Below are 225581 nucleotides of genomic sequence, written 5' to 3'. Positions count from 1 at the left end.
CATGGCAGCAGAGCCTGCGGAGGCTGGAGTCGCCGCCGCGCCCGGAACTGCCACCGGCGCCCAGGCGGATGCCCCGCGCAGCGACACGCCTGTGCTCAATGAGGTGACGGTCAAGGCCAGCGGCCTGGGCCTGACCTCGGCCGATATGTCCACGCCAGCCACGGTGCTGGAAGGCGATGTGCTGACGCTGCGCCAGGCCGCCACGCTGGGCGAGACGCTGGACGGCGAGCCCGGCATCCACGCCAGCCATTTCGGTGCGGGCGCAAGCCGCCCCATCATCCGCGGCATGGACGGCCCGCGCGTGCAGATCCTCAGCGATGGCTCGGAGCTGCATGACGCCTCCACCATCAGCCCCGACCATGCCGTGGCCAGCGAGCCCATGCTGGCCACGCAGATCGAAGTGCTGCGCGGCCCTTCGGCGCTGATCTACGGCGGCGGCGGCGCCATGGGCGGCGTGGTCAACATCCTGGACGACAAGATCCCCACGTCCATTCCCAAGAACGGCATCACGGGCTCGGCCCAGCTGCGCGGCAGCACGGGCGCGGGCGAGACGGCCGGCGCGTTCTCGCTGACGGGCGGCGCGGGCCAGTTGGCCATCCATGCCGAGGGCATGGCGCGCGATGCCGGCGACTACCGCGTGGGCAGCGGCTGGGCGCCCAACGGCCAGTCGCAGGGACGCGTGGGCGGCAGCTTCAACCGCACCGATACGGGCAGCCTGGGCCTGTCCTGGATCGGCACGCAAGGCTACCTGGGCCTGGCCTACACGCGCCAGACCGCGCGCTATGGCCTGCCGGGCCACAACCACAGCTTCGAGGGCTGCCACACCCATGGCGACCATCTGCACTGCGGCGGCCATGACCACGGCGACGAGGACGGACATGACCATGGCGACGAAGAACACGATCACGACCATGGCAGCGTGCCGGTGGTCGACCTCAACAGCGAGCGCTGGGATCTGCGCGGCGAATGGCGCAATCCGACGGCAGGCATTGCGGCGTTGCGCGTGCGCGGCGGCTGGACCGACTACCGCCATGACGAGATCGAGGACGGCCAGGTCTCGACCACCTTCAAGAACCGCGCCCATGACCTGCGCGTGGAGGCAGAGCTGGAGCCCATCGCCGGCTGGCGCGGCGTCATCGGCCTGCAGACCGTGCAGCGCAAATTCAGTGCCGAGGGGGAGGAGGCCTATGTGCAGCCCACCGAAACCCGCCGCAACAGCATCTACCTGCTGGAGGAATACCGCTGGCAGGACTGGCGCTGGCAGGCTGCGCTGCGCCACGAGCGCCAGACCGTGGACGCCCAGCAAAGCGGCATCTCGCGCAGCCACAGCGGCACATCGTTCTCGCTGGGCTCGGTGTGGAAGTTCACCCCGGGCTACAGCCTGTCGGCCTCGCTGACGCAGGGCAACCGCCTGCCCACGGCCGAGGAGCTGTATGCCAATGGCCTGCACATGGCCACATCCACCTATGAGCGCGGCAATCCCGACCTCAAGCGTGAACGCTCCCAGGCACTGGACATAGGCCTGCGCAAGACCTCGGGGGACACCACGTTCAGCGTCAATGCCTTCCACCATCGCGTCAAGGGCTACATCTACGGAGCCACGCTGGACGAGCATGACGGCCTGCAACTGCTGCAATACACCCAGGCCGACGCACGCTTCACCGGCGTGGAGGGCCAGGTGCGCCAGAAGCTGTCGCGCCAGTGGGGCGTGACCCTGTTCGGTGACGCCGTGCGTGCGCGGCTGGAAGACGGCTCCGCCTTGCCGCGCATTCCCGCGGCGCGCGTAGGCCTGCGCGTGGACACCTTCTACAAGGGCTGGGATGCCCAGGCCGAGTGGGTGCAGGTGCTGCGCCAGAACCGCGTCACCGCCTACGAGACCGAGACGGACGGCTACGGCATGCTCAACCTCTCGGCCAGTTACACGCTGCGCACCTCGGGTGGCACGCCCTGGCAGTTCTTCATCAAGGGCAACAACCTGACCAACCGCCTGGCCTTCGCCCACACATCGTTCATCAAGAACGCTGCGCCGCTGATGGGGCGCAATATCACCGTGGGCGTCAAGGTGTCGTTCTAAGGCGGGTTGCCCGCGCTGCGCTCCCGCGCCGTCTGCTACAGGTAATGCTGCAGATGGCGCAGGGCGCGTGCGCTGTCGACGCCTATCCACTGCACCACTTCGGTCTCGGCACGGCCCGCGCGCAACCACTGCACGATGGCCGTGTTGCGCAGCACCTGCGGCCCGACCCGGTGCAGCGGCGCCTTCTGGGCAGAAGCGGGTTGGGCCGCATGGGCACGCTGTATCAGCTGCGAGGCCACATGGAACAGCACGCGCACCGACAGCGGCTGCCCCTCGCGCGAGTAAAAGACCGGGGCGTCGGGCTGAACGGCCTCGGGTCCGCGCTGGCCGGCGCTGAAGCCTTTCCAGTCCTGCAGCGCCTTCACCACCGTTTCCGACAGATCCAGCGTGCGCTGCTGCGCGGCGCGTGCGCCATCGATATGCAATTGACAGGGGAGGCCATCGCCTGGTCCTGCGCATTGCACATCGCGCCAGCACAGGCCGCGCACCTCCTCGGGCGCCAGCGCCAGTTCGTACAGCAGCAGCAAGATGGCGCGGTCGCGCGCCGACTGAAAGCCGTCGGCCATCGGTATGTGGCGGGGCAGGGCATTCCACAGCGGCGCGGGAAGGCAATGGCCCTGGCCGTCTTCGGCAGGGGGGCGCTCCTGCGGCGCCAACCCTGCGGCGGGATTGGCGCTGACCCAGCCGTGGTCCAGCGCATGGTCGTAGATGCGTTCCAGCAGGCGCCAGTAGCGCCTGCGCGTGACCTCGCTGATGCGGCGGCCGGGCTGGTGGCCCGACAACTGGCCTTCGCGCGGGCGCAGGAAATTCTGGACATCCACGGCGGTGGCCTGTTGCCAGGCGCGGGCCTTTGCGTTGACTTTGCCTTTCGGCGTGGTGGGGGAGGGGGGACTTTCTCTGGCTGGCATGCCCGCATCGCCCAGGCTGCGCAGCCAGGCACGCCATACCTTTTCGTAGCCGCTGTCGGGCGCCGTGTCCAGGGCATCCCAGCCCTTGGTGCCCTCGGTTTCCAGCCAATGCCGGAACAGGGCCAGTCCGTCGGGGACAGTGGACGGCGGCTTGCCGGCAGCGGGTGCCTGGGATGGTGATGAAGTCATGGGCGTCGAGAGCAAAACGAATCAACCAATAGGGATGTTCAATGTAACTTACATGAAGTTGAGTGGCAACCTTGTTATCGACTGATGAATGTCAGTGGCGACAAGTCACCAGAAAAGGGGGCTGTTCGGCATGAATCTGAGCCTTGGCACGTCCGTGGAGGCTGGCCGGGCCTTCGAGGCCCGGGACGACGCCTGAACGAGGCAGGGCCGGGTCTGCGGCGCATAATCTGCGCGCGCCGCAAGCCTGCGCAGGCGCAGCTTCCCGGTCCTGCTTCAGTGAACTCTCCCGTCCTTGCCTCCCTCATCCCTGTCATTCTTTGCATAGGAGCAGGCTTTCTTGCCGCCCGGCTGGCCTGGGTGCGTGCCACAGCCATCAAGGATTTGTCCAACCTTGTGTTTCTGGTGCTTACGCCGGCGCTGCTGTTTCGCACCATGGGTGCGGTGCGGGTACAGGAGCTGGACTTTCAGCCCGTGGCCCTGTATTTCCTGGCGACTGCGCTGATCTTCGTGGTGTCCATGGTGCTGGGCGGTTTTTCCACGCGCTCGGCCGCGCGGGGGCTGGCCAATATGTTCAGCAACACCGTCATGATCGGCGTGCCGCTGGTGGGGCTGGTCTACGGGGAGGAAGGGCTTGTCACGTTGTTCACCCTGGTCTCGCTGCATGCGCTGATCCTGCTGACCGCAGCCACCATCGTGTTCGAGCTGGCCGAGGCCCACGAGCGCCAGCGCTGCGGCCAAAGCGCACCGCGCCCCATGTGGCGCACGGTGCTGCAGGCCGTGCGCAACGGCATCGTGCATCCTGTGCCGCTGCCCATACTCGCTGGCTTGCTGTTCGCTCAGACTGGGCTGGTGCTGCCCGAAGTGGTGGACCGGTCCCTGCAGGTCCTGGGCCAGGCGCTGGGCCCCATGGCGCTGCTGTTGGTCGGCGTGACCCTGGCCTACACCAGGGTGGGCCAGAACTTGCGAGAGGCTGCTGGCATCGCGCTGGTCAAGAACCTGGTGCATCCGCTGCTGATGCTTGCGCTGGCCTGGGCCTTCGGTCTGGGCGGCCTGCCGGTGGTCGTGATGTTCACGGCGGCTGCATTGCCCGTGGGGGCCAACGTGTTCCTGTTCACGCAGCGCTATGGCGTGATGCAGGAGGAGGTGTCCGCCAGCATCGCGGTGTCCACTGCGCTGGCCTTGCTTACCGTGCCGCTGATGCTGTGGCTGGCCCAGCGCCTGCCGGGCTGATGGGTTTCAGCAGCGCCAGCAATCGAGGGGATCAGGGCGCCAGGCGCTGGCGCAGCCAGGTTCCAGCTTCAAGCTGGTAGCAAAGGCGGTCGTGCAACCGGCTCTTGCGGCCTTGCCAGAATTCCCAGCGCTCGGGCACCAGCCTGAATCCACCCCAATGCGGCGGGCGTGGCGGGTTCAGCAGGAACTGCGCGCCGTACTTGGCCGCATTGGCCACCAGCACGCTGCGCCCGCTGATGACCTGGCTTTGCGGGCTGGCCCAGGCGCCAATGCGAGAGTCCAGCGGACGGCTGTTGAAGTAGGCGTCGCTTTCGGCCTCGCTGACCTTTTCCACCCGACCTTCGATGCGCACCACGCGCTCCAGCTCCACCCAGTGAAACTGCAGCGCGGCAAAGGGGTTGCCCGCCAGTTGCTGGCCCTTGCGGCTGTCGTAGTTCGTGTACCAGACCAGGCCGCGCTCGTCATAGCCCTTGATGAGCACGATGCGTGTGCTGGGCCGCAGGTCGCCGCCCACGGTGGCCAGCGTCATGGCATTGGGCTCGGGCACCTGGGCGCTCAGGGCTTCCTGCAGCCATTGGTCAAACTGCTGCAGCGGATCGGCCAGGGAGGCCGATTCGCTGAGTTCCGCGCGCTCGTAGCTTTTGCGCAGATCGGCGATCGAGGTGGAAATGCTGCTCATGGCCTGCATTGTGCCTGCGCCCGACCTCCCATTTGCTGCGCTAGAGTTGCGCATGCTCAGAGACTTCAAAGGCCGGCCTTGCGTGCTCATCCTCGCCTCGGGCCGTGGCGAGCGTTTCCGCGCGTCGGGCGGCACTATGCACAAGCTCGCTGCGCCGCTGGGCGGCAGCACCGTGCTGGAACACACACTGGCCGCCGTCCGCGCCAGCGGCCTGCCCTGGCATCTGGAAGATGCGGGCCACCCCGGAATGGGCGATTCGCTGTCTGCGGCCGTGCGTGCCACAGCCGATGCGCCAGGCTGGCTGGTCTTGCCGGCCGACCTGCCGCTGGTGAGTCCACAGACCTTGCTGAAAGTGGCCGATGCATTGCATGCGGGGGCCCGAGCCGTCCAGCCTGTCCATCAAGGCGAGCGTGGACATCCCGTGGGTTTCGGCGCCGCATGCGGCGCGGCGCTCATGGCGTTGAGCGGAGAGAAGGGCGGGGCGCCTGTGCTGAAGGCGCTGCGCGAAGCCGGACATGTGGTTCAGGTCGATGTGGACGATGCTGGTGTGCTCACCGACATCGATACGCTGGACGATCTGGCGCGCGCTGTGGTGTTGCTGCAGAACCGGCCTGAAGTGGGCTGAATTCAGGCTTCGCCGTCTGCCGTAGCGGGGCCGCCTTCGGTCGCTGGGTCGGCTTGGCTGCCTTGGCAATAACCGCGCAGTTTGAGCAAGGCCCGATACATCACCTCCCGTTCCTCCTGCGTCAGCGCTAGCAGAGCAGCGGCCTGGTGTTGTCGGGCCACGGGCATCACCTCGTCATGCAACTGCCGGCCCGCAGGCGTGATGGAGCACAGGATCTTCTTGCGTGGAGTGGAGCCTTGCGCCAGCAGGGCCACCAGGCCGCGTTCCTCGAGCAGCCGCAGCGCCCGGCTCACCAGGGCCTTGTCCGAAGTGGATTGCACCACCAGCGCGCTGAACGGCAACTCGCCTGCATGCGCGACAAGGGCCAACAGCCGCCACTCCGAAACCGTCAAGCCCGCCGTATCGGCATAGGGCACGGTGATGGTGCGCCGCAGCGCATTGCCCACCTGGCTCATCAGCGTGGTCAGAAAGGCATCGACGGTCAGGCTGCTGCCTGCCTCGTCAAGGTGGGTCCAGGGATTGCCTGCGGGCGTGCTGGGCACAGGGAGAGGAGAAGGTGGGATGGACATGTTCCCATCAATTGTTTCACAGGCTGCCTGACGTTTGTCTTGTGGAATTTCTTTAGAGAAATCAATAGAGGTCAATCGGTGTTTTCAGTAAGTTGATTCATCAACTTGCCGGAGAAAATCGTCATTGATTCTCTTGAGGATCAATGTTTCATGGGTGAATTTTATGAATTCACCCCATAGCCAGCCCCAGCTGCCATGCCCGTATCTGACCGATGCATGTCCGCGCTTTCAAAGGAGCCAGTGATGACCCCCCATCGTCGGCAAGGCCTGACCATTGCAGCATTGGCTTTTGCCACCGCTGTCTGTGGTCCGGCATTTGCACAGGACTACCCCGCCAGGCCGATCACCGTGGTGGTCGCCTATCCCGCAGGTGGTGACACGGACGCCATGGCGCGCCTGTTCGCCGAAAAGCTCACGGTGCGTCTGCGCCAGCCCGTGGTGGTGGACAACCGGCCCGGGGCGGGCGGCACCGTGGGCAACAACCTGGTTGCGCGGGCCGTGCCCGATGGCTACACGCTGCTGTTCACGCCCAACCCCTTCACCATCGCCCCCATGGTGATGAGGCTCCCTCCTGCCGCGACCTATGACCCCTTGAAAGGTTTCACCCCCGTGGTGCAGACCGCCAGCCAGGCCGTGCTGCTCGTGGCCCATCCCTCCACGGGATTCAAAAGCGTGGCCGACATGGTGGCTGCGGCCAAGGCCGGCAAGACGCTCAGCTACGCCAGTCCCGGCGCAGGCTCGCCCATGCACATAGGTGCCGAGTGGCTGAACCGCGCTGCCGGAGTGAGCATTCAGCATGTGCCCTATCGCGGCGTGGCACCGGCCGTCAACGATGTGGCAGCGGGCCATGTAGGACTGGCCTACGTCACGCTGGGGCCGGTGGCCCAGTACATCCAGGCGGGCAAGCTGCGCGCGCTGGCCGTGACCGACCCGAAGCGTTCGCCCCTGCTGCCCGATGTGCCTTCGCTGGCGGAACTGGGCTACAGGGACATCGCCGCGGGTGCCTGGAATGGCTTCTTCGCGCCCAAGGGCACGCCGGCCGCCGTGGTGCAGACCTTGAACACCCATCTCAACGAGATCCTCAGGATGCCGGAGGTGGCGGCAAAGATGGCCACCTTCGGTGCCGCGCCCGTGGGCGGGTCGCCGCAGGTGCTGGCCGATGTCAACGCTGCCGACTACGAGCGCCTGGGCAAGGTGATCCGCGAACTCGGCATCACCGCTGAATGACATGAATACCTCGAATTCCACGCTGGGCCGCGAGACGGCCCAGGTCACGGCGCTGTCCAAGGTACTAGGTCATGCCCAGTACGCGGGCGACCTCAAGCTGCCGGGCATGCTGCATGCCAAGCTGTTGCGCAGCCCCTATCCGCATGCGCGCATCGTGCGCATCGACATTGCTGCAGCGCGTGCGCTGCCCGGTGTGAAAGCCGTGCTGACCGGGGCAGATGCACCGCGCACGCCCTGGGGCGTGAGCCACAAGGAGCGGCGTATCCTGGCCGACGGCCTGGTGCGCTTTGCGGGGGAAGAGGTGGCAGCCGTGGCTGCCGCCACAGAAGAGATCGCCCGCGATGCGCTGGACCTGATCGAGGTCGAGTACGAAGAACTGCCCGCCATCCTGTCGCCCGAGGAAGCCCTGGATGAAGAAGCGCCCGGCGTTCATCCGGGCCGGGGCAACATCGCCCACGAGATCCGCTTCGAGCGCGGCGATGCCGATGCCGGATTCGCCGCAGCTGATCTGGTTCATGAAGCCACGTACACCACGCATGCGCAGTACCCGGGCTACCTGGAACCCATGGCAACCCTGGCCTCCATCGACGCCGATGGCCGCCTGTTGGTACAGACCTCCACGCAGTCGGTTTTCCTGGCGCGTGCCCGGCTGGCGGCGGCGCTGGAGCTGCCGGTGTCCGCCATCCGCGTGGTGCAGGCCACCACGGGCGGCGGCTTTGGCGGCAAGATCGTCGAGGACGACAACCAGCTCGTGGCGGGCCTGCTGGCCCTGCGCACCGGGCGGCCCGTGCGCCTGGTCAACAACCGGCTGGAGGACTTCCTGGCCTGCTGCTCCAGCGTCCCCGAGCGCATCACGCTCAAGCTGGGCATGGCGCGTGATGGCCGCATCCTCGCCAAGCAGGTGCACATCGTTGCCGAGTGCGGTGCCTATGCGGGTCTGTCGGCCGAGGTCATGCACGTCAGTGCCATGCGCAGCGACAACATGCACAGGCAGGGCAACGTCCGATCGCACGCCACCCTGGTCTATACCAACAACCCGCCGCACGGCGCGTTCCGCGGCTTTGGCGGTACGCAGATGCTGTTCGCGCTCAACAGCCACATCCACATCATGGCCGAGCAGCTGGGGCTGGATCCGGCCGAAGTCCACAAGCTCAATGCAGTGCAAGCCGGCGACGTGACAGTGCATGGCTGGAAGATCGGCAGCGCCGGCCTCAAGGAGTGCATAGACCAGGCCACCGATGCCATCGACTGGCGCGGCAAGCGCGCCCGCCCCCGCCAGGCCCTTGGCGCCCGCCGCAGGGGCGTGGGCATGGCCGCGGCCATGCATGTCAGCGGCAACCGCACCATGGGCAACTGGGACGGCTCCTCCGTGGTGGTGCGCATCCATGAGGATGGCCAGGTGCTTGTGCTCAGTGGCGAGTGCGACATGGGCCAGGGCGCGGCCACCATGCTCAGCCAGATCGTCGCCCATGAACTCACGCTGCCGTTGTCGCAGGTCCGCGTGGCCGCACCCGACACGGACAGCACGCCCTTCGCCATAGGCTCGCTGGCCTCGCGCGTGACCATGGCTGCAGGCAATGCCGCCATAGGTGCCGCGCAGGCGGCCCGCAGCAAGCTGCTGGCCCTGGCCGCCGTCGTGCTGGAGGCGCAGGTCGACGACCTGGAGCTGGCCGATGGTCAGGTGCGCGTGCGCGGCACCGACCGTGCGGCAGGCATGGCCGAGCTCGCACGCCAGCACATCTGGCGCCATGGCGGCGAGGGCATACAGGTCAGCCACACCTGGGATGCCCAGACGCAGATGCACGACGCCCAGCTGCACGGCAACATCGCGCCGGCCTATTCCTTCGCGGCCCAGGCAGTGGAGGTCGAGGTCGATACGGAAACCGGCCAGGTCCGGGTGCTTGACAGCTATGTGGCCGACGACTGCGGCAAGGCGCTGAACCCCGTCGCCATCCATGGGCAGACCAACGGGGCCACCGTCCAGGCCATGGGCTGGGCCCTTTACGAGCAACTGCACCTGGAAGGCGGGCGCCTGGCCAACGGCAACTTCGCCGACTACACCATGCCAACGGTCGACGCCGTGCCCTTGCTGCGCGGCGGCTTTGTCGAGTCCAACGACCCCAACGGCCCCTATGGCGCCAAAGGGGCCAGCGAAACCGCCATCCTGCCGGGAGCGCCTGCCATCGCCAACGCCGTGTACGACGCCATCGGCGTGCGCATATGCGATCTGCCGATCACGCCCGAAAAAATCCTGGCGGCGCTGCGCGCACGCGCCGAGGAGGGCCGTCATGCATGACTTCGACTTCCTGGAGCCCACCTCGGTGGCGGAGGCCAGCCGGTTGCTGGCCGAACTGGGCGAGGACTGCCGCGTGATCGCCGGCGGCACGGCCTTGATGCTGGGCATGCGCCAGCGCATGCTCGCGCCCACGCACCTGGTCTCGCTGGCTGGCATCGATGCGTTGCGCGGCCTGGACTTCGACCCGGTGCGTGGCCTGCGTATCGGCGCCCTGGTGCGCCATGCCGAACTGGCGGCCTCGCCGCTGGTGTCGCATCACTATCCTGTCCTGGCCGGCATGGCGCAGCGCATGGCCAACCCGCAGGTGCGCAATCAGGGCACGGTGGGCGGCAATCTCTGCTATGCCGACCCCTCCACCGACCCGCCCGGCTGCCTGATGGCATTGGGCGCCCAGATCGTGCTGGCCAGCGCAAGAGGCGAGCGCCTGTTGGACATCGAGGACTTCCTGGTCGACTACTACGCCACGGCGCTGGAAGGCGACGAGATCGTCAGCGAGATCCGCGTGCCGCCCATGGGGCAAGGAGACGACCGGCGCAGCGGTGTGTACACGCGCTTTCTGCGCACAGCGGCCGAACACCGGCCGCTGGCCAGCGTGGCCCTGGTGGCGCACACCGCCGGGGGCATCTGCCGCGACGCGCGTCTCGTCGTGGGCGCCTCTACGCCCATACCCGTGCGCCAGCGGCGCGCCGAGGGCTTTCTTGAAGGCCGTGCCCTCACCTGGGCCTTGGCGGCTGAGGCGGGTGACATCGTCGCGGCCGACATCACACCGGTTTCGGACCTGCGCGGCTCGGCGGATTTCCGCCGAGAAATGGTGCGCGTCAACGTGCGGCGCACCGTGGCCGAACTGTTTGGCCTGGACCTGGCACTGGAACAAGGAGAGCTGGCATGAGCCGACATCGCATCGAATGCACCGTCAACGGTGAGCCCTGCAGCGTGGACGTGCCTGCGCGCCGGCTGCTGTCGGATTTTCTGCGTGATGACCTGCACCTGACGGGCACCAAGCGCGGCTGCGAGACGGGCGTGTGCGGCGCCTGCTCGGTGCTGCTGGATGGCGAAGTGGTGAAGTCCTGCCTGCTGCTGGCCGTGCAGGTCCAGGGCCGCGCGCTCACCACCATCGAAGGCCTGGCCGACCGTATTGCTGGGGGTGCGGGCGCAGACCCGTCACAACGGCTGCACCCGCTGCAGCAAAGCTTCATGCAATGCGGCGGCCTGCAGTGCGGCTACTGCACACCGGGCTTCATCATGGCCGCCTGCAATCTGCTGGGGCGCAACCCCCGTCCCGGCGCGGACGAAGTTCGCCATGGCCTCAACGGCAACCTGTGCCGTTGCACGGGCTACACCCAGATCGTGGAATCGGTCCTTGTGGCCGCGGAGAAAATGCATGGAAATTGAGAAAACCCTGACTGTTTCGGCCTCGCGAGAGCGGGTGTGGGCTTTGTTACTCGATCCCCAGGTCATGGGAGGTGCCGTGCCGGGCATGCAGTCCATCGAAGTGGTCAGCCCCACCGAATACGTGGCGGTGATGCACCAGAAGATCTCCTTCATCAGCGCCAGATTCAAGCTGCGCACACGCATCGTCGAGCAACGCGCTCCCGAGTATCTGCGCGTGGAAGGAACGGGAGAAGACACCTCGGTGGCCAGCTCGCTCAAGCAGCGCAGTGAAATCTTCCTGAGCGCCACGCCGGATGGAGGCACCGAACTGCGCATCAAGATCGACGTGGACCTGCTGGGCCGTCTGGGCGCCTTCGGCCTGAGCGTGATGAAGACCAAGGCCGACCGAATATGGGAGGAGTTCGGTAACAATCTGGCCGCGCGGCTCGAAGGCGGGGGAGGGGAGCCCGCTGCGGGCAAGGCGACCATGCAGGCGCCTGCACCTGTCGCGCCCGCGACGGCCTCCGAGCCAGCCAGGGAAACGGTGGTGCAAGCCCGGAATTCGCCAGCCCCAGCCCCAGCGCCAGCTTCGGAGCTCTCCTCCACGGCCCAAGACCTGCGGGGCCGTGGCTGGTGGGGACGGCTAATCGGCAGCTTGAGCGGTGAGGGCAGCGCGGGCGCTGCCGACACCATTCATGTCGAGCTGCGCCGTGGCGATACCACGGTCAGCGTCCAATGGCCGGGCGCGCGCGCCGAGCAGTGCGCGGCGTGGCTGCGCGACTGCCTGCGCTGAACGCAGACCCGGCCGAGCACATCATCCGCGCGTGATCACCGCACAGGCCAGGCGCGCCCCCGAATTGCCGGTGGGCTGCGTGGTGTAGTCGTCAGGGTCCTTGTGCACGATCAGGCCGCGGCCCACCACGCTGTTGGGACTCTGATCCAGTGCCAGGCCGCGCGAAACGAAATCTATGCTGGCCATGCCTTGCGCGTCTGACCGCAGACTGGGCAGATCCCCTGCGTGGTGGACAGCGGAATCGAAGCGGCCATGGGCGTGGCCTGTGGGGTTGAAATGGCCGCCCGCGCTCAGGCCATCAGGGCTGGAGCAATCGCCTTTCTCATGGACATGAAAGCCATGCTCGCTGTTGGGCGCCAGCCCCTGAACCGAGCCCTGAACGCGCACGCTCCCATCGGCCTGGGCAGTGAACTGCAGGCTGCCGCTGACCTTGCTGCCTTGCGTGGGCTGCAGCTGGGCCATGGCCACGTTGCGGGCGGCAGGGGCTGCGGTGACGGCTGCCGGGGTGGACGCCGCGGCTGTGGCAGGAGGCTTGGCCTGGCTGCCGCAGGCCCCAAGGGCCAGCACCATCCCGGCTGCCATCAGCAGCTTCACGGCGGTGGACGGGGTGGAGGGGGAAGCGTTCAAACGCATGGTGGCAATCTCCTGGTTGATATCCGTGCTGGAAAAGTTGTGAGGCGCATTGCGCGCAGCCGCCATCTTGCAGCGTGCAATACGGTGGATATGTCGGAGAGGGCAGCGTTATGCGCCTGCGCGCATCAGCGTATCAATCGCATCAAAGCGTCAGCGCGCGGCTTGCGCACCCGCTTCAGGCTGGCCCGCGTAGCTGAGCAGGCGCTGCAAGGCACGGTCCCGGATGCCGAGGCGCTTGAGCTCATCGAAGGTTGCGCGCGCATAGTCATGCGTGCTGCCATAGATGCCCTTGGCCTCGCTGAAGATGCGGCGATAGTCTTCGGGCGCCAGCTCGCCCGTGTGATTGGGGCTTTGACGGGACAGCGTGAACGCCAGCGCCTGCACCGTGCCCTGGCCGGTGCGGCAGGGCAGCCAGCGGGGGTCATAGACGGCATTGGCCATCTCGCGCTGCCACAGCTTTCTCATGACGTCATGGCCGTGGTGCCGGGGAATGCGGAACACCATGCCCTGGCAACTGCCGCCGGACAGCATGCCAAAGACCAATCCAGGATTCTGGGGCGTGCCGCGGTTGATGGTGCTCCACATCTTCAATGCCCGGTGCCAGCCAAAGACACGGGCCGTGCGGCATTCGCAGAAATCGAAATCCGGCCGCCAGATCAGCGAGCCGTAGCCAAAGATCCAGAGGTCGTCGCTTCCGCCCCATCGGTGCAGCGCCTCGTCCAGCATGGGCTGGGACTCTCGGCGGGCAAATGAGAATTCTGGCAGGGCGGACATGGGCGCTGTGGCGTGAAGGAACAATGACGTTTTAACGCCTGTCGGCCCAAACGGTGCACAAGCGCCTGCGTTGCCCTTGCACGGCCGGCCTTTTGTCTCTGCGGCGCCACAGTTCGTGCCGGGTGGCATCACGGGGCTTGGGCGGTGCGCAGGGCCGTTGGCGGCGGCCCTCTACAATCGGCCGGTTTTTCGCAGTCTTTCTGGTTTCCTTCAACAGTTCATTCACGGAGAGTGCTTCATGTCCTTCAGTCAATCCGACGACGACAGCCAACAACGTTTTGCCCTGGGCTTTTTGTTTGCGCTGATTGCGCTCGTCGTCTCCACGGTCGTGGGTGTCGTGGTCTACCAGCGCGGTATTGCGCATGGCCCTGCAAAGACGACAACCGGCGCCACACCTGTGCCGGCGATGGCGCCTGTGGTCCTGGAGGAAGACGTGGCGCGTGTCGTTGTCGAAAACGGCGTGGTCAAGTTCTACTTCGCATCGGCCAAGGCCGAGCTGGCGGCTGGCGCCAATGAAGCGCTGGCCGATGTGGTGGCTGGTGTGCAGGGCGGCAAGCGCGCCGTGATCTCTGGATACCACGACGCCACCGGCAGCGCCGAACTCAACGCCGAACTGGCCAAGAAGCGCGCCCTGGCAGTCCAGGCTGCCCTGTTGGCACTGGGCGTGGCCGAGGAAAAGGTCGAACTCAAGAAGCCCGAACAACTGCAGGCCGATGGCAGCAATGCCCAGGCCCGCCGGGTGGAAGTGATCCTGGTGGATTGAACCGAATCAGCAGTGCGGCTGGCAGCAGCCGCAGCTAAAAACAAAGGCCCGGAGCGATGAACGCTCCGGGCCTTTGTTTTTGGGGCTGCGTGGATCAGGAATTGCGCAGGGGATCGAACTTCTCGCCGCCAGCTGGCTGCACGCCGGCATGGGCGCGTGAGTTCTCCTGTATGAGTTCTATCTTGTAGCCGTCCGGATCCGTCACAAAGGCAATCACCGTGGTGCCGCCCTTGACGGGGCCGGCCTCGCGCGTCACGTTGCCGCCGGACGCCTTGATCTTCTCGCAGGCGGCATAGGCATCAGGCACGCCAATGGCGATATGGCCGTAGGCCGTGCCCATGTCGTAGGACTCCGTACCCCAGTTGTAGGTCAGCTCGATCTCGGCCTGGCCAGGGTTGCCGCCCTCGAAGCCCAGGAAGGCCAGCGAGTACTTGTACTCGGGGTTCTCTGAGGTTCGCAGCAGCTGCATGCCAAGAACCTGTGTGTAGAAATCGATGGAACGCTGGAAATTGCCAACGCGCAGCATGGTGTGAAGGATTCGCATCCACGGATTGTGCCGGGATTTGGCGGTCTCTTCACGCGCTCGGCCATGGGGTGAGGTCGCTTCAGCCCCACCGCGGCATCGGTCGCGGGCTCCTGCCCGGGCGCGTGCATCTCATCCACAGACTCCCGCGTGGTCCGGATGCTTGGCCTGCAACGCATTCAACCACCGATTCAACTATCTGTTGAATTCTAGGAGTGCTCCCTAGGACTGACGCCCGAATTCGCTGCAATTGGGCCAAAAAATCAGACAAATCTTAGATTTTGAAGTGGAAAAATCAGATTAATCCAATTAAATCCTAGTGCGTCACTGCCTAGAATAGGAATGTTCTTCTTGCTAATTTTTTGAGTCATGAAAAATTTCGTCTTGCGGATACTGATTGCCGATGACCATCCGGCAGTTCTGGCAGGCATAGAAAGTGTTTTGGAGGAAAAAAGTGAGATAGAGATTGTGGGTCGAGCGAAAAACTCCACGGAAATCATCAATTTTCTCAGGCAGAACGAATGCGATGTGCTGGTGACTGATTATTCAATGCCCGGCGGAACTTATGGCGACGGCCTGGTCATGCTGAATGTCATCCGGCGACGATTTCCCGGCGTCAAGATCGTGATGCTGACCATGATTGAGAATATTGGGATCATCAAGTCGCTTGCCAATCAGGGGATCTACAGGATAGTCCATAAAACAGATTCTTTGGGGAGCCTGGTGCCGGCGATCTATGCGGCATACACAGATGGTCAATTCATTTCGCCGAGCGCAAGCAAACTGCTTGGCGGCGAATGGCTCGGGGCGGTACGAACATCGATAGAACTGTCAAAGCGTGAAGAGGAAGTTCTGCTGCTTTTCATTTCTGGAATGACAGTGTCTGAAATAGCGAAAAAACTCTATCGCAGCATCAAGACGGTCAGTACGCACAAGGTGGCGGTCATGAATAAACTGGGCATCCGCAAGGACATTGACCTCATTCGCTATGGAATAGAGATGGGATGGATTGATGCCAGAAAATAGTCCCGGTCATGGCAAAAGAATGCTAGTTGCCACAAACGATCCGATGGCCCCATATTGGATACAGCAATGTTGCAAACAGCAAGGAATTTTTCACGGCATTCAATGGATCAGCAATACGGATGAGCTCCTGGCGGAACTGAAGAAATTCAATGCGGATGCGGCCTTTGTGGATATGGATTTCATCGGCGAAAAGCTGATGAGGTTCCTCAATAATCTGGCAGTGTGTGAAGTGGATGTCCCCATCATCCTTGTCAGCAGCTGCGAACCAAGAATCTTCCATGCGGTTGCTGACTATGCCCGGAGCCTGGCACTCAACATCGTCTGTGCAATATCTCGCTCCAGAATGGCAAGAGAGGTGCCGGTCAACGGGGATTTCCTGCTGCGTATCCTGGGGCGGACCAAGACGGAGGGTCAGCCCAGGACGATCTTGCCGATCCCGAGAGCAAGGTTGATGAACGCTTTGCACAGCGGCGAAATCGTTGCCCATTTTCAACCCTTGCATCATGCAGGCTCGGGCAGGATCATCGGGGCGGAAGCCTTGGCCCGGTGGCCTATTTCGGCCACGGAACTGTTGCCACCTGCTGCGTTCATGAAGGCTATCGGAGACCATGGATTGATGCATGAGCTCACTCTCCAAATGCTCCTGCAGTCCATCTCTTTCATCAAATCGGCAGCACCTTCAGGGCAGTTCATCTGCAGCATCAATGTATCCGCCTCCCTGGCGGCATCCTGGGAGTGGATGGATTCGGCATTGCGCGTAATCAGGGATGCAGGGGTCTCCCCTGAAAATATCGGTTTTGAGGTGACGGAAGATGGGGCGGATGATCTCGACAAGTCCCTGGGCGGTGTCATTGCGAATTTACGAATGAGCGGCTTTCAGTGCGCAATGGATGACTTTGGCGTGGGCGGCTCAACCCTAGGGCGCCTGCTTAGCGTTCCTTTCAACCAGATCAAGATTGACAAGGCTTTGCTGCATGCTGCAAGAAACCAGGCCCATGCAAAGAGAGTGCTGAGCAAAGCGGTGTCGCTTGCGAAAGATGTTCGGGCACAGGTGGTTGTTGAGGGAGTGGAGGACGTTGATGATCTGGGAATGATCAGGAGGATGGATGCTGATGTCGCCCAGGGATTCTTGTATTCCAGAGCACTTTCCTGCAAAGATTTTATCGACTACATGAGGCGATCATTGGCCTGAGCAATGGCTGTATATCGATGTCCAGATGGAAATCCATAAAAAAGAAATTGCAGAAAAGGAAGATCTTCTGCTTCTGGCTAGATATAACAAGAGACTGCTTTTTGGTGGGGGGCTGATCTTTTCTTTCCTTGTAATCATTGTCGCGTTATTTGCGGCATCGTTCGAGTTCAATGATTTCATGGAGGAAAGAAGGTCAATTTTTCAGAACAAGAGAACTAGAATTCTGGTGGAGATAGAAACAAAGCAGGTCATCATGATGCGTGGAATAATCGCATCAGAATTGCTTTGGGGGCAAGCGCATATATCGCAACCGGCGGGAGTTGGCAGGCCGGGCGCTATGATCACGGGTGTGAGTCCGGTGGTTTTGCTCGAGGATAAGGGCGACAAGCCTGCATGCAGGCGATACAGGGATATGCTGGAGGAGCTTGCATACCTGGCAAACTCGAGTTTTCTTCAGGATGGAAGAGCCATATCTGTATATGCCTTCAGTCCGGATGGCGGGTTCATCGGTGCTCTCCTGCCTCAGATTCCAGATGAGCCTGAGCGGGAACGGATGCTCTTGGAGCTTCAGCAACAGATTGCCGGGCTGCCGAAAGACAAAGGCGTTCCACTTCATTCCGGACAAGTGCGCCACCCCATTTGGCTTCCCCCGACCAAAAGTATTCTGACGGGTGAAATGTCGTTCCAGGTTGTTGTTTCTGCATTCCACAGGGGTAAGCCATTTCTCACCGTGGTGAGTGACATGCCTACCCAGCATATTGAGAATCTGATGCAGCAAGGTGAGGATAGAAGTTCCTTTCTGATCATGGACTCCCAGGGAAGCGTTGCCCTGGGTGTTGAACCAGAGGGCTACAGCAAAGCGGATTTCTTTGATATTGAAACATCGAAATTCCAAGGCAATCTGGTGAGTCGCTATCTTCTGTTCAAGTATGGTGCTGTATACAAGGATGGTTTTTTTCATTACTACTCGAGGATATCGAATACAAACATGATTCTGCTCCACGTGTTTTCGTGGAAGGATGCGGTTTTTCTAAAGGGAAAATCGTTCGTATATTTGATTCTTTCGTTGATATTCATTGTCTTGTTCTGGTGCTTTTTGATATATTTCTACGAAAAGGTATTTATTCCAATCTATGAAAAGGCAAAGAATGTTTTCGATACCGAGCAGCTGAGTCGAACCATCATTGCCATGGCTCCTTACGGACTTGGACTTCTTGATTTCAAGGAGAAAAAGATGCTGTTGGAGAACAGCATGATGTTCAAATACAAGGAGAGTGCAGTACTGCGTGGCCCGGTCCCTGGCGAGCTATTGATCGGCTATTTCCACAGAGTTTATGTGGAGAAATATCTTGGTGGCGGGAAAAGTGACTATGTGCCCGTGTCCAGCGAGGTGGTGATTTCCAACGATGGAACCATTGCAGAGCTGTCCATGATCATGGTGAAGGCAAAATACCAAGGTCGGAACGTGCTTTTGTGCGGGTTTGCCGATATCACGGCTCACAAGCAGGTCCAAAGAAGCCTGGAGGATGCAAAGAAGGCTGCGGAAGAGGCAAACCATGAAAAATCATCTTTTCTCGCCGTAATGAGCCACGAGATACGCACTCCACTCAATGCGATACTGGGGAATCTGGAAATACTGGGAAGAAGCATTCTTTCCATGGAGCAGAAAACACGGCTGGACATCATTTCGAATTCCTCACATTCTCTTTTGTCTCTGTTGAATGATGTCCTCGATTTCTCGAAGGTCGAGTCTGGTCAGATGAGTGTCGAGATGGCCGGATTCGATCTCAAGTCCGTGATCAGGCAGGTGGCATCCATCTATAAACCCTTGGTGACAGAGGCAAAAATTGAATTTTCCCTGACCATCGATGATTCGCTGAAGTCTGGATATCTTGGCGATGCTGAGCGCATCAAGCAAATACTCAACAATCTACTCAGCAATGCCTTGAAGTTCACCAAGAGTGGAAAAATAGAGGTATATGCATCCGACAGATCCGGCGAGCTGAACATCAAGGTATCCGATACTGGAATAGGTATTCATCATTCGCAGCATGCGTTCATCTTCGATGCGTTCAAGCAGGCCGGCTCGGAAATCGCCACGAAGTTTGGAGGAACCGGACTTGGGCTGACGCTGTGCCAGCGGATGGCCCACCTCATGGGAGGGGAGATCCGGTTTTCAAGTGTCCTTGGAAAAGGCAGCATTTTCGAGCTGGTGCTGCCCGCATACCATGCGCAGCCCGCATCATCCGCTGTCGCTTGGGAGGATGGCGATGTCCTGCTTTCGGAGGACGAACGAGAGGATTTCTCGGCAAGGATTCTGGTGGTGGATGACCACCCTGTTAACAGAATGCTGTTGCTGGATCAGCTGAGGATCATTGGGTATGAGGCCGATTCTGCAGAAGGAGGGGAATCTGCCTTGAGCATGCTGGCACAGCTGGCCTATGATCTGGTTCTAACCGACCTGCAGATGCCCGGCATGAACGGTTATGTGCTTGCACAGCACATCCGTAAGGATTACCCCGGGATTAGAGTGGGGGCAATAACGGCAAACGCAGGCAAGCATGAAAGGGATAAATGTGCCAAATTCGGCATATCCGACATCATCGTCAAACCAGCCTCCCTGAAAAGCATCAAGGAATTCATTGATAGAAATATCGGCAAGTCCGGGGTTTGCCAAGTGGATGCATTGCCGGCAAGAACAAGCAAGATTTCTGGCTACCGTGACATTCTTGTCTCAACAACACAAGCATCCTTGATCTCCTTGAAGAAATCCTTGGAAAAAGGAGATCTCGTGGCTGTGCATAGGGAAATTCATGCCATGAAGGGGGCATTTGCAGTGGCAGGGTTCAATGACATAGTCCAGGCGCTTGATAGGATTTCTTCTCTTGTCAATGCGCGAGATTTTCGAGCGGTCGATGTGGAGCTCGTGAATTTCATGGACGTTCTGAAAGATCTGTGAGAAAGGTTGAAAGCCGGCTGGTGTCAGGTTATTCATATTTACGCACCATGGACTATAAAAAGTACCTGAAAATATCCGTATTGTTGGCGGACGATCATCCTGGGATAATATCAGGTGTCAGGCATGAATTGTCTGGTGAGTCAGAAATTGCATTGAATGGGAGTGTTTCAAATTCAACCGATCTGATTCAAAAGCTGGAAGAGGGAGGTTTTGATGTGCTTGTATCCGATTACTCCATGCCGACCGGGCAATATGGAGATGGACTGCATCTATTCGGTTATATATCGAGAAGATTCCCAAAATTGGGTCTGGTGGTCCTGACCATGCTGGATAACTCGGCAATACTCCAGGCTCTGGGTCGTGTCTCGAACATCAGTATTGTCAGCAAGGCCGATCCGGTGCTGCATCTTGTTCCCGCGATCCACGCGGCATTCACTGGCGGAGTTTATTTTTCGCCAGCCATCGCCGAGCGGCTGGAAAGAGGTGGTGCAGGCGGGTTGGGCGGAGTGCAGGGGGAGAGAAGAGTGCCTGCCGAGCTGAGCCCCAAGGAGTCCGAGGTAGTGCGGTTGTACGCTGCTGGCCTGCGCATTGATGAAATTGCAGCCAAGCTCAACAGGAGCAAGAAGACCATCAGCACGCAAAAAGTCAAGGCCATGCAAAAGCTCGGCATAGAGCGAGACATAGACCTTATGAAATATGCCTTGGAATGTGGGTGGGTGACATCATCGAGATCTCAATGATGCATGTTCATTCCACCTTCAGTGCCTGTATGTCCTGGATGACTGCTTCAAGCTGGAGCTCCAGCAGCGAGAGCGAATGTCTGTGATATGCCAGCCCATCATGGCCCATGCGGCTTTCCAGGTCGGCACACCGTATTGACAACTCGACCAGATCAAAGAATCTCAGTGAGCCAGACAGGTTGTGAAGCTCTCTTTGCACATCTTTGCAGTTTGGGCTGGATTTGATGGTTGCCAGAGAAGAGCGCGCAGATTCCAGGAAGGCATTTCTGATGGGTGGCGCAATTTTCTCGAAATGGACGGCTTCGTCAGTCGGCAGGAGGCTGTCGGGGTTGGCATGCGTTGAATGGATCGCCATCGTCAGCGCATCAAGAATCCCCTGCGGTGAATGCCAGGATACCGCGATGATGCGGGCATTGATCACTCTGGGCTGCATGGGATGGCTGGCTTCACATTCGATGATGCGTGCCGCTCCTGCCACCAGGCGGTTTTCGTCCTTGGGATTCCATGAGGTCTTCGGCCCGCATAGCACGACAACGTGGAACTTCTGTAGCCGATCCTGGCGAATCGCGGTGGGATGGCGGCATGCCGTGGTCACCAGACCCCACTCCTTGAGCAAAGGGAGCAGATGGGCGTGCTGGTCGTCGCATGACGAGATGAACAGAATCTGCTGTCCTGAAAATGGCAGATGGGGCCGCAAGAGTGCATCTGCGACAGGTGTCGTTCCAAAGGCGGTCGGTAGCTTGTCAGGACGGCGTGCGGTGGGGGCACTGTCCGGGGCGGAGATCTGTTTTGTCATGGAAGGCCGAACGTCGGGGGCCGGTCTCTACAGCGAGAAATTTTAAGATGCAGATCAGGCCGACTGATTGAACCACGGCATCCATCCACAGTGCATGTCTAAGGGCATGTGCGCGTGCTTGCCGCGATTGCACGGGGCCAGGCCTGGGCAATGCCGCCCTGCAGAAGTGCAGGCATGCCAATTCAGATGCACGCTCCAGGTGGGGGCAGAATGAAAAAAGCCTGCAAGTGACTGCAGGCTGTTTTCATGGAGGCGTTTATCCAGGGCTTCAGATGGCGAACTGGGCGCGATCCTTGTCCTTGATCCAGGCGGGCGGCTTGCCGCGTCCGGTCCAGGTGTCACCTGTCTCTGGATTGCGGAACTTGGGAGCCACGGTGGAGGAGGCGCGGCGTGCCGTGAAAATGTCGTCGGCTGTCAGGCCGTAATCCTGAACCAGACCGCGAATCTTGGCGATCACATCACTGACTTCTTGCTTGCGTGCTGTCTGGATCTGGGCCTCAAGTGCTTCGCGCTGCGCCAGAAGTTCTTTGTATGTGTTGCTCACGGTAGTTTGCCTTTCATGGATTGAAGCGCGAATATTAACTGTTTTTTAAGAACCGGTTTGCATGCTTTCGATTATTTCCCCCTATGACCACCATTGCCCGTCCCGAATGCGTTCAAACTGTCAGGTAAACCTTGGGTAAAGAGCCGTTGCGCAGTATGGCGCTGTATGTTCTGCGGGTTTTCAAAATCCTGTGCACCCTCGCTTTCGGGCTGGGCGGAACTGGATAAGCCGTGACTCCGGGTTCATGGCCGGCGGTGCTGGGATTGAGTGATGCAAGGGCCGCGCTTTACCCAAACTCCGGTGCGGATTCGGAATCCTTCAAGTCCAGTCTGTACGCTGCTTGCCAGATGAGATGCGAACAAATCAGAGGGTGTGGCCGTCCCGTCGACGTGCCTTGTGCAAGCGTCTGGATTTTTCTGTGCAATGCTGTTTATTTGTACAGTATGATGCAGTCATGAGCATCGATCAGATCGCCTTCGCACTCCCCGCAGCCCTTGCCGTCTGGCTGTCCCAATCCCGTTCCGCCGCGCTTCGGCGATGGGCCTGCCTCTTCGGCCTGGGGGGCATGCCGTATTGGATTTACAGCGCGCTGTCTGCCGGGCGCTGGGGCATGTTGGCCTTGGCCTGCGTGTTTGCGCTGGGGTGGCTTTGGGGGCTGTGGGTGCATTGGCTGACTCCCCGGCGGCGTGTGGCCATGGATTCGGGCCTTGGCACGATCCAGATCACACCGGGCACCCGCTGATGCTTGGGGTTGCAGCCAGCAGCCTTGCGTGGTGCCGATCCTGCAGACGAGCATGAGTTTTGCAGGCGCTGCGCATGATGCGTTCGTGAATTTCAAGCGTTCTCACTGGAATTTGATGCAGGTAAAAGCCGAGTGTTTTGCTGGGTTGGTGTGATTTTCGAGCCGACGCGTTGAACGCCTGGACGGGCTGCGATCTCTATGCCCGGCCGTGCATGGCTGAAAGATCCGGACCGGAATTGCTGCAGCGTGTTCTGCACTCCTGTGCACTGCGGTGGTGCACTCCTTTTCGCTCTTGGTGCAGGCTCACTGATCAGCCTGCTGCGCTGTGCTTTCGTGGATATTTCCGATGGATGAGTTTGGTCTTGTGCATAAAAAGCCACGGAAATCCGCAGTCTGTGCGGGTGCCAGGATGGCGGCACGCTGGCAGCGGCGAGCAAGTGCGAGGCATAGAATCGTTTGCATACAACAGGCAGCCAGCCATCCGACTTGCCTCTAAAAACCACGTGAAATAGCCCACCCCGCCGGCGGTGGGCTTTCTTTTTCGGGCTTTGCTGCGGCGTGCCTGACGCCTGATTTTTCAGTGCGCACCTATGGTTTGCACCTGTTGTCAACCACAAGGTTTGCACACGATGAAATTCACTCTCAACCAACAAGAGGTCGAGATCCAGGGCGTCAGCCCGGAGACGCCGCTGCTTTATGTGCTGCGCAACGACATGCAGCTCAATGGCCCCAAGTTCGGCTGCGGCCTGGGCGAATGCGGAGCATGCGCCGTGCTGATCGACGGCAAGGTGGCCCGCTCCTGCTCCGTTCCCGTGAGCGTGGTCCAGGGCATGAAGGTCACGACGCTGGAAGGCCTGTCCCAGGATGCGACCCAGGCCGAGCACGCCCGGGTGGCGCGTGACTGGGAAGCTGCCCATCCGGCCGCCGTGCCGGGAATGCCTGCCGGCAAGCCGTCGGCTGACACGCATGGCAAGACTGTCCACACACTGCACCCCGTGCAGCAGGCGTTCATCGACGAGCAGGCCGCCCAGTGCGGCTACTGCACCAACGGCATGGTCATGGCCCTGGTGGCCTTGTTCGACCACAAGCCCACGGCCACCGACGAGGAAGTCACCCAGGCCCTGTCCGGCCACCTGTGCCGCTGCGGCACGCATGTGGAAATCATGCGGGCCGCCGCCCGCGCCCGCGTGCTGATCGCCCAGGGAGGTGCAGCATGAGTGCATCCAACCCCCTTCAACTGACGCGCCGCAACCTGCTCAAGCTGGGCGGCATGGTCATGGTCAGCTCGGTGGCGGCCGCTGGCCTGGTGGCTGAAAGCACGGGTACGGCGCCCGCCGTGGCCGGCGCCTTCCCCATTCCCCCCATTGACCGGGTGAGCAGCTTCATCGCCATTGGCGCGGACGGCAGCGTCACGGCCTACCACGGCCACGTGGACCTGGGCACGGGCATCCGTACCTCGCTGGCGCAGCTGGTGGCCGATGAGCTCGATGTGGAGTTCGAACGCATCACCATGGTTCTGGGCCACACGGGCCGCACGCCCAACCAGGGCCCGACCATTGCCAGCAACACCATCCAGGTGGATGCCATCCCCATGCGCAAGGCCGCCGCGCAGGTGCGCCAGCTGCTGCTGGGCCTGGCTGCCGAGAAGCTGCAGCAGCCCGTGTCCGCACTGACCACGTCCAAGGGCGCGGTGGTGGCCAAGGGCGGGCGACGCATCGGCTACGGCGAACTGGCCCAGGGCCAGGACCTGAACATTGCGCTGGACAAGGAAGTGCCGCTGCGCACCGGCGGTTTCAACTACATCGGCAAGTCCGTGCAGCGCGTGGACATTCCGGCCAAGGTGCTGGGCGCGCTGGCCTATGTGCACGATGTGCGCGTGCCGGGCATGCTGCACGGCCGCGTGGTGCGCCCGCCCTATGGCGGTGCCGATGCGTCGGCGCCGCTGGGCAGCAGCCTGATCTCGGTGAACGAACAGTCCGTCGCTCATCTGCCGGGCATCGTCAAGGTGGTGGTGCAGGGCGATTTCGTGGGCATCGTGGCCGAGCGCGAAGAGCAGGCCATTGCCGCCATGCGCCAGCTGGAGGTGAAGTGGAAGGACTGGGCCGGCGTGCCCGACCTGTCGCTGAACGCCATGCACGACACCCTGGTCAAGCACGAGAAGACCGACCGCATGCTGCGCGAGGACGCGGGCATTGACGAGGCCTTCTCGGGCGCCAAGAAGGTGATCGAGGCCGACTACGTCTGGCCCTACCACCTGCATGCCTCCATCGGCCCGTCCTGCGCCGTGGCCGAGGTGTCCGCCAGCCAGATCCAGGTCTGGACCGGATCGCAGAACCCGCACGACGTGCGCAAGGACATCGCCACGCTGACCGGTATGGCGGCCGACCAGATCAATGTGACGCGCCTGGAAGCCTCGGGCTGCTACGGCCGCAATTGCGCGGACGACGTGGCATCCGACGCCGTGCTGCTGTCGCAGGCCGTGGGCCGCCCGGTGCGCGTGCAGCTGATGCGCGAGCAGGAAGCAGCCTGGGAGCCCAAGGGCACGGGCCAATTGATCCGCGTGCGCGGCGGCCTGGACGAGAACCATGCCGTGCTGGGCTATGAGCTCAAGACCTGCTACCCGTCCAACGACGCGGCGGCCCTGGCCCTGATCCTGACGGGCAAGGTGCCCAACAAGCCCAAGGTGCTGCAGATGGGTGACCGTACGGCCATCCCGCAGTACGAGTACCCCAAGATGCGCGTGGTCTCGCAGGATGCGGCGCCCATCGTGCGCGCTTCGTGGATGCGCGGCGTCTCGGCCCTGCCCAACGTCTTTGCCCATGAATGCTGGATCGACGAATGCGCCTACCTGGCCGGCGAAGACCCGCTGGCCTACCGCCTGCGCTACCTGAAGGACCCGCGCGCCGTGGCGCTGACGCACGCCGCCCGCAAGCAGGCCGGCTGGCAGGACGGCCCGGCCCACCGCAACCCCGCGCCGGCCGACCAGCGCCTGGTCAAGGGCCGCGGCTTTGCCTATGCCCGCTACTACCACAGCAAGTTCCCCGGCTACGGCGCGGCCTGGGCCACCTGGATCTGCGACGTGACCGTGGATCGCGAGACCGGCGTGATCAAGGTGGACAAGGTCTTCGTGGCCCATGACTGCGGCGAGATGGTCAACCCGGCCGGCGTGCGCCACCAGGTGCACGGCAACATCATCCAGTCCACCAGCCGCGTGCTCAAGGAGTACGTGACCTTCGACAGCAAGGGCGTGACCTCGCTGGACTGGGGCGGCTACCCCATCCTGCGCTTTGACGAGCTGCCCGAGATCGACGTGCAACTGGTCGAGCGCCCGGGCGAAGACCCCATGGGCGCGGGCGAATCGGCCTCCGTGCCCAGCGCCGCCGCTGTCTCCAACGCCGTGTTCGACGCCACCGGCGTGCGCCTGCGCGAAGTGCCGTTCACCCCGGCACGCGTGCTGGCCGCACTCAAGGCAAAGGCTGCCGATGCAGCCCCGGCCGACAAGGCACAGAACTGAGAGCGGAGGACCGGAACATGCACACACTCAAGAAAATCACCCTCGGCGTGGTCGGCCTGGCCGCCGTGGCTGGCGCCGCCTTCTGGCTGGCCACGGGCCGCAGCGAAATCGCGCCCCTGCAGCAGATCCCGGTGCAGGAATTCAGCCAGCAGCAGATCGACCAGGGGCGCCGCCTGGCGCACATGGGCGACTGCGCTGTCTGCCACACGGCACCGGGCGGCCAGCGCAACGCAGGCGGCCTGGCCATGCCCAGCCCCTTCGGCACCATCTACTCGACCAACATCACGCCCGATGCCGAAACCGGCATCGGCCGCTGGTCGTACGAGGCCTTCGAGCGCGCCATGCGCCATGGTGTGGACCGCGAGGGCAACTACCTGTACCCCGCCTTCCCGTACACGGCATTCACCCGCGTGACCGATGAGGACATGAAGGCGCTGTATGCCTTCCTGATGACCGAGCCGGCTGTCTCCAACCAGGCACCCAAGACCGCGCTGAACTTCCCGTTCAACGTGCGCCGTGGCCTGGCCCTGTGGAATGCGCTGTACCTGGAGCCGGGCGAGCAGCCCGCGCCCGCCAACCAGTCGGGCGAGTGGATTCGCGGCGCCTACCTGGTCGAAGGCCTGGGCCACTGCGCCGCCTGCCACTCGCCGCGCAACCAGTTCGGCGCCGAGAAAAAGGGTGCCGACCACCTGGCCGGCGCCTTCATCGACGGCTGGGATGCGCCCGCGCTCAACGACAAGGCCGTGGCTCCGCTGCCCTGGACGCGCGAGGACCTGGTCCGCTACATGCAGACCGGTTTCTCGGAGCGCCACGGCGTGGCCGCCGGCCCCATGGCGCCCGTGATCGAAGGCCTGTCCCACCAGTCGGCCGAGGACATCAACGCCATGGCCACTTACCTGATGTCGTACCGCAAGCCTGTGGCCGATGCCGCTGGCACGGGTGACGCCGAGGCGCTGGTGAAGGAAAAGACCGAGGTTGCCAAGCTGCCGGTCGACGCCCAGGGCTATCGCCTGTACCAGGGCGCCTGCATGGCCTGCCACCGTGCCGATCCCAGCGGCGTGCTGGCCGGCAGCAGCTTCGGGGTGCGTCCCCAGCTGTCGCTGAACACCAACCTGTACAGCGATTCGCCGACCAACGCCATCCATGTGGTGCTCAACGGCATCACGCAACCGGCGCGCCCGCAGCTGGGCACCATGCCCGCCTTCCGCCACAACCTCAGCGACGATCAGATCGCCACGCTGCTCAACACCATGCGCAGCCAGTACGGCCTGCAGCCATGGCCCGGCCTGAGCGACAAGGTCAAGGCCCTGCGCGAGGAAACACGCCCCGGCAAGGTGGCGGCGCACTGAGCTTGCGCCGCGTCATCTGCGCAGCCTGTGTGCTGCGCTAGGATGGCAAGGGACCGCTGTTCCCACAGCGGTCCCTTTTTTTATGGTGACCCGCAAGATGACAAGCCCCATGCCCGATCCCATGCCTGAGCCCATGCCCAATTTCCCCCTGCTGACCGACGCCAACCGCCAATGGCTGGATGCACGTGCCCAGGCGCTGGATGCCGGCAACGGCGAGGCCACGGCCGCCGTCGTGCCCTATCTGGCCGAAGCCGGGCTGCTGGGCCACGGCTTGGCCGATGCCTTGGGCGGGCAGGGCGGCAGCGCCGGCGATGCCATCGAGGCGATTGCCCAGGTGGCCACGCACTCCATGTCCGCCGCCTTTGCCTTCTGGGGCCAGCGTGTGCTGATCGAGATGCTGGCGAACACCGGCAATGCGGCCCTTCGCGAGCGCTGGCTGCCCGCGCTGCTGGCGGGCGAGGCGGCCGGTGCCTCGGGGCTGTCCAACATCATGAAATTCCTCAGCGGGCTGGAGGCACTCAACATCCGCGCCACGGCCCGGGAAGGCGGCGGCTGGCTGCTCAACGGCAGCGTGCCCTGGTGCACCAACCTGCGCGGGCCGCGCTTTCTGGCCGCCATTGCCGTGGCGCGTGACGACGGCGCGCCGCCCATGATCGTGGCCCTGCCGTCCGACCGGCCGGGCCTGGAGCGCTCGCCGGATCTGGAGTTGATCGCCCTGCGCGGCACCAACACCGCCGCCTTGCAACTCAAGGACGTGGCCATCACCGAAGACGATCTGCTGGCCGAGCGCGCCGGCGGATTCCTGCCGCGTGTGCGCCCGGCCTTCCTGGGCATGCAATGCGGCCTGTCCATCGGCCTGGCGCGCGCGGCCTGTGCGCAGGCCGCCTCGCGCATGGGGCAGGGCGGTCATGTGCTGCAGCAGCCGCTGGACGATACCCGCAGCCATCTGGAGCAGGCGGTGGCCGCACTCAAGGCCGGTGTAGAGGCCGGCGATTTCGTGGAGGCGCCCGAGCGGCTTTTCGCGCTGCGCCTGGCCCTGCACGACTGCGTGCAGCAGGCCATGCAGCTGGAGCTGCAGACGGCCGGTGGCCGCGCCTACAGCCTGGATGCGGACGATGGCTTTGCCCGCCGCTGGCGTGAATCGGCCTTCATCCCCATCGTCACGCCCAGCGTGATCCAGTTGCGCGCCGAGCTGCAAAAACTGCAAAAGCTCGGCGCCTGACGGCTCAGCCCGCCTTGCCTGCGGGCTGCAGCGCCGGCTCCAGCGCCGTGTCCAGCAGCAGCAAGGCGGTCTCCACCGCCGCCAGCAGCCGCTGGCGCGGCACGCCATCGCGGGCCTGCACCGAGATGCCGTGCAGTTGCGTGGCATAGAAATCCCCCAGCGCCTGCACGTCGGTGCCGGCGCGCAGCTCGCCTTCATCCAGCGCGCGCTGAAGGCGGTCGATCAGGGACTGCGTGCGCTGGCGGCGGTGTTCGGCCAGCCAGGCGGCGACTGCCTCGTTTTCCTCGGCGCAATTGGTGGCGGCGGTGACCACCATGCAGCCCAGCGGATGGGCATCGTCCGTAAAGGTGGCCACGGCATCGCGCAGCACGCGCGCCAGGGCGTCGCGCACGCGCGGCTCCTGGGCCATGGCGCGGTCGGCAAAGCCGCCATCACCGGCCTCGTAGTGCTGCACGGCCTCGCGGAACAGGTCCTGCTTGCTGCCGAAGGCCGCATAGATGCGCGCTGACGCAATGCCCAGCGCCTGCACCAGGTCGGCCATGGACGTGCCCTCGTAGCCGCGCCGCCAGAACGCCAGCATGGCGCGCTCCAGCGCCTGGTCTCGGTCAAATTCCCTGGGTCTTCCGGCCATCTTCCTCATCCTTCTCAACAGTCAGGGCGGCATCTTAGCGGCGCCTTGATGCTGTCTTGCATCGGCTTCGCAAAAGCAGCCGCGTTGGCGTGATACTATTCTTTGTCGATCAACAAACAATAGCTCAACGCAAGGAAATCACATGCAGACCATCAAGGGCCCCAGCCTTCATCTGGCGCAGTTCGCCGACAACAAGGCACCGTTCAATTCCCTGGAAGACATCGCACGCTGGGCGGCCGGCGTGGGCTTCAAGGGCCTGCAGATTCCCGCCTGGGACCAGCGCCTGTTCGACGTGGCCACGGCCGCCAGCAGCCAGACCTATTGCGACGATGTCAACGGCATGCTGGCCTCGCACGGCCTGGTGGCCAGCGAGCTGACCACGCACATCTTTGGCCAGCTCGTGGCCGTGCACCCGGCCTACGACGCCATGTGCGACAGCTTTGCGCCCGAGGCGCTGCGCGGCAATCCGGCCGCACGCACGGCCTGGGCGCTGGAGCAGCTCAAGCTGTCGGCCAGTGCATCGCGCCGCATGGGGCTGAGCGACATGGGCACGTTCTCGGGCTCGTTCGCCTGGCCCTATCTGTTCCCGTTCCCGCAGCGCCCGGCCGGCCTGATCGAAACCGCCTTCGAGGAGCTGGCGCGCCGCTGGCGCCCCATCCTCGACGCCTGCGACGAGCAGGGCGTGAACCTGTGCTACGAAATCCACCCCAGCGAAGACCTGCACGACGGCACCAGCTTCGAGCGCTTCCATGAGCTGGTGGGCCAGCACGCGCGCTGCAAGATCCTGTTCGATCCCAGCCACTTCGTGCTGCAGCAGCTCAACTACCTCGACTACATCGACATCTACCGCGAGCACATCCGCATGTTCCATGTGAAGGATGCGGAGTTCCTGCCCAGCGGGCGCCAGGGCATCTACGGCGGCTATTCCTCGTGGCTGGAGCGGGCAGGGCGCTTCCGTTCGCTGGGCGACGGGCAGGTGGACTTCAAGGCCATCTTCTCCAAGTTCGCCCAGTACGACTACCAGGGCTGGGCCTCGCTGGAATGGGAGTGCTGCCTCAAGGACCAGGAGGACGGTGCGCGCGAAGGCGTGGACTTCATCAACCGCCACATCATCCGCGTGACCGACAAGATCTTTGACGACTTCGCCGGCGCCCCCGTGGACCAGCGCCAGATCAACGCCATGCTCGGCATCGCCTGAGCACGCCCGCAGCCAAAGAACCTCAAAAAGAATCCAACAATGAACGCTTTCACATCGAACGCCCTGCGCAAGCAGGAAGACCAGGCCTGCGAGTTCTCGCACGACTACGTGCGCATCGACGGCCGCCGCATCCACTGCATCACGGCCGGGCAGGGCGCGCCCGTGCTGCTGATCCCGGGCTGGCCCCAGACCTGGTATGCCTGGCGCCACGTCATGCAGGCACTGGCGGCGCAGGGCTTTCAGGCCATTGCCGTCGATCCGCCGGGCACGGGCTTTTCCGACCGGCCCGACACCGGCTACGACACGGGCTCCATCGCGCAGACCCTGCACCGCACCATGCTGGCGCTGGGCCATGAGCGCTACCAGGTCGCCGGCCACGACGTGGGCATGTGGGTGGCCTATGCGCTTGCCAGCGACCAGCCGCAGGCCGTGCAGTCCCTGGCGCTGACCGAGGCCGTGATCCCTGGCCTGGCGCCCGAGCCCAGCATCTTTGCGCCGCCCGAGCAGAACATCTTCCTGTGGCACTTCATGTTCAACCAGCTGGCCGACCTGCCCGAGACCCTGATCGCGGGGCGCGAGCGTGCCTACCTGGAATTCATGTTCAACCGCTGGTCGCTGCGGCGCGACCGCGTGGCCGTCGACGTCTATGTCGATGCCTATGCGGCGCCCGGTGGCCTGCGCGGCGGCTTTGCCTACTACCGCGCCATTCCCGAAACCATCCGCCAGAACCGCGAGCGTGCGCTGCGCCCGCTGGCCATGCCCGTGCTGGCCATTGGCGCCGAGCACGCCACGGCCGATGCGCCGCTGGCCACGCTGCGCGGCCATGCCGATGACCTGTCGGGCGTGATCGTGCCGGGCTGCGGCCACTTCATCATGGAGGAAGCCGCCGAGCCCTTCATCGCCGAGCTGCTGCCCTTCCTGCAAAGGACGCTGTGACCATGGGCCTGGACGCTGACATTGCGCGCTATCTCGCCGAGCTGGCGCAGGCAACCCAGGCCGTGGCCCCGCCCACGCAGCCCACGCTGGCGGCGCTGCGCGAGGCCACCGACGCCGGGCTGCGCGCCCTGCATGGCCCGGCCGAGGCCGTGGCCCGCACCGAAGACTTCACGCTGCCCGCGCGCGACGGTGCGCCGCTGCGCGTGCGCATCTACCGGCCGCTGGCCTCGGACACACCCACGCCCCAGCCCGCCCTGGTCTTCGCCCACGGCGGCGGCTGGTGCCTGGGTTCGCTGGAGGTCTACGACAACCCCTGCCGCGCACTGGCCATGGCAACGGGCGCCGTCGTGGTCTCGGTGGACTACCGGCTGGCGCCCGAGCACCGCTTTCCCGGGCCGCTGCATGACTTCTGCGATGCCATTGCCTGGACCTTTGGGCAGGCCGATGCGCTGGGCCTGGATCGCAGGCGCATCGGCGTGGCCGGAGACAGCGCGGGCGGCAACCTCGCGGCCGCAGCCTGCCTGCTGGCGCGGCAGCAAGAAGGCTGGGGAGAGGCGGGCGCACCGGCCATCGCCCACCAGCTGCTGCTGTACCCGGCACTGGACGCGGCCATGGACTCGCCGTCGTTCCTCCAGTTTGGAGAGGGCCACTACCTCACGCGTGCGGCCATGGAGTACTGCTATGGCGCGTACCTGGGCGATGCGGCATCGGGGCGGCACGAACTTGTCTCTCCGCTGCGCGCGGACCACGTGGCAGGCCTGCCGCCTGCCACGGTGATCAGCTGCGAATACGACCCGCTGCGCGACGAGGCCGAAGCCTATGCGCAGCGGCTGGCGCAGGCCGGTGTGGCGGTGCAGGCCGTGCGCCTGCCCGGCATGGTGCACGCCTGCATGCACATGCTGGGGCTGGCGCCGGCATCACGCCGCCTGTTTGACGAAGCGGGTGTCGCCGTGCGCCAGGCTTTCGGCACGGCCATCGGCTGAGGGTTGCGGGGTGCAGGTCAGGTCAGGCCTGCGCCAGGAACACGGCCACCAGCGCATTCGCATGGCCGTGCCCCATCTGGTGCTGGGCCTTGAGCCAGCCCACCAGTTCCATGTGCTTGCGGGTGTCCTGCTGTTGCAGCAGGTCCATCCAGTGCGCAATCGGCTGGCCGTAGGTCTTCTCGATGGAAGGGAAATACGAGGCCGGTCCCTTGACCTTGCTTGTCTCCGTCATGGCGCTTGTCCTTTTTCTGTGATGCGGGTGGCAGATTGTGCCGCTGGCGCTGTCCGGGCCGGCAGGCGGGGTCAGGTCAGGAACAGCACATCCTTGTGCTGCGGCGCAGGGGGCAGCACCTCGCCGGTCAGCTCGCGCAGCGTGGCCTCGATCATCTGCGACATGGCGTCCAGCGCCAGGTCGTTGGGTGCCGTGCCGAAGGGCTCCTCCAGCTCGGCGCCCAGTGCCTCCAGCGCGAAGAAGGTGTAGGCGATGAAGGCCACGATCACCGGCGTCATGAAGCCGATGGAATCCACCAGGCCGAAGGGCAGCAGCAGGCAGTACAGGTAGATGGTGCGGTGGATGATCACCGCGTAGGTGAAGGGGATGGGCGTGCCCGCAATGCGCTCGCAGCCGCCCAGTGCCTCGCCCAGCTTGCACAGCGGCGCCTCCATGGCGGGCACCAGCACCGGCTGCAGGCTGCCGTCTTGGCGGCGCGCCTGCAGCCATTCGCCGGCCATGAGCAGCAGCACGGCAGGCTTGAAGCGCGCCGTGGCCAGGCGTTCGCAGTCGGCGGTGGGCAGCAGGCGGCGCATGTCGGCCGCGGCATCGGTGCCGCGCAACTGGTGGCGTAGCGCATGTACGAAGGCCGCCAGAACCAAGGCCAGCGCCTGGGCGTGCTGCGGTGCGTCGGTCAAGGTCCGGGCCTGGCGCACCAGGGAGCGCGTCTCGTTGAGCAGGGTGCCCCACAGCGTGCGCGCCTCCCAATAGCGCGCGTAGCTGGTGCTGTTGCGAAAGCCCAGGAAGATGGCCAGCGTGAGCCCGATCAGCGAAAACGGCACGAAGTTCAGCGGCACCTTCCAGGCGAACAGCTGGCCGTGCAGGGCCGTGACCAGCACGGCGAACAGGGTGGCGGCCATCAGCTGGGGCAGGATGTCGGGCAGCACCGAGCCGCGCAGCACGAAGAGCATGCGCAGCCAGTGGGGGCGGGGCCGGATGATCATGAAAGCTTGTTCCGTGATGGAAAAGAGGGCGCAAGAGGGGGCAAGAGGGCGCAGCAGCCCCGCAACTCTAACCGCCCCGCGCAGTCAGTGCGCCACCTGTGCGCCACCCTGCACGCGCTGGCTGCGGCTTCAAAGATCGCTGCCGTGGCTGCTGTGGCTGCCGTGGCTGTCGTGGTTGCCGTCTGGCTGGAGAAGGGCCTGTGCCGTGACCGCTGCTGCCTGCTCCGCCTGCCATGCCCTGCGCATGGAAGAGGGCGCCACCGTTGCGCGCGGGGATGGCTGGCTGGTGATGGTGCCCAGGCTGATGAAGCCGGCCAGGTGCTCGCCCTCGCGCAAACCCAGCGCTGAATGCAGGGCCGGGTCAAAACAGCGCTCGCCACTGAGCACGATGGCACCAAAGCCCAAATGGTGGGCGGCATTGAGGAAGTTGCCCAGGGCAGCCCCTGCGGCCAGCCATTGCTCGCGCACGGGAACGCGCGAGCGCAGCTATACAGCGAAATGCGTGCGCAGAATGCTTGCCGAACCTCGCCAGGCGTCAGGCCTTGGTCAGTTCCTGAGGTGCCTGGCCCAGTGTCGCAATCAACTGCCCATACATGGCATCCACGGCCGCCGAGCCCTGCGAGGCCTTGCTGCGCAGGGCCGACACTTCCATGGACACCAGCGGCGGCAGCTCGAAGCCGGCCGGCAGGTTCTGCAGCACCTGCAGGTGCGGGGGCACGCTGCAGCGCGTGAACACCGCCACGGCCAGGCCGCTTTCCACGGCGGCCAGCTGGCCGGCAAGGCTGGAGCTGTGATAGACCACGCGGTGCGCGCGCCGCTGGGCTGCCAAGCTGGACAGCGCGGCCGTGCGCGCCAGGCTGGCGGCCTCGTAGACGGCAATCGGCAGGGGATTCTTCCTCCACACCTCGTGCTGCGGCGCGCCCACCCAGACCAGGGGCTCGTGGAACAGCAGGCGCCCGCGCTGGGGCCTGTCGCGCGAGACCAGGGCCAGGTCCAGCGTGCCGCGCACCACTTGCGGGATGAGTGCAGTGGACTGCTCGCAGGTCAGCTCGATCTCCACGCCCTGGTAGCGGCCCGCGAAGCTGCGCAGCACGGGCGTCAGATAGGTGGATGCGTAGTCGTCCGGCACGCCCAGCCGCACGCGCCCGGACAGGTCGGGGCCGAACAGGGCCGCCTGCGCCTGGGCTTGCAGCTCCAGCATGCGCCGCGCATAGCCCAGCAGCTCGGCGCCTGCGGGCGTCAGCTGCAGATGGCGCGGGCCGCGCAGCAGCACGGGCCGGCCCAGGGCGGTCTCCAGCTTCTTGATCTGCATGCTCACGGCGGCCTGTGATCGGTGCAGCAGCGGCGCGGCAGCCGAGAGCGAGCCCGCATCCACCACGGCCACCAGGGCGCGCAGCCAGTCGATCTGCAGGTCGGGGTGGTTCACGGCATGCTCCATGGATTCGAATATCGAATACTAAACCTGCAAACTATTTGCTTTACGAGAATTTCCTGCCACGAGACGATCGTGGCCATGCAAGACAGAACCCATTCGTTACAGGCCGCATCCGTAGCCTCCGCCGCGACCGCACAAGCCGCTCCCACAGCGCAGGAGACACGCGGCCAGTGGCTGATGATCGCGGGCGGCGTGCTGCTGGGCACCGTGGGCGTGTTCGTGCAGGAGGCCGGACAGCATCCGCTGGTCACTGTGCTGTTCCGCTGCGCCTTCGGTGCCCTGGCGCTGCTGGCCTGGGGGCTGGCCACGGGCCGCATGGGCGAGTTGCGCGTGCGCGGCAGGAGCTGGCCGGTGGTGGCGGCCACCGGCGTCCTCATGGTGCTGAACTGGGCGCTGTTCTTTGCCGCCATACCGCGCACCTCCATTGGCGTGGCCACCATCGTGTTCCACATCCAGCCGGTGTGGATCATGCTGTTCGGCACCCTGGTGCTGCGCGAGGCCGTGGCGCCACGGCAGGCGGTGGCCATGCTGGCGGCGTTGCTGGGACTGGTGTTGACCACGGGGCTGCTGGGTGGCGATGCGGCGGCCTGGGGACCGGACCATGTGTCCGGACTGCTCATGTGCCTGGCCGGCTCGCTGTGCTATGCAGCCGTGACCATCCTGGCCAAGACCGAGAAAGTGGTCACGCCGTTTGCGCTGGCCTGGTGGCAATGCGCGGTCGGCACCGTGCTGCTGCTGTGGGTGCCGCTGGTTCATGGCTGGCCGCAGGCGCCGTCATCCTGGGCCTGGCTGGCAGGGCTGGGTGTGCTGCACACCGGCCTGGCCTATGCCATCCTTTTTGCAGGCATGGCCCGCCTCACGCTGGGCCGCATCGCCGTGCTGCAGTACGTCTATCCGTTGACGGCCATCGTGCTGGACTGGGCCGTCTACGGGCGTGCGCTGGACGCCGTGCAACTGGCCGGTGTGGGCCTGATGGCCGGGGCGCTGCTGGTGGTCAAGGCCCGACAGCTGCGGTGAGCCGTGCGGGCGATGAGCCGTGCGTGCCTTGTGCGCAGGGCCTACTCCTTGCCCAGCGCCTTGTACTGTTCGTACAGCTCGTCGGCCAGCCGGCGCAGGGCGCGGCCTATGGCCGCGTACTCGTACTCGTTGAGGTTGGCCAGCGAGGCGCGGCCCGAAGGCCGGTCGGACCCGAAGCCACGGCCTGGCAGCAGCACGATGCCGGTCTCATCGGCCACGCGGAACAGCATGTCGCCCGTGGACGACTGCTGCACGGCCCATTGCGAGAAGGCCTCGCCGTAGAGCCGGCAGGTCACGTTCTGCAGGTCGATCAGCGTGTAGTAGTTGACCGAGTTGGGGTTCTCCAGCGGGGGCATGCCCAGCTCGCGGTACAGCGTGGCCTCGCGGCGGCGGATCAGCTGCTTGAGGGCCTGCTTGTAGGCGTCCGCTTCATCCATGAGCGCAAACAGCGAGAACAGCACCATCTGCACCTGCTGCGGCGTGGACAGGCCGGCCGTGTGGTTCAGCGCCACCACGCGGCTGTCGGCCACCAGGCGGTCGATGAACTTGAGCGAGCGCACATCGGGCAGCAGCGAGCGGTAGCGGTGGTCCAGCGCCTTCTTGGCGGACTCGGGCAACTGCGCCAGCGCATGGTCGAACACGTTGTCCTTGTGCGCCGCGATCACTCCCAGGCGCCAGCCCGTGGCCCCGAAATACTTGGAGAACGAATACACCAGCAGCGTGTTCCGGGGGCAGACCGAGAACAGCGACTGGAATTCATCGGCAAAGGTGCCGTAGACATCGTCGGTGAGGATCAGCAGGTCGGGCCGCTGCTCGGCCACGATGGCGCGCACGCGGTCCAGGCTGCGCTGGTCCATCTTCACGGACGGCGGGTTGCTGGGGTTCACACAGAAGAAGATCTTGACGTCCGGGTCCTTGAGCTTGTCCAGCTCGGCGTCGGAGTACTGCCAGCCGTTGTCGGGGTCGGCGTGGATGGGCACTTCCTTGAGGTCGTACTGGGCCAGTTCGGGAATCTCGATATACGGCGTGAACACCGGCATGCCGATGGCCACCTTGTCGCCAGCCTTGAGCAGGCCGCTGATGCGCAGGCTCTCGAAGATATAGGCCATGGCCGCCGTGCCGCCCTCGACCGCGAACAGGTCCACCGACTCGGGCGGCACGGCGCCGCCTGCCATCTCGCGCACGATGTACTGGCGCACGATCTGCTCGCTCACGGTGAGCATGCGCGGCGGCACGGGGTAGTTGCAGCCCAGGATGCCGTCCACCATCTCGTGCAGGAAGGCGGCGGGGTCCAGCCCCAGCTGGTCGCGCACATAGCTCAGCGACTTGCCCAGGAACTTCACGCCCTCCTGGTCGCGGTGCTCGGCGATGAAGCGCTCGAAGCGGCCCTCGATGCCGTCGAGCTTGGCCAGCCCGCCCACGCCCACCGTCATGTAGGAGTACGACAGTTCCGACTCCGCCGCCGCGAACAGCCCCAGCCGGAAGAAGGCCCGGCGCGGCGTGGTCGCCAGGAAGTTGGGATTGCCGCGCCCCGCATTGAGCATGAGGCGGTTGGCCTTGCCCGAGGCCACCTTGATCAGCTCGTCCTTGAGTTCGAACGGGCTCAAATTCGCCAGACTCCGATAATCCTTGCTCATTGCGCAGCTCCTTGTGATGGTCCTTGGTGGTCCTTGGGGATCGGTCAGGGGTGATCAGGGGTGATCAGGCAAAGGCGATGACCAGCGGGCCCAGCAATGTGAGGAACACATTGGCCAGCGCATAGGTGATCGCGAACGGTGCCGTGGGAATCGAGTTGCCGGCCTTGTCCAGAATCTCGCCAAACGCCGGGTTGGCGCTGCGCGCCCCCGACAGCGAGCCCGCGAACACGGCCACGTTGTCATAGCGCAGCACGTACTTGCCGAACAGCATGGCGATCAGCAGCGGCACGATGGTCACCACCACGCCCAGCAGGAACAGCGTCAGGCCCTGCTGCATCACCGTGGTCACGGCCTGCTGGCCCGACTGCAGACCCACCATGGCCACGAAGCCGGCCAGGCCCAGGTCGCGCAGCAGCGTGGAGGCGGCCGTGGGCATGTTGCCGAAGGTGTGCTTGCGGCTGCGCCACCAGCCGAACAGCAGGCCCGCCAGCAGGGCGCCGCCGCCGCTGCCCAGCGTGATGGGAATGGAGCCCAGGCGCAGCACCAGCAGCCCGATCAGCAGGCCCACCGTGATGCCCAGGCCATGGAAGACAAAGTCCGTCTTGTCGCTGGGCACGATGATGGGGCCCACCGACTGCGCAGCCTTCTGCACATCCTGCGGCGTGCCGAACAGCGTCACCACATCGCCCGGCATGACCATGGTGGCCGGCGCAATCGGCACCGGCGTGCCCGCGCGCATCAGCGCCACTGCGTACACGCCGTGCTTGAACTCCTGCGACAGGCTGTCCAGGATGTCCTTCACGCTGCGGTTCAGATACTGGTTGTTGGAGATGGCCACGTCGCGCCGCACCATCACCACGTCCATGCCCTCGGCGCCCTGCAGCTCCTCGCCCACCGAGGCGCCCAGCGCCACCACGGCCGCACGCCGGCCCACCAGCAAGATGATGTCGCCGGCCTCCAGCGCCAGGCTGCCGTCCACGCCCACCAGCGCGTTTTTGCGCTGTATGCGCTCCACCGTCACCGTGCCGCCGTTGGCGGTGGCGCTGGCCTCCAGCTCCGCCACGGTGCGGCCCGCCTGGCCCACGCGGAAAATGCGGCCCACCAGATCCGGCACGGCCGGTGACTCGCCGGTTCCGTACACGCGCACGCCCTTGAGCAGCTCCTGCTCGGCCTGGATCGCGTCCTCGCGGATCTTGCGGCCCGTCAGCCACTGCAGCACGTTCACGCACATGATGATGGCGCCGAAGGAGCCGAAGATATAGGTCACCGCATAGCCGATGGCCACATTGGCCTGCATGCGCTGCACCTCGTCGGGCGCCAGCCCCAGCTTCTCGATGGCCGAGCCCGCCGTGCCGATGATGGCCGACTGCGTCAGCCCGCCCGCCGCCAGCCCCGCCGCCAGCCCCTTGTCCAGATGGAACACCCGGGCGATTACTACCACCGTGACCAGCCCCGACACGGCCACCACCAGGGCCATCAGGATCTCCTTGACCGACTGCCGCCCCAGCGAGCGGAAGAACTGCGGCCCGCTCTCGAAGCCCACGGCATAGATGAACAGCGCAAACAGCACCGCCTTGATGCCCGAATCAATGGTCACCCCCACCTGGCTGATCAGCACCGCCGCCAGCAGCGACCCCGCCACGCCCCCCAGCTGGAACGACCCGAACCTGAACTTGCCCACCCAGTAACCGAGCGCCAAGGCCGCAAACAGCGCGATTTCCGGAGCCTGATGAAAGATGCTTCTGAGAAAGTCCACAGCCACCTCTGCTTCTGGGTTGAGGTCCACGGCGGCGCAAGGCAACGGAAGCGGCTGCCCCAGGAGGGCAGGGGGCATTGCGTGCGCGTGGACTGGGAAACGGCGAGTCGCTATTAGAAAATGCCTATCGATATTTGATGAATGCGGCGGTTTTCGTATTCATCAATATTCAATTGGATATGGCGTTTCCATTGGCTTGCTTGAATCAGTATCTTGTCGAAAACAGAGCCACTATTCATGACAAAAAGGAGTGGCGATGTAGGACTTGGCCGTCAGCCTGGAGGCGGCTGATGTCGTAGAACCTGGACAGGCAGGGCTGCACGGGCCGCCCTGCGCCTGGGCAGACCCTGTGCCATTCACGCTCTCAAAAAATATCCGGCTCCGGCACAGCCCTCCCAAAGCCCGTCTCCAGAAAATCAAAATCGCATCCCTCATTAGCCTGCAGGATATGGCGGCCGAACAGCCATCCATAGCCGCGCTCGTAGCGCGCGGGCGGGGGAATCCATGCGGCGCGGCGGGTGGCGAGTTCTGAGTCGCTGACTTCCAGGTGGATGCGGCGGGCGGGCACGTCCACCGTGATGCGGTCGCCCGTGCGCACCAGGGCCAGCGGCCCGCCCACGGCGGATTCGGGCGAGCAGTGCAGCAGGCAGCCGCCGTAGCTGGTGCCGCTCATGCGGGCGTCGGACAGGCGCAGCATGTCTTTCACGCCTTGCTTGAGCAGCCTGGTGGGAATGGGCAGCATGCCCCATTCGGGCATGCCCGCGCCCTTGGGGCCGGCGTTGCGCAGCACCAGGATGTCTTCTCTGTTCACATCGAGATGGGGGTCGTCCACGGCCTGCTTGAGGCTGGGGTAGTCGTCGAATACCAGCGCGCGCCCCGTATGGCGCAGCAGGTGCGGGGCGCAGGCGCTGGGCTTGATGACCACGCCGTCCGGCGCCAGGTTGCCGCGCAGCACGGCCAGCGCCCCTTCTGCGTAGATGGGGCTGGACAGGGGGCGGATCACGTCGTCCTGGTGGACCTGGCTGCCCGCAATGTTCTCGCCCAGGGTCTTGCCGTTGACCGTCATGGCCCCGGTGTCCAGATGCGGGCGGATGCGTTCCAGCAGGGCGCGCAGGCCGCCTGCATAGAAGAAATCCTCCATCAGATAGCGGTCGCCGCTGGGCCGGATGTTGGCGATCACGGGCACGCGGCGGCTGAAGGCGTCGAAGTCATCGAGGCTGACCGGATGGCCCGCGCGCCGCGACATGGCGATCAGGTGAATGATGGCGTTGGTGGAGCAGCCCATGGCCATGGCGCAGGCAATGCCGTTCTCGAAATGCGCACGCGTGAGCATGCGGGCGGGCGTGAGGTCTTCCCACACCATCTGCACGATGCGGCGGCCGCAGTCGGTGCTCATGCGGATGTGGTTGGCGTCGGCGGCCGGAATGGACGAAGCGCCCGGCAGCGCCAGGCCCACGGCCTCGGCAATGCCCATCATGGTGGCCGCCGTGCCCATGGTCATGCAGGTGCCGTGGCTGCGGGCAATGCCGGCTTCCATCTCGCGCCAGGCCTGCTCATCCAGCCGGCCGGCGCGGCGTTCGTCCCAGAACTTGAAGGCGTCCGAGCCCGAGCCCAGCACCTGCCCCTTCCAGTTGCCGCGCAGCATGGGGCCGGCCGGCAGGTAGATGAAGGGAAGGCCCATGGAGATCGCCCCCATGGTCAGCCCCGGCGTGGTCTTGTCGCAGCCGCCCATGAGCACGGCGCCGTCCACCGGGTGGCTGCGCAGCAGCTCCTCCGTCTCCATGGCCAGGAAGTTGCGATAGACCATGGTCGTGGGCTTGACCATGCTTTCCGACAGCGAGATGGCCGGCAGCTCCAGCGGAAATCCTCCGGCCTGCAGCACGCCGCGCTTGACGTCTTCCACGCGCTGCCGAAAGTGGGCATGGCACTGGTTGGCATCGCTCCAGGTGTTGACGATGGCGATCACGGGCTTGCCCATCCAGTCCTCGTAGCCATAGCCCATCTGCAGCACGCGCGAGCGGTGGCCGAAGGAGCGGAAATCATCGGGAGCAAACCAGCGTGCGCTGCGCAGGGATTCGGGGGAACGTGTCATTGTTGTGGGGCTCCTCAGTAGCTGCCGGCAGTGGATGCGGGCCCTGGCGGGTTCGCGGCCAGCGGCCCTTTCCTGAAGCGCGCCGCCGCCGCATCCAGCCCGTCGCGCAGCAAGAGCGTGTCCAGCGCCACGGCCACGAACTGCGCGCCCAGCTCCAGGCATTCGCGCGCCCGTGCCTCGTCCACCATCAGGATCCCCGGCGCCTTGCCGCAGGCGCGGATGCGGGCGATGGCCTGGTCGATGGCCCGGTTCACCACAGGGTGGCGCGCCTGGCCCGGATAGCCCAGGCTGGCCGACAGGTCGGCGGGGCCGATGAAGATGCCGTCCACGCCATCGACGGCCGCAATCGCCTCGATCTGCTCCAGCGCCTCGGCCGTCTCCACCTGCACCAGCAGGCACAGCTCGTCGGCCGCACGTGCCACATAGTCGGCCGTGCGCCCGAAGTTGGCCGCGCGAGTGGAACCGCCCATGCCGCGCATGCCCTGGGGGGCATAGCGCATGGCGCGCACGGCATCCCGCGCTTGCTGCGCGTTCTGCACAAAGGGCAGCAGCAGGGACTGGGCGCCCAGATCCAGGTAGCGCTTGATCAGCACCGCATCGTTGCAGGCGGGCCGCACCACGGCATGCACGGGCAGGGCGCCCGGTGCGGGCAGGGCGGCGGCCACGGCCTGCAGCTGGCCCAGCATCGGCGGCACGTCGGTGGGCGTGTGCTCGGTATCGAGCAGCACCCAGTCGTAGCCCGCGCCGCCGATCATCTCGCAGACAAAGGGGGAGGGAATGGTGGACCACAGGCCGATCTGCGGGCGGCCTTCGCGCAGCGCGCGCTTGAACGTATTGGCGGGCAGCATGCTCATGGGGACTCTCCTGAAGCTGTTCACTGGACCTGGATATTTCCCTTGCGCACCACCTCGCTCCAGCGCGCCACCTCGGCGGCGATGAAGCTGGCGGCCTGGGCGGGCGTGCCCGGCGTGGGCTCGTTGCTCATGGCGGTCAGGCGGGCCGCCACCTCGGGTTCGGCCAGGAGGGACTGGCAGGCCTGGTTGAGCCGCTCCACCACATCGGCCGGCATGCCCGGCGGCCCCGCCAGGCTGGTCCATGAATAGTTGACGACCTGCGGCTGGCCGGCCTCGGCCATGGTGGGCACATCGGGCAGGGCCGCCAGGCGCCGCTCGCCTGCCACGGCCAGCGCACGCAGCTTGCCCGCCTGCGCAAAGCCCACGGCCGAGGTGGCGGGCACGAACAGCAGGTCGGCCTGGCCGCCCATCACATCGGTCATGGCGGGCACATCGCCCTTGTAGGGAACGTTGTTGAAGCTCACGCCGGCCGCTTGGCGCAGCAGCTCCGTCGTCACATGGCTGGACGAGCCAATGCCCGTCAGCGCCACATTCACCGTGCCGGGGCTGGCCCGGGCCAGGGCCACCACGTCGGCCACCGAAGCGACCTTCAGCCTGGGCGAGGCCAGCAGCAGCATGGGCACGCGCCCCAGCATGGCAATGTGCGTGAAATCCCGCCGCGCGTCGTACTTCACGTTGGGATTGACCAGCTGGTTGATGGCATGCGTGCCCGGCCCGCCAATCACCAGCGTGTAGCCATCGGCCCGCGCCCGCGCAACGGCCTCGGAGGCCAGCGAGCCATTCACGCCGGGCCGGTTCTCCACCACCACGGGCTGGCCCAGGCGCTGCGACAGGCGCTCTCCCACCAGCCGGCCCACCACATCGGTCTGGCCACCGGGAGGGAAGGGAATCACCAGCGTGATCGGCCTGATGGGCCAGGCAGCCTGGGCCTGGGCGTGTGCCGGGGCCAGCATCGAGGCCGGAGCCAGGGCCGCAGCCAGCAGGCGCGCCATGGCGCTGCGGCGGTTGGAGTGCGAAGGGCGCATGGTGGTCTCCTCTTGAATGATTGCGCAATCATTTCAAGCAAAGGCAGCGCTCTCCATTCGGACGTACGAGGGGAAACAATCAGACCGTGCTGATGGACATCATCGTTAACATGACCACGCAATCATCCTCAAGCCGCCTCTCCATCGCCATTCCAGGCAAAGGCCTCGCATGACCCTCCGCACCCCGCGCAACGCCAATGCGCCCACGCTCAAGGACCTGGCCCGCATTGCCGGCGTGTCGCCCATCACCGCCTCTCGCGCGCTGCACCGGCCTGAACTGGTGGCCGAGGCCACGCGGCTGCGCGTGGCGCAGGCCGTGGAGCAATCGGGCTACGTGCCCAACTCCCTGGCGGGCGGGCTGACCTCGCGCCAGACGCGGCTGGTGGCGGCCATCGTGCCCTCGGTGGGGCACTCGCTGTTTTCCGACATGCTCGATGCGCTCATCCACACCCTGGCCGCGCAGCGCTATGAAACCACGCTGGGCATCTCCAGCTATGACCCGGAGCATGAGGAAACCTGGCTGGCCGCCATGCTCAGCCGCCGCCCGGACGGCATCGTGCTCACCGGCACCGAGCACACGGCCCGCACGCGGCGCCTGCTGGTCAATGCCGACGTGCCCGTGGTCGAACTCTGGGACTACCAGCCCCATCCGCTGGATATGGCGGTCGGCTTCTCGCAGGAAGACGCGGGCCGCGCTGCCTTCCGCCACCTGGCCGCCTGCGGCTACCGGCGCCCGGCCATCCTGCGCGCCGACGACAGCCGCGCCGCCCGCCGTGCCCTGGGCTTCACCCGCGCTGCCGCGGAAGCCGGTGCCCCGGTTCCTGCGCAAATCGTCTTCTCGGAAGCCATCCCCCAATCCGGCCGTGGCCGCGATGCCCTGAACGCCCTGCGCGCCCAGGTACCGGAGGCCGATGCCGTCTTCTGCAGCTCCGATGCGCTGGCGCAAGGCGTGCTCTCCCACGCCCACGCACTGGGCCTGCGCATGCCCGAGGAATTCGGCGTGCTGGGCTTTGGCGACCAGGCCCTGGCGCTGGACGCCTGGCCCGCCCTGTCCACCGTGCGCGTGGACGGCGCCGCCATCGGCCGCCTGGGCGCAGAGGCGCTGATTGCGCGCATGGCCGGTGGCGTGGCGGTGGCCGCGCAGGATATGGGGTTTGAGGTGGTGGGGAGGGGGAGTACGCGTGGGCACCAAGATGCGCGCTGAGCGCCAGCGTGAGGCGATGGCCGGGCAGCGGCAGGAAGACCGGCTTTATCTCAGTATCAGCAAGACGCCGCGCTTGTCCATAACCGGGCCCAGCCCATGCCCAGCAGGCCGGCGCCCAGTACCAGCCAATGCTCGCCGGCAAGGCCGGGCCGGGTCCTGTTCCACTGCCAAGAGCGCGGGCGCCAGGGCGACGGCGGGCCGGCCCGGGCGCCTGCGCCAAAGGTAGGCGTATTACGACGCACAGGAAGGCGTTGGCCCGATGGCTGTACCGAGGGCCACACCGCATCCTGAAGGCGTTACGGACCAAAGCCCCACCATGAACACAGAACTGCTGGACCCCCCACGTACCGAGCTGGCCGCTGGCGCAGGCACGCTTGAGCCTTCTTTCCTGCATGTGCCGCTCTACGAGCGCCTGGCCAACCATCTGCCCACCGAACAGGAGCGCCAGGCTGCTGCGGACTTCCTGCACGGCGTGATCGCCGAGACCTCTGCCGATGCCGATGGCCTGCCGGACAACCCGGAGCACCTGACCGACTGGATGCGTGCCAATGTCGAAAAAGTGCACGCCCAGTACCAGGCCTACCTGGCAGAGCGCAAGGCGGGTGCGGCACGCCGCTACTTCGGCAACCGCGCCCATGCGTTGTACTTCCTGCGCAATGTGGCACCTATCAAGCTGGTGGACGGTTCCTGGCTGTACGGCCTGTGCGCGCATGCGGGCAACTCACGCATGTCGGACCTGGTCACCACCTATGTGGAAGAACTGGGCGACGGCATGGCCGACAAGAACCACGTCAAGCTCTACCGGGAGCTGCTGGCCAGGTATGGCCTTGACCCCGTGGAGGACCTGCCCGACGACCTGTACCGCCAGGGGCTGGTACAGCTGGCGTTGGGCTGGAATGCGCAGCAGTTCCTGCCCGAGATCGTGGGATTCAACCTGGGCTATGAGCAATTGCCGCTGCACCTGCTCATCACCGCCTACGAACTCAATGAACTGGGGATAGATCTCTACTACTTCACGCTGCATGTGACCGTGGACAACGCCGACACCGGCCATGCCCGGCGCGCCTGCATTGCCGCCTGGGAGAACGCGCCGCGCATTGACGATGGCGGCGAATACTGGCGCCGCGTACGCGCTGGTGCCCGGCTGGCAGACACGGGCACCAGCACGCTGGACGTGATCAGGTCCTTCGATATCGAAGCTGAGGTGGTGCGCATCCTGGCGCGCAAATCGCCTTCCGGGCATGGCGCGCACTCGGACTTCTGCAAGGTGGCCGGCCGCAGCGTCAATGACTGGCTGTCCCGTGCGCAGGACATGCCTGCCTTCCTGGGCGCGCTGGAGCAGGCACGCTGGATACAACGCAACCGGCCTGCTGAGGAAAGCCGCTTCTGGCAGCTGCTGCAGGGCGAGCGGGCAGAGATGTTCGGTGTTTTCTCTCCCTATGAGCTGCAAGTCATTCATGACTGGCTGCGTGGGCCGGCCAGTGCGGATGGCGCCTCCTTCGAATCCGTGGCCGAGCCCGGCAAACCGGCGCGGCGCATGAGCTTTCGCGTGGCCGAGCGCCTGCGCACATCCCGTGGTGAGCGGCCGGACCCGGGCCGCAGCGCGCAGGAACTGGACACCGACCTGATGCTCTTCGAGCAGCGCTACCCCACGCTAGATCCAGCGGCCCAGCATGAGTTGCTGGTACAGGCCATGTCACCGGGCCTGCATTGGACGCCCCTGGGCCTGCGCGCCACCCGCCTGTTCCTGGGCCGGTAGGCCATTCGACCCTCTTTACCTAGCCGGGAAAAATCATCGGGTCATTGGGCAAGACGGGCTTGCTCCTTGACCCATTCCCGGCTTTTGCCACGCACACACCATTCTGGGTTTTTGACCCAGTCCATAGAATCTTTATTTGAGTGGCCTTCTAGAATATTACAGTGTGTATATCCAAGTTGGGGCATGGCGTAGTACTGCAAAGGTAGTATTGCAAAAAATCCGACAGCGGCAAAGAATATATTGACGAAAGTGGAAGAGAGGAGAATGCATTCCACCTTTTTAAGTGTTCGCTTTTTGAAAGGAATTGCGTTGGCAATAACTGCCACTATCAATGTCAATGGGATTGCCCAGAAGGAGCCTATCATTGGAGATAGCGGTGTTATTCTAACGACTGGTGAAAGATTAAAGAGATCTAGAGTCTCCGGTATAACAATTTCACGGATAAGGTAAAAATCGATAATAAGCAGCACTATGGCAAAAGGAATAGCCCAAATAATATTTTTTCTGTTCTGCTTGACGCGATCTTGCATTGTGTATTCCTGGCTGCTAATTTTTGCTGCTGTTTCTGCGCGGCAAGACTGCTTGGTCTTTGATCAATAAAATTGAGCCAATTTCGGTAAATATAATAACTGCAGCCGTTGCGTTCAAAAGAGTACGGTTGCCTTATTTCCCCAAACGAGCTTGCTCATTGACCCATTCCCGGCTTTTGCCACGCACACACCAATCTGGATTCCTAACCCAGTCCGTAAAATATATGGTGGGGTGGTCTTTCAAAACGTTGCAGCGGGTATAGCCCATTTTGGGCATAGCATAGTACTGATAAGGCGTAATTGCAAAAAGACAAAAAAACATAATAAAAACTCCTGCGGCTATGGCGGATAAAAAAATACGCGTTGGGATTTTTATGGCTTCTTCCATGCAAGGGATTGCTTTTTGTATTGCAATGATAATTCCTGTGATTGAAATTATTGGCACACACAACGCAATTGGATCAAATGGTGTGATTCTTACTGATGGCGCGAGTTTATTCAAATCATTTACGGTTTCGCATAGAGAATAGAAAATACTCCAAATTGACATTGCTAGAAGCAGTAGAAAAAGTGGAATACTCCATATTAGTGATCTTCTGATTTCGGTTAAATTTCTTTTGTCCATTTCAAGACTAATCAATTTTTGCGATTGATAGGGGATAGTAAATTTTTAGGATGGTTCTGGGGTATTTCTTTAATCTCTGTTGTTTCATGATTGCCACTCAACTGTTCTGTGACGAGAGCGTCAGTATTAACGCGGTATATGCCAGAAGGTGTGCTGTTTGTCAAAATTTTTAATGAAGTAATAACATTTTTCTTTATTTCCCAACTTTTATCGATTCCATTTAAAGCTATCCCGGTAAAAAGTACCATTAAGGCCATGGCACCTAAAGAAAAAACAGCAATAGTGGTTAAGCTTGCGACAAAAATTCCCGTGCCTATACCAACCATCGTCGCCAACCCCGCCTTGACAGCCTCCACTCCAATCCCTCCCACAAGGTCATGCATGGTCTTCTCGTCGTTGAAGATGAAGTCCAATGTCTCCACGCCGATGCCAACGACCAAACTCAAGATGAAGCCCCCTCTGGCAACGCCCTGAAGGCCGCGCATGCCCAGACCCATCTGGACCATGCGGGGATTGGTGGTGAGAAAGCGCGTGCCCTGCAGCAGATTGCCGCGAAACCCGGCTCGGCCCGTGATGATGATATAGGTGCCTTTGGGCGTCGCCTTGACATAGGTGCGCGCACCGGCAAGGCGCAATGCAATCAGCGTTCTGGTGAACAGGTAGGCGTCATTGGCCAGCATGGAGGCGGGGATGGTCCAGGGTTTGCCGGCATTGGGGCTGGCCGTCTGCGTCCAATACTTGCCCAAGGCGCTTTGGGCCAGGATGGCGCGCAGGCTGGCCTCCAGGCGTGGGTCATTGCGCGACCTGTCTTGCAGGACGCCTAGGAACTCTTGCGGCGTGAGTACCACCACGTCCACCTGCTGGCTGTCCATGGCGCGGGTGATCTGCCTGTTGAAGGCCTTTTCATAGCTGATATACGGGCGGGTGAGATCGGTGGATGTTGCCATGGCCTGCAAGCGAATGGTTAATGGAATGAATAAGGAAATGGTGGTTTGCCAAATGCCAGAAAAATCACAAACGCAGGCCTACCCTCGGTCCTGTGAGAAATCAGGTCCGATCAAGGTATGGGAGTGGGAATTGCGCGTTCGCAATCATTCCCAAGGCCAATGTCAATCAATGGCCTGGGAATTCCGTTGTGGGAGTCCGGCTATTTGATTTCTTGGGTATCTGGAAGTCAAGCAGAAAGGCTGGTGGCTGATTATTTTCAGATTATTCCTAGATGCATATATGAGATGCACGCCTTGAGTGCAGTCGATATGGGTCTTGGAATGGGGAAGAGGGCGGTGATAAAGCCTTGCCAGTCAGGGCAGCCATTTGCCCCAGTGGACGCAGGCCACCCGACACCGCCGTGCTGGGGGCCTCTGCGGCCACAGGCACGGCACCGTGGTGATGCGGTCATGAAGACCCGGTACAAGGACACCGCGCGCAGCGGGCTGGCGTTCCATATCATCGAGTGCTGCGCGGGCCTAGCGGCGCAGCCCCAAGGGCAACAGCCGGCCGCCATCATCCAGCCCGGTCACAACCTCGTATATCCATGACAGCCAGTGAAAGATTGAAGGCCTGGGCACGACGCATCAAGCGCGATGGCGTCACCCTGTGGTTTGCCTGCAAGAGCCCGCAGACGCCCTGGTATGCCAAGACCCTGGGCGCTTTTGTGGTCGCCTACGCCCTGAGCCCCATCGACCTGATCCCCGACTTTATCCCCGTGCTGGGCTATGTGGATGACGTCCTGCTGCTGCCCGCGCTGATCTGGCTCACCGTGCGGCTGCTTCCCCCGGCCGTGTTGGCCGACAGCCGCCAGCAGGCCGAGGCCTGGATGCAGGCCCAAGGCCGCAAGCCCCGAAGCCGTGCCGGAGTCGCTCTGGTGGTGGGCGTCTGGCTATGTGTTTGCGTGGGGGCCTTCCTTGTGCTCCGAGGGCGCTGGGGGCTTTGAGCGCGGAGCTTTGCCGGGCTGAGCGGCGGCGGGCGTGCAACACAAGGATGCGGGAGCTGTGCCTGAGCGCTGTATCATCTCGCCCAGGTGCTGAACACACCTTCACAGGCGGTCCCGCCACACTCCCGAAAGCAGTTGGACGTACTCACAGGAGGCCTTATGGCTGCTTTCCTTGCGGGCGTATCAATGCCCGAACCCTCTCCCAATCCTTTGCGTGGTCCCGTGCTTCGAGCACTTGGGCATTCCTTTGCGTCAGCCGCCAAGCGTGCTCATTGAGGAGTTGCCATGCTGTACTTTCAACTTTCCGAGCCCGAGTACAACAGCCTGCGGCGCGTGCAGGATCAGTTGGGGCTGATTTCCAGTTTGATCATTGGCGCCTACCCGGGGCATGCCTTGGAGCCGGTGACTCCTGGGCAATTGCTTGCGTTTATTCAGGCGCAGGAAGAGGCGCTTGAAGGGGTGATGGGGGGAGTTAGTGAGCGCGGGGTGGTGCGGGAGCTGGATTGACTGTGTGCTGCCCTGGGTGGCCACGCATGTAATGCGTGGCCTTTCTGGGTGCTTTTGCGGTTGCTAGCAGGGTTTGGAGCGCGTGGAGAGCTGGGCTATTGAGGACTGCTCTCGGCCAGGAGCTGCCGGTGGCTGCGAGTACAAGCGGGGGCTCAACGTTTAAGCTGAGCCGCGAGTGGGGCTGGGCACGGAAGCCCAGAATGAAATGACGGGCCTGAAGTGACTAGCCGTTGCGAGTCGGCTCGAGCGTAAGGTTAGGCTGCGGTTTTTGATTGTTCATGCGCGCTCCGTAGGACCTGGAGACAGTAGGCACAGAACTGGATACAACCACCGAAGAGCAAACAGAGCAAGGCTACTTTTGCCCCATTCCGGCTACCGACCGACCACCAGGCGAGCAAGGCGACGAGAGCTACTCCCAGTAGGACCGACACTCCTCGCTGAAGGCGAGCAAGCACCCATGGCGCGAAATTCTCGAAGTCGTTGCCTGCGTGCTTGGCCCGCTTCCAACTCGTGCGTGCGAGGAAGAAAAGCGCGCCCAAGGCCAGCAAAAGCGCCAAGAGCAAAGTTGATACGCCGAAAGCGAAGCCAAACACTCGAGCAGGCCACTCAGATGAGCCCGCCCACCATGCGCCGCCGCCGCACCCTGCTCCGATAACAAACCATACGGGAAGGACACGAAACGAAGCGGCGAGATCGCGCGATGTTGAAGTAGTTGTCATGTGGCAAAAGAAGTGGTGAATTCTGCCGCCTAACGTTGACGTTCAGCCGCCGCCGGAGGTGGTCGGCTCGAACGGCGAGTTAGCTGGCATCTCGTTTCCGAAACAACGAAGGGTGATTTGCTCTCGCTTCCTCGACCGCAGCTGATATGGCCGCTAGATTCTCTGTCTCGCAGGCACGAACCAGCATGAACATGGTCCCACGAAGATCATGAACCTCCTCCATAGATGCCTTTTTGGGTTCCGGAAGGTATTCACGATTCCATTCAACACCCCGAAGTGCCTCCCTCGCCCGGGAGGATATCCAGTCGAGTCTTCTCGTTTGTTGGCGTGACGCGTTGGCGATGCGTGCGATGTGGTCGAGGGCGTCACGCAGAAGTGAAATTTCCTGTTCGAGTGCCATGGCTTCCTAAATGACGGCTAACGAATAAGTTAAGCCGACCGCCGAAGGCGGGGCGGCTTGAGCACCGGCTTAGATAGCACTTATTCGGATCCGTCGCCAACGTACTTCCCGTTTGGAGCAAGAATTGGTCGACCACCAACATATGTGCCATCTGGTGCCAAGTGAGGACGACCAGCCACATAAGTGCCATCTGGGGCAAGTCTGGGCCTTCCAGCTACATATTTTCCATTGGGAGTGAGCTGAGGAGGTCCGCCAACATATGTACCGTCTGGAGCGAGTTGAGGATTACCAAAAACGTATGAACCATCAGGTGCCAAGCGCACATTAGCCATTTCTTCTCCTGCTATATCTACCGTAGTGTAGACCGCACCGAGCCGCAGGCCATATCTGGCGCTTGCGGTCTAAATCGGCACGGGAAAAACGCTGCAAAGGGCTTGTAGCCTAGCTTTGTCGCGTGCATTTTATATAAAAAATACAGTAATAAATTTAGCCATGAAACCCGCCGCCCCTCCTGTGTTGCGCGCCACACGGTTGCTGAATCAGGGCGGTGAGCGCATTCGTTCTAAACACTATAGCTTGCGCACGGAGTGGGGCCATGCCATGGGTTCCGCACATCGGTAGATGACGGCTTTGTAGCTTTGCCTTAGCCGGCTGCTCTGGGTCGAAAGCAGGCCATCTCCAAAACTAAACTCCATTCCCAACCATCTCCCGAGTCCCCCGACACCCCGCACCAAACGCCGAACACCCCCAAAACGCCTTCCCAGCCGCAGGCCCTCGCTTGGCAACCCGCTGAACCATGGCTTTCCCGCATTGAGGACAGCCGGGTATTGGGGCGGCAGCCGGTCGCACGGTGTCGAAAGCAGGCTCCGTCTTGACAGGCTCGGCCACAGACACAGGGCTCGCCAAAGCTACAGAAGTCCGGGCCTTGGTTGTTGAAGCCGCTCCTGTCTGGGCCTTTGCCTCCGTCAGCAATTTCATGAGCGCGGCGCCGTCCATGAGGTGGATATTTCTTCCTGCAGCAAATGCTGCAGCTTCCTGAGTGAATCGGCCAGAGGTCACCACAAAGCCGGCAGCAGCCCCATCAGCTGCCATGACGCCATAAAGCTCGCGCACAGTGGCAACGCCTACCTTGAAGGCTTTCCACTGCTTGCATTGCACCAGTGTCTTTTCGCCATCCTTCGAGAGGATCAGGTCCACGCCACCATCAGGCCCGCCGCCACCGGTTTCCTTGACGCCGTAGCCGCGCCGCCGAAATCCCTCACCCACCAGCGTTTCAAACTCTCGCCATGACATGTTGTTCAGCGCATCCGCGCTGGAGCTAGCCGAGGTGGTTTCGAACAACCGGCTTCGGCGGCGCTTGCGCACGGCGGAAATGGCCGCGCCGGCCAGGCAGATGAGGGGCAGGATGTACTGACCACCGGTAGCCAGGCCCTGCCATATGGCCGTGGTGGCCAATTGGCCTATTTGCTGCGGGCTTTGTGCTGCAGGCAGGGGACGGATGGCAATGGAGTGCAGCACCATGTAGCTGGTGAGTGCCAATGCAATGCCGGCCCACCAGGGCAGCAGGGCGACCAGATCCATGAGGTCTTCTGCCGTGCTGGTCTTTCGTTTTCTTGCCACTCCCGCTCCTCCATCGTTCAAATTGCCGAACATTTTGCAACATTTATGGGTGAGGCGAATTCCTGTGCTAATGAGTGCGGTGAAATCAAGAGAAATTGACACTGGTGGTGTCTTCTGGCTGGCGATGAATGTGTGCAATGCGCTATTGATTGCGTAGCAGGTTGCGTATGCCTGGTCTACGAAATTCCTTGCCTTGTCATTTGGGGCAATGGATTGATCGTGCTCATTGCCATGGGTCGCGCAGGGGACAGGCGCCATTGGGTGTGAGAGAGCAGTCCGGCGGCTGTCCTTATCCCCAGTGCTGTATGAATTTGTGTCACTTGTTTGGGGGACATACAGGGCCATGGTGGCTACCTAGCATCCGGTCGACTGGAGCGCAAAAGGAGGGCGGGCGATGACTGCGGTGCGGTCATTTCTTCAACGCCGCCGCTTGTTTGCACACCGATTCGCGGCCGAATCCGGCCTTTCACCATCAGGAGCCTTCGCCATGTCCGACTCTGCAAATTCAACGAATGCCTTCACCCCGTCTGCCGATATCTACAAGGGAATCTCTGTTCTCAGTTCAGAGGACTGGATCGGGCTGACGACGTTCTTTGAGTCTGCAGTCACCGACAACCCGACCACCACGGAGCTGATGCGCGCGATGCTGGGCATGCAGAAGCAGGATGCTTTCAGGCCGGAGTTTTCCGAAGCGGTGGAGCTGTTCGTCACGCTCAAGGGTGTCGGCCAGAAGTTCAAGGCCGATGTGCAGGACAAGATGCTGACCCTTGCCGACGATATCGTTCAGTACAACGATGTGGCGGCAACCACCTATGAGCGGTTGATCGAGCTGGTGGACCGTTTTGATCTGGAGGGAGCGCCCACCCCATCGGCGGAGCCGGCAGTGGAAGCGAAATGGAAGGCCCTGGTCAAGGTTTGGGAAAGCGATACGCCCAGCGGGCGTTCGGAGCAGATCAAGCGCAATTTCAGCAGCGCGCTGGAGCAGTTGATTGAAGACGCCAATGCGCGATCGGTGCGTGCCTTCGCGCTGCAGAACTCCATTCTTGACAACGGCAACGGAATACTGGTGCGCCTGAATGCCTGCAAGACCTCATTCAATGGACAAAAGCAGAAGTTCACGACCACTCTGGGCGCCGAGGGTGCTGCCAACCAGAAGCTGAAGGCCGCCGTGGAGAAGCTGGAGAACGACTTGAAGGCCCTGCGCCGCAAGGAAAAGGATGAAGTCATCGTGCTGTCCACGTCTCCGGCCTATCTGGCGATTCCGCTTTTCGGGCCGCTGATTCTGGCGGGGGTGGATATCGGTGTGGGTGCGGACCTTGCGGCCACGCGCAGGAAGATTGCCGAGAAGGTGGATGAGGTGAGAACCATCCAGGCCACGATGGCCACGAACGAGCGCTTCATCGGCTACTACAACCGAAGCAATGATCGCTTTGACAGCATCAGCAAGAGCATCGAAGACCTGGGTCCCAAGCTCAAGACGCTGGGCGAGGCATGGCGCGCGATTTCTGCCGATCTGGGCAACATACACAAGGTCTTGAGCGCCACCGGACGCAAGTCCCTGCAAGGGGAAAACTGGTTCAGCCTGACGGTGGTGCTGGGCACGGCAAAGAAGGGCTGGGCGCGTGTCGCCGGACAGGCAGACCATTTCCGCCGTTTTGGCGGCACGCCGAAGAAGGCGCAGAGCGTTGACCAACTGGTGGACCTGGCCAGCAAGAAGGCAGCCTGAGCGATCTGCTCCGGCCTTTGTCCAACCGCTGCACAGGTGCAGTGCCTTACCTGGAACCACCCGCCATGACTTCAGCAATGACTCCCGCGCTCACTGCCGAGATGACTCCCATTGAATTGCGAACCCTGATCGATCGCTACCGAGCCGAGGGCCTGGTGCCGCCAGGGCCGCTGGTCTGCAGCGGTGGCCGGGCGCCGGACGGCAGCTTCAATCCCTTCGGCATCGTGGCCGATCTGGTGGTGGACCTGAAGGTGTTGCTGGAAGAGGCCGACGCGGCCGGCCTGCAGGCGCTGGACATCCATGCCGATACCGTGGTGGTGCCCGAGGGGTTCGACAGGCGGCTTGACGGCGCGGTGCGGCGGCTGACGGTGGTTGCCCGCCGCATTGTTTCCGAAGGCACGACGGTGCTGCGCATGCTGCATGACGCGGACAACGAGCTCAGCAGGGTGCGCATTTTCGTGGAAGCCGTGGAGGGCCGGTTCACGCTGTACGGCGGCCCCACGCGCGACACCCCTTATGCGCTGGAGGAGGCCTGGGACACGGTGGCGCGGCCACAGTTCAGCAATTTCCTGTGGCAGGACAACCGGGCTGTGGTGAAGCACACCCCCGTGCCGCCCGGCCTGCTGGAGCATGGCGAGCCGATGCACAGGGTGCTGGCCGCGCTGTTTGCCCTGAGCGCCGGCATGGCGGGCAGGCCCGGCCACAGCGCGGCCGAGCTGGCGTTGTGCCATGGGGCGCTGGCCTGGATCACGCGCTGGTCAGGGGTCGAGTCCGGGTTTGGCGAGTTGATCCAGGCGGCGGGTTCACTGCAGCGTCTGCTGCCGGTCATGGGTGTTGACGGGCTGGCCAAGCCGATTCCTGATCTGAGCGCCGGCAGCTATCTGTCGCTGGCCAAGGCCCGGCAGGAGGTGATGGCGGCCATGGAGGCCCACCTGCGCAGCCTGCGCGCCAGCGGCGAGCTGGCAGGTGCCGTGGGCAGCGTCGCGCAGGCGTTTGCCGACCGGGACACCTTGGACCTCAAGACGCTGGAGGCACGCTGCACCGAGCTGGAGCAGCGGTTGATTCAGCAGATCGAGGCCCTTGACCGCGCCGCACGCACGGTGCGCCAGGAGGAGCTTGAAGCGGAACTTGCCGCCATGCGGCTGAAGCTGGCGAGCGACGTTGCCCAGATCGTGCGCACCGTGAAGATGAGCCTGGAAATCGCCTTTGGCGTCATCGCAGTCGCGGGCAGCGTGGCGGCCCTGTGCGTGGGCGTGCCGCCCGACCCGAAGGCGCTGACCGAGACCGGTCAGAAAGGCGTGCTCGGCCTGAAGGATTTGTACGGGCAGGCCAAGACGCTAGGCGGCAGCATAGACGGCCCGCTCAAGGCGCTGAAGGCCCTGGGCCAGTCGTTTGCCATTCCACTGCAATGGGCCAGGCACAACTCCAGCACGCTCAAGAATCTGGTGGATCCCGCCAAGGGCGCATTGAATGCGGTGCTGCCGGTGATCCGTGGGCCGCTGGGCGGGCTGGATGTCGAGGGGATTTCCCGGGAGCTGGGCGACACCATGCGTGCACTTGCGCTCATGCCGGATGCCAATGAAGCCAAGGCCGCCTGGACGGTGCTGGAAAACGATGCAGTCAACCGGCTGGATCTGGTGCTTGCCACGGAAGGCACCGAGGCGGCCGTGCGCAACGCCGCCAACACCCTCAAGACACAGGTGCAGAAGGTGGCCGTCTATGGCCGCCTGCTGGCAGAGCAAAGCGCATCCAAGAATGCCATTGCCCGTGAGCTTGCCACGCTCAAGCTGGAGTACGTTGCGGTGATCGGCAAGCGCAAGCGCCTGCAGGCGCTGGAGCAGCAGGCGCTGACAGAGCTGGAGCGCAGCGCGCGGCTGCAGGACGAAATCACCCTCAGGGCAGAAAGTGCGCGCCGCGGCTTCTTCGTGGACTGCTTCGGGGTCCGCGCCGCACAGGCCTACGAGACAGGCAAGCAGCCCGGCCAACGTCTGTCGATGCCGGGCACGGCCGCCGCCATGGCAGATGCACACGCCACCCTGCTGGCAGACCACGCCAGCGCGCAGGCGGCCAATGCGAGGGCCAAAGGGGATTTGCGGCGGGAATTGCGGGTCACTGACGTCGCGCTGCTGCAGCAGCTGGCGCATGGGCAGCCCATCAGCCTGTCCATTGCCACCAGCCATCCGGCACTGGCCAGCTACCGCCGCATCCGCCTTTCGTCGGTGCAGGCCTGGCTGGAGTTTGCCGATGCCTCGGCCCAGCGCATCAATATCGACTTGGTGACCGGCAGCGCCTTTCACGACAGCACGGGCAGCGGGGACGAGAGGCTCTTCTGCTCGCCCCTGAAGATCAACTTCACCTACGCCGGCGACCAGATCGAGTTCTCGCAGCATCTGGGAGATGTCTGCCCGACGCCGTTCACGACCTGGCTGATCGAAGTGCTGGAGCCCCGACGGATGCCGGCAGCGCCTCGGGCCCTGCGCCTGTTGATGGCCGGCACTGCCGCCAGATGACCCGGCTTCTGTGGCTGACCGCCGCTGCCACGGCGCTGTGCTGCGGTGGCGCCCTGGCATCAAGCTGCCGCGTCGAAGCCGAGCCCGCGCGTGAGCCAGTCGCACGGCAGGTATGGACCGATATCGCCGAGTTCTCGTTCCTGACCGGGCTTGATCTGGACGATGCCAGCGGCCGCATGACGCTGGTAAGGAGCCTGGAGAGCATGCAGTCGTTCCCTTCGCTGAAGGCGGCATCGGCCGCTTGGGGCACGCTGCGTGCCCGTATCGACGGGCTGGCCGATACGGTGCAAAAGCTGGGGCAGGCCGTCGGGCGTTTGCAGCAGCTGTGCGACCAGCTGGATGCCGTTTCGCTGGCTCCCGACGCACCGCTGGACGAGGCCCGATGGAATGCGGGTTTCGCAGCCGTCGAGACGGAGATGGATGCGGCTATTGCGGCGGCTGCACCCGTCGTGGCGCAGCTGGAAAGTCATGCCACGCTGCTTCGCGTGGCCGCCGCGCACCATGCCAGGCAGCCGCCACCGGCAAACGCGGTGGTCCGCCTTGGGCCCGCGCCGCAGGCGATGGCAACGGAATTCAGCACCCTGGCATTGCGCTGGCGGGCCGTGGCCTCCGACCTTGCAAATGCTCGCCGCATCTTGCCGGTGAGGCCGGTGCGTGGTTCATCCGCGCCCTTGATCGCCATGACGGCCGCCATGCGGGAACTGGAACGGATCTCCGCCGAGGCGCACGCACTCTCGGCCCAGCGGCTCAGCGATGCGGATTTTCGACGCTACGAGACGGGCGACTATCTGTACGACCAATGCCCCATGCTCAAGGACCGCCAATGGGTCGGGCTGCAGAACCTGTATTGGAGCGAAAGGCGCAATGCGGTAGCGCTGCTGCAGGGCACGGGCCTTGTGTCGCCCCCGGGGCTGTACAACGTCGAGCCATGGCAGATTTCCTTCCCGGCCATGATTGTGGGCGCCGACAGATGGAGGTTCCTGCACACCGGCAAGGGCTACTGGCTTGTCCAGAATGCGGCGTTCGGACCGGGCACCATGGCGCTCGATGTCACCAGCGTGGCCGGGAAACCGCATCTTGAACTGAAGATGACGGCGTCAGCGGGAGACTCCCCACGCTTCAGCGGCCAGCAATGGCGCTGTGCGCCCAGCGACCTGCCGGGCCAGTTCCATCTCTACAACCGCTTCCTGTCGGATGCCGTCGTGCTGGACACGGCCAATAACAATGGCATTGCCGTCATGCTGCCGGCCACCAGCCGCTCCTCTGGCCAGTATTGGCGTGTGATCGAGCGGTAAGAGGTGCCAGGGCGCAGGACCCCCTTGATCTCAACCGCACTTGAGGTTGCATGCTCCAGGCTTGTCGTCGCCATGGCACTGCGCCATGGCCGTCGCAGACCCTGCAACCAAGAAGCATCCATGCCCCATCAAGATTCCCTCACGCTGGACGATCAGGTCCGGCCGACGACCGCCGAGAGCTGGTCCATCCTGTCCTCCCCCTACCGCCTGACGACGATCGGCATCGTCTCGCTGGTGGCCTTGATTGCCTTTGAGGCCCTGGCCGTGGCCACCGCCATGCCAGCGGTGGCCCGCGCGCTCGATGGGGTGCCGCTGTATGCGGTTGCCTTTGGCGTGACCCTGGCCACCAGCGTGGTGGGCATGACGGTGGCCGGCGGCTGGTGCGACGCGCGCGGGCCGGCGGCGCCGCTGTGGTCTGGCATGGCGTGTTTTGTGGCGGGGTTGCTGCTGGCGGGCTTTGCGCCTTCCATGCCGGTGTTTCTGGCGGGGCGGCTGGTTCAGGGGCTGGGGGCGGGTGGCATGTCGGTGGCGCTGTACGTGCTGGTGGGCCGGCGGTATCCCGAGGCACTGCGGCGGCGCATTTTTGCGGCGTTTGCCACGGCCTGGGTGGTGCCCGCACTGGTGGGGCCGGCGTTGAGCGGCCTGGTGGTGGAGCACCTGGGCTGGCGCTGGGTGTTCCTGGGCGTGCCCCTGCTGGCCTTGCCTGCCGGGGCGATGCTGCGCCCGGCGCTCCAGGGCCTGGGCGGCCATGGCCGGGGCATGCAGGGCGGCGTGCGGCGCGGGCTGTGGGCCCTGGGCGCGGCCACGGGCATCTGCCTTCTGTATGTGGGCGGGCAAAGGCAATCGGCGGGCGCCTTGGGGGCGGTGGCGGTGGCCGCGGCCCTGTCGCTGGTCTGCACCTGGAAGCTCTTGCCGGCCGGCACGCTGCGCGCCGGGCGCGGGCTGCCCAGCGTGATCGCCTTGCGCGGGCTGGTGTTTGCGGCGTTCTTCGGGGCCGAGGCGTTTCTGCCGCTGGTGCTGGCGCGCGAGCACGGGCTGTCAGCGCCCATGGCGGGGCTGGTGCTGAGCGCGGGCGCGCTGGGCTGGTGTTCCGCTTCCTGGTACCAGGGACACAGCCGCAACGGCTGGAGCCGTCACCGCTTCCTGCGTGTGGGCACCAGCGCGGTGCTGGCGGGCGTGCTGCTGACGGCATCCGTGGCCTGGCCGGCCGTGCCCGTGTGGGTGGCGGTGGCGGGCTGGATCGTGTCGGGGCTGGGCATGGGCCTGCTGTCGGCAAGCCTGTCGGTGCTCACGTTGTCCATGTCCGCGCCCGGCGAGCAGGGCGCCAACAGCTCGGCCCTGCAGCTGTGCGAGGCCATTGCCGTGGCGGCCACCCTGGCCATTGGCGGATCGCTGTTCGCGGCCTTGCTGGAGACTTCGGCCCAGGCGGCCTATCTGGCGAATTTTGGGGTTGCGGCGGGGGCGGCGGTGCTGGCGGCGGTGATCGTGGGGCGAACGGATACGCGGCAGGTGTTTGTGGGATGAGTTGGCAGGAGGCTGATCCAGCCGCAGGCGGGGGTATCCAAAGTCTTTTTAGTGCCTTGGGGTGGGCGGGGCCTGGGCTCGGGTTTGGCGCAGGCACCGCTGCGCGGACGGGGTGCCGATCGCTCACGCGATTGAGCGGCAGAAGGAGCGACAGAGCGGCAGAAGGAGCGACAAACCGTGGGCTATCATCATCCGTCAGGTCCATCCGCGTAACAGCCGTCTGTTGCGCTGGCAGTGCGGCCTGCAACGTCTGGAGAGCGGCTATGACCACCACTACGCACTATGAGAACGCCAATTTTCTGCGTGAACTTGCGGAAAACCTGCCACGTATCCTCCCCTCCAGTGGCTCCGACAAGATGGAGCTGCTGCAGCGCCTGGCGGATGAGGAACTGGCCCAGGCGGAATATGACGATTGGGTGCGCGCGAAGGTGGCAGTCGCCCGTTCGGACAATCAGACCGGGATGAGTACGGATCAGGTGCGGCAACTCCTGCAGGATCGTGCCGAGGAGTTGCGTGGTGGCGCATAGGGTCGACTGGCGTCCGCCTGCAATTGAGGATATGCGGGCGCTTTTTGAATATTTGCTCGAGCATGCTTCGCTGTGGGACGCGGAGAACGTCACGGAGCAAGTGCTGCGCTCCACAGACCGCCTTGCCGAGTTTCCGCGTTTGTATGAAGCTGATCCGCGCTATGGCGATGGTGTCCGCCGCGTCAGTGTTGCCGGTCAGAACCTTTTGTATGAAGTGGATGACCAGGCGCAAACTGTAAATATCCTCGCCGTAGTTGGGCAACGCCAGCAACCTCGGCTGAAGAAGTGCTGATCGCCTGAACGGGGTCGGCAATGCACCCGGCCGACTGGATGCCGCATCCGTCCGTCCTGTCTGTTCACCGAAATTTGAAGATGGCTTTGTTCGTGTCGAATAGGAAGGAATGCCCGGGACAGGGTCGTCGATTCTGTCTCTGTAGGACGTGCGCGCAGGGGCTGGCGCGCCCCGGGACCACGCCTTGCCCTGTGGCGCATGTGCTGTGATGGCGGCTTGTCCAACCAACGCACAGGAGAAACACATGTCCGAGAAAACCGCTTCCGTCCATTGGGAAGGTGCAGGCAAGACCGGCCAGGGCCGCATCAGCACGGAGACCGGCGCGCTCAAGGACCATCCCTACGGGTTTGGCAGCCGCTTCGGGGATGACCGCAAGGGAACGAATCCCGAGGAGATCGTGGGCGCCGCGCATGCGGCGTGTTTCACGATGGCCTTTGCCTTTGCCTGCGAGAAGGCGGGCATCGCCACCGAGATGCTGGACACCACGGCCAAGGTCCGGCTTGCCAAGGATGGCGAGGGCTTCAAGATCGACCGCATCGCGCTCACGCTGCAGGCCAAGGTGCCCGGTATCGACGATGCGCAGTTCCAGAAGATCGCCCAGGAGGCCAAGTCCCAGTGCCCGCTGTCCAAGGCACTGGCAGGCGTGCCCGAGGTGACCCTGGTGGCCACGCTGCTGCATTGAGTCCGCACAGGCGCTTGTGCCGGGAGGTGGGGCGGGGCAGGTGAAGCACTCTGGCTTGCCGAGTGCTCAATCCTGGGCTGTGAAGCCTTTGCCGCAATCGCCGCAGATCAGGTTCAGCCCCGGCTTGCCCCAGACATTGACAGGCGCCGCGCAACCGCCGCACCGGTACTTGACGCGCAGGGACTTGTTGACGGGCTGCACGGTGGTCTCGCCGGTGGTGGAGCCCGGCACAGCCACCGAGGTGCCCACGGGCCGCACGGCTTCGGCCAGGGCGGGCACGGATGACATGGGCGGCTGGGTGCCCTGCATGCCCTGGAGCTGCGTGGCCATGCTCCACTGGCCCGTGACCACATGCTCGATGGCCGGGAAGCGGTCGTACCAGCTCAGCTGGAAGCGCGTGGTCAGCAAGGCATCGCAGGCCGCCAGGAAGGGGCCGCCCGCCATGGCGTAGTCGGCCATCATGTCGCCCGTGCGCCGCCCGCCGGGCCGGCCTGTGGACGAGGGCATGAGGCCCAGCGATTCCAGCTTGTCCGCCCATTCCTCGTTGTGATAGCGCGCACGGCCCGGCTTGCCGAAGTGGTGCTGCCACAGGTGCGTCATCTCATGCACCAGGGTCTGCAGCGTCTCGATGATGGGCACCGCCGCGAAGTAGGCGGGGTTGAGCGCAATCTCGTCGGTGGTGCTGCCGTCCAGCGAGGCAAAGCGCGCGGCAGAGAAATAACCGCAGGTGCGTTTCTCGCGCTGCAGCGTGATCAGGCAGTGGGGCAGGGCATCGTCAAAAAGGCGCTGGTTGAAGTGCTCGTAGGCCTGCTGCAGTTCGGAATAGGTTTCGCGCGTGGGTGCGGAGCGGACGGGGGCGGCGGGCATTAATGGATTGTGCAATACAACCGTGTGAACATTGCCCCAAATCGACGTGGCAAGACCGGTATCGAAATTCAGAGCTGTCTGATTGAAAATAGCTATAAAGAATCAATAATTCATTTCCATGAAATTTATTGATCGACAGGGTGCCAGTTGCCATATACCGGGACTGCTGTACGACGGAGTACTTTCAGCTGAGGACTGGCAGTCTGCGCTGGACGCCATGCGGCAGGCGCTGGGCGCGTCCGTTTTCCATTTCTTCACGCTGGGCACCACTGGTGGCGGGGTGATCGAGAGCGTGCACAACCACGACCTGGCGGGCATCGATGCCGATAAATTGCGTGAATACGAAACCCACTACGTTGGCGAGGACCTGCGCATGTCCGTCGTGACGAGCCTGCCCCAGGGCCAGTTCATGCTCGACCATGAGCACTTCAGCGCATGGGAGATGTCGCGCAATGCGGTCTACGTCGATGTGCTGGCGCCCCACGGACTTCGCAACACGCTGGGTGTCAAGGTGCGCGACGAGGGGGGGACGCAGGACTTCCTGGGTTTCATGCGTCCCACGGATCGTGGAACCTATGGCGCACAGGAGCGGGTCTTCATGCAGCAGTGGATGCCCGATCTGGCGCGTGCCGCCCGCCTGCGCATGCACATGGGAGGACTGGCGCGGCAGGCGGCTTTGGGACTCACCGCCCTGGGCAACTTGCCACAAGGCATCGCACTTGTGGATTCAAATTGCCGCATCCACTACTGCAACCCCTCGGCCGACTGCCTGCTGGCAGCTTTTTGCGAAGCCTTGTCTGTGCGCCACGGCCTGCTGCGCTGCGTTGACGGGCAGGCCCAGGCGCAACTGCTGCGTCTTGTGGCCCAGGCTTGCGGCCATCATGCACAGGGCCTGGCCGGGGCTCTGTGCCTGACGGCAGGCTCTGCGTTGCGGTTGATGGTGACGGTCCTGCCGCTCAAGCCCAGCCATGCCGCTGCGTTCCGCCAGCGGCCCATGGCTTTGCTGGTAATGGTGGAAGCCGGTACGCCATTTTCTGGCCCGAGTCCCGGACTCGTGCAGGAGGCGCTGGGTTTGTCGCCCTCGGAAGCGCGTCTGGCGGTGCTGCTTGCCACGGGCAGGACCGTCAAGGACTACGCCCGGATAGAGGGGTGCAGCTGGCATACGGCGCGCACCCACATGAAGAACCTGATGAGCAAGACAGGTTGCCACCGGCAGGTGGAATTGGTGGGGCTGCTGCAATCCCTGCAGCCGAGGTGAGTCCATGCAACAACGCATTGATGCCATCGCCGGTCAGCTGTATGAGGGGGTGCTCGCTCCCCAGGCTTGGAGCGAGGCGCTCGCGGGAATGTGCGCGCAATTGCAGGCGGGCGTCTTTCACTATTTCACGCTGAATGCTGGCGAGGCAGCCGTTCCGCAAAGCGCAAGCAATCTGGAAAGCTTCGGTTTGCATCACGGCTTGATGCAGGAGTACGAGACACACCACGCGCGCAACGACCTGCGGATGGCAACCGTGCAGCGGCTGCCCGTGGCCCAGGTCATGCTGGACCATGAGCACATCAGTGCCAGGCAGGCGTCACAGAACAGCGTCTATACGGATTGGCTGGTTCCGCTGGGACTGCGGCATACCGCCGCTGCCGCCGTTCGCGTGGAAGGCAATGCGCGTGATTTCATCAGTTTCATGCGCCCCAGGGATGCCGGCGTCTATGGTGCACAGGACAAGGCATTCCTAGAGCATTTGATGCCGCACATCGAGCGGGCCGGCCGCTTGCGCGCGCGCATGGGCCAGCTATGCGGCCAGGCAGCATTGGGACTCGCGGCACTGGATGCGCTGGCGCAGGCACTGCTCGTCGTGGATGCTCGGTGCCGGCTGCAGCATTCCAATCCGGCGGCAGAGCGCCTGCTCGCAACATTCGGCACGTTGCAATGTGTGCACGGCGGGCTGCGATGCACATCGGGCGAGGCGCATGCACGCTTGCAGAGCTTGGTCTCCGCCGCTTGCGCCAATCCCGCAAAGGCGGCTGCCTTGGAGCTCCAAGGCAGCCGGCCCAGCCAGTCCCGGCTCAGGCTGACCGCGTTGCCTCTGGCGGCCAACCATGCGTTTGCCGCGCCGTGGCAACAGCCCCTGGCCCTGATCTTTCTGACGTTGCCCGGCTCCATGGTTTTGCAGAATCAAGGCCTGGTGGGCGAGATGCTGGGCTTGTCACCCAGCGAGACCCGCCTGCTGTTGCTTCTGGCAGGCGGAAAGACCGTGAAGGACTATGCCTTGATGGAAGGATGCAGTTGGCATACGGCGCGCACCCACATGAAGAACCTGATGCGCAAGACGGGCTGCCATCGGCAGGTGGAATTGGTGCAACTGCTGCAGGGGTGGGGAATGGTGTGAACAGTCCCTGCCCATCGCGCAGCGCCTTGCGGGCTGGGCGATGGATTGGGCGCTGGTCACGCAGCCCTTGCTTCAGGGGGTGTATTGCAGGTTGTAGTACATCTCCCTGCCGTTGCGGTCGGCGTAGACGAGGAGGAACTCGGCATAGTTCGTGGCCGATGCACCGTCCGGCTTGCCTCCAAAAGGTATGGTGGCCGAGGTGGCTCCTTTGGGAACAGGCACGGTCAGGTTGGGCGTGCGTACCGTGGGCAGGCCGGAGGCAGACCCCGCCGCAGCGCCCTGCCGGTAGGAACTGAGTACTGAAAGTGCCATGGGCATGCTGCCCGCTGGCGGTTGCGCAGCCGACCAGACAACCTGCGCGCTGCCGCCGCCGGCCTTGAAGCCGGCCACGATCTCGCCCTCTGAGGGCGAGATGGTGTTGAACTGGGGATAGGCATTGACAGGTATCTGTGCAAACGGATAAGACCCGCTCTTCAGCGTGACCTGATAGGTGGCGATGGGTGTTTTGCCTTGCTGTCCGTTGACGGCTCTCCAGCCATCGTCGGCATGGATATCGAAGCGCACCTCGGTTCCCGCTGCCAGGCCCAGCGCTGCGAAACGGTTGTCACCGTCTGCCATGGCGGCAGCATCGAACCCGCTGCGCACGGTGGAGCCCCACGAGTCGTTGGCCACACCCAGTTGCGCGTTGGTGCAATCTGCCGTGCCGGCGTTGGCCACGTCGTTGCTGGCGTTCGATCGACACTGCCGGAAGTTGTTGGTATCCGCATAGCTGGCGTTGCCCCGCACGCCTTGCATTTCGGGTGCATCGCGCATGATGCGTGGCGACAGCAGCTTGAGCGAGTTGCGCGCGCCGCCTGCCTGCGCCGACGGCCAACTGACAATGGCGTAAGTTGCCAGCCGAGCAGGATCGGAAATGCCAAACTGCACCTCGCGCCGCAAGTGGAACGGACTGGCGGACGGTTCGCCGTCGGACAGCTGGCGTATCACATTCGCGCGGTTGCGCGACACCAGTCCCACGCTTACCACGCGCTGATTGCCCAGGCTGCGCATCTCGGCTGCATTGCGGGGAGTGGCGCAGGTGCCGCTGCTGCTTCCTGCGATCAGCGTTTCGCGCTGGTCCCTTGTGCTGGTCCCGTCCGTGAATTTTTCGTCGTAGCTGATATCCACCTCATGCCGTGCGGATCCGTCGGCATTGGTGGCTTTGCGCTCTGCCAGGATTTGCAGATTTTCGAAGCTCCGCCCAATCTGGTAGGCATTGGAGGTCTGGACCTGGGTCTGGTTTTCATCCCAATGGGTGATCAGACGCTCCTTGCTGCTGCCGTTGCCCAGGTAGCAGTCGTCGAGATGCGCAAAGCGCTCGGTGCCTTTGGCGGGCAACTGGGTGGCGGTCAGAGCCTGTCTGGTATCCATGTACTTCTGCACCAACTCCTGGGTCGTTTGTGTTGGTGGTGCAACCGGTGGCGTCACTTCGTTGTCTCCGCCACCGCCACTGCCACCTCCGCAAGCCGTAAGCGCGAGCACGGCACCGGCGATGAGGGTGGGGCGCAATTTGGGGGTCTGCTTGGTCATTGGGTATCTGCCTTTCAAACGATTGGGAATGGGCGGCGCAAGGATTCGATGGTTTCCCTCATCCGCCTAGACAGCAGTCTTCCCAGCCATGGTGCGCAAGGCCATACCGCATTTGCGGGATGGCTTCGGCACCGGCTCTGGGATGAAATATTTTTTGAGCGGAGTTTTCAGGAGCTGCAGGCACTATTCGCTTTATTTTGCGATTGGCCCTTTGTAAACATCAAAGCCCGCAGGACTGTTGCAGCACCCAGGAGTTCATCGAACGAATTTTTTATTGAGCTGGTCAATATGCGGTCATATCCTCTTCCAGGATGCGAAAACTAATTGACGATGGTGAGTGATCCATAGGAGCCCTGGCCGCCACGCACGCTATAGAGCTGCGTGCGTCCCGCGCCTGTGGCCCCGCTTACCGTCACTTCCCCTGTATTTCGATCCGCATAGGAGCACGCTCCCTTGTTGCCGCTGCCATTGATGGCCCGTATGCCAAGATAGCTGACTCCTGAGCTGACGGGCACCTCAAAACAACTTGGCTGGTTGAAAAGTTCGGAACGAGCAACTTCCCTTTCATTCAATGTGATGGCTAGAATATCTCCATCCTCGCATTCATTGTCTTTCATGCAGACATCGATATATTTTTGGCCTGCCATATTTGTATTTGCGCTGAAATTCCCCCAATCTGCCAATTGCTGATTGATGGCGTCAGAAACGAACTGGTCCCAGGAAATGGTTTCGTAAGGTGATATCCGATAGCTGCATGACCGGTTGTCCTCGATTTCCTTGTTGACAGTCGTTTTCTTGTCGGGTGTGCCACTATCCCAACGGATGGACTTGAACAGGTATTTGTCAATTTCTCTTTGCAATTCGGCCGGTGCCACGCTTGGTGGACTATCAATGCAGATCATGCGCTGATCGCCCATGATAGGACCGGTGAGCTTGACACGCTTGCCACCATCTCCTGTGGCGACTGCGATGGCATCCAAGACTTCCTCTGCACCACTGCACCCTGTCATCAAGACCGCGATGGGACACGCGATCAAGGAAAAGACAAGCTGACGCATCCACTGGTTTCTTGTTGAGTTCCATTCCATTTTGATTCCCTTCAGTTGATGTGAAAAATAACACCCACGGGAAGGAATAATGGATTGTTTGTCCCAGTGAAAATATACCGCAGATGCGGTATTGATCTTCAGGACGCAGCAAGCATTGCAGTAGAAGTACTGCCAGATTTCTGAAATGGAAAAAGAAACTATTCCTTGCTTTCCTGCACCCTCAACGCCTGCCCAATCGCATAGAACTGCCCACCCGCCACGTAGTGCAGGCTGCGCAGCGCGGGGTCGGCGTCCTCGAAGTGCCAGTGGCCGTTGCGGAACACGCGGGTGTCGGACCAAGCGCCGACGATTTCGGCGATGAACAGGTCGTAGGCCTGCTGGTTGTGGGGCTCGGGGATCAGCCTGCAGGCCAGCCAGCCGGCGCAGCCGTCCACGAAGGGCAGGTCGAACCCTTCCATTCCGAACAGCTGAACGCCGCTGGTGGCGAGCTTGCCGGCATCGGTGGAAAGGGTGCGCGTGCCGACCTGGTGCGTGAGCTGCAACTGGGCGGCCGTGGGCACCTGGATCACGAACATGCCGCTGTGCTCGACCAGGGCGCGCGTGGCCGTGGCCTTGTCCAGCACCACGGTGAGCTTCGGGGGCGCAAAGTCCAGCGCGCAGCACCAGGCTGCGGCCATGACGTTGTCCACGCCGCCGTGGCGGGCCGAGACCAGGACGGTGGGGCCGTGGTTGATCAGCCGGTAGGACTTGGCGAGATCGACCGGGGCGATAGGCGGGTTCATGCAAGGGTTCCTGAAGGGTTCTGTTTTTGCGCGTGCAGGCGCCGGGTTCATTCGGCCAGCGCCTCGGAACCCACGGCATGGACGCCGGGCCTGGCGTTGACAGCAGCCTCTATCAAGGCCTGGGCGATGCGGTGCGCGGGGTTGAGCCGCCAGCGCCGGGGCAGCAGCGGGCCCAGGGCGCCAAGAACGCCGACCATGAAGCGCTCGCCCGCGCGGTGCTCGGTGCGCGGGCCGCTGATCAGGCCGGGGCGCACGAAGGTGAGGGAGGCAAAGCCTTGCGCCTGGAGGTCACGCTCGAGCTCACCTTTGACGCGGTTGTAGAAGACGCGCGAGCCGGCGTCGGCGCCCATGGCCGAGTTCAGCACATAGGTGGGCGTGCCGTGGCGATGGGCCAGGCGGGCGGCCAGCAGCGGATAGTCATGGTCCACACGCTGAAAAGCCGGCTGGCTGCCGGCTGTCTTGATGGTGGTGCCCAGGGTGCAGACCAGGGCATCTGCTCGCCACCAGTCGGCATCTTCGGGCAGGTGCTCGAAATCGACGATGGGGGCTAGCAGCCTGGGATGCGCCGGCAGCGCCCGGCGTACCGGGGCCACGATGCGGGTGATGCGGCTGTCGGCCAGGGCCTGTTGCAGCACTTGGCTGCCCACCAGCCCTGTGGCGCCCACGATCAGCAGTTGCATGGCTTGGTCTTTCGATGGGGACACGGATCAGCCAGTGTGCCGTAGATGGCGTGGCGCATAAAACTGGTGCAGCCCAAGGCAAGGGACACCGAGGAAGGGCCTACGCCGGCCGCGCCGCCCCGCACCGAGGGTGTCGCCGGCTGCCCGGACGCCCCCCTCCCGCGAAGCGAGAGAGGGCGCCGTGCAACGGGGGAAGCGGCGTAAGCCGCTCAGGGGGAGTTACGCCAATGCAGGCCAGTCCGTGTAGCCCTGGGCACCGCCGCCGTAGTAGGCCTCGTGCGGGGCCACGGCCAGTTCCTTGCCGTGGCGCAGGCGGGCCACCAGGTCGGGGTTGGCGATGAAGGGGCGGCCGATGGCCACGGTGTCGATCAGGCCCTTGGCGCGGCGGTCCATGGCCAGTTCCAGGTCATAGCCGTTGTTGCCCATGTAGGCGCCGTCAAAGAGCTTGCGCAGCGCGTCCAGGTCCACGCCGGGCGGCAGTTCGCGCGAGCCGCCGGTGGCGCCTTCCACGACGTGCAGGTAGGCCAGGCCGAAGCGGTTGAGCTGGGGGATGAGGTAGCCGTAGAGCGCCATCACATCGCTGTCCAGCGGCGTGTTGCCGGCGTTGGGCGTGACGGGCGACAGGCGGATGCCCACGCGGTCGGCGCCCCAGACCTTGGCCACGGTGTCGGTGACTTCCAGCGTCAGGCGGGCGCGGTTTTCGATGCTGCCGCCATAGGCGTCGCTGCGGTGGTTGGTGGAGTCGCGCAGGAACTGGTCGAGCAGGTAGCCGTTGGCCGAGTGCACTTCCACGCCGTCAAAACCTGCACGCTTGGCGCATTCGGCCGCATGGCGGTATTGCTCGACGATGCCGGGGATTTCGCTGGTTTCCAGGGCGCGGGGCATGGATACCTCGGCCACGCCGTTGGGCGTGAAGGTGACGCCTTCGGCCTTGATGGCAGAGGGGGCGACAGGGGCCACGCCACCGGGCTGCAGGTCCACGTGCGAGTAGCGGCCCACGTGCCACAGCTGGGCCACGATCTTGCCGCCGGCCGCATGTACGGCGTCGGTGACCTTCTTCCAGCCGGCGACCTGTTCCTCGGTCCAGATGCCGGGCGTGAGGTTGTAGCCCCGGCCCTGGGCGGAGATGTTGACGGCTTCGCTGATCAGCAGGCCCGCGCTGGCGCGCTGGGCGTAGTAGGCGGCGTGCAGTTCGGTGGGCACGCCGTCGTCACCGGCGCGGCTGCGGGTCAGCGGGGCCATGACGAAGCGGTTGGCGAGCGACAGGCCGCCCAGTTGGGTGGGGGAGAACAGATCGGTGTGAAGGCTGTGGTCGGTCATGGTGTGCAGTGTTGGTGGTTGAACAAAGAGGAAGAGGGATGGGTAAGAGGTGAAGGGTTTAAAGTTGACCAGTCGTCTACAAACAAGGCAAATAAAAAGAGGCGGCCAGGCCTGCTCAGCCCAGCAGCCGCTTCGTGGACACAAGGGCTGCGGCAAATGGCTCCTCATGCCTGCCCAGCTTGGACAGCAGGGAGGCGCCCAGCCACAGCTGGTACAGCGATTCGGCCAGCGCAGGCGCGTCCAGGTCGGATGTGATGGAGCCATCGGCCTGGCCGGCGCGCACGCAGTCGGTCAGCCGGGTGATGATGGCGTCGGTGCCGGTGCGCAGCACCGAGCGCATGTCGTCGGACAGGTCGCAGACCTCGGGGCCCAGCTTGACCACGAGGCACTGGCCTCCTGCATGGGCCGAGCACTGGTTCTGCGTCCAATGGCGGAAGTAGGTCATCAGCCGGGAGATGGCCGGGTCGGGCGTCTCCATGAGCGCATCGATCTTGGCCAGGTACTCGTCGAAGTACTCCTGCAGCAGGGCCTGGCCGAACTCTTCCTTGGACTTGAAGTAGTAGTAGAAGGAGCCCTTGGGCACGCCCGCGGCCGCGACGACCTCGGCCAGGCCGACGGCCGTGTAGCCTTTCTGGGTCATCAACGCCTTGGCCACATCAAGGATGTGCTGGCGTGTTTCCTGTGCGGGTTTCTTCATGGGATCGAAGTCTAACGCAAAAACCGACCAGTCGTCTACAAACTTTGTTCCAGCGTCATTCCGGCGGTCGCAACGCCTGTGCCGTCGGGCAAGTGACCCGGCCGGATGACGCGCGCAAGGCCCATCCTGTCGCTCAGAAAGTCGATCAAGGCCCGGGCGGCGCCGGACTGGAAGCGGTTGGGCATGTACAGCATGAACATGCGGCCCTGGTTGATGCTGAATTCGTAGTCCTGCATGGCCAGCACGACGCGGCCATCTTCCACCTGGCGGCGCACCATGTAGTCGGGCACCAGCCCCACGCCCAGGCCGCCGGTGATGCAGTCGCACAGGAAAGGGTAGCTGCGCGACATCAGCGTGGGCGTGATGTCCAGTTCCTCCAGCGGCTGGCCGTTCCGCGCGATCTGCAGGCGCACCTTGCCGCTTTCGCCGCCCGATGTGATGAGCGGCGTGCGCGACAGCTCGGACGGGGTCTCCGGCAGGCGGTGGCTGCGCAGCCAGTCGCTGGAGGCGCACAGGCTGTAGCGCACCGGCCCCATGTCGCGCGCCACCAGCATGGGTGGCGGGTCGGACATGACGCGGATCGCGATGTCCACGCTGTCCTTGAGCAGGTTGTCGATGAAGTTCTCCAGGCGGATGTCCAGCACCACCTGCGGATGGGCGCGCTTGAACTCGATCAGCCATGGCGCCATGACCAGATGGCCGTAGCCGGTGGGCACGCTCAGCCCGATCTTGCCCGAGATGTCGTCCGTGCTGCTTTGGGCCAGCTCGCGCACCAGCTCGGTCTCGTTGAGGATGTTGCGGGCATGGCGGTAGATGCGCTGGCCGACCTCGGTGGCCTCCACGCCCTGGGGCGTTCTGCGCAGCAGCGACGCGCCCAGGGACTTCTCCAGCCGGGCCAGGTGGTAGCTCACGTTGGCCCGCGACATGTTCAAGAACTTTGCCGCCTGGCTCAGGTTTCCGTGCTCGATGATCTGGACAAGGATGTTGAATGCCAGGAGATCCATGCGCTGCAGTCCAAGGGGGTGTCAATATTGTTTGACATGATGTCAACCGCCGCCGCCATTGTCAAAGAGGGTGCGCTGGGCAGAATGGGCCAGCCAGAACACATAAACATTCAAGGAGACAAGATGGCATTCATGACAAAAAGACAGGCGCTGGCCAAGGGACTGGCGCTGGGCGCCATCGGCGTGGCTGCGTTCGCATCGCTGTGCGGCGCGGCGCAGGCCAATACCGATACCGGCGCCTGGCCCGACAGGCCGATTCGCCTGGTCGTTCCCTTCCCGCCGGGCGGGCCCACGGACGGCGCGGCGCGCGTCTACGCCGAGGCACTGGCGCGCCAGCTGGGCCAGCCCGTGGTGATAGAGAACAAGCCCGGCGCATCGGGCGCGGTGGCGGCGGGCCAGTTCCGCACGGCAGCGCCTGACGGCTATACGCTGATGATGATGGTCACGCCCACCATCATGGCGCCGCATTTCTTCAAGAACGTCAAGTTCCACCCGGCCACGGATTTCGCCCCGGTCACCAAGATCTATGACTTGCCCAATGTGATTGCGGTCAATGCGCAGTCGCTGCCCAAGGTGACCGACCTCAAATCGCTGTTCCAGTACGCCAAGGCGCAGCCCGCCACGCTGGACTACACCAGCTCCGGCGCGGGCAGCTCGGGCCACCTGAGCATGGAACTGATGAAATCCGCCAAGCTGCACACCATGCAGCACGTGGCCTACAAGGGCAGCGCGCCCGCCATGAACGACACGCTGGGCGGCGTGGTGCCGGTGATCTATGCGGACATGGTGTCTGCGCTGCCCCATATCCGCAGCGGGCGGCTGAGGGCACTGGCCGTGGGAACGACGCAGCGCGTGAAGGCGCTGGACGGCGTGCAGACCATGGCCGAGCAGGGCTTTGGCGGCTATGAGGCATCGTCCTGGGGCGGCCTGGTGGCACCCAGGGACACGCCGCGCGCCATCATCGACAAACTCAGCGCCACCTCGCGCCAGCTGCTGGCCACCGACGAGGTGCGCGACCGTTTCGAGAAGATCGGCGTGACGGCCGCCTACCTCAACCCCCAGGACACCGAGGGCCTGATCCGCAGCGACTACACGCGCTGGGGCGAGGTGGTGCGTACCAACGGCCTGGGCGCGGAGTGAGCCCATGGCCATGAGTCCTATTCCTGCGCAATCCATGTTCCGGCCCCTGCGGGCCGTGCGTTCCCTGGCCGATGTGGAGGCCATCGAAAGCCAGCCCATGGCCGGGCTGATCACGGCGCAAACGGTCTACGACCTGTTTTGCAACTCCGCGCGTGAGCACGGCCAGGGCAGGGCGCTGAGCTTTCTGCCCCAGGCCGGCAGCGTAGATGATGCCCGGCACCTGAGCTATGCCGAACTGCTGGGCAAGATCCACCAGACGGCCAACGCCCTGCATGCGCTGGGCATGGGCGCCAGCGACACGGTGGCCATCCTGCTGCCCGGCTGCATGGAGTACCACTTTGCGCTGTGGGGCGGCGAGGCGGCGGGCATCGTGCAGCCCATCAATCCGCTGTTGAGTGCCGAGAAGATCTCTGCCCTGATGCGGACCACGGGCGCGCGCTTTCTGATCGCCTGGGCGGACGAGGACGATGCCGGCATCCGCGAGAAAGTCACGGCGCTGGATGCGGATCTGGCGCATGTGCTCTGGGTCTCGCATGAAGGCCGGGTTCCCCAGGGGGATGGACAGCGCTGGCCCGCCAGCGATCTGAACGCCGCCCTGGCCGCCCAGCCCTCCGACCGGCTGGTGAGCGGGCGCCAGCCCCAGGCCGGCGACGTGGCGGCCTACTTTCATACCGGCGGCACCACGGGCGCGCCCAAGATTGCCGTGCAGAGGCATGGCGCCCAGGTCTACACCGCCTGGGCCAGCGTGCAGATGCAGGGCCTGAACACGGCCGACCGCACCATCAACGGCTACCCGCTGTTCCATGTGGCCGGAGTGCTGCCGGGCTCGCTGGCCTGCTTCTCGGCCGGAGCCCACGTCATCATTCCGACCACGGGGCTGTTTCGCAACAAGGCCGTGATTGCCGGCTTCTGGCGCATGGCGGCACAGTGGAAGCCCACGCTGATGTCGGCCGTGCCCACGGTGCTGGCCGCGCTGGTGGAGGTGCCGTTGCAGGGGGGCAATGTGTCCTCCATCCGCTACTTCCGCACGGGCGCCGCGCCGCTGTCGCCCGAGGTGGCGGCGCGCTTCAAGGCGCACAGCGGTTTCCATGTGCACGAGAGCCTGGGCATGACCGAGATGACGGGCATCTCCACCATCACGCCGCCCGGCCTGCACGCGGCGGCCGGCCATGTGGGCCTGCGCCTGCCGTTTGCGCGCCTAGCCGTGCGCCGCATGGGGCCGGACGGCAGGCCATCAGGGCAGGAAGCCGCGCCCGGCGAAACCGGCATGGTGGTGTTCCAGTCGCCCAACCTGTTTTCCGGGTACCTGGGTGGCATTGAGCCGTCCAGCTACCTCACCGATGACGGCTGGCTGATCACGGGCGACCTGGGCTCGGTCGGCGACGATGGCCTGCTGCGGCTGCGCGGGCGTTCCAAGGACGTGATCATCCGCAGCGGCCACAACATCGATCCGCAAGTGATAGAGCAGGCGCTGGAGCGCCATCCAGCCGTCAAGGCCTGCGCCGCCGTGGGCGCGCCCGATGCCTATGCGGGCGAGGTGCCTGTGGCCTTTGTCGCTCTCCACCCCGGCGCCCAGGCCGATGAGACCGAACTGCTGGCCTTTGCCGCAGCCGGCGTGGACGAAGCGCCCGCGCGCCCGCGCTATGTGCGCATCATCGATGCGCTGCCCACCACCAACGTGGGCAAGGTCTACAAGCCGCGCCTGCGCAGCATGGCTGCGGAAATCTACGCCCGCACCCTGGTGGCCCAGGCGCATGAGCGCATGGGCCTGCCGCTGCCGCCCGCGGCCAGCACCACACACGCGGAGGGCGAGGGCTTTGTGCTGTGCCTGGCCAGGGCGCACGACAGGCGTCCCTGGGAGCAGGCTGCCGAGGCGCTGGCCTTCACGGGCGAGCCGGTGCGCATCGAGGATGCCGCCTGAGCGCTGGGCCGGACCCCATTGCAGCCACCTGGTGAACTGCGCCGGGGCGGTGTGCAATGCGCATAGAATGCAAACCATTCGCATTCAATAATCAATGCGGCGACATGCGGCCGCACCCCACTCCCCAAGCACGTTCATGCCGTCGGCCCGTTGTGGCGCCGATGGCTGTTTTTTTGTCCTTTGAGGAAGCTGCAATGAAGAAACACTGGATTCTTGTCTCCGCACTCCTGGCCGCCAGCGGCGCCAGCCAGGCCCACCAGATCTGGCTGGAACAGCCGGCCGGCGAAACCGCCGTGATCCGCTTTGGCGAGTTTGGCGACAACCTGCGCGAGACATCGCCGGGCCTGCTCGACAAGTTCGGCAAGCCAGTGGCCACCCTGGTGTCTGCCCAGGGCGAGAAGGCGGCCGATGGCCGCAAGACCGGCACCGGCTTTGCGCTGCCCTTCAAGGCCGGCCAGGGCGACAGCATCGTGGCCGAGGATGCCGGCTACCCGCTGTACACCAGCAAGAAGGGCGAGCAGGAACTGCGCAACTGGTACCACCCGGCCGCGCGCCTGATCACCGGCTTTGCCGCCCAGGCCCCGCGCCTCACGCTGGATGTGGTGCCCTCGGGCAAGGCCGGCGAGTTCAAGGTCATCTACAAGGGCCAGCCGCTGCCCAAGGCCAAGGTCGTGCTGACCGTGCAATCGGGCTGGAGCAAGGAAGCCCATGCCGACGAGCAGGGCCTGGTGCAGTTCGACATGCCCTGGAAGGGCACCTACGTGGCCGAAGCCACGCACGACGAGCGCAGCGGCGGTGAGCGCACCGGCCCGAACGGCGCAGAAAAATACGACGGCGTGCACTACGTGACCTCGGTCACCTACGTCAAGCCTGATGGCGTCGCCGCCATCCCGGCCGGCCCTGCAGCCAAGCCCAACAAATAGGCACTGCGGTCCTGCACGGTCCGCACCGCCCCGCACCGGCCGGTGCGGGGCACCGGTTTCCATGGCGTCCGGGCCTGCAGGCATACGGGCGCGACGCCAGCCACCAGGCAGGGCTCAGGGCAGGAACGGTGACGACAGCAGCCGCAAGCCGATGGAAAACCACCGCTCCTGCGTGCTGCTGCCCGCGCGGTTGCCGTAGGTGGCATCGACCTGCACATGTCCAGGCACCAGCCAGTAGCGCAGGCCCATCTGGTAGAAGGGCTTGCCCTGGTTCTGGCCGAATGTCTCGGCAATCAGCCAGGTGCTCTGGCTCAATTGGGCCTCGGTGGCCAGGCCCCAGGTCATGAGGTTGCGATGCGTCTGCGCCGTGCGCAGCCAGCCCACGTTGGTGTGGAAGAACAGCCGGTCATCGCGCAGCGAGAACGTGACGGGCACATAGGCGTACAGATCCCCCCGGCCCTGGCCCTCGTCATTCGGATGCCGGGCATTGCCCACGGCCAGGCCCCAGCCCCAGCCATTGGGCTGCAGTTCCTTGAACAGGGTCTTGCCCTGGATCACCACATCCGTGGTCCGGCCGCTGCCGTCCTCTCGCGTGCGTGCCGCGCCCAGTGTCAGCTCCAGATTGCCCGTGAAATTGCAGGCCGGCTGGGCCCAGAACTCCGTGCTGTCCTTCTTGGACTTGACCCAGCTTTCCAGCTGGCAGGACTTGGCATCGACGATGCGGGCATCGTCCGTGATCATGGGGCGAGCCGCGTAAGCCGGGCCGCTACCTAGGGCCGCTGCCAGGCCCAGGGCTGCTGCCGTCCAAAGGGGGTGGGAATTGCGCATGGCCCGCCATCCTAAAGCCGAAAAATGACGCCACCAGAACATTGCTGTACCAGGAGCGCCACAACAACGGCTGTGCACGGATTTGCCCATATGGCCCTGTCCATCGCCAAACTGGGTCAGGCACACATCCCCGGACGGATCGCGCTGGGGAACCACGTCCCCGCACACATACAGCCGCTCCGTGCCCGCCTTCGCAACGTACTTCCACTAATGGTCCCAAGGCAGGCGATAGCCCGTGGCAGCCAGAAAGCGCTGCGCTTCCTCTTGCTGCCATCACTTGTCATTCCGTGGGGTTTTTTGCTCATTTTTACATAACGATAAATGCATCATGCTTTTTATAAAACCGTATCGCATTTATATAGTCAACGATAGTGGGGAATTCCACTTGCTGTTCCAGATTTTCGATTATATCCTCCACATCTTCTTTTGAAAGATAGGGGGAAAATCCTGCCCTGAAAAATAATTCTCTAACTTGTAATTCATCCTGGGGACTCTGATTTAAATCCGCGCTATAGAAAAATACCTTGGCATCATCTTCTATATCGATATCAGTCTTTGCGTAGAGCCATCCTTCATTAATGGAAATTTCCTCAATGACTTTCTTGAGATTGATGAGATTTTTCATGGATGAATAATGAGTTGATTAATGAGGGCGCTGTCATCTTGCTCATGAAAATCAAATTTCGAATAATGCGATCGCAAAAGTATGCGGGACATTTTCCTGTGTTGTACGATTGAATATCTATAATACCTTCAAGTCATAAATAAATGCAGTGGATTCACCAGTGCATGCCGATGTTTTTATTCTGAATACAGCAGTTAAATCAGATGGCTCTCCATCAATCCAGAGATCAATGTCTGAAAGCTTGTCAAATGGCCCCAATCCTTCCCGTGTTTCCATTTCTGCCACACTTGATTCTGGAGGCATCGTGTACCTCTGCCTCTTGTGCTTTGGGTTGGAAATGTAGTTTTCTAAGACACGTGAAATTTCGAATGAGTTATCTTCGTCCAAAATTTGCTTGTTTTGGGTAATTTGATGATTGCAGATGATCTTCAATAGATCCATGATCTGTATTTTTGCATTTGGAATATCTTTGACCATTGACATAGATTCCGTGACAACACTTCAAATAGCAGAACGTCATTGATGTCGATAGTTATGTCGCATAGACAATAAAATCTCCGTTTCTTCAGTTTTTGTCACCAATTCACAGGGTATATATTGGGCTAGCCTAATTCATGACCTGCGTTGATTATTATTTTTCTTAGTAGGCGGATCTTTTTATTATTTTTAAATGCTGTTTGCGTAAGAATTTCTGAAAATTCGTTGTGGATCGCGTTGGTGGAAATACGTTTATTTCGCATCTCATCAATTATTCCTATGTCGGTTTCAAAAGTAAGTGCTAGCGGCTTTTCTTTATAATATGAAAATCTGCAAACACATATTTCATTGATAATGATGGCGCCGTTTGATCTATGGTTGTCCAGAAATAGTCTTATATTGCTTGGTGAATCTATTTTTCTTAAAATATTTGATAATCTAAATCCGTAGAAATCCAGGCCGCTACTCCATAATTTTCTTCTGAATGTATATAGTTTTAAATTAACTCCTTGGTTTCTTTGGTTTATATAATAATTTTTCTCAAATAACTCATGACCACAAGGATCCCCTGTACTATCAAATCCTATTGAGTGTAATTCTCCTAAATTTTCTATGAGGGTGTTGGTTTCTTCAAATCCTGTGCATATTTCCCCATTGATATATTTATTTAAAACATAAGAAATTTTCGAAGAGTCAATGCTCATATTGGTACTCTACTGCAAGCAAATAGTCAGCGAAAATTGAATTTTCATACCGGATCATAAAATCCAATGGGCTTGTATAGCTCATTCATATGAGATTGCATGCTGGCGTTTATATCACTTATGGGTATGTATTTCACACATCGTATGCCATGATCTTCGAATATTTCTTTTGCCTTCTCTGAACCAATTAGTCTTGCCTGACTAGATGATATATTCACAATGTCGAAAATGTCAAAATCCAAGTCATCCTTGAAATGGAGACTTTCATATTCAATGCCTCTTGGAGATATTGGTTTGCTCTTTGAAAGATCCAAGCAGTTTTCGGCTTTGAATTTCTTTGGTATTGCGATGAAAACATCCCTGGTATTTCTTGAAATGCCTTTGCTGTCGATGCAATCAACACGTTTGATTTCGGAAAAATTATGTTTGATTTTTGGCAGGCATCTTGCGAATTCCGCACTTATGACATAAAAGTACTCTGCACCCTTGCGAACTTCATATGTATAGTTATTTTCTCCATCAAAATGAGTTTTTCAGGAAGCGATGGTAGTGTTCCTCCGTATCTTTTGGGGCCGGCATACCAAGGGTTATAACCATAATCCCCTTCTACCTCTTCAAAATCTTTAGCAAGTATGGAATGATAAAATCCAGCAGAGCATCCGAATTCCTCGTTGATGGCCATTATGTAATATTCTTTATTCATTCAAATATTTCCTATAAGTGGTTAATGTCATTTCGTCACATGCTGTTGCAGAGTATTCATACTAGCGCGGACCGATGATGGGTTGAAGGCTTTGGCAAGCTGCGAATCCGCGTTGACCGGCAGCTGAATACCCACGAAGCGTTGTTGAAGTTGGCGGTGGTGATATTGTGCGCACGATTCGCGGTCGGTGGTGTTGTTCACTCTAAAAATTGAGACGTATTTATATCCAAAACTATATTGTTGTGGATGGATAGTCACTGAATTCTTTCATCCAGCCACTATCACCAAACAGCTCTCCAGCAAGACCATCACTCATTTGAGAAATGCTGTCGCTATCGTTGAATTTTATATCAATCACCTCTTGATCAGCCATTCTGAGTATTCTGAAAATAGCAGAATCGATAGCCAGGAGTGCAAGATATTTGAAATCATCTTTTTGATCTTGTGAAAGAGGCGAATAGAATTCACTAAATCTTATAGACTCAGGTGTTCTAAGATTTCCTTGTATAAAATCAAAAACTCTCTCAATAGAAGAGTCTCTTGCCTCTTTGATGAAGATTTTTCCAAAATCTCTTAATATATCTTGTCTGTTCATTTGATGCACCGATGAATATTTGAAAATAATAATTCGACATCCTTGTCAATACGATAATGACTATTTCATAGTGATCACCGGGTCTTTCCAGACATCTTCATAGCCTTCATCATGAATGATGAAGCGATAATCTGGAGCCAGTGCCAAGTATGGAAGTAATTCAGGCCAAAATTCCAAAACATGGCCGACGTGTACACACTGGAAGAAATCTGCAGCGCTGGAATAATCTCCAGCCCATATATACCAACCTGCGCATTCTTGATCGGGTAGAGCGCGCATTCCTGTAACTGGTTGCTGCCCTCTTGTCTGTAAAGCTATTCCTATTCTTGAATATGGGTCAGGGTAAGCTGCAGGTGATTCAAAAAAATCGCACTTTTGACGTTGAATTGCTTTGATGTGAACGGAATCGATAGTGGTCAGAGCTTTAAACAACGCCGAGCCAAAATCATCACCAATCTTGCTTGCAGCTGACCAGTCCAAGTCTCCCAGCGGAACAGACCAGATGGAGGTGTCATTGGGAAGAGATTTGAAGACATAGCCGGTTCCTCCTCCATCTGTGCCAAAACACAAAGCTTCGGCACCCAGGTAATGCTGAACAAGAAAATCCTTGTTGAGTTGCTCCAGTTCGTCCAGCGGCCAGAACGTCAGGTACATATCACCAAAATTTCCTTCGCCTTCATTGGACCAGCGCATCCAATTCGCGTAATCGTCAGGAAGATTGAGCCTTCTGGATATTTCTGTAATTGTTTCCTCCGGCAGAGGAGGTTCGCGACGATATCTGTCAGACATCAAAATCTTTACCGTATCGATAGTGCTGGTCATGATTGTGAATCAAAGGTTTTTGTGACGATTCCCGAGAGGTAAAAGAATACTCCTGGAGTACCTGAAAATGAAACCTGGGTCCACAGCATTAATCGCTCACGACCGTCTATTTAGCCTATCTACCAACTCTACTGCCTTCATGACAATATCATCTGTCTCAGAGAATTGTCTACCGATGGATGACGGACCGATCATCGGTGCCGGTCCGCAACACGCTGCGCATGACCGCCTCACCCCAGACCTTGCAGTCCGCAGCCCAGGCTACCTGGCCTTGCTCGTCGGTCAGCTCCAGCGGCGCACCGATCTGGTCGCACTAGTACCAGTAGGTACTGTGTTTCTCGCCCGCTCCTTGAATGGTGGCCAGCGGCACAAAGCTCCCCGGCTCGTAGATACAGAGCGCCTGTCTTCCTCCACGCTGGCTGTGCGCCATGAGGTCACCATCCCACAGGTAGAGTGGGTGCTGCCGAAGGCATCGCTCTTGGAGACGCGCCGACCTAGGGGGTCGTAGGCGTAGCGGGTGGCCCGGGTGACTCCGTGGCGCGTGGTGTTCGATTCGATGAGCTGGTGGTCTGCGTTCCAGGTCAGGTCCAGTACTTCCTGGGTACCGGCTTTCTGGTTGCCCCGGGTGCGGCGGGTGACGTTGCCGTGGACGTCGTATTCAAAGTGCAGGTCCTGGTAGAAGCGCAGGCGGTTGTCGCCCACCACGCCCAGGGTGGTTTCCACGGGCTGGCCGTCTTTGCCGGGGATGGAGTCCAGCAGGTTGCCGGCGGGGTCGAAGGCAAACAGTTCGCGGGCCAGCGGGCTGCCTTGTGCGGGCAGGCTGGCGAGGATGCGGCCGGTGGTGTCGTATATACGGACGTGTTATGGAATTTTTAAATCATAGAGATAGACTGCTTGAGCATCGGACTTAGGATTTCTTCTTACGCAAAAGGTTGCCACAGCGTCACTTTCTTCGCCGTTGCTCCACAGAAATACATCGATGGCGTATTTATCATTAGGATCTTTGGGAAGGTCAAATACGTATGATTTCTGCAATGCATCGTCGGGTGGTATTGTAATTAATTTTCCGCGAAAGATGTCATGAGAACGCTCAATATATTCCTGTGGCGATGCATCACCTAGCAGGTTTTTTGTATGCAATACGTCATAATTTTCTTTGGCCATTTCTTTTATTATTGACTTTATATTTGAAATGATTCTAGGATTATTTTCCAAGTATGATTCAGTCATTTCATCTCCTGTTTGCTACAGTTCGCATGGGTGTTGTTGCTGTAACCCCAAGGTTGTTGAAATAAGGATCGACATGCATTAGGAATAAACATTTTGATTCCTCTTCTGTCAATCCAGCCTTTCTAATTGCTTTGTATCCTATTCTTCTTTCAGCAGCGTATGTTCCACCCCCTGCCTCACGTTGAATTTGCGTTGCAATATAGTGTTCAGATCCAATTTTTGTAGAAGGTCCACCTAACTGTATGGCTGGTGCTCCTGTATAACTATATTTCGGTATGGTTTTAGCAGCTGCATCTTGGATAATGTGATGACCATCTTTGGCTGTATTTGATTTTGCACCGTAGTCTCTTCCATTCGCTTTCATGTTATCCAATATTTTCTTGCAAGTGCAGGGACAGGGTTTAAACGGTGCCAAGCCATATGGATCAATCCATCCGGTTGTATTGTTCGAATTCAAGAATAGGTTTATTCCACCTTCTAAACCAATAGGATCCTGACTAACAAACCTCCCCACCACCGGATCGTAATACCTGAACCGGTTGTAATGCAGCCCCGTCTCCTCATCAAACTGCTGCCCCTGTAACCGGAAGGGTTGCTCAATGGGCGGCGGTGAAGGTGGTGCAACAGGCTTTGAGCCCCAAGCCCGTGCGCTGACGGGCCGATCATCGGTGCCGGTCCTCAACACGCTGCGCATGACCGCCTCGCCCCAGACCTTGTAGTCCGCCGCCCAGGCCACCTGGCCTTGCTCGTCGGTCAGCTCCAGCGGGGCACCGATCTGGTCGCATTGGTACCAGTAGGTGCTGTGTTCCTCGCCCGCTCCCTGGATGGTGGCCAGCGGTACAAAGCTGCCTGGCTCGTAGATATAGAGCGCCTGCCTTGCACCGCGTTGGCTGTGCACCATGAGGTCACCATCCCACAGGTAGTGGGTGCTGCCGAAGGCATCGCTCTTGGAGACGCGCCGGCCCAGGGGGTCGTAGGCGTAGCGGGTGGCCTGGGTGACTCCGTGGCGCGTGGTGTTCGATTCGATGAGCTGGTGGTCTGCGTTCCAGGTCAGGTCCAGTACTTCCTGGGTACCGGCTTTCTGGTTGCCCCGGGTGCGCTTTGTGACGTTGCCGTGCACGTCGTATTCAAAGTGCAGGTCCTGGTAGAAGCGCAGGCGGTTGTCGCCCACCACGCCAAGAGTGGTGTCCACGGGCTGGCCGTCTTTGCCGGGGATGGAGTCCAGCAGGTTGCCGGCGGGGTCGAAGGCAAACAGTTCGCGGGCCAGCGGGCTGCCTTGTGCGGGCAGGCTGGCTAGGATGCGGCCCGTGGGGTCGTAGCGGAAGTCCTGGCGGCCGCGCAGGGAGTCGGCACGGGCGATGAGCTGGCCTGCTGCGTCGTAGGCGTAGCCACGCTCCAGCGTTGCGTTGGAGTTGCCGGGCCGGATCACGTGGCCGCTGCCTTGCAGCGCTGCGCGGTGGCGCAGCAGGCGCCCGGCCGGATCCCAGTCGTAGCGGCTGGACAGTGCGCCCTGGCTGCGGCGCACTTCGCGGTGCAGGGCGTCGCGTTCGATGTCGGCGATGACCTGGTGGGCGGCCGGGGGCTGGTCAGGGCCTTGTGTTGCAGCGATGTTGATTTGGTGCAGATGGCCCGAGCCATAGAACAGCCAGTGCAGGGTGCGGCCATCTGGCATGCGGGTGTGGCTGCGGTTGCCCAGTTCGTCGTAGCCGTGCGAGAGGCTGCGCTGCAGTTTCTGGCGGGCCTGGCCTGTGGCATTGCCGAGAGCCTGCAGGGTCTGGGTCTCGCTGAGCAACTGGCCCAAGGGGTCATAGGCAAAGGCCAGGTGGGAGGCGGCGTTGCTGGCCTGGGTCAGGCGGCCCAGGGCGTCGTAGCGGTAGGTGGTTTCTTCCACGGGGCCGGTGTGGCCCAGGGCGCGCTTGGCCAGCAGACGGCCCAGGGCATCGCGCTCGAAGCAGGTGACCTTGCCGGGCCCGGCGTCGCTGCCGCCGGCCTCGATGACGTGGGTCAGTTCACCGGCGGCGTTGTAGATGTAGCGCTGCCAGCGGCCGTCGAAGCCGACTTCGTCGGTGAGCTGGTCGCGCAGGTCGTAGCGGAAGTGGGTGCGGGCGTGGTTCTCGTTGTCCAGGGCAATGAGGCGGCCGGCGCGGTCGTAGTGGTAGGCGAGGCTGCGGCCTGCGGCGTCAATCCGGGTGAGCGGGCGGCCCATGCCGTCGTAGGTGTAGCGGGTGCTCTGGCCCATGGGGTCGGTGTAGGCCAGCAGGTGGCCTTCGCCGTTCCAGGCGTAGAGGTGGGTCGGGGTGGCGGGCTGGCTGCCTGGGGCTGCGGGGCTGGATGGCTCGATGACACGTATCAGCTGGCCCGCATCGTTGTATTCGTAGCGGGTCTGCTGGCCCAGCGCATCGGTGCGCAGCACGGGCTGGCCCAGGGCGTCGTAGGCGAAGCGCGTGGTCTGGCCCGAGCAGTCGGTGTAGGCCACAAGGCGGTCGGCCTCATCCCAGGCCAGGCGCTTGGAGCCTCCCTTGGCGTCAATGACTTCCACGGTGCGGCCCCGGGCGTCATGGCGGTAGCGCGTGGTGCGGCCCAGCGGGTCGGTGGCCTGCACAAGGTGGCCGCGGCCGTCGTATTCCTGATGCCATTCGTGGCCCAGGGCGTCGCGCAGCGTGGTGACCAGGTCCAGCGGGTTGTATTCCAGCGTGGTGGCATGGCCCATGGCGTCGATGATCTGGACCAGGTTGCCGCGTGCATCGCGGCGCAGGGTGGTGCGGCGGCCCAGGGGGTCTATGCGGCCTGTGGAGGCGCCGGTGGCATCGGTGGGGGTCTGCTCGATGATCTGTTCGGGCGTGCCTTCCGCGATGACGGTGGCAATGATGTTGAAGCGCGCATCCCAGTGGTAGGCGGTGGTGCGGCCCAGGCCGTCGGTGTGGCGCGTGACACGCTCATGGGGCAGGTAGGTGAAGCGGTCGTCGTCCTGGCCGGGCACCGGCGTGTCGGCGCACCAGGAGCGCAGCACGCGGCCTTGGGGTCCTTCGATGTCGTACTGGGCGAAGTAGCGATGCCCGCTGGATTTGCGGTAGCCCACCAGCACGCCGGAGCGCCAGGCGTATTGGCGGTAGGGCTGGCTGCCGTGGTGCGTGGAGATGAGCTGGCCCTGGGCGTCGTAGGCGTACTGGGCCAGGGTCTGCGGGGCGTGCTCCGGGGCATGCAGGACCACGGCAGTCAGACGGGCGCCGGCAAAGGCGTCCAGCGGCAGTGTGCCTGGCGCGCTCCAGTGCAGGTGCAGGCGGCGGCCTGCGGTGTCGCTCAGGCCGGCGAGCAGTGGGCGGGCAAAGGGTGCAGGGGGCTTGACCTGCGTGGCCGGGGCCGTGCCTTGCCCTGCGGCGTAGCGTGCGCTCCAGGTCTGCGTTGTGGCGGGTTCGTCCGAGCCCAGGGCGTATTTCCAATGCAATTGCACGGTGTTGCCGTCGCGGTCCTGGAGCGCGGCCAGCGGCAGGCGCCATTGCTCGGGTGCTTCGCGGCGGAAGAGGCGGGACAGGCCTTCCTTGTAGGTGATGGTCCAGAGGTCGGGCTCCGGGTGGCTGAGCGTGAACTTTTCATAGATGTCGAAATGCTCGGCTCCCACGGCCAGGGAGGGCAATGTGACGTACAGGCCTGTGTCGTCTGCCAGCACGCACCGCGAGTGGCAGATCAGATTCTGTAGTCAATAAAAATGACCATTTCTTAGCAGCTGCCTCTGGAATTAATTACTCGGAGAGAATTGCTGTTATGGAGTTATATTGGAAAAACTGTGAAACTTAAATGCGTAGTAAGGCTTAAAAATATAAAAGAAGCCGTTTTTATGATTTTGATGAATTATCTGGTAATACGGATTTGATATTTTCCTGTGCATGCAGTGTTATTCTGGCCAGTTGCCAATCTATTAAGCTGAAAACTGCCTGAATTATAATATTTGATGGTAGCCGCCAATACAGCGAAAAAAGCGTTTCGCTATCTGCTCTTCTGTCGAAGGGTATTGCCATTTTTCTCATCACTACATCAGGACTTTCCCCAAATGACAGGCGAAAAGGAAGCAGACCTTCATATCCGAAGGATCCGAGATCTCCTCGTCTTTTGTATGTAATGGCACTTATTGCATTTTTTGATGAATTCTTGCTGCCATCATTCATTTTTTTTAGGTAAATTATAATCCCTTGAGATCTGCTGAGAGATGAAAATTCTTCAGGGCAGTCATAGTCATCAATAGACTGATGTAGCCCATGTTTTGAAAAAAAATCCAGCACTTCCGGAGCATCGTATGCTTTTCCCAAATGAATGCTGCCAATCATGTCTGGGAACGATGCTGCTGCCGTATCAAAATTTGGTTTCAGCATAACCTTGTCATGTATATTTTTTTTTCTTATATGGACGTGAGCTAAGCATGAACTACCTTTTCCCATGAATCCAAAATTGACAATCAGGTCGTATATGTGAAAAAGCTCCACAGGAGTATCGTAAATTATTCTGCTAGCTATTGGATCTCCAAAAAAGGTGTACGCGGGATCATTTTTCTTTGTCTCCATTGTGATGCCCGACAGAAAACTGCCCTGAAATCCTTGATAGGTTTGTACGCCATTGGCGAAGAAGGCAATCTGCTCAAGCACAAACGGGTCAGAGAAGGTTATTTGCTCTGAGTGCGTTAGTTCATAATCCTCCCTTTTCTTGAAAATGAGGCAAAATCCATTCCGTTCTGATCCAATGATCAGCGAATCTTTGGACTTTTGATTTAATTCGTATTCGGCATCTGTATCCTCCTTGTCATCTGCGTCTTCTAGTAACTCCAATTCTTCCACTGTCATCGGGCGATCATGGATGTTATATTCTTCAAGAAAATCTTCCAAACGCTGATCGTTTGAAGAGCAACCAAGGAAATTAATTAGCGCCGAAGAAATTATGGAAGATGGGGTTTTCATGATCTGAGGCGGTTTATCTGATTTTTAGCAAGTCAGATTACTAGATATGGACGCATAAATATCCTGCTTAATCAGGGGCAAAGTCCATGTTTTCTTTTGCCATTTGTAGGAACGCCAAGCTGAAAGAATTCCAATTTATCCTCTTCGAAAGCGACTGTCCATACAACTCCGTCAAGAAAATAATTATCAATCTCCGGCATTCTGCGCTTAAGTTGTCCCAGTTTTTTTTCTATCGCATCCCTGCTGTCATTTGCGCTTAAACCATAAGGTAAAGGTCCGGTGTAAATTCCATTCTTTCCGACATCTCCAGATATTCTAATTTCAAGTTGACTAAATATGAATGCGCCTTCACTTTTGGGTGCTATTCCATTTCCTTTTGCATCGATTTCGAATGACATTGAAAGACCTTGTCCTTTTATTGGGATAAGCGTTTCCAATGACCGTCCTATTTTCGGTCGACTCTTAATGCCATTTTTGGTTAAAAACTCGTCGAACGGTTCATGCGTGCTACTATGGCCTAAAAAAATCATCAGTTCTATTGCATTCATTTCTTTGCCTTTGTTCCGTTGGTGATGGCGTCCTGAATATATTGATCCCAATCCATGTTTCTCAACTCTTGAGCAGCTTTGTCATAGGCATCCTTGCATCCATGATCCTTGTTTTCCATAGCCTTGGAGATGGCATCTGTATTCCTTTTTACAGCTTCATTGAGGTTTCCCGCATCCTGAGAGATTCTTTCAGGAGTGTTTTTATACCGCCAAGTTTGTCCTTCTGCATGAATATCTGGAGGAACAGCAATTGTTGGTGCATTGTTTCGGACAGATTTTCTGATTTCTGAAGCTTGAGCATCGCTAATTTTCACACCAGAATCCCTTAGTTCATTGATCTTGTTTTCGGCAGCTTTTTCGAGAGCGGCACCTGAAGGAGTATGGTCTTTCTCTAGCCCGCTGCCTTTGAGCGATTTTTTGTCGTTGTAAGGCACCTTTTTTCCACAGTCCTTGTGCCTTTTGGGCTTCCCTTTGTCCTTTCCTCCACCCTTACCGTCTGCTTTCTTTGCACCTGTTTCCTTGGCAGCCTTCCCTGCGGCTTCTTCGCTTGCTTCTCGTCCTATTTTTTTTCCTGCAGCCTCTGTTGCCGCTGCTGCTGCCTTCTTCCCATACTTGGCCCCGGTGGCCGCCATCCCCGCGCCCGGGATCATGGCTGCCGCGCTCAAGGCAGCGTTGACTTTATCGCCCTCGGCAAGATAGATCAAAGCGTTGGCGCCGTCGGCAATTTCGCCTACGCCGGGGATGAGGCCCACGACATCCAGACCTGTGTGCACAACGTCGCTGCCCCAGCGCTGCCACCAGCTTTTTTCCTGGGCCACGGGCTTGATGGCGGGAGCCGTGGCTCCGTGGAGGTTGGGGGCCGTGTCTGGGATGACCAGTCCCGAGGTGTTGCCTATCGGCCCTGGAGAAGGGTAGGCGTTGGGCTTGACCTGTGCAGTTTGTGACTGCGCTGCAGGCAGTTGTTTTTTTCTGGTGGCCATGGCGCTTCAGGGCTTCTTCCAGTTCATCCACATCTTGTCGCCAGTGCGCACGATGCCCCGGCCATTGACGTAGACGGTCTTGCTGTGGTCAATGTCGTGGCTGATGCGCATATTGGTCTGGCTGACCACGCCCTTGCCTTGTCCGGGTTCATCGCCCATGACGTTGTCGACATAGCTCTGGTTGTGCAGGTAGACAGGCTTGCCTTGCAGGAAGACGTTGGGAGAGCACTGCCTGCTCTGGTTCATCTGGTGCGTGATGGGGTAGGGCACCGGGACGCCGTTCTTGCTCGGTGTCAGGCATACATCTGGGGTGAGCGAAACGATGCGAAACCGCCCGTCCTTGGATGCGATGTTTTCGTCAGCCACGGCGTGCCTCCTGTGGTTTCGCGCGTTCGCTGGCTGCGCGCTGCATTTCGGCATCCAGTTCCATGCCTGTGCCTTTGGGCCAGGTGCCCAACTCCAGCTGCCTGACATCTGTCTTGGCGCTGATGATTGCCCGCCTGACGGTAGTCACAGTGCCGGTTGCCAAATCCAGGATCACCGTGTCTATGTTCATGGGCGCAAACATCACCACGCCCACATTCAGGCGTACCAGCAGTTGCAGCTCCTGCGTGGGTAGCTTGAAGCGGAAAATGCCCTGGTATTTGTCGGCTGGAATGAGGTTCAGGAGCATGACCTCTTCGCCACCCTGCGGGTAGTCGATCTGCTGGTCTTCCGGCGCACAGTTCCAGTAGCGGTAGTCATGATCCAAAGGACTTTTGGGCCACTGGGATTGCTTCCATGCGTCGTCATGCGTGCCAGCGAGGGAAACCCGAGGACTCCACCAGCGTCCGATGGCGCCCACGCCTACGACCGGATAGTCCTGCTGTCCGTCATAAGGCTGGTTCAAGGCCTCAATCTGCGGCGCTGCGTAGTGCTGCGCGGACTGGGGCTGCTGCTGTGTGTGGATTTCCAGTTTCGCAATGGCTTTGTCGGCGTCGTGGACCGCCTCGGGAAGCCTGCCGCAACCAATCGGATTGGGCGTGTAGAAGGCGGGGAGCGCGTCATGCGCCTGTTGGGCGATCTCGCGTTGGGACTTTGTGGTCCTGACGTCGTCCCTGCCATCCAGAAACTCCTGCAGAAGTTGCTCCTGGCGAATGACATTGGGGCCCCCGAAGGCCAGCTCATAGCACAGCGGCACCTGAGTGACCGGTTTCGGGGCGCCGGGACGCAGCGCTCCGAGGCTGGTCAGAGAGCGCTCGAATTGCCGCGGTCCGGTGACCTGAAGCGTTTTGATGATGCTGTCTGCAAACCTGAAGCCGGCCGGCCACCGCTCATGAGGCTTGCCGTCTGGCGTATATGCAAAGGCATTGGTGAGGATGACATCGCACTTTGGCTTGTAAGGAGCAAGATCGCTTTCCTGCAGCACGCTGCTGATGTTCACGTTTGCGTAGAACTCGTCTGCGGTGCAAAGCGGTGTCTGTTGCTCGGGCGGCAGGACAGTGGGCTCTATGAGATCGCCATTTTTCTGTACCGCGCGCAGCGTGTAGGAGATGCGGCTGACCATGACGTGAAAGATCTCGCCATGTGGGTCCACATGCTGGAAGTACTGGCTGGGCCAGGGCGTGTGGTTGACCACCTCCGGCAAGGGGGCGGACTCCACCGGACTGGGCATTGCGTGGGAAGGGCGCTCCATTCGGGACTCCTCAGTTCAGGTCAATACGCTTGGAGTCGAGGCCGATGTGCTTGCTGCCGACCACGTCGATGTTCTTGCCATTGATGGTGATCGTGCCGTCGCTTTTCATTACCAAGCTGGCAGCGCCCACGGTGATTGAGAGCTCGTCGCCGGCCTGAATGGCGTAGCGCTTTCCTACCGTGGTCTGCTGGTTGCCCTGGACCCTGACGGAACGGTCCACCAGCACCGTCGTGCTCTGGCTCAGCCCCACATTCACCACCATGGCCGCGCCCACGTTGACGTTGTAGGCGGCGCCGATGTTCACCATCTTGGCCAGGCCCACGTTCTGCATGTAGGCCAGTCCGATGGTCTCTGTCTTGAAGCTGCCCACCTTGATCGACCAGTTGTTGCCGATCTTGTCCTTCTCGTTGCGGCCTATGGTCTTGCTGCGGTTCTTGCCGATGGAGATGTTCTCGTCGATGCCAACGTCTTCATTGCGGTTGTCGCCGATGCTGATCTTCTCGTTGTGGTCCACCCGCTCCGTGCGGTTGTTGTGCACGGTGATGGTCTCGTCACGGTCCACGGTCTCGGTGCGGTCGCGGTGGATGACGTTGGTCTCGTCCCGGTCGATGGTCTTGCGCCGGTCGTTGCCCACCCATTTGTCCTCGTCGTTCTCGACTTCGGTGAGCTGGTCCTTCTGCGCGTGCAGCCAAAGCTGCTCTTGCCCAGCCTTGTCCTCGAAGCGGATGGCGTTGGCGTCGCCCTGGCCGTTCTTCATGCCCGCGCCTGGGGCGCCGCCCTTGCTCGACCGGGTCTTGATGCCCGATTGCGTGGCGTTGGCCGGCAGTGCCCAGGGCGGCATGTTGGAGGCGTTGTAGACGCAGCCCATGACGATGGGGTGGTCAGGATCCCCGTTGAGGAAGTCCACGATGACTTCCATGCCGATGCGCGGGATGTGCACGGCGCCAAAGCCCGGCCCGGCCCAGCTGGTGGCCACGCGCATCCAGCAGCTGGAGTTCTCGTTCATGCCGCCGATGCGATCCCAGTGGAACTGCACCTTGACGCGGCCGTACTGGTCGCACCAGATCTCTTCGCCTGCGGGGCCCACGACGACGGCGGTCTGCGGGCCCGTGGTACGTGGTTTGGCGGTGATGCGCTGGGGCTTGAAGGGAAGGCTGGTGGGCTGGGCCTGGAGCACGAATTTCTGCACCGAGCCTTCGCCGCTGCCGCCGTCGCTGACGCGCGGGTTCTCCTCGAAGGCATAGTCGACCGCCGTGACCAGGTAGGTCTGGTTCTGGTCGCCGCGCGGATAGTTGTCCAGCGTGAAGGTGTAGCCCGGCGCCATGGCGCGGTGGTTGGAGCGGCCCTGCACCGTGCTCTGGCGCGTGAGGCTTTGCTGCAGGCGCACGCGGATGTAGTCCTCGCCGTCGCCGGTCTCGGTGTAGCCGCCCGGCCATTCGTAGATCTCGTAGGCGTCGTGCGCGTGGCCGGGCGGGTTGCGGCGCATGTTGGACAGCTCGGCGCGGGGCTTCTTGAAGTCGTAGTCGTCGTTGTAGTGCCGGCCAGGCTTGACGCGCTGGTGCAGTTCCCAGGCGTGTATGCATTCCTCGCGCGCCACGGCAGCCTTGCCCGGCGGGTGGAAGGGGATGACGGCGCCGCCCTGCAGCGGGTCGTGCGAGGCGATGACATCGTCGCCCAATGTCAGCACATGCTGGCCCGCGCTGTGCTGGTGGTAGTAGCAGATGCCCTCGTGCTCCATGAGGCGCGAGACGAACTGGAAGTCCGTCTCGTTGTACTGCACGCAGTACTCCCAGGTGCGGTAGGAGCGCGTCAGGCGCTGCTGCATGGGGTGGCCGTAGATGCCCAGGACCTCGTTGATGATGTCCGGCACGGTCTTGTTCTGGAAGATGCGGAAGTCGCTGCGGCGCGTGGCCAGCCACAGCCAGGGCGACAGGCGCGCGCGGTACAGGAAGTTGCGGTGCTCGTCCTGGCCGCGCATGCCGAAGGCCGTGACCAGGCCGTCGATGTAGCGCTTGCCGCCGTCCTGGGTCTCCACCACCACGGTGGCGCCCTTGCCCAGCAGGGCCTTGGGGTCGATGCTGTCGTCCTCGCTGAGCAGGTCGATCTCCAGGGCGAACAGATGGCTGATTTCCTCGCGCCCCTGCAGCCGGCGCAGCTGCAGCTGGTCTGCCAGGGGGGTGTTGATGGTGACTCTGCGTGTCATGGTGTCGGTTCTCGCGGTGCTTGGGGTGGAAGAGGGGTCGGGGCTTCAGGCCTGGATGGCAGGGCCTGGGTGCGCCGGTCGATGAAGGGCTTGCATGGGGTGGCTGGAAGGTCCTTTGCTGCTATCGGGCTGCGTACACCAGCCCCGGACGGGCACCGTCGGCGTCATCCTGGGCGCCATCCATGACAGGGGCGCTGTCGAAGGACTGGCCCAGCGCAACGAACTGGTAGTTGCCGCTCCGGTCGGTGAAAACCGCCAGGCCGTCCGGCGTCAGGGCTACGTTGAACCAGTCGTTGTCTGTTCCGGGCTGGTCCGGGTCCAGCGTGCGGGACTGGCTCCGGGCCAGCACGCTGCCGGCCAGGCTCGCCTGGTTCAACACCCGGGTCTGCCGGCCATCCGCGCCATACAGCCGCAGCTCCCCGGTGGCTTCGACCTTGCGCAGGCCCTTGCCCAGAGGGACGGAGCGCTTCAGGCCGGCCAGCACGAACCGGCCGCCCGGCGCCAGGTGCAGGTCGGGCGGGATGTCGTTGCCACCGCTGCGGAACTCGGCCAGGTGCACGATGCGCGCCTCTGCGCCCAGCGCCAGTGCTGCGCCCATGCCTCGCTGGCCGGGCAGGGCGTGGGTCAACAGCATATTGCCTGCCGACCACGCCTGGGCGCTGGTCCAGGCCATTGCATCCGCTGCTGTCCAGGCCCGGGCCTGCGCGGCCATGGCAGCGGCCGGGTCCTTGTCCTGGGGCTGCACGGCCAGGGTTCCGTCAGCGGCGCGGGCCAGGCGGGGCAATGCATCGAAGCTGCCCAGATTGCGCGCTTGCTGCAGCGTCCAGCCCGGCAGGGCGAAGGTCAGCAGCTGGTAGGGCTTGCGGCCGTCCGCATCGGGGTCCAGCCGGCTGCTGGCGACGATGCTCACCAATCCGTCACTGCTTCCCTGTGCATCCGGCGTGACGACAGGGCGGGCAAGGTAGCCGCCAGGTCGAACTCCTGGCCATGGCAGCGCCGCAATGGCAGCAGGCTTGCCGCTGCGCTCTGATAGTTGAAAACTGCCTGTCTTGGTTTGCTGGACCAGGTCCAGCCTGTCAACGGTGCCGTTGCAGTACACGGCGTAGAGATAGCGGTGGGGGTTCTGGATGGGTGCTGTGGGGGCCGCTGTCTCAGCCATGCCCAGGCCAGGGCACAGCAGCGTCAATCCGATGGCGCTGGCGGTGGCGCTTCGGTGCATGGAAAGGGATTGCTTATTGCGCTGCATAGACCAGACCAGGCAGCCGGCTGTCGTAGTCGTCGGCGTCCAGGCCCACGACGGGGTCCAGGCCGAAGACATGTCCCAGTTCGACGAAGTGGTAGTTGCCCAGTGGATCGGCGAACACGGCCAGTCCATCCGGGGTGAGCGCGATGTTGAGCCAGTGGCCGGCCGTGCGCGGTGTGTCGCGGTCCATGTCTTCCTTGGGCATCAAGACCATGGAGGGCCCAGCGACGCGGGCATCGTTCAGCATGGCCAGCTGGCGGCCTTGTGCGTCGTACAGACGCATCTCGCCGGTGGCGACCAACTGCTGCAGGCCCCGTTCCACGGGTACGAGCTTGTTCAGGGTCAGCAGCACGTAGCGGCCGCCTGGCGCAAGGCGCCATCCAGGGGCCAGGCTTTGGCCGGGCAGCGCCTGCAACGGCACCGTGAGTGCGCGCTCGCGGTCCGACAGCGCAAAGCCCAAGCCGTCTGCTCCCGGGAGGCGGTAGCTCAGCAGCACGCGGCCTGCCGACGTTTCCTCCGCCCGGGGATCCTCCAGGGATTCGCCACCGGCGTATGCCCTGGCCTGCTGTGTCAACTGCGTGCGCAGGTCGCCATCCGGCTTGTGGACGGAGAAAAGGCAGCTGTCGGTGACGGAGGTGCCTGCGCTTTGGGGTGGCACCGCTGGTGGTTTGCTGCTGCCGTCCGATAGCTGAAAACTGCCTGTCTTGGCCTGGTTCTTCAGATCGAGTCGATCCACCCGGCCATTGCAGTACACGGCATACAGATAGCGGTACGGGCTGCGGTCGGTGGGATCGGCGGGATCGAGTGCCTTGGCCGCAACTGGCGTAGCGAGGGCAACCAGCATCTGGTCGGTGCTGGACGAGCAGCCCGCTGCCAGCGCGCTGGCAGCCATGACTGCACAAGTCACGAAACGGGCGGGGTTCAGGTGCGGTGGCATGGCGGCAAGGGCTTGTGGGTCTAGCGCGACACCTGCGCGGTGCGGCTGCGTTCCAAGTGGAGCACGGCGGCGTCCAGCAGCGGGTCGCCGCCGGCCTGGATAGAGGCGGTGAAGGCCGCGTCCACGGGCACGCGCAGGCGCGGGGTCACGCCTTGGGCCTGTGCGGCGGGGTTGTTGCCGCCAGCGGGGCCGGTTTCTGCGAGCAGGGGGACTTGCACGATGAAGCCGGCCGGCAGGTGCACGCGCGTGGCGGGGCCGGTGGCGCCAGCCGTGGCGCTGGTGGCGACGATGTCGGCACGTTGGCTGTGCTGCAGCCAGGCAGCGAACAGTTCGCAGGGGCCCGAGCAGCCGGGCCCCGTAAGCACAGCAACGGGTGCCGTGAAGGGCGTGCCCGAGGCGGCCAGCGGCAGCTGGGCCGGCAGGCCCAGGCCGCCACGGCTGCGCCAGACGCGGGCGGCGGGGTCGAACAGTCGCTGGGCGGCGTCCTGCATGCGCAGCGGCTTGTCGCGCGTATAGAGCGAGGCCAGCATGTGGGGCAGCAGCTGGTAGGCATCGTCGCCCCGGTGGGCGCGCAGGTCGATGACCAGGCCCGTGACCCTGGCCTGGGTGGCGGCGGCCAGGGCGCTTTCCCAGCGGCTGAGCTGGCCGGTGGCGCCGTCGGCAAAGCTGTCGAGGGCGATGTAGGCCAGGTTGCCGCCCTGGGCGCTGCGCAGCAGGAAGGATGCGAGGGCGGGCTCGGCCGCAGGCAGGGCCGTGGTTGCGGCGGGGGCGGCGTCCAGGCGCAGGGTCTGTTCCTGGCTGGCCGGGGGCGCGCCGGCTGCGGTGCGCAGGCTCAGCGTGGCGGGCGTGCCCAGGTCCAGCGCCAGCAGGTCGGCGCGGCGGGCGTCGGCACCGGCGCGCAGCGAGGCGGGGGCAATGCGGTCCAGGTAGCGGGTCGGGCTTTCCCCTTCGATGGCGAGGATGTCGCTGCCGGGCTGCAGGCCCGCCTTGGCGGCGGCAGAGCCTGGCGCCACGCCGGTGATGGCGATGCGGCCGTCCTCGCGCAGCCAGGTGCGCGGCATGGGCATGTTGACGCTGCCGCGTGCCAGCAGCTGCGGGGACAGGCCCCGGTCTGTGCGGGCAGGCCAGGCCTGGCCGCCGGGCAGCAGAACGCGGTACTGGCCATCGCCCAGGCGCTGGCCCATTTCTGCCAGGGCCTGGGCCTGCGCGGCGCTGTCGCCGCGCTCGGCGGCGGTCTGCAGGCGCTGGCCGTAGTCGGCACGCAGCTTGCCGGCATCAAAGCCGCTGGCAGCGGCCAGCGGGTGGCGCTCGGCAATGAGGCCGATGAGGGCCTGGGCCGCATCGCCTGCGCCCAGGCGGGACAGGTCGATGTCCTGCGCGGGCTGGACGGCATGGAAGGCCAGGGCGATTTCCCGGGCACGGTCGAAGCGCAGGCCCTGCGGCTCCAGCGTGACCACGGTGTAGCCGCGCGGCAGGGTGACCATGGGATCGTCGGCGGTGAACAGGCGTCCGTCGGCGCCAAAGCCGGAAGGGAAGCGCTGCGTGGCATCGCTGGCCCAGACCAGCAGCTTGCCGCCCGTGGGCTCCAGGATGTCGCCGCTTTGGCGCGGCCATTCGGTGCGCACCGAGCTGGCGCGCAGCATGGCGTGCTGCTCTATGGCGTCCAGGCTGCGCCGGCCCGCGCGCTGGGGCACGTCGGCATGGACGGACAGGGCGAAGATGCGCACGCCCCGGCCCCCGGGGCGGGCACGGCCGGTGGACAGGTCATAGGTCGTGCCGTCGGGGTCGCCGGGCAGTTCGATGGCCACGCCGGTGCTGTCGCCGCGCGGCAGGGCCAGCCATTGCGACTTGGCCGGCGCCACATGGGCGGCCTGGCGCTGCACGAGGTACGGCCCCTGGTCCATGAGCGCGACCACGGCCTGGCCGCGCCGGGCGCTGTCCGTCCAGGCGTCGCCCAGCACGGCCATGACGCGGCGTGGGCCGCCCTGGTCGTCCTGCACGGGGGCGGCGCCGGAGGGCGGCGACTGTGCCGCCTCGGGCTGGGCCTGGTTGCGGTCCCACCAGGCACGGGCCTCGTTGGCGGCACCGGTGGCCGCGTTGGTGGCCGTGCTGGCCGCGCTGCGGCCGGCCTCCAGCGCCTGCTGGCCGGCCGTGGCGGCGCCCGAGGCCCGCTGCACGGTGTCGGCCGCCTGGCCGATGGCGCCCAGGTCCAGCGCCTGCGCAGCCGGGGCGGCCAGCAGCGCGGCTGCGATCACGGCCGTGGCAGCGCGTGGCAGGCGGTGCCTTCTCATGCCGGCTCCGCAGCGCGGGTGCGCACGTCCAGCGTGAAGTCGTCGCCGCTGGCGCCGGCATGCAGGCTTTGCAGTTCCTGGCCTTGCACGGTGGCCTGCAGGAAGTGGGTAGCCATGCGCGGCAGCAGGTTCTGGGTAAGGATGCCGTCCACCATGCGCGCACCGGACTCGACCTCGCTGCAGCGGCGGCGCACCAGGTCCACGGCTGCTTCATCGAAGCTGAACTGCGCGCCGTGGCGTTCCTCGATGCGCCGCTGTATGCGCAGCATCTGCAGCCGGATGATCTGCTCCAGCATGGCGTCGGAGATGGGGTAGTAGGGCACCACCGTCAGGCGGCCCAGCAGCGCGGCAGGGAAGGTCTGCAGCAGCGGCTGGCGCACGGCCTGGGCCAGGCCTTCGGGCGTGGGCGCCAGGTCCGGGTCGCGGCACATGCTGGCGATCAGGTCCGAGCCCACGTTGGAGGTCAGGATGATGACGGTGTTCTTGAAGTCGATGTAGCGGCCCTCGCCGTCTTCCATCCAGCCTTTGTCGAAGACCTGGAAGAACATCTCGTGCACGTCGGAGTGGGCCTTTTCGATTTCGTCGAGCAGGACCACGCTGTAGGGGCGGCGGCGCACGGCCTCGGTCAGCACGCCGCCTTCGCCGTAGCCCACGTAGCCGGGCGGCGCGCCCTTGAGGGTGGAGACGGTGTGCGCCTCCTGGAACTCGCTCATGTTGATGGTGATGAGGTTTTGCTCGCCGCCATACAGGGCTTCGGCCAGGGAGAGGGCGGTTTCCGTCTTGCCCACGCCCGAGGGGCCGGCGAGCAGGAAGACGCCGATGGGCTTGCCCGGATCGTCCAGCCGCGCGCGGGAGGTCTGGATGCGGCGCGTGATGGCCTCCAGGCCGTGGCGCTGGCCGATGACGCGCTTCTCCAGCGTGTCTGCCAGCGAGAGCACGGACTGCACCTCGTCACGCACCATGCGGCCCACGGGAATGCCGGTCCACTCGGCCACGACGGCGGCGACCACGCCGGCATCGACCACGGGCTGCAGCAGCGGGGAATCGCCCTGCAGCTCGGCGAGCTGGCGGCGCAGCGCTTCCAGCGAGGCCACGCTGGGTGGCTCGGCAGGTTCGGTTGCGGTGGCTTCGGCGGCCGTTTCCGGCGCCGCAGCGGACGGGTCTGCAGCGGCGCCGGTGGAGAAGACGGGCGGCTTCAGGCCCATGAGGGCGGCCTCGGTTTCCAGGATGCGGCGGGCCAGCGCGCTTTCCTGGCCAAAGCGCTCGGCCAGCGTGGCCTGGCGCTCGCGCAGGCTGGCCAGGTCGGTTTCCAGCGCCTGCAGGCGCTCGGCCGTGGGCAGGCCGAGGGCGGCCTCGCGCAGCAGCACTTCCTGCTCCACGCCCAGGGCCTCGATGCGGCGCTGCACGGCTTCCAGCTGGGCGGGCGTGGCATGCAGGGCCATGGCCACGCGCGAGCAGGCCGTGTCCAGCAGGCTGACGGCCTTGTCGGGCAGCTGGCGCGAGGGAATGTAGCGGTGCGACAGGCTGACGGCCGCGGCCACGGCGTCTGCGGCAATGCGCACCTGGTGGTGGTTTTCCAGCTTGGCGGCCACGCCGCGCAGCATGTCCACGGCGCGGGGCTCGTCGGGCTCGTGCACCTGCACCAGCTGGAAGCGGCGGGTCAGGGCCGGGTCTTTTTCGATGTATTTCTTGTACTCGGCCCAGGTGGTGGCGCCGATGGTGCGCAGCGTGCCGCGCGCCAGGGCGGGCTTGAGCAGGTTGGCGGCATCGCCGGTGCCGGCCTGGCCGCCCGCGCCCACCAGGGTGTGGACTTCGTCGATGAAGAGCACGATGGGCGTGGTGCTGGACTGCACGGCGTCCAGCAGGCCGCGCAGGCGGTTCTCGAACTCGCCCTTCATGCTGGCGCCGGCCTGCAGCAGGCCCACGTCCAGCACGCGCAGCTCCACGCCCTGCAGCGGCGGCGGCACATCGCCCTGGGCGATGCGCAGGGCCAGGCCTTCGACCACGGCGGTCTTGCCCACGCCGGCCTCGCCCACCAGGATGGGGTTGTTCTGGCGGCGGCGCAGCAGGATGTCCACCATCTGGCGCACTTCGTCGTCGCGGCCGGTGACGGGGTCCAGTTCGCCCGCCTTGGCGCGGGCCGTCAGGTCCACCGTGTACTGCTGCAGCGCACCGCCCTGGCCGGGTGCGGCGCCCGTGGCCTGGCTCGCTTCGCCCGGCGTGCCTTCCAGCCCGCTGCCATCGGCCGCGCGCATGCGTGCCTCGGGCGAGTCGGGCAGCAGGCGGGCGAAGGCATCGCTGAGCGCGGGCTCGGAGATCTTGTCGAATTCGCGCGAGATGGAGCGCAGCTCATTGGCCAGCGAGCGCGTGCGCACCATGCCCGACAGCAGATAGGCGCTGCGGATCTGGCTGTCGTTGAACATCAGCGTGGCATAGACCCAGCCGCGCTCGATGGCGGTCTCTATGTGCTCGGAGAAGTCGCTGATCGAGGTGGCGCCGCGCGGCAGCTGGTCCAGGCGGCGCAGCACATCGGCGGCCAGGCGGTCGGAGGCGATGTCGAAGTGGCGCAGGATGCGGATCAGGTCGCAATCGTTTTCCTGCAGCAGCTGGTGCAGCCAGTGCACCAGCTCCACATAGGGATTGCCGCGCAGCTTGCAGAACACGGTGGCGCCTTCCAGCGACTTGAACAGCAGCGGGTTGAGCTTGCCGAAGAGGGATTGGCGGCTGATTTCTGTCATGGGTCTTGGGTGCTTAAAAAGAAGGGATCAATGGGCGGTAGGAATTGCCGGCTAGCGTTGGGGGCGGACTTCGACCTTGCGGCCCTTGGCCTGGCACTGCGCCAGCAGCCGGTCGACCCAGGCGCGTTCGACGAGGAAGCTGCTGCCGGTGATTTCCTGCGCCGTTTCACGGACGTCGGCGGCGAGGTGGATGGCCTTGGCTTCGGACAAGGCATCGCCATCCCATTGCGCTTCATCCGGCGATGGTTTGGCGGTGAAGCGGCGCTGCCCCAGATTGGCGATCTGGCCGCCTTCCAGCCAGACCATCCAGACCGACGAGCGCGCAGGGACTGCGCTGCGGTTGTGCTGTTGCACGAAGCAAAAGCGCTGGAGGGCTGAAGGCTTTCCGGGGCCAGTCGATGCCTGGCGGCTCTTCAAATAGATACGCAGGGCGGCTGGAGAAGGAATCAGGGATTGCGCCGGACGCGAGAAATCGGAAGCCCGCCCGCTTTCAGGCGCTGCCAGCAAAGGCAGGGCCGACCCCGCCAGGGTGGCCAGCAGACACCTTGCGAGCAGGCGACGGCCTTGCCTGACACGGCATGGGCCGGGAAAGCGGTTGCGTCCGATATGCGGCATGCGGCTATCGGGCAGGAGTCACTTTGATGGTGCGGCCCTTGGCCTTGCATTGCGCCAGCAGCATGTCCACCCAGGCGCGTTCGACGAGGAAGCTGCTGCCGTAGATTTCCTGGGCCGTTTCTCGCACGTCGGTCGCGAGCTTGATGGATTTCATTCTTGCCAGGCTTTCACCATCCGCTTTGGCGTCTTCTTTCGTCAGCGTTTTGGGCGAATAGAGATGCCAGCCCATATTGACGATCTCGCCGCCATTGAGCCAGACCATCCACACGTTCGGCTCGGGATCGGACGGATGGTCGGGACGCTGCTGCACGAAGCAAAAGGTATTGCTCTGGCGGGCTCTTTGGGTTTCCCAGACTTCATCCTTGAACTTCAGGTATTGCCGCAGCGCAGTCATGGACGCGACTCTTTCCTGCGCAGGCCGAGAGTAGTCGGCAGCCGTCGGCTGGGTTTGCTGGCTGCTGATTTCAGCCGGCGATGCCGGTGGCGGCGATGATTCGGAGGCTTGGGCACCTATCAAGCAGGCGCTCACTGCAATGGCAGTGGCAAGGCTGGCCATTGGGAAATGGCGATGCGGTTTCAAAGCGCTTGATCCGGTATGGGTTGGTGACATGGAGTGCCCTCCTTGGTTTTCGATGTGTTTGGGGATCAGTCGCGTTTGCGCAGCCGGGCATGTGTGTAGAACATGTTTCTAGCCAGCGCGGCGTGCTGAATGAAGTCGGCACCGGGAGAGCTGGATTTCGCAGTTCTCCAGGCGAACAGGCCTGTGGGGGTAGGGTCTGGCGGCACCGCGCCGGTGGCAACGTCCAGGGCCGCCTGCACAAAGTCCAGATAGGCCTTGCGTTTGGGATGCAGGCCGTTGTTGGCGTTGTCCACATAGTCGCGGAGGTTCTTGGCAATGTCGGGACCCAGCTTCGGATAGACGTTGAAGCCATGGAATTGGACCGATCCCCGGTCATCCGCCATGACGATGTCCTCGACGCTGGTGGCACCGCGGGCCATGAAGTCTTCAGGCTTTCCGCTTTTCAAGCGGTTCTCGATGACTCGGCGCATCCATTGCATTCCGGTTTTCACGTTGTCGAGATTCCAGGCCAGTGAGGTGTCGCCCGGCGAGACGCTTTCCGCCAGGAACAGCCTTGCCAGCATCCCCTCCGTCGTGCTCTCCGCAGGCAGCGAAATGCTCTTCTCCACCTGCACGGTGATGGCTGCGGGCATGACGCTGAGCCCGCTTCCCTGCACCGCCACGATGCTGAGCTTGGTGAGCCCGGGCTGCTGCGCCACGAAGTCGAATTGCCAGCTGTCGGCGCGGGCGTTGTGTACGGGGGGCTGGGCCGCAAGAATGCTGGGCGCATCGATCCTGGCACCCAGCTTGTAGGCCTTTGCGACGGCCTCGATCTTGACGCGCAGGCGGTTGCCCTCGACCAGCGTCAGCGTGGAAGGAACCGGTGCGTTGTGCGGGAACTTGATCTGTACGGTGGGCATGTGTGCGAGCAGGGAAGTGGTGATTCAGTGGTTCGGTGATTCAGTGGCTCGAGGACTGGGGCCGGGGCCGGGGCGCCGGCCCCGCACGGGCTGGCGGCGCTGGCGCAGCCAGGCTTCGGGGTCCAGGCGGAAGTCGCGCGCGTCCTGTGCGGGCTCGGCATGCGTGAGCCAGGTGGTCCAGCCGAGCTGGGTGCTGCTGCCCAGCCGGGCGGCAGGCACTTCCTGGCGGCGCAGCACCAGCACATAGTCCCAGGCGTATTCGATGCCCAGGTAGTTGCGCACCCAGTCCACCAGGGTCTGGAACAGTGCGGCCTGGGGCAGCAACTGCTGGTACTGCTCCAGGCCCAGCGGGCCGAGCACCAGGCGGAACTTGCTTTGCGCATCGGGCACGCGCGAGCCCACGACGGCATCCACACCCAGGCGCGAGTTGCAGGGGCGGCTTTGCAGCCGGGTCTGCTGCCCGGGTTCCAACTCCAGGTGGTGCAGGCAGTTTTCTTCCAGCCGCACGGGGATCTGGAAGTAGTGCGACAGGGCCTGGCACAGGCCTTCGGGATTGCGTGTCCAGCGGGTCAGGTGGCCGGCCATGAAGCGCTTGGCGTGGTCGGGCACGTCGTCGCGTGCGCGCTGGCTGGGCAGGCCGGTGCCGATGAAGCTGTCTATGTAGCGGCCGAAGGGGTCCTCGCCGGGGCGGTCCAGCGATGCCGTGGGCTGGGCGTCCGACCAGGCGCGGAACAGCAGCAGCAGCATGCGGTGGTGAAAGATGTCGGAAAAACGCGCCAGCGTGGCGTCGTCATGCTGGCGCAGGCGCTCGCGCACGTATTCGGTGATGTGCGTGGGCAGCGGTCCGTTGGGGCCGTAGAGGCCGAAGTTCCAGACCGTCATGCGCTCGGGCTCGCCGGCGCGCGAGGGCAGGATCTCGGCGATGGTGGCGGGCGCGAAGGCCAGCGACGGGTCCTGGCCCAGGCGCAGCGGTTCGTCCTTGGGGCGCGTGGCCTGGCCCAGGCGCGGCAGGCCGGGGTGGCGCGCCTGCAGGTAGCGCAGGCTGTGCATCAGGTCGAACTGGTAGGGCCTGGCGCTCAGGCGCTGCCAGAACAGGCGCGCCCGAGCGTCCTCGGACGCGTTCGCCTGCACGGTGGGCAGCTCCGGGTCCTGATCGGGCACCGGCTGGGCAAGGGGAGCGTGCGCGGCGTTGCTCATATGCCGGGCCGTTGTCCGGGGCGTGGCGCCCAGTGCGCGACGGGGCCGCGCTGGCGAGAGTGCAGCTGCAGCTCGGTGAAGCTGTTGACGCCCACGTGGCGGGCAAAGAACCGCTCCAGCATGTTGGCCAGGGGCCAGGGGCTGACACCGGCCATGGCCGGCTCGTCCACGCTCAGGTGCACGCCCACGCCGCGCCCGTAGACGAGCTGGCGGTGCTGGGGCAGGCGGCGCGTGATGGGTTCGATGCGCATGCCCTGGATGGCGGCGATCTGTCCGGCCAGTTGGTGGTTGCCCAGGTCCAGGTACAGGCGCAGCAGCTCTTGCAGCGTGGCCGCGCCTTCCTCGTCGGACAGGTCGGTCATGGCCAGGTAGTTCAGGCTCAGGTGGGAGATCAGCCGCCAGGTGAGGCCGCCATCGGCCACGGCCGGTATCGGGGCGCTGGGGCCGGCGATGACGCGGGCCCAGTCCACCGGTGCCGACTCCTGAAGGGCAAAGTCGCCGCCCGGCTGGTTGACGCGCATGAGCAGGGGCAGGTCGCGGTTGGTGCACAGGGTATGCATGGACAGCTGCTTGAGCTCGTCGGAGAACGGCGCCTCGCGCTGGTCCACCAGCGAGATGAAGACTTCCGAGCCCAGGTACTGCGTGCGCGGGCCGCTGCGCAGGCTGCGTTCGGAAAACAGCCGGGGCTCGCGCCGCGTGGTGAAGTAGGCCTGCTCGGTGGAGTGCAGGCCGTGAGTGGATGCGTACAGCGGCGCAAATTCACGGTCCTGCGTCTTGCCTTCGTGGTGGCCGGTGACGGCCTGCACGCCGTAGACCTCGAAGTCCAGCGGCCGCATGCGGTCGGCAACAACGTGGTATTCGTGCACGTTGGAGGCCACGTGCAGGCGGTCCGCCGTGTACTCGAACAGGTTGATGGCTGGAATGCAGTGCATCAGCAGCTTGGCCGCGTCGATCTGCGGCTCCAGCGTGGGCGCGGCGCGGCGCAGCAGCAGCGTGATGCCCACGCCGTCGTGGGCAATGCGGCGCATGCTGCGCGACAGGCCGTTGATCGAGAAGAACCGCTGCCGCGCGGGAAACGCGAAGTACTCGTGCAGCAGCCGGTGGCCCTGGAAGGCGCGGTGCGAATAGGGAATCAGGGCCTGTTCGCTGTCATGGCCCTCGGCGCGCAGCGCATCGGGCGGGAGCACGTCCCAGACCTGGCGCGGGTCCTGCGGGTGGTGGACCACGATGGCCAGCGTCTGCGTGTGGATGAGCTCCTGCAGATGGGAAGCGACGACGTCGCCCGCATGGATGTACACCCACAGCTGGTCCAGCGCCACCTGCATGCACTGCGAGGCATCCAGCGTGGCCAGCTGCAGCCGCAGGTGGCCGCCGGCCTCGCCCAGCTGGGGCACCAGCGCATGGGGCAGGTCCAGCGCCGGGCCGCCCAGGCGGGCCTGGCGTATCTCCAGCGGCCACAGCGTCAGCGGCCCGCCGGTGCGGAAATCGCAGATGGTCTGCTCTTCCTGCACCTTGTGGGTGCGCAGCACGCTGCCCGAGGGCAGGGTGAATCCATCGACCAGGTTGCCTTCCTTGGCACTGGGCTTGAGCTGGACCACCACCATGGATGGCGTGGGCGCCAAGTAATGGGGGCAGACCATTTCCAGAATGCGCTGGGACAGGCGCGGGAACTCCGCGTCCATCTTCAGCTGGATGCGTGCGCTCAGAAAGCTGAAGCCCTCCAGCAGGCGCTCCACATAGGGGTCGGCCACATCGGTGTCGTGCAGCGACAGACGGCCCGCAACCTTGGGAAAGGCGGCAGCGAACTCGGCGCCCAGCTCGCGCAGATAGGCCAGTTCGCGGTTGTAGTACTCGACGAGGCGGGGATTCATGGTGTGTGTGGCGGCGTCCGGGCTCAGGCCCTGAGGTTTTGCAGCGAGACCTGGCCCGTCTCCAGGTCCAGGCTGGTCTTGAGCAGCAGCTCCAGCGGATAGGGCATGGACCAGAACTGGCAGCGGATCTCGAACTGCAGCGTGTTGTGGTGGTTGAGCTGCTCGGTGGAGGCCAGCAGCGTCACGGCCAGCGTCTTGGGCAGGATGCGCGGCTCGAAGGCCAGGATGCTTTCGCGGATGCTGCGTTCCACATGGCCCCAGTCCAGCTCGGACAGCAGCTGGCCGGCCAGCGGCGGCATGCCGTAGTTGATGACCGAGCGCTGCACATGCTCCAACCCCTCCATCTCCACGTGGTCCCAGGCATCGCGCGCATTGAGCAGCCAGCCCAGGTCGCGCAGCAGGGCCTCGCGCAGGCGGGATTCGTTCACGAAGACCGCATCGGGCCGCTCGGTGCGCAGATGGGGCTCATGGTCGGTCAGCCGGTCCAGCAGGGCGGGCTGCAGCCGGTCCTTGGCTGCGGTCGCCTGGTTCTGGCGCGTGCGCAGCGTGGGCATGGGGTTGAGGGGACTGGGGCGCATGCAGGGTCCTCAAGGGCCAGTGCGGCCCGAATCGGCCAGTGGGTTCTCGGGCTCCTTACCTTTCAGTGCAGGGTCCTTGCGACAGGCTGAGAGAGGCCGTGCACGTGCAGAGAAGATCTGCACGATCTGCTCTTTGCCATTGTCAGTGGACACCTTCAGGCAGGCGCAGCCATAACCGGCACTGCCATGACTTGTGCGCACCCAGTCACGGTCCGTGAAATGCGGCCATTCGCCGCGCGCCTGGTGGCCGCCCTGCTGGCCGATGGTCCATTCGGCCTGGCTGTCGGTCAGCGATGCATTGCCCGGGGTGGGGTTGTCGAACCAGCCACAGCGCATGGCATTGGACGGGCCGGGGCCGGCAGCTGATGCAAGCCATGGGCCCACGCACATTACGGCGGCCAGCAGAATGCGCGGGCAGCGAAGAGTGGCCGGGAACGGGGTGGCACTTGCTTTTGGCATTGTCTTGTCCTTCATGGCGTGGCGGTGGCTGCCGGTTTGAGGACGCGGGCCTCCAGGAGGATGGCCTGGAACTTGGTGGCGATGGCTGCGATGTCGGTGGCATGGTCGCTGCCGTTGACCATGCGCCGCGCACCGACGTAGTCCGTGGCACTGCCCAGGAAGAACTGACTGAAGCGTCGCCCGTTGGCAAAACCTTCCCCGGTGCGCATGCCATGTGACATGAGGGCGTAGGCCACCTCGGGTGTCTTGACCAGTTCGGGGTCCAGCAACAGGCCCATGCCTCGGCCCACGGCCACGCCAGCGGCTGCATAGTTGGACCACCAGGTGAGCTGGACGTAGCCGCGCCCGTAGAACGCCTGCTCGGCACCGTCGTCCGTTTCGTAGGCCTTGACGGCGGCGCCGCCATCCTTGGTGCCCATGACCGCCTTGGCCTGGCGGGGCGTCACGGAGCCATTGGGAGAGACGTAAAACTGGTCTCCATCCTGTTCGGTGATGCGTATCCTGCCGTCAGGCTGCATCTTGATCTTCACGGGCTCGTGATAGCGCCGCCCCTTGCCCTTACCCGCCTCGTTGACAGGCGCCATGGTCATCAGCCATTTGCGCTCGCGCACGACGATGGGGCGCTTGTGCTTGTCCAGAAGCGGCTGACCCTTCTTGTTGACTGCGATCCGTTCCACACTGGTCGGAGAGGTCGTCTCCCACATCACGGTAGCCAGCATGTAGGCCGCGTAGCGGATGTCGTTGATGCCGGGGTCCTTTTCGATCATGCCCAGCAGTTGGGCGGCGGCAGGAATGGCAGCGGCATCGAACCGCGCGTCCTTGCCGAACTGCTGCATGAATTCGCGCTGGAACACCGCGCGGTCGTAAGTGCCTGCGTATTGGAAGCTGGGTGTAGTCTTGTTGGTCATGCGTGTCGATATGGATAGGCAGTCATTGGGGCAGGCCAGATCAGCCGACGGTCTCCAGCGCCAGCTGGCGCACCTGCAGCATGGGAAAGTCCTCGGAGTCGGTGACCCAGGTGCGCTGGCCGTGGCCGGCGACGTGGCCTGCGGATTCGTCAGGATCGGAGGCATCTGTGTCCAGCGGGCTCCACTGCGTGCGGCGCGACATGCGGACGGCGTCGTCATCGCCGGGCGCCAGCGGATAGCGCGCGGGCATGAAGCCCTGCAGCGCGCCGCCCTCGCGCAGCGTGACCTCGCAGGGCAGCCAGATCAGGTCGCGCAGGTCCTGCACGGGCTCGAAGCCGATCTGTGCAATGGCGTCGAAGGGCAGCCAGTAGTAGCTGCCGTGGGCCAGCAGCTCGCAGACAGGGCCGAGGCGGGTATCGCTGTCGGCCAGCCATTCGAAGCGGTGCTCGCCCATGTGGCCTGCGGTGGCGGGCGCCTCGTCCAGGGCGCGGGCGCGCAGGTCCTGGGCAGCTGCTCCTTCATGGGCCAGGGCGTCGATCAGGCAGGCCAGCCATTGCGCGGGCTCGCCCATGAGAAAGGGCTTTTTCTTGCCGGCGAAGACCTCGGCGCGCAGCACTTCGCAGCGGATGGCCTCGCGGTAGGCGCGCGCCATGGGCTCGCACGAAGGGTCGAGCTGCGCGCACAGCTGCAACTGCTCCAGCGCCTTTTGCCATTCGCCCAGCACGCACAGCAGCTGGAAGTAGTAGACGCGCAGGGGCGCCGAGGCCGGGGCCTGGCGGATCTGGTCCTTCAGGGCCTTGAGTTGCTCGTCCAGGGAAAGCTGTGAGGTGAAGCTGGGCAGGGGCATGGTGAAAACGCAGGAAAAAGAGAGGGGCGGGGTGCGGCTGCGCCCCGGTCAGTCGTCGTAGGAGCGGCAGCCCCAGCGCACGGCGTCGGGCGCCTCGCCGGCCACATGGCCGATGACGATGCGCGGTGGCGTCTCGTCCAGGCCCTTTCTGAGCGGCATGGCGCGTGCGTACTGGGCGGGCAGCTCGCCAAAGCCTTCAAGATCCCAGCTGCTGCGCGCCTGCGGCCGGGCCTTGGTGCGCTGGACCAGCGCCTGCAGGCTGCCCGTGGCGCGCGCCGCGACAATGCTGCCGCTGCCGCCGCGCACGGTGATGGAGGACACCTGCGTGCCATCGATCTCCAGCGGCGTGGCAAACAGGTAGAGCAGGTCCAGGCTTTCGCCGGGCGCGCGGTCCACCACGGTCACGCCCTGCGCGCGCAGGCGCTGGGCGAGCGCTTCGTCGCGGCCATCGGGAAACTCGATGCGGCAATGCAGGGCGTCGGTGAACAGGGTGGTGATGTCCGCTGCCGTGGCAGGTGCGGCTTGCACCGTGGCGCAGGCCGTGCCGGTCAGCAGCAGGGTGAAGAAAGCTTTGGAACAGGCGTTCATGGCGTGGCTCAATGGGCGCATCAGGCGCATCAGGGATGGCGGTAGATCTTGAAAGCGGGCTTGTGGGTGCGGTAGCCGGGGCCTGCCCAGAAGCCGTTCTGCTTGAAGTCCGAGATCCAGACGCTTCCGTCGAACATCTGCATGTGGCCGGCGGGCGATGAGGCGAAGCCCTGCATCACGGCCACATCGCCTTTCTTGTAGCCACCTTCGGGCATGGCGTCGTAGCGTGTGAAGCCGGCGGCCACCAGGCTGGTGCCGTAGTCCTTGGCATCGCGCGTGCGCTGCAGTGCGATGCCGCCAGCGCCGATCGCATCGCGCACATAGCGCGCGCAGTAGCCGGCGGAACTGGCGCGGGCATTGGTCTGCAGGGTGGCGACGGCGTTGTCTACATTCCAGGGCATGAAAAGCCTCTCTGAGTTGGGTCCTGGAGGGGAAAGCTTCTCCAGGCCTGTTTCTTGTTATGGGGCCTGGCCCTGGTGCGAGCGTGTCGGCACCAGGAGCCAGGTGGGCGGACAGTCTTACTTCGCGCCCTGCTTCACGGAAGGCAGCTTGGACACTAGGCGCAGCGACACCGTCAGGCCTTCCAGCTGGTAGTGGGGGCGCAGGAAGAACTTGGAGGTGTAGTAGCCGGGGTTGCCCTCGACTTCCTGCACCTGCACCTCGGCGGCGGCCAGAGGCTTGCGGGCCTTGGTCTCCTGCGAGGAGTTGGCCGGGTCGCCGTCCACGTAGTTCATGATCCAGTCGTTGAGCCAGCGCTCCATGTCGGTGCGCTCGCGGAAGGAGCCGATCTTGTCGCGCACGATGCACTTGAGGTAGTGCGCGAAGCGGCAGCAGGCGAACATGTAGGGCAGGCGCGCCGACAGGTTGGCATTGGCCGTGGCGTCGGAGTCGTAGTACTCGGCGGGCTTGGCCAGCGACTGGGCGCCGATGAAGGCGGCCACGTCCGAGTTCTTGCGGTGCACCAGGGGCATGAAGCCGTTCTTGGCGAGCTCGGCCTCGCGGCGGTCGCTGATGGCGATTTCCGTGGGGCACTTCATGTCCACGCCGCCATCGTCGGTGGGGAAGGTGTGGGCCGGCAGGTTGTCCACCGCGCCGCCCGATTCCACGCCGCGGATGGAGGTGCACCAGCCGTAGTATTTGAACGAGCGGTTGATGTTGACCGCCATGGCGTAGGCCGAGTTGGCCCAGCAGTACTTGCCGTGGTCGCCGCTGTCGGTTTCTTCCTCGAAATCGAATTCATCGACCGGGTTGGTGCGCGCGCCGTAGGGCAGGCGTGCCAGGAAGCGGGGCATGGCCAGGCCGATGTACTTGGCGTCGTCGGACTCGCGCAGGCTGCGCCAGGCGGCGTACTCGGTGTTGGTGAAGATCTTGGTCAGGTCGCGCGGGTTGGCCAGCTCCTGCCAGGATTCCATCTGCATGATGGCGGGCGCCGCGCCCGAGATGAAGGGGCAGTGGGCCGCGGCGGCCACCTTGGCCATTTCACCGAGCAGCTCCACGTCCGGCGGGCTGTGGTCGAAGTGATAGTCGCCCACCAGGCAGCCGAAGGGCTCGCCGCCGAACTGGCCGTACTCCTCTTCGTACACCTTCTTGAAGACGGGGCTCTGGTCCCAGCCCACGCCCTTGAAGCGGCGCATGTTGCGGTGCAGCTCCTTCTTGGAGATGTTCATGACGCGGATCTTGAGCATCTCGTCCACCTCGGTGTTGGTCACCAGGTGGTGCAGGCCGCGCCAGGCGCCTTCGAGCTTCTGGTAGTCGTCGTGGTGGATGATGCGGTTGATCTGCTCGGACAGCTTGCGGTCGATCTCGGCAATGATGGCCTGCACCGTCTGGTAGGCATCGTTGGACAGCGTGATCGCCGAGCCCAGGGCCTGCTGGGCCAGCGTCTGCACGGCCGCTTCCACGGCTTCGCGGGCCTGCTCGGTCTTGGGCTTGAATTCCTTTTGCAGCAGGCTGCCGAATTCGCTGCCGGCCAGCGCCTGGGTCGATTGTTCGAGTTGGGTTGCGGTATTCATGACGTGCTTGCCTTCCTGATGTGCTGCCTCAAGCCTCGGATGCAGGGCCCGAGGCCTGCGGGGCAGTGATATTGGGCGCGGCTGCCAGCGACTTGAGCAGCGCAGGGTCCTTGAGCACCTTGCCGATCAGCTCCTCGGCGCCCTGCTTGCCGTCCATGTAGGACAGCAGGTTGTGCAGCTGGGTGCGTGCCTCCAGCAGCGAGTTGAGCGCGCCCACGCGCCGCGCGATGGCGGCGGGGGAGAAGTCCTCCATGCTCTCGAAGCTCAGGTCGATGTTGAGCTTGCCCTCGCCCGTCAGCGTGTTGTCCACCTGGAAGGCGACGCGGGGCTTGATGGACTTCATGCGCGCATCGAAGTTGTCGATGTCGATTTCCAGGAACTTGCGGTCGGCGATTTCGGGCAGCGGATCGACGGGCTTGCCCGACAGATCGGCCAGCACGCCCATCACGAAGGGGATCTGCACCTTCTTTTCCGAACCGTAGATCTCGACGTCGTACTCGATCTGCACGCGCGGCGCACGGTTGCGCGCGATGAATTTCTGACCACTCTTGCCGGTTTTGGTGAGCGACATGCGGGTGTTCCTTTCAAGAAAAAAATAGGTCGCAGAAGTAAAAAGCCTGGAGTCCCGCCTTGCGGCGGACCGAAGGGCTGAGGGCGCAAGAGGCCGTTTGGAAACGGTCAAAGCCGTGGAAAGGCGCAGATGTCATGGGGACGCTGGCTCCTTGAAGTCGAAGTCCGGCTCCAGCAGATCAGTGCAGGCTTCGCAATAGAGGTAGGACACAGAGCGTTTGCTCTCTGTGGTTCCCCAGCCGGTGCCGTCATCGATGGCCAGCCGGAATTCGCGGCCACCCTTGAAGCGCACGACAGCACTGGCGCTGCAACTACCGGTTTCATAGGCACGCGCGTAATTGAACTGGCTGCTGGGCCTGGCGTGGCGCAGGAAATAGCGCACACGCTTTTCGTCAATGCGCAGTGAATCGCAATGGATGCGGGGGTCTTCGCTTTTGGCGGTGCCGTCGCGGGTCGTGATGCGCTCGATGGCGCTTGCATGCCGTGCACCGGCATCTGCGAAGGCTGGCGTCGAGAGACCCACGCCCAGGGCCATGAAACAGCATTTGGCCTTCATGTCTGCTGCTCCTGCAGGTGGGCGCCCGTGATCACTTCCACCTGGGCCAGGCTGTCGGGCGACAGTTCGCGCAGGATGTCCATGAAGCCCATGCGCATGAAGCGGGCGGCGCGGCGGATGAGCAGGGGGGCGGGGTTGGAGGGCTCGGTGCGCTCCACGAAGGCGGCGATTTCCAGCAACTGGGCAATCGCCTGTTCGCGGTTGCGTGCCGGGGTGTGGGGGGTGCCGGGCGCGGGCTGGGATGCCAGGCCGTCCCCGGTGCCGACCTGTGTGGCCGGATCGGTTTCAGCGGTCGTGTCGGCGTCGCCTGTGGTCTGGGGCAGCCATTGACCGAGGGCCAGCAGCAGCTGGCGCAGGCCGTCGAGCTCGGGCTGCTGGTGGCTGGGCAGGTGCTGTTCGCAGCAGGCGCGGATCCGGTCGAGTTCCTGCAGCGCAGGGGTGACGGCCAGCAGGGTCTCGTGGCCCTCGGCATGCGCGCGGGCCGAGGCCATGCGCAGCTCGTCGGCAGTCAGGTGGGGCAGGTCCTCGGGCACGTTGCCCCTGGCCATCAGTTCGGCGTCGCGCACGCTGATCTGGCCCAGGGCTCCGCGCAGAAAGTCGGCGTTGCGCAGGTCGCGCACAAAGCCCGTCACGTCCGACAGGGTGCCCAGGGCGTTCATGCGCATGAAGTAGTCGTCGCCGTCCTCGGGCAGGGGGTGGACATGCTCCCAGTGGCGCTCCAGCAGGGCGGCGCACAGCTGCAGGCCCTGCAGCGTGCCGGGCAGGCCGTGCAGGATGGTCCAGGCACGGCACAGCAGCACGGCCACGCGCAGGTCCTTGGTGCGCTGCATCAGGGCCGAGGCCTGGCGCTCCACGTCGCGCCAGTCCGGTGGCTCGGCGGGGATGACGGTGTCGCCGAACTGCTGTTCGACCTTGCCCTGGGCAGCGCTTTCCATGGACTGGAAGTCGTTGTCATAGGTGAGGTCCGGGCCGCAGGGGGGCTCGGCGGCGGTCTCGGTCAGCAGGTCCTGGATATTGGCCATGGGCGGGATTCGATGTGGCTTGGGGTTTGGTGTGCAGGGGCAGTGCGCTCTATGCGGGTTCAGGCGCCCTTGAACAGCCGGGTGAACAGGCGGCGGTGCAGCACTTCGTGCTGGACCACTTCGTCAGGGGCGTGGCGCGGCGTGGCCGAGATCCACCAGACGGAGGTGGTGGAACCGGGGCGCATGCAGGCGCGCCAGTCCATGCGCGGCAGGCGCGCGGCGTTGCCTTGCGAGGCGCCCATGTCAAGGTCCGCCAGCAGGCTGTGGATGGAGGTGCTGTCCGGCGCGCTGCGCTCCTGCTGGAACGGCCATTGCAGGGTGGCCAGCCGCTCGTCGAGCTGCTGGGCCGACAGGGGCAGGCGCCGCGCGTCGATGAGCGCATCGCGTGCGCCGCTCAGAAAGCGTTCGATGTCCTGGTCCGACGCCGGTATGCCGGAGCTGCCGTCCACCGTGGCCATGATGGCCAGCGGAAAGAGCCTGCCGATGCGGTCGGAGCTGGGGCCGATCACGCCCACCATGGACTGGCCCAGGATGGAGGCAGGGCACAGGAAGAACCACAGCGGCGAGTGCACGAAGCGCGTGGACCAGCCATCGGCCGCATCGCTGCGCAACTGGTCCATGCCGTTGCGCAGCCATTCGTCCCAGCGCATGGTCAGTGCGTGGGGCATGCGCCGGCCGACGAAATCGCCCTGGCTGGGCAGCTTGCCCCACCAGGCGGCGCAGGGCCGCTGGACAGTCATGGCGTTCACAGCCGGTCCGGACATTCGAATTCCTCCATGGCCTTGAGCCGGAATGGGTTGAGAACGCTGCTGGTGGTGACTTCCATGCGCAGCTTGCGCCCGTCGATGGTGAAGATGGCCGTGAAGCGCTCGGGCGAGTTGCCCGGCAGGATCTGGGCGCGGTCGAACAGGCGGTGCAGGGCCCAGGGGCCTTCGGTCACGATGCCGGTGTTCTGCGCGCCGGCCGCCGTGATCTGCAGCCGGGCCTGGCCGGTGCCGCGCGTGCCGGGCCAGGAGACGGCCTTGGGGATTTGCGGGCCGTGCTGGTAGCGCACGATCTCGCCGTCCACGTCCAGCACCATCTGGGAGATGGAGGCGTCCATGTCCAGCGGCTTGATCTCCAGCCGGATGCCGGGCGTGTTGCCGCCTGCGCGGAAGAACACGTCGCGGATGGAGGCCGCGCGCTGGAAGGCGGCCAGCGAGGCAGAGCCCCCCACCGGCGTGCCGTCCACACCCTGCTTGAAGGTCCAGGGCACGGTGGAGATGTCCACCATGGTCTGCAGCTGGGTGCGGAAGAACTCGTCCATGGTGCCGCCGGTGGCGAACAGGCGGGCGAAGTCGTCCGTGGTCACGTCGCGCGTGGCGCTGCGCGTGAAGGGGTAGCGGCCCAGGATGGCTCGGCGGCAGAAGTCGCCGATGGTGGCGTTGAGGTTGCCGCCCAGCGTGCTGCGCACGCTGCTTCCCACGAAGGACGAGGTGGAGGTGGCCAGGGCCTCGTACATGCTGTTGAGCGGAGGCGGCACGCGCTTGGCCTCCGAGCGCACCTTCTCCAGCGTGCCGCTCAGCGAGGGAGGCACGCCGCCGCCCTGGATCACCTGCTGGCGCGCCGAGGCGATGACGGCCGCCGCCTCGTTGAGCACCTGCAGGCTGGCGGTGATGGGCGCCGGGCCCGAGCCGTTGCTGGTGGCAAGGCGCCGGTATTCGCGGAAGCGGAAGTCCACGATGTCGGCCTCCAGCGTGCCGGTGGCCAGCATGCCGCCCACGTTCAGCGGCTTGCCGGTCAGGCGGCTGAGCTGGTGCTGTTCCTCGCGGATGCGCTGCAGTTTCTCGCCCAGCCAGCTGCTGGTGCTGCCCGAGCTGCCGCCTTCCTGCTGGTCCGGGCGGCGGGCCAGCGTGGTCTCGCGGGCCACGGCGCGGATGAACTGCTCCAGGCTGGAGTTGGCGGACGAGTACAGGCGGGCCTGCTCGCCGGCCTGCTCCAGCGAGGCCGAGCGTATGGGGCGGATGTCGGCCAGGAAGGTCTCCCACAGGCGCGCGTACTCCATCAGGTACAGGCGCTTGACCTCGTTGGCCAGCTGGCCCGTGAGCACTTCCTGGGCCACGCTGCGCCGGCCTTCGGCCTGGCCCAGCACCCAGGTTTCCTCCTTGGCCAGCAAGGTGGTGACCTTGGGCAGCTCGTGCAGGAAGAGGCCGTGGTAGCCGTCATAGGTGAACAGGCCGCTGATGCCCTGGGTGAGCGGCTTGCCGCTTGCACGCGCAAAGACCTGGGGCGCCTCGGGTCCGCTGGCACGCACCACGCTGAAGTCGGGCGGCAGCTTGTCGCCGGTGTTCAGCAGCTGCTTGAGGCGGCTGTAGGCACGCTGGGCGGGCGACATCTGGGCCAGGCGCTGGCGCACTTCGGCGACCAGGTTGGCGTCGATGGGCTGGGCGGAGACCACCACGCGGCCGTCGATGAGGCGGTCCAGGTGCTCGGACAGCTGGTCCACCAGGCCGGCCTGCACCAGATGCTGGGGCAGGGTGTTTTCCCAATCGCTGCGCAGCCAGGCCTTGACGAAGGTGGCGTCGAAGTGGTCGGGCTCGTAGAGCATGAGATAGGCCTTGAGCGTTTCGTAGCTGGCCTCGGGGCTGCCGGTGCTGACCTGGCGCAGCGAGCGCGCGACATGGCTGCTCAGGCGCGGCAGCCAGGCGTCTTCCAGCAGGCGCAGGTAGGTGGCGTGGGCGGCCGTCTGCACCTTGGGCACCTGCAGCAGGCCCCAGCGCCAGCCCAGCGGGGCTGATTCCTCGAAGCGGCTGCTCTGCGCCACGCGCGCCGCGTGGTTGAGCATGGGCACCAGGGCGACCACGTTGTCGGGATCGGTGGCCTTGGATTCCTCCACGGCCTGGCGCAGCGTGCCGGCGTTGTCGGCCACTTCGTTCAGGTAGCGCTGGTTGTTCTCGTAGCTCAGCGTCCAGGCCAGGGCCGCGCCGCCCAGGGCCAGCAGCAGGGCGCACAGGCCGGCGGCCTGCATCAGGCGCAGCTGGCGCTCTTTCTTGGCGTTGCGCCCGGTCAGGCCGGACTCGTTGAACATCACGTCCTTGAACAGCGACTCCAGGAAGTAGCTGCGGCCCTGCTGGGGCACGGCATCGGCCGGCAGGCGGCCGCGCAGCGCAAAGCGGCGCGACAGGGCCGACATCACGCGGTCGAAGGGCATGCCCTCCTGCGTTCCGCTGGTGAAGTAGACGCCGCGCAGCAGCGGCTTTTCCTTGAAGCGCGAGGCGGAGAACGCCGCATCCAGCGTGTCGCGCACCACGTCCTTGAGGCCGGCAAACTGCTGGGGCAGTGCGTAGAGCAGGCTGCGGCGCGCAAGATCGGGCTCGGTCATCAGCCGCTGGGGCAGCAGGCGGTTGATCTGGGCGACAAGGGCGTCGAACTCCTCCATGTACAGGGCGCTGGCGGCCTGCGGGTCGCTCGCGGGCGAGCGCTGGGTCTTTTCGTCATAGGGGTAGGTGAAGCCCCAGACCTGGGCGCGCTCCTCGCGGCTCATGGCCCCGAAGAACTCGTTGAAGCCCGCCAGCAGGTCGCTCTTGGTGACCAGCACGTAGACGGGAAAGCGGATGGTCAGCTCCTCGCACAGCTCGCTCAGGCGCAGGCCGATCAGCTGGGCCAGCTGGGCACGCTCGGTATCGCTGCTGCTGAGCAGTTCCTGCACGCTGAGCGTGACGATGACGCCGTTGACCGGCTGGCGTCCGCGAAAGCGCCTGAGCAGCTGCATGAAGCCCTTCCAGGCAGCCTTGTCCTGCTCCGCATCGCTTTCCTGGGTGGTGTAGCGGCCGGCCGTGTCCAGCAGCACGGCCTGGTCGGTGAACCACCAGTCGCAGTTGCGTGTGCCGCCCATGCCGGGGATGGCGCGCTTGCCGAACTGGGCCGCCAGCGGGAAGTCCAGCCCCGAGTTGATCAGGGCCGTGGTCTTGCCCGAACCCGGCGAGCCGATGATCAGGTACCAGGGCAGCTGGTAGATGTAGCGCTTGTTCCAGCGCCCGAACAGGCCGCCTTCGGTCTGGCCGAAGCGGGTCTTGCTCAGCGTGTCCAGGGCTTCCTTGAAGCGGGACTCCAGCTCGGCCACTTCCTCGGAGCCGGCAGCGGGCGTGCCGTCCGCCTCGCGCGGCGAGGTCAGGCGGGACAGGCCGGTCATGAGGTGCTCGTTCATGCGCTGTGCGCGCCACCATTTCAGCAGCAGGCGCAGGAACCAGAGGATGAACAGGCCGGCGATCAACCACCAGCGCACGGTGGGGCTGCCCAGTGGCTGGTAGGGCTGGATGAAGACGAGGGGGCCGACGAACCAGATGAGCAGGCTCAGGGCCACCAGGCCCAGAAGCTCCAGCATGTAGCGGTTGAACAGCCATGAGGCGATGCGACGGATCATGGGGGTCAGTTCCTGGTCTCGGGTGCGGCAGGCAGGGCCTGCAGTTGCTGGTCACGCTGCTGGGGCGCGACCAGCAGGACGATTTCCACCCGCCGGTTCAGCGCCCGGCCTTCGGCCGTGTTGTTGGGGGCGACGGGGTCGCTGTCGGCACGGCCCTCGGCATGCAGGCGCTGGCGGTCGCGCAGCGAGCCGCCCAGCATCTGGGACACGGCCTGGGCGCGCTCCTGCGACAGGTTCCAGTTGGACGGGAAGCGCGCCGTGCGTATGGGCAGGTTGTCGGTGTAGCCATTGACTATGACCTTGCCCGGCACTTCGTCCAGCGCCGCGGCCACGCGGTGGATGACCTGCACGTAGCGGGGCTTGACGACGGTGGCAGCCGGGTCGAACAGGCCATCGCCGCGCAGGATGACGGTGCTGCGGTCGGCTTCGTCGCGCACGCTGACCAGGCCTTCGCGGATTTCGGGCTCCAGGAACTGGCGCAGCCGCGGCTTGATGGTGGCCACGGTGGCAGCCGCCGAGGTGCGCGGGAACCGGATCTCGTTGATGGCGGCGAACAGATCATCCGAGCTGTTGGACAGCCGGTAGCTGAACCACAGGTAGATGAAGAACGCCAGCAGCAGCGTGATGGCTGCCGCCACCCACAGCGGCACCATGGCCCAGGGCGGCGAGGCCAGGCGCTGCACGCCGCGCCAGTGCACGGACAGCAGGCTGCTGCGGTCGCCGCGCGTCGATTCGATGAGCTGCAGCAGGCGCGCCTTGAGCGTCTCCAGCTGGGCGCGGCCGTTGTCGATCACGCGGTAGCGGCCTTCGAAGCCCAGCATCACGCAGTAGTACAGCAGCTCGATGAGGTCGATGTGCTGGTGCGGCGTCTGCACCAGCCGGGCCAGCAGCTGGAAGAACTTCTCGCCGCCCCAGGTTTCGTTGTGCAGGGCCACGAGCAGGCTGTAGTGAGGCCAGATACCTGCGCTTCCCCAGGGCGTCTGGGCGGCGGTTTCGTCGAGCACGGTGCAGATGCAGTAGCGTGCGCCGATGATGGTTTCCATGGGCACGCCGCTGGCGCCGGCACGCTGCTCGAACTCGCGTATGTGTTCGAGCAGCAGCTGCTGCAGCGCGCGCGGGTCTTCGTTGGTGACCATGGCGCGGATCTGGGGGATGAGGTTCAGCAGCTGGTTGGCGGCGGCCACCAGCGGGTTGCCGCCGCTGACCACGTCGGGCAGGTTGGAGCGCAGCGGCTCCTGGCCGGCAGGCGCGGTTGCGCCGCTGGCTGCGCCTTCGGCTCGGCCCGCGTCGCCGTCTCTCCCCCAGGGCATTTGGTGGCTGATGTTGGAACTGTTCATGTCGGAAGATGCGTCGCGCCGTCAGCGGCGGATGGCCCAGAACTCCAGCTGCAGGTCGGGGAATTCACCGGAGACGTGCATGGCAAGGCCGCCGGAGCTTTGCAGCTGGTTCCACAGGTCGTGCGTGGTATCCACCTCGAAATAGTTGTAGCCCGCGTGGTAGGGAATCTCGCGCGGGGCGATGGGCAGCGGCCGCAGCGTGACGCCGGGCAGGTGCAGGTTCACCAGGTCGCGTATGCGCTCCACGGGGCCCAGCTTGGTCTGGGTGGGGAAGTGGGTGCGCAGGAATTCCGGCGTGGTCTGGGCATGGGCGGCCAGCACGAAGTCGCAGGTGGTCAGCAGCTCGGTGGACGGGATCAGCGCCACGCGCACGCCGTACTGGCGGTCGTGCAGCGGGATCTGGATGGCGTTTTGCTCCAGCACCGAGGACAGGCTGCGCCGCAGCTCCAGCATCAGTGGCGGAAAGCTGCGCCGCAGGTCGTCATGGTCGTAGGCGGGCAGCACCTCGGGGCGGCGGCGCTCGTGGTCGAAGGTGGTCAGCTCGGCGGCCAGGCGCAGCAGTTCCTCGAACAGGCGCTCGGGATGGATGCTGCCGGTGCGCACCCAGTGCTGGGCGGCGCCCGTCCAGTGGTTGATGAGCTGCAGCAGCAGGAAGTCGCCGACCTCGCCGATGCCGCCGCGCTCGGGCTGGATCATGCGCTGGGCCAGAACCTCGCCGCGCTGGCGCAGCAGGCCGTGGATTTCCTTGCAGAAGGTATTGAGCACCGAGCTGGGCCCGTTGTTGACCACGGTGGGAATGAAGCCGGGCTCCAGCAGCACGCCGCCGCTGGCCTGGCGCTCGACCACATGGGCCACGGGCAGGCTGACCCAGCCTTCGGTCAGCTCGTGGGCGGGGCGCAGGCTCAGGCGCAGCCGGCCCAACTGCACCTCGGCGGGCTGGGCGCCCACGTCGTTGCTGTCCGCCACTTCGGTCACGTCACTGAGATAGCGCGCGGGGCTTTGCGTGCCTTCGCCAAAGGTGACCTCGCTGCCCGACAGGCGGCGCAGCGGCAGGGCCAGGTGCACCACCACGTCCTTGAGGTCCTTGCCGATGTCCAGCGGGGTGGGCGCCTCGTCGTCGCCCGGCAGCTGGAACGGCGTGCCGTCGGGCAGTACGCCGTGTGCCGAGCGTATGCCCAGCTTGCCCATGCGCAGCAGATCGGTGTCCAGCTCCAGTTCCGAGAAGCCCCAGAAAAAGGGCTGTCCCGGCAGGCTGCGCGACTGCAGTTGCCGGAACAGGAAGCGCTCCTGCTGCTGGAAGTGCTGGGGCCGAAGGAACATGCCTTCGGCCCAGATGACTTTGCGTTGCCAGACCATGGTGGATAGATGTGCGTTTATTGGGATGCGGGTTGGATGCGCACGGTGACCTCCTCGCGGGTCAGGTGCACCTGGTAGCGCACGGGCTGCAGCTTTTCGGTGGAGCCCATGCCCCACCAGCGCCTGCGCAGCTCCACGGAGTTGGGCGCGGCGGCCGAGGCGCGCCAGGTGCTGCGCTCCAGATCGCGGTAGGCGGCGAACAGGCCGAAGGCGCGCACATCGGGGTTGCCCTTGCGCTCAATCACCTGGCGCTGGCCGGGCGCGATCAGGAATTCCTCGCGCCGCACGAAGTCGCTGCCCAGCTGGCCGTCGTCCTTGTCCTGCAGGTCGAAGAAGCCGGCGCGGTCGAAGGCGGCGGAGGCGCGCAGCTCGTAGATGCGCAGCAGCACGGGCTTGGGGATGCCTTCGCGGTCGGGGTTGATGTCCATGTCGGCCACCACCTCGAACACGGCGGCGGGCACGGCCGTGGGCGCCACTTCAGGCGCGCGGCTCAGGGGATTGAGGGAGCCGCAGCCGGCCAGGCCGGTCGCCATTGCCGTGCCCAGGCCCAAGGCGCCCAGCGTTTGCAGCGCCTGCCGGCGCGCTTGCGGTACATGCGGTGCATGCGATTTCCACATGGCTTCTCCTGTCTCGATATCAGTCATTGGTGTCACGCGGGCAGATCCACACCGTCAGCGCGCTGAGGTTGTCCTGGTGCGGATTGCCGCTGGATACGACGCGGCCGACCATGCGCTGTATCCATTCGTCGGGGCGCTGGCTCGCGGCCAGCAGCTGCTCCATTTCCGACTCGTGCATGCCCTCCCAAAGGCCGTCCGAGCACAGCAGGAAGACATCGCCGGGCTCCAGGGCCACGGCGGCGGAGCGGATGCTGGGCGGCACCTGGCCTTCGGCACCGATGGCGCCGGCCAGGACGTTGCGGTTGGGCAGGCGGCGCGGGTCGTTCTCTTCGTACAGGCCGGCGTGCAGCAACTGCTGCACCAGGCTGTGGTCTTCGGTGCGCAGGTGCATGCGGCCCGCGCGGAACCAGTACAGGCGCGAGTCGCCCCAGTGCGCCCACAGGGCGCGGCCCTGCCCTGGGTCGATGCACAGCACCACCACGGTGGCGCTCATGTGCATGCGCGAGGCCGAGGTGGACTGCTGGCCGCTGACGCGGTGCTCCGCCTGGGAAATCAGGGAGGCCAGGCTGGCAGGGGCGAACAGCGGGTTCTCCCGGAAGCCCTCCAGCACGGCCTGGACCGTGAGCTGGGCGGCAAGTTCGCCATGCCCGTGCCCGCCAGCCCCATCGGCCAGGGTGCAGCACAGGCCGCCAGCGCCCAGGTCCATCATGCCCATGGCGTCTTCGTTGCTGGAACGCCTGCCGCTGTGGGATGCGCTGGCCACCTGGATGCTGTAGCGGTGGCCGTCTCCGTCGAGGTAGGCGATCACGGCTGGCCTTTCACGGACTGCTCGGCGTTTTCGTAGGCCTCGACGAAGGTGCGGCCCGAGAAGGCCATCAGATCGTCCTCGGCATGGCGGCGCAGCACGTCGAAGTTGTGCTTGTAGTCGTCCCACAGCGCAGCCTTGCGGCCATTGGTCAGCAGCTTGTCCAGCAGGCCGGGGTTGGTTTCGGTGCGGCGCTCCAGCTCGGTCGGATCGAACCGGGTCAGGGCCTCGGCATAGGCTGCGCGGATGCCTGCCATCAGGGCCAGCTGGTGCACGTGCAGATCCTGGAAGGCGTCCTGCATGGCGGGCAGCGGCTTCATGAAGCCCGGGAAGGTCTGGTGGACCATCTGCATGAGCACGCCCTCGGAATTGGGCAGGAACTTGAGCGGATTGTTGGCGCCCGTGGCAATGATGGTGACGCCGGCACGGAACTCGCGCTTGATCTCGGAGCGCGCCGCCAGCAGGTCGATGGTGCCCTGCACGGCAATGCGCAGGGCTTCGCCGAAGGTGCGCATGAATTCGGGCGTGACCTCGAAATGGGTCTTGGCCGGGTTCAGGCCCGCGCCTTCCATGAAGGCCGTGGCCAGGGCCTGCAGGTCGGCGTGGGCGGCGCTGGCGGCCGGCTGGGGCTGCACCGGAGCATCGACAGGCGCGGCGGTGCAGGGCAGGGTGCCGACGGGAATGGCGGCGGCGCCCTGGCCGAGGATGCTGGAGGCTGCGTTGAAGTGGACGCTGGAGCTGGAGCTGGAGCTGGAGCTGGTGTTGGCGGGAGCGGTGGCAGCGCTTGCGGCAGAAACGATGGCTGGCGCAGCTTGGCCTGCGCCGGACTGGAAGATGTCCAGGTCCAGCCCGTTGGTGGGCAGCAGTCCGTCGAGCACGACGGGCTCGGCGGGGATTTCGGGGGCCGTCGCGGCAGCGGGGGCCGTGGCCATCGGTGCAGCAACTGGTGCAGCGGCAGGTAAGGGAGCTGGTACGGCAACTGGTACGGCAGTTGGTGCGGCCTGAACCTGTACAGGTTGCTGTGTCTGCGCCGCAGGCGCCAATGACTGCTCCAGGCCGGCCGGCTGGGCCGGCGCCGCTGCACCCTGTGCAGCAGGCTGCGCAGGCGGCTGCATGCGCGGCAGGTTGAAGGCCTGGCCCAGCTCGGAGCCCCGGCCCGATGCCTGTTGCAGCGGCGCTGCGTCGCCGGGCAGGCCGCCCTGGTCGAACAGCGCGAGCGGATCGAGCTTTTGCGATGCCTCGAAGCACGAAGGCAGGCCGGTATGGGAGGCGTCATGCAGTGCCTCGGTGCTCAGGCCCTTGAGGGGAAGCGTTTGGACCATGCCGTCATGGCGCTGCTGAATCAGCTCGCCCTTGCCGTGCGAGGGCAGGCCGGCCCAGCCTTCTTCCTGCTGCCGAGCCTGCTCGGGCGGCGGTGCAAAGGGGTCGAAATCATTGGGAATCAGCAGCGGGCGGTGCTGCGGCCTGGCCGGCTGCGGCATCGCCATGGCCGCTTGCTCGGGGGGGGGGGCACTCTCGGCAGAAGGCGCAGGCGGGGTCTGGATGTCATCCAGGCTCAGCGCCGTCAGGCCTTCCCAGGGATCGGCGATGCCGGCGGCGGCTGGAGGCAGAACGTCTGCCAGTGGCGCAGCTTCTGCCGGCCCCGTTGCTTGCGGCTGCAGCGGGCTGTCAACTGCGAGGGGCTGCTGGATCGGTGGCTGCGGGATTGCCGTGACCGGCGAGGGAACCGATGGCGTTGAGGGTGCTGAGGACGCAGAGGGCGTCACAGCCGCTGCAAATGCTGCGCTGGCAGGCGCCGGCCCGGCTGCACCGGGCGAGGCCGGTGCCTCGAAAGGCGTGCCCGGCGCCACGGCGGCCAGGGTGTAGGCGCCGATGCGGATGCGCGCGCCCAGTGTCAGGGCCACTTCCTGGCCCGAGCGCACGGGCTGGTCTGCCACCCAGATGGGATCACGCTCGCTCAGGTTCGCAACAAAGGCTCCCTCGGAATCGAGCCTGACCATGGCGTGCACGCGCGCCACGGAAGCGTCCGGATCCGAGATGATGAGCTTGTTCTGGCCACTGCGTCCGATCGTGCCGCCTGCCATGCCGAATACGGCATGCCAGTGGCGGTCGACCGCAACGCCATCGTGGTCCACGACCCTGAGTTCGATTTTGTCCATGGAGTCTTAGGCTAGGCAGTTTTCAGGAAGCGTCGGGGGCCTCGGCAGGCCTCAGGAGGCCTTGCGCGCGGGCGCCGGGCGCTTGTTGCGCAGCGCGGCGCGGGCATTGTTGAATTCCCGGCCCCAGGTGGGATGGCCCTTTTCGGCCTCGGTCAGCTGGAAGGTGGGGTCCAGGGCCAGGGCCATGTCGAAGTGCTGCCGGCAGGGCTTGCGGCGGCCTTCCACGCAGTGGCTGAAGGCGATGTACTTGAGCGCCTTGACCTGGCTGCTCATCGGCAGCTCCTGCGCGGTGGACAGGGGCGTCAGGGCCGTGATGGCATCCTCGTAGCGGCCGTCCACGTAGAGCTGGATGGCCTCGACCAGCTCCTGCTCCTTGATCACCACCGGGTCCACGGGCTTGACGGGCTCGACAGGCGCCTGCACCACGGGCGGTGCTGGCTCGGGCTCCACCGGCTTGGGTGCGGTTTCGCAGGCGGCCAGCCCGAAGGCAACGGCAAGGGCAAGGGTCAGGCGCTGGAGGGAGTGAGGGATATGCATGGACATGGTCATCGGGCATCAAAGTCATGGGAAAGGGTCACCGACTGGCCGTCGGTGATGCGGATCACCTGCCGATAGCTCTCGAAGCCGGGGTTGCGCAGTTCCACCGTGTGGGAGCCTGGCGCCAGCTTGAGCAGCACGACGGGAGGGGTGACGCCGGACGGCTTGCCGTTGATCAGCACGTTGGCCCAGGGGCTGACCCTCAGGCGCAGGTTGTGATCTGTCCGTGGCGTCTCAGGCCGTGCGGCCAGTGCGGCGGAGCGCACCGGGGCCGAGCCCGATGTCAGTGCGGTGATCGATGTGATCACGCGGCTGTTCAGTGCAAAGCCGCCGGCCGTGGGCGCTGCGGTTGCCACGCGCAGCCGTTGGGCGGCAGGGCAGCGCTGGGTCCAGCGTTCCTGGGCGCGGCTGTAGGCGTCCCGCCACGGCGTACCCGTGGTCTCGTAGGCCAGCAGCGCAAAGCCGGGGTGGGCGGCGAACGCGGCGTCGAAGGCGGCCTCGCAGCGCGCCCATTCCTTGTGCGTGCAATAGGTGTAGGCCAGGTACTTGTGGGCGGAGGCCCGCTCCATGGGATCCGCCAGCCCGCCAAACAGCGCAGCCTGCAGCGCACGCTCGGCCTGGGCCAGGTCGCGCGCCTCGAACAGCGCAATGCCCTGCGCCAGCTGCGGGCGTCCTGCCGAGCCGGTTTGGGCCGGCGCGGCCTCCTCGCATGCCGCCTGGGAATGCGCCAGGCAGGGCAGGCCGAGCACTGCAGTGCACAGCATCCATCGCCAGCGGTGGTTCATCAGTCGAGCCATGCGCCGCGCTCATTCGAAAAGATGGTTCACGGTCACCGACTCGCCCTTGGTGACCGTGATGGTCTTGGTCACCGTAGAGGCCGCACCCGGGTTGCTGATGTCGATGCGGTACTCGCCCTCCGGCAACTCCATCTGGGTCAGCGGCGGGCTGGTCCGCGCCGGGGCGCGGTTCACGGAGACATAGCCCCAGGGCACGACCCGGAACACCACCTTGCCCGTGGCCGCTGCGGGCTTGGCGGGGCGGGCTTCGGTCTTGGGCGGCTCGGTGGGCAACGGCTCGGGCACCGCGGCCACCGTGACGGGGGCGACGGGCGCGCCCTGCTCGGGCTGGGAAGGGGGGAGTTCAGCCAGCGCGGCCTGCTCCGGCGGGGTCATCGGCTGCACCTGCTCCGTGGAGGCCAGCGAGGCCTCGTTGAGCAATTGCTTGAGCAGCGCCTGGGCCTCGGTGCGGTGCTGTCCTTCGGGGAAGCTGTCCAGGTAGTCCTGCAGGCGGGCCAGGCTGGACTGGCTTTGGGCCTGCTGCCAGGCCAGGCTGTCGCGGGCTGCCAGGGTCTTGGCACGGGCCTGGTCCTGGGAATGGTCGTACCACAGCACGCCGCCGCCCGCGATGGCCGCCAGCACCAGGGCGCCGATCGCCATCGGCACGGCCATGCCGCTGCGCCTGGCCTTGGGCACTGCCTGGACGGCAGCGGCCGGAGGCTGCACCCCTGCGGGCGCGCCCTGAACGGCGGGTGCGGAGGCGGGCTGTTGGGATGCAGGCGCCTGCGCCTGAACCGGGGGCTGCGCAGGCTGAGCGGGGGGCAGTGCCTGGTCGATGTCGATGTACGGACCGTTGTCCAGGCCCATGGGATCGGCGGCTGATGCCTGAGGCGTCATCTGGGGCGCGGCTGCGGCTGCAGATGGCTGGGCAGGGCCGCCTGTTGCCAAACCCCCAGGCGTGGTGGGAGCGGGCGGCACCGGTGCGACCGTGGCGACAGGAGGGACCGATGCAACAGATGCAACAGGCGGGACCGCAGGCACGGGCATGGCTGTGGCCGCGGGCGCTGCCTGCGGCGCTGCTGCAGGAACGAAGATTTCCGTGATCGGCACGAAGCGCGGCGCCTGCACGGCTGCCGACTGGGTGGCCATGGCGGCCTGTACGGACGCAGGCGGCGTGATCGGGATGTAGATGGGGCTGGGTTCCCCCGGCGCAGGCGCTGCCCGGGCGTCGGTGGACAGGCCCAGCAGGCTGCGCAGCTCGGCAATGGATTGGGGGCGGTCCTGGGGGCGCACGGCCAGCGCCCGTTGCATGCCCTGCAGGAAAGCGTCGGAGTAGCCCGGGACCTGTTCGGAGGTCAGCGGCTGCATGGGATCGGTGACCATGCGCGCGACCGAGGTGGCCGGGATGCGGCCCGTGGCGGCCTGGTGGATCAGGGCGCCGACCTGGTAGATGTCGGTCCACGCGCCCTGGGGCATGGCGCCGTCGTCCACGTATTGCTCGATGGGCGCAAAACCGGGCTTGAGCACCATGGTCAGCGCCTGGGTCATGTCGCCGATGATGCGGCGCGCGGCGCCGAAATCCAGCAGCACGGGGCTGCCATCGCGCTGCACGAAGATGTTGTCCGGCGCGATGTCGCGGTGGAAGCAGTCTTGCGCATGCAGCACTTCCAGCACGTCCAGCAAGGGGATCAGCAGCGCGCTGAGCCCGGCCTGATCCATGCGGCCGGACGATGCCTTCAGCACCTGGCCCAGCGTCTGGCCCTCGTAGTGGCGCATCACCATGTAGGCCGTGCCGCCGGCTTCGAAGAAGCGGTAGACATGCACCAGGGTGGGGTGGGAGAAGCGCGCCAGCAGGCGGGCCTCGTTGATGAAGCTGCGCAGCCCGGCGTCGAAGGCGCCACGGTGCTGCGAGCGCACATGCACCTGATGGGAGCTTTGCCGTCCGGCCAGTGCCGAAGGCATGTACTCCTTGATCGCGACCTCGCGGTCCAGCGAGAGGTCACGGGCCTTGTAGACGATGCCGAAACCGCCTTCGCCGATGACATCGAGCACGCGGTATTCGCCAATCTGGACACCTGCCGGAAGGCAGTTGGTCGAACATGCTGCTTCGCTATCCATGCAATCCCACCCAAGATGTTGTTTCACACGCTGGCGGGCGAGGTCTGTCGCAGTGCCAGGGTGCCGAATCTGTTCGAGGCCATTGGACAAGCACAAAGCCGGCATCGCACCGGCAATCTGTCTATGCAACCGCTGGTTTTCCTCGATCAGCCAATTGTCTGAAGCCGGGGGCCAAAGACGAACGTCATGGACTCGTCATGAATACAAGATCGTATTTCAATCGGACTCCGAATGCGGCGTGAGTGTAGCTTGAGTTCTGCAAAAAGCCATGACACGTATCGAATGGATAAGCGATGGATACATTTTTTTTCAGATGTATCGGCCGTAACAATTCAGTCGGGCCAATTGTTTGTATTTTTCCGATCTTATCCACTATCATCGCGGCTCCAACAAAGGAGGGCGGTTCACGACAGTGAGGATTGCAGGCGATTGTCAATACATTCCTTGACCATCCAGGGTATGCGCCGCACTGATCTGAATCACATGTTCAGTGAATCGGTTTCGTGCGCTCTGCCCGGGAGTGGTTTTCCCCTTTGTTCGCGTGTGAACCATCCGATGCAGTCGGTCTATTGGGTTGCATGCGAACGTTTAATCCATTAATTCGAGAGGTGTGCAATGTCCGTTGATATGTTCATGAAGGTCGAGGGCGCCAGTGGCGAATCCCAGGATTCCAACCACAAGGGCTGGACCGACATCGACTCCTTCACCTGGGGCGCGACCCAGCCCAACACCATGGCCAGCGGCGGCGGTGCCGGCGCCGGCAAGGTGAGCTTCCATGACCTGAACGTCATCGCCAAGGTGGACAAGTGCTACCCCGCCGTGCTCAAGCACTGCGCCACGGGCAAGCACCTGGGCCAGGTCGACATCTCGCTGTGCAAGGCCGGTGGCTCGCAGATCGAGTTCACCAAGATCACCCTGACCGACGTCATGGTGACGAACGTGACCGTCAGCGGCGCCAACTCCTCTGACACCGTGACTGTCAACTACTCGTTCCAGGCTGCCAAGGTCAAGACCCAGTACTGGGAACAGACCAACCAGGGCGGCAAGGGCGCCGAGAGCCAGATGGGCTTCAACATCAAGGAAAACCGCGAAGCCTGAGTCTTCTTGCGCAGGCTTGCTGCTGCGGCAAACCCGCGTCGGATGCATCCGGCGTGGGTTTGCCGTGGATGCGCGGGAATATGGCCTCCATCCATCGATGGAGGCTTTCCAGTATGGAAAGCTGGAATCGAGCGGTGGATGGATATCGGGCAGGACGTGCCTTGTCTCTGCACGCGCAAGGCCGCTGCTAGCAGATTCACATGTCAGTTCCTTGACAGAAAGCCGCCTTCCATTCCTGTCAGAGGCTGAATGCCTCAATATCTTGCAATATTTAACAAATACACAAAACCATGGCCGCAGGCATGGGGAAATTGATGCGCTCGTTGCACCAGGTGTGTGCAGAAACTCTCTGGAAAAAATGGATTGGCGCAAATATGCGCAGGATTACCGCGAGTGGGTTCCTGTTGGTGTTGGTCCAGTCACTTTGAATGCCTGGTGCCGGGGGTTGCCAAACGCTATGGTGTGTATGGCCTTTGCGGCGGCAAGTCGCGGAGCATACACGAAGATCGGCCGTTGTCGAGGATATTCTTGTAGGTCCAATTATTAAAACGCAATTCGTTTCTTTAATAAATTCCACTGCCAACTTGTGTACAAGAAAGAGTACTAAATGCGTGAATGGACCATTGCCCATTGCCTGATCGCAAATCAGGCAATGGTATTGCTGCTACGGTCGGCGTATACCCTGTCTTCGGCCATGCGCGAGTCCGGTGTCGAAGGCAAGGCCTGGCCCTTCTTCAGGGCTCCGGGCATGTCGTTGCCAGCCCCTGGCGGCGGCCAGCGGCAAGGCCTGCGTGCTCCAGCAGGCGTGGCAGTCGCATGAGCATCGCGGTTGTTTCCTCGCCGGTGTGCGAGACGCGCCAGGGGCCTGCAAGCAGCGCGCATTCGCTGGCTGCGCAGATCTACGCCTGCCTGAAGAACGACATCTTCGATTTCCGCCTGCTGCCTGGCGACCGTTTCAGCGAAGGCGAGATCGCCACGCGCATGCAGGTCAGCCGCACGCCCGTGCGCCAGGCGCTGTTCTGGTTGCAGCGCGATGGCTATGTGGATGTGCACTTCAAGAGCGGATGGCAGATCAAGGCCTTCGACTTCAAGTACTTCGAGGATCTGTACGAGGTGCGCACCCTGATGGAGACCAGCGCCGTGGCCAGCCTGGTGGGCGAATCGCTGCAGTCATTGCAGCCGCTGCGCGAAGTCTGGTGCGTGCCCGAGGAGCAGCGCGAGACCGACCCCGCCGTCGTGGCCTCGCTGGACGAGGCCTTCCATACCGGCCTGGTGGCCGCGACCGGCAACCAGGAGATGGCGCGCATCCACCTGGACATTACAGAGCGCATCCGCATCATCCGCCGCCTGGATGTGATCAAGCTGCCGCGCGTCTCGGCAACCTATGACGACCATGCCGCCATTCTTGCCGCCATCGAGGCCGGCGATGCCGCGCTGGCCCAGTCCTGCCTGAAGCAGCACATCGCCGACAGCCGTGCCGAGGTCAAGCGCATCACCTTCTACATGCTGCAGACGGCGCGCGAGCGCTACGGAGCCCTGCAGCAGACGGCTTGATGGTCGGGATGGGTGGAACGGGCCTCTTCGGAGGCCCTTTTTCATGGGCGCACGGGCCGCTGGGCGAAGGCGGGCGTGCATCCGGCCCGGCAAAGGCTGCAAGTCGCGGGTAAGCGGCCCGCTTATCCCTGCATTGCGGCGGCGGCGTCCCGGTAGTCTCCCTGCCAAACCGTGGACGGGCCCTGCGCCCGCACCATCCGCAAACTTACAGGGAAGAGAACATGAGCATCAGAACCGACAACCTGAATGTGCAAAGCCTGTTGGCCCGAGCCCAGTCCAGGCTCAACAGCAGCACCACGGCGCAGACGGCTTCGGACTCGGCCATCAAGAAGAGCGATGCGCAGGCCGGCGCCACGAAGACGGACAGCACCAAGACGGAGACCACCGAAGCGGAGAAAGTCCGCAAGCTGGCGCCTTCGCTGTCCAAGGCGCACGAGCGCATTGCGGCCCAGGCCCAGGCGGGCTCTACCTCGCTGTCGGCGCTGGGGCAGTTCAAGTCGTCCCTGGTGGATCTGGCCACGGCGGGCAAGGAGATGGCGGCCCTCACGGCGACCAGCACCACCCAGTCGGTCCAAGGTGCGCTGGAAAAGCTGGTGGCGCGCTACAACGCCAGCGCGGCCAAGGGCAATGCCAGCGCGGCCGCCGGCTCCACCACCGATGTGGGTGCCACCCGCGCGCTGCGCGAGTTGCGTGCGGCCATCATGAGTGTCACGGGCAGCGCGACTTCGCCCAGCCTGGCCAGGATCGGCATCGTCCAGCGCCAGGACGGCACGCTGGCGGTGGACGCCAAGGCCCTGGAAAAGTCCATGGCCACAGATCCCGCAGGCGTGACCTCGGCTCTGGCCGGCATTGGCAAGGCGGTGGAAAACAGCGCCAACGATGCACTGTCCACGGGCAGCCGGCTGAGTTCGTCCATGGCAAGCCTCGGCGACCGGGTCAAGGCGCTGCAGCAGCAGCAAAGCGCCGTGGTGGCGACGGCCGAGAAGCTCGGCGATTCCCTGGTCGGCTCGGCCAACTGGAATCGCATGGTGCTGGACGCCTACCTCAAGAACTAGTTTTTGCCGCGTTTCCGTCCCGCATCCTGTTTCCCCATCATGAAAAATCTGCGCATAGGCCTTCGTCTCGGAGGCGGTTTCACCATTCTTTTGCTGATCATGCTGCTCATCAGTGTCACCAGCATCGTCAGCATGGGGCACATGGCCCGCTCGACCACGGAAATCACCGAGGTGGCCCTGGCCAAGGAGCGGATGATCAGCGACTGGTTCCGCAACATCCACTCGGGTTCGCGCCGCACAACGGCCATTGCCAAGAGCAGCGATCCCTCGCTGGCCACCTTCTTCGCCGAAGACGCAGCCGAGTCCTCGCGCCAGTCCAGCAAGCTGCAGGACCGCATCGAGCCGCTGCTGCAGACCCAGGAGGAAAAGGACATCTGGGTCGAGATCAAGAAGGCGCGCGCCGGCTATCTGGCGGGCCGCGACGTGGTGACCAAAGCCAAGGCCGAGGGCCGCGCCGAAGACGCCGAGCGCCTGTTCACCCAGCAATACCAGCCCGCCACGCAGCGCTATATCGACATGGTCCAGCGCCTGCTGGACATGCAGCGCGCGGCCATCGACAGCTCCGCCGCCGATGTGCTGGTGCGCTTCTCGGCCAGCCGAGCCGCCATCATCACGGTGGTCTCGCTGGCCTTTGTGCTGGGCGCGCTGGCCGCCTGGTGGATCACGCGCGGCATCACCAGGCCGCTGGCCGAGGCCCTGCGCGTGGCGCGCACCGTGGCCAACAACGACCTGACCAGCCGCATCACCGTCGATTCGCGCGATGAAACGGGCCAGTTGCTGCAGGCGCTGCGCCAGATGAACGACAACCTGGCCCAGGTCGTGGGGCAGGTGCGCTCGGGTGCCGACAGCATTGCCACGGCTTCGGGCGAGATCGACGCGGGCAACCAGGACCTCTCCTCGCGCACCGAGCAGCAGGCCAGCTCGCTGGAGCAGACGGCCGCTGCCATGGAGGAGCTGACCAGCACGGTCAAGCAGAACGCAGAGAACGCGCGCCAGGCCAATCAGCTGGCCGCTTCGGCGTCGCAGACAGCCGTGCAGGGCGGCAAGGTGGTGGCGGGCGTGGTGGACACCATGGGCGGCATCAGCGAGTCCAGCCGCAAGATTGCCGACATCATCGGCGTGATCGACTCCATTGCCTTCCAGACCAACATCCTGGCGCTGAACGCCGCCGTGGAAGCGGCGCGTGCCGGCGAGCAGGGCCGCGGCTTTGCCGTGGTGGCCGGTGAGGTGCGCGCGCTGGCGCAGCGCAGCGCCTCGGCGGCCAAGGACATCAAGGACCTGATTGCCGACTCGGTCTCCAAGGTGGAGGCGGGCACGCGCCAGGTGGCCGAGGCCGGACGCACCATGGACGGCATCGTGCAAAGCGTGCAGCAGGTCAGCGACCTGGTGGCCGAGATCACCGCCGCCAGCCAGGAGCAGAGCAGCGGCATCAACCAGGTGCACCAGGCGATTTCGCAGATGGACACGGTGACACAGCAGAATGCGGCGCTGGTCGAGGAGGCGGCCGCTGCAACCGGCTCGCTCAAATCCCAGGTGCACCAGCTGGCCGCTGCAGTGAGCGTATTCCGTATCGAGGGCGTGGCGTCCGCTCGTCCGGCGGTGGCCCCAGCCCCGGCCCCTGCCGGGCGTGCACAGCCTGCGGCAGCGCAGATGCGCGCTCCTGCCAGGCCGCTGGCCGAGCCTGCGGCTGCTGCGTCCCCGGGCGCACCCGCCGCCAAGCCTGCAGCCGCCAAGCTGCCGGCCTCCCGGCAGTCCGTGCCTGCCACTGGCAAGGACGATGGGGACTGGACCTCGTTCTGAGCCCGGCCAGGTTACTTGGGGGCGCCCAGCTCGTACTTGGAGCCCTCTCCCTGGCCGTCGGTGATGGCGGCGGCCTGGCCGGCGGCCGGATTCACGCCGCCTGCATCTTCCTTGTTGGTGGCACCTGACCCGCTTGCCGGTTCAGACGCCCGGGCGGGCAGCGGCGCGGCAGCCGGCAACGGCTCATGCGGGTCGCCCTTGGCATGGGGCATGACCTGCTCGGCCGTGATCACGGGCTGGCCCAGCAGGGGCTTGTCCGGTGGCGGCTGGTTGAAGCGCGGCACTTCGGCCATGGGAAATCCCGCGCGCTGCGACGAGGTCTCGCCCGAGCAGGCGGCCAGCGTCAGCAAAGAGGTTGCGGCGACGGCCAGGGCCAGCCGTCTGGCAAGTGTCGTGGCATGCACAAATTCATGGGGCATGGTTGTTCTCCGGTGGTCTATCTTCCGGCCGACATGCTCCCACGCGCCCAGGGCTGGTGGCGTAGGTCCATGCCGGATTCCCGGTCGCCGACCACCGCAATCCTTGCTCAGGGCTGGCTGCCGCTGGCCTTCCACGATCCGTCGGACTGCTTGCAGAACCAGAAGCGCCAATTTTCCGAGGTCTTTTTCAGGCGCACATCGGCCGACAGCAGGCGGCAGCTTCCGGCCGTCCCGGTCTGCACGGTCTGCTGCGGCTGCAAGGCCAACGTCACGCGCTGGTTGGTTCGGTTCGGGCCGCTGGTCCATTCGGTCACGGAGCCGTCGGCGGCCTCGTTGAGCACCTTGGCCACGGTGGCCTTGGCATCGGGCAGGTCCCTGGCGGGAATGCGCGCGGCGATGGTGTCGTTGAGGAAGATCGAAGCCGCAGCGCTGGCGCTGGTGGACACCAGCGAAGCGGCAGCGGCCAGCGATGCGACGGTGATGGCAAAGGTTTTCATGCAATGGGTCCTGGAAAGTGGGCCGACGCCCGCAGCGGGGTGTCGGAAGGAAAGTATCGGGCCATGTTAACGGCTGCAATGGCGCCTGCGGGCGTCGCGCGCCGCCGAAACCAGCGCAAGCTGCGCCACAGTGCTGCCGAGGGCTGCGCAAAACGTTTACAGTCCTTGGCGGATTTCCCCGTCCCTTCCTGCCAGAAACTCCACTGCATGCCACGATCCTCCCGCAATCAGAGCACCAAGCGCTTTGCCATTCCATGGACACTTGTTGCCGGCTTTGGCGCGGCGGCACTGGCCACCCTGGTCATTGCCTTCGTCAATTTCAGGGCGTCTGAGACGCGAGGCCAGGCCGTGGTGGCCATGGACCGCACGACACTGGCCATGCGCCAGCTCAGCCAGCTCAATGCTTCGCTCAAGGACGCTGAGACCGGGCAGCGCGGTTTTCTGCTCACGGGCGACCCGGCCTACCTGCAGCCCTACCAGCAGGCACGCGATGTGCTGATGCAGCAGCTGGAGGCGCTCAAGGCGCGCACTTCCAATGACTCCGACCAGCACCGGCTGCTGGCGCAGATCGAGGAGATATCGGCCCAGAAGCTGCGCGAGCTGCAGGAGACCATAGACCTGCGCAAGTCCGGCGATCTGGACGCCGCCATGGCCCTGGTGCGCCTGGACGTGGGCAAGAACGCCATGGACCGGCTGCGCGAGCTGATCGACGACCTCTATACGCACCAGACACGGGAGCTGGCCCAGCGTCGCCAGCTGTGGGTGGAGGCATCCACCACCTCGACCTACTATTCCTGGGGCGGCTCCCTCATCCTGCTGGGCCTGATCCTGGCATCGGCCGCGCTGACGGTGCGCGAGTACCGCGTCAAGGCGCGCCAGTCGTGGGTGACGTCCGGTCTTTCCGGCCTGGGGCAGCAGTTGCAGGGAGACCACCGGCTGGAAGACCTGGGCCAGAAGGCGCTGGAGTACCTGGCCAACTATTTGCGTGCCGATGTGGGCGCCGGCTATGTGGTGGACTGCGCCGATGGCGGGTTGCGCCTGTTCGGCGGCTATGCCCTGCCGCGCGAGCGACTGCAGCAAAAGCTGCTGCCCGGCGAGGGGCTGGCGGGCCAGGCGGCCGCGTCGCGCAAGCTGCTGCATGTCAGCGATGTGCCTGCCCAGCATTTGCAGATTTCCTCGGGCACCGGCCAGTCCAGCCCCTTGCAGCTGATGCTGGTGCCCGCCATGGAAAACGGCGAAGTGTTCGCCGTGATCGAACTGGGCTTTCTGCGCCCCGTGGGCGAAGCCGAGCGCAGCCTGCTGGAGCGCGCCTCCGAATCGCTGGCCGTGGCCATTCGCTCGGGCCTGGACCGTTCGCGCCTGGAGACCTTGCTGGAGGAAACGCGCCGCCAGTCGGAAGAGCTGCAAGCCCAGCAGGAAGAGCTGCGCGTGAGCAACGAGGAGCTGGAGCAGCAAAGCCGCATCCTGCAGGAGTCGCAGACCCAGATGGAGCACCAGCAGACCGAGCTGGAGCAGACCAATGCCCACCTGGAAGAGCAGACCCAGCAGCTGGAGTACCAGCGCGAGCAGTTGCTGCGCGCCCAGGGCGCGCTGACCGACAAGGCTCGCGAGCTGGAGCTGGCCAGCCAGTACAAGAGCGAGTTCCTGGCCAATATGAGCCACGAACTGCGCACGCCGCTGAACTCCACCCTGATCCTGGCCAAGCTGCTGGCCGACAACAGGCCGGGCAATCTGCAGGCCGAGCAGATCAAGTACGCGCAGACCATCCACGCCGCAGGCAGCGACCTGCTGGCGCTGATCAACGACATCCTGGACCTGTCCAAGATCGAGGCCGGCCAGGTCACCGTGGTCGCCGAGCCCGTGACCATTGCCACGGCGCTGCAGACGCTGATGGAGCCGCTGCGCCCGATTGCCCGCGAAAAGGGCCTGGAGCTGACTTGGACGGTGGACCCGGGCGTGCCCGCCACCATGCAGACCGATCCCATGCGGCTGGCCCAGGTGCTCAAGAACCTGTTGTCCAACGCGCTCAAGTTCACGGCCAAGGGCTCGGTGGGCCTGCAGGTGTCCTGCGCGCCCCAGGGCATGCTGTCTTTCGCGGTGCGCGATACCGGCATCGGCATTGCCGAGCAGCAGCAGCAATTCATCTTCGATGCCTTCCGCCAGGCCGATGGCAGCACGCACCGCAAGTTCGGCGGCACGGGCCTGGGCCTGTCGATATCGCGTGATCTGGCGGGGCTGCTGGGCGGCACGCTGACCGTCTCCAGCACGCCTGGCCAGGGCAGCGTTTTCACACTGACCGTGCCCGTGAGCCTGGAGTCGGCCGAGTCCGGCCCGGCCACGGCCCCGACTGCCGCACCGCAGCCTCAGCCGCAGGGGCTGCGAGAGGCCTTGGCAGCGTCGTCCGTGCCCGTGCTCGCAACGGCCAACGTTGCGCCCGCCGCACCTGCGTTCGCGCCGCCCATGTCGCCTGCCATGGCACCTGCCGCGTCGGCGGCAACGGACGCCCTGCGCAAGAGGGGTCAGAGCGGGCGCCGCATCCTCGTGATCGAGGATGACCTGCGCTTCGCGGACATCCTGTCGGAGCTGGCACGCGAGATGGATTTCGAGTGCGACGTGGCCAATACGGCGTCCGACGGCCTGTCCATGGCGGCCGACAATCAGCCCAACGCCATCGTGCTCGATATCAACCTGCCCGATTTCTCGGGCCTGGGCGTGCTGGACCAGCTCAAGCGCAACCCGGCCACGCGCCACATTCCCGTGCACGTGGTCTCGGTCGCGGACTATTCGCAGGAAGCCATGGGGCGGGGTGCCGTCGGCTACGCGCTCAAGCCCGTCAAGCGCGAGGAACTGGTCCACGCCCTGCAGCGGCTGGAGGCCAAGTTCACCCAGGACCTGCGCCGCGTGCTGGTGGTGGAGGATGACGAGCGCCAGCGCGAGAGCGTGCGCCACCTGCTCAGCCGCAGCGATGTGGACATCGTCTGCGCGGGCACGGCGGCGGCCGCGCTGGATCATCTGCGCGGCTCCACATTCGACTGCATGGTGATGGACCTGAACCTGCCTGACATCAGCGGCTACGAGCTGCTGCAGCGCATGACGGACCAGGACGATGTTTCCTTCCCGCCTGTCATCGTCTACACGGGCCGGGCGCTGTCGCGCGATGAAGAGCAGCAGCTGCGGCGCTTTTCCAAGTCCATCATCATCAAGGACGCGCGCTCGCCCGAGCGCCTGCTCGACGAGGTCACGCTGTTCCTGCACCAGGTGGAGTCGGAGCTGTCGGCCGAGCACCGCCAGATGCTGCAGGTCGCGCGCAGCCGCGAGTCTGCGCTGGAAGGGCGCACGGTGCTGGTGGTGGAAGACGATGTGCGCAACGTGTTTGCGCTGTCCAGCATCCTGGAGCCCACGGGCATCCGCGTGGAGATCGCGCGCAACGGGCGCGAGGCGCTGGAGGCGCTGGAGTCTCGCGGCGCAGCGCAGGCCGGTATCGACCTGGTGCTGATGGACATCATGATGCCCGAGATGGATGGCTACACCGCCATGCGCGAGATCCGCAACCGGCCGCAATGGCGCCGCCTGCCCATCATCGCCCTGACCGCCAAGGCCATGAAGGACGACCAGGAGAAATGCCTGGCCGCTGGTGCCAACGACTACATCGCCAAACCGCTGGACGTGGAAAAGCTGCTGTCGCTGGTGCGGGTGTGGATGCCCAAGTAGCAAGGAGGACGCGATGCCTCAGCTGAAAAATAGCCCCCACGCTCCCCTTGCTGCGCAAGGTCCGCTGCCCCCCGAGGGGGCCGCTTTTCATCTTGGGGCGGCCCGGCGATGAAAAAAGCCCGCACCGCCGACATCGAGCAGCGCCTGCTGATCGACGCCATCTACCACCGCTACCACTACGACTTCCGGGGCTATGCCCAGGCCTCGCTCAAGCGGCGCCTGCAGACGGCCCTGGTGCAGTTCGGCTGCCAGACGCTGTCGCAGCTGCAGGACCGCGTATTGCACGATGCAAGCGTGTTCCCGGCGCTGCTGGAATACCTCACGGTCCAGGTCAGCGACATGTTCCGCGACCCGAGCTATTTCCGGGCGCTGCGCACCGAGGTGGTGCCGCTGCTGCGCACCTATCCCTCGCTCAAGGTCTGGGTGGCCGGCTGCAGCGCGGGCGAGGAGGTGTATTCGCTGGCCATCCTGCTGGAGGAAGAGGGCCTGCTGGACCGCACCCTGATCTATGCCACCGACATCAATCCGCATGCGCTGCGCGCGGCCGAGCAGGGCGTGTTCGACATGTCGCGCGTGGCGGCCTTCACCGACAACCATGCGCGCTCGGGCGGGCACAGCTCGCTGTCGCACTACTACACGGCGCGCTACGGCCGCGTGGTCTTCGACAAGGGGCTGCGCGAGCACATGGTGTTCTCCGACCACAGCCTGGCCACCGACAGCGTGTTCGCCGAAATGCACCTGGTGTCCTGCCGCAACGTGCTGATCTATTTCGAGCGCGAGCTGCAGGACCGGGCGCTGGGCCTGTTCCGCGAAGCGCTGTGCCATCGCGGATTCCTGGGGCTGGGCTCCAAGGAGTCGCTGCGGTTTTCAGGGCATTCGGAGGCCTTCGAGGACTTCGTGCTCGAGGACCGCATCTACCGCAAGAAGGCCGGGCTGTGATGCCCGTGACCACGAACACACCCGCCTCCGACGCCGCCACAGCCTACGAGGCCATCGTGATCGGCGGCTCGGCCGGCGCGCTCGACGCGCTATCGGTGGTGCTGCCCGCGCTGCCGGCCAGCCTGCGCGCCTCGGTGCTGGTGGTGCTGCACCTGCCGCGCGATCGCCGCAGCCTGCTGGCCCAGCTCTTCGGCCCGCGCTGCGCCGTGCCGGTGCGCGAGGTGCAGGACCAGCAATGGATCGAGCCTGGGTGCCTGTACTTCGCCCCGGCCGACTATCACCTGCTGGTGGACAGCGGCCCCCGGCTGGCGCTGTCGCTGGATGCGCCCTGGCATTTTTCGCGGCCCTCCATCGACGTGCTGTTCGAGTCCGCTGCGGATTGCTATGGCGAGCGGCTGCTGGCGGTGCTGCTGTCCGGCGCCAATGACGACGGCGCGCAGGGCATGGCCAGCGTGCACGCCGCCGGTGGCCTGGCCGTGGTGCAGGCGCCCGACGGCGCCCGCATGCCCACCATGCCGCTGGCGGCGCTGGCCCGCGTGCCGCAGGCCCAGGCGCTGGCGCCCGAAGGCATTGCCTCCCTCATTGCATCGCTGCACCGCCAGGGAAGGCTTTGAATGTCCAGCCGGCACGCCCCCACAAGACTAAATACCGAGAGAGAATCCATGCCCCATACAGATCGCGTCAAATGCTTGATCGTCGATGACATCGCCGAGAACCTGATCGCCATCGAGGCGCTGCTGCAACGCGACGGCATCGAATTCCTCAAGGCCCAGTCCGGCCCCGAGGCGCTGGAGCTGCTGCTCAACCACAGCGACGTGGCCCTGGCCCTGCTGGATGTGCAGATGCCCGAGATGAACGGTTTCGAGCTGGCCGAGCTGATCCGCGGCAGCGAGCGCACGCGCCATATCCCGCTCATCTTCATGACGGCCGGCTCGCGCGAGCACAACTGGCAGTTCCGTGGCTATGAGAGCGGCGCCGTGGACTTCCTGTACAAGCCCATCGATCCCCACATGCTGACCACCAAGGCCAATGTGTTCTTCGAGCTGCACCAGCGCAAGCAGGCACTGGCCCATCAGCTGCAGGAACGCACCGAGGCGCTGCGCATCAACGAGATGTTCATGGCCGTGCTCAGCCACGACCTGCGCACGCCGCTGCAATCCATCAAGGCCGCCGCCACGTTGCTCACGCGCCAGCCCGATACGGGCAAGGTGGCCAGCATGGCCGAGCGCATGCTCAGCAGCAGCCAGCGCATGTCGCGCATGATCGAGGACCTGCTGGACGTCACCCGCATCCGCCAGGCGGAAGGCCTGCCGCTGTCACCGCGGCCTACCAGCTTGCAAGCGCTGCTGCAGCGCACGCTGCAGGAAGTGGAGACGGGTTTTCCGCAGCGGCGCCTGGACAGCGAGATGCTGGGCAATCTCGATGGCACCTGGGATGGCGAACGCCTGTGCCAGGTGCTCACCAATCTGGTGGGCAACGCCATGCACCATGGCGATCCGGCGCAGCCTGTGCAGGTGACGGCCGATGGCAGGCAGGACCATTGCGTGGTCATCACGGTGCGCAACGGCGGCACCATTCCTGCGGAGCTGATGCCCACCCTGTTCAACCCGTTTCGCGGAGGAGAGCGCAAGCCGGGCCAGCACCAGGGCCTGGGCCTGGGGCTTTTCATCGCGCACCAGATCGTGCGTTCGCACAACGGGCGCATCGATGTGCACTCCGCCGATGGCGTGACCAGCTTCAGGGTGGAGTTGCCGCGCGAGATGGCAGCGGGAGGCTCCAAGGCCGTGCTGTGACGGCGGGAGCCGATGGACCGGCAGGCCGGTCTCGGAAAAATGGGCTCAGTGGACGGGCCTGGTGTGCAGCGCTTCCTGTATGGAGTCCAGCAGCGTTTCCAGGTCCTCGATCTCGAAGGGCTTGAGCAAGGTCCGCACCTGGGGACCCCAGGCGGCCGGGTAGGGTCCCAGGTCGTAGCCGGAGCACAGGATGATCCAGCGCTGCGCATCGGCCTGCAGCAGCTGCCGCGCCAGATCGGTGCCGGACAGGCCCGGCAGACTGACATCGGAGACCACCACGTCGAAAGGCTGGCCCGCATCCAGTTCCAGGGCCTGCTCGGCAGTGGCGCAACTGGTCACGAAACGGGATTCGCTCTCCATCAGCAGGCCAATGGTTTCTCGCAGGTCGGCATTGTCTTCAACGTACAGGATTCGCATATCTCTTTGTTGCAGTGCGTCATGCTGCTATCAAAAAGGCAGCATGGACGAGGGCTGATCATCCACACCCGCCGCCCTCCATCACGTAGGACAGCATGCAAACTTGGTCGACGGTTGCCTTCTGTGCGCGCCAGGCGATGGATTGTGCAATACAAAGTCAAGTCCCACGAACGGCCTGTGCGATCTCAAGTCTGGGCAGTGGGCAGGGGATCCAGCACATGCCTTTGCACGGGCAGGAATTCACCGGCCTGCCGCGAATAGTCCCAGCGCGTGAGCTGCCGGCGCCAGTCCTGGCCTGTGGCGCCATCCCGATGCTCCAGGGTGAACAGGCTGTTGGGCGCATGGGCGCGCAGCCGCACCGAGACCGCGGTGCCCGCCTGCGCTGCCCACAGCCCGGGCAGGGGCTGGACCAGGCCGGGGTCATGCCCATGGCCCGAGAGCACCAGTTGCGCTCCGGCATCGCGCCAGCGGGCCAGGGCCTGCGCGGCGCGGTGAGGACGGTGGCTGCGGTCCTCTTCGTGGGCCGCAGCCAGCGGGTGGTGGCTGACGACGATGCGCCAGTCGGCGGGGCTGGCCTGCTCCAGGCGCTGCGCCACGTGCAGGATCTGCCCGGCCGACAGGCTGCCGCGCTGGTGGCGCCACCAGCGTGTGGTGTCCACGCCGATCACGCAAAAGCCTGGCACGGCACACCAGGGCTGCAGTTCGGAATCGATCCAGCGCACATAGCGGTCGTGGGCGTGGCCACCCAGCCGTTCCCACCAGGCGAGCAGCGGCAGATCGTGGTTGCCGGGCACCACCAGTCGCCGGGGCACGGAAAGGCTGTCGAGAAACTCCCGCGCCTGGGCAAATTGCGCGGCCGTGGCGCGCTGGGTCAGGTCGCCGGAGACCACCAGCAGCGTTACCGGCAGCCGGGCCGCCAGTCTGGCCACGGCGGCGCACACGGCCTGATCGTGGGCGCCGAAATGCAGGTCCGACAAATGCATGAGCAAGGCCATGGGCGCTCCTTGTTCCTCATTCGGCGGTCAGGAGGAGGCGGGCTCTGCCGGGGCAGGCACGACCAGCCACAGCGGCTTCTCGCCCAGGCGAAAGCGGATGGGCGGCGCCATCCATTCGCGTTCGCCATCGAAGGCCACCTTCATGCGGCGAGGACGCCGTCCTGCAGGCTCCGCCACCAGCTCGGTACAGGCCAGGCTGGCGACGGCATCGTCCTGGGCCAGCCGTCCCATCACCGCATTCCAGACCACGCGCGCCGGGGCCTCGCTGGCCTGGGGCAGCAGCAGCACGGCGGCCAGATGCCGGCCATCGGCCACGGCGCGGGCCTCGTCAATCCCCACGCGCTCCAGCTGCAGCGGGTTGTTGCCGACGAACAGGGTGGTGGCCAAGTGCTCCTGCTGCTGCAACGGCGCATCCCGGTCGGGGCGCAGGGCCACGCGCCAGCGGCGCACGCTGCCGCCGCGCAGGATGCTCCAGATGGAGGCGGCTATGGCCACCAGCCGGGTGCGGCCGAAGCGGGTGGACGCGCGTTCGCGTTCGTCGAGCAGGCGGGGGTACAGGCCCAGGCTGGCGTTCACCAGGAAAAGCCGTTCGTTGACCAGGCCCACGTTCACGGCCCGCATCTGGCCGGCCTGCAACGCCTGGAGAATGTCCTGCACGGCCTGGGCCGGCTCCAGTGACAGCGCCTGCTCGCGGGCGAAGTAGTTGAAGGTGCCCAGCGGCACCACGCCCATGGGCACGCCACGCGACCAGGCGGCCGAGGCCACGGCATTGATGGTGCCGTCACCGCCGGCGGCCACGACCAGGCCGCCGTCCCTGCGGGCACTGTCCACGGCGCTGGCGGCCAACTGCACGATGTCGGCCCTTGCGCCCGGCACATGCCAATGCACGCTGCGCTGCTGCAGCGCCGGCACGCCGGTCAGGCGGGCGCGCAGCTGCTCCAGGTCGGCGCCGGGGCGCAGCGGCACGATCAGGTGGATGGGGCCGGCGGGATCAAGCCTGGGCGGCTGGTTGTCGCAAGATGAGGGCGTCATGGAAGGAAGCGGGCTGGAACAGGCGCCGATTGTTCCGTGGATGGCACCTGCCGGTGCACCGGATCATGCAAGCGGTGCGCGTCAGCCAAAGCCGACAGTCTGCGGGCTGCTGACTGTACCTGTTCACTCGCGCCAGGGGGCGCGGTAGTCCAGCATCTGCGCCAGCGGCACGGGCCGCTCGAACAGATAGCCCTGCGCATGCTCGCAGCCGAGCTCGTGCAGCAGCTGCGCCTGGGCCTGTTCTTCCACACCTTCGGCGACCACCTTGACGCCAAAGCCCTGGGCAATGCGCAGCACGGCGGTCACGATGGCCTTGTCGGACTCGGAAGCCGGCAGCTGGCCCACAAAGCTCTGGTCGATCTTGATGCAGTCAAAGCGCAGGCGGCTCAGGTAGGCCAGGGACGAGTAGCCGGTGCCGAAGTCGTCGATGGCGATCTTCACGCCCAGCGCGCGGATGGCGGCAATGCGCTGCAGCGTGGCGTCGCTGTCGTCCAGCAGCATGGACTCCGTCAGCTCCAGGGTCAGCACCCGGGCGGGCAGGCCGCTGGTGGCCAGCGCCTGCTCCAGCGTGCAGGCGAAGTCGGACTGGATCAGCTCGCGTGCCGACATGTTGACGTGCAGCTCGAAGTCGGCCGGCAGGTGTGCAAGGTGCAGGGCAATATCGTGCGCCGCCGTGCGCAGCACCCATTCGCCGACGCTCAGGATCAGGTCCGACTCCTCGGCCACCGGGATGAACACGCCCGGCGGCACCCTGCCGCGCGTCGGGCTTTCCCAGCGCACCAGGGCCTCGGCACCCACCATGCGGCCCGTGGCCAGATCCACCACGGGCTGGTAGAAAACGCGCAGTTCGTTGCGCTCCAGCGCTTGGCGCAATTCCATGGCCAATTGGGTGCGGCCCAGCATTTTCTGCGCCAGGCTGGGCTCGAACAGCAGGAAGGGGTGCGAGCCGCGCTGCGCCTCACCCAGCGCAATGCTGGCGTTGCGCAGCCACTCGGGCAGCGCGCCCGGCAGCAGCTCGCCGCTGACGGCGCCCGCGCAGGCGCGCAGCACGATGTCGTCCTTGCCCACGGAAAATGGCTGGTCGAAGATCTCCAGCAGGTGGCGGCATTTGTCCTGTACCTGCAGCGGCGTGCACTCGTGCAGCCACAGCACGGCGAATTCATTGCTGGCCGTGCGTGCCAGCAGGGCCGGAAATTGCAGATGGTGGTTGAGCAGCCGCTCGGCCACGGCCCGCAGCAACTGCTCGCCCGTGCCATGGCCCACATCGTCGCGCACGCTGCGGAAATTCTGCAGCTCCAGCAGGCACAGCGCGGCAGGGACGGGCGCGCCGGCGTTGGCGGCCGCGTCGGCCCGCTCGATCAGGCCGGCGCGCGTGAGCAGCTGCGTCAGGCTGTCGTACTGCAGCAGGGTGCGCATGTGCTCGAAGGATTCCTGCAGCCGCTGCGCCATGTTGTGGAATGCCGAGACCAGGGACGAGGTTTCCACCACGGACGTGTCCGGCAGCGCCTTCACCGCGCTCCAGTCACCCTGGGCCAGGCGGTTGGCCGCGTCGGCCGCCACGGCCAGGGGGCGCAGCGCCCTGCGCAGGCACCACAGGCCCAGCGCCAGCCCCAGCAAGGCCAGGCCGACAGCCAGGAAAAGGGTCTGGCGGCTGTCCTCCCGCATGCTGCTGACCAGATCGGACTCGGGCTGCAGCACCAGGATCCGCCAGTCGATGCCGCGCACATCGTGGAAGGGGGTGACCTGCCCGTGGTAGATCTGGCCCTGCTCCGTGAAGCTCAGGTTGATGACACGGTCAGGGCCTGTCCGGGCTGGCGTCGAGCCCTCGCGCGCATGCCCGGGCAGGTGCTCGGGAAGCCGGGCTGCCAGCGAGCGCAGCGCCAGGTCGGGGCTTTCGGACAGGCGCAGGCGCACGGGCGGGTCGTAGGGGCCTTCGCGGCGTTTCAGCACCGACAGCTCGGAGGAGTGCGCCACCATGTAGCCCTGCGCATCGACCACGGCGATATGGCCATTGCCGCGCAGGGGCTCGTCGCGCAGAAAGCGGTTCATGCTGCTCAGCCGCACATCGGCGGCCAGCACGCCGGCCAACTGGCCGGACACACGCACCGCAGTGGCTGCGGAAATCGTGGCATCACCCCGGTCCCCCGTCACCGTGTAGATGGGCGACCAGTGCGGGCCGTCTTCGCGAATGGCGGGCTGGTACCAGGGACGCACGCGGGGGTCGTAGCCGGCAAGGCTGGACATGGGCGGGCCCGGCTGCAGTCCCTCGAAAATCTGCAAGGTTCCCTGGGTGCTGCGGTCCTGAAGAATCAGGCGGTAGTGGCCATCGGGCTCCAGCCGCACCCCCGTGTATTCGCCTTGCACGCCTCCAAAGCTCAACAGGCTGATCTGGTGGTGCTGGGCATAGAGCTCGGTGAATGAGCGTGTCAGATAGCCATAGATGGGCCGCAGGTCTCCGGGGGTGTAAAGCGCCTGCCGGGCCACGGTCTCGGCCAGGGCCTGCTGCACGCGCAGCGGAGTCTCCAGATAGTCGGCCAATTGGTGGCGCGTGGTGGTGGACAGGGAGTCGAGCAGCCGCAGACTTTCGCGATTGATGAGCTGGTCCACCTGGCGCTGCTGCCAAGCCGCCAATAGCCCGGCCGTGACCACAAACACCGCAATGAAGGGGGCCGTGACTGCCGTGCGAAGTGAGAGCCGAAAGGCGGGCATGCAGAGGTTTCCGTAGCGTGCGCCGGGCAGCCAAGGGCCGGGTCTGCCTGCGACAGCGGCCATTGTGCAGTGCCTCGGCAGCCTTTCGCGGCAGCTGTCGCCCCTGTGCAGGAGCTCTCCTGTGGGTGATAGGAAAAATTGTCGATAAATGATTTTCAGTAGAAAAAATGAATAATTAACGGTCATTTGCAGCAACGCAAAGGCATGGTCAGTGCGTCTGCAATGCCTTCCATTGCGGTACTCCTTTTACATATCCGTTTACAAATTGATCTTCATTACATGTAGACATCACATGTAATGGTCGCTATGGTATCCGCATGGAACAAAAGACATCAGCCCACTACCAGCGTCTGCACCGGCAACGGCTGCGCGAGCAGGGGCTGGTGAAAAAGGAGGTCTGGATTCTTCCAGAGTACGGTGCTGCATTGCAGCAATTGGAAAAGCAAATGCGCGTGTCCGGCTTGCAACCGGATTCAATGGTTCTCATCCACAAGGAGGGCAGCATGGACAACAGCAGACAGGCATATCGGGATATTCACGCCTTGGCGGGCGATCTGCAGCAATCAACGCTGGTGCAGGGCGGCCGGCTCCATATCGAGGTGCTTGAAGGCGCGGACGCCAGTCTGCTCATCAGCCTGCCCGAATTCGGCGATCTGCCGGTCCACGTGGCCCTGTCGGGCGACCAGCTGGTGGTGGAGGCCTTTCTCTGGCCCGCCGACCAGGTGCGCGATCGCGCCGGCCTCAACGAGCAGATGCTGCGCCTGCAAAAGCTGTTTCCCTTCACCACCATGGCGCTGGAACCCCAGGCCCATGGCGGCGAGGGCTATGTGATGTTCGCCGCCCTGCATGCCAGCAGCAGCGAGGGCGACATCATTGCCGAAATCCTCACCCTGGCCGACAGCGTCATCCAGGCCACCGAGGCGCTGGCCCACTATCTGACCCCTGCGCCGGTGCCCGCGCCAGTGCAGGCCTGAAGCCTGCCCGTTGAAGACACTGAGCCCCAAGGAGATCATCATGACCATCTGGAACAAGCTGGTGACCGCGTTGCGCGGCGCAGCGCACGAGGCCGGCGAGGCGGTGACCGACAGCCAGGCCCTGCGCATCCTGGACCAGGAAATCCGCGATGCCGACAGCGACCTGAACAAGTCCAAGGAAGCGCTGGCCGACATCATGGCCAAGCAAAAGCTGGCGGCCGGCAAGCTCAAGCAGACCCAGGAACGCATTGCCGAGTACGAGGGCTATGCCGTCAAGGCGCTGGACACCAGTGACGAGGCGCTGGCGCTGGAAGTGGCCGGCAAGGTCTCCGTGCTGGAGACGCAGCGCGACGAGGAGCAATCCCAGCTGGATGCCTACACGCAAAGCGTGGAGCAGCTGCGCGTGGCCATACAGACGGCGCAGACGCATATCAAGCGCCTCAAGCAGCAGGCCGACACCGTCAAGGCCACGGAAAGCGTGCAGCGCGCCCAGGCCACGGTGGCCGGCCGCTACGCAGGCTCGCAGACGCGCGTGCAAAGCGCGCTGGATTCGCTGGAACGCATCAAGCAAAAGCAGGCCGAGCGCGGTGCGCGCATGGAAAGCGCGGCCGAGCTGGCGCGCGACAGCAGCGAAGACGCGCTGGATGCCAAGCTGCGCGCCGCCGGCATCACGCCCCAGGCGGGCAATGCGCAATCGGTGCTGGAACGCCTGAAGGCGCAGCGCGCAGCCGCTGGCGGAAAAAGCGCTTGATGCGCGGCCGTGGTCCGGGCAAGCCGCTTCGTGCCCGCCGTCCTGGCTGCCGGGTTTGAAGGGAGGAGATAAAACATGTCTGCATTCCTGCAATACGCGTTCGGCTTTCCGACCTTCATCTTCGGCGCCTTGCTGCTGTTCATGCTGCTGTACTGGCTGATCGCCATGCTGGGCCTGCTGGAGGTGGACTCGCTCGACCACTGGGTGCTGTTCGACGGCAGCGACCATGCGCACGGCGTGGAGCACTCGGCCAGCGCGCTGGCCGGGCTGCTGCTCAAGGTGGGCCTGGGCGGCATTCCGCTCACGGTCATCCTCACCGCGCTGTTCCTGCTGTCCTGGCTGGCTTCCTATGTGCTGTGCCATTTCGTGCCCATGCCCCAGGGCTGGACCCTGGTGAACCTGCTGACTGGCACCTTGGTGGCCGTGGCGGCTGCCGTGCTGGGCTTTGCCGCCACGGTGCTGGTGCTGCGCCCGCTGCGGGGCATCGTCAACAAGGTGGCGCCTGCAGAGGAGCCCAAGGTGCTGCTGGGCCGCACCGGCCTGGTGCGCAGCGCCGTAGTGGACGGCACGCAGGGCTACGGCAGCGTGGAGGACGGCGGCGCCGGCCTGAACGTGCAGATGCGCTCGCCCGAGCGCGCACTGGGCCGGGGCACCGAGATCGTGCTTATCGAGCACCTGCCCGAGCACAACGCCTGGCGCGTGGTCAGCAAGGCCGAGTTCGACGGCACCGAGCTGCCGCGCTAGCTTCAGGAATTTCCAGGAATTCCTTTCTATTCGTTCCCATTGATTCCCATTGGCCCGGGCGCCCGTGCGGCGGGCGCGGCCTTTGCGTTTTTCAGCGTTTTCACAGATAGCAATTCACAGGGGAGATTCGCATGAACATGAGCAATATGGAGTGGTACATCGTCGCCGGGGTGGTGATCGGTTCCGTCTTCGTCGTCATCCTCGGGCTGTTCGCCCTGGTCAAGGCCTTCTACATCAAGGTCCCGCAGGGCACGGCGCTGATCATCAACGACACCACCTCGCAGCCCAAGGTCAAGTTCACGGGCGGCCTGGTGCTGCCGGTGATCCACAAGAAGGAATTCATGCAGATCTCGCTGCTGACGCTGGAGATCGACCGGCGCGGCAAGGAAGGCCTGATCTGCCGCGACAACATGCGCGCCGACATCACCGTGGCCTTCTACCTGCGGGTCAATGAAACGGCCGAGGACGTGCTCAAGGTGGCCAAGGCCATCGGCGTGGACCGGGCCTCGGACAAGACGGCCGTCAACGACCTGTTCAACGCCAAGTTCTCCGAGGCGCTCAAGACCGTGGGCAAGCAGATCGAGTTCGTGAAGCTGTTCGAGAACCGCCAGGATTTCCGCGACCAGATCATCCATGTCATCGGCAACGACCTCAACGGCTATGTGCTGGAGGACGTGGCCATCGACTATCTGGAGCAGACTCCCAAGTCCTCGCTGGACCCCAACAACATCCTGGATGCCGAAGGCATCCGCAAGATCACCGAGCTGACGGCCAACCAGAACATCGTCACCAACGAGCTCGAGCGCAACTCCGACTTGGCCATCACCAAGAAGAACGTGGAGACCAAGGAAGCCATGCTGGCGCTGGAACGCCAGCAGGCCGACGCCGAGGCCCGCCAAAAGCGCGAGATCGCCACCATCCAGGCGCGCGAGCAGGCCGAGACCCAGAAGGTGCAGGAAGAAGAGCGCCTGAAGGCCGAGCAGGCCCGCATCCAGACCCAGGAGCAGCTGGACATCCGCGAGGAAAATCGCCAGCGCGAAGTGGCCGTGGCCCAGCAAAACCGTGAGCGTGCGGTGGTGATCGAGGTCGAGAAGGTCACGCGCGCCAAGGAGCTGGAGATCGTGGCCCGCCAGCGCGAGGTGGAGCTGCAGCGCATCGAGAAGGAAAAGGCCATCGAGGTCGAGAAGGCCAACATCGCCAATGTGGTGCGCGAGCGCGTGGTGGTGGAAAAGTCCGTGGCCCAGGAAGAGGAACGCATCAAGGAAGTGCGCGTGGTCTCCGAGGCCGAGCGCATGAAGCAGGTCACCGTGCTGACTGCCCAGGCCCAGGCCGAGGAAGACCTGGTGCGCCAGGTCAAGAAGGCGGAGGCCGAAGAGGCCGCCTCGCGCCACAAGGCCGTGGAAGTCACGACCATGGCCCAGGCCGAGCTGGAGGCGGCCAGCAAGACCGCCGAGGCCAAGAAGAAGCTGGCCGAGGCCATCGAGGTCGAGCGCGCCGCGCCCGGCCTGGCCGATGCCAAGGTGCGCGAAGTCACGGCCGCCGCCCTGGAAAAGGAAGGCCTGGCGCAGGCCAGGGTGATCGCCGAGAAGATGATGGCAGAGGCCAAGGGCCAGCAGGAAAAGGGCCTGGCCGAGGCGCGCGTCATCGAGGCCACGGCCGACGCCAACGAAAAGCAGGGCCTGGCCGATGCCAAGGTGCTGGAAGAGCGCCTGCTGGCCCAGGCGCGCGGCGAGGCCCAGGTGGGCGCGACCAAGGCCTTGGTCACCCGCGACGTGGGCACGTCCGAGGCCGATGTGCTGCGCGACAAGCTCTTCGCCGAGGCCAAGGGCCTGACCGAAAAGTTCACCGCGCTGGCCTCGCTGTCCGACCAGGCGCGCTCGCATGAGGAGTTCCGCATGCAGCTGGAGAAGAACTTCGAGCAGGCGCTGGCCGCCATCGAAGCCAACAAGAGCGTGGCCAAGGACCAGTCCGAGGTGCTGTCGGCCGCGCTCAGCAAGGCCAACATCGACATCGTGGGGGGCGAGGGCGCCTTCTTCGACAACTTCGCCAAGGCGCTGTCCGTGGGCAAGGCCGTGGAAGGCGTGGCGGGCAAGAGCCCCATCGTGCAGGACCTGATCGGCAAGTTCCTCAGCGGCAAGGGCGGCGCATCGCTGCTCAACGCGCTGGGCGACGGCAAGGGCCTGCCGCCCACGCAGAGGGTCGACTGAACGGTCGATTCAACGGCCGACTGAACGGGGCGGCCGCCCGGCCGCTCCCTCCGCCGCCTGCCCAGCCTCCCGCATCCGCCTTCGTCTTCGCCTGCCTGCCCGCCCGTCTGCCGGCCGGCGGGGAAAGGCGTGAATGGTCCCTGACACGCGAAAGCCCGTGACGCCCATGTCCCAACCGTCCCCATCGTCTACACCGTCCTCACCGTCCCTCTCTCCCGACACTGCCGCCTCCGCCGTGGACCAGGCAGTCGCCAGCGGCGGCTCCTACGAAGTGCTGGCCAAGCGCCTGGACGGCCAGGGGCAGGCGCTGGAGGCGCTGGTGCGCCAGCTCAACGAGGAGCGGCTGGAGGAATTCGGCCGCAGCCAGATGGAAGTCATCGGGCGCATGCGCGTGCGCACCGAAAACAACTGCCTGGGCCGCGACATCGCCCAGGTCGGCGGCTACCTGCTGTTCGGCTACAACGTCTTCATGGGCCTGAAGCAGTCCACGCGCGTGGAAGACGTGTTCGGCCTGTACCGCCTGCACGAGGGAGAGCAGGGCTACGAGGTCACTCCCGTGGACCTCAAGGACAGTTTCCTGGGCATACAGAGCTTCGTGCAGGACTTCCAGGAGCTGTACGCCTACTACAAGAACACGCGGCTGATGCAGCTGGCCGTGCGCGACGGCAAGCTGCTGGCGAGCTTCCAGATCGGCGAGCGCCTGTCCGATGTGCGCGTGTTCCGCTGGTCCGTGCCCGTGGACGGCCAGCCCATACGCTACATAGACAACCGCGGCGAGCGCGACATCGAACTGCCTGCGCCCCATGACTTCGAATGGCAGCGCGCCGGGCGCGAGCAACTGGTGCAGGGGCGCCACCCGCACATCAACGTGCTGGACAAGGTCTTCGTCGAGACCCTGGGCGGCACGCTGACCATCAAGGTCGAGAACAACACCAACGACGGACTGGGCATCTACAGCGAGCCCGTGCAGGAGAAGAACCAGTCGCTGGACGACGCCGTGTTCGAGTACGCGGCCGTCGGCAGCCTGATCCTGCTGAAGATCCTGCCCTACCGCGAAGAGCAGTGGCGCTACCTGATCTTCAACACCGTCTCCCGCCAGGTGCTGCGCATGGATGCCATCGGCGCGGCCTGCATCCAGCTGCCGCAGGACCACGGCATCATCTTCCCGGGCGGCTACTACCTGCAAAGCGGGGAGAACCGCTCGTTCGAGCAGAACATGCAGGGCATGCGCTACCGGCGCAGCATCCGATCGCCCAACGGCGAGGACGTGCTCTACGTGTTCTACGAGCCCGAGAGCGGGCGCATGGCGCTGTTCAAGTACAACCTGATCGAGCGCGCCCTGCAGCCGCCCATCATCGGCCACGGCCATGCGCGCATGGACGACGGGCGCATCGTCATCTTCGCGGCCGAGAGCAACGAAGCCTCGCGCGTGCACCCCATGCAGGTCTGGCGCACGCCCTTCGCCTCGGACGACTACGCGGCGCGCCAGCCGCAGCGCGACAGCTTCCTGGGCCGCATAGGCAATGCCGAGCTGGTCAGCGGCATCTCAGACCTGTACAGCGTGCGCAAGGAAATCGCGGCCACCGAGGTCTCGCTGCCGCGCTACGAGCGCCTGATCGACGCCGCGCGCCGCCTGTTCGAGCGCTACCACTGGCTGGGCGCGCCGCAGCTCAAGGGGGTGCACGAGACCCTGCTGGGCATCGTCGCCACGGGCGATGCGGTCATCGACGAGTACGAAAAGGTCGAGAGCATCCGCAATGCCTCGGCCAAGGCCATGGGCGAGGTGTCCGGCCGCCATGGCCGGTTGCTCAAGCAATTGCGCCTGGCGGACTGGAAGGGCATTGGCGAATACGTGGATGCGATCACCCAGCTGGGCCAGCTGCGCGGCCAGCTCATGGCCACGCGCGACCTGCGCTATGTGGACCAGGCCGCCATCGACACCATGGTGCAGGGCGTCAACGAGGCCCAGGCCGATGTCTCCCAGCGCACGGCCGCCTTCATTGCCACCGACGAGGCCATGCAGCCCTATGCCGAGCAGCTGCAGGCGCTGGACCAGGCTGCGCAGGCGGCAGCCACGGTGGCGCAGATCAACGAGCCGCTGGCGCGCATGGCCGACATGGCGGCCGCGCTGGACATGCTGTCCGAGCTGATGGGCAGCCTTTCCATCGACGACGCCACGCAGCGCACCCAGGTGGTGGACCGCATCTCGGCCGTCTATGCGCGCCTGAACCAGGTGCGTGCACGCGCCGAGCAGCGCAGGTCTGGCCTGGGCGGCGCCGAGAACGTGGCCCAGTTCGCGGCCCAGCTGGCGCTGTTCTCGCAAAGCATCGTCAGTGCCCTGGGCCTGGCGCAGACGCCCGAGAAATGCGACGAGCAGCTGGCGCGGCTGCTGGTGCAGCTGGAGGAAATCGAAAGCCGCTTCGGTGAGCACGAGCAGTTCCTTGGCGACATCATGGCCAAGCGCGAGGAGGTGCTGGAGAGCTTCGAGGCGCGCCGCCAGTCGCTGCAGGACGAGCGCCAGCGCAAGGCGCAAGGCGTGCTGGACGCGGCCCTGCGCATCGTGCAGAGCCTGCCCAAGCGCACCGAGAAACTGGCCAGTGCCGACGCGCTGCATGCTTTCTTTGCAGGCGATCCGCTGATCGGCAAGCTCAAGGAGTTGTCCCAGCGCCTGCGAGAGCAACTGCACGACCCGGTCAAGGCCGACGATATCGACGGCCGCGTCAAGAACCTGCGCGACCAGGCGTTTCGCGCGCTGCAGGACCGCAGCGAGCTGTACGAAGGCGGCGGCGCCATCATCCGCCTGGGCCGCCACCGCTTCAGCGTGGGCAACCAGGAACTGGACCTGACCCTGCTGCCGCGCAACGGCGCACTGTTCCTGCACTTGGTCGGCACCGAGTATTTCGAGCCCGTGGACAATCCCGAGCTGGCCGCTTTGCAGGCCTACTGGGATGCCTCCACGCCGGCCGAATCGGCAGACTTCTATCGCGGTGAATACCTGGCCCTGGAAGTGGTGCAGGCCGCACGCCAGCGCCGCGACGGCTGGAGCGAGGCCCGGCTGGCCCAGTTGCTGCCCGACGAGGCGGCACTGACCCAGGCCATCCGCGAATTCTCCGCGCCGCGCTACCGCGAAGGCTATGAGCGCGGTATCCACGACCATGATGCGGCCCGCATCCTGCAGGTACTGCTGCCCCTGCGCGATGCCGCCGGCGTGCTGCGCTTTGCGCCCCACGCCCGTGCGCTGGCCCTGCTGTTCTGGAGCGCACAGGCCCAGGTGCAGCAGCCGCAGCTGGCTGCCGCCATGGCGCAGTGGCCGCTGCGCGCCCAGCAGGCCCAGGCCATGCAGCAGATGTTCGGCAGCGAGGCCGAGCAGTTGAGCCTGCGCGCCGACATTTCCGAGCGCCTGCGCGCCTATGCCGACGAGCGGGGCCTGCTGCGCGACCTGCTGCCAGGACAGGCGGCGTCCGCAGACAGCGATATCGACAGCCTCATCCACGGCGCCGCCGACTACCTGCAGGCCGAGCTGGCGCAAAAGGCCGTGCGCTTTTCCTTCTCCAGCTACAGCCAGTCGGCCATTGCCGCACTGCAGGCCGCCGTGCAGCAGCAGGCCCAGCCGCTGCAGCGCTGGGAGGAAATGCAGGCCTACTGGCAGGGCGAGGACCGGCACGACAAGCCTTTGGCGCCGCTGGACCAGCGCTGGCGCAGCGCGCTGCACTGGCTGCAGACCGCCTGTCGCGCGCTGGACGACGGGCAAGGGCAGGCCTGGCTGGCCTATTGCGGCGAAGCCGCCGCCTGGCTGTGCTGCGCCGGCCCACTGCCCTGCAAGGTCAGCAATGTGGACCTGCGCCATGAAGTGCCGGGCCTGCTGGGCCAGCATCCGCGCATTGCGGACGGCCGCATGTGGCTGCAGATCGACGACCTGGGCCAGCGCGCCGCGCGCCATTTCCGCAGCTTTGTCCCCGAATTCGGCCGCTACCAGGCGCTGCGCCAGCAGCTGCTGCAGGACTGGCGCTCGCGCGTGCGGGTGGACGAATTCAAGGCCCGGCCGCTGTCGTCCTTTGTGCGCAACCGGCTCATCAACGAGATCTACCTGCCCGTGATCGGCGACAACCTGGCCAAGCAGATCGGCGTGGCCGGCGAGAACAAGCGCACCGACCAGATGGGCCTGCTGATGATGATCTCGCCGCCCGGCTACGGCAAGACCACGCTGATGGAGTACGTGGCCAACCGCCTGGGCCTGATCTTCATGAAGATCAACGGCCCGGCGCTTGGCCACTCCGTGCGCTCGCTGGACCCGGCCCAGGCGCCGGACGCCACGGCGGCCAAGGAGCTGGAAAAGCTCAACCTGGCGCTGGAGATGGCCAACAACGTGATGCTGTACATCGACGACATACAGCACACGCACCCCGAGTTCCTGCAGAAATTCATCTCGCTGTCGGACGGCACGCGCCGCATCGAGGGCGTGTGGAAGGGCCAGACCCGCACCCACGACATGCGCGGCAAGCGCTTTTGCGTGGTCATGTCGGGCAATCCGTACACCGAGTCGGGGGAGGTCTTCAAGATCCCCGACATGCTGGCCAACCGTGCCGACATCTACAACCTGGGCGATGTGCTGGGCGGCATGCAGGAGGTGTTCAAGCTCAGCTATATCGAAAACAGCATGACCTCGAACGCCGTGCTGGCGCCGATGGCCACGCGCAGCCTGCAGGACCTGTACCTGCTGCTGGACAAGGCGCAGGGCAGGGATGTCTCGGGCAACGCGCTGTCGCACGACTATTCATCGGCCGAACTGCGCGAGATCGAGGCCGTGCTGGCCCGCATGGTGCAGGTGCGCGAGCTGGTGTTCAAGGTCAACCAGCAGTACATCCAGAGCGCCGCGCAGGACGACGGCTACCGCACCGAGCCGGCCTTCCGGCTGCAGGGCAGCTACCGCAACATGAACAAGCTGGCCGAAAAAATCACCCCGGTGATGAACGACCAGGAAATGCAGCAGATGCTGGCCGACCACTACCAGGGCGAAGCGCAGATGCTGACCACGGGCGCCGAGGAGAACCTGCTCAAGCTCGCCGAGCTGCGCGGGCAGATGAGCGACGAGGACAGCGCCCGCTGGCAGCAGATACGCCAGCAGTTCCTGCGCCGCCAGGCCGCAGGCGGCGCCAATGCCGACGCCGCCACGCGCGTGACGGCGCAGCTGGTCGACCTGGTCGCCGCCACGCGCGAGGTGGCCCAGTCGGTGGCCCAGCCCCAGCAGCAGGCGATGCAGGAAGGCGCCGCCGAACAGTCCCAGCTCCTGCAAGCGCTGCAGGCACTGCTGGCCCGGCTGCTGCAGACGCAAAGCGCCGCAGGCGACTCGCTGCACGGCATACGCGAGCTGATGGCGCAAAGGGCGGCCAGCGAGCCCGCCAGCACCCAGGCCGGCACCCCGTCAGAGGTGCAGGCCGCCCAGGACCGTCAGGCCCTGGTCCACATGCTGGGCCAACTGCTGACCCGGTCGCTGGCCCAGTCCCTGGAGCCCGTGGTCACGCACCTGGACCAGGCCCGCCGCCAGCAGCTGGGCCTGCACCGCGTGCTGATGCAGGTGGCCACGCGCATGCAGGAGCAGATCGACGCCCAGCGCGCGGGCCGCCCCGTGCCGGCTGCGGGCGCCATACGCTCCGAGGAAATCGACAAGGCCTTCGAGCGCATGCAGCGCGGCGACGTGCCGCCTGCGGCCTAGGCCCATCTCTGGGGCAAAGCCGGGGCAGGGCGCACCGGCAAAGGCTGGGGCGCCTTGCTGGCGCTGCCTTTGCATGGGCCGGGGGTCCTCGCACGTCTGCATGCGCTGATCCGTCATCGGACAACCCGATGTCCCGGACGTTGGACCATCACCTACAACCCGGGGCGCGTCCCGAACCGATGCTTGGAGTGGCGTGTCCGCAGCAGTGTGCACGCCCCACGAACGAGCCAACACGATGGACGCCCCATGGAACACAACCCCCAGCTTTCCGTTTCGCGGAGGGACCTGCTGATTGCAGGTGCCTCCACGGCTGCGGCAACGGCCGTGCCTCGATCCGCCGGCGCGCAAGTGCAGCCTCCCTCCATCCCTGAAGAGGTCCAACTGCCCGTCACCCTGCAGGTGAACGGCCAGGAACACCGCCTGGACCTGGACACCCGCACCACGCTGCTCGACGCCTTGCGCGAGCATCTGCACCTGACCGGCACCAAGAAAGGCTGCGACCATGGCCAGTGCGGGGCCTGCACGGTGCTGGTGAATGGCCGGCGGGTGGTGTCCTGCCTGAGCCTGGCCGTGATGAACCAGGGCGCCGCCGTGACCACCATCGAAGGCCTGGGCACGCCGCAATCCCCGCACGCCATGCAGGCCGCCTTCGTGCGGCACGACGGTTTCCAGTGCGGCTACTGCACGCCGGGGCAGATCTGCTCTGCCGTGGGCATGCTCGACGAGATCCGGCAAGGCATGCCCAGCCATGCCAGCGAAGACATCGTGGCCCAGCCCCTGGTGTCGGCCCATGAACTGCGTGAACGCATGAGCGGCAACCTGTGCCGCTGCGGGGCGTATTCCAACATCGTCGATGCCATCACCGAAGTGGCGGGGGAGGGGCGCACATGATTGCCTTCACCTACGAACGCGCCCAATCCCCCGCGCAGGCTGCCGCCGCCGTGGCGGCCCGGCCGGGCGCCCGCTTCATCGCCGGGGGCACGAATCTGCTGGACCTGATGAAGCTGCAGATAGAAACCCCCGTGCATCTGGTCGATGTCAACGGCACCGGCATGGACACCGTGGAGCCCACCGCGCAAGGCGGCTTGCGCATAGGCGCGCTGGTGCGCAACAGCGACCTGGCTGCCCATGCGCGCGTGCGGCGCGACTACGGCGTGCTGACCCGCGCCCTGGTGGCCGGCGCCTCTGGCCAATTGCGCAACATGGCGACCACGGGCGGCAATCTGCTGCAGCGCACCCGCTGCCCGTATTTCTACGACACCAATATGCCGTGCAACAAGCGCGTGCCGGGCAGCGGCTGTTCGGCCATTGCCGGCGTGAGCCGCCAGCATGCGGTGATCGGCGGCAGCGAGGCCTGCATTGCCACCCACCCCAGCGACATGGCCGTGGCGCTGCGCGCGCTGGACGCCACGGTGGAAACCATCCAGGCCGACGGCAAGGCCCGCGTCATCCCCATTGCCGACTTCCACCGGCTGCCCGGCAGCACGCCGCATGTAGAGACGGCCTTGCAGGCCGGCGAACTGATCACCTCCGTCACCCTGCCGCCGCCGCCGGGCGGCACGCACATCTATCACAAGGTGCGCGACCGTGCCTCCTATGCCTTTGCGCTGGTGTCGGTGGCCGCCATCGTGCAGCGCGACGGCAGCGGGCGCGTGGCCCTGGGCGGCGTGGCGCACAAGCCCTGGCGAGTGGAGGCGGCCGAAGCGTTGATGCCGCAGGGCGCCAAGGCCGTTGCCGACCGCCTGCTGGCAGGCGCCCGGCCCACGCACGACAACGCCTTCAAACTCACGCTGGCCGAGCGCACGCTTGCCTCCGTGCTGGACCAGGCCAGGAACTGACGCCATGAAATTCGACACCCCCGCAACGGTCAATCCCATTGACCAGCTCAAGATCATCGGCCAGCCGATGAACCGCATCGACGGCCTGCTCAAGACCACCGGCACGGCGCCGTATGCCTATGAGCGGCATGACGTGGTCCAGCACCCGGCCTATGGCTATGTGGTGGGCTCGGCCATCGCCAAGGGCCGCATCCGCAGCATCGGGCTGGCGCAGGCAAGCCGCGCGCCCGGCGTGCTGGCCATCGTCACCGCACAGACCGCTGGCAAGCTGGGCCAGGGCAAGATGAACACCGCGCCGCTGCTGGCAGGCCCCCAGGTGGCCCACTACCACCAGGCCGTGGCCCTGGTGGTGGCGGAAACCTTCGAGCAGGCGCGCGCTGCCGCGCAATTGGTCCGTGTGGACTACGAGCCCGTGGCTGGCGCCTACGACCTGGCCAAGGCCAAGGACTCCGCCGTGCCACCCGACAGCATCAATGGCGATGCGCCGGATACGGCCATTGGCGATTTCGAGGGCGCCTTCGCCTCTGCCCCCGTGAAGGTGGACGCCACATACACCACGCCAGACCAGTCGCACGCCATGATGGAGCCCCATGCCACGCTGGCCGCATGGAAGGGCGACCAGCTCACGGTATGGACCTCGAACCAGATGATTGCCTGGGGGCAGGGCGAGCTGGCAAGGACGCTGGGCATTCCCAAGGGCAAGGTGCGCCTGGTCTCGCCATTCATTGGCGGCGGTTTTGGCGGCAAGCTGTTCCTGCGGGCCGATGCGCTCTTGGCCGCACTGGGGGCGCGCGCGGCAGGCCGCCCGGTCAAGGTCGCACTGCAGCGCCCGCTGATGGCCAACAACACCACGCACCGCCCGGCCACCATCCAGCGAGTGCGCATCGCGGCAGGGCAGGATGGCAGGATCACCGCCATCGGCCACGAAAGCTGGTCGGGCGACCAGCCCGGAGGATCGGCGGACGGTGCCGTGGACCAGACCCGCCGCATGTATGCCGGCACCCATCGCATGACCGCCACGCGCCTGGCCGTACTGGACCTGCCCGAGGCCAATGCCATGCGCGCCCCCGGCGAAGCCACGGGGCACATGGCCCTGGAAGTTGCCATGGACGAGCTGGCGGAAAAGCTCGGCATCGATCCCGTGGAGCTGCGCATCCGCAACGACACCCAGGTGGTGCCGGACAGCGGCAAGAAGCCGCAACCCGAGGCGAAGGAGGGCACCCCTGCCCAGGAGCACAAGCCGTTTTCCCGCCGTGAGTTCGTGCAGTGCCTGCGCACGGGCGCCGAGCGCTTCGGATGGAGCCAGCGCAATCCCCAGCCGGCCCAACGGCGCGAAGGGCGCTGGCTGATCGGCCTGGGCATGGCCGGCGCCTACCGTGGCGCGCCTGTCATGAAGTCCGCCGCCCGCGTGCGCCTGGACAGGCAGGGCATGCTCACCGTGGAAACCGACATGACCGACATCGGCACGGGCAGCTACACCATCATTGCCCAGACGGCGGCCGAGATGCTGGGCCTGCCGCTGCAGCAGGTGCGCGTGCGGCTGGGCGACTCCGGCTTTCCCGTGTCGGCTGGTTCGGGCGGGCAATGGGGCGCGGCCAGTGCCACCTCCGGCGTCTATGCCGCCTGCCTGAAGCTGCGCGAGGCCGTGGCGCGCAAGCTGGGCATGGACCCGGGGACGGCCGAATTCTCGGATGGGCATGTGCAGGCGGGCGGCAAGCGCAGGGCCCTGGCCAGCGCTGCCGGCGACGCCGACCTGACGGCCGAGGACGCCATCGAATTCGGCGTGCTGGACAAGAAGATGCAGCAGTCCACCTTTGGCGCGCACTTCGTGGAGGTCGCCGTGGACGCATTCACCGCCGAAGTCCGCGTGCGCCGCATGCTGGCCGTTTGCGCGGCCGGCCGCATCCTCAATCCCAAGACGGCCCGCAGCCAGGTCATCGGCGCCATGACCATGGGCGTGGGCGCGGCCCTGATGGAAGAGCTGGCCGTGGACACGCGCCTGGGCTTGTTCGTCAACCACGACCTGGCGGGCTATGAGGTGCCCGTGCATGCCGACATCCCGCACCAGGAAGTGATCTTTCTGGACGAGGTCGATCCCATGGCCTCGCCCATGAAGGCCAAGGGTGTGGGCGAGCTGGGCATCTGCGGCGTAAGCGCAGCCATTGCCAACGCCATCCACAACGCCACCGGCGTGCGGGTGCGCGACTACCCGATCACGCTGGACAAGCTGCTGGCAGGATTGGGGAGGCTGGCATGAGAGGGCACTGCACCTGAGGCAGCCCGCTCAGGCCCTGGATTCTTGATGAACGAAGGCCGGTCACCTCTGGGTGGCCGGCCTTTTTGCATGTAGCCATCAATAGAACGCATAGCTTGCGCGTCCGTCGGCATTGGCCTGGAGAGGCTGGCGTGGAGATACTTTTTGCACTGGGAAATGTCGGCGCTGTGCGCTCCGAACGCAGGCCACCCCCAGTTTCCCCACAACAGAACCTGGCCTGGGTGCAAAGCGCCTGCCAGGGCAAAGAGACAACCTGCTCCGACAAGGACTTGTATGAAAGATATCCGCAAGACGATGGACGAGGGCGCCATGGCGCCGTTCCAGTGGCTCGCCGTGGCCATCTGCATCCTGCTCATCATGCTGGACGGCTTCGATGTGCTGGTGATGGCCTTCACCGCCTCGGCCGTCGCTGCCGAGTGGAAGCTCAACGGGGCGCAGCTGGGCGTGCTGTTCAGTGCCGGGCTGATCGGCATGGCCATAGGCTCGCTGTTCCTGGCGCCCGTGGCCGACCGCCGTGGCCGGCAACCCGTCATCGTGCTGTGCCTGGTCGTGGTGTCCGTGGGCATGCTGCTTTCTGCCGCAGCGCGCAGCTATGTGGAACTGGCAGCCCTGCGCGCCATGACGGGCGTGGGCATTGGCGGCATGCTGGCCAGCGTGGGGGTGATCACCTCGGAGTATTCATCGAACAAATGGCGCAGCACGGCGATTGCGCTGCAGGCCACGGGCTATCCGATTGGCGCCACGCTGGGCGGGCTCATGGCCGCCTGGCTGCTGACACACCATGGCTGGCGCTCGGTCTTCGTGTTCGGCGGGCTGGCCACGGCGCTGATGGTGCCCATCGTGCTGTGGCGGCTGCCGGAGTCGGTGGACTTTCTGTTGGGCCGCCGCCCGGCACGTGCGCTGGAAAAGCTCAACCGGCTGATGGCACTCATGGGGCACCCCGCCATGCTGCAGCTCCCCGCGCAAGCCGGCGGTGACGTCCAGCAGGGCAATACCGTGGCCGCATTGTTCAGGAACGGCCTGGCGCGCCCCACGCTCATGCTCTGGGCCGGCTTCTTCCTGCTGATGTTCAGCGTCTACTTCTCCCTGAGCTGGACGCCCAAGCTGCTGGTGCAGGCCGGCCTGTCGGCACAGCAGGGCGTGACGGGCGGCGTGCTGCTCAACCTGGGCGGCATTGTCGGCGGCAGCCTGTTCGGCCTGCTGGCAGTGAAGGTGAGGCTGCGCCAGCTTGCCATGGGCAGCCTGCTGCTGAATGCCTTGTTCACTGCGCTGTTCGGCCTGGCCTCGGCCAGCCTGGGCTGGGCGTTCGCCGCAGCGGTGGGCGTGGGCGTGTTCCTGTTCGCCTCCATGGCCGGGCTGTACGGGCTGGTGCCGGCCACCTATCCGGCCCAGGTGCGCGCCACCGGCATGGGCTGGGCCATAGGCATTGGGCGCATAGGCGCCATCGTGGCGCCCACCATGGCCGGCCTGCTGCTGGACGGTGGCTGGCAGCCTGCCTCGCTGTACTACGTCTTTGCCTTGCCGCTGATTGCCGCTGCGCTGGCCGTGTGGGCCACGGGTGCCGGCCGCGCCCTGGCGCCGATGGGTGGCGCGCTGCGAGCGCCTGGTGCTTGATCCTTGAACCCCTATCCGTGAGCACGCGCCCAAGCGCCCAAGCGCTCAAGCGCAGGAGAAACACTTCCATGGCATTGGACAAACCCTATCTCGACGTACCGGGAACCACGGTCTTCGACGCCGAGCAATCCCGCCAGGGCTACTGGCTCAACCAGTTCTGCATGTCGCTGATGAAGGCCGAGAACCGCGAGCGCTTTCGGGCTGACGAGCGCGCCTATCTGGGCGAATGGGCCATGACGGCCGAGCAAAGACAGGCCGTGCTGGACCGCGACCTGAACCGCTGCATTGCGCTGGGCGGAAACATCTACTTCCTCGTGAAGATCGGCGCCACCGACGGCGTCAGCGTGCAGAACATGGTCTCGACCATGAGCGGCATGAACGAGGAGGACTACCGCCAGATGATGCTGGGCGGCGGACGCAGCATCAATGGAAACCGCTACCTGCATGAGCAGGAACGACAGGAAAAAGGCATCTGATGGCACGCATCACCGCATCCGTCTACACCTCGCATGTGCCCGCCATCGGCGCGGCCATGGACCTGGGCAAGGTGGGCGACCCCTATTGGCAGCCGCTGTTCAAGGGCTTCGAGCACTCGCGCCAATGGCTCAAGGACAACAAGCCCGACGTGATCTTCCTGGTCTACAACGACCACGCGACCGCGTTCAGCCTGGACTTCATTCCGACGTTTGCCATCGGCACGGCCGCGGAATACCAGCCCGCCGACGAAGGCTGGGGCCCGCGCCCCGTGCCCAAGGTCATCGGCCATCCGGAACTGGCCAGCCACATTGCGCAGTCGGTGATCCAGCAGGACTTCGACCTGACCATCGTCAACAAGATGGACGTGGACCACGGCCTGACCGTGCCGCTGTCGCTGATGTGCGGCGAGCAGGACGCGCGCACGGGCGCCTGGCCCTGCCCGGTGATTCCGTTTGCCGTCAACGTGGTGCAGTACCCCGTGCCGTCGGGCCAGCGCTGCTTCAACCTGGGCCGCGCCATCCGCCGCGCCGTGGAAAGCTTCGACGAAGACCTGAACGTGCAGATCTGGGGCACGGGCGGCATGAGCCACCAGCTGCAGGGCGCGCGTGCGGGCCTGATCAACAAGGAGTGGGACAACCGCTTCCTGGACCTGCTGATCGAGAACCCTGCCGGCCTGGCCAAGATGCCGCATATCGACTACGTGCGCGAGGCCGGCTCCGAAGGCATCGAGCTGGTGATGTGGCTGATCGCGCGCGGCGCCATGGCCGATGTGGATGGCCCCGCGCCGCTGCCCAAGGTCAACCACCGCTTCTACCATGTGCCCGCGTCCAATACGGCGGTGGGACACCTTATCCTGGAGAACGCTGCATGAGCCGGCCTTGCGTGGTACTTCTGCCGGGCCTGCTGTGCGACGAGACGGTCTGGCGCGAGCAGCATGCGGCCCTGTCCTTTGCTGGTGTTGCCGAGTGCATTGTTCCGTCCTATGGCGCGGCGGCCACCATCGAAGACATGGCGCGCCTGGTGCTGGATGGCGTGGCGGCCGAGCGGTTTTCGCTGGCGGGCCATTCCATGGGCGGGCGCGTGGCCTTGGCCATTGCCGGCATGGCGCCCCAGCGTGTGGAACGGCTGGCCTTGCTGGACACCGGCATGGACCCCATCGCCCCGGGCGAGGCCGGCGAGAGCGAACGCGCCAAGCGCATGGCGCTCTTGCAGATCGCCCGGAACAGCGGCATGCGCGAGATGGGCCTGCAATGGGCGCGCGGCATGGTGCATCCGGACCGGCTCGATACGCCGCTGTTCAGTGAGGTGCTCGACATGGTGGCGCGCTTCACGCCCGAGGTGTTCGCCGCGCAGATCAATGCCTTGCTGAACCGCCCCGATGCGGGCGATGTGCTCAGGCAGCTGCGCTGCCCGACCCTGCTGGCCTGCGGTCGCCAGGATACCTGGAGCCCGCTGTCACGCCATGAGCGCATGCAGGCCCTGTGCCCGGGCGCCGAGCTGGTGGTGATCGAGGACAGCGGCCACATGAGCACCATGGAGCAGCCGCAGCAGGTGTCGCGGGCACTGCTCGACTGGATGGGGCGCTGAGCGAGCGCTGCGCTCAGCCTAGGCCGGCAGATCGCCCACGGCCCGTCGGCAGGCCTGCATGAACAGCTCCAGGTCCTGCGAGGCCGTGCTCAGCGCACGCGTGGCCAGCCCGATGCGCCTGCGTGTGGAAGGCAGGTCCACGGGCACGATGGACAACTGCCCGCCGTGGTCATCCTGCAGGGCCTGTCCGCGCGAGGCCAGGGCCAGCCGGCCCGTCTGCAGCACAAAGGCCAGCGTCATGGTCGGGCTGCTGGCGCGCAGGCTGGCGCGCGGCGGCTCCAGGCCCTGGCTGCGGAACAGCTGGACCATGGCGCGGTCGGCCGGCGTGCCGGGCAGGGGCGACACCCAGGGCCATTGCAGCAAGTCCTCCAGAACCAGCTGGCCGCAGCCCAGGCAGGCATGGCCGGCCGGTGCCACCACGACCAGGTCATCGTCGAACAGGTGCAGCTGGCGTACCTCATCGGAGGGCATGTCGGCGCGCAGGGCACCGGCGATGGCGTCGATGTCGGCGCTCAGCAGGTGCTGCACCAGGCTCTCGTAGGTGCCGTCCACGATGCTGACCTCGATGTCCGGGTGGCTGGCGGCCAGGCTGTCGACCGCGCGCGGCAGGAAGATTCCCACCGACAGCGGCAGCACGCCGACCACCACGCACCCCCGGATCTCGCCGCGCCAGGCGGAAATATCGCTGTCCATGCCGCGCACCTCGGCCAGGGCCAGCTTGACGCGGCGCAGCAGCGCTTCGCCGGACGGCGTCAGCCGCGTGCCGAAGGCCAGCTTGTAGAACAGCTGCATGCCCAGACTGGTTTCCAGCCCCTGCAGCGCCGCATGCACGGCGGGCTGCGTCAGGCCCAGCCACTGCGCGGCCAGGGATTCGCTGCCGCAGTCGGCAATGGCAACGAGGGCGCGCAGCTGGCCCGCAGGCACGGTCTCGGCAAAACGCTCGGGCAGGGGAGGGCGCTTGGCCGCCAGCGTGGCGGCGGCCTGGGCGTCGGCAGCGCCGCTGCCCAGATGCTGGAGCATGGCCTCGATGCGGGCGGCCAGTTGGCTGCCCAGCGGGGTCGGCATCATGCCGCGCGCACCGCGCATGAACAGCGGCACGCCGCAGGCCTCTTCCAGTTGCAGTACCGAACGCGCCACGGCCGGCTGAGAAAGATGCATAGCCTGGGCGGCCCGCGTGGTGCTGCCGTGGCGCACCACGCTCAGCATGGCGCGCATGGCTCGCAAATGGCCTGCCAACTCGGGAAAACGCGAGGGATTGCTGCTGGCCCAGGGGGCAAGAGAAAGGTTCATTGAAAGGTGCTTCGCGGTACGTTGGAAGAACGTGTTTTGATTGTCCCATAAGAAAAACGCATTGATGGCCGGGGCTCCGGCATTGGCCGGATCGGTGCCGGCATGGAATGCTTGGGGCCTGGATCAAGACAGCCCATCGCAGGCTGCGAATTCCGGGGAGACAAGAAACATGAACCATGAAATCGACCGGCTGCTGGCCCGCCAGGCCTGCCTGGACCTGGTGCTGCGCGCTGCTGCCTTTGCGGATGCCGGTGATGCCCGGGCCCTGGCGCAGCTGTTTGCCGAAGACGGCCAGCTGCAACGGCCCGGCGGCGAGGTGCTGGGCGGGCGCACGGCCATCGCCGCTGCGTACTCCCGGCGTCCCGCGGGCCGCATGACCCGGCATCTGGTCACCAACACGCTGGTGGAACTGCAAGGCCCGGACCGCGCCAGCGCGCGCAGCCAGGTGCTGCTGTGGTCCTGCGACGAGGCCGATGCCATCACGCCGCACGGCCGCCCGGCGCAACCGCGCCAGCTCGTAGGCGAGTTCGATGACACCTTCGGCCGCAGTCCTGAAGGCCGTTGGCTGATCACGCGCCGCGTGGCGCGCTTCGTCATGTACCGGGACCTCCCGGGCGCCTGAAGAGCAGGGCGCCCAGCCGCTTTCTCCCATTTCCCCGTGCCCGCCACTCTCGCCTTTCCCAAGGCGCAGCGTTGCGGCGTGCCGATTCCGCAACGACAACGACAGGAGACACAAGCATGAACCGCACTCTCAAAAGCATTCCCCAACCCCCAGCCAGGCGCCCACTGCGGGTTTGTCTGGGCCGCCTCGCCCCGCTCGCCATGCTGGCAGCAGCAGCAGGCGGCGCCCAGGCCCAGACCGCCTCATCGGTGACGCTGTACGGCCATCTGGACACCGGCATCGAGCACCTGACGAATGTGCAAGGCGGCGGATCGCTGACGCGCATGCCTGGCCTCACGGGAACGGCACCGTCGCGCTGGGGGCTGCGCGGCAGCGAGGATCTGGGCGGCGGCCTGAGCGCCGTCTTTGCGCTGGAGTCAGGCTTTGGCCCGGATGCCGGCACCTTCAACCAGGGCGGGCGGGGCTTCGGGCGCCAGGCCTGGGTGGGGCTGTCCGGAGGCTGGGGCAGTGTCTCGCTGGGGCGCAACTACACCATGCTGTACTGGGCATTGTTCGATGCCGACCTGCTCGGCCCCAACGCCTTCGGCCTGAGCAGTCTGGACAGCTACATCCCCAACACGCGCACCGACAACTCCCTGGCCTACCGGGGACGCTTCGGCGCCTGGAGCCTGGGCGCCGCCTACAGCCTGGGACGCGATGCCGTCAACGCCGGCCCCAGCCCGGCCGGCACCAACTGCGCCGGCGAATCGGCCACGGACAGGCAGGCCTGCCGCCAGTGGTCGGCCATGCTGAAGTACGACACCGCGCCCTGGGGCTTTGCCCTGGCCGTGGACGAGATGCGCGGCGGCGCCGGTGCATTTGCAGGGCTCACGCGCTCGGACCTGAAGGACCGCCGCATCATGCTCAACGGCTATGCCGCGCTGTCACCCACCATCAAGCTGGGCGCCGGCCTCATGCGCCGCGACAACGACGCGGCCCAGGCGGCCTCGGCCAGTAACGGCGCCACGCCGCGCAGCACCCTGGCCTGGGGCGGCCTGTCCTGGTCCCCCAGCGCCGCCGTCGTGGTCGATGGCCAGCTGCAGCAACTGCGCTATGCCCGGGGCGGCGACCGCTCCACCCTGCTGGCCCTGCGCGCCACCTACAGGTTCTCCAAGCGCACGGCGGTCTATGCCCAGGCCGCGCGCATTGACAACGGACAGCGCCTGGCCATCTCGGTCAGCTCGGCCGCAGCCGGCGGCAGCCCGCTGGCGGGCGCATCGCAGACCGGCCTGATGCTGGGCCTGCGCCACTCGTTCTGAAACCGACGGCAAATACAACAGGCCAGCTGGGCAAGTCGGCAATTTCCTGGCGCAGTTCGGCGAGCAGCCCGGCGTCGTCGCTGGGTGTGCGATGGCTGCGGCCATCGGCCCAGCCTCACCGCGCCCAGGCAGGTCGCGCACAGGCGAGCGCAATCCACTTTTTTCTGCGGCGTACCGCACGGCTTCCTTGAGGATTTCGTTCTCCAAGGTTGTCTTGCCGAGCACGCGCTGCAGCTTGGCTATTTCCGCGCAGACACCGACAGCGGACTCCTTGATATCCGTACATGCCGAGTTGTGGATCGGAGATGTGCTCACGCGCATAAGTAGCAATTTCCTCAAATTGATAGAAAAATTTAATTCATATTTGATTAAATTGATATCTATGATGCAGCCATCGGATCAATTTTGGCATTCAATGGCAGCATGTGGCTGCGCCGATCCGGCCAGTTCAGGGTGACGCGGGACAGCGCAGGGCAGGGGGCTGAAAAGTCGCAAGCCCCATGCTCTGCGCCAAGCCAGATCGGCCTGCATGGCGAACTCAACTCCATCGTCCTGGTCGAGGGCGAGAGCACAGTGGAAGGAACAACAATGAGACTCCAGATCAAACAAGCCTACAGTTTTGGTGCCGCTCTCCTGTTGGTTCTTGGCGCGGCCACCATTGGCGCAGCCATCATGAGCAACCGCAGCAGCGCTCTTGCCGACGAAACCGCCGCCAGGCGATACCAGTCGTACCTGTTGGCCGATGAGTTGCGGCAAAGCTCTGACGATCTCACCCGACTGGCGCGCACCTACGTGGCCACCGGTGACGCCAAGTGGGAGAAGCAATACATCGAGATTCTGGATATTCGCAATGGCAAGCTGCCACGGCCTCAGGCCTACGAGCGGATCTATTGGGACTTCCGGGCAGCCGATGCGCAAAACGTGCGTCCTGCAGGCGAAACGGTGCCGCTGCTTGATCTGATGAAGCGGGCCGGCTTTGCAGACAACGAACTCGCCAAGCTGGCCGAAGCCAAGGCCAACTCAGATGATCTGGTGCGCACTGAAACCATCGCCATGAACATGGTGAAGGGCCTCTATGACGACGGCAAAGGTGGGTTCACGCGCCAAGCTGAACCCGACAAGGCCAAGGCTCTGGGGATGATGCACGACTTGGCGTACCACCAGTACAAAGCCAAGATCATGAAACCCGTGGACGAGTTCCTGATTCTTCTCGATGAGCGCACGTCAGCACAGCTGGCCGCAGCCGTGGCGGCGCGGCAGCAATGGTCGAAACTTGCCATGGCCTCGACGGCATTGCTCATCGTGAGCCTGCTCGCCGGGCTACTTTATCTGCGTCGTCGCACCAGCGCCGTGCTTGGCGACGTCAGTCGTGTGGCATCGGGCATTGCGGCAGGGGAGCTTGATCAGTCGATCGATCTCGGAGTGAGGGGTGAAGAAGGTGACCTGCTGCGCACTATGGGCAGCATGCAGCAACAATTGTCTAGCGTGGTGGGCGCCATTCGCAGTGGTGCCGACAGCGTGGCGACAGCCAGCTCCGAGATTGCACAGGGCAACCAGGACCTGAGCCAGCGCACCGAAGAGCAAGCCAGTGCCCTGCAACAAACGGCCGCCACGATGGAGGAGCTGGGCACCACCACCCGCAACAACGCCGACAACGCCAAGCAGGCCAATCAACTCGCTCAGGGCGCCTCGGCCGTCGCTGCGCAAGGTGGCGAGGTGGTCGGCAAGGTCGTCACCACGATGCAAGGCATCAGCGACAGCAGCCGCAAGATCGGCGACATCATCGGCGTGATCGACGGCATCGCCTTCCAGACCAACATCCTGGCGCTCAACGCAGCCGTTGAGGCGGCCCGCGCAGGTGAGCAGGGCCGCGGCTTCGCTGTCGTGGCGTCTGAAGTGCGCAGCCTCGCGCAGCGCAGCGCTGAGGCTGCCAAGGAAATCAAGGCCCTGATCGGCCGTAGCGTCGAGCAGGTGGAGCAAGGCACCGTGCTGGTGGACGAGGCCGGCAAGACCATGGGCGAGATCGTCGCCTCGATCCAACGCGTGAGTGACATCGTGGCCGAGATTACCTCGGCCAGCGTCGAGCAGAGCTCCGGCATCGGGCAGGTCGGCGAGGCCGTCAGCCAGATGGACCAGGTGACGCAGCAGAACGCGGCGCTTGTGGAAGAGAGCGCTGCCGCCGCAGAGAGCCTGAAGGGCCAGGCCCAGAAACTGGTGCAGGCCGTGGCGGTGTTCAAGCTGTCGCATGAAGGACTTGGAGGCTCGACCCACGCTGCGGCCCCAGCGGCCAACGCTGCTGCCGTCGAGCGTCGCGGCCCGGACCGTGCCAAGAACATCGCCCGGCCGGCATTCAAGGCGAAGGCTGCTGCAGCCCCAGCATCGACTTCTGAGTCGAGCCGGCTCGCTATCGCACCTGCCAAGACCGGCACTGACGACTGGACGTCGTTCTGAGCGCGGCTCGCCGCGCCAGAACCCGCCCCCAATCTCCAAGGAGTCGAAGATGACCGCCATGATTGAAGAGCGCCCAACGGTAGCACCGGTTACGGCGCAGACGACAGCCGCCTCATCAACACGGGCTGCCAAGGCAGTGGCCGCCATGCCCAACGAGTTCCTCAGCTTCCGCCTGGGTGGCGAGGAATACGGCATCGACATCCTGCGGGTACAGGAGATCCGCAGCTACGAGGCTCCCACCCGCATTGCGAACGCACCGCATTTCATCAAGGGAGTGATCAACCTGCGTGGCGTGATCGTGCCCATCGTCGACCTGCGCCTGAAGCTCTGTTGCGAGTCGGCCGAGTACACCGATTTCACCGTCGTCATCGTGCTGAACGTGCGCGGACGGGTCATCGGCGTGGTGGTCGATTCGGTGTCGGACGTTCTGGCGCTGGGCGCGGACAACATCAAGCCGGCGCCCCAGATGAGTGCCTCGGTGGATGCCGGCTACATCATGGGTATGGGATGCTTCAAGAGCGGCGATGTCGAACGCATGCTGATTCTGACCGACATCGAAGCGCTCATGAGCAGCGCCGAGATGGGGTTGATGGAGGCCGCGATGCTTTGATTGATACGATGTATATTATGTTAAATCACAGTTGCGATTAGCACTGTCCAAACTCAGGAAGGCACTCTTCCTGCACCAGGCCTGCCTGTCTTCCGCCTCTTTTTTCAGCTGTTCAACCCTCTTTCCAGGCTCTCCAGTTCCTGCCTCAACAACAACTCCGTCTCCTGCGGTTCGAATTGGCGTTGCAGCAGCGGGATGGTGAAGACGTAGCGTGCGTCGTGCACGCCGTGGGTTTCATCGCGGCGCAGGACGTAGGCCAGTTGCAGGCGGGCCAGGGATCGGCGCAAGGCCTGGGCCTGGCCGGTGGCGCCGTGGGCCTGGACCAGGGCGTCGAGCGCGGTCAGGCTGGTGTGACCTTGCTGGGCCGTGTGATAGACGGCGATGCGGTCCAGGCGGCAGGCCTGTTCGTCGGTGCTCAGGCGGCCCCAGCCGACCAGCGCATCCTGTACGGGCTGGGATTCCAGCGCCTGGCGCAGGTGACGCTCTTCGATCACGCGTTCGTCGGGCCCCAGGGCTTGCAGGCATTCCTGGCAGAGGATGGCGACCAGATTGGCCCGCCTGCCGCTGGCCTCGATCAGGCGTTCGGCCAGGGCGTCGTTGGCGTAGCCCACGCGCAGCCTGCGCAGCGGCTCGGTGGCCAGTGCCTGGCAGGCGGACGGCTCCAGGCCGCCGATGGCCAGGATGTCGCCGAAGTTGCGCAACGGCGACTGGTAGTCGAGCAACGTTGCCGCATAGAGATCCCAGAATCCAGCCAGCATGAACCAGCAACGGCCCTCCTCGCTGAGCGCGCGCAAGGCGCTGAGCTGGGGATAGCCGTTGCGGGCCTCATCGCGGAAGAACAGGTCGGCCTCGTCGATCAGCAGGTACAGCCGCCTGCCCTGCGATTGCGACTGCAGGTGTTCGATGATGGCCTCCAGCGGTGTCTCCACGGGCAGGCCGAACTGGGTGGCCAGGCGCGGCGTAAGGCGGTGGTCGCGCAGCGAGAGGTAGTGGCAGGCAATGGACGGATGCTCCTGCAGGCGCCGTTGCACGGCCTTGAGCAGGCTGCTTTTGCCGAGCTGGCGCCCTCCCACGACCAGGTAGTTGGCCGGTTCGCGGTTGAGTATGCGCGCCAGCAGGCGCTCGCGGCCGAAGAACACGTCCTCGCGCGTCACGCCGCCGCGCGTCTGGTAGGGCGAGATGCGCGTGACCTGCAGCTGCGCGGCCAGCAGCCGCAGCAGCACCTGCGCGGGCTCGCCGCCCATCAGCCATTCGGTCTGACCGGGGCTGTCCAGCACTGCGTGCAGATTGGCGCGGTCCTCGGCATGGCGCTGCAGCAGCGGCATGGGCGACTGCGGATGGTGCGGGCTCACGATGAGCACCACATCGCCGCCGGTTTGCAGCAGGCGCAGCTGGCGCACAAGTTCGCCCTCTTCCAGTTCTTCCAGTTGCTCTGGCAGCGCATAGACCAGGCAGCGGCCCAGGGCGATGGGCAGGTCCGGCGGCAGCGTCCATTCGAACATGCCACCGGGCACGGGCCATTCGCCCTCGGCGGTTTTGCAGGTGGCCGACAGTCGTTCGGCCAGGGCGCGCACGCGGGCGGCGGGGCTGGCACCGGCAAGGCGCAGGGCACGCTGCCAGTCGGGCGGGCGTATGCCTGCGGCGCGCAGCACGGCGGACCGCCGGCCGGTGAGCCGCAGCAGCCGGTCCAGCTGGGGAAGATGCTGATACGGCTTGCGGCGCAGGCGCCCGGGCTTGAGCTGCGCCGGGCCTATCAGCGGATGGCGGACCAGCCACAGCAGGGCCAGGCCACCAAAGACCAGGGCGCAGGTCCAGATGATGTTGCGCAGCCAGCCAAAGGGCTCGTGCTCTGGCTGGCCTGGCGAGGGGCTGCAGTTCAGCGGCAGATAGCGTGGCGGGGTGGGTGGCTGGCCGCCCTGGCAGCTCCAGTCCTGGCTGGGCATGTTCAGCTGCAGCAGGACCTGGGTTCCTGAGAGCACGCCCATCTGGCTGTCGCGCACGATGTCCGCCCGCAGCACGAAGGGCCTGGGCGAACTCATGCGCACGCGGGGCTCGGCAATCTCCGGTGCCACGCTGGCGATGTCCTGCGGCCAGCTTTCATGCTGGCGCACATGCTCCATCAGGGCCAGGCGCCACAGGATGATTTCGTTCCAGACCCGCCCTGAACTTTCCGCGCCCTGCAGGCTGCCGCGGGTAACGGGGTTGTAGCGGGGCAGAAGGATGGCTGTGCCTATGAACAGCGTGAACAAGGCCAGCAGCGCGGCGCGCCAATAGGATCGGGGCAGCTGCAGAAGGCGGGCCGGGCCGCTCATGCCTGCAGCACTGCCATTGCGGCTTCGCGGGCGATGTCGCAGCGCCAGTGCAGGTGGGCGCCCTCGCCCGCTCCGCGCACCTGCAGCAGATTGCCCCAGAACAGGCCCCGCAGCACGGCATCTTGCAGATAAGGCCGCGCACGGCCCAGCGATGCCGCATCCACCAGGCTTCGCAATTGATCGCGTGCGGCCGGCTCCTGGGCCAGGGGCAGCAGGGTCTGCCACAGGCGCGCACTGGCCACCAGATGGGCGCGCAGCAGTGGCGAGTGCACGGCAGCGATGCCTACACCCTGCTCCACCAGCCATTGCAGCGCTTCCTCGAAGAGCGCGGGATGCCCGCCCGTCAGGGCCTGCAGCGCCTCGATGACCTCGACCGGCCAGGCTGTTGCCGGCCAGCGCTGGCGCGCCATCAGGGCCAGGTCTTCCAGCGTGGGGTCGGGCCAGTGCGCCACCTGGCCGATGTTGAGCAGGGACAGATCGCCGCTGCGGTACTTGAGGTCGGCCAGCGCCTCGCTGCCGCACAGCAGCAGGTGCAGGCGGCCGCTGTGCATTTCGCTGAGGCTGCGCAGGATGCCGGCCAGCGTCTCGCGCAGTGCGGCCGTGCCTTGCTCGAAGCGGCTGACCAGGCAGAACAGGCGGCCGCCTGCCAGCAGGCGCTTTTCCAGCAGGGCCTCGAATTCATAGTCCGAGCCCACCTCGCCCAGCCCGCACTGCCGGCCCAGGGCCGCAAAGTAGTCGGCCGGGGCCGTGCTCACGCTGTACGGCGGCTGGATGTGCAGTACCGCCTCGGAGCCGTACTGGGCGCGGGCACGCAGCAGCAATTCCTGGCGGAACGGGGGCTGCCCCCAGTGCGCGGGAGACAGCAGCATGGTGATGGCATAGGGCGAGGCCTGGGCCAGCTGGGCAAAAAGCCGGTCCATGAAGCCGGCAAAAGGCTGGGCGCCAGCGGCTGGCGCCTGCAGCGGGAACTGCGTGGCAAAGCCGGCGGCGGAGAACAGGCGATTGGTCTCCGCCTCCGTCAGCCGCAGATACTGGGCGCAGGCGGCCAGCCGGTCGCGCGAGCGCGGATTGGGCAGGGAAACCCCATTCCTCCAGTTGTTGACGGCTTCCCGGCTCAGCCCGATCTCGGTGGCCACCCCCGAAGCGCTGGCACGGATGCGGCGCATGTACAGACCCAGAAGATGGCCGAAATCCTCGTGAACGCCTGCGGCCACGGCGGGGCCCTGCTCGATTGCGGTGGGCTGCATCAGCGCTGGCCCTGCTCAAAAAGACGGCGCCTGATGGCGCATGTCCATCCTGCCGTGACGACGGTCGGTATCCACATCCTGTTCACCCTCTCCTGGGACTTTGCCGGATCTTGTGCAATTTGTTTCATTCTGCCGAGCGCGGATTGTCTCAGGATGCCGGGTCGCTGCCGCCCTGCCCCGCGAACTCCCGCCGCGCACTGGCCATCCGGTACAGCGGCAGCACGACCGCCAGTACCAATCCCAGGGCCAGCCAGAGCCACAGACCCTTGCCTCTGAAAGCCAGGGCGGCAACGACGGTGAAGGCGACGGCCTCGCACAGTCCGCGAAAGCCTGCCCGCAGCATGAACAGGCCCGCGATGCCGTCCACCGGCGACACGCCGCTCTTGCGCAGGCTGGCCATGGTCTCCAGCAGGGCCTGCACGGACTCCTGGGCCTGGCGATCGCGTTCCTGGTCACGCTCGCGCAGTTGCCTGATGGCCATGGGCTGGGCGGGATTGCTGAGTGAGGTGCCATCGTTGCCCTCTTCCTGCCCCGGGCGCGGATAGACCTCTGCGTCGGGATCGACCAGCACCTGGCGCTCCGGGTAGCGGGCCAGCCAGGCATGGTGGCTGACCCATTGGCCGGCATCGAAGTGATAGCGCTCGCTCTCTCCCACCTGGTCATAGAAGACATGCAGCACCGCCGCCTGCAGGCCGTGCTGGAACAAGGTCTCCAGCAGCCGCCAGGGCATGCCGGCTGTGGTGCGGGTGTCAAAGCCCAGCTCCAGATGCTGGGGATGGCCCAGGGCGCTGGCATTGGCCCAGTCGTCATCCCACAGCGCGGATCGGTCCAGGGCGGGGTCCAGCTCATGGATCCAGCGCTCGGCCTGCTCCCAGGACTGCCGGGCCAGGTACTGGCAGATCAGTTGCACGCGGCGCAGCTGCAGGGGCGTATCGAAGAACAGATAGAGGTGATGGACGTTGCTGGACATGGCGGGCCTGAGGCGTTTGCAGGAATGCCGCGATTGTTCAATTGCAGCTGCCAGCCGGCCCTCCCAGGCCTGTCCAGCACGCGGCTGGCAGGCGCTCCCACCGGTTGACATTCTGTCCACTGCAAGAAGCGGGATGCAGGCGCTGCTGCGGCGCCCTAGACTGCGGCAATTGCCCACAGCGCCCATACCGCCAACCGCGCCCGCCATGCACAACCTCCGTCTTTTCGACAACGAAGCTTGCGAATCCGCCCCGCCCTGCCAATGGACGCAGATGGAGCACCAGCTCGACGAGCACGGCTGTGCCCGGCTGCCCGGCCTGCTGGACGCGCAGCAATGCCGTGACCTGGCGGCCCTCTACACCAGGGAAGACGTTTTTCGCTCCCGCATCGTCATGGCCCGCCACGGTTTCGGGCGTGGCGAATACCGGTATTTCGACTACCCCTTGCCACCTCTGCTGCAGCGGCTGCGCGAACAGCTGTATTCCCGCCTGGTGCCGGTGGCCAACCGCTGGAACCAGCGCATGGGGCTGGATGTGCGCTATCCGGACCGGCTGCAGGACTTCCTGGCGCGCTGCCACGCGCACGGCCAGTTGCGGCCCACGCCGCTGATCCTTCAATACGGTGCGGGCGACTACAACTGCCTGCACCAGGATGTCTATGGAGAGCATGTGTTTCCGCTGCAGGTGGTGCTGCTGCTGTCGCGGCCCGGGCGGGACTTCACGGGTGGCGAGTTCGTCATCACCCAGGCCGATGGCGACCGGCAGCGGGCCGATGTGATGGCGTTGGACCAGGGCGATGCGCTGGTCCTGGCTGTGCGCCACCGGCCCGTGCCGGGGCGGCGCTCAGGCTACCGCCGCGCGGCCATGCGCCATGGCGTCAGCCGCGTCCGAAGCGGCCATCGCCATACCGTGGGGCTGATCTTTCATGACGCACTCTGATATGACGCACTTTGATGGACGGCCGGTATGAGCACGCTGGATCTTTTTGCCGATGAACCTCCCATGGGCATCGAACCCATTGGTCCCCAGTCCGTGGTGCTGCGCGGCCATGCCCTGCCCCATGCGGCTCCACTGCTGGCTGCGGTGGACGGCGTCATGGCCCAGGCGCCGCTGCGCCATCTGGTCACGCCGGGCGGCTTCACCATGTCGGTGGCCATGACCAACTGCGGCGCGCTGGGCTGGACCAGCGACCGGCGCGGCTACCGCTACAGCGCCATCGACCCGGTCAGCGGCCAGCCCTGGCCCGCCATGCCGGCCGTGTTTGCGCAGCTGGCGGGCGAAGCGGCCGCCGCTGCGGGTTTCGAGGGCTTCGCGCCCGACGCCTGCCTGATCAACCAGTACCTGCCCGGCAGCCGCCTGTCCCTGCACCAGGACCGCGACGAGCGCGACCTTGGCGCGCCCATCGTCTCGGTGTCACTGGGCATGCCGGTCACATTTCTGTTTGGAGGGCTTGCGCGCGCGGACAAGACGGCCAGGGTGTTGTTGCAGCATGGCGACGTGGTGGTCTGGGGCGGCGTGGATCGGCTGCGCCACCACGGCGTGTTGCCGCTCAAGGACCAGCCTCACCCGCTGCTGGGCGGGCGGCGCATCAATCTCACTTTTCGCAAGGCGGGTTGAATGGAGGGGTCGAAATGGATGGGCTGAACAGCAGTGATCGCTTCGCCGGCCTGGACTGGGGCCGCATTGCCACCCAGCTCGATGCAGAGGGCCATTGCCTGCTGCCACGGCTGCTGAATGCGGATGAAAGCCGCGCCCTGGCCGGCGAGGCGGCCATGCGCAATGGCCTGCCGCCCTCCCTCGACACATGGCGCCCGGTACTGTACCGGCACCTGCTTGCCATTGCCAATCGCTGGCGTGCCCAAATGGACATGCAGCCTGCCCTGCCCGCCTCGTTCGAGGCCTTCGGGCAGCTGGGCCACCAGCGCGGCCAGATGCATCCGCAGTCGCACCTGCTGCATGTGGCGCAGGCGGGCCATGCGCCGCTGCGCTCATACAGCGAAGGTGCGGCGGTGTTCCCGCTGCAGCTGGTGCTGCTGCTGTCCCGGCCGGGCCAGGACTTCGAGGGCGGCGAGTTCGTGATGACCGAGCAGCGCCCGCGCATGCAATCGCGCCCCATGGTGCTGCCGCTGGGCCTGGGGGATGCGGCCATCATCGCCACGGGGCCGCGCCCGGTGCGCGGTGCGGCAGGCTTTTACCGCGTGCATCTGCGGCATGCCATCAGCCGCGTTCACCGTGGCGAGTGGCTGGGTGTGGAGCTGCTGCTGCACGACGCGCCGCAGGCTACCGACGCGGGCCGCTGGCTATAATGCCGCGCCTGCAAAGGCATCCGTGCAACAGGTGTCCGCATGCCAGCCATGGGGATGAAACGGGAACAAGGTGACTGCCAGCAAATGCTTTTTGCGCTGCCGGCACAGGCCTTGGCTGCCCCCGCAACGGTAAACAAGTCAAGGCGCTCCATGCCTGTCCCGCCAGTCTCCGCAACCCTGCGGAGGGGCGATGACAGGCTGTCACTGGTTCATGGCGTGGTCTGCAACATGCAGCTTTTCGCGGGTGGATTGGGAAGACGGGGCGCTGGGCGCAAGGCATGTCCTTGCGCCGCTTGTGAGCCCGGAGACCGGCCTGCTGCGTTTCGCGCCTGCTGTGCAGGCGTTTTCTTGACTGTCTGCGGGGTGCGGATGGCAACGTCCTGCTCCCCTTCCTCCCACGCTGGCTGGAGAGGTGGCAGTGCCTTGCTTTCGCATCAGACGGTCGAAGACCGATGTTCGAAATGCATTCTTCCTTTTCCAGGGTTTCCAGCGCTCACGCTGCCCAGTCCCTTTCCGTGCGGCTGAGCCCGCTGGCCCTGGCCTGCGCCTTCATCTGCCTGCCGGCGCAGGCTCAAACACAAACGCCCACGCCCCCATCAACCGCCCTGCCCGAGGTCCAGGTCACCGGCCAAGCCGAACGCATCGGCCAGCAACTGGCCCAGCCTGCGCGCTCTGCCAGCCATACCGGCGTCTCCAACCAGGAAGTGCCGGCCAGCGTGGATGGTGTTTCTGCCGAGCAGATGCAGGAGCGCGGCGACTACGCCCTGGTGGACGCCGTCACGCGCACCGTGGGCCTGACGGCCAGCAGCACGCCGGGCAACGGCGGCCTGTCCTTCAGCAGCCGCGGCTTTGCGGGCGTGAACTCCGTGGGCGTGGCCGAAGACGGCATGGTGCTGGGCGTGGCCGCCGGCACCACGGCCTATCCGGGTGACAGCTGGGGCTACGAGCGCATCGACGTGCTGCGTGGACCGGCCTCGCTGATGTACGGCAGCGGCACCATGGGCGCCACGGTCAACGCCATCCGCAAGCAGCCCAGCCGCACCAGCTCGGCCGAGGTGCTGGTGGGCGCGGGCACGGACGACACGCTGCGCCTGGGCCTGGGCGTGACCGGCGCCCTGGGCGCCTATGCCAGCTACCGTATCGACAGCTACACCGCCCGCAGCGCAGGCGAGCGCGATCTGGACCAGTCGCGCAACGGCAAGTTCATGAGCACGCTGCGCTTGGAGCCCACGAGCGACCTGCAGATCGACCTGATTGCCGACCGCAGCGTGCAAAAGCCCAGCCGCTACTGGGGCACGCCGGGCCTGGACGGCAAGGTGGTGGAGTCCCTGCGCGACCGCAACTACAACGCCGAAGACAGCGTGCTGCGCTATGCCGACGAGCGCCTGCGCGCCAAGGTGCAATGGAAGGCCAATGACTGGCTGACGGTGCGCAACGAGCTGTACCACGTGCAGTCCGACCGCCACTGGCGCAACATCGAGGCCTACGCGCTCAGCCCCGCCACTTGGACCGTGGGCCGCTCCGACTACCTGGAAATCCTGCACGACCTGGAGCAGACCGGCAATCGCCTGGGCCTGAACGTGGACCGGGGATCGCACAAGATCGCCATGGGATGGGAGGCCGCACGCATCAACCTGCGGCTGTCCAACAACTCGCCCTACGGCGGCTCGTCCACGGTCTCGGCCTGGGACCCCGTGCATGGCAGCTGGGCCAGCCCCGATGTCACCAAGGCCAAGACCGAAACCGGCGTGACCCAGCATGCGCTGTACCTGGAGGATGCCTGGCGCATCAGCAACCGCTGGCTGGCCATGGCCGGACTGCGCCGCGATGTCTACAGCTTTGCCAGCCATTCCCTGGTGGGCGGCACGGATTTCAACAAGACGCTGGCCGCCACCTCCTGGCGCCTGGGCCTGACCTATGAGCTGGCCCGCGACACCCATGTCTATGGGCAGATCAGCTCGGGCCATGATCCCGTCAACAGCCTGGTCTCGCTGAACCTGGCCAACACGGCTTACAAGCTGAGCAAGGGCCACCAGGCCGAGATCGGCATCAAGCAGCAGGTGGCAGGCGGGCGCGGCGAATGGACGCTGGCCGTGTTCGACATCAAGAAGGACGACATCATCACGCGCGACCCCGACCGCCCGGCCATCTCCATCCAGGGCGGCAGCCAGTCCTCGCGCGGCGCCGAGGTCACCGCCAACTTCCAGGCCACGCCCGCCCTGCGCCTGGAGGGCAACCTGTCCTATGTGGACGCCCAGTTCGACAAGCTCATCGAGGCCGGCGGCAACCGCGCCGGCAACCGCCCGCAGAACGTGGCCAAGACCACGGCCAACCTCTGGGGCCACTACCGCGTGGGCGCCTGGCAGGCCTCGCTGGGCCTGCGCTACGTGGGTGACCGCTTTGGCAACAACGCCAATACCGTGAACCTGCCCGCCTACACCGTGGCCGACGCCGCGCTGAGCTGGCAGGTGGACGCGCGCACCACCCTGAGCCTGATCGGCCGCAACCTGGCCGACAGGGTCTATGTGGGATCGAGCTACGGCAGCCAGTTCCTGGTCGGGCAAGGCCGCCGCTTCGAGATCGCGGCGCATATCCGGTTCTGATGGCCATGCCGCGCTCCAAAAGCCTCCACGGTCTCCAGGGCCTGTGCGCTGGCGCCCTGGCGGCCACCCTGCTGCTGGCCGGCTGCTCGCGCAGCGATTCCGGCACCACCAGTGAACTGCCGCCGCCGGCTGCCGCACCGCAGGCGGCCGTGACCGTCAATGTCTGCGGCAGCCCCGTGACCTACGCCAACGCACCGCTGCGCGCCGTGACCCATGACGTGAACATCACCGAGATGTTTCTCTTTCTGGGCCTGGGCGAGCGGCTGGTGGGCTACAGCGGTATCACGCAGGCCAAGCAGATCGACCCGGCCTTTCAGGCCCAGCTGGCCCGCGTGCCGCGGCTGGCCGAGCGCGAGATGAACCTGGAGGCCATCCTGGGCGCCTCGGCCGACTTCGTCTTCGGCGGCTGGAGCTACGGTTTTCGCCAGGGCCAGGTCACGCCCGAGGTGCTGCAGCGCCACGGCATTGCCTCGTATGTGCTGTCCGAATCGTGCATCCGCGTGGGGCCGCGCAGCCAGGTGGCGCTGGAAGACGGCCTGACCGACCTGCGCAACCTGGGCCGCATCTTCCGCATCGACGCCCATGCCGAGCAACTGGCGCAGGGGCTGGAGCGCGACCTGAAGGACCTGCGCGAGCGCATGCAGGGCGTGCGGCAGCGGCCTTCGGTCTTCGTCTACGACAGCGGCCAGGACATCCCCGTGACCGTGGGCCGCTACGGCATGCCGCAGGCCATGATCGAGGAAGCGGGCGGGCGCAACATCTTCGACGACATTCCCAGCAACTGGCCCGCAGGCAACTGGGAGGACGTGGTGCAGCGCAACCCGCAGTGGATCGTCATCATCGACTACGGCCAGCCCCATGCCCAGGGCAAGATCGACTTCCTGCTGGCCAAGCCCGAGCTGGCCGGCGTCGATGCCATTCGCGAAAAGCGGTTCTTCGTGATGACCTATGCCGAGGCCACGCCCGGCCCGCGCAACATCGCTCGGGCCCGCGCGCTGGCCCAGGCCCTGCACCCCGACCGCGTGCCGGCGACCGCCCATGCCGGGCACTGAGGCACGCACCCGCTGGCACAGCCGCCCGGGCGCTGCCCGCGCCTGGTGCCTGCTGCTGTTCGCGGCCCTGTTGCTGGTGATGACGCTGGCCATCACCTGGGGGCCCGTGGACATGCCGGCCGGCACGGTCTGGCGCATTGCCTGGAGCCGGTTGCTGCAGGCGCTGGGCATGCAGCCGCCGCCGCTGGAGGGCATCACGCCGCAGCACCAGCAGATCGTCTGGCTGATCCGCATGCCGCGCGTGCTGCTGGCGGCCCTGGTGGGCGCGGGGCTTGCCGTGGTGGGCACCATCATGCAGGCCATGGTGCGCAATCCGCTGGCCGATCCCTATCTGCTGGGCGTGTCCTCGGGTGCGTCGGTGGGCGCCGTGGCCGTGCTGGCCTTCGGTGCGCTGGCCTCGGCCGGCATGTACGCCCTCACGGCCGGGGCCTTTGTGGGGGCGCTGGCGGCCACCGTCGCCGTCTACCTGCTGGCGCGCTCCCAGGGCCGCATCCACGCCACGCGGCTGATCCTGGGTGGTGTGGCCATCGGCTATGTGCTGGCAGGCGTGACCAGCCTGATCACCCTGTCATCGGGCCAACGCGACCTGGCCAATGCCCTGCTGACCTGGACGCTGGGCAGCCTGGCCGGCACGCAGTGGGAGGAACTGGGCATTCCCGCTGCCGTGCTGGCTGCGGGAATGCTCTGGCTGGGGCTGCAGACGCGCCCGCTCAACGCCCTGCTGGCCGGTGACGAGGCCGCCGCCACGCTGGGCGTGGACACGGCACGGCTGCGGCGCGCACTGTTCCTGGCGGTCTCGCTGCTGACGGGCACCATGGTGGCGGTCAGCGGCGCCATCGGCTTTGTGGGGCTGATCGTGCCGCACGCCGCGCGCATGCTTGTGGGCACGGACCACCGGCGCGTGCTGCCCGTGGCCGCCCTGGCCGGCGCCCTGCTGCTGGTGCTGGTGGATCTTGTCGCGCGCACGGCCTTTGCGCCCATGGAACTGCCCGTGGGCGTGATCACCTCGCTGATCGGCGGACCCTTCTTCGTCTGGATGCTGGTGCGCCAGCCGGTGCAGGGAGGGCGCGGCCCATGAAGCTGCAAGCCCAGGACCTGTGCTGGAGTGCCGATGCCCGGCGTGCCGACGCCCGGCGCATCGTGGACCAGGCCAGCCTCGCCCTGCACGGCGGCGAATGCGTGGGGCTCATCGGCCCCAACGGCAGCGGCAAATCCACCCTGCTGCGCATGCTCTACCGCGTGTTGCGCCCCGACGCGGGCTGCGTGCTGCTGGACCAGCGCGACATCCGGGACATGACGGCGCGCGAGTTCGCGGCCCAGGTCTCGGTCCTGGCGCAGGAGGCGCCGCAGAGCTTTGATTTCACCGTGCGCGAAGCCGTGATGATGGGCCGCATCCCCCACCAGTCCCCCTGGGCGGGCGACAGCGCCGAGGACCTCGCCTGCATGCGGCAGGCGCTGGCCCAGGTGAATGCCCTGGCGCTGGAGGAGCGGCGTTTTTCCAGCCTGTCCGGCGGCGAAAAGCAACGCGTGCTCGTGGCCCGCGCGCTGGCCCAGCAGCCTCGGCTGATGCTGCTGGACGAGCCCACCAACCACCTGGACATACGCCATCAGCTGGAGTTGATGTCACTGGTCCGGCGCCTGCAGATCAGCAGCATCGTCGCCCTGCACGACCTCAACATCGCCGCCCACTACTGCGACCGTCTCTATCTCATGGAACAAGGCCGCATCGTTGCCCATGGCACACCGGCCCAGGTGCTGACCCCTACCACCATCGGCCAGGTCTACGGCGTGGCTGCCGAGGTGGACATCCATGCCGCCACCGGCCGGCTGCGCATCAGCTTCATTCCCGATGAACTCCTCTGAAACATCCATCCCGCCCGGGCCCGATGCCGTGATCGTGCTGGGCCGCGGCGGCACGGGCGCCGCCTCGCGCCAAAGCCTGATCGAACTGGCCGATGCCTTGCGCCAGACGCTGGAGCCGGCCTGCAAGGTCGTCACATCGTTCGTGGACAAGGCCGCACCCTCGCTGCCCGAGGCGCTGCAGCAATGCCTGCCGGCGCGCTCCATCGTCGTGCTGCCCCTGTTCTCGCCCGACGAGCCTGCCCTGCTGCGCTGGCTGCACAAGCTGGCCATGCGCTGGCGCTCGCAGTTGCCGGACCAGGGCGTGCAGGTGCGATTTGCCGACCATCTGCTGGGCGCTGCGACCATGCCCGCGCTGCTGCTGTCGCAGATGGCCCAGGGCCTTCAGGCCCCCGATATTGCCGAGACCGCAGGCGACCAATGGCAGCACGATCCCCAGGCCTGGTCCCAGGTGCCGGACCACCAGCACCATGCCCTGGTCTGCACGGGACCGCGCTGCACCGCCCTGGGCGCCGTGGCCGTCTGGCAAAGCCTGGGCGAGGCAGTGCAGGCCAGCAGCGAACTGCGTGCCAGGCTGCGCCTGCTGCAGACCAGCTGCCAGTACCCCTGCAACCATGGCCCGCTGGCCATCGTCTATCCGGACGGCGTCTGGTACGGGCGGCTCACGGCCGAGAATGCCGCCGAAGTGATCGAAACCCATGTGCTCTCGCGGCAGGTCTGCGCAGAGCACCATGTGCACGGGCCTGTGGAGCTGGGGACGCGGGCTTCGTGATGTCTCAGGGCTGTGCCGCCTCCAGCTCGGCCAGCCTCACCGCCACAAAATCCCGCAACGCACGCACCAGCGGCGTGAACTGCCTGCGGCTGGGGGCGACCAGGAACAGGGGCACGCACTCGGTCGTCCAGTCGGTGCACAGCGCAAGAAGGCGGCCCCGGGCCAGGTCCTCGGCCACGTCGAAATACGACTTGTAGGCAATCCCCCGCCCGGCCACGGCCCAGCGCCGCACGGCATCTCCGTCATTGGCCACATTGCGGCCGCGCACCCGCACATGGACGGGCTCAGGTACGGCAGCCCCCTGCCCTGCCGGCCAGAAGCTCCAGCGGTCGTGCACTTCCTCGCCCAGCATGAAGCACAGGCAGTCATGGCCGGCCAGGTCGTGGGGGGTGGCGGGGGCGCCGCGCTGCTGCAGATAGGAGGGCGCGGCGCAGAGCACGCGGCGGTGCGTGTCCGACAGCGGCAAGGCCACCAGGCTGGAATCCTGCGGCCTGCCATAGCGAAATGCCGCGTCCACAGGCTCGCTGTAGACATTGGCCGCGCGGTCGGACAGGTGCAGGCGCAGATCCACGCCTGCGTGCTGGCTCTGGAACTCGTCCAGCCAGGGCATGAGCACATTGCGGCCCAGGTCGGAGGGGGCGGCCAGTTGCAGCGTGCCGCGCAAAGCGGCCTGGCCGCCAGCCAACTGGTCGCGCACCTGGCGCAGGCCGGCCAGCGCGGGGCGGCAGTGCTCCAGAAACAGCTCGCCCTCCTGCGTGAGCCGCAGGCTGCGCGTGGAGCGCACGAACAGGGTCACGCCCAGCTCTGCCTCCAGCCGCTTGAGCGCTGCGCTGGCCGCAGCCGGGGTCAGGTCCAGGGCGCGCGCCGTGGCCGAAAGGCTGCCGCTGTCTGCGGTGCGCACGAAGATATCCAGGTCTTGCAGGCTTTTCATGGGCATTCGCCAGGCTTTGATTTTCAAAAACTATTTGAAGCTTAGTCCAACGAGAAAGCCATTTGTCGCGCTTGCGCCAACTGGGCGCAGGGCCTGGGATGGAAGCCGGCTTCCATCCTTTGGCAGCGGATCTTGGCGCCGAGGCAACCGTAGTATGGTTGCCGCCATGCAGCTCAAATATTTCGCCGGTGCCCTGGCTGGCAGCCTTGTGTTCGCCACAGCCACGGCAGGGGTCACCGCAGCCAAGACCCCCTCCTATCCCGATGCCGATGCCAGCGACCCCGCAAAGCTGGGCTGGATGGTGGGCTCGCCGCCGCCGCCGGACCGCACGCTGCGCTTCGACGACGGTTCCTATTTCCAGTTTCCCGCCATGCGCTGGAGCGTCTCGCACTTTCGCCAGCTCATGCCCACGGTGAATGTGTCGCGCGGCCTGGCGCCTGCAGCGCCGCTGGCCCAGGCGTTGCGCGAAGACATCGACGATCTGCGCTTCACGCCATTGGGTGCCAGCCAGCCCATGACCTGGCGCGATTCGCTCAAGGCCAACTACACCGACGGCATCGTGGTGCTGCACAAGGGCCGCGTGATCTATGAGCGCTACTTCGGCGTGCTCAAGCCCGAAGGCCAGCACGGCGCCATGTCGGTGACCAAGTCCTTCGTCGGCACGCTGGCGGCCATGCTGGCTGCCGAGGGGCAGCTCGACCCCTCGCGCCGCGTGTCGGAATACGTGCCCGAGCTGGCGGCCTCGGCCTTCGGCAACGCCACGGTGCGCCAACTCATGGACATGACTACGGGCATACGCTTCAGCGAAGACTATGCGGACCCCCAGGCCGAGGTCTGGGCGCACGCGGCAGCGGGCAACCCGCTGCCCAAGGCCAAGGACTACACCGGGCCGCGCAGCTACTACGAATTCCTGCAGACCGTGAAGCCCGAAGGCGTGCACGGCAAGGCCTTCGGCTACCGCACGGCCAACACCGATGCGCTGGGCTGGGTGCTGGCGCGCGTGAGCGGCCAATCGGTGGCCGATCTGCTGTCCGAGCGCATCTGGAGCCGCCTGGGCGCCGAGCAGGATGCCTACATGTCGGTGGACTCCACGGGCACGCCCTTTGCAGGCGGCGGCCTGAACCTGGGCCTGCGGGACCTGGCGCGCTTTGGCGAGATGCTGCGCAACCGGGGCCAGTTCAACGGCCAGCAGATCGTTCCCGCAGCCGCCGTGGACGACATCCGCCGTGGCGGCGATGCGGCGGCCTTTGCCAAGGCCGGCTACAAGCTGCTGCCGGGCTGGACCTACCGCAACATGTGGTGGGTCACGCACAACGCCCATGGCGCCTTCGCAGCGCGCGGCGTGCATGGCCAGACCGTCTACATCGATCCCAAGGCACAGATGGTGATTGCGCGCTTTGCCTCCCATCCGGTGGCTGGCAATGCGGCCAATGACCCGACCTCGCTGCCGGCCTACGAGGCGCTGGGCAGGCTGCTGGCGGGGGAGCGCTGAAGGGGAGCGAATTTCCCGCATAGGCTTCGGCGGCCAGGGGGCACCGCCTGCAAGCATGCGTATTGTCAAGAAAATTTGCTAACGTATGTAGCATCTTCTTGCAATAAGTAATTCTTCTATGTTCCAGTCCCTGCGTGCGCGACTCATCGCGCTCAGCGTGGCCATCGTCACCGTGGCCATGCTGGCCCTGGCCATTGCCAACTTCCTCACGGTGCAGCGCCATGTGCTGTCCACCCTCGACGACCAGAGCCGCCAGCTCGTGAACGCCCAGGCCCAGGTGCTGGGCGAATGGGTGGCGACCAAGCGCCTGCTGACGCATACGCTGGCCCAGGCCGTCGATACGCCGGACCCGCGTGCCGTGGTCCAGGCGCTGCGCGACGGCGGCGGCTTCTCGGATGCCTACTTCGGCTACACCGACAAGCGCATGTTCTTCCTCAACGAGATGGCTGCCGACTACGACGTGACGGCCCGCCCCTGGTTCAGGCAGGCGCTGAAGGAAGGCCGGCCCATCGTGACGGCGCCCTATCTGTTTGCCTCTCCGCCCGAAGTGGGCGTGACCTTTGCCGAGCCCGTGGGACCGGCCGGCAATCCCGTCGCCGTGGTCGGCACCGACGTGCTGCTGACCACGGTGGTGCGCACCGTGGGCGCCATCCGGCCCACGCCGGGCAGCTTTGCCTTCTTGGTGGATGAGGCCGGTGCCATCGTCACCCATCCCGATCCGGCACTCACGCTCAAGCCCGTCTCCGCGCTCTCGCCCCAGTTGGGTGCCGACGCCATCCAGGCCCTGCCCAAGGAGGACACCGGCATGCGCACGGCCGTCGGTGGCCAGGACTTCCTGTTCTACGGCCAGGGCGTGCCCGGCACGAACTGGCAACTGGTGGTGGCCGTGCATCGCGACGAGGCGCTGTCCGCGCTGGGTTCGCTGCTCAAGGTGTCGGGCGCCATCGTTGCCATTTCGCTGATCCTGGCGATTGCGCTGCTGGGCGTCGTCATTGCCCGCGTCACGCGCCGGCTGGCCGTGGTGCGCGATGCGCTGGAAGACATCGCCTCGGGTGACGGCGATCTCACGCGCCGCCTGTCGGTGCAAGGCAATGACGAACTGACGCAGATCGCACGCGCGTTCAACCACTTCACCGACAAGATCGCCTCGGTGCTGGTGCGCATCCGGGAATCGTCCGAGACCGTGCGCCATGCCTCCACCGAAATCGCCAGCGGCAACCAGGACCTGTCGGCACGCACCGAGCAGCAGGCCAGCTCGCTGGAGGAAACGGCTGCCGCCATGGAGCAGCTCACGGCCACCGTGCAGCACAACGCCGAGAATGCGCGCCAGGCGCGGCAACTGGCCAGCAGCGCCTCGGACATCGCCACGCATGGCGGCACGGTCGTGGACGAGGTGGTGCGCACCATGGGCGGCATCGAACAATCCTCGCACCGCATTGCCGACATCATTGGCGTGATCGACTCCATCGCGTTCCAGACCAATATCCTCGCGCTCAACGCCGCTGTGGAAGCAGCCCGTGCCGGTGAGCAGGGCCGCGGCTTTGCCGTGGTGGCCTCTGAAGTGCGCACGCTGGCCCAGCGCAGCGCCACGGCCGCCAAGGAAATCAAGGCGCTGATCGATGACTCCGTGGGCCAGGTCGATGCCGGCAGCCGGCTGGTGCAGGACGCAGGCGCCACCATGGGCAAGGTGGTGGAAAGCGTGCAGCGCGTGACCGCCATCGTCACCGAGATCAGCAATGCCAGCCAGGAACAGAGCACGGGCATTGCCGAGATCGGCACGGCCGTCAGCCAGATGGACCAGTCCACCCAGCAGAACGCGGCCCTGGTCGAAGAGGCCACGGCCGCCGCCCAGTCGCTGCAGCAGCAGGCCGCGCAACTGGCGGATGTGGTGGCGGGGTTTCGGCTCCAGTCCTGACCGGGCCCAGCCAGGGGCGCAGGCCCTGACTGCTAGCCCCGCCTGTCCTTGAGGCGCGTCATGGAGCGGCGCGCCGCAGACAGGCTTGCGCGCCGGCCCATGGGCAGTCCAGCACCCGCCTCGGGCGCGGCCGCACCGGCCAATCGCTGCTGCGCCTGCAGCAGGCTGCGCAGGTCCGCTGCCCGCTCCTGCGCCAGGGCGGCCGCATTCTGGGCGGTCTGCAGCTGGGAATGCAGGCTCAGCTGCTCCTCCTCGCTCTTTTCATAGCGGCTTTGCAGCTCTGCAAGGCGGGTCGCTGCCTTGCGCTCCTGCTCGGTGGCGGCCTTGCGCGCGGCCGCCAGTTCCTGCCGCGCACGATCCACCTCATTGAGCATGTGGCGCTCATTGCCCGCGTACTGCTCGGCCATGCGCTGGCGCTCCAGCGCGGCGGACTGCATTTCCTCGCCATGCTTTTGCTGCAACGCCTCGCGCTGGCGGGCGGCTTCGGCCAGCGCATCGCGCATTTCTTCCAGGCGTTCGTCGCGGTCCTGCAGCTGCTGCTGCATTTCATCCAGCCGGCGCGACAAGTCCTGCGACTGGGCCTGGGCCACTTGCAGGGCCTGGTCCATGGCCTCTTTCTGCGCTTGCATGGACGCCTCGCGCCGCGCCATTTGCTCCTGCTGCTCCTGCAGCTCGGCCTGCGTGGCCTGTGCCGCTTCCTCCCGGGATTGCAGGGCGGCGCGGGCGGCCTCCATGGCCTCTTCCTGGGCGGCGTCCCACAGCTGCTGCGCCAGGCGCTGAACGGGATCGGGCACCGACGACGGCAGCAGCTCGCCCTGCCCTGCCGCCACGCCCAGGCGCTGGCCCAGCGTGGCAAACCAGGTCTCCAGCATGGGGCTGACGGTATTCGGCGAGCCCCGGCCAATGTGCTGGCGCACGCGCTCGATGGTCGGCCGCAGGCCCTGGGCGATCAAGGCGTCTGCCGCGGCCCAGACATCGGCTTCCTGCACGCCACGGGTGGATGTTTTCTGCATATCGTGAACTATTTCCAAGATTACCAACGATAAGAGTTTGTTATCGTGAGTTATTTTAACTTCATGTAATACATCATATGTTAGATGTATTAAATATTACGTATGAAATTTTCATACAGTATGGATGCGCACATTACACGGATTTGTGGCGCAAAAAGGCCGCTCCTGGTCGCTGGAAAGTGAACTTTGCGTCGTGCCGATCGCTGCAGGCCCGTAAGGGATTGCCCGGGCGGCGTCGGGCGACAATCCATGGATGCGCACCGGCCCTTTTTCGCTGACCTCCCGACCTCAGCCCCTGGACGACATCCAGGAAGGCAACGCCCTGCCGTCCGCCGGCCTGGAGCCTGCCGCCCGGCAGGCCGTGCGCGAGCTGATGCACGAGGGCGAATCCGCCAACACCAGAAACAGCTACCAAAGCGCCATGCGCTACTGGTCCGCCTGGCATGCGCTGCGGTTTGACCGGCAGATGCAGCTGCCGCTGGATGTGCCCTGCGTGCTGCAATTCATCATTGACCATGCCCAGCGGCAGACAGGCGCGGGCCTGGCCAGTGAAATGCCGATGCACATCGACCGCGCCCTGGTCGAGGCCGGATACAAGGCCAGGGAAGGCCCCCTGTCGCACAACACGCTGGTGCACCGCATGGCGGTGCTGTCCAAGGCGCATCAGGTGCATGGACTGGCCAACCCCTGCCAGGACGGTGCGGTGCGCGAGCTGATGTCGCGCACGCGCAAGGCCTACGCGCGGCGCGGTGAAGGTCCCGCCAAGAAGGATGCGCTGACGCGCGACTTGCTGGAGCAATTGCTGGACACCTGTGACGACAGCCTGCGCGGCCGCCGCGACCGCGCCCTGCTGCTGTTCGCCTGGTCCAGCGGCGGGCGCCGCCGCTCGGAGGTGGCCGGAGCCGACATGCGCCACCTGCGGTCCGTGGGGCCGCAGGAATTCATCTACACGCTGGCCCACTCCAAGACCAACCAGTCCGGACGGGACGCGCCCGAGAACCACAAGCCCGTCACCGGGCGCGCGGCCCAGGCGCTGGCCGATTGGCTGCGTGCCGCCGCCATACAGGAAGGGCCGATCTTCCGGCGCATCCGCAAGGGCGGCCATGTGGGCGAGCCCCTGTCGCCGGCGGCCGTGCGCGACATCGTGAAGCAGCGCTGTGCGCTGGCAGGCGTGGAGGGAGATTTCTCGGCGCATTCCCTGCGCTCGGGCTTTGTGACCGAGGCCGGGCGCCAGAACGTGCCCCTGCCCGACACCATGGCGCTGACGGGGCACAGCAGCGTCAATACGGTGCTGGGCTATTTCCGTGCGGATTCCGCGTTGAGCAACCGTGCGGCCCGGCTGCTCGATGCCGGCGACGACGATGCGGCCGCCGCCGCGCAAGGCAGCGGCCGGCCGCAATCCTGAGCCGCTGGCTCAAAAGAGCTCAAACTCTCAAAAAGCTCACTCCTGTACCGAGGTCCGCGTGCCGCTCAGGCCCAGCTTGCGCAGCAGCGTGGTGTCGGCCTCCACATCGGGGTTACCGGTGACCAGCAGCTTGTCCCCGTAGAAGATGGAATTGGCGCCGGCCATGAAGCACAGGGCCTGCACGGCGTCGCCCAGTTGCTGCCGGCCTGCCGACAGGCGTACGCGCGCCGTGGGCATGGTGATGCGCGCCACCGCGATCACGCGCACGAAGTCCAGCGGATCGACCGGCTCGCTGTCCGCCAGCGGCGTGCCGGGCACGCGCACCAGGCTGTTGATGGGCACGGATTCGGGATGGGGGTTGAGATTGGCCAGCTGGGCGATCAGGCCCGCGCGGTGCACAGGCGCCTCGCCCATACCGATGATGCCGCCGCAGCACACGCTGATGCCCGCGCCGCGCACGGCCTTGAGCGTGTCCAGGCGATCCTGGTACTGGCGCGTGCTGACCACGTCCTGGTAGTACTCGGGCGCGGTGTCCAGGTTGTGGTTGTAGTAGTCCAGGCCCGCTTCGCGCAGCGACTGCGCCTGGTGGGGCTGGAGCATGCCCAGCGTGGCGCAGGTCTGCATGCCCAGGCCCTTCACGGCGCCGATCAGCTCGTTCATCTTCTCGATGTCGCGGTCCTTGGGCGCGCGCCAGGCCGCGCCCATGCAAAAGCGCGTGGCGCCGGCATCCTTGGCGGCCTGGGCGGCGCGCGTGACTTCGTCCACGCTCATGAGCTTTTCTGCCTTGACGCCGGTGTCGAACTCGGCCGCCTGCGGGCAGTAGCCGCAGTTCTCGGGGCAGCCTCCGGTCTTGACCGACAGCAGCGTGGCCAGTTCGATATCGCCCGCAGGCCAGTGCTCGCGGTGCACGCTCTGGGCCTGGAACATCAGGTCCATGAAGGGCTTGTCCAGCAGTTCCTGGATGGCCTGCACGCTCCAGGCGCCTTCAAACGGCAGCGTGTCGCTTTTGGAGGGGCGTGCATGCCATTGCAGGGGGCTGCCGGCCGCAGGCTGTGCGGAGGTGGCGGAAGTCGTCGGGGTGGTGCTGCAGGCGGTCATCAATAACTCCTCTGTGGGTCTGCTCTTTTCATTCTGATGAGCAAAAAAAGCCTTGGGAATGAAAAAGCCGGCTCCTTGGCAAAAATAGTTGCCCCGTTTTCATGGCCTGCAAAAAAAGCGAACTTCGCTTATTTTTGAGCGATGTTGGGCATGTTTTGGCAGAAGTTCTTCTCGGTGACTTCTTCTTGCCGCAAGCACGCGGCCATTGGCGGTCAACATCGCTCAATTGTCCGATGAGCGCTTCAAAAGATGCGTGGACAGGCGCGGCAACGGATTCCCAATACCTGCCAGATGCCTCTCCAAAACGACCACAATGGGTGCCCGCCGTCGTCGCCACGGCGGCTTTCAGCCCTGCCGGACTGCGGCTGAACCGCTTCCCTCTGCTTTCGCCGCTTTTGCTCAGATTTCCCTCACATGTCCCTGCGCTCCCTGGAATTTCCTACCGATCACGGCAAGCCGCTGCTGCTCTCGCGCGAGCAGCAGGCCATCCTGGCGCATGAGGGGCGTTCGGCCATCGTGGCTGCGCTGGCGGGAGTGGGCAAGACCACGACGCTGGCCTGCAAGGTGGTCCAGGCCTGCCGCAGCGGCCAGGCGCAGCGCATTCTGGTGCTGGCGTATTCGCGCTCCGGCGTGGCGGCCTTTCACCACCGGCTCAAGCAACTGGTGCGCGAAGTGCCGCCCCAGGTACAGATCACCACGGTGGAGCGCTGGGCGGCCCAGCAGATCCGCCGCCGCGACCCTGCGGCCCGCTTTCTGGCCGACCGCGTGGCACTGCAGGCCCGTGTGCGCGAGGCACATGCCGCGCTGTGCGAGCGGCTGGCCTGGCAGCCCGACCCTTTGTTCGAGCAGCCCGGCGATCTGGATCTGGACGCCTTCTGGGGCTTCAACCTCGGCGCCAAGAAGTCGTTGCTGCCCCAGCGCCTGGCCGAGGAAGGCATGGGACTGGCGAGTTTCTGCGAGGAGTATTTGCTCGACTATCGCCTGGCCTGCCTGTTCTTCGAGTACGAGCGCCGCCGCATCGATCACTGCGGCGACCCGCTGTACTACGCCGAAGGCGACTGCAGCCATGCACTGGCCAGCGACGCCCTGCAGGGCCAGGCGCTGAACCTGCCGCGCTACGACCTGGTGGTGTTCGACGAGATGCATGACCTGGACCCTGCCTCGCTGCAGGTGCTGCGCGCCCTGGTCGGAACCAGCGGCTGCGCCTTTCTGGGTGCAGGCGACTTCAACCAGCACATCGAGGCACAGGCCTGGTCCGTGTTCCGCGACAAGCTCCACCAGCTCGATGATTTCCTGCCCCAGGCCACGGCCACGCTGGCGCTGACCCAGTCGCGCCGCTTCGGCCCCCAAGTGGCCAAGGCCGTCAATGCGCTGTTCAATGTGGGCCTGACAGCGGCGCCCACGCGCTTCAGCACCGTGCACCAGTTGCAGCACTCCGACGACAGCGAGTGCATTGACCAGCTGCTGCAGATCCAGGCCAGCCTGGCACGTGCCACCGAACCCGCTGTGCCGGGCGAGCCGCCTTCTGGCAGCGCGCGCAATCCCTCGCTGACCGTGATCCTGCGCCACGAGCAGGACGCCTGCGCGCTGGAATGGGCCATCCACCGCGCCGGCAAGTCCGCCAGCTTCTACGGCTTCAAGCGTTTTTACCTGCAGCGCGAGATTGCCCTGCTGCTGGGCCTTTGCTATGCACATGGCATGCAGGCGCTGTCCTGGAAGGCCGAGACCAGCGTTCTGGGCAGCGAGATCCTGGCCGCCTTCGTGGAAGGTGCGCTGTTCTACGGCAAGGGCAGCGTGGCAGGCGGTGACATGGCCGATCCATCCAGCCGCCACACACTGGCCCAGCGCATGGCGGGCGAGATGCTGCACAACCCGCAGATCATCTGGCGATTCCTGGGAAACCAATCCAGCCTGCAGGGCGGGCAACGCAACTTCCAGGCCTTTGGCAGCTTCTTGCAACTGCCTCTGGCGCTTCAGTCAGACGCACGCAGCCTGCTGGAGCAGGCCGATGTCTGGGGCCTTTTTGCTGGCGTGGCCCTGTCGCAGGCCCAGACGGCGGCATTGCGTCAGCGCGTGAAGGCTTTCATGGATTCGGTGGCGGGCATGGCCGTGCCCGACATGCTGGCCCAGGTGGCGGCCATGGCCACGCGCTTCGAGCGTGCCGTGCGGGCCGAGCGCGGATTCGACTTCCATCTCAGCACCATCGAGGAAGCCAAGGGCAAGGAGTACGACCACGTCGCCCTGCCCTTCATGGAGCCCGGCCGCTTTCCGGCGACGGCCCCGCACGCGCTGGCCTTTCTGGAGCGCAACCGCCTGTACGTGGCCATGACGCGCGCCAGAAAAAAGCTGTGGCTGCTGGAACATGTCCAGCGGCGCGTACAGCCTTTTGCCTGAGGCGCCTCAGCCCAGCGCGGCGATCACCTCGGCCGGCGCCTGCACCAGCTCGATCAGCACGCCCTCGCCGGCAATCGGGAACTCGTCATTGCTCTTGGGGTGCAGAAAACAGATGTCGTAGCCGGCCGCGCCCTTGCGAATGCCGCCGGGCGCAAAGCGCACGCCCTGCTCCGTCAGCCACTGCACGGCCAGCGGCAGGTCGTCGATCCACAGGCCGATATGGTTCAGCGGCGTGGTGTGGACGGCAGGCTTCCTGTCGATGTCCAGCGGCTGCATGATGTCCACCTCGACCTTGTGCGCGCCCTGGCCCATGGCCAGGATGTCTTCGTCCACGTTCTCGCGCTCGCTCTGGAAGGTGCCGGTCTGGGTCAGCCCCAGCATGTCCACCCACAGGCGCTTCATGCGCTGCTTGTCGGTGCCGCCGATGGCCACCTGCTGTATGCCCAGAACCCGGAAAGGACGCTGTTCGCTTGCCACTGTCTCGCTCCTGTTGATATATGAAGAATCACATTGTGGAGCCAATCCGCAAGGCCGCAGCCCATCGCACAGCGGCTCAGAACTCCCCCAGCACCCATCCGCTGATCACCGCAAAGTACTCGCGCAGCCAGGCGTTGGCGCGGATCGTCGCCGGCGTGGGCGCGCCCACGGTGAAGGCCTGGCCGTAGCCGCTGCGCTCGGCGATCCAGCCCGCGCGCAGCGTGTGGAAATCGCTGGTGACGATGGCAATCGACGCGTCCGGGGCCACGCCGCGCTCCTGCAGCAGGGGCAGGCTCCACGCCAGGTTCAGCGCCGTGCTGGTACTGCGCTGCTCCATCAGCAGGCGTTCTGGCGCAATGCCGTGGCGTTGCTGCAGATAGCGCGCCATGACGGCGCCCTCGCTCTCGCTTTCCCCAAAGTCCACGCCGCCGCTGGTGACCACCAGCGCCTTGGGCTGGCTTGCAGCCAGTTCGGCGGCGCGGTCCAGCCGCTGGGCCAGCGTCAGCGACGGTTGTCCCTCACGCGTGGCGCTGCCCAGCACCACGATGGCCTGCACCGGCTGGTCAGAGGCCAGCCGGGAAGAAGCAGACAGCAGATGCGCCCAGAACAGCAGCAGGCTGGCCAGCCACATCGCCAACGCCGCCCAGCCCAACCACCAGGCGCGCCGCAGCCAAGCATTGGCGCGCAGCCTGCGCGCAATGGCCGGGCGCCAGAAGCTGCAGGCCATGAACAGCAGGCCCAGCACCGCTGGCAGCGTCACGCCCAGATTGAACATGCCGCGCGCCATCAGCACCACGGCATCGCCCAGCAGTACGGCGCCAGTGATCAGGCCCAGCCACTGCAAGGGACCCAGCCGCCGAATGCCCGCGACGGCGTTGCGTCCGGGCACTGGCCCGGGCGCGGCAGAGAGCTTGTGCAACAAGCGTCCTCAGTTCCAGCGCTGGTTGGGGCCGCCGGCGCAGGACCACACGATGACGGGCTGGCCCGGCCGGGCATTGCCGCCTTCGATGTCCAGGCACTTGTTGGCAAAGCGGCTGCGGATCTGTCCACGGCTCCAGTCCCATTTCTGGTTGGGCTGGTTGCGGCATTGCCAGGCGATCACGCGCGCGCCATTGCGCGTGCTTCCGTCGGCGACGTCCAGGCACAGGTCGCCCACGCGCATCTCGCCATCACGCGTCAGCGTGAAGCGCTGGTTTTCACCGCCGCTGCAGTGGTACACGATAAGGCCGTTGCCCGGGCGCAGGCCGCCCGACACATCCAGGCACAGGCCGTTCTGGCCCCGCACCTCCCGTCCGCCCCACGACGGGTAGCCGGGCTGATGGCCCGGGTAGCCCGGATAGTGGTCATCGTTCCATTGCTCGTCGCGTTCACGTTCGCGGTCCTTGTCGCGCTTGTTCGCCAAAATGGCGGCGCCGGCAATGGCTGCCACGGCGGCACCGGCGATCCATGCGCCCGTGTTGTCGCTTCCGCCTTCCTGGCCCTGCGCGCCCTGGGGCAAGCCGGTCAGGATGCGGAAACGCCCGCCGCAGCCACCCTTGACCCACATCTCCCGGCGGCCCAGGTCATAGCCCCAGTTCTGGTTGTAGCTGCAGTTGCCCGCCAAGGTCTCGACCAGTTGGACCTGCTGCGCGTCGTCGGGCAGGCTGTAGGTCTGATAACGACCGTTGGACATGAGCTGCACCGTCTCTTCGCCTGCATGCGCAGGCAGAACCGGCAGGATGAAGCTGCTGGCCAGCAGGACGGAAATGCATTTATTGATTTGCATGGGATTTCTCGGGCTGCGTTGATCTGAGGGGCGGCTACGCGCAGCAACCGGCCTTTTCTTTCAGGCCAAGAATGCAGCCACCGCCTCCTTCCAGGCTGTGGAGTTTAGCCAAGCAATTTGTAGGATTGCGCCAGATTCTGGCAAGGCTGGCTCAAATCATTGCCTGTTGAATCCCGCCACCCCCGCCCGAAACTCCCCACTCCCATACACCGCAGACACCAGATCCTCATCATCCAGCCGCTGCTCCACGACGATGCGCCGCAGGCTTTCCTTGACTGCTGACTGGGTGGTTGCCGACAAGGCCATGAGCTGCTCGGCCAGCGCCTGTGCCTGGGCTTGCAATTGATCTGCCGGCACCACCGCATGCACGAACCCGCAGGCCTCGGCCTGCCCGGCTGACAGGTAGTCCGCCAGCAGCAGCATGCGCTTGACGCGTGGCACGCCCAGGCTGGCCACCAGGCGGGCAATGTTGCGTGACGACAGCGTGTTGGATAGCGTCTTGGCAATCGGCGCACCGAAGCGCGAGCCGGTGCTGCAGATGCGAAAGTCGCAGGCCGTGGCCAGGGCCAGGCCGCCGCCCACGGCCCAGCCGTCGATGACGGCAATTGTGGGCACGGCGATGCGCTCCAAGGCGTCGATCACGCGCTCCACGAAGGCTTCGTAGGCAACGCCCTGCTGGCCGTGGTGGAAGTCTTGGAAATGGCTGATGTCCGTGCCGGCGATGAAGGACTTGCCGCCCGCGCCGCGCAGCATCACGCAGCGGATGGCCGGGTCGGCCTGGCAGCGCTCCAGGGCCGTGAGCAAGGCCTCGTACATGGGCATGCTCATGGCGTTGCGGCGTTCGGGGCGGTCGATGAGGATCTCGGCCGCGCCCCCGGCGTGAACGGTCAGTGCCACGGCTTCATGCAGGGCGGTGCTCATACGGCGGCCTTCAGGGCACGGAGTTCGGCCATGATTTCCGCGTTGTGCTCGCCCAGCAGGGGCGGATGGCGGCGCACCTGCTGGGGGGTGCCGAGCATCTTGACGGGAAAGCCGATGTTCTTGACCTTGCCCTCGATGGGGTGGTCGATCTCCATGCACATGCCGCGGTGCCGGCCATGCTCGCCCTCGAAGGCTTGCGGATAGGTGAGCAGCGGGCCGGCGGGAATTCCGGCCTCCAGCATGCGGTCCACCCAGTCGGCGCTGTCGTGGTGGGCGAATTCCGCTTCCAGCTCGCCTATCAGTGCCTCGCGGTGCTTCAGGCGCAGCGCCACGGTGGCATAGTCGGGGTGCTCGAGCAGATCGGGGCGCTCGATCAGCGCGCACAGCCTGGACCAGAGTTTCTGGTTGGTGGCGCCCATGACGAAGTAGCCGTCGCGCGCCTTCACGGCCTGGTAGGGGGCGCTCATCTTGTTGCTGGTACCCAGTGGCGAGGGCGGCACGCCGGTGCCCCAGTATTCGGACATGTCCCAGATCGAGAAAGCCATGGCCGAGTCGAACAGCGAGGCGTCTATGTGCTGGCCCTGCCCAGTTTTCTGCGCGCCGATGTAGGCGGCCAGCAGTCCGTAGGTGGCGAACAGTGCGCAACCGATGTCGGCCACGGGCACGCCGGCCTTGACGGGTTTCTCTCCCTTGTAGCCGGTGACGCTCATCACGCCCGACATGGCCTGGGCCATGAGGTCGAACCCCGGCCGCTGGGCCCAGGGGCCGCTTTGGCCGAAGCCCGAGATGCTGACATAGACGATGCGCGGATTGATGCGGCGAATGCTTTCGTAGTCGATCTTCAGGCGCTGGACAACGCCGGGGCGGTAGTTCTCGACGATGACGTCGGCCGTCGCGGCCAGCTGGTAGAAGGCCTCGCGCCCCTCCTCGCTCTTGAGGTCCAGCGTCAGCGACCGCTTGTTGCGGTTCATGTTCAGAAAGCCCATGCTGTCCGGGCCCTTCATCTTGAAGCCCATGGCGCCGCGCGTCTGGTCGCCGGTGCCCGGAGGCTCGACCTTGATGACATCGGCGCCCAGGTCGGCCAGCAGCATGCAGGCAAAGGGCCCGGCCATGACCTGGCTGACGTCAAGCACGCGTATGCCTTGCAGGGGCAGTTGTTGCGGGTTGGATGGGGAATTGCTCATGCCGGGTCCTCAGCTTTCTTCGGTCACTTTTGCGGCGCGCACCACGTCGCCCCACTTCTTGTATTCGGCAGCCATGAAGGCCGCGAACTTGTCCACGGAGCCGCCGCCGTCCTCCACGCCGTATCCGTCGAAGCGGCTGACCACGTCGGGCATGGCCAGCACGCGGTTGATGTCGGCATTGATGCGCAGTGCCAGGTCGCGGGACATGTCGCGCGGACCCACCACGCCGTACCAGCTCGATGCATCGAAGCCCTTGAAGCCCTGCTCGTCCATGGTGGGCATGGCCGGGAATCCCTTGGCACGGTTCACGCGGGTCTGGGCGATGCCGTGCATTTTTCCGGCGCGCACCTGGGCGGTGGCGGCCGTCATGGTGTCGAAGCTGAAGTCGATCTGGCCGCCGATGAGGTCGGTCTGCATGGGGCCGGAGCCCTTGTAGGGCACGTGGATGCTCTTGACGCCGGCCGCCATGTTGAACATTTCGGCCGCCAGGTGCTGTACCGAGCCCGTGCCCGACGAGCCGAAGCTGATCTTGCCGGGGCTTTTGCGGCACAGCTCCACCACCTCCTGCACCGAGCCATGGCTGTTCCTGCTGCTGGTCACCAGGATGTGGGGCGTGGCGCCGATGAGGGCGATGGGCGCGTAGTCCTTGAGCGGGTCATAGGTGATGGACCTGAAGATCTGCGGCGAGATGGCATGGGTGTTCACATGGGCCATCAGCAGGTTGATGCCTTCGGTGAAGCGCGTCCTGGCGAAGTACTCGGCCGCCAGCGAGCCGGTGGCGCCGGGCTTGTTCTCCACGACCACGGGCCGGCCCCAGACCTCGGACAATTTCTGGCCCACGATGCGCGCGAACACATCGGTGCCGCCACCGGGCGCCCAGCCCACCAGGATCTTGACGGGGCCCTTGGGCAGGTCGGAGCCCGGGGGCGAGGCCCCTGCCCAGGGAGCGGCCAGCGCGGCGGCGCCGGCCGCGATGAAGTCGCGGCGTCTCATGTCTGTCTCCTGCACATCGTTGTTGTGCAGCCACTGTCGCCGCGCGCCGGATTCGCCGCAAGCCTGTGGAACGCATGCCTGGTTTCGCCATATGCGAAACCGTGACGCTCTCAGTTCGCCTCGGAGGCGGGATGCAGCAGCGCCGCCACCACGTTGTGCAATGCCTGTTGCTGGGCCTGCCCTTCGATGAAGGACAGCACATAGCTGCGCTCGTGCCAGTCGCCTTCCAGCGCGGCACAGCCCAGCTCCGGCCCGGGGTGGAAGCTGCGCAGCACGCCTGGCGGCATCAGGCCCACGCCCAGGCCTTCGCGCACCAGGGCCAGCATGGTGTCGAAGCCGCTGACCGTGAAATCATTGCGGAACACCCTGCCCCGGCTGTGATGGGCACGGCGCAGGGCATTCAGGATGGCCGAGCCCCGGCCCAGGCTGACGATGCGGCACTCCAGCAGCCGGTCCAGCTCCACGGGCTGGTCGCCGAAGCTGAAATGCCTGCGGCTGTAGACCAGCACCAGGCTGTCGCGCCGGTAGTCGGCGCGCGGCAGGTCCACGAATCCGCTGGTTTTCTCGAAGATGCCGATGTCGATGACCTTGTCGCGCAGCAGTTGCTGGACGATGCGGCTGTTTTCTTCCATCACCTGCAGCGTGATGTGGGGATAGCGGCGCTGGGTGGCCGCGATGTCGGCGGCCAGGAACTGCAGGATGGCCGACTTGGGCGCGCCGATGATGATGCGGCCGTCACGGCCGCGGCCCAGGGCCTGGGCATCGCCCTCCAGGCGATCGACCAGGTTGCCGATCTGGCGGATATGGGCCAGCAGCTTGAGGCCGGGCTCGGTGGCCTGCACGCCATGGGGCTGTCGCTTGAACAGGCGCGTGCCGAGCTGGGCCTCCAGATCACTGAGCCGCCGCGAGGCCGCCGCCACCGCCAGCTGCAGCCGGTCGGCAGCGCGCGAGATGCTGCCCTCCTCGGCAATAGCCAGCACGAGCTGCACGGTGGTGGAGTCGATCTTCATCATGGCGGCGGCCCTCTCGTCTGGCTTCTCGTCTGGCTGGAGGGCGACGATTGTGCCGCAGCGCCCCGCTGCGTCCCACCGGCCCTTTCGTCAGGCTTTGCGCAGAGCCTTGGCCTCGCGGGCCAGCGCCGTGATGCGGCTCCAGTCGCCCTGCTCCAGCGCATCCGTGGGCACCAGCCAGGAGCCGCCCACGCAGACCACATTCTTCAGGGCCAGGAACTCCTGGGCATTGGCCGGCGACACGCCGCCCGTGGGGCAAAAGCGCACATCGCCGAACGGACCCTGCCAGGCCTTGAGCATGGCCGTGCCGCCCGCCTGCACGGCGGGGAAGAATTTCAGCTCGTTGAAGCCGTCGTCCTGGGCCGCCATGATCTCGCCGCTGGTGGCCACGCCGGGCAGCAGCGACAGCTGCAGGTCCTGGCAGGCCTGGCCCAGTGCGCTGGTGTAGCCGGGACTCACGGCAAAGCGCGCGCCGGCATGGGCACAGGCGCGCGCATCGGCTGCGCTGCGCACGGTGCCGGCGCCGACGATGGCCTCGGGCACGGCGCGCGCAATGGCCTCGATGCTGGCCAGGCCCTGGGGCGTGCGCAGCGTGACTTCCAGCACGCGGATGCCGCCCGCGACCAGGGCCTGGGCCATGGGAACGGCATGCGCGAGGTCGTTGAGAACGATGACCGGGATGACCGGCGCGTCCTGCATGAGCTCCAAGGCCGTCAGTCGTTGATCCATGTGCAAGCTCCCTCTTCTGCGCTGAGCGCGTGGCGCCGGAATCCGGCAAACAGTTCGCGGCCGAAACCCCGGCCATTGGCTTGGCGCAGCGCCCGGGGCATGGTGGCCACCAGGCGTTGCTGCCATTCGGATTCATCGACCAGCACGGCCAGGGTGCCGGCCACGGCGTCCAGGCGCACCAGGTCGCCATCGCGCAGGCGCGCCAGCGGCCCGCCCACGCAGGCCTCGGGCGAGACGTGGATGGCGGCAGGCACCTTGCCCGAGGCGCCGCTCATGCGGCCGTCCGTGACCAGGGCCACCTTGTAGCCCTTGCCCTGCAGCACGGCCAGGGGCGGAGTGAGCTTGTGCAGCTCGGGCATGCCATTGGCGCGCGGCCCCTGCCAGCGCACTACGCAGATGACATCGCGGTCCAGTTCGCCGGCCTTGAAGGCCTGCTGCAGCGCTTCCTGAGAGTCGAAGACGCGTGCGGGCGCCTCGACCACATGGCGGTCCTCGGGCACGGCGCTGACCTTGATCACGCTGCGCCCCAGGTTGCCGGACAGCAGCTTGAGCCCGCCCGTGGCGCTGAAGGGCGCATCGGCCGGGCGCAGCACGGACAGGTCGCCGGAGACTTCGGCCGCATGCCAGGCCAACTGGCCGTTGTCCACGGCCGGAATGCGCGCGAACTCCTGCAGGCCATCGGGCCGCACGGTGAGCACATCGCCATGCATGAGGCCGGCCTTGAGCAACTGGCCGATCACATAGCCCGGACCGCCTGCGGCCTGGAACTGGTTCACGTCGGCGCTGCCATTGGGATAGACGCGGGCCAGCAGCGGCACCACGCCCGAGAGCTCGGAAAAATCGTTCCAGTCGATGGTGATGCCCGCAGCGCGCGCCACCGCCACCCAGTGGATCAGGTGGTTGGTGGAGCCGCCCGTGGCCAGCAGGGCCACCATGGCGTTGACGATGCAGCGCTCGTCCACCACGCGGCCGATGGGGGCGAAGCGCTTGTTCCTGGTGATAGCCAGCACGCTGCGCATGGCCTCGCGCGTGAGCAGTTCGCGCTCGCCGTCGGCCGGGTTGATGAAGGCCGTGCCCGGCACGTGCAGGCCCATGGCCTCCAGCAGCATCTGGTTGCTGTTGGCTGTGCCGTAGAAGGTGCATGTGCCTTCGCCATGGTAGGCAGCCGATTCGGCGGCCAGCAGCTCCTTGCGGCCGACCAAGCCCTGCGCGGCCTGTTCGCGCACCTTGGCCTTGTCGCCGTTGGACAGGCCCGAGGTCATGGGTCCGGCCGGCACGAAGACCGTGGGCAGGTGCCCGAAATGCAGGGCGCCGATCAAGAGGCCCGGCACGATCTTGTCGCAGATGCCCAGCATCAGCGCAGCGTCGAATACGTCGTGCGAGAGCGCGATGGCCGTGCCCATGGCAATGGCATCGCGGCTGAACAGGCTCAGCTCCATGCCGGGCGCGCCCTGGGTCACGCCGTCGCACATGGCGGGTACGCCGCCGGCGACCTGCGCCGTGGCGCCCAGCCTGCGTGCCTCGTCCTTGAGGATATCGGGATAGCGGGCCAGCGGTGCGTGGGCCGACAGCACGTCGTTGTATGCGGTGACGATGGCGACGTTGGGCGCCTTCTCCTCGACGATGCGTATCCTGTCGCCGCCTGGAATGCCCGCAAAGGCATGCGCCACGTTGGCACAGCCCATGGACTGCGCGCCGGGCGGGCGCGCGGCCATGGCGTCCACCTGTTCCAGGTAGGCGGCACGTGATTCGGCACTGCGCTCGCGGATGCGGCGCGTGACCTGGTCGACGATGGGGTGGATGGTGCTCATGGGGTGTCCTGCGGATGCGCTGATGCGCGTTTTCTCTGTGTCGCGTTGTCTTTTTGGTGGATGTCGGCCGGGGCATCCCTCCCAGGTGCGTCCGGCCCTGAATCGAAGCTTACTTCACTGCGCGCGCCTGCTTGACGGCGGCCTGTACCTCATCCCAGGTACCCTGGCCCACGGTCTTGGCAATGCCGGCATTGACCGTGGCGAGCTTGTCGCGCATGCGTCCCACCTCGGCGGCGGGCAGCTCGTTGACCTGCATGCCCTTGGTCTTGATATCGGCCAGGGCCTTGGCCGCTTCCTCGCGCGTGTCCTTGCGCTCGAACTCGCGGCTCTTGACGGCGGCGTCCTGCAGCACCTTCTTCTCGGCCGGTGTCAGCGTGTCCCACCACTTCTTGCTGACGGTGACGATCCAGGGGCTGTAGACGTGGTTGGAGATGGTCAGGTACTTCTGCACCTCGTAGAACTTGCTGGACAGCACGGTGTTGAACGGGTTTTCCTGGCCATCGACGGCGCGGGTTTCCAGCGCGGTGAACAGTTCGGAGAACGGCAGCGGCACGGCGTTGGCGCCCAGGGCCTTGAAGCTGTCGAGGAAGACGTTGTTCTGCATCACGCGCAGCTTCACGTCGGCCAGGTCTTCCAGCTTGGCGATGGGGCGCTTGTTGTTGGTGAGGTTGCGGAAACCGTTCTCCCAGTAGACCAGGCCCACCATGCCCTTGGGCTCCAGCGTGGCCTTGACCTTCTCGCCCACGGGGCCGTCGAGCACGGCGTCGGCCTCCTTGGTACTGCTGAACAGGAACGGCGTGTCCCAGACCGCCATCTCGGGCGACAGGCCGACCAGGGTGGCGGTGGAGCCGACCATCATCTCCTGGGCACCGCCGATCAGCGCCTGCTGCATCTGCGTGTCCGATCCCAGCGAGGCATTGCCGATGGCGCGCACCTTCATCTTGCCGCCCGTGGCCTTTTCGACCTCCTTGGCAAAGAAGCGCGCCGCGCGGCCTTGGTTGGAGTCATCGACCAGGCCGTAGCCGAAGCGCACGATGCGCGGCTTGAAGTCCTGGGCCATGGCCTGGCCCGTGGCGGCCAGCGTGGTGATGGCGGCCATCAGGCCGGCGAGTGCAAAGGGAATACGCATGTTCATCTCCTTGGGTTGTAGTGGGGGGTCAGTGCATCCAGCGCAGAGGGGCCAGGATGATTTGCGGAAAAATCACGAAAAGCACGGCAAGTAGCACATAGACCATCAGGAATGGGTTCGTGCCCTTGATCACGGTCTCCATGCGCAGCCGGCCCACGCCGGCAATCACGTTCTGCACCGTTCCCACGGGCGGCGTGATCAGGCCGATGCAGCCCACGTAGATGAACATGAAGCCGAAGTAGATGGGGTCGATGCCCGCCTTGACGGCCAGCGGCGCGCACACGGGGCCGAAGATCAGGATGGTCGGCGTCAGGTCCATGGCCGTGCCCACCACCAGCAGGAACAGCATCATCGTGGCCATGAACAGCATGGGGTTGCCCAGCAGGCCGGAGAAGCTGTCGGCCAGCATGTTGGGCAGGTCGGCCAGGGTGATCATGTAGGCCGTCACCGTGGCGGCGCCACACAGCAGCATGACCACGGCCGTGGTCTTGGCGGCGGCCAGGAACACGGCGTACAGACGGCTCCATGTCATCTCGCGGTAGATCACCATGGACACGAACAGCGCGTAGACGGCTGCGACCACGGCCGCCTCGGTGGGCGTGAACACGCCGCCCTTGAGGCCGCCCAGGATGATGACCGGCATCATCATGGCCCAGAAGCTCTTGGCCAGTGCCTTCAGACGCGGGCCCCAGGCCATGCGTTCGCCGCGCGACAGGTCGAACTTGCGGGCGATGGACCACCAGGCAAAGATCAGGAAGACGCCCATGATCAGGCCCGGCACCACGCCCGACAGGAACAGCTTGCTGATCGAGGTGTTGGTCGTCACGCCGTAGATCACGAAGGGCATGGACGGCGGAATGATGGGCGCAATGATGCCGCCCGAGGCCAGCAGGCCCGCGCTGTAGCTGTCGGGGTACTTTTGCTCGCGCATCATGGGCAGCAAGATGGTGGCCAGGGCGGCGGTGTCGGCAATGGCCGAGCCGCTCATCGAGGCCAGCAGCACGGCGGCGCCAATGGCCACGTAGCCCAGGCCGCCACGGATATGGCCCACATAGGCGCGCGCCAGGTCGATGATGCGGCGCGACAGGCCACCCGCGTTCATCAGCTCACCCGCCAGGATGAAGAAGGGCACGGCCAGCAGCGGGAAGTTGTCGAAGCCGGCCTGCAGGTTCTGCGCAAGCAGCTGCGAGTCGAAGAAGTCCAGATGCCACATCAGCGCCACGCCGGTCAACACCAGCGCCTGGGCAATGGGCATGCCGATCACCATGCCGCCGATCAGCACGGCCAGAAAGATCAGGGTCACAACCATGGTGCCTGCTCCTTACTCGACCGAAGTCTCGCCATGGTTTTCTGCCGGCGCGCCGCGGCGCAGGTCGCGCAGCGACACCATCAGCAGGCCCACGGCCAGCACCAGGGTGGCCGCAGCGCCCAGGGCCAGCGGGTAGCCCAGCACCGTGCTGTAGCTGTTCAGCCCGGCCTGCACCTGGGCCCATGAGCCCCACAGCAGCAGGCCCATGCAGACCAGGACCAGCGCCTGCGACACCCAGAACAACACCTTGCGCGCGCCAGGGCCCACGCGAGATGTCACAAGGTCGAAGCCCAGGTGGCTGCCCTCGAAAGCGGCCACGATGGCCCCAATGGCCACCAGCCAGACGAAGAGCAGGCGCGAGATTTCCTCATAGGAAACGATGCTGGTGTGAAACACATAGCGCAGCACCACGTTGACGAACACGGCAATGACCATGCCGGCCAGGGCCAGCACCATCAGCACCTCGGCAAAGTGCTGCAGGCGCGGCTTGGGCCGGACTGCGGGGGAATCGGATTGCATGGTTTTTGTCTCCTGGCGTTATGGGTTCTGGGAGAGAGGGGCGGCCTGCGGCGCCGGATGGACGAGCCAGTCCTGTGCGCGGTGCACGATGTCGGCCAGCGGCAGCGTGGCATCCACGGACAGCACGGCGCGCTCGCCTGCCGGGCTTTCCAGCGTGGCGAACTGGTTGGCCACCAGCTCGGGCGAGAAGAAGTGGCCGGCGCGCTCCTGCACGCGCTGCAGCGCCGTGCCGTAGTCCAGGTCCAGAAAAACGAAGCCCACGGCGCCGGCCGGGCCGGCGGCACGCAGGCGGTCGCGGTACTTGCGCTTGAGGGCCGAGCAGGTCAGCACCACGCCCTGCCCCGGCATGGCCTGGGCCAGCAGCCGTGCCAGCCGGTCCAGCCAGCCGCTGCGGTCGTCGTCGGTCAGGGGGATGCCAGCCTGCATCTTGCGGATGCTTTCCTCGGCATGGTGGGCATCGCCCTCGTGCAGGGTCCAGCCCAGGGCATCGGCCAGGGCCTGCCCCACGCTCGACTTGCCGCAGCCGGAAACGCCCATGACGACCAGCGCCCGTGGGCGGCTGCCTGCGGCGGTGGCGTCGGTTGTTGTTGGGATAGCGCTATCCATGTTCTTGCAAAAATTGGCAGACCAGGGTCTGCCTTGGATTTCGGTGTGCTTCAGAGGCTTTCGTCCGGGTTTACACGCAGGACTGCGGGCCTTCGAATGATTGGGATAGCGCTATCATAATCTCCAACCCTCTCGCCACCGACCTAGGACATTCCCTTGGCCCGCCAGATTCCGCCTGCATCTCCAGAATCGTCCTGCGCCGATCCTTGCGACCCGGCCCTGCCCGCCACGGGCCGCGCCCGCTCCTCGCGGGCCAGCGGACGCATCACGCTCAGCGATGTGGCACAGGCGGCCGGCGTCAGCCCCATGACGGTCTCACGCGCCCTGCGCGGCGAGCGGCGCGTGGACCCGGCCCTGGTCGAGAAAATCCGCGCCGCCGCCGCGCGCATGGGCTACGTGCCCGACCCTGCCGCGCGCGCTTTGGCCTCCCAGAAAAGTGCCCAGGTGCTGGTGCTGGTGCCCATGCTGTCCAACACCTTGTTCGTGGACCTGATCGAGTCTGTGCACAAGGTGCTGTTCGCCGCCGGCTACCACGCGCTGATCGGCGTGACCCACTATGACCGGGCCGAAGAGGAGCAACTGCTGCGCACTTACCTGCCCATGCGCCCTGCCGGCCTGCTGCTCACCGGCTTTGACCGCAGTCCCGCTGCGCGCGAACTCGTGCAGGCCAGCAAGGTGCCCTGCGTGCACCTGATGGAGCTGGGCGGCGAGCCGGGCACGCCCAGCGTGGGGTTTTCGCAGGCCGAAGCCGGAGCCGCCATCACGCGGCATCTGATGGAGCGCGGGCACAAGCGCATTGCCTTTTGCGCAGGCCAGCTCGATGCCCGCGTGATGCAGCGCGCCTCTGGCTACCGCCAGGCCCTGCAGGACGCGGGCCTGCACGACCCGGCCCTGGAACTGCTGTGGCCCCGCCCCACTTCGATGGCGCTGGGCGCCGAGCTGCTGGACGCCGCCCTGCGGCTGGATCCATCCGTCGATGCCCTCTTCTTCTGCAACGATGACATTGCCCAGGGCGCCCTGCTCGAAGCCCTGCGCCGCGGCATCCGCGTGCCGCAGCAGATCGCCATCGCCGGCTTCAACGACCTGCCCGGCAGCGACCAGATGGTGCCGCCACTGACCACCATCCGCACGCCGCGCGGCCATATCGGAACCGAAGGCGCGCGCATGCTGCTGCAATTGATGCGCGGCGAGGCCTTGCCATTGCACAGCCTGGATCTGGGATATGAGCTGGTGGTGCGGCAAAGCAGTTGAAGCGACAGTGGAAATGAAAAGGCCGGGTCTGCTGCCCGGCCTTTTCTCTGGTCGACGCCTGCGGCGCAGGAATCACGCGGACATCACTCGAATTCCAGGATCACATCATCCACGGCCAGCGAGTCGCCCTTGCCGGCGCTGATCTTGCTGACCACACCGTCCTGCGACGCGAACAGGATGTTTTCCATCTTCATGGCCTCGATCACGGCCAGCTTTTCGCCGGCCTGCACCTTCTGGCCCGGCTGCACGGCCACGTCCACCAGCAGGCCCGGCATGGGCGACAGCAGGAACCTGGACAGGTCCGGCGGTGCCTTGTAGGGCATGAGCCGGTGCAGTTCGCCGCCGCGCGGCGACAGCACCAGGGCGTCGATCTGCGTGCCGTTGTGGATGACGCGCAGGGCCAGCGGGTTCCTGGCCGTGCCGCGCTCGACCTGCGCCGTGAAGGGCTTGCCGTTGCAGCTGCCCTGCACGCACATGGCGCGCATCGGCGTCTCGCTGCGGAAGGTGTAGGGCTTGCCGTCCACGGTGACGGTGCTGGCGCGGCTTTCCGCGTCGAAGTCGGAAACCTGCACCTCGCGGTACTGGTGCTTGCCATCGGCCCCCAGCACGACCACGCAGTAGTCGGCCGAGACCTTGAGCTCATGACCGCGCATCTGGCCGCTGATGGTGGCGGCGCGCGCGCGGTAGCGGCGGTTCATGTGGCCTGCCAGGGCGACCAGGAAGTCGGGGTCGCCGTGCGGCACATCCTCGGCGTGGAAGCCGTGGGCGTAATGCTCGGCAATGAATCCGGTGTTGAACTCGCCGCTCTTGAACTTGGGATGGGCCAGCAGCGCGGCCTGGAACGGGATGTTGGAGCTGATGCCCCGGATCACGAAGGCGTTGAGCGCCTCGCGCATCTTGGCGATGGCGTCGTTGCGGTCGCTGCCGTGCACGATGAGCTTGGCGATCATCGAGTCGTAGAACATCGGGATTTCGCCGCCTTCATACACGCCCGTATCCACGCGCACGCCGTGCAGGTGGCCGGTGTCGGCCTGCCACATGGTCTGCTCGGGCGGCGAAAAGCGCACCAGGCGGCCGGTGGACGGCAGGAAGTTGCGGAACGGGTCCTCGGCGTTGATGCGGCACTCGATGGCCCAGCCATCGCGCTTGACGTCTTCCTGAGCGATGGCCAGCTTCTCGCCAGCGGCCACGCGGATCATCTGCTCGACCAGATCCAGGCCGGTGATGCACTCGGTCACCGGATGCTCCACCTGCAGGCGGGTGTTCATTTCCAGGAAGTAGAAATCCTGGTCCTTGCCCACCACGAACTCCACCGTGCCCGCGCTCTGGTAGCCCACGGCCTTGGCCAGGGCCACGGCCTGCTCTCCCATGGCGCGGCGCGTGGCGTCGCTGATGAAGGGGGACGGCGCCTCTTCGATCACCTTCTGGTGCCGGCGCTGGATGGAGCATTCGCGCTCGTTCAGGTAGATCACGTTGCCGTGGCCGTCGCCCAGCACCTGGATCTCGATGTGGCGCGGCTCCTGCACGAACTTCTCGATGAAGATGCGGTCGTCGCCAAAGCTGTTGCGTGCCTCGTTCTGGCAGCTGGCAAAGCCCTCGAAGGCTTCCTTGTCGTTGTAGGCCACGCGCAGGCCCTTGCCGCCGCCGCCGGCGCTGGCCTTGATCATCACGGGGTAGCCGATGCCCTTGGCGATTTCCACGGCGGCCTCGGGGCCGGCGATGGGATCGTTGTAGCCGGGGATGGTGCTCACGCCCGCCTTGTCGGCCAGCTTCTTGGAGGCGATCTTGTCGCCCATGGCCGCGATGGCCGCGTGCTTGGGGCCGATGAAGGCGATGCCCTCTTCCTCCACGCGCCGGGCGAAGGCCTCGTTCTCGGACAGGAAGCCATAGCCCGGGTGCACGGCCTGCGCGCCGGTCTGCTTGCAGGCGGCAATGATGCGGTCGGCCTGCAGGTAGGACTCGCGGCTGGGAGCGGCCCCGATGTGCACGGCCTCGTCGGCCAGCTTGACGTGGCGTGCCTCGCGGTCCGCATCGGAGTACACCGCCACGGTCTGTATGCCCATCTTGCGGGCGGTGGCGATGACGCGGCAGGCAATCTCGCCGCGGTTGGCAATCAGGATCTTCTTGAACATCTTCTTAGCCCATTCTTGGAACTAAATCATGGGAACCGGAGCTGTCGTCAGCTTCGCTGTCCCTGTTTTGCGCTTCGCCAGCACTGTCAGTAACCGGCGCGACCAACGCGAGGGACACCGAGGAAGGGCCGCCCCGCACCGAGGGTGTCGTCCCCCTCCCTCGCGAAGCAAGTTAGAGAGGGGGAAGCGGCGGAGCCGCTCAGGGGGTGCTTCACAAGGGGATGTTTCCATGCTTGCGCCACGGATTTTCCAGCTGCTTGTTCTTGAGCATCTGCAGCGAGCGGCAGATGCGCTTGCGCGTCTCATGCGGCTGGATCACATCGTCGATGAAGCCGCGCGCGCCCGCCACGAAGGGGTTGGCGAAGCGGGCCTTGTACTCGGCCTCGCGCGCTGCCAGCTTGGCGGGGTCGTTCTTGTCCTCGCGGAAGATGATCTCCACGGCGCCCTTGGCACCCATCACGGCGATCTCGGCATGGGGCCAGGCCAGGTTGACGTCGCCGCGCAGGTGCTTGGAGGCCATCACGTCATAGGCGCCGCCGTAGGCCTTGCGCGTGATGACGGTGATTTTCGGCACCGTGGCCTCGGCATAGGCGTACAGCAGCTTGGCGCCGTGCTTGATGATGCCGCCGTACTCCTGGCTGGTGCCGGGCATGAAGCCGGGCACGTCCACGAAGGTGACCACGGGGATGTTGAAGGCATCGCAGAAACGCACGAAGCGCGCGGCCTTGATGGAGCTCTTGATGTCCAGGCAGCCGGCCAGCACCAGGGGCTGGTTGGCGACGATGCCCACGGTCTGCCCGTCCATGCGCGCAAAGCCCGTGAGGATGTTCTTGGCGTAGTCGGGCTGCAACTCGAAGAAGTCGCCGTCGTCCACGGTCTTGAGGATCAGCTCCTTCATGTCGTAGGGCTTGTTGGCGTTGTCGGGCACCAGGGTATCCAGCGACTTGTCGGCGCGGTCCACGGGGTCCGAGGTGTAGCGCACGGGCGCCTTCTCGCGGTTGTTCAGCGGCAGGTAGTTGTAGAGGCGGCGCAGCATCATCAGCGCCTCCACGTCGTTGTCGAAGGCCATGTCGGCCACGCCGCTGCGCGTGGTGTGGGTGATGGCGCCGCCCAGTTCCTCGGCCGTGACCTCCTCGTGCGTCACGGTCTTCACCACTTCGGGGCCGGTGACGAACATGTAGCTGCTGTCCTTGACCATGAAGATGAAGTCGGTCATGGCCGGCGAGTACACGGCGCCGCCCGCGCAGGGGCCCATGATCATGGAGATCTGCGGCACCACGCCGCTGGCCAGCACGTTCTTCTGGAACACGTCGGCATAGCCGCCCAGCGAGGCCACGCCTTCCTGGATGCGGGCGCCGCCCGAGTCGTTGAGGCCGATCACGGGGGCGCCGACCTTCATGGCCTGGTCCATGACCTTGCAGATCTTCTCGGCATGGGTCTCGGACAGCGCACCGCCGAAGACGGTGAAGTCCTGGCTGAAGACGAAGACCAGGCGGCCGTTGATCATCCCGTAGCCGGTGACCACGCCGTCGCCGGGGATCTTGCTGTCTTCCATGCCGAAGTCGGTGCAGCGGTGCTCGACGAACATGTCCCATTCCTCGAAGGTGCCGTCGTCCAGCAGCAGCTCGATGCGCTCGCGCGCCGTGAGCTTGCCCTTCTTGTGCTGTGCATCTATGCGCTTTTGGCCGCCACCCAGGCGGGCCTGTTCGCGCTTTGTCTCCAGTTGATCCAGGATGTCTTGCATGCTGCGATTCCTCTAACGTCTAACGGTAAGGTTTGTCTGGTCTTGTCTTGTCGGCCGTCACTGCGGCGCCGCCACGGGGCCGGCCTGCGCCTGCAGCAGATTTCTGGCGGCCGTGCTGGCCGCGATGCGCCCTGCTGCCACGTCGGCCTGCAGCTGGGGCAGCAGCGCCCGCACCTGCGGATGCTGCCGGAAGGCCTGCTTGAGGCCGGAGTCGATACGCTCCCACATCCAGGACAGCGCCTGGCGTTCGCGGCGCAGCGCCAGGCGCCCGTTGGCCTGCTGCAGGCGGCGGAATTCCTCCACCGCATCCCAGAAACCTTCAACGCCCTCCTTCTTGAGCGCGCTGATGGTGATGACCTGGGGCTGCCAAAGGCGCTCGTCGTGGTGGGCATGCTCGGGGTTGCCGTGCATGCCCAGCAGGCGCAGGCTGGAGGTGATCTGGGCCTGGGCGCGCGTGGCGGCATGCGGGTCGATGTCGGCCTTGTTGATGACCACTAGGTCGGCCAGCTCCATCACGCCCTTCTTGATGGCCTGCAGGTCGTCGCCCGCATTGGGCAGTTGCAGCAGGCAGAACATGTCGCACATGCCCTGCACGGCGATCTCGCTCTGGCCCACGCCCACGGTCTCGACGATGACCACATCGTAGCCAGCCGCCTCGCAGACCAGCATGGCCTCGCGGGTTTTCTCGGCCACGCCGCCCAGTGTGCCGCTGCTGGGACTGGGGCGGATGTAGGCATCCGGATGAACGGACAACTGCTCCATGCGCGTCTTGTCGCCCAGGATGGAGCCGCCCGACACGGTGGACGATGGGTCGATGGCCAGCACCGCCACGCGAAGGCCGCGCCCAATCAGGAACAGGCCCAGCGTCTCGATGAAGGTGCTCTTGCCCACGCCCGGCACGCCGCTGATGCCCAGGCGGAAAGATCCGCCCGTATGCGGCAGCAGGGCCGTGAGCAGCCCATCGGCCGCAGCGCGGTGATCCGTGCGCGTGGATTCCAAAAGGGTGATGGCCTTGGCCATCGCCCGGCGCTGAACGGCAGGGTTGCCGTTCAGGATGCCGTCTTGCATTTGCTCGGGAGTCACTGCGGCGGGCTCAGAGGCTGTTGGCCTGGCGGATCTGCTCGAGCACGTCCTTGGCGCTGGCCGGGATGGGTGTGCCCGGGCCATAGACGCCCTTGACGCCGGCGTTGTAGAGGAAGTCGTAGTCCTGCGCGGGAATCACGCCGCCCACGAAGACGATGATGTCGTCCGCGCCCTGGCGGCGCAGTTCCTCGATGATGGCCGGCACCAGGGTCTTGTGGCCTGCCGCCAGCGTGGACACGCCCACGGCGTGCACGTCGTTCTCGATGGCCTGGCGCGCGCATTCCTCGGGCGTCTGGAACAGCGGGCCCATGTCCACGTCGAAGCCCAGGTCGGCAAAGGCCGTGGCCACCACCTTGGCGCCGCGGTCATGGCCGTCCTGGCCGAGCTTGGCGATCATCACGCGCGGGCGTCGGCCCAGCTGCTCGGACGATGCATCGATCTCGCCCTTGAGCTTTTCCCAGCCCTCGGCCGAGTCGTAGGCTGCTGCATACACGCCGGTCACCTTCTGTGTATCGGCGCGGTGGCGCCCGAAAACCTTCTCCAGTGCGTCCGAGACCTCGCCCACCGTGGCACGCAGGCGCACGGCCTGGATGGACAGGTCCAGCAGGTTGCCCTCGCCGCTTTCGGCGGCCTGGGTCAGGGCCTGAAGGGCGGCCTCGACCTTGGCGGCATCGCGGCTGGCCTTGATCTGGTTCAGGCGCGCGATCTGGCTGTCGCGCACCTTGACGTTGTCCACCTCGAGGATGTCGATGGCGTCTTCCTTGGCCAGCTTGTACTTGTTGACGCCGACGATAACGTCCTTGCCCGAGTCGATGCGCGCCTGCTTCTCGGCGGCGGCGGCCTCGATCTTGAGCTTGGCCCAGCCCGAATCCACGGCGGCGGTCATGCCGCCCATGGCCTCGACCTCCTCGATGATCTTCCAGGCGGCGTCGGCCATGTCCTGGGTCAGCTTTTCCATCATGTAGCTGCCGGCCCAGGGGTCGATCACATTGGTGATGTGGGTCTCTTCCTGGATGATCAGCTGCGTGTTGCGCGCAATGCGGGCCGAGAACTCGGTGGGCAGCGCGATGGCTTCGTCAAAGCTGTTGGTGTGCAGGCTCTGCGTGCCGCCGAAGACGGCGGCCATGGCCTCGATGGTGGTGCGCACCACGTTGTTGTAGGGGTCCTGCTCGGTCAGCGACCAGCCGGAGGTCTGGCAGTGCGTGCGCAGCATCAGGCTCTTGGCCTTCTTGGCGCCGAAGCCCTTCATGATGCGGCACCACAGCAGGCGGGCCGCGCGCATCTTGGCGATTTCCAGGTAGAAATTCATGCCGATGGCCCAGAAGAAGGACAGCCGGCCCGCGAAATCGTCCACATCCATGCCCTTGGCCGTGGCGGTCTTGACGTACTCCTTGCCGTCGGCCAGCGTGAAGGCCAGTTCCAGCGCCTGGTTGGCGCCCGCCTCCTGCATGTGATAGCCCGAGATCGAGATCGAGTTGAACTTGGGCATGTTCTTGCTCGTGTACTCGATGATGTCGCCGATGATGCGCATCGACGGCTGGGGCGGGTAGATATACGTGTTGCGGACCATGAACTCCTTGAGGATGTCGTTCTGTATGGTCCCCGACAGCTGGTCCTGGGCCACGCCCTGCTCCTCGGCCGCCACCACGTAGCCGGCCAGCACGGGCAGCACGGCGCCGTTCATGGTCATGGACACGCTGATCTTGTCCAGCGGGATCTGGTCGAATAGCACCTTCATGTCCTCGACCGAATCGATGGCCACGCCGGCCTTGCCCACGTCGCCCGTGACACGCGGATGGTCGCTGTCGTAGCCCCGGTGCGTGGCCAGGTCGAAAGCCACCGACACGCCCTGCCCGCCGGCGGCCAGCGCCTTGCGGTAGAAGGCATTGGATTCCTCGGCCGTGGAAAAGCCCGCGTACTGGCGAATGGTCCAGGGCCGGCCCGCGTACATGGTGGCCTGCGGGCCGCGGATGTAGGGCTCGAAGCCTGGCAGGCTATCCGTATGGGGCAGATCCGCCGTGTCGGCCGCCGTGTACAGCGGCTTGACGTCGATGCCGTCGGGCGTGGTCCAGTGCAGTGCCTGGATGTCGCCCCCGGGAGCGGCCTTGGCGGCCGCCTGGGCCCATTTCTTCAGGTCGGCAGTTGCGAATTCCTGGCCGTTCTGCGCTGTCGGATGGTCTTGTCTCATGTTCTCAGGCTCGTGAATGACAGGTGCCCTTGAGGGCATGCCCCAGAGCTGCCGCAGTTTACATCATTCATAATTATTCATTCAAAATATCTTTGCCGATACAATCCGGGCCACATGTCGACAAACACCCTCACTCCCCGCGCGCTCTACGAACAGGTGGCAGAGAAGCTGCGCCTGCGCATCTTCGCGCACGAACTGGCGCCTGGTGACTGGATCGACGAACTGAAGATTGCCGAGGAATACGGCATCAGCCGTACCCCGCTGCGCGAGGCCCTGAAGGTGCTGGCCGCCGAGGGACTGGTGACCATGAAGGTGCGCCGCGGCGCCTATGTGACCGAGGTGTCGTCCAAGGACATTGCCGATGTCTATCACCTGCTGAGCCTGCTGGAATCCGATGCCGTGCAGGTCGTGGCCGAATCGGGCAGCGATGAGGAACTTGCCGCCCTGCAGCAGACCCATGAGGAACTCAAGGCGCAGATGCGCGATGCAGACCGCTTCTTCGAGCTCAACGAGAGCTTTCACATGCAGCTGCTGCAGATCGCCGACAACCGCTGGCGCAACCAGCTGGTGGCCGACCTGCGCAAGGTCATGAAGCTCAACCGCCACAAGTCGCTGTTCAAGCAGGGCCGCATCGAGGACTCGCTGGCCGAGCACGAGACCGTCATGCAGGCCCTGCTGCGCCGCGATGGCGCGGCCGCCGCGCAGGCCATGCGTCAGCACTTCAGGAACGGTCTGGCTGCAGCGTCCTGAACTCGGGTTCATCTGAACCCTGGCTGGCTGGGCAACAGTGGCGACGTAGGCGGGCATGCGGCTCCTGGTTCGCTTCAGGCGCATCGCCCGAGAACGCTGCAGTGCAGCATAAACCTCGCCGCCAACTCCGCACATGTCCGAAGCTGACGCCGGGGCCTGCGGTAACCGGCAGCTATCATCAGCGGCACCATCCACTTCGGTCCGCACCTCTTCGCATGAGCATCCAAGATCCAGCCCGCGCCCCTTCCCTGGCCATGAGCCTGCCTGCCGATGCCAGCATGGCCACGGCCGCCACCCTGGTGGAAATGCTGGCCCTGCGCGTGCAGCAGACGCCCGCAGGCGAGGCCTATCGGGCCTATGACGAGGATGCGCGCAGCTGGAAGTCCCTGAACTGGGCGCAGACCGGCGCGCGCGTGGCCCTGTGGGCGCAGGCCCTGGCCGCGCAGGAGCTGGCACCGGGCTCGCGCATTGCCATTCTTTTGCCCAACGGGCTGGATGCCATGTCCATCGACCTGGCCAGCCTGCGCTGCGGCCATGTGCCGGTGCCCCTGCATTCCATAGACAACGCAGGCAGCATTGCCTACATCCTGGCCAATGCCCAGGTGTCCATGCTGTTCGTGGCACAGCAATCCACCTGGGACAAGATCTGCGCCACGGGCCAGGCCCTGCCCGCGCTGCGCAAGGTGGTCGTGGCATCGGCCAAGCCGGCTTCCCGGGCCGCAGAGCCTGAAACCGAAGGCGATGCCGCCGTCCTGGAGGCCCTGGGGCAGATCCCCGTGCAACCGCTGGCCCAATGGCTGGCTGAGGGCGGCGCAGTCCCCCTGCCCCCGCCTCCCTCTGCCGAGGACCTGGCCGCCGTCGTCTACACCTCGGGCACCACGGGCAAGCCCAAGGGCGTGATGCTCACGCACCGCAACGTGGTCTCCAACGTACAGGCCGTGATGCAGCGGCTGCTGCCGCGCAGCGATGATGTTTTCCTGTCCTTCCTGCCGCTGTCGCACACCTTCGAGCGCACGGCAGGCTACTACCTGGCGATGGCCGTGGGCGCCTGCGTGGCCTATGCGCGCTCCGTGGCTCAGCTGGCCGAGGATCTCAAGACCCAGCGTCCCACGGTGCTGGTCTCCGTGCCGCGCATCTACGAGCGCGTGCACGCCAAGGTCATGGAGGCGCTGGCGCGCGCACCGCTCAAGGCCCAGCTGTTCGAACTGGCCCAGGCCAGGGGCTGGCAACGCTTTTGTGAAACACAAGGCATTGCCGATGCGCAGGCGCCCCAGCCCGACGTGCCGGGCTGGATGCAATGGCTGCCCTGGCCCGTGCTCAACCATCTGGTGGCCAAGCCGCTGCTGGCCCAGTTTGGCGGGCGTGTGCGCGTGGCCGTGAGCGGTGGCGCGCCGCTGTCGCCCACGATTGCGCGCTGTTTTCTCGGCCTGGGCCTGCCGCTGATCCAGGGCTACGGAATGACCGAGACCTCGCCCGTGGTCTGCGCCAACACGCTGGAGGACAACCACCCGGCCACCGTGGGCCGCGCCCTGCCGGGCGTGGAAGTGCGCATTGGCGAGAATCGGGAACTGCAGGTGCGCGGGCCCTGCGTGATGCGGGGCTACTGGCAACGCCCCGAAGACACCGCCAAGACCTTCACAGACGACGGCTGGCTGCGCACCGGCGACCAGGCCGTGATCGAGGATGGGCGCGTGCGCATCCAGGGCCGCATCAAGGAAATCATCGTCACCTCCACCGGCGAGAAGATTCCACCGGCCGACCTGGAGCTGGCCATCACCGGCGACCCGTTCTTCACCCAGGTGTTTGTCGTGGGCGAAGACCGCCCCTTCATCGCCGCCGTGGCCGTCATCGAGCGTGGTGAATGGCAGGCCATGGCCCAGCGCCTGGGCCTGGATCCCGAAGATCCCAAGAGCCTGAACCACGCCGCCGCCGAGCGTGAAGCGCTGGCCCGCATCGAGAAACAGGTGGCCAGTTTTGCCCGCTATGCGGTCCCCCGTGCCGTGCACCTGGAACTGGAGCCCTGGACCATTGAGAACGGGCTGATGACGCCCACCCTCAAGCTCAAGCGCAACAACCTCATGGCGCGGTTTGAATCGCAGATTGCCGCCATGTACACCAAGCCCGCCGAGCGCTGGCAAGGCCGCAACAGCGCGGGGTGACCCCCAGCCCTTGACAAGCCGCAGCCGGAAAACGGCGGCTTTCCTTATCTCTGATTTGAAAATTGATTTATGTAAGTTACATTGAATTGATCAAAAAGAAGGCAAGAGCGCCCTGTCCGCGCTCTTGCCTTGCCCGCTTCAGGCAACGGCCAATGCCCTGCCGGCGGGCGCCATGCCAATCTCCTTGAACTCGCTGATCCTGAACGTGGCCACCGCCTGGGCCAGCACGCGGGCCTGTCGCTCCAGGCTGGCAGCTGCGGCGGCAGACTCTTCCACCAGGGCAGCGTTTTGCTGCGTGACCTGGTCCATCTGGGAGACCGCCTCGCTGATCTGTCCCAGGCCGCCGCTTTGCTCCACGCTGGCGGCCGAGATGGCCTCGATCAACGACGCCACTTCGCGCACCTGGGATTCGATGGCGTCCATGGCCTTGCCGGCTTCCCGGACCTGGTTGCCGCCCATTCGCACCGTCTCTGTGGAGGCCGTGATCAGCGCCTTGATTTCACGCGCCGCTGCGGCGCTGCGCTGGGCCAGGGAGCGCACTTCCCCGGCCACCACGGCAAACCCCCTGCCCTGCTCGCCCGCCCGCGCGGCCTCCACCGCTGCGTTGAGCGCCAGGATGTTCGTCTGGAAGGCGATGGAATCGATGACGCCCGTGATCTCGGCAATCTTTCCGCTGCTGGCCGAGATTTCGTCCATGGTGCCCACGACCCTGGCGACAGCGCCACCGCCCACGCCCGCCACCTCCTTGGCACGCACGGCCAGGGCGCTGGCCTGCCGCGCATTCTCCGAACTCTGGCCCACATTGCCTGCCAGCTGCTCCATGGAGGCCGCCGTCTCCTGCAGGCTGGAGGCCTGGTGTTCGGTGCGGCTGCTCAGGTCCTGGTTGCCTGCCGCGATCTGGCTGGATGCCGTGGTCACCGACTCCACCCCGCGCCGCACATCGCCGACGATGCTGGCCAGCGATTCGCGCATGGCACTCATGGAGCGCAGCAGGTCGCCGACTTCGTCGCGCCCCGTGGCCTGGATCTCGGAAGCCAGATCGCCCTGCTCGATGTGCCTGGCCACCTCCACGGCGGACTTCAGGGGAACGGTGATGGAGCGCGTGACCACATAGCCCAGCGCCACGGCGAGGATGACAGCGGCCGCAACAAAGCCGTAGATCAGCATCTGCGACTGCGCCAGGACCTGGCGGGAGTCCGCATACACATCCTCGGATGCCTTGAGCTGCAGCTCCACCAGTTCGCCGATCTTGGCGCTGATGGGGTCTACGCTGGCATACAGCGCGCCATCGAACTCGTCCAGGCTGCCGGCCCTTTTTCCATCCAGCGTCTTGAGCCGCTGCAGCAGCCTGTCGATGCTCTGGTTGGCAGGTGCGAACAGCGCCTGCGCCTGGCTGGCCAGCACGGCCTCCTGCGAGGTCAGCTGTGTGGACGAATAGCTGCGCCAGGCCGCGTCGATCGCGGGCAGCGTGCCGGAAATGCTCGCCGCTGCCTCCTGCGCCGTGATCAGGCCGGCATTCGCCTTGTTGACCGTATCTATGACGTTGACGGCGTAGGCGTCCGCAATCTGCTTGAGCTGCTTGAGCGGAACCACGCGGTCCTGGTACATGGTCTGCGTGCCCGAGAACACATGGCCCAGCGCCCTTGCGCCGACGGCGCCCACGGCCATCAGGCAGATCAGCAGAACAAGAAAAACACCGGTAAGCCGGGTACCGATACGCACATCGCCGAGTTTTTTCATCGCAGATCCCTCTGTCCCCGTGACGCCATCGGTATAGGCCATCGCTATCGCATCCAGGCAGTCACATTGCTTGCCTTATCGGTAGCAACCGCCGGTTTCTTGAGAGTCAAAAATCAATAAGTTCCATAGGAGTTGCGACGCTCGCGGCTACCGCCCCGCAGGCAAGCCCCCTTCCCCATCCGTGTTGCAGAGCCAACCCTCTCAAAGTCCGATCAACATTCTCATGTAAGTTACATTGAATGTCTTGAAAAACGGCCCGTGAAAACACGGGCCATCTCACTGGATCAGACGTAGACGTCGACCACGCCGCCCAGCCCGGGCGCCTTGCCGCCCTTCGATGGGGATTGCGATGGCGCCTCGGCGGCCTGCTGCTGCTCGCGCTGCTTGTCGAGCTGGGCCTGCTGCCTGGCGCGCATCAGCGCCTCGATCTGGTTTTGCACCATCATGATCTGCGTCTGCAGCAGCTTGGACTTCTGTTGCTTGGCCTTGGCGTCGATGTTCTCGGAGGCCACTTCCTTGAGCGCCTGCTGCAGCTCCTTGAGCTTGCGCTGCAACGCAGCGATGTCATTGCCGCCGGAGGATGAAGCGGCTCCCGAGGCGGAAGCCGAGGTGGAGGATGAGACTTGCATGCCCCATACATCGACCACTGGCGGGCGAACTGAAGACCCAAAACGCCCCACCCCCGGCCGCCATCACCCCAGCCAGTGCCGCAGCGCACCCGCCGACGCAATGCCGATCAGCACCGTCGGCAGAATGGGCAGCCGGCTGGCCGCCACCAGCGTCACCACCAGGGCCAGCAGATCGGCCGGACGCTCGGACACAAACGCCGGGGCAATCACCGAGATCAACACGCAGCCCGGCAGGCTTTCCATCACGTACTGCATGCGCGGGCTCAGCGTGCGCCCGCGCAGCAGCAGGTAGCCGATCACCCGCGTGAAATACGTGCTGCACGCCATGAGCACCAGCGTCAGCAAGGTTGTGGCTTCCATCGCTCAGCTCCTGGGCGCCAGCAAGGCCGCGCAGATCAGGCCCGAAACGGCGCCGGCCGCCACATACCAGGCGCCAGGCACCAGCATGTAGACCAGGGCCGCCGTCAGCAGGCTCACCAGCCAGGGCCGGCAAGGTCTGACGCCCTTCCACATGCCGCGCAGCAGCACCAGAAACACGGCGGTGAACGCCATGTCGAAGCCGTACTGCTCCAGGTCGCCAATGCGCGGCCCCAGAAAGGCACCGGCCGCCGTGCAGGACACCCAGGCCATGTACAGGCCTGCCGACACGCCCATGTAGTAAGGCAGGCTCACGCGCCGCGCGGCACTGCGCTGGGCGTCGGCCAGGGCCAGCGCCCAGCTTTCGTCGCACATGAAGAACAGGGCCGGCAGCGCACGGCGCCTGGGCAGATGGCGCAGATAGGGCGCCAGTGCCGCACCCATCAGGATGTGCCGGCAATTGACCAGGAAGGACATGGCGACGATCAGCAGCACATGCGGCGGCGAAGTCCACAGCCGTATGGCCGTGAACTCCGAGCCGCCGCCGAAGTTCATCCCGGTCATGAGAGGAACTTCCAGCGGTGCCAGCCCCTTTTGCACGGCCTGGGCGCCCAGCACCAGGGCAAAGGGCACGAAACCCAGCATCACGGGAATCGCATCCCTGAAGCCGCGAAAGGCCTCGGAACTGCGGGAAACGGAATCTGCCGAAACGGCAGCGGGGGAAAGTGGAATGGATGAAGACATGGAGAGCGGCGATTGTCGGCCTGTGCCGCTGGAATTTGCTGCCGATTCATGCTTCCACCAGCCATTTGACAGATGTTTATGCCGATTTATTGGAGCAACTGGAAATAATCTGCCGCACACAGGCTGATCAACCCATTTCCATGGCTGGCGGCGCTCCTCGGATGGCCGCGCCTGCCCTCCAGGCATTTCACGAAACCCAACGGCCATTGGCTCCCGCCATGCTGCAGTGCGTCGCAAACGGCTGTGCCGGCCAGGGCGGCAGCGGGACCATGAAGCCCTCATCACCTTCACCTGAAAGGTTCCCCATGCGCACTTCCCACTTCACCCGCTTCATCGCCCTGGCCGTCCTCAGCCTGGGCCTGGCCGGCACCGCCCTCGCCCAGGAAGCCACGCCCTCGTCCACTGCTGCCCCCACCGACCTCAGCCGCGCCCAGGTGCTGGCCGACCTGGAAATGTGGCACCGCGCCGGACTCACCTATGTCTCGGACCGCGAGATCGATGTCCGCTCCACCGAATACCAGCGCGGCCTGGAGCGTTACCAGCAGTTACGCGCCAGCCCCGCCTACCGCGAGGCCGTGGCCAGACTGGAGAAAGGGCATGCGGTGGCTCAAGACAAGTGAGCGTTGTCGGTGTGGCCGGTGGTCGAACAGGGGTCAGGAAGCCACCGGCCTGATGGAAAACCCTTGCCTCGTCCCCGGCACCCGCGAGCCATGCGGCCATTCGGTGTTTCTGCAATAATTGCCGCAACAATCATTGCGCAGTCAATCATTTCACCCGCAGACACCATGACCCAGCCACCCCTGCCCAACGGCCTGCAGCCCTCAGACTTCTACAGCCCTGGCAGCTACACGCCCTTCGAGAGCGTGGGGTTCCTCATGCGCAAGGTGCTCAGCTCCATCCTCCAGCAGGCCGATACGCAGTTGGCCGAGCATGAGCTGACCTATGTGCAGTGGCTGCCGCTGTACAAGCTGCTGCTGTGCAGCGACGCCACCAATGCCGGCATGGCGCGTGACCTGGGGCTGGATCCGGCCTCCATCACGCGGGCGCTGGACCGGCTCGAATCCAAGGGCATGCTGCGGCGCGAGCGCTCCACGGTGGACCGGCGCGTGGTCAAGCTGGTGCTGACCGATGAAGGCCGCGCCATGGCGGCCAAGGTGCCGCAGGTGCTGTCCAGCGTGATGAATGCCCATATGGCCGGCTTCAGCCATGACGAGTCGCGCCAGCTGCTGGACATGCTGCGCCGCCTGCTGGCCAATGGCGATGCGATGCGCGCGCCGGAAGCTGCGCCGCCAGCCCCTGCGCCTGCCACGCCCGCGGCCTGACAGCGCCAGCCCCTTTTTCCGCCCCGGTTTCCGATTTCCTGATTCTTGACCCCCAACAGGCAGACCACCATGCCCAAATCCTTTGTTTCCGTGTCCGCCGCGCCCCGCCGCGTGGCCGCCGCAGCGGCCACCCTGTGCGCCGCGCTGGCCCTGGCCGGTTGTGCTTCCCAGGGCCCGGCCCATGAGCCGCTGGCCCGGCTGGGCGCCTCCGACCTGGGTCTGACGGCCCAGTCCGAGACAGGCGCCAATACCAGCCTGCCCGCCGCCGATTGGTGGAAGTCCCTGGGCGATGCCCAGTTGGACGGCCTGATCGCCCAGGCGCTGCAGGGCAGCCCCAGCCTGGCCATGAGCCGCGCCCGCTTCGACAAGGCCGCCGCCCTGGCCACGGCCACCAGCACGGCCACCGATGTGCGCGGCACGCTCGGCGTCGACGCCACGCGCCAGCACTACAGCGCCAACGGCCTGGTGCCTGCTCCCATTGCCGGCCATACCTACAACACCGGCAACCTGCAGGCCGGGCTGAGCTGGACGCCGGATTTCTTTGGCCGCCATGCCGCCGACCTGCAGGCCGCCCTGGGCCAGGCCCGTGCCGCCCAGGCCGACAGCGCCGCCGCCGCCAACCAGCTGGCCGCCCAGGTGGCGCGCAGCTATGTGGCGCTGGCCCGGCTGATTGCCCAGAAGGAGGTGGCCGGCCGCACGCTGACCCAGCGCCAGTCGCTGCTGGAGCTGAGCCAGCAGCGCACGCGCGCCGGGCTGGACAGCCAGGTGGAGCTGACCCAGGCCCAGGCCGGCCTGCCCGATGCCGGCACGCAGATCGAGATGCTGGACGAGCAGATCACGCTGGCGCGCCGCACCATCGCCGTGCTCTGCGGCCAGGCGCCCGAGGCGCAGCTGCAGCTGGCGCCCCGTCTGGCCGCGCTGCAGATCCAGGCCATGCCCGGCCAGTTGGGCGCAGACCTGCTGGGCCGCCGCCCCGATGTGGTGGCCGCGCGCTGGCGCGTGGAGTCGGCAACGCAGGGCATAGAGAGCGCGCGGGCGGATTTCTATCCCGATATCAACCTGACGGCCTTCATCGGCCTCAATGCCGTCGGGCTGGACAACCTGTTCAAGGGCAGCTCGCGCCAGATGGGCGTGACGCCCGCGCTGCGCCTGCCCCTGTTCGACGGCAAGCGCCTGCGCGCCCAGTTGCGCGGCACGCAGGCCGACCTGGACACCGCCATTGCCCAGTACAACGGCGTGGTGCTCGATGCGGTCAAGGAAGCGGGCGATGCCATCACGTCCGTGCAATCGCTGGTGCGCCAACAGCAGCTGCAGGCCGAGTCGCTGGAGAAGGCCGAACGCGCCTACGACTTTGCAGTGCAGCGCTACAAGGCCGGCCTGGCCAGCCAGGTGACGGTGCTGAACACCGAGACCCAGGTGATCACCCAGCGCCGCCTGGACGTGGACCTGCGTGCCCGCGCGCTGGACACGCGCGTGTCGCTGATGAAGGCCCTGGGCGGCGGCTGGACCGATGGCACGGATGCCGTGCAGGTCAGCCAGCACTGAGATCGCAACCCGCACAGGAACCCACCTCACTCTTGACCCTCCACCGGGCAGACCGCCAGCCAGCGTGACAGACCGCCAGCCCCCTGCCCCGGCCGCACAACCACATTCACAGATAACAAAGCGCCGAACACCATGACCGATACCAACAAGCAAGCATCCAATGCACCCGCTGCCGCAGCCTCGCCCGTGGCCAACCCGCAGGGCCGCCGCAAGGGCCTGACCATCGTGGCCGCCGCCGTCGCGGTGGCCGCCGTCGCCTGGGGCGGCTGGCACTGGATGGTGGCGCGCAACTACCAGACCACGGACAACGCCTATGTGGCGGGCAACGTGGTGCAGATCACGCCGCAGGTCGGCGGCACGGTGATCAGCATCGGCGCCGACGACACCGACTACGTCAAGCCCGGCCAGCTGCTGGTGCAGCTGGACTCGGCCGATGCCCTGGTCGCCCTGTCCCAGGCCGAGTCGCAGCTGGCCCAGACCGTGCGCCAGGTGCGCACGCTGTACGCCAACAATGCCCCCCTGGTCGCCCAGGTGGCCCAGCGCGAGGCCGATCTGGCCCGCCTGCAGGCCGATGCCGCCCGCGCCCGCGAGGATGTGGAGCGCCGCCGCCCGCTGCTGGCCACGGGCGCCGTGGGCAAGGAGGAGTTCGACCACGCCCAGTCCCTGGCCCGCACGGCCGGCAATGCCGCCTCGGCAGCCGAAGCCGCCGTGCGCGCCGCCAAGGCGCAGCTGACGGCTGCCGAAGCCCAGACCAAGGGCAGCAGCGCCGAAGAGCACCCCAGCGTGATCGCCGCCTCCGCCAAGGTGCGCGAAGCCTATCTTGCGCTGCAGCGCACGCGCCTGGTCTCGCCCGTGGAAGGCTATGTGGCCAAGCGCGGCGTGCAACTGGGCCAGCGCGTGGCCTCGGGCGCGCCGCTGATGACGGTGGTGGGCCTGCACAACCTCTGGGTGGATGCCAACTTCAAGGAAAGCCAGCTGGCCCAGCTGCGCATAGGCCAGAAGACCGAGCTGACGGCCGATGTCTACGGCGACAAGATCAGCTACCACGGCACCGTGGTGGGCATGGGCGCAGGAACCGGCGCGGCCTTCTCGCTGCTGCCCGCGCAGAACGCCACCGGCAACTGGATCAAGGTGGTGCAGCGCGTGCCCGTGCGCATTGCGCTGGCGCCGGAAGACCTGGCCCAGCACCCGCTGCGCGTGGGCCTGTCCATGGAAGTCAAGGTGGACGTGCGCGACCAGCAGGGCGAAGTGCTGGCAACCGCCACGCGCAATGCCCCCGTGGCCCAGACCTCCATCTACGACATGGCATTGCCCCAGGCCGAGGAGCGCATCGCCCACATCGTGGCAGGCCAGAACGTGGCGCCGCTCAAGCAGCTGCCCGAGCTGCCGCCCGTCGCCATGGCCGATGCGCAAGACAGGGCACAGGGCAAGGCGCCAGCCGCAGTGGCCTCCGCGCCGGTTGACGCGCAGGCCACGCAGTCCAAGTAAGCAGGCATCGCTTCCCCGCCTTCCCAGAACCTACGCGGACTGCCTATGACTTCCTCTACCACCGCCGTGCCGGAGCCGGCGCAGCCGGGTGGGCCGACCGTGCCGCCTGCCGCGCCACCCTCGGCACCGCCTGCCATGCCCGCACGGCCAGCACCGCTCAAGGGCGCCCAGCTGGCCCTGGGCACGCTGGCCCTGTCGCTGGCCACCTTCATGAACGTGCTGGACTCGTCCATCGCCAACGTCGCCATTCCGGCGATCTCGGGCGACGTGGGCGTCAGCCCCAGCCAGGGCACCTGGGTGATCACCAGCTTTGGCGTGGCCAACGCCATCTCGGTGCCGCTCACGGGCTGGCTCACCCAGCGCTTCGGCGCCGTGCGCCTGTTCACCATGAGCGTGCTGCTGTTCGTGCTGACCTCCTGGCTGTGCGGCTTTGCCTCGTCGCTGGAGATGCTGGTGCTGTTCCGCGTGCTCCAGGGGCTGGTCGCCGGGCCCATGATCCCGCTGTCGCAGACGCTGCTGCTGTCCAGCTATCCCCCGGCCAAGGCCGGGGTGGCCCTGGCGCTGTGGGGGATGACCACCCTGGTGGCCCCCGTGGTCGGCCCGCTGCTGGGCGGCTGGATCACGGACAACATCTCCTGGCCCTGGATCTTCTATATCAACGTGCCGGTGGGCCTGCTGTCGGCCCTGATGACCTGGAGCATCTACCGCAGCCGCGAGACCCCCACGCGCAAGCTGCCCATCGACTCCGTGGGCCTGGCCCTGCTGGTGCTGTGGGTGGGCGCGCTGCAGCTGATGCTGGACAAGGGCAAGGAGCTGGACTGGTTCGCCTCGGGCGAGATCATCACGCTGTGCGTGCTGGCCATCGTGAGCTTCGTGGTCTTCCTGGTCTGGGAGCTGACCGATGCCCACCCCGTGGTGGACCTGCGCCTGTTCATGCGCCGCAATTTCGCGGCCGGCACGGTGGCGCTGTCGATTGCCTACGGCCTGTTCTTCGGCAACGTGGTGCTGCTGCCCCTGTGGCTGCAGCAGTGGATGGGCTACACCTCCACCACGGCCGGCATGGCACTGGCGCCGGTAGGCATCTTCGCCATCATCCTGACACCGCTGGTGGGCCGCAAGGTCACGCAGTGGGACCCGCGCAGGATGGCCACGGGCGCCTTCATCGTGTTCGCCCTGGTGCTGTGGATGCGCTCGCGCTTCACGGTGGAGACCGACTTCATGCACATCCTGGTGCCCACGCTGATCCAGGGCGCGGCCATGGCCTTCTTCTTCATTCCGCTGACCACGATCACGCTGTCGGGCATCTCGCCGGACCGTATCCCGGCCGCCGCCGGCCTGAGCAACTTCGTGCGGATCACGGCGGGGGCCATGGGCACCTCCATCGCCACCACGCTGTGGGAAAACCGCGCCGCGCTGCACCACGCCCATCTGACAGAAGGGCTGGTCCAGGGCCAGGGCGTGTTCGGCGTCACCCTGCAGGGGCTGCAGGCCGCAGGCCTGAGCCAGGCGCAGGCGCTGGCCCAGATCAACCGGCTGGTGGACCAGCAGGCCTACACGCGCGCCGCCGACGACATCTTCCTGGCGTCGTCCGTGCTGTTCCTGGTGCTGATCGTGCTGATCTGGATGACCAGGCGCCCTGCGGGCCATGCCGGCGGTGCCGAGGCGGCCGGCGCCCATTGATGACCAGCCTCCGGGCCATCACCACAAGGAGCTGCCTGCAGGGGCAGCTCCTTTTTTGTTTACATGACGACACGCAAGGCGCCTTGAACGGGCCGCCAAGACCACCATCTCGACAGGGCTGCGCCATCGGTTCCATGATGGCGGCGGCCTGAACACCGACGGAGCACCGTGAAAACAACCCGCATCTTCCGCGCCCCGATTGCCGACTACTCCCAATCGCCCCAATCGTCGGCCGGGCGCTTTCGCAACATCCATCCCCGCCCGGCCAATGCCCCCCAGCCCGACGCCAAGGTGATGTGGGACTTCTTCTTCAACAAGCCCAAGGACACCGAGCCTGCGGCGCCCCTGCCCGTGCAGCGGCTCAACCCGGCCGACCTGGCCGCCGCGCCCGAGCGCAGCCTGTATCGCCTGGGCCACT

General features: G+C 65.3%; 195 protein-coding genes, 1 pseudogene and 1 riboswitch (2 of these 197 running past the window's edge). Of the genes and pseudogenes, 84 read left to right on the top strand and 112 right to left on the bottom strand.

What is annotated here, in order from left to right:
• Positions 1 to 2074, top strand: the 3' portion of a protein-coding gene (locus ACF8O7_RS22730; protein ID WP_126311415.1) for a TonB-dependent receptor domain-containing protein. It extends 125 nt beyond the left edge of the window; 2074 of the gene's 2199 nt are visible here — the last part of the coding sequence; its start codon lies beyond the left edge, outside the window; the stop codon is at positions 2072 to 2074.
• Between the two features lie 35 nt (positions 2075 to 2109).
• On the opposite strand, the gene ACF8O7_RS22725 is transcribed toward ACF8O7_RS22730, so the two are convergent.
• A complete protein-coding gene (locus tag ACF8O7_RS22725; protein ID WP_016451720.1) occupies positions 2110 to 3171 on the bottom strand; it encodes a tyrosine-type recombinase/integrase in 1062 nt (353 codons plus the stop codon).
• Between the two features lie 276 nt (positions 3172 to 3447).
• Here ACF8O7_RS22725 and ACF8O7_RS22720 point away from each other — a divergent pair, with 276 nt between their 5' ends.
• On the top strand, positions 3448 to 4401 hold the full coding sequence (locus tag ACF8O7_RS22720) for an AEC family transporter (RefSeq protein ID WP_250438882.1): 954 nt from the start codon (positions 3448 to 3450) through the stop codon (positions 4399 to 4401).
• Positions 4402 to 4432: 31 nt separating this feature from the next.
• Here the strand turns inward: ACF8O7_RS22720 and pdxH are convergent, their stop codons facing one another.
• On the bottom strand, positions 4433 to 5080 hold the full coding sequence (gene pdxH / locus ACF8O7_RS22715; RefSeq protein ID WP_017405177.1) for a pyridoxamine 5'-phosphate oxidase: 648 nt from the start codon (positions 5078 to 5080) through the stop codon (positions 4433 to 4435).
• A 52-nt stretch (positions 5081 to 5132) separates the two neighbouring features.
• On the opposite strand from pdxH, the gene ACF8O7_RS22710 reads away from it, so the two are divergent.
• A complete protein-coding gene (locus ACF8O7_RS22710) occupies positions 5133 to 5705 on the top strand; it encodes an NTP transferase domain-containing protein (protein WP_267178619.1) in 573 nt (190 codons plus the stop codon).
• 2 nt (positions 5706 to 5707) lie between these two features.
• Here the strand turns inward: ACF8O7_RS22710 and ACF8O7_RS22705 are convergent, their stop codons facing one another.
• Entirely contained in the window at positions 5708 to 6274 is a 567-nt protein-coding gene (locus ACF8O7_RS22705) for a MarR family winged helix-turn-helix transcriptional regulator (RefSeq protein ID WP_013802266.1), read from the bottom strand.
• 243 nt (positions 6275 to 6517) lie between these two features.
• Between ACF8O7_RS22705 and ACF8O7_RS22700 the strand changes: the two genes are divergently transcribed.
• The 5 genes from ACF8O7_RS22700 to ACF8O7_RS22680 are packed head-to-tail and all read left to right on the top strand — an operon-like array spanning position 6518 to position 11961.
• Positions 6518 to 7501, top strand: coding sequence for a Bug family tripartite tricarboxylate transporter substrate binding protein (locus tag ACF8O7_RS22700; protein WP_392444366.1), 984 nt, complete (start codon positions 6518 to 6520; stop codon positions 7499 to 7501).
• Between the two features lies 1 nt (position 7502).
• Entirely contained in the window at positions 7503 to 9797 is a 2295-nt protein-coding gene (locus tag ACF8O7_RS22695) for a xanthine dehydrogenase family protein molybdopterin-binding subunit (RefSeq protein WP_392444364.1), read from the top strand.
• Positions 9790 to 10686, top strand: coding sequence for a xanthine dehydrogenase family protein subunit M (locus ACF8O7_RS22690; protein WP_016447072.1), 897 nt, complete (start codon positions 9790 to 9792; stop codon positions 10684 to 10686). Before ACF8O7_RS22695 ends, ACF8O7_RS22690 begins: the two co-directional genes overlap by 8 nt.
• Positions 10683 to 11189 carry a (2Fe-2S)-binding protein gene (locus tag ACF8O7_RS22685; protein WP_046240165.1) on the top strand — a complete coding sequence of 169 codons (507 nt, stop codon included), beginning with the start codon at positions 10683 to 10685 and terminating at the stop codon, positions 11187 to 11189. Before ACF8O7_RS22690 ends, ACF8O7_RS22685 begins: the two co-directional genes overlap by 4 nt.
• Positions 11179 to 11961 carry a CoxG family protein gene (locus ACF8O7_RS22680; RefSeq protein WP_392444362.1) on the top strand — a complete coding sequence of 261 codons (783 nt, stop codon included), beginning with the start codon at positions 11179 to 11181 and terminating at the stop codon, positions 11959 to 11961. The genes ACF8O7_RS22685 and ACF8O7_RS22680 overlap by 11 nt, the downstream gene beginning before the upstream one ends.
• A gap of 21 nt (positions 11962 to 11982) precedes the next feature.
• Here ACF8O7_RS22680 and ACF8O7_RS22675 read toward each other — a convergent pair whose 3' ends face one another.
• Both ACF8O7_RS22675 and ACF8O7_RS22670 read right to left on the bottom strand, forming a co-directional pair.
• Positions 11983 to 12594, bottom strand: a complete 612-nt coding sequence (locus ACF8O7_RS22675; protein WP_046240174.1) for a superoxide dismutase family protein — start codon at positions 12592 to 12594, stop codon at positions 11983 to 11985.
• A gap of 150 nt (positions 12595 to 12744) precedes the next feature.
• Positions 12745 to 13368 (bottom strand): gamma-glutamylcyclotransferase, encoded by a 624-nt coding sequence (locus ACF8O7_RS22670; RefSeq protein ID WP_392444360.1) that lies wholly within the window; start codon positions 13366 to 13368, stop codon positions 12745 to 12747.
• Positions 13369 to 13606: 238 nt separating this feature from the next.
• Here ACF8O7_RS22670 and ACF8O7_RS22665 point away from each other — a divergent pair, with 238 nt between their 5' ends.
• Positions 13607 to 14131 carry an OmpA family protein gene (locus ACF8O7_RS22665; protein WP_160854800.1) on the top strand — a complete coding sequence of 175 codons (525 nt, stop codon included), beginning with the start codon at positions 13607 to 13609 and terminating at the stop codon, positions 14129 to 14131.
• A gap of 94 nt (positions 14132 to 14225) precedes the next feature.
• Here ACF8O7_RS22665 and gloA read toward each other — a convergent pair whose 3' ends face one another.
• Entirely contained in the window at positions 14226 to 14675 is a 450-nt protein-coding gene (gene gloA, locus ACF8O7_RS22660; RefSeq protein WP_026062330.1) for a lactoylglutathione lyase, read from the bottom strand.
• Between the two features lie 348 nt (positions 14676 to 15023).
• On the opposite strand from gloA, the gene ACF8O7_RS22655 reads away from it, so the two are divergent.
• The 4 genes from ACF8O7_RS22655 to ACF8O7_RS22640 are packed head-to-tail and all read left to right on the top strand — an operon-like array spanning position 15024 to position 20571.
• Entirely contained in the window at positions 15024 to 15680 is a 657-nt protein-coding gene (locus ACF8O7_RS22655; protein WP_392444359.1) for a response regulator, read from the top strand.
• Positions 15681 to 15699: 19 nt separating this feature from the next.
• Entirely contained in the window at positions 15700 to 16872 is a 1173-nt protein-coding gene (locus ACF8O7_RS22650; protein WP_392444357.1) for an EAL domain-containing protein, read from the top strand.
• A gap of 25 nt (positions 16873 to 16897) precedes the next feature.
• Complete coding sequence (locus tag ACF8O7_RS22645) at positions 16898 to 19831, top strand: ATP-binding protein (RefSeq protein WP_392444355.1); 2934 nt, start codon at positions 16898 to 16900, stop codon at positions 19829 to 19831.
• Positions 19832 to 19878: 47 nt separating this feature from the next.
• Positions 19879 to 20571, top strand: a complete 693-nt coding sequence (locus ACF8O7_RS22640) for a response regulator (protein ID WP_016451730.1) — start codon at positions 19879 to 19881, stop codon at positions 20569 to 20571.
• A 7-nt stretch (positions 20572 to 20578) separates the two neighbouring features.
• On the opposite strand, the gene ACF8O7_RS22635 is transcribed toward ACF8O7_RS22640, so the two are convergent.
• Together ACF8O7_RS22635 and ACF8O7_RS22630 are read right to left on the bottom strand one after the other, a co-directional pair.
• Positions 20579 to 21367: an Hpt domain-containing protein gene (locus ACF8O7_RS22635; RefSeq protein WP_267178522.1), complete on the bottom strand. Its 789-nt coding sequence runs from the start codon at positions 21365 to 21367 to the stop codon at positions 20579 to 20581.
• Between the two features lie 268 nt (positions 21368 to 21635).
• A complete protein-coding gene (locus ACF8O7_RS22630; protein ID WP_016447060.1) occupies positions 21636 to 21911 on the bottom strand; it encodes an H-NS family nucleoid-associated regulatory protein in 276 nt (91 codons plus the stop codon).
• A gap of 454 nt (positions 21912 to 22365) precedes the next feature.
• On the opposite strand from ACF8O7_RS22630, the gene ACF8O7_RS22625 reads away from it, so the two are divergent.
• The 5 genes from ACF8O7_RS22625 (at position 22366) to ACF8O7_RS22605 (ending at position 28738) form a co-directional block, all read left to right on the top strand.
• Positions 22366 to 22653: a hypothetical protein gene (locus ACF8O7_RS22625; RefSeq protein ID WP_016447059.1), complete on the top strand. Its 288-nt coding sequence runs from the start codon at positions 22366 to 22368 to the stop codon at positions 22651 to 22653.
• Between the two features lie 629 nt (positions 22654 to 23282).
• Entirely contained in the window at positions 23283 to 23870 is a 588-nt protein-coding gene (locus tag ACF8O7_RS22620; protein ID WP_016447058.1) for a (2Fe-2S)-binding protein, read from the top strand.
• Positions 23867 to 26167, top strand: coding sequence for a molybdopterin cofactor-binding domain-containing protein (locus ACF8O7_RS22615; protein WP_203400941.1), 2301 nt, complete (start codon positions 23867 to 23869; stop codon positions 26165 to 26167). Before ACF8O7_RS22620 ends, ACF8O7_RS22615 begins: the two co-directional genes overlap by 4 nt.
• Positions 26168 to 26184: 17 nt before the next feature.
• Positions 26185 to 27516, top strand: coding sequence for a c-type cytochrome (locus ACF8O7_RS22610; protein WP_392444354.1), 1332 nt, complete (start codon positions 26185 to 26187; stop codon positions 27514 to 27516).
• 109 nt (positions 27517 to 27625) lie between these two features.
• Positions 27626 to 28738 (top strand): acyl-CoA dehydrogenase family protein, encoded by a 1113-nt coding sequence (locus ACF8O7_RS22605; protein WP_374725856.1) that lies wholly within the window; start codon positions 27626 to 27628, stop codon positions 28736 to 28738.
• A gap of 4 nt (positions 28739 to 28742) precedes the next feature.
• Here the strand turns inward: ACF8O7_RS22605 and ACF8O7_RS22600 are convergent, their stop codons facing one another.
• On the bottom strand, positions 28743 to 29369 hold the full coding sequence (locus ACF8O7_RS22600; protein WP_392444353.1) for a TetR/AcrR family transcriptional regulator: 627 nt from the start codon (positions 29367 to 29369) through the stop codon (positions 28743 to 28745).
• Between the two features lie 142 nt (positions 29370 to 29511).
• On the opposite strand from ACF8O7_RS22600, the gene ACF8O7_RS22595 reads away from it, so the two are divergent.
• The 3 genes from ACF8O7_RS22595 to ACF8O7_RS22585 are packed head-to-tail and all read left to right on the top strand — an operon-like array spanning position 29512 to position 32486.
• On the top strand, positions 29512 to 30567 hold the full coding sequence (locus ACF8O7_RS22595; protein WP_043820442.1) for a sugar phosphate isomerase/epimerase: 1056 nt from the start codon (positions 29512 to 29514) through the stop codon (positions 30565 to 30567).
• A gap of 39 nt (positions 30568 to 30606) precedes the next feature.
• Entirely contained in the window at positions 30607 to 31503 is an 897-nt protein-coding gene (locus ACF8O7_RS22590; protein ID WP_061287907.1) for an alpha/beta fold hydrolase, read from the top strand.
• A gap of 2 nt (positions 31504 to 31505) precedes the next feature.
• Positions 31506 to 32486 (top strand): alpha/beta hydrolase, encoded by a 981-nt coding sequence (locus ACF8O7_RS22585; protein WP_034368779.1) that lies wholly within the window; start codon positions 31506 to 31508, stop codon positions 32484 to 32486.
• Between the two features lie 22 nt (positions 32487 to 32508).
• On the opposite strand, the gene ACF8O7_RS22580 is transcribed toward ACF8O7_RS22585, so the two are convergent.
• From ACF8O7_RS22580 to ACF8O7_RS22565, 4 genes are all read right to left on the bottom strand, one after another.
• Positions 32509 to 32718 carry a DUF4287 domain-containing protein gene (locus tag ACF8O7_RS22580; protein WP_013802290.1) on the bottom strand — a complete coding sequence of 70 codons (210 nt, stop codon included), beginning with the start codon at positions 32716 to 32718 and terminating at the stop codon, positions 32509 to 32511.
• A gap of 71 nt (positions 32719 to 32789) precedes the next feature.
• Complete coding sequence (locus ACF8O7_RS22575; protein ID WP_133073817.1) at positions 32790 to 33701, bottom strand: bestrophin family protein; 912 nt, start codon at positions 33699 to 33701, stop codon at positions 32790 to 32792.
• Positions 33702 to 33830: 129 nt separating this feature from the next.
• Positions 33831 to 34169, bottom strand: a complete 339-nt coding sequence (locus tag ACF8O7_RS22570; RefSeq protein WP_016447049.1) for a nitroreductase family protein — start codon at positions 34167 to 34169, stop codon at positions 33831 to 33833.
• 67 nt (positions 34170 to 34236) lie between these two features.
• Positions 34237 to 35139: a LysR family transcriptional regulator gene (locus tag ACF8O7_RS22565; protein ID WP_392444350.1), complete on the bottom strand. Its 903-nt coding sequence runs from the start codon at positions 35137 to 35139 to the stop codon at positions 34237 to 34239.
• A gap of 75 nt (positions 35140 to 35214) precedes the next feature.
• Here ACF8O7_RS22565 and ACF8O7_RS22560 point away from each other — a divergent pair, with 75 nt between their 5' ends.
• Entirely contained in the window at positions 35215 to 36153 is a 939-nt protein-coding gene (locus ACF8O7_RS22560; RefSeq protein ID WP_313282211.1) for a DMT family transporter, read from the top strand.
• A 41-nt stretch (positions 36154 to 36194) separates the two neighbouring features.
• Here the strand turns inward: ACF8O7_RS22560 and ACF8O7_RS22555 are convergent, their stop codons facing one another.
• The 5 genes from ACF8O7_RS22555 to ACF8O7_RS22535 all read right to left on the bottom strand — a co-directional run bounded on the left by ACF8O7_RS22555 (position 36195) and on the right by ACF8O7_RS22535 (position 43517).
• Positions 36195 to 37790, bottom strand: a complete 1596-nt coding sequence (locus ACF8O7_RS22555) for a bifunctional aspartate transaminase/aspartate 4-decarboxylase (RefSeq protein ID WP_016447046.1) — start codon at positions 37788 to 37790, stop codon at positions 36195 to 36197.
• A gap of 64 nt (positions 37791 to 37854) precedes the next feature.
• On the bottom strand, positions 37855 to 39546 hold the full coding sequence (gene aspT, locus ACF8O7_RS22550) for an aspartate-alanine antiporter (protein ID WP_013802295.1): 1692 nt from the start codon (positions 39544 to 39546) through the stop codon (positions 37855 to 37857).
• A 364-nt stretch (positions 39547 to 39910) separates the two neighbouring features.
• Positions 39911 to 41638 carry an L-arabinonate dehydratase gene (araD, locus tag ACF8O7_RS22545; protein WP_392444348.1) on the bottom strand — a complete coding sequence of 576 codons (1728 nt, stop codon included), beginning with the start codon at positions 41636 to 41638 and terminating at the stop codon, positions 39911 to 39913.
• Positions 41639 to 41652: 14 nt separating this feature from the next.
• Positions 41653 to 42492, bottom strand: a complete 840-nt coding sequence (locus ACF8O7_RS22540) for an HpcH/HpaI aldolase/citrate lyase family protein (protein WP_392444346.1) — start codon at positions 42490 to 42492, stop codon at positions 41653 to 41655.
• A gap of 20 nt (positions 42493 to 42512) precedes the next feature.
• Positions 42513 to 43517 (bottom strand): Bug family tripartite tricarboxylate transporter substrate binding protein, encoded by a 1005-nt coding sequence (locus ACF8O7_RS22535; RefSeq protein WP_392444345.1) that lies wholly within the window; start codon positions 43515 to 43517, stop codon positions 42513 to 42515.
• A 169-nt stretch (positions 43518 to 43686) separates the two neighbouring features.
• On the opposite strand from ACF8O7_RS22535, the gene ACF8O7_RS22530 reads away from it, so the two are divergent.
• Together ACF8O7_RS22530 and ACF8O7_RS22525 are read left to right on the top strand one after the other, a co-directional pair.
• Positions 43687 to 44721 carry a LacI family DNA-binding transcriptional regulator gene (locus tag ACF8O7_RS22530; RefSeq protein WP_392444343.1) on the top strand — a complete coding sequence of 345 codons (1035 nt, stop codon included), beginning with the start codon at positions 43687 to 43689 and terminating at the stop codon, positions 44719 to 44721.
• A 316-nt stretch (positions 44722 to 45037) separates the two neighbouring features.
• On the top strand, positions 45038 to 46480 hold the full coding sequence (locus tag ACF8O7_RS22525; protein ID WP_392444342.1) for an iron-containing redox enzyme family protein: 1443 nt from the start codon (positions 45038 to 45040) through the stop codon (positions 46478 to 46480).
• A gap of 41 nt (positions 46481 to 46521) precedes the next feature.
• Here ACF8O7_RS22525 and ACF8O7_RS22520 read toward each other — a convergent pair whose 3' ends face one another.
• From ACF8O7_RS22520 to ACF8O7_RS22510, 3 genes are all read right to left on the bottom strand, one after another.
• Positions 46522 to 47010: a hypothetical protein gene (locus ACF8O7_RS22520; protein WP_392444340.1), complete on the bottom strand. Its 489-nt coding sequence runs from the start codon at positions 47008 to 47010 to the stop codon at positions 46522 to 46524.
• Between the two features lie 133 nt (positions 47011 to 47143).
• Positions 47144 to 47635: a hypothetical protein gene (locus ACF8O7_RS22515; protein WP_392444339.1), complete on the bottom strand. Its 492-nt coding sequence runs from the start codon at positions 47633 to 47635 to the stop codon at positions 47144 to 47146.
• A gap of 11 nt (positions 47636 to 47646) precedes the next feature.
• Positions 47647 to 48582 carry a hypothetical protein gene (locus tag ACF8O7_RS22510; RefSeq protein ID WP_392444337.1) on the bottom strand — a complete coding sequence of 312 codons (936 nt, stop codon included), beginning with the start codon at positions 48580 to 48582 and terminating at the stop codon, positions 47647 to 47649.
• 587 nt (positions 48583 to 49169) lie between these two features.
• Here ACF8O7_RS22510 and ACF8O7_RS22505 point away from each other — a divergent pair.
• Together ACF8O7_RS22505 and ACF8O7_RS22500 are read left to right on the top strand one after the other, a co-directional pair.
• Positions 49170 to 49568, top strand: a complete 399-nt coding sequence (locus tag ACF8O7_RS22505) for a YkvA family protein (RefSeq protein ID WP_392444335.1) — start codon at positions 49170 to 49172, stop codon at positions 49566 to 49568.
• 285 nt (positions 49569 to 49853) lie between these two features.
• Complete coding sequence (locus ACF8O7_RS22500; RefSeq protein WP_392444333.1) at positions 49854 to 50075, top strand: hypothetical protein; 222 nt, start codon at positions 49854 to 49856, stop codon at positions 50073 to 50075.
• Between the two features lie 1803 nt (positions 50076 to 51878).
• Here the strand turns inward: ACF8O7_RS22500 and ACF8O7_RS22495 are convergent.
• Positions 51879 to 52814 (bottom strand): restriction endonuclease, encoded by a 936-nt coding sequence (locus ACF8O7_RS22495; protein ID WP_392444512.1) that lies wholly within the window; start codon positions 52812 to 52814, stop codon positions 51879 to 51881.
• A 487-nt stretch (positions 52815 to 53301) separates the two neighbouring features.
• On the opposite strand from ACF8O7_RS22495, the gene ACF8O7_RS22490 reads away from it, so the two are divergent.
• From ACF8O7_RS22490 to ACF8O7_RS22460, 7 genes are all read left to right on the top strand, one after another.
• The gene (locus ACF8O7_RS22490) at positions 53302 to 54540 is read left to right on the top strand and encodes an alpha-xenorhabdolysin family binary toxin subunit A (RefSeq protein ID WP_392444332.1); all 1239 of its coding nucleotides are present in this window, start codon (positions 53302 to 53304) and stop codon (positions 54538 to 54540) included.
• A 65-nt stretch (positions 54541 to 54605) separates the two neighbouring features.
• Positions 54606 to 57050, top strand: a complete 2445-nt coding sequence (locus ACF8O7_RS22485; protein ID WP_392444330.1) for a hypothetical protein — start codon at positions 54606 to 54608, stop codon at positions 57048 to 57050.
• Positions 57047 to 58345, top strand: a complete 1299-nt coding sequence (locus tag ACF8O7_RS22480; protein ID WP_392444329.1) for an RICIN domain-containing protein — start codon at positions 57047 to 57049, stop codon at positions 58343 to 58345. Before ACF8O7_RS22485 ends, ACF8O7_RS22480 begins: the two co-directional genes overlap by 4 nt.
• Positions 58346 to 58465: 120 nt before the next feature.
• Positions 58466 to 59869, top strand: coding sequence for an MFS transporter (locus ACF8O7_RS22475; RefSeq protein WP_392418534.1), 1404 nt, complete (start codon positions 58466 to 58468; stop codon positions 59867 to 59869).
• A 263-nt stretch (positions 59870 to 60132) separates the two neighbouring features.
• Positions 60133 to 60396 carry a plasmid stabilization protein gene (locus ACF8O7_RS22470; protein ID WP_392444327.1) on the top strand — a complete coding sequence of 88 codons (264 nt, stop codon included), beginning with the start codon at positions 60133 to 60135 and terminating at the stop codon, positions 60394 to 60396.
• Positions 60386 to 60688: a type II toxin-antitoxin system RelE/ParE family toxin gene (locus ACF8O7_RS22465; RefSeq protein WP_209669145.1), complete on the top strand. Its 303-nt coding sequence runs from the start codon at positions 60386 to 60388 to the stop codon at positions 60686 to 60688. Before ACF8O7_RS22470 ends, ACF8O7_RS22465 begins: the two co-directional genes overlap by 11 nt.
• Positions 60689 to 60932: 244 nt before the next feature.
• On the top strand, positions 60933 to 61370 hold the full coding sequence (locus ACF8O7_RS22460) for an OsmC family protein (protein ID WP_016447025.1): 438 nt from the start codon (positions 60933 to 60935) through the stop codon (positions 61368 to 61370).
• Between the two features lie 66 nt (positions 61371 to 61436).
• On the opposite strand, the gene ACF8O7_RS22455 is transcribed toward ACF8O7_RS22460, so the two are convergent.
• The gene (locus tag ACF8O7_RS22455) at positions 61437 to 62237 is read right to left on the bottom strand and encodes a SprT-like domain-containing protein (RefSeq protein WP_016447024.1); all 801 of its coding nucleotides are present in this window, start codon (positions 62235 to 62237) and stop codon (positions 61437 to 61439) included.
• A 217-nt stretch (positions 62238 to 62454) separates the two neighbouring features.
• Between ACF8O7_RS22455 and ACF8O7_RS22450 the strand changes: the two genes are divergently transcribed.
• The gene (locus ACF8O7_RS22450) at positions 62455 to 63495 is read left to right on the top strand and encodes a helix-turn-helix transcriptional regulator (protein WP_392444325.1); all 1041 of its coding nucleotides are present in this window, start codon (positions 62455 to 62457) and stop codon (positions 63493 to 63495) included.
• A gap of 4 nt (positions 63496 to 63499) precedes the next feature.
• Complete coding sequence (locus ACF8O7_RS22445) at positions 63500 to 64621, top strand: helix-turn-helix transcriptional regulator (protein WP_392444323.1); 1122 nt, start codon at positions 63500 to 63502, stop codon at positions 64619 to 64621.
• Between the two features lie 72 nt (positions 64622 to 64693).
• Here ACF8O7_RS22445 and ACF8O7_RS22440 read toward each other — a convergent pair whose 3' ends face one another.
• The 7 genes from ACF8O7_RS22440 to ACF8O7_RS22410 all read right to left on the bottom strand — a co-directional run bounded on the left by ACF8O7_RS22440 (position 64694) and on the right by ACF8O7_RS22410 (position 71722).
• Positions 64694 to 66190: a hypothetical protein gene (locus ACF8O7_RS22440; RefSeq protein ID WP_392444321.1), complete on the bottom strand. Its 1497-nt coding sequence runs from the start codon at positions 66188 to 66190 to the stop codon at positions 64694 to 64696.
• Between the two features lie 320 nt (positions 66191 to 66510).
• Complete coding sequence (locus ACF8O7_RS22435) at positions 66511 to 67278, bottom strand: hypothetical protein (RefSeq protein ID WP_392406090.1); 768 nt, start codon at positions 67276 to 67278, stop codon at positions 66511 to 66513.
• A 158-nt stretch (positions 67279 to 67436) separates the two neighbouring features.
• The gene (locus ACF8O7_RS22430; protein WP_392444320.1) at positions 67437 to 68021 is read right to left on the bottom strand and encodes a flavin reductase family protein; all 585 of its coding nucleotides are present in this window, start codon (positions 68019 to 68021) and stop codon (positions 67437 to 67439) included.
• 47 nt (positions 68022 to 68068) lie between these two features.
• Positions 68069 to 68701 (bottom strand): NAD-dependent dehydratase, encoded by a 633-nt coding sequence (locus ACF8O7_RS22425; protein WP_097202302.1) that lies wholly within the window; start codon positions 68699 to 68701, stop codon positions 68069 to 68071.
• Positions 68702 to 68920: 219 nt separating this feature from the next.
• On the bottom strand, positions 68921 to 70021 hold the full coding sequence (locus ACF8O7_RS22420) for an alkene reductase (RefSeq protein ID WP_097202303.1): 1101 nt from the start codon (positions 70019 to 70021) through the stop codon (positions 68921 to 68923).
• Between the two features lie 115 nt (positions 70022 to 70136).
• Positions 70137 to 70718, bottom strand: coding sequence for a TetR/AcrR family transcriptional regulator (locus ACF8O7_RS22415; RefSeq protein WP_012205713.1), 582 nt, complete (start codon positions 70716 to 70718; stop codon positions 70137 to 70139).
• A gap of 35 nt (positions 70719 to 70753) precedes the next feature.
• On the bottom strand, positions 70754 to 71722 hold the full coding sequence (locus tag ACF8O7_RS22410; RefSeq protein WP_047219795.1) for a LysR family transcriptional regulator: 969 nt from the start codon (positions 71720 to 71722) through the stop codon (positions 70754 to 70756).
• A gap of 123 nt (positions 71723 to 71845) precedes the next feature.
• Here ACF8O7_RS22410 and ACF8O7_RS22405 point away from each other — a divergent pair, with 123 nt between their 5' ends.
• The 3 genes from ACF8O7_RS22405 to ACF8O7_RS22395 all read left to right on the top strand — a co-directional run bounded on the left by ACF8O7_RS22405 (position 71846) and on the right by ACF8O7_RS22395 (position 75706).
• Positions 71846 to 72862 (top strand): Bug family tripartite tricarboxylate transporter substrate binding protein, encoded by a 1017-nt coding sequence (locus ACF8O7_RS22405; RefSeq protein WP_392444318.1) that lies wholly within the window; start codon positions 71846 to 71848, stop codon positions 72860 to 72862.
• Positions 72863 to 72866: 4 nt separating this feature from the next.
• The gene (locus tag ACF8O7_RS22400; protein ID WP_392444316.1) at positions 72867 to 74783 is read left to right on the top strand and encodes an AMP-binding protein; all 1917 of its coding nucleotides are present in this window, start codon (positions 72867 to 72869) and stop codon (positions 74781 to 74783) included.
• A 194-nt stretch (positions 74784 to 74977) separates the two neighbouring features.
• Positions 74978 to 75706: a DUF4198 domain-containing protein gene (locus ACF8O7_RS22395; protein ID WP_046239311.1), complete on the top strand. Its 729-nt coding sequence runs from the start codon at positions 74978 to 74980 to the stop codon at positions 75704 to 75706.
• A 114-nt stretch (positions 75707 to 75820) separates the two neighbouring features.
• On the opposite strand, the gene ACF8O7_RS22390 is transcribed toward ACF8O7_RS22395, so the two are convergent.
• The 47 genes from ACF8O7_RS22390 to ACF8O7_RS22160 form a co-directional block, all read right to left on the bottom strand.
• Complete coding sequence (locus ACF8O7_RS22390) at positions 75821 to 76534, bottom strand: hypothetical protein (RefSeq protein WP_392444314.1); 714 nt, start codon at positions 76532 to 76534, stop codon at positions 75821 to 75823.
• A gap of 307 nt (positions 76535 to 76841) precedes the next feature.
• Positions 76842 to 77159: a hypothetical protein gene (locus ACF8O7_RS22385; RefSeq protein ID WP_154834253.1), complete on the bottom strand. Its 318-nt coding sequence runs from the start codon at positions 77157 to 77159 to the stop codon at positions 76842 to 76844.
• Between the two features lie 117 nt (positions 77160 to 77276).
• Positions 77277 to 77636 (bottom strand): hypothetical protein, encoded by a 360-nt coding sequence (locus ACF8O7_RS22380; RefSeq protein WP_392444312.1) that lies wholly within the window; start codon positions 77634 to 77636, stop codon positions 77277 to 77279.
• A gap of 125 nt (positions 77637 to 77761) precedes the next feature.
• Positions 77762 to 78340 carry a hypothetical protein gene (locus ACF8O7_RS22375; protein WP_392444311.1) on the bottom strand — a complete coding sequence of 193 codons (579 nt, stop codon included), beginning with the start codon at positions 78338 to 78340 and terminating at the stop codon, positions 77762 to 77764.
• 460 nt (positions 78341 to 78800) lie between these two features.
• Positions 78801 to 79043: a hypothetical protein gene (locus tag ACF8O7_RS22370; RefSeq protein ID WP_203400962.1), complete on the bottom strand. Its 243-nt coding sequence runs from the start codon at positions 79041 to 79043 to the stop codon at positions 78801 to 78803.
• Between the two features lie 27 nt (positions 79044 to 79070).
• Positions 79071 to 79244 (bottom strand): hypothetical protein, encoded by a 174-nt coding sequence (locus tag ACF8O7_RS22365; RefSeq protein WP_392444309.1) that lies wholly within the window; start codon positions 79242 to 79244, stop codon positions 79071 to 79073.
• Between the two features lie 31 nt (positions 79245 to 79275).
• The gene (locus tag ACF8O7_RS22360) at positions 79276 to 79638 is read right to left on the bottom strand and encodes a hypothetical protein (protein ID WP_154834257.1); all 363 of its coding nucleotides are present in this window, start codon (positions 79636 to 79638) and stop codon (positions 79276 to 79278) included.
• Between the two features lie 60 nt (positions 79639 to 79698).
• Complete coding sequence (locus ACF8O7_RS22355; RefSeq protein ID WP_392444308.1) at positions 79699 to 80460, bottom strand: SMI1/KNR4 family protein; 762 nt, start codon at positions 80458 to 80460, stop codon at positions 79699 to 79701.
• Between the two features lie 169 nt (positions 80461 to 80629).
• Positions 80630 to 80746 carry a hypothetical protein gene (locus ACF8O7_RS22350; RefSeq protein WP_392444511.1) on the bottom strand — a complete coding sequence of 39 codons (117 nt, stop codon included), beginning with the start codon at positions 80744 to 80746 and terminating at the stop codon, positions 80630 to 80632.
• The gene (locus ACF8O7_RS22345; protein WP_239009783.1) at positions 80743 to 81183 is read right to left on the bottom strand and encodes a hypothetical protein; all 441 of its coding nucleotides are present in this window, start codon (positions 81181 to 81183) and stop codon (positions 80743 to 80745) included. Before ACF8O7_RS22345 ends, ACF8O7_RS22350 begins: the two co-directional genes overlap by 4 nt.
• A gap of 138 nt (positions 81184 to 81321) precedes the next feature.
• Positions 81322 to 81690, bottom strand: coding sequence for a hypothetical protein (locus ACF8O7_RS22340; protein ID WP_154834260.1), 369 nt, complete (start codon positions 81688 to 81690; stop codon positions 81322 to 81324).
• Between the two features lies 1 nt (position 81691).
• The gene (locus ACF8O7_RS22335; RefSeq protein ID WP_392444306.1) at positions 81692 to 85357 is read right to left on the bottom strand and encodes an RHS repeat-associated core domain-containing protein; all 3666 of its coding nucleotides are present in this window, start codon (positions 85355 to 85357) and stop codon (positions 81692 to 81694) included.
• 166 nt (positions 85358 to 85523) lie between these two features.
• On the bottom strand, positions 85524 to 86636 hold the full coding sequence (locus ACF8O7_RS22330) for a hypothetical protein (RefSeq protein ID WP_016447007.1): 1113 nt from the start codon (positions 86634 to 86636) through the stop codon (positions 85524 to 85526).
• Between the two features lie 71 nt (positions 86637 to 86707).
• The gene (locus ACF8O7_RS22325) at positions 86708 to 87184 is read right to left on the bottom strand and encodes a hypothetical protein (RefSeq protein ID WP_080650110.1); all 477 of its coding nucleotides are present in this window, start codon (positions 87182 to 87184) and stop codon (positions 86708 to 86710) included.
• Positions 87181 to 88164, bottom strand: a complete 984-nt coding sequence (locus ACF8O7_RS22320; RefSeq protein WP_016447005.1) for a hypothetical protein — start codon at positions 88162 to 88164, stop codon at positions 87181 to 87183. Before ACF8O7_RS22320 ends, ACF8O7_RS22325 begins: the two co-directional genes overlap by 4 nt.
• A gap of 6 nt (positions 88165 to 88170) precedes the next feature.
• Positions 88171 to 88530, bottom strand: coding sequence for a DUF4150 domain-containing protein (locus ACF8O7_RS22315; RefSeq protein WP_016447004.1), 360 nt, complete (start codon positions 88528 to 88530; stop codon positions 88171 to 88173).
• Positions 88523 to 89839 (bottom strand): DUF2169 domain-containing protein, encoded by a 1317-nt coding sequence (locus tag ACF8O7_RS22310; protein WP_016447003.1) that lies wholly within the window; start codon positions 89837 to 89839, stop codon positions 88523 to 88525. The genes ACF8O7_RS22315 and ACF8O7_RS22310 overlap by 8 nt, the downstream gene beginning before the upstream one ends.
• Before the next feature lie 10 nt (positions 89840 to 89849).
• Positions 89850 to 92042 carry a type VI secretion system Vgr family protein gene (locus ACF8O7_RS22305; RefSeq protein WP_126311378.1) on the bottom strand — a complete coding sequence of 731 codons (2193 nt, stop codon included), beginning with the start codon at positions 92040 to 92042 and terminating at the stop codon, positions 89850 to 89852.
• Positions 92043 to 92163: 121 nt separating this feature from the next.
• Positions 92164 to 93261, bottom strand: coding sequence for a hypothetical protein (locus ACF8O7_RS22300; protein ID WP_126311377.1), 1098 nt, complete (start codon positions 93259 to 93261; stop codon positions 92164 to 92166).
• Between the two features lie 13 nt (positions 93262 to 93274).
• Entirely contained in the window at positions 93275 to 94177 is a 903-nt protein-coding gene (locus ACF8O7_RS22295; protein ID WP_126311376.1) for a hypothetical protein, read from the bottom strand.
• A gap of 65 nt (positions 94178 to 94242) precedes the next feature.
• A complete protein-coding gene (locus ACF8O7_RS22290; protein ID WP_275823350.1) occupies positions 94243 to 96513 on the bottom strand; it encodes a S41 family peptidase in 2271 nt (756 codons plus the stop codon).
• A complete protein-coding gene (gene tssH / locus ACF8O7_RS22285) occupies positions 96510 to 99251 on the bottom strand; it encodes a type VI secretion system ATPase TssH (protein WP_126311375.1) in 2742 nt (913 codons plus the stop codon). The genes ACF8O7_RS22290 and tssH overlap by 4 nt, the downstream gene beginning before the upstream one ends.
• A 51-nt stretch (positions 99252 to 99302) precedes the next feature.
• A complete protein-coding gene (locus tag ACF8O7_RS22280) occupies positions 99303 to 99758 on the bottom strand; it encodes a hypothetical protein (RefSeq protein WP_227472493.1) in 456 nt (151 codons plus the stop codon).
• 112 nt (positions 99759 to 99870) lie between these two features.
• Positions 99871 to 100476, bottom strand: coding sequence for a hypothetical protein (locus ACF8O7_RS22275; protein ID WP_227472492.1), 606 nt, complete (start codon positions 100474 to 100476; stop codon positions 99871 to 99873).
• Positions 100477 to 100511: 35 nt separating this feature from the next.
• Entirely contained in the window at positions 100512 to 101345 is an 834-nt protein-coding gene (locus ACF8O7_RS22270) for a hypothetical protein (RefSeq protein WP_126311374.1), read from the bottom strand.
• A 24-nt stretch (positions 101346 to 101369) separates the two neighbouring features.
• Entirely contained in the window at positions 101370 to 102542 is a 1173-nt protein-coding gene (gene tssG / locus ACF8O7_RS22265) for a type VI secretion system baseplate subunit TssG (protein WP_126311373.1), read from the bottom strand.
• Positions 102539 to 104413, bottom strand: coding sequence for a type VI secretion system baseplate subunit TssF (tssF, locus tag ACF8O7_RS22260; RefSeq protein ID WP_126311372.1), 1875 nt, complete (start codon positions 104411 to 104413; stop codon positions 102539 to 102541). The genes tssG and tssF overlap by 4 nt, the downstream gene beginning before the upstream one ends.
• Before the next feature lie 23 nt (positions 104414 to 104436).
• Entirely contained in the window at positions 104437 to 104991 is a 555-nt protein-coding gene (gene tssE / locus ACF8O7_RS22255; RefSeq protein ID WP_016453373.1) for a type VI secretion system baseplate subunit TssE, read from the bottom strand.
• 9 nt (positions 104992 to 105000) lie between these two features.
• The gene (locus ACF8O7_RS22250; RefSeq protein ID WP_224986301.1) at positions 105001 to 105465 is read right to left on the bottom strand and encodes a DUF4087 domain-containing protein; all 465 of its coding nucleotides are present in this window, start codon (positions 105463 to 105465) and stop codon (positions 105001 to 105003) included.
• On the bottom strand, positions 105462 to 106358 hold the full coding sequence (locus tag ACF8O7_RS22245) for a glycoside hydrolase (protein WP_034393887.1): 897 nt from the start codon (positions 106356 to 106358) through the stop codon (positions 105462 to 105464). The genes ACF8O7_RS22250 and ACF8O7_RS22245 overlap by 4 nt, the downstream gene beginning before the upstream one ends.
• A 40-nt stretch (positions 106359 to 106398) precedes the next feature.
• A complete protein-coding gene (locus ACF8O7_RS22240; protein ID WP_126311371.1) occupies positions 106399 to 107205 on the bottom strand; it encodes a type VI secretion system accessory protein TagJ in 807 nt (268 codons plus the stop codon).
• A 48-nt stretch (positions 107206 to 107253) separates the two neighbouring features.
• Entirely contained in the window at positions 107254 to 107793 is a 540-nt protein-coding gene (locus ACF8O7_RS22235) for a hypothetical protein (protein ID WP_227472491.1), read from the bottom strand.
• A gap of 29 nt (positions 107794 to 107822) precedes the next feature.
• A complete protein-coding gene (locus ACF8O7_RS22230) occupies positions 107823 to 108194 on the bottom strand; it encodes a hypothetical protein (protein ID WP_043790648.1) in 372 nt (123 codons plus the stop codon).
• Positions 108195 to 108311: 117 nt separating this feature from the next.
• The gene (tssC, locus tag ACF8O7_RS22225) at positions 108312 to 109805 is read right to left on the bottom strand and encodes a type VI secretion system contractile sheath large subunit (RefSeq protein WP_016446990.1); all 1494 of its coding nucleotides are present in this window, start codon (positions 109803 to 109805) and stop codon (positions 108312 to 108314) included.
• 28 nt (positions 109806 to 109833) lie between these two features.
• Positions 109834 to 110376 carry a type VI secretion system contractile sheath small subunit gene (gene tssB / locus ACF8O7_RS22220; protein ID WP_012205675.1) on the bottom strand — a complete coding sequence of 181 codons (543 nt, stop codon included), beginning with the start codon at positions 110374 to 110376 and terminating at the stop codon, positions 109834 to 109836.
• Positions 110377 to 110508: 132 nt separating this feature from the next.
• On the bottom strand, positions 110509 to 110931 hold the full coding sequence (locus tag ACF8O7_RS22215) for a hypothetical protein (protein ID WP_046240104.1): 423 nt from the start codon (positions 110929 to 110931) through the stop codon (positions 110509 to 110511).
• The gene (tssA, locus tag ACF8O7_RS22210) at positions 110928 to 111953 is read right to left on the bottom strand and encodes a type VI secretion system protein TssA (RefSeq protein ID WP_126311369.1); all 1026 of its coding nucleotides are present in this window, start codon (positions 111951 to 111953) and stop codon (positions 110928 to 110930) included. Before tssA ends, ACF8O7_RS22215 begins: the two co-directional genes overlap by 4 nt.
• Positions 111954 to 112012: 59 nt before the next feature.
• Positions 112013 to 112717, bottom strand: a complete 705-nt coding sequence (gene tagF / locus ACF8O7_RS22205) for a type VI secretion system-associated protein TagF (RefSeq protein ID WP_016453379.1) — start codon at positions 112715 to 112717, stop codon at positions 112013 to 112015.
• Entirely contained in the window at positions 112699 to 116355 is a 3657-nt protein-coding gene (tssM, locus tag ACF8O7_RS22200) for a type VI secretion system membrane subunit TssM (protein ID WP_126311367.1), read from the bottom strand. The genes tagF and tssM overlap by 19 nt, the downstream gene beginning before the upstream one ends.
• 5 nt (positions 116356 to 116360) lie before the next feature.
• The gene (locus tag ACF8O7_RS22195) at positions 116361 to 117692 is read right to left on the bottom strand and encodes a DotU family type VI secretion system protein (protein ID WP_043790650.1); all 1332 of its coding nucleotides are present in this window, start codon (positions 117690 to 117692) and stop codon (positions 116361 to 116363) included.
• A 21-nt stretch (positions 117693 to 117713) separates the two neighbouring features.
• Positions 117714 to 119048, bottom strand: coding sequence for a type VI secretion system baseplate subunit TssK (gene tssK, locus ACF8O7_RS22190; protein WP_016453380.1), 1335 nt, complete (start codon positions 119046 to 119048; stop codon positions 117714 to 117716).
• A 17-nt stretch (positions 119049 to 119065) separates the two neighbouring features.
• Entirely contained in the window at positions 119066 to 119665 is a 600-nt protein-coding gene (gene tssJ, locus ACF8O7_RS22185; protein WP_016446983.1) for a type VI secretion system lipoprotein TssJ, read from the bottom strand.
• A 19-nt stretch (positions 119666 to 119684) separates the two neighbouring features.
• Entirely contained in the window at positions 119685 to 120473 is a 789-nt protein-coding gene (locus ACF8O7_RS22180) for a PP2C family serine/threonine-protein phosphatase (RefSeq protein WP_126311366.1), read from the bottom strand.
• Positions 120470 to 122629: a type VI secretion system-associated FHA domain protein TagH gene (gene tagH / locus ACF8O7_RS22175; RefSeq protein ID WP_275823309.1), complete on the bottom strand. Its 2160-nt coding sequence runs from the start codon at positions 122627 to 122629 to the stop codon at positions 120470 to 120472. Before tagH ends, ACF8O7_RS22180 begins: the two co-directional genes overlap by 4 nt.
• A gap of 51 nt (positions 122630 to 122680) precedes the next feature.
• A complete protein-coding gene (locus tag ACF8O7_RS22170) occupies positions 122681 to 123166 on the bottom strand; it encodes a TssQ family T6SS-associated lipoprotein (RefSeq protein WP_223275220.1) in 486 nt (161 codons plus the stop codon).
• 8 nt (positions 123167 to 123174) lie between these two features.
• Positions 123175 to 123963: a PEGA domain-containing protein gene (locus tag ACF8O7_RS22165; protein WP_392444302.1), complete on the bottom strand. Its 789-nt coding sequence runs from the start codon at positions 123961 to 123963 to the stop codon at positions 123175 to 123177.
• 9 nt (positions 123964 to 123972) lie between these two features.
• Positions 123973 to 126060 (bottom strand): serine/threonine-protein kinase, encoded by a 2088-nt coding sequence (locus tag ACF8O7_RS22160; RefSeq protein WP_126311364.1) that lies wholly within the window; start codon positions 126058 to 126060, stop codon positions 123973 to 123975.
• 615 nt (positions 126061 to 126675) lie between these two features.
• Here ACF8O7_RS22160 and ACF8O7_RS22155 point away from each other — a divergent pair.
• From ACF8O7_RS22155 to ACF8O7_RS22135, 5 genes are all read left to right on the top strand, one after another.
• Positions 126676 to 127158: a type VI secretion system tube protein Hcp gene (locus ACF8O7_RS22155; protein ID WP_016446977.1), complete on the top strand. Its 483-nt coding sequence runs from the start codon at positions 126676 to 126678 to the stop codon at positions 127156 to 127158.
• Positions 127159 to 127765: 607 nt separating this feature from the next.
• Positions 127766 to 127978, top strand: coding sequence for a hypothetical protein (locus ACF8O7_RS22150; RefSeq protein ID WP_126311363.1), 213 nt, complete (start codon positions 127766 to 127768; stop codon positions 127976 to 127978).
• Positions 127975 to 128712, top strand: a complete 738-nt coding sequence (locus tag ACF8O7_RS22145) for a GntR family transcriptional regulator (RefSeq protein ID WP_016453385.1) — start codon at positions 127975 to 127977, stop codon at positions 128710 to 128712. The genes ACF8O7_RS22150 and ACF8O7_RS22145 overlap by 4 nt, the downstream gene beginning before the upstream one ends.
• A 221-nt stretch (positions 128713 to 128933) precedes the next feature.
• On the top strand, positions 128934 to 129767 hold the full coding sequence (fliD, locus tag ACF8O7_RS22140) for a flagellar filament capping protein FliD (protein ID WP_017407064.1): 834 nt from the start codon (positions 128934 to 128936) through the stop codon (positions 129765 to 129767).
• A gap of 39 nt (positions 129768 to 129806) precedes the next feature.
• Positions 129807 to 131567: a methyl-accepting chemotaxis protein gene (locus ACF8O7_RS22135; RefSeq protein WP_126311362.1), complete on the top strand. Its 1761-nt coding sequence runs from the start codon at positions 129807 to 129809 to the stop codon at positions 131565 to 131567.
• 11 nt (positions 131568 to 131578) lie between these two features.
• Here ACF8O7_RS22135 and ACF8O7_RS22130 read toward each other — a convergent pair whose 3' ends face one another.
• Positions 131579 to 131986 carry a hypothetical protein gene (locus tag ACF8O7_RS22130; RefSeq protein WP_126311361.1) on the bottom strand — a complete coding sequence of 136 codons (408 nt, stop codon included), beginning with the start codon at positions 131984 to 131986 and terminating at the stop codon, positions 131579 to 131581.
• Positions 131987 to 132093: 107 nt separating this feature from the next.
• On the bottom strand, positions 132094 to 132483 hold the full coding sequence (locus tag ACF8O7_RS22125) for a hypothetical protein (protein ID WP_126311360.1): 390 nt from the start codon (positions 132481 to 132483) through the stop codon (positions 132094 to 132096).
• Positions 132484 to 132690: 207 nt separating this feature from the next.
• Here ACF8O7_RS22125 and ACF8O7_RS22120 point away from each other — a divergent pair, with 207 nt between their 5' ends.
• The 4 genes from ACF8O7_RS22120 to ACF8O7_RS22105 all read left to right on the top strand — a co-directional run bounded on the left by ACF8O7_RS22120 (position 132691) and on the right by ACF8O7_RS22105 (position 138926).
• A complete protein-coding gene (locus ACF8O7_RS22120) occupies positions 132691 to 136194 on the top strand; it encodes a response regulator (protein WP_126311359.1) in 3504 nt (1167 codons plus the stop codon).
• Between the two features lie 108 nt (positions 136195 to 136302).
• The gene (locus ACF8O7_RS22115) at positions 136303 to 137133 is read left to right on the top strand and encodes a protein-glutamate O-methyltransferase CheR (RefSeq protein WP_126311358.1); all 831 of its coding nucleotides are present in this window, start codon (positions 136303 to 136305) and stop codon (positions 137131 to 137133) included.
• A complete protein-coding gene (locus ACF8O7_RS22110; protein ID WP_016446969.1) occupies positions 137133 to 137747 on the top strand; it encodes a chemotaxis protein CheB in 615 nt (204 codons plus the stop codon). The genes ACF8O7_RS22115 and ACF8O7_RS22110 overlap by 1 nt, the downstream gene beginning before the upstream one ends.
• 48 nt (positions 137748 to 137795) lie before the next feature.
• Positions 137796 to 138926: a hybrid sensor histidine kinase/response regulator gene (locus ACF8O7_RS22105; RefSeq protein WP_016446968.1), complete on the top strand. Its 1131-nt coding sequence runs from the start codon at positions 137796 to 137798 to the stop codon at positions 138924 to 138926.
• A 45-nt stretch (positions 138927 to 138971) separates the two neighbouring features.
• On the opposite strand, the gene ACF8O7_RS22100 is transcribed toward ACF8O7_RS22105, so the two are convergent.
• The 4 genes from ACF8O7_RS22100 to ACF8O7_RS22085 form a co-directional block, all read right to left on the bottom strand.
• Positions 138972 to 139343 carry a response regulator gene (locus tag ACF8O7_RS22100; RefSeq protein ID WP_016446967.1) on the bottom strand — a complete coding sequence of 124 codons (372 nt, stop codon included), beginning with the start codon at positions 139341 to 139343 and terminating at the stop codon, positions 138972 to 138974.
• Between the two features lie 185 nt (positions 139344 to 139528).
• Positions 139529 to 140338 carry a metallophosphoesterase gene (locus ACF8O7_RS22095; RefSeq protein ID WP_016446966.1) on the bottom strand — a complete coding sequence of 270 codons (810 nt, stop codon included), beginning with the start codon at positions 140336 to 140338 and terminating at the stop codon, positions 139529 to 139531.
• Between the two features lie 27 nt (positions 140339 to 140365).
• Positions 140366 to 141370 (bottom strand): diacylglycerol kinase family protein, encoded by a 1005-nt coding sequence (locus ACF8O7_RS22090; protein ID WP_016446965.1) that lies wholly within the window; start codon positions 141368 to 141370, stop codon positions 140366 to 140368.
• A 123-nt stretch (positions 141371 to 141493) separates the two neighbouring features.
• Positions 141494 to 144142 carry an EAL domain-containing protein gene (locus tag ACF8O7_RS22085; protein WP_126311357.1) on the bottom strand — a complete coding sequence of 883 codons (2649 nt, stop codon included), beginning with the start codon at positions 144140 to 144142 and terminating at the stop codon, positions 141494 to 141496.
• Positions 144143 to 144582: 440 nt separating this feature from the next.
• Between ACF8O7_RS22085 and ACF8O7_RS22080 the strand changes: the two genes are divergently transcribed.
• The 12 genes from ACF8O7_RS22080 to ACF8O7_RS22025 all read left to right on the top strand — a co-directional run bounded on the left by ACF8O7_RS22080 (position 144583) and on the right by ACF8O7_RS22025 (position 162259).
• The gene (locus ACF8O7_RS22080; RefSeq protein ID WP_227472490.1) at positions 144583 to 145053 is read left to right on the top strand and encodes a YjfI family protein; all 471 of its coding nucleotides are present in this window, start codon (positions 144583 to 144585) and stop codon (positions 145051 to 145053) included.
• Between the two features lie 40 nt (positions 145054 to 145093).
• The gene (locus ACF8O7_RS22075) at positions 145094 to 145804 is read left to right on the top strand and encodes a PspA/IM30 family protein (protein ID WP_016446962.1); all 711 of its coding nucleotides are present in this window, start codon (positions 145094 to 145096) and stop codon (positions 145802 to 145804) included.
• Between the two features lie 75 nt (positions 145805 to 145879).
• Positions 145880 to 146548 (top strand): hypothetical protein, encoded by a 669-nt coding sequence (locus ACF8O7_RS22070; RefSeq protein ID WP_016446961.1) that lies wholly within the window; start codon positions 145880 to 145882, stop codon positions 146546 to 146548.
• A gap of 131 nt (positions 146549 to 146679) precedes the next feature.
• On the top strand, positions 146680 to 148755 hold the full coding sequence (locus ACF8O7_RS22065; protein WP_046240080.1) for a hypothetical protein: 2076 nt from the start codon (positions 146680 to 146682) through the stop codon (positions 148753 to 148755).
• A 166-nt stretch (positions 148756 to 148921) separates the two neighbouring features.
• On the top strand, positions 148922 to 154468 hold the full coding sequence (locus tag ACF8O7_RS22060) for a DNA repair ATPase (RefSeq protein ID WP_227472489.1): 5547 nt from the start codon (positions 148922 to 148924) through the stop codon (positions 154466 to 154468).
• Positions 154469 to 154714: 246 nt separating this feature from the next.
• Entirely contained in the window at positions 154715 to 155359 is a 645-nt protein-coding gene (paoA, locus tag ACF8O7_RS22055) for an aldehyde dehydrogenase iron-sulfur subunit PaoA (protein WP_126311354.1), read from the top strand.
• On the top strand, positions 155356 to 156306 hold the full coding sequence (locus ACF8O7_RS22050) for a xanthine dehydrogenase family protein subunit M (protein WP_280048217.1): 951 nt from the start codon (positions 155356 to 155358) through the stop codon (positions 156304 to 156306). Before paoA ends, ACF8O7_RS22050 begins: the two co-directional genes overlap by 4 nt.
• Positions 156307 to 156310: 4 nt before the next feature.
• Positions 156311 to 158563 (top strand): aldehyde oxidoreductase molybdenum-binding subunit PaoC, encoded by a 2253-nt coding sequence (paoC, locus tag ACF8O7_RS22045; protein ID WP_126311352.1) that lies wholly within the window; start codon positions 156311 to 156313, stop codon positions 158561 to 158563.
• Positions 158564 to 158854: 291 nt separating this feature from the next.
• Entirely contained in the window at positions 158855 to 160195 is a 1341-nt protein-coding gene (locus ACF8O7_RS22040; protein WP_126311351.1) for an MFS transporter, read from the top strand.
• Positions 160196 to 160263: 68 nt separating this feature from the next.
• A complete protein-coding gene (ligA, locus tag ACF8O7_RS22035) occupies positions 160264 to 160671 on the top strand; it encodes a protocatechuate 4,5-dioxygenase subunit alpha (RefSeq protein ID WP_016453399.1) in 408 nt (135 codons plus the stop codon).
• The gene (locus ACF8O7_RS22030; RefSeq protein ID WP_275823260.1) at positions 160671 to 161543 is read left to right on the top strand and encodes a class III extradiol dioxygenase subunit beta; all 873 of its coding nucleotides are present in this window, start codon (positions 160671 to 160673) and stop codon (positions 161541 to 161543) included. The genes ligA and ACF8O7_RS22030 overlap by 1 nt, the downstream gene beginning before the upstream one ends.
• Positions 161540 to 162259, top strand: coding sequence for an alpha/beta fold hydrolase (locus ACF8O7_RS22025; RefSeq protein ID WP_126312595.1), 720 nt, complete (start codon positions 161540 to 161542; stop codon positions 162257 to 162259). The genes ACF8O7_RS22030 and ACF8O7_RS22025 overlap by 4 nt, the downstream gene beginning before the upstream one ends.
• 18 nt (positions 162260 to 162277) lie before the next feature.
• Here ACF8O7_RS22025 and ACF8O7_RS22020 read toward each other — a convergent pair whose 3' ends face one another.
• Positions 162278 to 163549, bottom strand: a complete 1272-nt coding sequence (locus tag ACF8O7_RS22020; RefSeq protein WP_126312596.1) for a LysR family transcriptional regulator — start codon at positions 163547 to 163549, stop codon at positions 162278 to 162280.
• A gap of 169 nt (positions 163550 to 163718) precedes the next feature.
• On the opposite strand from ACF8O7_RS22020, the gene ACF8O7_RS22015 reads away from it, so the two are divergent.
• Both ACF8O7_RS22015 and ACF8O7_RS22010 read left to right on the top strand, forming a co-directional pair.
• Positions 163719 to 164171 (top strand): nuclear transport factor 2 family protein, encoded by a 453-nt coding sequence (locus ACF8O7_RS22015; protein WP_016453404.1) that lies wholly within the window; start codon positions 163719 to 163721, stop codon positions 164169 to 164171.
• A 116-nt stretch (positions 164172 to 164287) separates the two neighbouring features.
• Positions 164288 to 165469 (top strand): porin, encoded by a 1182-nt coding sequence (locus ACF8O7_RS22010; RefSeq protein ID WP_126312597.1) that lies wholly within the window; start codon positions 164288 to 164290, stop codon positions 165467 to 165469.
• A gap of 22 nt (positions 165470 to 165491) precedes the next feature.
• Here the strand turns inward: ACF8O7_RS22010 and ACF8O7_RS22005 are convergent.
• Positions 165492 to 165718, bottom strand: a pseudogene (locus tag ACF8O7_RS22005) (IS3 family transposase); the annotation flags it as partial.
• A 339-nt stretch (positions 165719 to 166057) separates the two neighbouring features.
• Here ACF8O7_RS22005 and ACF8O7_RS22000 point away from each other — a divergent pair.
• A complete protein-coding gene (locus ACF8O7_RS22000; RefSeq protein ID WP_126312598.1) occupies positions 166058 to 167920 on the top strand; it encodes a methyl-accepting chemotaxis protein in 1863 nt (620 codons plus the stop codon).
• A 49-nt stretch (positions 167921 to 167969) separates the two neighbouring features.
• On the top strand, positions 167970 to 168530 hold the full coding sequence (locus ACF8O7_RS21995) for a chemotaxis protein CheW (protein WP_126312599.1): 561 nt from the start codon (positions 167970 to 167972) through the stop codon (positions 168528 to 168530).
• Between the two features lie 104 nt (positions 168531 to 168634).
• Here the strand turns inward: ACF8O7_RS21995 and ACF8O7_RS21990 are convergent, their stop codons facing one another.
• The 3 genes from ACF8O7_RS21990 to ACF8O7_RS21980 all read right to left on the bottom strand — a co-directional run bounded on the left by ACF8O7_RS21990 (position 168635) and on the right by ACF8O7_RS21980 (position 173059).
• The gene (locus ACF8O7_RS21990; protein WP_392444295.1) at positions 168635 to 170842 is read right to left on the bottom strand and encodes an AAA family ATPase; all 2208 of its coding nucleotides are present in this window, start codon (positions 170840 to 170842) and stop codon (positions 168635 to 168637) included.
• Entirely contained in the window at positions 170839 to 172089 is a 1251-nt protein-coding gene (locus ACF8O7_RS21985) for a hypothetical protein (protein WP_126312304.1), read from the bottom strand. Before ACF8O7_RS21985 ends, ACF8O7_RS21990 begins: the two co-directional genes overlap by 4 nt.
• 148 nt (positions 172090 to 172237) lie before the next feature.
• Complete coding sequence (locus ACF8O7_RS21980; protein WP_016446083.1) at positions 172238 to 173059, bottom strand: hypothetical protein; 822 nt, start codon at positions 173057 to 173059, stop codon at positions 172238 to 172240.
• Between the two features lie 205 nt (positions 173060 to 173264).
• On the opposite strand from ACF8O7_RS21980, the gene ACF8O7_RS21975 reads away from it, so the two are divergent.
• The 8 genes from ACF8O7_RS21975 (at position 173265) to ACF8O7_RS21940 (ending at position 181650) form a co-directional block, all read left to right on the top strand.
• Positions 173265 to 173996 (top strand): 2OG-Fe(II) oxygenase, encoded by a 732-nt coding sequence (locus ACF8O7_RS21975; RefSeq protein ID WP_126312303.1) that lies wholly within the window; start codon positions 173265 to 173267, stop codon positions 173994 to 173996.
• Between the two features lie 27 nt (positions 173997 to 174023).
• Complete coding sequence (gene alkB / locus ACF8O7_RS21970) at positions 174024 to 174674, top strand: DNA oxidative demethylase AlkB (RefSeq protein ID WP_126312302.1); 651 nt, start codon at positions 174024 to 174026, stop codon at positions 174672 to 174674.
• Between the two features lie 14 nt (positions 174675 to 174688).
• Positions 174689 to 175363: a 2OG-Fe(II) oxygenase gene (locus ACF8O7_RS21965; RefSeq protein WP_126312301.1), complete on the top strand. Its 675-nt coding sequence runs from the start codon at positions 174689 to 174691 to the stop codon at positions 175361 to 175363.
• A 12-nt stretch (positions 175364 to 175375) separates the two neighbouring features.
• Positions 175376 to 175695: riboswitch (cobalamin riboswitch) on the top strand.
• Positions 175696 to 175815: 120 nt separating this feature from the next.
• Entirely contained in the window at positions 175816 to 177966 is a 2151-nt protein-coding gene (locus ACF8O7_RS21960; protein ID WP_392444292.1) for a TonB-dependent receptor, read from the top strand.
• Positions 177966 to 179018 carry an ABC transporter substrate-binding protein gene (locus ACF8O7_RS21955; RefSeq protein ID WP_392444290.1) on the top strand — a complete coding sequence of 351 codons (1053 nt, stop codon included), beginning with the start codon at positions 177966 to 177968 and terminating at the stop codon, positions 179016 to 179018. Before ACF8O7_RS21960 ends, ACF8O7_RS21955 begins: the two co-directional genes overlap by 1 nt.
• Positions 179005 to 180096, top strand: coding sequence for a FecCD family ABC transporter permease (locus ACF8O7_RS21950; RefSeq protein ID WP_392444288.1), 1092 nt, complete (start codon positions 179005 to 179007; stop codon positions 180094 to 180096). The genes ACF8O7_RS21955 and ACF8O7_RS21950 overlap by 14 nt, the downstream gene beginning before the upstream one ends.
• On the top strand, positions 180093 to 180881 hold the full coding sequence (locus ACF8O7_RS21945; protein ID WP_392444286.1) for an ABC transporter ATP-binding protein: 789 nt from the start codon (positions 180093 to 180095) through the stop codon (positions 180879 to 180881). Before ACF8O7_RS21950 ends, ACF8O7_RS21945 begins: the two co-directional genes overlap by 4 nt.
• On the top strand, positions 180868 to 181650 hold the full coding sequence (locus tag ACF8O7_RS21940; RefSeq protein ID WP_392416712.1) for a CbiX/SirB N-terminal domain-containing protein: 783 nt from the start codon (positions 180868 to 180870) through the stop codon (positions 181648 to 181650). The genes ACF8O7_RS21945 and ACF8O7_RS21940 overlap by 14 nt, the downstream gene beginning before the upstream one ends.
• 4 nt (positions 181651 to 181654) lie before the next feature.
• Here ACF8O7_RS21940 and ACF8O7_RS21935 read toward each other — a convergent pair whose 3' ends face one another.
• Positions 181655 to 182581, bottom strand: coding sequence for a LysR family transcriptional regulator (locus tag ACF8O7_RS21935; RefSeq protein WP_013802414.1), 927 nt, complete (start codon positions 182579 to 182581; stop codon positions 181655 to 181657).
• Positions 182582 to 182747: 166 nt separating this feature from the next.
• On the opposite strand from ACF8O7_RS21935, the gene ACF8O7_RS21930 reads away from it, so the two are divergent.
• Together ACF8O7_RS21930 and ACF8O7_RS21925 are read left to right on the top strand one after the other, a co-directional pair.
• Complete coding sequence (locus tag ACF8O7_RS21930; protein WP_392444284.1) at positions 182748 to 184073, top strand: serine hydrolase domain-containing protein; 1326 nt, start codon at positions 182748 to 182750, stop codon at positions 184071 to 184073.
• A 118-nt stretch (positions 184074 to 184191) separates the two neighbouring features.
• The gene (locus ACF8O7_RS21925; RefSeq protein ID WP_392444282.1) at positions 184192 to 185988 is read left to right on the top strand and encodes a methyl-accepting chemotaxis protein; all 1797 of its coding nucleotides are present in this window, start codon (positions 184192 to 184194) and stop codon (positions 185986 to 185988) included.
• Between the two features lie 32 nt (positions 185989 to 186020).
• Here ACF8O7_RS21925 and ACF8O7_RS21920 read toward each other — a convergent pair whose 3' ends face one another.
• Complete coding sequence (locus ACF8O7_RS21920) at positions 186021 to 187001, bottom strand: DNA-binding protein (RefSeq protein ID WP_374008294.1); 981 nt, start codon at positions 186999 to 187001, stop codon at positions 186021 to 186023.
• Between the two features lie 253 nt (positions 187002 to 187254).
• Between ACF8O7_RS21920 and ACF8O7_RS21915 the strand changes: the two genes are divergently transcribed.
• Positions 187255 to 188406, top strand: coding sequence for a site-specific integrase (locus tag ACF8O7_RS21915; RefSeq protein WP_392416724.1), 1152 nt, complete (start codon positions 187255 to 187257; stop codon positions 188404 to 188406).
• 36 nt (positions 188407 to 188442) lie between these two features.
• On the opposite strand, the gene bioB is transcribed toward ACF8O7_RS21915, so the two are convergent.
• Positions 188443 to 189504, bottom strand: coding sequence for a biotin synthase BioB (bioB, locus tag ACF8O7_RS21910; RefSeq protein WP_012205605.1), 1062 nt, complete (start codon positions 189502 to 189504; stop codon positions 188443 to 188445).
• A gap of 414 nt (positions 189505 to 189918) precedes the next feature.
• Here bioB and ACF8O7_RS21905 point away from each other — a divergent pair, with 414 nt between their 5' ends.
• Positions 189919 to 191898, top strand: a complete 1980-nt coding sequence (locus ACF8O7_RS21905; RefSeq protein ID WP_392444279.1) for a UvrD-helicase domain-containing protein — start codon at positions 189919 to 189921, stop codon at positions 191896 to 191898.
• Positions 191899 to 191904: 6 nt separating this feature from the next.
• On the opposite strand, the gene ACF8O7_RS21900 is transcribed toward ACF8O7_RS21905, so the two are convergent.
• The 13 genes from ACF8O7_RS21900 to ACF8O7_RS21840 form a co-directional block, all read right to left on the bottom strand.
• Complete coding sequence (locus ACF8O7_RS21900; RefSeq protein ID WP_026062485.1) at positions 191905 to 192375, bottom strand: VOC family protein; 471 nt, start codon at positions 192373 to 192375, stop codon at positions 191905 to 191907.
• A 76-nt stretch (positions 192376 to 192451) separates the two neighbouring features.
• A complete protein-coding gene (locus ACF8O7_RS21895) occupies positions 192452 to 193294 on the bottom strand; it encodes a YdcF family protein (protein WP_392444278.1) in 843 nt (280 codons plus the stop codon).
• Between the two features lie 9 nt (positions 193295 to 193303).
• Positions 193304 to 194140: a lectin gene (locus ACF8O7_RS21890; protein ID WP_034366965.1), complete on the bottom strand. Its 837-nt coding sequence runs from the start codon at positions 194138 to 194140 to the stop codon at positions 193304 to 193306.
• A gap of 156 nt (positions 194141 to 194296) precedes the next feature.
• Positions 194297 to 195061, bottom strand: coding sequence for an enoyl-CoA hydratase (locus ACF8O7_RS21885; RefSeq protein ID WP_392444276.1), 765 nt, complete (start codon positions 195059 to 195061; stop codon positions 194297 to 194299).
• On the bottom strand, positions 195058 to 196245 hold the full coding sequence (locus ACF8O7_RS21880) for a CaiB/BaiF CoA transferase family protein (RefSeq protein ID WP_392444274.1): 1188 nt from the start codon (positions 196243 to 196245) through the stop codon (positions 195058 to 195060). The genes ACF8O7_RS21885 and ACF8O7_RS21880 overlap by 4 nt, the downstream gene beginning before the upstream one ends.
• Before the next feature lie 9 nt (positions 196246 to 196254).
• Positions 196255 to 197238 (bottom strand): tripartite tricarboxylate transporter substrate binding protein, encoded by a 984-nt coding sequence (locus ACF8O7_RS21875; RefSeq protein WP_126312290.1) that lies wholly within the window; start codon positions 197236 to 197238, stop codon positions 196255 to 196257.
• Positions 197239 to 197348: 110 nt separating this feature from the next.
• Positions 197349 to 198251 (bottom strand): LysR family transcriptional regulator, encoded by a 903-nt coding sequence (locus ACF8O7_RS21870; RefSeq protein ID WP_126312289.1) that lies wholly within the window; start codon positions 198249 to 198251, stop codon positions 197349 to 197351.
• Positions 198252 to 198338: 87 nt separating this feature from the next.
• Complete coding sequence (locus ACF8O7_RS21865; RefSeq protein ID WP_126312288.1) at positions 198339 to 198977, bottom strand: bifunctional 4-hydroxy-2-oxoglutarate aldolase/2-dehydro-3-deoxy-phosphogluconate aldolase; 639 nt, start codon at positions 198975 to 198977, stop codon at positions 198339 to 198341.
• On the bottom strand, positions 198962 to 200788 hold the full coding sequence (gene edd, locus ACF8O7_RS21860; protein WP_016453429.1) for a phosphogluconate dehydratase: 1827 nt from the start codon (positions 200786 to 200788) through the stop codon (positions 198962 to 198964). The genes ACF8O7_RS21865 and edd overlap by 16 nt, the downstream gene beginning before the upstream one ends.
• Positions 200789 to 200897: 109 nt before the next feature.
• Entirely contained in the window at positions 200898 to 201917 is a 1020-nt protein-coding gene (locus ACF8O7_RS21855; protein ID WP_016453430.1) for a TRAP transporter substrate-binding protein, read from the bottom strand.
• A gap of 28 nt (positions 201918 to 201945) precedes the next feature.
• Positions 201946 to 203226, bottom strand: a complete 1281-nt coding sequence (locus ACF8O7_RS21850) for a TRAP transporter large permease (RefSeq protein ID WP_016446058.1) — start codon at positions 203224 to 203226, stop codon at positions 201946 to 201948.
• 12 nt (positions 203227 to 203238) lie between these two features.
• The gene (locus tag ACF8O7_RS21845) at positions 203239 to 203745 is read right to left on the bottom strand and encodes a TRAP transporter small permease (RefSeq protein WP_392444271.1); all 507 of its coding nucleotides are present in this window, start codon (positions 203743 to 203745) and stop codon (positions 203239 to 203241) included.
• 18 nt (positions 203746 to 203763) lie between these two features.
• Positions 203764 to 204351: a gluconokinase gene (locus ACF8O7_RS21840; RefSeq protein ID WP_370690597.1), complete on the bottom strand. Its 588-nt coding sequence runs from the start codon at positions 204349 to 204351 to the stop codon at positions 203764 to 203766.
• 156 nt (positions 204352 to 204507) lie between these two features.
• On the opposite strand from ACF8O7_RS21840, the gene ACF8O7_RS21835 reads away from it, so the two are divergent.
• The gene (locus ACF8O7_RS21835; RefSeq protein WP_046983925.1) at positions 204508 to 205602 is read left to right on the top strand and encodes a LacI family DNA-binding transcriptional regulator; all 1095 of its coding nucleotides are present in this window, start codon (positions 204508 to 204510) and stop codon (positions 205600 to 205602) included.
• A gap of 83 nt (positions 205603 to 205685) precedes the next feature.
• Here the strand turns inward: ACF8O7_RS21835 and ACF8O7_RS21830 are convergent, their stop codons facing one another.
• From ACF8O7_RS21830 to scpA, 4 genes are all read right to left on the bottom strand, one after another.
• On the bottom strand, positions 205686 to 207734 hold the full coding sequence (locus tag ACF8O7_RS21830) for an acetyl/propionyl/methylcrotonyl-CoA carboxylase subunit alpha (protein WP_016446054.1): 2049 nt from the start codon (positions 207732 to 207734) through the stop codon (positions 205686 to 205688).
• 211 nt (positions 207735 to 207945) lie between these two features.
• A complete protein-coding gene (locus ACF8O7_RS21825) occupies positions 207946 to 209478 on the bottom strand; it encodes an acyl-CoA carboxylase subunit beta (protein WP_016446053.1) in 1533 nt (510 codons plus the stop codon).
• Between the two features lie 57 nt (positions 209479 to 209535).
• Positions 209536 to 210546 (bottom strand): methylmalonyl Co-A mutase-associated GTPase MeaB, encoded by a 1011-nt coding sequence (meaB, locus tag ACF8O7_RS21820; RefSeq protein WP_279495434.1) that lies wholly within the window; start codon positions 210544 to 210546, stop codon positions 209536 to 209538.
• Between the two features lie 25 nt (positions 210547 to 210571).
• Entirely contained in the window at positions 210572 to 212749 is a 2178-nt protein-coding gene (gene scpA, locus ACF8O7_RS21815; protein WP_392444268.1) for a methylmalonyl-CoA mutase, read from the bottom strand.
• A gap of 114 nt (positions 212750 to 212863) precedes the next feature.
• Between scpA and ACF8O7_RS21810 the strand changes: the two genes are divergently transcribed.
• Positions 212864 to 213499 (top strand): GntR family transcriptional regulator, encoded by a 636-nt coding sequence (locus tag ACF8O7_RS21810; protein ID WP_016446050.1) that lies wholly within the window; start codon positions 212864 to 212866, stop codon positions 213497 to 213499.
• 215 nt (positions 213500 to 213714) lie between these two features.
• A complete protein-coding gene (locus ACF8O7_RS21805; RefSeq protein ID WP_392444266.1) occupies positions 213715 to 215658 on the top strand; it encodes an AMP-dependent synthetase/ligase in 1944 nt (647 codons plus the stop codon).
• A 138-nt stretch (positions 215659 to 215796) separates the two neighbouring features.
• On the opposite strand, the gene ACF8O7_RS21800 is transcribed toward ACF8O7_RS21805, so the two are convergent.
• The 4 genes from ACF8O7_RS21800 to ACF8O7_RS21785 form a co-directional block, all read right to left on the bottom strand.
• The gene (locus ACF8O7_RS21800; RefSeq protein WP_016446048.1) at positions 215797 to 217398 is read right to left on the bottom strand and encodes a methyl-accepting chemotaxis protein; all 1602 of its coding nucleotides are present in this window, start codon (positions 217396 to 217398) and stop codon (positions 215797 to 215799) included.
• Between the two features lie 284 nt (positions 217399 to 217682).
• The gene (locus ACF8O7_RS21795; protein WP_016446047.1) at positions 217683 to 218027 is read right to left on the bottom strand and encodes a FlxA-like family protein; all 345 of its coding nucleotides are present in this window, start codon (positions 218025 to 218027) and stop codon (positions 217683 to 217685) included.
• A 63-nt stretch (positions 218028 to 218090) separates the two neighbouring features.
• The gene (locus tag ACF8O7_RS21790) at positions 218091 to 218387 is read right to left on the bottom strand and encodes an AzlD family protein (RefSeq protein WP_012205574.1); all 297 of its coding nucleotides are present in this window, start codon (positions 218385 to 218387) and stop codon (positions 218091 to 218093) included.
• Positions 218388 to 218390: 3 nt separating this feature from the next.
• Positions 218391 to 219128: an AzlC family ABC transporter permease gene (locus ACF8O7_RS21785; protein ID WP_252652370.1), complete on the bottom strand. Its 738-nt coding sequence runs from the start codon at positions 219126 to 219128 to the stop codon at positions 218391 to 218393.
• A gap of 305 nt (positions 219129 to 219433) precedes the next feature.
• Between ACF8O7_RS21785 and ACF8O7_RS21780 the strand changes: the two genes are divergently transcribed.
• The 6 genes from ACF8O7_RS21780 to ACF8O7_RS21755 all read left to right on the top strand — a co-directional run.
• Positions 219434 to 219748, top strand: a complete 315-nt coding sequence (locus tag ACF8O7_RS21780) for a DUF4148 domain-containing protein (RefSeq protein ID WP_126312282.1) — start codon at positions 219434 to 219436, stop codon at positions 219746 to 219748.
• Positions 219749 to 219913: 165 nt separating this feature from the next.
• Positions 219914 to 220450, top strand: a complete 537-nt coding sequence (locus ACF8O7_RS21775) for a MarR family winged helix-turn-helix transcriptional regulator (protein WP_252652369.1) — start codon at positions 219914 to 219916, stop codon at positions 220448 to 220450.
• Positions 220451 to 220519: 69 nt separating this feature from the next.
• Complete coding sequence (locus tag ACF8O7_RS21770) at positions 220520 to 221995, top strand: efflux transporter outer membrane subunit (RefSeq protein ID WP_252652368.1); 1476 nt, start codon at positions 220520 to 220522, stop codon at positions 221993 to 221995.
• Positions 221996 to 222127: 132 nt separating this feature from the next.
• Positions 222128 to 223483: an efflux RND transporter periplasmic adaptor subunit gene (locus tag ACF8O7_RS21765; RefSeq protein WP_392444263.1), complete on the top strand. Its 1356-nt coding sequence runs from the start codon at positions 222128 to 222130 to the stop codon at positions 223481 to 223483.
• Between the two features lie 45 nt (positions 223484 to 223528).
• Positions 223529 to 225163, top strand: a complete 1635-nt coding sequence (locus ACF8O7_RS21760) for a DHA2 family efflux MFS transporter permease subunit (RefSeq protein WP_392444261.1) — start codon at positions 223529 to 223531, stop codon at positions 225161 to 225163.
• Between the two features lie 168 nt (positions 225164 to 225331).
• Positions 225332 to 225581 carry the beginning of an MBL fold metallo-hydrolase gene (locus tag ACF8O7_RS21755; RefSeq protein ID WP_047218652.1) on the top strand. 842 nt of this gene lie beyond the right edge of the window, so only the first 250 of its 1092 coding nucleotides appear in the window; it begins with the start codon at positions 225332 to 225334; its stop codon lies beyond the right edge, outside the window.

The organism is Delftia sp. WSY_16, from assembly GCF_043104415.1.
GTDB lineage: Bacteria > Pseudomonadota > Gammaproteobacteria > Burkholderiales > Burkholderiaceae_C > Comamonas > Comamonas tsuruhatensis.
This window is presented reverse-complemented; position numbering and strand designations above follow the sequence as displayed.

What these genes read in the sequence shown, in the direction of transcription:
- ACF8O7_RS22725 (WP_016451720.1), bottom strand. Translation starts at nt 3,171, where the DNA reads ATGACTTCATCACCATCCCAGGCACCCGCTGCCGGCAAGCCGCCGTCC.
- pdxH (WP_017405177.1), bottom strand. Translation starts at nt 5,080, where the DNA reads ATGAGCAGCATTTCCACCTCGATCGCCGATCTGCGCAAAAGCTACGAG.
- ACF8O7_RS22710 (WP_267178619.1), top strand. Translation starts at nt 5,133, where the DNA reads ATGCTCAGAGACTTCAAAGGCCGGCCTTGCGTGCTCATCCTCGCCTCG.
- ACF8O7_RS22705 (WP_013802266.1), bottom strand. Translation starts at nt 6,274, where the DNA reads ATGTCCATCCCACCTTCTCCTCTCCCTGTGCCCAGCACGCCCGCAGGC.
- ACF8O7_RS22700 (WP_392444366.1), top strand. Translation starts at nt 6,518, where the DNA reads ATGACCCCCCATCGTCGGCAAGGCCTGACCATTGCAGCATTGGCTTTT.
- ACF8O7_RS22695 (WP_392444364.1), top strand. Translation starts at nt 7,503, where the DNA reads ATGAATACCTCGAATTCCACGCTGGGCCGCGAGACGGCCCAGGTCACG.
- ACF8O7_RS22690 (WP_016447072.1), top strand. Translation starts at nt 9,790, where the DNA reads ATGCATGACTTCGACTTCCTGGAGCCCACCTCGGTGGCGGAGGCCAGC.
- ACF8O7_RS22685 (WP_046240165.1), top strand. Translation starts at nt 10,683, where the DNA reads ATGAGCCGACATCGCATCGAATGCACCGTCAACGGTGAGCCCTGCAGC.
- ACF8O7_RS22680 (WP_392444362.1), top strand. Translation starts at nt 11,179, where the DNA reads ATGGAAATTGAGAAAACCCTGACTGTTTCGGCCTCGCGAGAGCGGGTG.
- ACF8O7_RS22675 (WP_046240174.1), bottom strand. Translation starts at nt 12,594, where the DNA reads ATGCGTTTGAACGCTTCCCCCTCCACCCCGTCCACCGCCGTGAAGCTG.
- ACF8O7_RS22670 (WP_392444360.1), bottom strand. Translation starts at nt 13,368, where the DNA reads ATGTCCGCCCTGCCAGAATTCTCATTTGCCCGCCGAGAGTCCCAGCCC.
- ACF8O7_RS22665 (WP_160854800.1), top strand. Translation starts at nt 13,607, where the DNA reads ATGTCCTTCAGTCAATCCGACGACGACAGCCAACAACGTTTTGCCCTG.
- gloA (WP_026062330.1), bottom strand. Translation starts at nt 14,675, where the DNA reads ATGCGAATCCTTCACACCATGCTGCGCGTTGGCAATTTCCAGCGTTCC.
- ACF8O7_RS22655 (WP_392444359.1), top strand. Translation starts at nt 15,024, where the DNA reads ATGAAAAATTTCGTCTTGCGGATACTGATTGCCGATGACCATCCGGCA.
- ACF8O7_RS22650 (WP_392444357.1), top strand. Translation starts at nt 15,700, where the DNA reads ATGCTAGTTGCCACAAACGATCCGATGGCCCCATATTGGATACAGCAA.
- ACF8O7_RS22645 (WP_392444355.1), top strand. Translation starts at nt 16,898, where the DNA reads ATGGAAATCCATAAAAAAGAAATTGCAGAAAAGGAAGATCTTCTGCTT.
- ACF8O7_RS22640 (WP_016451730.1), top strand. Translation starts at nt 19,879, where the DNA reads ATGGACTATAAAAAGTACCTGAAAATATCCGTATTGTTGGCGGACGAT.
- ACF8O7_RS22635 (WP_267178522.1), bottom strand. Translation starts at nt 21,367, where the DNA reads ATGACAAAACAGATCTCCGCCCCGGACAGTGCCCCCACCGCACGCCGT.
- ACF8O7_RS22625 (WP_016447059.1), top strand. Translation starts at nt 22,366, where the DNA reads ATGAGCATCGATCAGATCGCCTTCGCACTCCCCGCAGCCCTTGCCGTC.
- ACF8O7_RS22620 (WP_016447058.1), top strand. Translation starts at nt 23,283, where the DNA reads ATGAAATTCACTCTCAACCAACAAGAGGTCGAGATCCAGGGCGTCAGC.
- ACF8O7_RS22615 (WP_203400941.1), top strand. Translation starts at nt 23,867, where the DNA reads ATGAGTGCATCCAACCCCCTTCAACTGACGCGCCGCAACCTGCTCAAG.
- ACF8O7_RS22610 (WP_392444354.1), top strand. Translation starts at nt 26,185, where the DNA reads ATGCACACACTCAAGAAAATCACCCTCGGCGTGGTCGGCCTGGCCGCC.
- ACF8O7_RS22605 (WP_374725856.1), top strand. Translation starts at nt 27,626, where the DNA reads ATGCCCGATCCCATGCCTGAGCCCATGCCCAATTTCCCCCTGCTGACC.
- ACF8O7_RS22600 (WP_392444353.1), bottom strand. Translation starts at nt 29,369, where the DNA reads ATGGCCGGAAGACCCAGGGAATTTGACCGAGACCAGGCGCTGGAGCGC.
- ACF8O7_RS22595 (WP_043820442.1), top strand. Translation starts at nt 29,512, where the DNA reads ATGCAGACCATCAAGGGCCCCAGCCTTCATCTGGCGCAGTTCGCCGAC.
- ACF8O7_RS22590 (WP_061287907.1), top strand. Translation starts at nt 30,607, where the DNA reads ATGAACGCTTTCACATCGAACGCCCTGCGCAAGCAGGAAGACCAGGCC.
- ACF8O7_RS22585 (WP_034368779.1), top strand. Translation starts at nt 31,506, where the DNA reads ATGGGCCTGGACGCTGACATTGCGCGCTATCTCGCCGAGCTGGCGCAG.
- ACF8O7_RS22580 (WP_013802290.1), bottom strand. Translation starts at nt 32,718, where the DNA reads ATGACGGAGACAAGCAAGGTCAAGGGACCGGCCTCGTATTTCCCTTCC.
- ACF8O7_RS22575 (WP_133073817.1), bottom strand. Translation starts at nt 33,701, where the DNA reads ATGATCATCCGGCCCCGCCCCCACTGGCTGCGCATGCTCTTCGTGCTG.
- ACF8O7_RS22565 (WP_392444350.1), bottom strand. Translation starts at nt 35,139, where the DNA reads ATGGAGCATGCCGTGAACCACCCCGACCTGCAGATCGACTGGCTGCGC.
- ACF8O7_RS22560 (WP_313282211.1), top strand. Translation starts at nt 35,215, where the DNA reads ATGCAAGACAGAACCCATTCGTTACAGGCCGCATCCGTAGCCTCCGCC.
- ACF8O7_RS22555 (WP_016447046.1), bottom strand. Translation starts at nt 37,790, where the DNA reads ATGAGCAAGGATTATCGGAGTCTGGCGAATTTGAGCCCGTTCGAACTC.
- araD (WP_392444348.1), bottom strand. Translation starts at nt 41,638, where the DNA reads ATGACACGTTCCCCCGAATCCCTGCGCAGCGCACGCTGGTTTGCTCCC.
- ACF8O7_RS22540 (WP_392444346.1), bottom strand. Translation starts at nt 42,492, where the DNA reads ATGAGCATGCTGCCCGCCAATACGTTCAAGCGCGCGCTGCGCGAAGGC.
- ACF8O7_RS22535 (WP_392444345.1), bottom strand. Translation starts at nt 43,517, where the DNA reads ATGCGCCCTTCGCACTCCAACCGCCGCAGCGCCATGGCGCGCCTGCTG.
- ACF8O7_RS22530 (WP_392444343.1), top strand. Translation starts at nt 43,687, where the DNA reads ATGACCCTCCGCACCCCGCGCAACGCCAATGCGCCCACGCTCAAGGAC.
- ACF8O7_RS22525 (WP_392444342.1), top strand. Translation starts at nt 45,038, where the DNA reads ATGAACACAGAACTGCTGGACCCCCCACGTACCGAGCTGGCCGCTGGC.
- ACF8O7_RS22520 (WP_392444340.1), bottom strand. Translation starts at nt 47,010, where the DNA reads ATGCAAGATCGCGTCAAGCAGAACAGAAAAAATATTATTTGGGCTATT.
- ACF8O7_RS22515 (WP_392444339.1), bottom strand. Translation starts at nt 47,635, where the DNA reads ATGGACAAAAGAAATTTAACCGAAATCAGAAGATCACTAATATGGAGT.
- ACF8O7_RS22510 (WP_392444337.1), bottom strand. Translation starts at nt 48,582, where the DNA reads ATGGCAACATCCACCGATCTCACCCGCCCGTATATCAGCTATGAAAAG.
- ACF8O7_RS22505 (WP_392444335.1), top strand. Translation starts at nt 49,170, where the DNA reads ATGACAGCCAGTGAAAGATTGAAGGCCTGGGCACGACGCATCAAGCGC.
- ACF8O7_RS22500 (WP_392444333.1), top strand. Translation starts at nt 49,854, where the DNA reads ATGCTGTACTTTCAACTTTCCGAGCCCGAGTACAACAGCCTGCGGCGC.
- ACF8O7_RS22490 (WP_392444332.1), top strand. Translation starts at nt 53,302, where the DNA reads ATGTCCGACTCTGCAAATTCAACGAATGCCTTCACCCCGTCTGCCGAT.
- ACF8O7_RS22485 (WP_392444330.1), top strand. Translation starts at nt 54,606, where the DNA reads ATGACTTCAGCAATGACTCCCGCGCTCACTGCCGAGATGACTCCCATT.
- ACF8O7_RS22480 (WP_392444329.1), top strand. Translation starts at nt 57,047, where the DNA reads ATGACCCGGCTTCTGTGGCTGACCGCCGCTGCCACGGCGCTGTGCTGC.
- ACF8O7_RS22475 (WP_392418534.1), top strand. Translation starts at nt 58,466, where the DNA reads ATGCCCCATCAAGATTCCCTCACGCTGGACGATCAGGTCCGGCCGACG.
- ACF8O7_RS22470 (WP_392444327.1), top strand. Translation starts at nt 60,133, where the DNA reads ATGACCACCACTACGCACTATGAGAACGCCAATTTTCTGCGTGAACTT.
- ACF8O7_RS22460 (WP_016447025.1), top strand. Translation starts at nt 60,933, where the DNA reads ATGTCCGAGAAAACCGCTTCCGTCCATTGGGAAGGTGCAGGCAAGACC.
- ACF8O7_RS22455 (WP_016447024.1), bottom strand. Translation starts at nt 62,237, where the DNA reads ATGCCCGCCGCCCCCGTCCGCTCCGCACCCACGCGCGAAACCTATTCC.
- ACF8O7_RS22450 (WP_392444325.1), top strand. Translation starts at nt 62,455, where the DNA reads ATGCGGCAGGCGCTGGGCGCGTCCGTTTTCCATTTCTTCACGCTGGGC.
- ACF8O7_RS22445 (WP_392444323.1), top strand. Translation starts at nt 63,500, where the DNA reads ATGCAACAACGCATTGATGCCATCGCCGGTCAGCTGTATGAGGGGGTG.
- ACF8O7_RS22440 (WP_392444321.1), bottom strand. Translation starts at nt 66,190, where the DNA reads ATGACCAAGCAGACCCCCAAATTGCGCCCCACCCTCATCGCCGGTGCC.
- ACF8O7_RS22435 (WP_392406090.1), bottom strand. Translation starts at nt 67,278, where the DNA reads ATGGAATGGAACTCAACAAGAAACCAGTGGATGCGTCAGCTTGTCTTT.
- ACF8O7_RS22430 (WP_392444320.1), bottom strand. Translation starts at nt 68,021, where the DNA reads ATGAACCCGCCTATCGCCCCGGTCGATCTCGCCAAGTCCTACCGGCTG.
- ACF8O7_RS22425 (WP_097202302.1), bottom strand. Translation starts at nt 68,701, where the DNA reads ATGCAACTGCTGATCGTGGGCGCCACAGGGCTGGTGGGCAGCCAAGTG.
- ACF8O7_RS22420 (WP_097202303.1), bottom strand. Translation starts at nt 70,021, where the DNA reads ATGACCGACCACAGCCTTCACACCGATCTGTTCTCCCCCACCCAACTG.
- ACF8O7_RS22415 (WP_012205713.1), bottom strand. Translation starts at nt 70,718, where the DNA reads ATGAAGAAACCCGCACAGGAAACACGCCAGCACATCCTTGATGTGGCC.
- ACF8O7_RS22410 (WP_047219795.1), bottom strand. Translation starts at nt 71,722, where the DNA reads ATGGATCTCCTGGCATTCAACATCCTTGTCCAGATCATCGAGCACGGA.
- ACF8O7_RS22405 (WP_392444318.1), top strand. Translation starts at nt 71,846, where the DNA reads ATGGCATTCATGACAAAAAGACAGGCGCTGGCCAAGGGACTGGCGCTG.
- ACF8O7_RS22400 (WP_392444316.1), top strand. Translation starts at nt 72,867, where the DNA reads ATGGCCATGAGTCCTATTCCTGCGCAATCCATGTTCCGGCCCCTGCGG.
- ACF8O7_RS22395 (WP_046239311.1), top strand. Translation starts at nt 74,978, where the DNA reads ATGAAGAAACACTGGATTCTTGTCTCCGCACTCCTGGCCGCCAGCGGC.
- ACF8O7_RS22390 (WP_392444314.1), bottom strand. Translation starts at nt 76,534, where the DNA reads ATGCGCAATTCCCACCCCCTTTGGACGGCAGCAGCCCTGGGCCTGGCA.
- ACF8O7_RS22385 (WP_154834253.1), bottom strand. Translation starts at nt 77,159, where the DNA reads ATGAAAAATCTCATCAATCTCAAGAAAGTCATTGAGGAAATTTCCATT.
- ACF8O7_RS22380 (WP_392444312.1), bottom strand. Translation starts at nt 77,636, where the DNA reads ATGGTCAAAGATATTCCAAATGCAAAAATACAGATCATGGATCTATTG.
- ACF8O7_RS22375 (WP_392444311.1), bottom strand. Translation starts at nt 78,340, where the DNA reads ATGAGCATTGACTCTTCGAAAATTTCTTATGTTTTAAATAAATATATC.
- ACF8O7_RS22370 (WP_203400962.1), bottom strand. Translation starts at nt 79,043, where the DNA reads ATGAATAAAGAATATTACATAATGGCCATCAACGAGGAATTCGGATGC.
- ACF8O7_RS22360 (WP_154834257.1), bottom strand. Translation starts at nt 79,638, where the DNA reads ATGAACAGACAAGATATATTAAGAGATTTTGGAAAAATCTTCATCAAA.
- ACF8O7_RS22355 (WP_392444308.1), bottom strand. Translation starts at nt 80,460, where the DNA reads ATGACCAGCACTATCGATACGGTAAAGATTTTGATGTCTGACAGATAT.
- ACF8O7_RS22340 (WP_154834260.1), bottom strand. Translation starts at nt 81,690, where the DNA reads ATGACTGAATCATACTTGGAAAATAATCCTAGAATCATTTCAAATATA.
- ACF8O7_RS22330 (WP_016447007.1), bottom strand. Translation starts at nt 86,636, where the DNA reads ATGAAAACCCCATCTTCCATAATTTCTTCGGCGCTAATTAATTTCCTT.
- ACF8O7_RS22325 (WP_080650110.1), bottom strand. Translation starts at nt 87,184, where the DNA reads ATGAATGCAATAGAACTGATGATTTTTTTAGGCCATAGTAGCACGCAT.
- ACF8O7_RS22320 (WP_016447005.1), bottom strand. Translation starts at nt 88,164, where the DNA reads ATGGCCACCAGAAAAAAACAACTGCCTGCAGCGCAGTCACAAACTGCA.
- ACF8O7_RS22310 (WP_016447003.1), bottom strand. Translation starts at nt 89,839, where the DNA reads ATGGAGCGCCCTTCCCACGCAATGCCCAGTCCGGTGGAGTCCGCCCCC.
- ACF8O7_RS22305 (WP_126311378.1), bottom strand. Translation starts at nt 92,042, where the DNA reads ATGACACGCAGAGTCACCATCAACACCCCCCTGGCAGACCAGCTGCAG.
- ACF8O7_RS22300 (WP_126311377.1), bottom strand. Translation starts at nt 93,261, where the DNA reads ATGCACCGAAGCGCCACCGCCAGCGCCATCGGATTGACGCTGCTGTGC.
- ACF8O7_RS22295 (WP_126311376.1), bottom strand. Translation starts at nt 94,177, where the DNA reads ATGGCTGCCAGCGCGCTGGCAGCGGGCTGCTCGTCCAGCACCGACCAG.
- ACF8O7_RS22290 (WP_275823350.1), bottom strand. Translation starts at nt 96,513, where the DNA reads ATGAGAAGGCACCGCCTGCCACGCGCTGCCACGGCCGTGATCGCAGCC.
- tssH (WP_126311375.1), bottom strand. Translation starts at nt 99,251, where the DNA reads ATGACAGAAATCAGCCGCCAATCCCTCTTCGGCAAGCTCAACCCGCTG.
- ACF8O7_RS22275 (WP_227472492.1), bottom strand. Translation starts at nt 100,476, where the DNA reads ATGTCACCAACCCATACCGGATCAAGCGCTTTGAAACCGCATCGCCAT.
- ACF8O7_RS22270 (WP_126311374.1), bottom strand. Translation starts at nt 101,345, where the DNA reads ATGCCCACCGTACAGATCAAGTTCCCGCACAACGCACCGGTTCCTTCC.
- tssG (WP_126311373.1), bottom strand. Translation starts at nt 102,542, where the DNA reads ATGAGCAACGCCGCGCACGCTCCCCTTGCCCAGCCGGTGCCCGATCAG.
- tssF (WP_126311372.1), bottom strand. Translation starts at nt 104,413, where the DNA reads ATGAATCCCCGCCTCGTCGAGTACTACAACCGCGAACTGGCCTATCTG.
- tssE (WP_016453373.1), bottom strand. Translation starts at nt 104,991, where the DNA reads ATGCGCCCCAGTCCCCTCAACCCCATGCCCACGCTGCGCACGCGCCAG.
- ACF8O7_RS22250 (WP_224986301.1), bottom strand. Translation starts at nt 105,465, where the DNA reads ATGAAGGACAAGACAATGCCAAAAGCAAGTGCCACCCCGTTCCCGGCC.
- ACF8O7_RS22245 (WP_034393887.1), bottom strand. Translation starts at nt 106,358, where the DNA reads ATGACCAACAAGACTACACCCAGCTTCCAATACGCAGGCACTTACGAC.
- ACF8O7_RS22240 (WP_126311371.1), bottom strand. Translation starts at nt 107,205, where the DNA reads ATGCCCCTGCCCAGCTTCACCTCACAGCTTTCCCTGGACGAGCAACTC.
- ACF8O7_RS22235 (WP_227472491.1), bottom strand. Translation starts at nt 107,793, where the DNA reads ATGAACGCCTGTTCCAAAGCTTTCTTCACCCTGCTGCTGACCGGCACG.
- ACF8O7_RS22230 (WP_043790648.1), bottom strand. Translation starts at nt 108,194, where the DNA reads ATGCCCTGGAATGTAGACAACGCCGTCGCCACCCTGCAGACCAATGCC.
- tssC (WP_016446990.1), bottom strand. Translation starts at nt 109,805, where the DNA reads ATGAATACCGCAACCCAACTCGAACAATCGACCCAGGCGCTGGCCGGC.
- tssB (WP_012205675.1), bottom strand. Translation starts at nt 110,376, where the DNA reads ATGTCGCTCACCAAAACCGGCAAGAGTGGTCAGAAATTCATCGCGCGC.
- ACF8O7_RS22215 (WP_046240104.1), bottom strand. Translation starts at nt 110,931, where the DNA reads ATGAAGGCCAAATGCTGTTTCATGGCCCTGGGCGTGGGTCTCTCGACG.
- tssA (WP_126311369.1), bottom strand. Translation starts at nt 111,953, where the DNA reads ATGGCCAATATCCAGGACCTGCTGACCGAGACCGCCGCCGAGCCCCCC.
- tagF (WP_016453379.1), bottom strand. Translation starts at nt 112,717, where the DNA reads ATGTCCGGACCGGCTGTGAACGCCATGACTGTCCAGCGGCCCTGCGCC.
- tssM (WP_126311367.1), bottom strand. Translation starts at nt 116,355, where the DNA reads ATGATCCGTCGCATCGCCTCATGGCTGTTCAACCGCTACATGCTGGAG.
- ACF8O7_RS22195 (WP_043790650.1), bottom strand. Translation starts at nt 117,692, where the DNA reads ATGAACAGTTCCAACATCAGCCACCAAATGCCCTGGGGGAGAGACGGC.
- tssK (WP_016453380.1), bottom strand. Translation starts at nt 119,048, where the DNA reads ATGGTCTGGCAACGCAAAGTCATCTGGGCCGAAGGCATGTTCCTTCGG.
- tssJ (WP_016446983.1), bottom strand. Translation starts at nt 119,665, where the DNA reads ATGTGGAAATCGCATGCACCGCATGTACCGCAAGCGCGCCGGCAGGCG.
- tagH (WP_275823309.1), bottom strand. Translation starts at nt 122,629, where the DNA reads ATGGACAAAATCGAACTCAGGGTCGTGGACCACGATGGCGTTGCGGTC.
- ACF8O7_RS22170 (WP_223275220.1), bottom strand. Translation starts at nt 123,166, where the DNA reads ATGCATATCCCTCACTCCCTCCAGCGCCTGACCCTTGCCCTTGCCGTT.
- ACF8O7_RS22165 (WP_392444302.1), bottom strand. Translation starts at nt 123,963, where the DNA reads ATGGCTCGACTGATGAACCACCGCTGGCGATGGATGCTGTGCACTGCA.
- ACF8O7_RS22160 (WP_126311364.1), bottom strand. Translation starts at nt 126,060, where the DNA reads ATGGATAGCGAAGCAGCATGTTCGACCAACTGCCTTCCGGCAGGTGTC.
- ACF8O7_RS22155 (WP_016446977.1), top strand. Translation starts at nt 126,676, where the DNA reads ATGTCCGTTGATATGTTCATGAAGGTCGAGGGCGCCAGTGGCGAATCC.
- ACF8O7_RS22150 (WP_126311363.1), top strand. Translation starts at nt 127,766, where the DNA reads ATGCGTGAATGGACCATTGCCCATTGCCTGATCGCAAATCAGGCAATG.
- ACF8O7_RS22145 (WP_016453385.1), top strand. Translation starts at nt 127,975, where the DNA reads ATGAGCATCGCGGTTGTTTCCTCGCCGGTGTGCGAGACGCGCCAGGGG.
- fliD (WP_017407064.1), top strand. Translation starts at nt 128,934, where the DNA reads ATGAGCATCAGAACCGACAACCTGAATGTGCAAAGCCTGTTGGCCCGA.
- ACF8O7_RS22135 (WP_126311362.1), top strand. Translation starts at nt 129,807, where the DNA reads ATGAAAAATCTGCGCATAGGCCTTCGTCTCGGAGGCGGTTTCACCATT.
- ACF8O7_RS22130 (WP_126311361.1), bottom strand. Translation starts at nt 131,986, where the DNA reads ATGCCCCATGAATTTGTGCATGCCACGACACTTGCCAGACGGCTGGCC.
- ACF8O7_RS22125 (WP_126311360.1), bottom strand. Translation starts at nt 132,483, where the DNA reads ATGAAAACCTTTGCCATCACCGTCGCATCGCTGGCCGCTGCCGCTTCG.
- ACF8O7_RS22120 (WP_126311359.1), top strand. Translation starts at nt 132,691, where the DNA reads ATGCCACGATCCTCCCGCAATCAGAGCACCAAGCGCTTTGCCATTCCA.
- ACF8O7_RS22115 (WP_126311358.1), top strand. Translation starts at nt 136,303, where the DNA reads ATGAAAAAAGCCCGCACCGCCGACATCGAGCAGCGCCTGCTGATCGAC.
- ACF8O7_RS22110 (WP_016446969.1), top strand. Translation starts at nt 137,133, where the DNA reads ATGCCCGTGACCACGAACACACCCGCCTCCGACGCCGCCACAGCCTAC.
- ACF8O7_RS22105 (WP_016446968.1), top strand. Translation starts at nt 137,796, where the DNA reads ATGCCCCATACAGATCGCGTCAAATGCTTGATCGTCGATGACATCGCC.
- ACF8O7_RS22100 (WP_016446967.1), bottom strand. Translation starts at nt 139,343, where the DNA reads ATGCGAATCCTGTACGTTGAAGACAATGCCGACCTGCGAGAAACCATT.
- ACF8O7_RS22095 (WP_016446966.1), bottom strand. Translation starts at nt 140,338, where the DNA reads ATGGCCTTGCTCATGCATTTGTCGGACCTGCATTTCGGCGCCCACGAT.
- ACF8O7_RS22090 (WP_016446965.1), bottom strand. Translation starts at nt 141,370, where the DNA reads ATGACGCCCTCATCTTGCGACAACCAGCCGCCCAGGCTTGATCCCGCC.
- ACF8O7_RS22085 (WP_126311357.1), bottom strand. Translation starts at nt 144,142, where the DNA reads ATGGCCGCTGTCGCAGGCAGACCCGGCCCTTGGCTGCCCGGCGCACGC.
- ACF8O7_RS22080 (WP_227472490.1), top strand. Translation starts at nt 144,583, where the DNA reads ATGGACAACAGCAGACAGGCATATCGGGATATTCACGCCTTGGCGGGC.
- ACF8O7_RS22075 (WP_016446962.1), top strand. Translation starts at nt 145,094, where the DNA reads ATGACCATCTGGAACAAGCTGGTGACCGCGTTGCGCGGCGCAGCGCAC.
- ACF8O7_RS22070 (WP_016446961.1), top strand. Translation starts at nt 145,880, where the DNA reads ATGTCTGCATTCCTGCAATACGCGTTCGGCTTTCCGACCTTCATCTTC.
- ACF8O7_RS22065 (WP_046240080.1), top strand. Translation starts at nt 146,680, where the DNA reads ATGAACATGAGCAATATGGAGTGGTACATCGTCGCCGGGGTGGTGATC.
- ACF8O7_RS22060 (WP_227472489.1), top strand. Translation starts at nt 148,922, where the DNA reads ATGTCCCAACCGTCCCCATCGTCTACACCGTCCTCACCGTCCCTCTCT.
- paoA (WP_126311354.1), top strand. Translation starts at nt 154,715, where the DNA reads ATGGAACACAACCCCCAGCTTTCCGTTTCGCGGAGGGACCTGCTGATT.
- ACF8O7_RS22050 (WP_280048217.1), top strand. Translation starts at nt 155,356, where the DNA reads ATGATTGCCTTCACCTACGAACGCGCCCAATCCCCCGCGCAGGCTGCC.
- paoC (WP_126311352.1), top strand. Translation starts at nt 156,311, where the DNA reads ATGAAATTCGACACCCCCGCAACGGTCAATCCCATTGACCAGCTCAAG.
- ACF8O7_RS22040 (WP_126311351.1), top strand. Translation starts at nt 158,855, where the DNA reads ATGAAAGATATCCGCAAGACGATGGACGAGGGCGCCATGGCGCCGTTC.
- ligA (WP_016453399.1), top strand. Translation starts at nt 160,264, where the DNA reads ATGGCATTGGACAAACCCTATCTCGACGTACCGGGAACCACGGTCTTC.
- ACF8O7_RS22030 (WP_275823260.1), top strand. Translation starts at nt 160,671, where the DNA reads ATGGCACGCATCACCGCATCCGTCTACACCTCGCATGTGCCCGCCATC.
- ACF8O7_RS22025 (WP_126312595.1), top strand. Translation starts at nt 161,540, where the DNA reads ATGAGCCGGCCTTGCGTGGTACTTCTGCCGGGCCTGCTGTGCGACGAG.
- ACF8O7_RS22020 (WP_126312596.1), bottom strand. Translation starts at nt 163,549, where the DNA reads ATGAACCTTTCTCTTGCCCCCTGGGCCAGCAGCAATCCCTCGCGTTTT.
- ACF8O7_RS22015 (WP_016453404.1), top strand. Translation starts at nt 163,719, where the DNA reads ATGAACCATGAAATCGACCGGCTGCTGGCCCGCCAGGCCTGCCTGGAC.
- ACF8O7_RS22010 (WP_126312597.1), top strand. Translation starts at nt 164,288, where the DNA reads ATGAACCGCACTCTCAAAAGCATTCCCCAACCCCCAGCCAGGCGCCCA.
- ACF8O7_RS22000 (WP_126312598.1), top strand. Translation starts at nt 166,058, where the DNA reads ATGAGACTCCAGATCAAACAAGCCTACAGTTTTGGTGCCGCTCTCCTG.
- ACF8O7_RS21995 (WP_126312599.1), top strand. Translation starts at nt 167,970, where the DNA reads ATGACCGCCATGATTGAAGAGCGCCCAACGGTAGCACCGGTTACGGCG.
- ACF8O7_RS21990 (WP_392444295.1), bottom strand. Translation starts at nt 170,842, where the DNA reads ATGAGCGGCCCGGCCCGCCTTCTGCAGCTGCCCCGATCCTATTGGCGC.
- ACF8O7_RS21985 (WP_126312304.1), bottom strand. Translation starts at nt 172,089, where the DNA reads ATGCAGCCCACCGCAATCGAGCAGGGCCCCGCCGTGGCCGCAGGCGTT.
- ACF8O7_RS21980 (WP_016446083.1), bottom strand. Translation starts at nt 173,059, where the DNA reads ATGTCCAGCAACGTCCATCACCTCTATCTGTTCTTCGATACGCCCCTG.
- ACF8O7_RS21975 (WP_126312303.1), top strand. Translation starts at nt 173,265, where the DNA reads ATGCACAACCTCCGTCTTTTCGACAACGAAGCTTGCGAATCCGCCCCG.
- alkB (WP_126312302.1), top strand. Translation starts at nt 174,024, where the DNA reads ATGAGCACGCTGGATCTTTTTGCCGATGAACCTCCCATGGGCATCGAA.
- ACF8O7_RS21965 (WP_126312301.1), top strand. Translation starts at nt 174,689, where the DNA reads ATGGATGGGCTGAACAGCAGTGATCGCTTCGCCGGCCTGGACTGGGGC.
- ACF8O7_RS21960 (WP_392444292.1), top strand. Translation starts at nt 175,816, where the DNA reads ATGTTCGAAATGCATTCTTCCTTTTCCAGGGTTTCCAGCGCTCACGCT.
- ACF8O7_RS21955 (WP_392444290.1), top strand. Translation starts at nt 177,966, where the DNA reads ATGGCCATGCCGCGCTCCAAAAGCCTCCACGGTCTCCAGGGCCTGTGC.
- ACF8O7_RS21950 (WP_392444288.1), top strand. Translation starts at nt 179,005, where the DNA reads ATGCCGGGCACTGAGGCACGCACCCGCTGGCACAGCCGCCCGGGCGCT.
- ACF8O7_RS21945 (WP_392444286.1), top strand. Translation starts at nt 180,093, where the DNA reads ATGAAGCTGCAAGCCCAGGACCTGTGCTGGAGTGCCGATGCCCGGCGT.
- ACF8O7_RS21940 (WP_392416712.1), top strand. Translation starts at nt 180,868, where the DNA reads ATGAACTCCTCTGAAACATCCATCCCGCCCGGGCCCGATGCCGTGATC.
- ACF8O7_RS21935 (WP_013802414.1), bottom strand. Translation starts at nt 182,581, where the DNA reads ATGAAAAGCCTGCAAGACCTGGATATCTTCGTGCGCACCGCAGACAGC.
- ACF8O7_RS21930 (WP_392444284.1), top strand. Translation starts at nt 182,748, where the DNA reads ATGCAGCTCAAATATTTCGCCGGTGCCCTGGCTGGCAGCCTTGTGTTC.
- ACF8O7_RS21925 (WP_392444282.1), top strand. Translation starts at nt 184,192, where the DNA reads ATGTTCCAGTCCCTGCGTGCGCGACTCATCGCGCTCAGCGTGGCCATC.
- ACF8O7_RS21920 (WP_374008294.1), bottom strand. Translation starts at nt 187,001, where the DNA reads ATGCAGAAAACATCCACCCGTGGCGTGCAGGAAGCCGATGTCTGGGCC.
- ACF8O7_RS21915 (WP_392416724.1), top strand. Translation starts at nt 187,255, where the DNA reads ATGCGCACCGGCCCTTTTTCGCTGACCTCCCGACCTCAGCCCCTGGAC.
- bioB (WP_012205605.1), bottom strand. Translation starts at nt 189,504, where the DNA reads ATGACCGCCTGCAGCACCACCCCGACGACTTCCGCCACCTCCGCACAG.
- ACF8O7_RS21905 (WP_392444279.1), top strand. Translation starts at nt 189,919, where the DNA reads ATGTCCCTGCGCTCCCTGGAATTTCCTACCGATCACGGCAAGCCGCTG.
- ACF8O7_RS21890 (WP_034366965.1), bottom strand. Translation starts at nt 194,140, where the DNA reads ATGCAAATCAATAAATGCATTTCCGTCCTGCTGGCCAGCAGCTTCATC.
- ACF8O7_RS21885 (WP_392444276.1), bottom strand. Translation starts at nt 195,061, where the DNA reads ATGAGCACCGCCCTGCATGAAGCCGTGGCACTGACCGTTCACGCCGGG.
- ACF8O7_RS21880 (WP_392444274.1), bottom strand. Translation starts at nt 196,245, where the DNA reads ATGAGCAATTCCCCATCCAACCCGCAACAACTGCCCCTGCAAGGCATA.
- ACF8O7_RS21875 (WP_126312290.1), bottom strand. Translation starts at nt 197,238, where the DNA reads ATGAGACGCCGCGACTTCATCGCGGCCGGCGCCGCCGCGCTGGCCGCT.
- ACF8O7_RS21870 (WP_126312289.1), bottom strand. Translation starts at nt 198,251, where the DNA reads ATGATGAAGATCGACTCCACCACCGTGCAGCTCGTGCTGGCTATTGCC.
- ACF8O7_RS21865 (WP_126312288.1), bottom strand. Translation starts at nt 198,977, where the DNA reads ATGGATCAACGACTGACGGCCTTGGAGCTCATGCAGGACGCGCCGGTC.
- edd (WP_016453429.1), bottom strand. Translation starts at nt 200,788, where the DNA reads ATGAGCACCATCCACCCCATCGTCGACCAGGTCACGCGCCGCATCCGC.
- ACF8O7_RS21855 (WP_016453430.1), bottom strand. Translation starts at nt 201,917, where the DNA reads ATGCGTATTCCCTTTGCACTCGCCGGCCTGATGGCCGCCATCACCACG.
- ACF8O7_RS21850 (WP_016446058.1), bottom strand. Translation starts at nt 203,226, where the DNA reads ATGGTTGTGACCCTGATCTTTCTGGCCGTGCTGATCGGCGGCATGGTG.
- ACF8O7_RS21845 (WP_392444271.1), bottom strand. Translation starts at nt 203,745, where the DNA reads ATGCAATCCGATTCCCCCGCAGTCCGGCCCAAGCCGCGCCTGCAGCAC.
- ACF8O7_RS21840 (WP_370690597.1), bottom strand. Translation starts at nt 204,351, where the DNA reads ATGGATAGCGCTATCCCAACAACAACCGACGCCACCGCCGCAGGCAGC.
- ACF8O7_RS21830 (WP_016446054.1), bottom strand. Translation starts at nt 207,734, where the DNA reads ATGTTCAAGAAGATCCTGATTGCCAACCGCGGCGAGATTGCCTGCCGC.
- ACF8O7_RS21825 (WP_016446053.1), bottom strand. Translation starts at nt 209,478, where the DNA reads ATGCAAGACATCCTGGATCAACTGGAGACAAAGCGCGAACAGGCCCGC.
- meaB (WP_279495434.1), bottom strand. Translation starts at nt 210,546, where the DNA reads ATGCAAGACGGCATCCTGAACGGCAACCCTGCCGTTCAGCGCCGGGCG.
- scpA (WP_392444268.1), bottom strand. Translation starts at nt 212,749, where the DNA reads ATGAGACAAGACCATCCGACAGCGCAGAACGGCCAGGAATTCGCAACT.
- ACF8O7_RS21810 (WP_016446050.1), top strand. Translation starts at nt 212,864, where the DNA reads ATGTCGACAAACACCCTCACTCCCCGCGCGCTCTACGAACAGGTGGCA.
- ACF8O7_RS21805 (WP_392444266.1), top strand. Translation starts at nt 213,715, where the DNA reads ATGAGCATCCAAGATCCAGCCCGCGCCCCTTCCCTGGCCATGAGCCTG.
- ACF8O7_RS21800 (WP_016446048.1), bottom strand. Translation starts at nt 217,398, where the DNA reads ATGAAAAAACTCGGCGATGTGCGTATCGGTACCCGGCTTACCGGTGTT.
- ACF8O7_RS21795 (WP_016446047.1), bottom strand. Translation starts at nt 218,027, where the DNA reads ATGCAAGTCTCATCCTCCACCTCGGCTTCCGCCTCGGGAGCCGCTTCA.
- ACF8O7_RS21790 (WP_012205574.1), bottom strand. Translation starts at nt 218,387, where the DNA reads ATGGAAGCCACAACCTTGCTGACGCTGGTGCTCATGGCGTGCAGCACG.
- ACF8O7_RS21785 (WP_252652370.1), bottom strand. Translation starts at nt 219,128, where the DNA reads ATGTCTTCATCCATTCCACTTTCCCCCGCTGCCGTTTCGGCAGATTCC.
- ACF8O7_RS21780 (WP_126312282.1), top strand. Translation starts at nt 219,434, where the DNA reads ATGCGCACTTCCCACTTCACCCGCTTCATCGCCCTGGCCGTCCTCAGC.
- ACF8O7_RS21775 (WP_252652369.1), top strand. Translation starts at nt 219,914, where the DNA reads ATGACCCAGCCACCCCTGCCCAACGGCCTGCAGCCCTCAGACTTCTAC.
- ACF8O7_RS21770 (WP_252652368.1), top strand. Translation starts at nt 220,520, where the DNA reads ATGCCCAAATCCTTTGTTTCCGTGTCCGCCGCGCCCCGCCGCGTGGCC.
- ACF8O7_RS21765 (WP_392444263.1), top strand. Translation starts at nt 222,128, where the DNA reads ATGACCGATACCAACAAGCAAGCATCCAATGCACCCGCTGCCGCAGCC.
- ACF8O7_RS21760 (WP_392444261.1), top strand. Translation starts at nt 223,529, where the DNA reads ATGACTTCCTCTACCACCGCCGTGCCGGAGCCGGCGCAGCCGGGTGGG.